Source organism: Chryseomicrobium excrementi, from assembly GCF_002798305.1.
In the GTDB taxonomy this organism is placed as follows: Bacteria; Bacillota; Bacilli; order Bacillales_A; family Planococcaceae; genus Chryseomicrobium; species Chryseomicrobium excrementi.
In genome coordinates this window covers 1-230,686 of sequence record NZ_PCGR01000003.1, presented here as the reverse complement: position 1 = coordinate 230,686, position 230,686 = coordinate 1, and the positions used below count along the sequence as shown (strand labels likewise).

Annotated in this window: 235 protein-coding genes, 4 pseudogenes, 2 riboswitches and 1 other annotated feature (1 of these 242 cut by a window edge); of the genes and pseudogenes, 69 read left to right on the top strand and 170 right to left on the bottom strand. The window is 43.8% G+C overall.

Going from position 1 to position 230,686, the window contains the following annotated elements; translation table 11 throughout:
* The 14 genes from xylF to CQS04_RS10125 all read right to left on the bottom strand — a co-directional run.
* Positions 1-309, bottom strand: the 5' end (the start) of a protein-coding gene (gene xylF / locus CQS04_RS10190; protein WP_100354044.1) for a D-xylose ABC transporter substrate-binding protein. 726 nt of this gene lie to the left of the window's left edge; the window shows 309 of its 1,035 coding nt (coding positions 1-309); it begins with the start codon at positions 307-309; the stop codon falls past the left edge of the window.
* 15 nt (positions 310-324) lie between these two features.
* On the bottom strand, positions 325-1,827 hold the full coding sequence (locus tag CQS04_RS10185; protein WP_100354043.1) for a response regulator: 1,503 nt from the start codon (positions 1,825-1,827) through the stop codon (positions 325-327).
* Positions 1,824-3,266 carry a sensor histidine kinase gene (locus tag CQS04_RS10180; RefSeq protein WP_100354042.1) on the bottom strand — a complete coding sequence of 481 codons (1,443 nt, stop codon included), beginning with the start codon at positions 3,264-3,266 and terminating at the stop codon, positions 1,824-1,826. Before CQS04_RS10180 ends, CQS04_RS10185 begins: the two co-directional genes overlap by 4 nt.
* On the bottom strand, positions 3,263-4,234 hold the full coding sequence (locus CQS04_RS10175) for a sugar ABC transporter substrate-binding protein (protein ID WP_100354041.1): 972 nt from the start codon (positions 4,232-4,234) through the stop codon (positions 3,263-3,265). The genes CQS04_RS10180 and CQS04_RS10175 overlap by 4 nt, the downstream gene beginning before the upstream one ends.
* A gap of 77 nt (positions 4,235-4,311) precedes the next feature.
* Positions 4,312-5,487, bottom strand: a complete 1,176-nt coding sequence (locus CQS04_RS10170) for a sugar ABC transporter permease (protein WP_100354040.1) — start codon at positions 5,485-5,487, stop codon at positions 4,312-4,314.
* A gap of 13 nt (positions 5,488-5,500) precedes the next feature.
* Positions 5,501-7,021 (bottom strand): sugar ABC transporter ATP-binding protein, encoded by a 1,521-nt coding sequence (locus CQS04_RS10165; protein ID WP_100354039.1) that lies wholly within the window; start codon positions 7,019-7,021, stop codon positions 5,501-5,503.
* 72 nt (positions 7,022-7,093) lie between these two features.
* On the bottom strand, positions 7,094-8,221 hold the full coding sequence (locus CQS04_RS10160; protein WP_100354038.1) for a sugar ABC transporter substrate-binding protein: 1,128 nt from the start codon (positions 8,219-8,221) through the stop codon (positions 7,094-7,096).
* Positions 8,222-8,393: 172 nt separating this feature from the next.
* Complete coding sequence (locus CQS04_RS10155; RefSeq protein WP_100354037.1) at positions 8,394-9,029, bottom strand: nitroreductase family protein; 636 nt, start codon at positions 9,027-9,029, stop codon at positions 8,394-8,396.
* 66 nt (positions 9,030-9,095) lie between these two features.
* Entirely contained in the window at positions 9,096-9,713 is a 618-nt protein-coding gene (locus CQS04_RS10150; protein WP_100354036.1) for an alpha/beta hydrolase, read from the bottom strand.
* Entirely contained in the window at positions 9,713-10,153 is a 441-nt protein-coding gene (locus CQS04_RS10145; RefSeq protein WP_100354035.1) for a MarR family winged helix-turn-helix transcriptional regulator, read from the bottom strand. The genes CQS04_RS10150 and CQS04_RS10145 overlap by 1 nt, the downstream gene beginning before the upstream one ends.
* A gap of 100 nt (positions 10,154-10,253) precedes the next feature.
* Complete coding sequence (locus CQS04_RS10140) at positions 10,254-11,438, bottom strand: thiolase family protein (RefSeq protein ID WP_100354034.1); 1,185 nt, start codon at positions 11,436-11,438, stop codon at positions 10,254-10,256.
* A gap of 23 nt (positions 11,439-11,461) precedes the next feature.
* Entirely contained in the window at positions 11,462-12,397 is a 936-nt protein-coding gene (gene mdh, locus CQS04_RS10135) for a malate dehydrogenase (protein ID WP_100354175.1), read from the bottom strand.
* 102 nt (positions 12,398-12,499) lie between these two features.
* Positions 12,500-13,585 carry a copper resistance D family protein gene (locus tag CQS04_RS10130; protein ID WP_100354033.1) on the bottom strand — a complete coding sequence of 362 codons (1,086 nt, stop codon included), beginning with the start codon at positions 13,583-13,585 and terminating at the stop codon, positions 12,500-12,502.
* The gene (locus CQS04_RS10125; protein ID WP_100354032.1) at positions 13,585-14,166 is read right to left on the bottom strand and encodes a copper resistance CopC family protein; all 582 of its coding nucleotides are present in this window, start codon (positions 14,164-14,166) and stop codon (positions 13,585-13,587) included. The genes CQS04_RS10130 and CQS04_RS10125 overlap by 1 nt, the downstream gene beginning before the upstream one ends.
* Before the next feature lie 338 nt (positions 14,167-14,504).
* On the opposite strand from CQS04_RS10125, the gene CQS04_RS10120 reads away from it, so the two are divergent.
* Positions 14,505-15,311, top strand: a complete 807-nt coding sequence (locus CQS04_RS10120; RefSeq protein ID WP_100354031.1) for an undecaprenyl-diphosphate phosphatase — start codon at positions 14,505-14,507, stop codon at positions 15,309-15,311.
* A 34-nt stretch (positions 15,312-15,345) separates the two neighbouring features.
* On the opposite strand, the gene rpmG is transcribed toward CQS04_RS10120, so the two are convergent.
* Positions 15,346-15,495 (bottom strand): 50S ribosomal protein L33, encoded by a 150-nt coding sequence (rpmG, locus tag CQS04_RS10115; RefSeq protein ID WP_066461706.1) that lies wholly within the window; start codon positions 15,493-15,495, stop codon positions 15,346-15,348.
* A gap of 125 nt (positions 15,496-15,620) precedes the next feature.
* Between rpmG and CQS04_RS10110 the strand changes: the two genes are divergently transcribed.
* On the top strand, positions 15,621-15,857 hold the full coding sequence (locus tag CQS04_RS10110; RefSeq protein ID WP_100354030.1) for a hypothetical protein: 237 nt from the start codon (positions 15,621-15,623) through the stop codon (positions 15,855-15,857).
* A gap of 47 nt (positions 15,858-15,904) precedes the next feature.
* Here the strand turns inward: CQS04_RS10110 and CQS04_RS10105 are convergent, their stop codons facing one another.
* Both CQS04_RS10105 and CQS04_RS10100 read right to left on the bottom strand, forming a co-directional pair.
* Positions 15,905-16,489 carry a hypothetical protein gene (locus CQS04_RS10105; protein ID WP_100354029.1) on the bottom strand — a complete coding sequence of 195 codons (585 nt, stop codon included), beginning with the start codon at positions 16,487-16,489 and terminating at the stop codon, positions 15,905-15,907.
* A 77-nt stretch (positions 16,490-16,566) separates the two neighbouring features.
* Positions 16,567-17,520 (bottom strand): phosphatidate cytidylyltransferase, encoded by a 954-nt coding sequence (locus tag CQS04_RS10100; protein WP_100354174.1) that lies wholly within the window; start codon positions 17,518-17,520, stop codon positions 16,567-16,569.
* A gap of 60 nt (positions 17,521-17,580) precedes the next feature.
* Between CQS04_RS10100 and CQS04_RS10095 the strand changes: the two genes are divergently transcribed.
* Both CQS04_RS10095 and CQS04_RS10085 read left to right on the top strand, forming a co-directional pair.
* Positions 17,581-18,126, top strand: coding sequence for a hypothetical protein (locus CQS04_RS10095; RefSeq protein WP_100354028.1), 546 nt, complete (start codon positions 17,581-17,583; stop codon positions 18,124-18,126).
* Positions 18,127-18,676: 550 nt separating this feature from the next.
* Positions 18,677-20,803: a sensor domain-containing diguanylate cyclase gene (locus tag CQS04_RS10085; protein ID WP_100354026.1), complete on the top strand. Its 2,127-nt coding sequence runs from the start codon at positions 18,677-18,679 to the stop codon at positions 20,801-20,803.
* A gap of 39 nt (positions 20,804-20,842) precedes the next feature.
* Here the strand turns inward: CQS04_RS10085 and CQS04_RS10080 are convergent, their stop codons facing one another.
* The 4 genes from CQS04_RS10080 to CQS04_RS10065 form a co-directional block, all read right to left on the bottom strand.
* Entirely contained in the window at positions 20,843-21,736 is an 894-nt protein-coding gene (locus CQS04_RS10080) for an aldo/keto reductase (RefSeq protein WP_100354025.1), read from the bottom strand.
* Positions 21,737-21,802: 66 nt separating this feature from the next.
* The gene (locus tag CQS04_RS10075; protein ID WP_100354024.1) at positions 21,803-22,579 is read right to left on the bottom strand and encodes a sulfite exporter TauE/SafE family protein; all 777 of its coding nucleotides are present in this window, start codon (positions 22,577-22,579) and stop codon (positions 21,803-21,805) included.
* A gap of 19 nt (positions 22,580-22,598) precedes the next feature.
* Complete coding sequence (locus CQS04_RS10070) at positions 22,599-22,826, bottom strand: sulfurtransferase TusA family protein (protein WP_100354173.1); 228 nt, start codon at positions 22,824-22,826, stop codon at positions 22,599-22,601.
* A gap of 191 nt (positions 22,827-23,017) precedes the next feature.
* Positions 23,018-23,401: an SET domain-containing protein gene (locus CQS04_RS10065; protein ID WP_100354023.1), complete on the bottom strand. Its 384-nt coding sequence runs from the start codon at positions 23,399-23,401 to the stop codon at positions 23,018-23,020.
* 115 nt (positions 23,402-23,516) lie between these two features.
* On the opposite strand from CQS04_RS10065, the gene CQS04_RS10060 reads away from it, so the two are divergent.
* From CQS04_RS10060 to cydC, 3 genes are all read left to right on the top strand, one after another.
* Positions 23,517-23,831 (top strand): nucleoside triphosphate pyrophosphohydrolase, encoded by a 315-nt coding sequence (locus CQS04_RS10060; protein WP_100354022.1) that lies wholly within the window; start codon positions 23,517-23,519, stop codon positions 23,829-23,831.
* Positions 23,832-23,977: 146 nt separating this feature from the next.
* Positions 23,978-25,696 carry a thiol reductant ABC exporter subunit CydD gene (gene cydD / locus CQS04_RS10055; RefSeq protein ID WP_100354021.1) on the top strand — a complete coding sequence of 573 codons (1,719 nt, stop codon included), beginning with the start codon at positions 23,978-23,980 and terminating at the stop codon, positions 25,694-25,696.
* Positions 25,680-27,368 (top strand): thiol reductant ABC exporter subunit CydC, encoded by a 1,689-nt coding sequence (gene cydC, locus CQS04_RS10050; protein ID WP_165775516.1) that lies wholly within the window; start codon positions 25,680-25,682, stop codon positions 27,366-27,368. Before cydD ends, cydC begins: the two co-directional genes overlap by 17 nt.
* A 38-nt stretch (positions 27,369-27,406) precedes the next feature.
* Here the strand turns inward: cydC and CQS04_RS10045 are convergent, their stop codons facing one another.
* The 5 genes from CQS04_RS10045 to CQS04_RS10025 form a co-directional block, all read right to left on the bottom strand.
* Positions 27,407-29,761: an EAL domain-containing protein gene (locus CQS04_RS10045; RefSeq protein WP_100354019.1), complete on the bottom strand. Its 2,355-nt coding sequence runs from the start codon at positions 29,759-29,761 to the stop codon at positions 27,407-27,409.
* Between the two features lie 117 nt (positions 29,762-29,878).
* Entirely contained in the window at positions 29,879-31,177 is a 1,299-nt protein-coding gene (locus tag CQS04_RS10040; protein WP_100354018.1) for a diguanylate cyclase domain-containing protein, read from the bottom strand.
* Positions 31,178-31,337: 160 nt separating this feature from the next.
* Positions 31,338-32,852, bottom strand: coding sequence for a hypothetical protein (locus tag CQS04_RS10035; RefSeq protein WP_100354017.1), 1,515 nt, complete (start codon positions 32,850-32,852; stop codon positions 31,338-31,340).
* 120 nt (positions 32,853-32,972) lie between these two features.
* Complete coding sequence (locus CQS04_RS10030) at positions 32,973-33,824, bottom strand: S1C family serine protease (protein ID WP_100354016.1); 852 nt, start codon at positions 33,822-33,824, stop codon at positions 32,973-32,975.
* A gap of 82 nt (positions 33,825-33,906) precedes the next feature.
* Positions 33,907-35,346 (bottom strand): hypothetical protein, encoded by a 1,440-nt coding sequence (locus CQS04_RS10025; protein WP_165775515.1) that lies wholly within the window; start codon positions 35,344-35,346, stop codon positions 33,907-33,909.
* A 186-nt stretch (positions 35,347-35,532) separates the two neighbouring features.
* Between CQS04_RS10025 and CQS04_RS10020 the strand changes: the two genes are divergently transcribed.
* Entirely contained in the window at positions 35,533-36,372 is an 840-nt protein-coding gene (locus tag CQS04_RS10020; RefSeq protein WP_245858800.1) for a GntP family permease, read from the top strand.
* 44 nt (positions 36,373-36,416) lie between these two features.
* Here the strand turns inward: CQS04_RS10020 and CQS04_RS10015 are convergent, their stop codons facing one another.
* The 7 genes from CQS04_RS10015 to CQS04_RS09985 all read right to left on the bottom strand — a co-directional run bounded on the left by CQS04_RS10015 (position 36,417) and on the right by CQS04_RS09985 (position 43,379).
* Positions 36,417-36,977: an MEDS domain-containing protein gene (locus CQS04_RS10015; RefSeq protein ID WP_100354014.1), complete on the bottom strand. Its 561-nt coding sequence runs from the start codon at positions 36,975-36,977 to the stop codon at positions 36,417-36,419.
* Between the two features lie 59 nt (positions 36,978-37,036).
* Positions 37,037-37,570: a chromate transporter gene (locus CQS04_RS10010; RefSeq protein WP_100354013.1), complete on the bottom strand. Its 534-nt coding sequence runs from the start codon at positions 37,568-37,570 to the stop codon at positions 37,037-37,039.
* Entirely contained in the window at positions 37,567-38,163 is a 597-nt protein-coding gene (locus CQS04_RS10005) for a chromate transporter (RefSeq protein ID WP_245858799.1), read from the bottom strand. Before CQS04_RS10005 ends, CQS04_RS10010 begins: the two co-directional genes overlap by 4 nt.
* Positions 38,157-39,761 carry a gamma-glutamyltransferase family protein gene (locus CQS04_RS10000; RefSeq protein ID WP_100354012.1) on the bottom strand — a complete coding sequence of 535 codons (1,605 nt, stop codon included), beginning with the start codon at positions 39,759-39,761 and terminating at the stop codon, positions 38,157-38,159. Before CQS04_RS10000 ends, CQS04_RS10005 begins: the two co-directional genes overlap by 7 nt.
* 154 nt (positions 39,762-39,915) lie before the next feature.
* Positions 39,916-40,359: an Lrp/AsnC family transcriptional regulator gene (locus CQS04_RS09995; RefSeq protein ID WP_094942735.1), complete on the bottom strand. Its 444-nt coding sequence runs from the start codon at positions 40,357-40,359 to the stop codon at positions 39,916-39,918.
* 106 nt (positions 40,360-40,465) lie between these two features.
* Positions 40,466-42,280 carry an adenylate/guanylate cyclase domain-containing protein gene (locus tag CQS04_RS09990; protein WP_100354011.1) on the bottom strand — a complete coding sequence of 605 codons (1,815 nt, stop codon included), beginning with the start codon at positions 42,278-42,280 and terminating at the stop codon, positions 40,466-40,468.
* Between the two features lie 10 nt (positions 42,281-42,290).
* Positions 42,291-43,379: an HD domain-containing phosphohydrolase gene (locus tag CQS04_RS09985; RefSeq protein ID WP_100354010.1), complete on the bottom strand. Its 1,089-nt coding sequence runs from the start codon at positions 43,377-43,379 to the stop codon at positions 42,291-42,293.
* 98 nt (positions 43,380-43,477) lie between these two features.
* Here CQS04_RS09985 and CQS04_RS09980 point away from each other — a divergent pair, with 98 nt between their 5' ends.
* The 3 genes from CQS04_RS09980 to CQS04_RS09970 are packed head-to-tail and all read left to right on the top strand — an operon-like array spanning position 43,478 to position 45,533.
* Positions 43,478-43,828 (top strand): DUF3307 domain-containing protein, encoded by a 351-nt coding sequence (locus tag CQS04_RS09980; RefSeq protein ID WP_100354009.1) that lies wholly within the window; start codon positions 43,478-43,480, stop codon positions 43,826-43,828.
* A gap of 50 nt (positions 43,829-43,878) precedes the next feature.
* The gene (locus tag CQS04_RS09975; RefSeq protein WP_165775514.1) at positions 43,879-44,397 is read left to right on the top strand and encodes a DUF1648 domain-containing protein; all 519 of its coding nucleotides are present in this window, start codon (positions 43,879-43,881) and stop codon (positions 44,395-44,397) included.
* Between the two features lie 14 nt (positions 44,398-44,411).
* A complete protein-coding gene (locus CQS04_RS09970) occupies positions 44,412-45,533 on the top strand; it encodes a M50 family metallopeptidase (protein ID WP_165775513.1) in 1,122 nt (373 codons plus the stop codon).
* A gap of 24 nt (positions 45,534-45,557) precedes the next feature.
* On the opposite strand, the gene CQS04_RS09965 is transcribed toward CQS04_RS09970, so the two are convergent.
* The 3 genes from CQS04_RS09965 to CQS04_RS09955 are packed head-to-tail and all read right to left on the bottom strand — an operon-like array spanning position 45,558 to position 47,424.
* On the bottom strand, positions 45,558-46,061 hold the full coding sequence (locus CQS04_RS09965) for an LURP-one-related/scramblase family protein (protein WP_094942728.1): 504 nt from the start codon (positions 46,059-46,061) through the stop codon (positions 45,558-45,560).
* Positions 46,062-46,120: 59 nt separating this feature from the next.
* Entirely contained in the window at positions 46,121-46,555 is a 435-nt protein-coding gene (locus CQS04_RS09960; RefSeq protein WP_100354006.1) for a MarR family winged helix-turn-helix transcriptional regulator, read from the bottom strand.
* A 2-nt stretch (positions 46,556-46,557) separates the two neighbouring features.
* Positions 46,558-47,424 carry an aminoglycoside phosphotransferase family protein gene (locus CQS04_RS09955; protein ID WP_100354005.1) on the bottom strand — a complete coding sequence of 289 codons (867 nt, stop codon included), beginning with the start codon at positions 47,422-47,424 and terminating at the stop codon, positions 46,558-46,560.
* 66 nt (positions 47,425-47,490) lie between these two features.
* Here CQS04_RS09955 and CQS04_RS09950 point away from each other — a divergent pair, with 66 nt between their 5' ends.
* A complete protein-coding gene (locus tag CQS04_RS09950) occupies positions 47,491-47,946 on the top strand; it encodes a hypothetical protein (protein WP_100354004.1) in 456 nt (151 codons plus the stop codon).
* Positions 47,947-47,998: 52 nt separating this feature from the next.
* Positions 47,999-49,552 (top strand): cryptochrome/photolyase family protein, encoded by a 1,554-nt coding sequence (locus CQS04_RS09945; RefSeq protein ID WP_100354003.1) that lies wholly within the window; start codon positions 47,999-48,001, stop codon positions 49,550-49,552.
* A 17-nt stretch (positions 49,553-49,569) separates the two neighbouring features.
* Here the strand turns inward: CQS04_RS09945 and csaA are convergent, their stop codons facing one another.
* Genes csaA through CQS04_RS09930 form a run of 3 tightly spaced genes read right to left on the bottom strand, consistent with a single transcriptional unit; the run spans position 49,570 to position 50,945 of the window.
* Positions 49,570-49,902: a chaperone CsaA gene (gene csaA, locus CQS04_RS09940; RefSeq protein ID WP_100354002.1), complete on the bottom strand. Its 333-nt coding sequence runs from the start codon at positions 49,900-49,902 to the stop codon at positions 49,570-49,572.
* 12 nt (positions 49,903-49,914) lie between these two features.
* Positions 49,915-50,241: a branched-chain amino acid transporter permease gene (locus CQS04_RS09935; RefSeq protein ID WP_100354001.1), complete on the bottom strand. Its 327-nt coding sequence runs from the start codon at positions 50,239-50,241 to the stop codon at positions 49,915-49,917.
* Positions 50,238-50,945: an AzlC family ABC transporter permease gene (locus tag CQS04_RS09930; RefSeq protein ID WP_100354000.1), complete on the bottom strand. Its 708-nt coding sequence runs from the start codon at positions 50,943-50,945 to the stop codon at positions 50,238-50,240. Before CQS04_RS09930 ends, CQS04_RS09935 begins: the two co-directional genes overlap by 4 nt.
* Positions 50,946-51,135: 190 nt before the next feature.
* On the opposite strand from CQS04_RS09930, the gene guaC reads away from it, so the two are divergent.
* Positions 51,136-52,119 (top strand): GMP reductase, encoded by a 984-nt coding sequence (guaC, locus tag CQS04_RS09925; RefSeq protein ID WP_100353999.1) that lies wholly within the window; start codon positions 51,136-51,138, stop codon positions 52,117-52,119.
* Positions 52,120-52,191: 72 nt separating this feature from the next.
* Entirely contained in the window at positions 52,192-52,644 is a 453-nt protein-coding gene (locus CQS04_RS09920) for a DUF305 domain-containing protein (RefSeq protein ID WP_100353998.1), read from the top strand.
* Between the two features lie 66 nt (positions 52,645-52,710).
* On the opposite strand, the gene CQS04_RS09915 is transcribed toward CQS04_RS09920, so the two are convergent.
* From CQS04_RS09915 to CQS04_RS09895, 5 genes are all read right to left on the bottom strand, one after another.
* Positions 52,711-53,382, bottom strand: coding sequence for a response regulator transcription factor (locus CQS04_RS09915; RefSeq protein ID WP_100353997.1), 672 nt, complete (start codon positions 53,380-53,382; stop codon positions 52,711-52,713).
* A gap of 10 nt (positions 53,383-53,392) precedes the next feature.
* Entirely contained in the window at positions 53,393-54,754 is a 1,362-nt protein-coding gene (locus CQS04_RS09910) for a sensor histidine kinase (RefSeq protein ID WP_100353996.1), read from the bottom strand.
* 53 nt (positions 54,755-54,807) lie between these two features.
* Positions 54,808-55,410, bottom strand: a complete 603-nt coding sequence (locus CQS04_RS09905) for a YdhK family protein (protein WP_100353995.1) — start codon at positions 55,408-55,410, stop codon at positions 54,808-54,810.
* Positions 55,411-55,483: 73 nt separating this feature from the next.
* On the bottom strand, positions 55,484-56,854 hold the full coding sequence (locus CQS04_RS09900; protein WP_165775512.1) for a UDP-N-acetylmuramoyl-L-alanyl-D-glutamate--2,6-diaminopimelate ligase: 1,371 nt from the start codon (positions 56,852-56,854) through the stop codon (positions 55,484-55,486).
* 16 nt (positions 56,855-56,870) lie between these two features.
* Complete coding sequence (locus CQS04_RS09895) at positions 56,871-57,440, bottom strand: TVP38/TMEM64 family protein (protein ID WP_165775511.1); 570 nt, start codon at positions 57,438-57,440, stop codon at positions 56,871-56,873.
* 185 nt (positions 57,441-57,625) lie between these two features.
* Here CQS04_RS09895 and CQS04_RS09890 point away from each other — a divergent pair, with 185 nt between their 5' ends.
* The 3 genes from CQS04_RS09890 (at position 57,626) to CQS04_RS09880 (ending at position 59,583) form a co-directional block, all read left to right on the top strand.
* The gene (locus CQS04_RS09890; RefSeq protein ID WP_100353992.1) at positions 57,626-58,249 is read left to right on the top strand and encodes an NAD(P)/FAD-dependent oxidoreductase; all 624 of its coding nucleotides are present in this window, start codon (positions 57,626-57,628) and stop codon (positions 58,247-58,249) included.
* Between the two features lie 108 nt (positions 58,250-58,357).
* Positions 58,358-58,756, top strand: a complete 399-nt coding sequence (locus tag CQS04_RS09885; protein WP_100353991.1) for a cytidine deaminase — start codon at positions 58,358-58,360, stop codon at positions 58,754-58,756.
* 65 nt (positions 58,757-58,821) lie between these two features.
* Entirely contained in the window at positions 58,822-59,583 is a 762-nt protein-coding gene (locus tag CQS04_RS09880; protein ID WP_100353990.1) for an AAA family ATPase, read from the top strand.
* Here the strand turns inward: CQS04_RS09880 and thiW are convergent.
* The 5 genes from thiW to tenA are packed head-to-tail and all read right to left on the bottom strand — an operon-like array spanning position 59,578 to position 62,946.
* On the bottom strand, positions 59,578-60,081 hold the full coding sequence (gene thiW / locus CQS04_RS09875; RefSeq protein ID WP_100353989.1) for an energy coupling factor transporter S component ThiW: 504 nt from the start codon (positions 60,079-60,081) through the stop codon (positions 59,578-59,580). The genes CQS04_RS09880 and thiW overlap by 6 nt on opposite strands.
* Positions 60,072-60,713 (bottom strand): thiamine phosphate synthase, encoded by a 642-nt coding sequence (thiE, locus tag CQS04_RS09870; RefSeq protein ID WP_100353988.1) that lies wholly within the window; start codon positions 60,711-60,713, stop codon positions 60,072-60,074. The genes thiW and thiE overlap by 10 nt, the downstream gene beginning before the upstream one ends.
* A complete protein-coding gene (gene thiD, locus CQS04_RS09865) occupies positions 60,670-61,533 on the bottom strand; it encodes a bifunctional hydroxymethylpyrimidine kinase/phosphomethylpyrimidine kinase (protein WP_100353987.1) in 864 nt (287 codons plus the stop codon). Before thiD ends, thiE begins: the two co-directional genes overlap by 44 nt.
* The gene (thiM, locus tag CQS04_RS09860; protein WP_245858798.1) at positions 61,530-62,270 is read right to left on the bottom strand and encodes a hydroxyethylthiazole kinase; all 741 of its coding nucleotides are present in this window, start codon (positions 62,268-62,270) and stop codon (positions 61,530-61,532) included. The genes thiD and thiM overlap by 4 nt, the downstream gene beginning before the upstream one ends.
* The gene (gene tenA, locus CQS04_RS09855; protein ID WP_100353986.1) at positions 62,260-62,946 is read right to left on the bottom strand and encodes a thiaminase II; all 687 of its coding nucleotides are present in this window, start codon (positions 62,944-62,946) and stop codon (positions 62,260-62,262) included. The genes thiM and tenA overlap by 11 nt, the downstream gene beginning before the upstream one ends.
* Positions 62,947-63,026: 80 nt before the next feature.
* A riboswitch (TPP riboswitch) is annotated at positions 63,027-63,128 on the bottom strand.
* Between the two features lie 251 nt (positions 63,129-63,379).
* On the opposite strand from tenA, the gene CQS04_RS09850 reads away from it, so the two are divergent.
* Positions 63,380-64,195 (top strand): SDR family NAD(P)-dependent oxidoreductase, encoded by an 816-nt coding sequence (locus CQS04_RS09850; protein WP_100353985.1) that lies wholly within the window; start codon positions 63,380-63,382, stop codon positions 64,193-64,195.
* A gap of 60 nt (positions 64,196-64,255) precedes the next feature.
* Positions 64,256-64,543: a putative quinol monooxygenase gene (locus tag CQS04_RS09845; protein WP_100353984.1), complete on the top strand. Its 288-nt coding sequence runs from the start codon at positions 64,256-64,258 to the stop codon at positions 64,541-64,543.
* 53 nt (positions 64,544-64,596) lie between these two features.
* Here CQS04_RS09845 and CQS04_RS09840 read toward each other — a convergent pair whose 3' ends face one another.
* Both CQS04_RS09840 and CQS04_RS09835 read right to left on the bottom strand, forming a co-directional pair.
* Complete coding sequence (locus tag CQS04_RS09840) at positions 64,597-65,520, bottom strand: ABC transporter ATP-binding protein (protein ID WP_100353983.1); 924 nt, start codon at positions 65,518-65,520, stop codon at positions 64,597-64,599.
* Positions 65,517-66,209 (bottom strand): ABC transporter permease, encoded by a 693-nt coding sequence (locus CQS04_RS09835; protein ID WP_100353982.1) that lies wholly within the window; start codon positions 66,207-66,209, stop codon positions 65,517-65,519. Before CQS04_RS09835 ends, CQS04_RS09840 begins: the two co-directional genes overlap by 4 nt.
* A gap of 140 nt (positions 66,210-66,349) precedes the next feature.
* Here CQS04_RS09835 and CQS04_RS09830 point away from each other — a divergent pair, with 140 nt between their 5' ends.
* The 3 genes from CQS04_RS09830 to CQS04_RS09820 are packed head-to-tail and all read left to right on the top strand — an operon-like array spanning position 66,350 to position 69,600.
* Positions 66,350-67,057, top strand: coding sequence for a response regulator transcription factor (locus CQS04_RS09830; protein WP_100353981.1), 708 nt, complete (start codon positions 66,350-66,352; stop codon positions 67,055-67,057).
* Positions 67,054-68,781: a sensor histidine kinase gene (locus CQS04_RS09825; RefSeq protein ID WP_100353980.1), complete on the top strand. Its 1,728-nt coding sequence runs from the start codon at positions 67,054-67,056 to the stop codon at positions 68,779-68,781. The genes CQS04_RS09830 and CQS04_RS09825 overlap by 4 nt, the downstream gene beginning before the upstream one ends.
* 48 nt (positions 68,782-68,829) lie before the next feature.
* Entirely contained in the window at positions 68,830-69,600 is a 771-nt protein-coding gene (locus CQS04_RS09820; protein WP_100353979.1) for a histidinol-phosphatase, read from the top strand.
* Between the two features lie 34 nt (positions 69,601-69,634).
* Here CQS04_RS09820 and CQS04_RS09815 read toward each other — a convergent pair whose 3' ends face one another.
* The 7 genes and pseudogenes from CQS04_RS09815 to CQS04_RS09785 all read right to left on the bottom strand — a co-directional run bounded on the left by CQS04_RS09815 (position 69,635) and on the right by CQS04_RS09785 (position 75,506).
* A complete protein-coding gene (locus CQS04_RS09815; protein WP_100353978.1) occupies positions 69,635-70,660 on the bottom strand; it encodes an anti-sigma factor in 1,026 nt (341 codons plus the stop codon).
* Positions 70,641-71,180 (bottom strand): sigma-70 family RNA polymerase sigma factor, encoded by a 540-nt coding sequence (locus tag CQS04_RS09810; RefSeq protein ID WP_100353977.1) that lies wholly within the window; start codon positions 71,178-71,180, stop codon positions 70,641-70,643. Before CQS04_RS09810 ends, CQS04_RS09815 begins: the two co-directional genes overlap by 20 nt.
* A gap of 202 nt (positions 71,181-71,382) precedes the next feature.
* Positions 71,383-71,802 (bottom strand): GNAT family N-acetyltransferase, encoded by a 420-nt coding sequence (locus CQS04_RS09805; protein WP_100353976.1) that lies wholly within the window; start codon positions 71,800-71,802, stop codon positions 71,383-71,385.
* Between the two features lie 89 nt (positions 71,803-71,891).
* A pseudogene (locus CQS04_RS09800) lies at positions 71,892-72,941 on the bottom strand (IS1595 family transposase).
* 126 nt (positions 72,942-73,067) lie between these two features.
* Complete coding sequence (locus tag CQS04_RS09795; protein ID WP_165775510.1) at positions 73,068-73,589, bottom strand: NUDIX hydrolase; 522 nt, start codon at positions 73,587-73,589, stop codon at positions 73,068-73,070.
* A 65-nt stretch (positions 73,590-73,654) separates the two neighbouring features.
* Positions 73,655-74,608: an ABC transporter permease subunit gene (locus CQS04_RS09790; protein ID WP_100353974.1), complete on the bottom strand. Its 954-nt coding sequence runs from the start codon at positions 74,606-74,608 to the stop codon at positions 73,655-73,657.
* Positions 74,601-75,506 carry an ABC transporter ATP-binding protein gene (locus tag CQS04_RS09785; RefSeq protein WP_100354169.1) on the bottom strand — a complete coding sequence of 302 codons (906 nt, stop codon included), beginning with the start codon at positions 75,504-75,506 and terminating at the stop codon, positions 74,601-74,603. The genes CQS04_RS09790 and CQS04_RS09785 overlap by 8 nt, the downstream gene beginning before the upstream one ends.
* Before the next feature lie 205 nt (positions 75,507-75,711).
* Here CQS04_RS09785 and CQS04_RS09780 point away from each other — a divergent pair, with 205 nt between their 5' ends.
* Positions 75,712-78,162, top strand: a complete 2,451-nt coding sequence (locus CQS04_RS09780) for a sensor domain-containing protein (RefSeq protein ID WP_100353973.1) — start codon at positions 75,712-75,714, stop codon at positions 78,160-78,162.
* Between the two features lie 22 nt (positions 78,163-78,184).
* Here the strand turns inward: CQS04_RS09780 and CQS04_RS09775 are convergent, their stop codons facing one another.
* Positions 78,185-79,132 (bottom strand): GGDEF domain-containing protein, encoded by a 948-nt coding sequence (locus tag CQS04_RS09775; protein WP_100353972.1) that lies wholly within the window; start codon positions 79,130-79,132, stop codon positions 78,185-78,187.
* Positions 79,133-79,473: 341 nt separating this feature from the next.
* Here CQS04_RS09775 and CQS04_RS09770 point away from each other — a divergent pair, with 341 nt between their 5' ends.
* Positions 79,474-80,256, top strand: a complete 783-nt coding sequence (locus tag CQS04_RS09770) for a DUF817 domain-containing protein (protein WP_100353971.1) — start codon at positions 79,474-79,476, stop codon at positions 80,254-80,256.
* A 260-nt stretch (positions 80,257-80,516) separates the two neighbouring features.
* Here CQS04_RS09770 and CQS04_RS09765 read toward each other — a convergent pair whose 3' ends face one another.
* Positions 80,517-80,885 carry a hypothetical protein gene (locus tag CQS04_RS09765; RefSeq protein ID WP_100353970.1) on the bottom strand — a complete coding sequence of 123 codons (369 nt, stop codon included), beginning with the start codon at positions 80,883-80,885 and terminating at the stop codon, positions 80,517-80,519.
* A 116-nt stretch (positions 80,886-81,001) separates the two neighbouring features.
* Here CQS04_RS09765 and CQS04_RS09760 point away from each other — a divergent pair, with 116 nt between their 5' ends.
* Positions 81,002-81,865 carry an SDR family oxidoreductase gene (locus CQS04_RS09760; RefSeq protein ID WP_100353969.1) on the top strand — a complete coding sequence of 288 codons (864 nt, stop codon included), beginning with the start codon at positions 81,002-81,004 and terminating at the stop codon, positions 81,863-81,865.
* A gap of 237 nt (positions 81,866-82,102) precedes the next feature.
* Here CQS04_RS09760 and CQS04_RS14000 read toward each other — a convergent pair whose 3' ends face one another.
* On the bottom strand, positions 82,103-82,225 hold the full coding sequence (locus tag CQS04_RS14000; protein WP_281257848.1) for a hypothetical protein: 123 nt from the start codon (positions 82,223-82,225) through the stop codon (positions 82,103-82,105).
* Between the two features lie 405 nt (positions 82,226-82,630).
* Between CQS04_RS14000 and cax the strand changes: the two genes are divergently transcribed.
* Positions 82,631-83,695, top strand: a complete 1,065-nt coding sequence (gene cax, locus CQS04_RS09755; protein WP_100353968.1) for a calcium/proton exchanger — start codon at positions 82,631-82,633, stop codon at positions 83,693-83,695.
* Between the two features lie 100 nt (positions 83,696-83,795).
* Here cax and CQS04_RS09750 read toward each other — a convergent pair whose 3' ends face one another.
* The 3 genes from CQS04_RS09750 to CQS04_RS09740 are packed head-to-tail and all read right to left on the bottom strand — an operon-like array spanning position 83,796 to position 85,072.
* A complete protein-coding gene (locus CQS04_RS09750) occupies positions 83,796-84,389 on the bottom strand; it encodes a hypothetical protein (RefSeq protein WP_100353967.1) in 594 nt (197 codons plus the stop codon).
* Between the two features lie 38 nt (positions 84,390-84,427).
* The gene (locus CQS04_RS09745) at positions 84,428-84,697 is read right to left on the bottom strand and encodes a hypothetical protein (RefSeq protein WP_100353966.1); all 270 of its coding nucleotides are present in this window, start codon (positions 84,695-84,697) and stop codon (positions 84,428-84,430) included.
* A 15-nt stretch (positions 84,698-84,712) separates the two neighbouring features.
* Positions 84,713-85,072: a hypothetical protein gene (locus CQS04_RS09740; protein WP_100353965.1), complete on the bottom strand. Its 360-nt coding sequence runs from the start codon at positions 85,070-85,072 to the stop codon at positions 84,713-84,715.
* Positions 85,073-85,493: 421 nt separating this feature from the next.
* On the opposite strand from CQS04_RS09740, the gene CQS04_RS09735 reads away from it, so the two are divergent.
* Complete coding sequence (locus tag CQS04_RS09735) at positions 85,494-86,474, top strand: HNH endonuclease domain-containing protein (RefSeq protein WP_100353964.1); 981 nt, start codon at positions 85,494-85,496, stop codon at positions 86,472-86,474.
* 191 nt (positions 86,475-86,665) lie between these two features.
* Here CQS04_RS09735 and CQS04_RS09730 read toward each other — a convergent pair whose 3' ends face one another.
* The 3 genes from CQS04_RS09730 to CQS04_RS09720 form a co-directional block, all read right to left on the bottom strand.
* On the bottom strand, positions 86,666-87,967 hold the full coding sequence (locus CQS04_RS09730; protein WP_100353963.1) for a DNA cytosine methyltransferase: 1,302 nt from the start codon (positions 87,965-87,967) through the stop codon (positions 86,666-86,668).
* Positions 87,968-88,050: 83 nt separating this feature from the next.
* Entirely contained in the window at positions 88,051-88,950 is a 900-nt protein-coding gene (locus CQS04_RS09725; protein WP_245858797.1) for a hypothetical protein, read from the bottom strand.
* 146 nt (positions 88,951-89,096) lie between these two features.
* Entirely contained in the window at positions 89,097-89,855 is a 759-nt protein-coding gene (locus CQS04_RS09720; protein WP_100353962.1) for an HNH endonuclease, read from the bottom strand.
* A 115-nt stretch (positions 89,856-89,970) separates the two neighbouring features.
* Here CQS04_RS09720 and CQS04_RS09715 point away from each other — a divergent pair, with 115 nt between their 5' ends.
* A complete protein-coding gene (locus CQS04_RS09715; RefSeq protein ID WP_100353961.1) occupies positions 89,971-91,197 on the top strand; it encodes a phospholipase D-like domain-containing protein in 1,227 nt (408 codons plus the stop codon).
* A gap of 97 nt (positions 91,198-91,294) precedes the next feature.
* Here the strand turns inward: CQS04_RS09715 and drmB are convergent, their stop codons facing one another.
* The 8 genes and pseudogenes from drmB to CQS04_RS09675 all read right to left on the bottom strand — a co-directional run bounded on the left by drmB (position 91,295) and on the right by CQS04_RS09675 (position 103,051).
* Positions 91,295-93,157 carry a DUF1998 domain-containing protein gene (gene drmB, locus CQS04_RS09710; protein ID WP_100353960.1) on the bottom strand — a complete coding sequence of 621 codons (1,863 nt, stop codon included), beginning with the start codon at positions 93,155-93,157 and terminating at the stop codon, positions 91,295-91,297.
* Positions 93,158-93,169: 12 nt separating this feature from the next.
* Entirely contained in the window at positions 93,170-96,712 is a 3,543-nt protein-coding gene (locus CQS04_RS09705; protein WP_100353959.1) for a helicase-related protein, read from the bottom strand.
* 11 nt (positions 96,713-96,723) lie between these two features.
* On the bottom strand, positions 96,724-98,229 hold the full coding sequence (locus tag CQS04_RS09700; protein WP_100353958.1) for a hypothetical protein: 1,506 nt from the start codon (positions 98,227-98,229) through the stop codon (positions 96,724-96,726).
* Positions 98,216-99,106, bottom strand: a complete 891-nt coding sequence (locus tag CQS04_RS09695) for a hypothetical protein (RefSeq protein ID WP_133118821.1) — start codon at positions 99,104-99,106, stop codon at positions 98,216-98,218. The genes CQS04_RS09700 and CQS04_RS09695 overlap by 14 nt, the downstream gene beginning before the upstream one ends.
* 113 nt (positions 99,107-99,219) lie before the next feature.
* A complete protein-coding gene (locus CQS04_RS09690; RefSeq protein WP_100353956.1) occupies positions 99,220-99,579 on the bottom strand; it encodes a ribbon-helix-helix domain-containing protein in 360 nt (119 codons plus the stop codon).
* Between the two features lie 44 nt (positions 99,580-99,623).
* Positions 99,624-100,568: pseudogene (locus tag CQS04_RS09685) on the bottom strand (DNA/RNA non-specific endonuclease).
* Positions 100,569-100,745: 177 nt separating this feature from the next.
* The gene (locus tag CQS04_RS09680; RefSeq protein WP_100353955.1) at positions 100,746-102,083 is read right to left on the bottom strand and encodes a M20/M25/M40 family metallo-hydrolase; all 1,338 of its coding nucleotides are present in this window, start codon (positions 102,081-102,083) and stop codon (positions 100,746-100,748) included.
* An 80-nt stretch (positions 102,084-102,163) separates the two neighbouring features.
* A complete protein-coding gene (locus CQS04_RS09675; protein WP_100353954.1) occupies positions 102,164-103,051 on the bottom strand; it encodes a tetratricopeptide repeat protein in 888 nt (295 codons plus the stop codon).
* A 215-nt stretch (positions 103,052-103,266) separates the two neighbouring features.
* Here CQS04_RS09675 and CQS04_RS09670 point away from each other — a divergent pair, with 215 nt between their 5' ends.
* On the top strand, positions 103,267-103,587 hold the full coding sequence (locus CQS04_RS09670) for a DUF3784 domain-containing protein (RefSeq protein WP_100353953.1): 321 nt from the start codon (positions 103,267-103,269) through the stop codon (positions 103,585-103,587).
* A gap of 36 nt (positions 103,588-103,623) precedes the next feature.
* On the opposite strand, the gene CQS04_RS09665 is transcribed toward CQS04_RS09670, so the two are convergent.
* The 3 genes from CQS04_RS09665 to CQS04_RS13810 all read right to left on the bottom strand — a co-directional run bounded on the left by CQS04_RS09665 (position 103,624) and on the right by CQS04_RS13810 (position 104,953).
* The gene (locus tag CQS04_RS09665; RefSeq protein WP_100353952.1) at positions 103,624-104,067 is read right to left on the bottom strand and encodes a YybH family protein; all 444 of its coding nucleotides are present in this window, start codon (positions 104,065-104,067) and stop codon (positions 103,624-103,626) included.
* A gap of 30 nt (positions 104,068-104,097) precedes the next feature.
* Positions 104,098-104,472, bottom strand: coding sequence for a YciI family protein (locus CQS04_RS09660; RefSeq protein ID WP_100353951.1), 375 nt, complete (start codon positions 104,470-104,472; stop codon positions 104,098-104,100).
* Between the two features lie 325 nt (positions 104,473-104,797).
* Positions 104,798-104,953 carry a hypothetical protein gene (locus CQS04_RS13810; RefSeq protein ID WP_165775509.1) on the bottom strand — a complete coding sequence of 52 codons (156 nt, stop codon included), beginning with the start codon at positions 104,951-104,953 and terminating at the stop codon, positions 104,798-104,800.
* A 168-nt stretch (positions 104,954-105,121) separates the two neighbouring features.
* On the opposite strand from CQS04_RS13810, the gene CQS04_RS09655 reads away from it, so the two are divergent.
* Positions 105,122-106,021, top strand: a complete 900-nt coding sequence (locus CQS04_RS09655) for a helix-turn-helix domain-containing protein (protein WP_100353950.1) — start codon at positions 105,122-105,124, stop codon at positions 106,019-106,021.
* A 68-nt stretch (positions 106,022-106,089) separates the two neighbouring features.
* Here the strand turns inward: CQS04_RS09655 and CQS04_RS09650 are convergent, their stop codons facing one another.
* The 7 genes from CQS04_RS09650 to CQS04_RS09620 are packed head-to-tail and all read right to left on the bottom strand — an operon-like array spanning position 106,090 to position 115,740.
* Positions 106,090-106,272: a hypothetical protein gene (locus CQS04_RS09650; protein ID WP_100353949.1), complete on the bottom strand. Its 183-nt coding sequence runs from the start codon at positions 106,270-106,272 to the stop codon at positions 106,090-106,092.
* Positions 106,273-106,293: 21 nt separating this feature from the next.
* Positions 106,294-107,403 (bottom strand): quinone oxidoreductase family protein, encoded by a 1,110-nt coding sequence (locus CQS04_RS09645; protein ID WP_100353948.1) that lies wholly within the window; start codon positions 107,401-107,403, stop codon positions 106,294-106,296.
* Positions 107,404-107,431: 28 nt separating this feature from the next.
* Positions 107,432-110,233: a type 2 lanthipeptide synthetase LanM gene (gene lanM / locus CQS04_RS09640; protein WP_100353947.1), complete on the bottom strand. Its 2,802-nt coding sequence runs from the start codon at positions 110,231-110,233 to the stop codon at positions 107,432-107,434.
* Entirely contained in the window at positions 110,224-112,374 is a 2,151-nt protein-coding gene (locus CQS04_RS09635) for a peptidase domain-containing ABC transporter (protein ID WP_100353946.1), read from the bottom strand. Before CQS04_RS09635 ends, lanM (CQS04_RS09640) begins: the two co-directional genes overlap by 10 nt.
* An 18-nt stretch (positions 112,375-112,392) precedes the next feature.
* Complete coding sequence (gene lanM / locus CQS04_RS09630) at positions 112,393-115,323, bottom strand: type 2 lanthipeptide synthetase LanM (RefSeq protein ID WP_100353945.1); 2,931 nt, start codon at positions 115,321-115,323, stop codon at positions 112,393-112,395.
* A gap of 14 nt (positions 115,324-115,337) precedes the next feature.
* Complete coding sequence (locus tag CQS04_RS09625) at positions 115,338-115,529, bottom strand: class II lanthipeptide, LchA2/BrtA2 family (protein ID WP_100353944.1); 192 nt, start codon at positions 115,527-115,529, stop codon at positions 115,338-115,340.
* Positions 115,530-115,560: 31 nt separating this feature from the next.
* A complete protein-coding gene (locus CQS04_RS09620) occupies positions 115,561-115,740 on the bottom strand; it encodes a plantaricin C family lantibiotic (RefSeq protein WP_100353943.1) in 180 nt (59 codons plus the stop codon).
* Between the two features lie 181 nt (positions 115,741-115,921).
* Here CQS04_RS09620 and CQS04_RS09615 point away from each other — a divergent pair, with 181 nt between their 5' ends.
* Genes CQS04_RS09615 through CQS04_RS09600 form a run of 4 tightly spaced genes read left to right on the top strand, consistent with a single transcriptional unit; the run spans position 115,922 to position 118,101 of the window.
* Positions 115,922-116,161, top strand: coding sequence for a helix-turn-helix transcriptional regulator (locus CQS04_RS09615; RefSeq protein WP_100353942.1), 240 nt, complete (start codon positions 115,922-115,924; stop codon positions 116,159-116,161).
* Positions 116,154-116,495: a DUF2178 domain-containing protein gene (locus tag CQS04_RS09610; protein ID WP_245858796.1), complete on the top strand. Its 342-nt coding sequence runs from the start codon at positions 116,154-116,156 to the stop codon at positions 116,493-116,495. Before CQS04_RS09615 ends, CQS04_RS09610 begins: the two co-directional genes overlap by 8 nt.
* A 27-nt stretch (positions 116,496-116,522) precedes the next feature.
* The gene (locus CQS04_RS09605; RefSeq protein WP_100353940.1) at positions 116,523-117,386 is read left to right on the top strand and encodes an ABC transporter ATP-binding protein; all 864 of its coding nucleotides are present in this window, start codon (positions 116,523-116,525) and stop codon (positions 117,384-117,386) included.
* A complete protein-coding gene (locus CQS04_RS09600) occupies positions 117,376-118,101 on the top strand; it encodes an ABC transporter permease (RefSeq protein ID WP_100353939.1) in 726 nt (241 codons plus the stop codon). The genes CQS04_RS09605 and CQS04_RS09600 overlap by 11 nt, the downstream gene beginning before the upstream one ends.
* A gap of 57 nt (positions 118,102-118,158) precedes the next feature.
* Here the strand turns inward: CQS04_RS09600 and CQS04_RS09595 are convergent, their stop codons facing one another.
* Together CQS04_RS09595 and CQS04_RS09590 are read right to left on the bottom strand one after the other, a co-directional pair.
* The gene (locus CQS04_RS09595) at positions 118,159-118,344 is read right to left on the bottom strand and encodes a hypothetical protein (RefSeq protein WP_100353938.1); all 186 of its coding nucleotides are present in this window, start codon (positions 118,342-118,344) and stop codon (positions 118,159-118,161) included.
* Between the two features lie 49 nt (positions 118,345-118,393).
* Entirely contained in the window at positions 118,394-118,873 is a 480-nt protein-coding gene (locus tag CQS04_RS09590) for a hypothetical protein (RefSeq protein ID WP_100353937.1), read from the bottom strand.
* A 155-nt stretch (positions 118,874-119,028) separates the two neighbouring features.
* Between CQS04_RS09590 and CQS04_RS09585 the strand changes: the two genes are divergently transcribed.
* On the top strand, positions 119,029-119,967 hold the full coding sequence (locus CQS04_RS09585; protein WP_165775508.1) for a GNAT family N-acetyltransferase: 939 nt from the start codon (positions 119,029-119,031) through the stop codon (positions 119,965-119,967).
* A gap of 25 nt (positions 119,968-119,992) precedes the next feature.
* Here the strand turns inward: CQS04_RS09585 and CQS04_RS09580 are convergent, their stop codons facing one another.
* From CQS04_RS09580 to CQS04_RS09570, 3 genes are all read right to left on the bottom strand, one after another.
* Positions 119,993-120,817: a GNAT family N-acetyltransferase gene (locus CQS04_RS09580; protein ID WP_100353935.1), complete on the bottom strand. Its 825-nt coding sequence runs from the start codon at positions 120,815-120,817 to the stop codon at positions 119,993-119,995.
* Positions 120,804-121,358, bottom strand: a complete 555-nt coding sequence (locus CQS04_RS09575; RefSeq protein ID WP_133118820.1) for an NUDIX domain-containing protein — start codon at positions 121,356-121,358, stop codon at positions 120,804-120,806. The genes CQS04_RS09580 and CQS04_RS09575 overlap by 14 nt, the downstream gene beginning before the upstream one ends.
* Before the next feature lie 64 nt (positions 121,359-121,422).
* Entirely contained in the window at positions 121,423-121,995 is a 573-nt protein-coding gene (locus CQS04_RS09570) for a TetR/AcrR family transcriptional regulator (RefSeq protein WP_100353934.1), read from the bottom strand.
* A gap of 156 nt (positions 121,996-122,151) precedes the next feature.
* On the opposite strand from CQS04_RS09570, the gene CQS04_RS09565 reads away from it, so the two are divergent.
* Positions 122,152-122,910: an SDR family oxidoreductase gene (locus CQS04_RS09565; RefSeq protein WP_100353933.1), complete on the top strand. Its 759-nt coding sequence runs from the start codon at positions 122,152-122,154 to the stop codon at positions 122,908-122,910.
* Between the two features lie 172 nt (positions 122,911-123,082).
* Here the strand turns inward: CQS04_RS09565 and CQS04_RS09560 are convergent, their stop codons facing one another.
* A complete protein-coding gene (locus tag CQS04_RS09560; protein ID WP_100353932.1) occupies positions 123,083-123,487 on the bottom strand; it encodes a GNAT family N-acetyltransferase in 405 nt (134 codons plus the stop codon).
* Positions 123,488-123,586: 99 nt separating this feature from the next.
* Positions 123,587-125,836 (bottom strand): RNA polymerase recycling motor HelD, encoded by a 2,250-nt coding sequence (helD, locus tag CQS04_RS09555; protein ID WP_100353931.1) that lies wholly within the window; start codon positions 125,834-125,836, stop codon positions 123,587-123,589.
* Between the two features lie 181 nt (positions 125,837-126,017).
* On the opposite strand from helD, the gene CQS04_RS09550 reads away from it, so the two are divergent.
* Positions 126,018-126,800 carry an SDR family NAD(P)-dependent oxidoreductase gene (locus tag CQS04_RS09550; protein WP_100353930.1) on the top strand — a complete coding sequence of 261 codons (783 nt, stop codon included), beginning with the start codon at positions 126,018-126,020 and terminating at the stop codon, positions 126,798-126,800.
* Between the two features lie 50 nt (positions 126,801-126,850).
* Here the strand turns inward: CQS04_RS09550 and CQS04_RS09545 are convergent, their stop codons facing one another.
* From CQS04_RS09545 to CQS04_RS09500, 10 genes and pseudogenes are all read right to left on the bottom strand, one after another.
* Positions 126,851-128,482: a glycerol-3-phosphate dehydrogenase/oxidase gene (locus CQS04_RS09545; RefSeq protein WP_100353929.1), complete on the bottom strand. Its 1,632-nt coding sequence runs from the start codon at positions 128,480-128,482 to the stop codon at positions 126,851-126,853.
* Positions 128,483-128,639: 157 nt separating this feature from the next.
* Positions 128,640-130,139, bottom strand: a complete 1,500-nt coding sequence (glpK, locus tag CQS04_RS09540; RefSeq protein ID WP_100353928.1) for a glycerol kinase GlpK — start codon at positions 130,137-130,139, stop codon at positions 128,640-128,642.
* Between the two features lie 68 nt (positions 130,140-130,207).
* On the bottom strand, positions 130,208-132,226 hold the full coding sequence (locus CQS04_RS09535) for an alpha/beta fold hydrolase (protein ID WP_100353927.1): 2,019 nt from the start codon (positions 132,224-132,226) through the stop codon (positions 130,208-130,210).
* Positions 132,227-132,435: 209 nt separating this feature from the next.
* Positions 132,436-132,969 (bottom strand): glycerol-3-phosphate responsive antiterminator, encoded by a 534-nt coding sequence (locus tag CQS04_RS09530; RefSeq protein ID WP_100353926.1) that lies wholly within the window; start codon positions 132,967-132,969, stop codon positions 132,436-132,438.
* A gap of 241 nt (positions 132,970-133,210) precedes the next feature.
* Positions 133,211-133,480: pseudogene (locus CQS04_RS09525) on the bottom strand (Ohr family peroxiredoxin); the annotation flags it as partial.
* Between the two features lie 202 nt (positions 133,481-133,682).
* On the bottom strand, positions 133,683-134,426 hold the full coding sequence (locus CQS04_RS09520) for an ABC transporter permease (RefSeq protein ID WP_100353924.1): 744 nt from the start codon (positions 134,424-134,426) through the stop codon (positions 133,683-133,685).
* Positions 134,423-135,352 (bottom strand): ABC transporter ATP-binding protein, encoded by a 930-nt coding sequence (locus CQS04_RS09515; protein WP_100353923.1) that lies wholly within the window; start codon positions 135,350-135,352, stop codon positions 134,423-134,425. The genes CQS04_RS09520 and CQS04_RS09515 overlap by 4 nt, the downstream gene beginning before the upstream one ends.
* Positions 135,353-135,364: 12 nt before the next feature.
* Entirely contained in the window at positions 135,365-135,778 is a 414-nt protein-coding gene (locus CQS04_RS09510) for a DUF3021 domain-containing protein (protein ID WP_165775507.1), read from the bottom strand.
* Positions 135,768-136,247, bottom strand: a complete 480-nt coding sequence (locus tag CQS04_RS09505) for a LytTR family DNA-binding domain-containing protein (protein ID WP_100353921.1) — start codon at positions 136,245-136,247, stop codon at positions 135,768-135,770. Before CQS04_RS09505 ends, CQS04_RS09510 begins: the two co-directional genes overlap by 11 nt.
* Before the next feature lie 227 nt (positions 136,248-136,474).
* Positions 136,475-136,891: an Ohr family peroxiredoxin gene (locus tag CQS04_RS09500; protein ID WP_094943824.1), complete on the bottom strand. Its 417-nt coding sequence runs from the start codon at positions 136,889-136,891 to the stop codon at positions 136,475-136,477.
* Positions 136,892-136,995: 104 nt separating this feature from the next.
* On the opposite strand from CQS04_RS09500, the gene CQS04_RS09495 reads away from it, so the two are divergent.
* From CQS04_RS09495 to CQS04_RS09485, 3 genes are all read left to right on the top strand, one after another.
* Positions 136,996-137,439, top strand: coding sequence for a MarR family winged helix-turn-helix transcriptional regulator (locus CQS04_RS09495; RefSeq protein ID WP_100353920.1), 444 nt, complete (start codon positions 136,996-136,998; stop codon positions 137,437-137,439).
* Between the two features lie 248 nt (positions 137,440-137,687).
* Positions 137,688-140,456 carry a sensor domain-containing phosphodiesterase gene (locus tag CQS04_RS09490; protein WP_100353919.1) on the top strand — a complete coding sequence of 923 codons (2,769 nt, stop codon included), beginning with the start codon at positions 137,688-137,690 and terminating at the stop codon, positions 140,454-140,456.
* A 17-nt stretch (positions 140,457-140,473) separates the two neighbouring features.
* On the top strand, positions 140,474-142,114 hold the full coding sequence (locus tag CQS04_RS09485; protein ID WP_100353918.1) for a thiamine pyrophosphate-binding protein: 1,641 nt from the start codon (positions 140,474-140,476) through the stop codon (positions 142,112-142,114).
* Between the two features lie 48 nt (positions 142,115-142,162).
* Here the strand turns inward: CQS04_RS09485 and CQS04_RS09480 are convergent, their stop codons facing one another.
* From CQS04_RS09480 to CQS04_RS09465, 4 genes are read right to left on the bottom strand one after another with little or no spacing between them, the layout of a single operon-like run.
* Positions 142,163-142,738: a hypothetical protein gene (locus tag CQS04_RS09480; protein WP_100353917.1), complete on the bottom strand. Its 576-nt coding sequence runs from the start codon at positions 142,736-142,738 to the stop codon at positions 142,163-142,165.
* A 2-nt stretch (positions 142,739-142,740) separates the two neighbouring features.
* On the bottom strand, positions 142,741-143,175 hold the full coding sequence (locus CQS04_RS09475) for a cytidine deaminase (protein WP_100353916.1): 435 nt from the start codon (positions 143,173-143,175) through the stop codon (positions 142,741-142,743).
* Positions 143,176-143,195: 20 nt separating this feature from the next.
* Positions 143,196-143,756 (bottom strand): DUF4256 domain-containing protein, encoded by a 561-nt coding sequence (locus tag CQS04_RS09470; protein ID WP_100353915.1) that lies wholly within the window; start codon positions 143,754-143,756, stop codon positions 143,196-143,198.
* Positions 143,757-143,769: 13 nt separating this feature from the next.
* Positions 143,770-144,243 carry an AAA family ATPase gene (locus CQS04_RS09465; protein ID WP_100353914.1) on the bottom strand — a complete coding sequence of 158 codons (474 nt, stop codon included), beginning with the start codon at positions 144,241-144,243 and terminating at the stop codon, positions 143,770-143,772.
* 177 nt (positions 144,244-144,420) lie between these two features.
* Here CQS04_RS09465 and CQS04_RS09460 point away from each other — a divergent pair, with 177 nt between their 5' ends.
* Genes CQS04_RS09460 through CQS04_RS09450 form a run of 3 tightly spaced genes read left to right on the top strand, consistent with a single transcriptional unit; the run spans position 144,421 to position 145,656 of the window.
* Positions 144,421-144,621, top strand: coding sequence for a helix-turn-helix transcriptional regulator (locus CQS04_RS09460; RefSeq protein WP_100353913.1), 201 nt, complete (start codon positions 144,421-144,423; stop codon positions 144,619-144,621).
* Entirely contained in the window at positions 144,618-145,076 is a 459-nt protein-coding gene (locus CQS04_RS09455) for a hypothetical protein (RefSeq protein WP_100353912.1), read from the top strand. The genes CQS04_RS09460 and CQS04_RS09455 overlap by 4 nt, the downstream gene beginning before the upstream one ends.
* A gap of 19 nt (positions 145,077-145,095) precedes the next feature.
* Positions 145,096-145,656, top strand: coding sequence for a GNAT family N-acetyltransferase (locus CQS04_RS09450; protein WP_100353911.1), 561 nt, complete (start codon positions 145,096-145,098; stop codon positions 145,654-145,656).
* Between the two features lie 77 nt (positions 145,657-145,733).
* On the opposite strand, the gene CQS04_RS09445 is transcribed toward CQS04_RS09450, so the two are convergent.
* The 3 genes and pseudogenes from CQS04_RS09445 to CQS04_RS13950 form a co-directional block, all read right to left on the bottom strand.
* Positions 145,734-146,714, bottom strand: coding sequence for a zinc-binding dehydrogenase (locus CQS04_RS09445; RefSeq protein WP_100353910.1), 981 nt, complete (start codon positions 146,712-146,714; stop codon positions 145,734-145,736).
* 56 nt (positions 146,715-146,770) lie between these two features.
* Positions 146,771-147,298: a GrpB family protein gene (locus CQS04_RS09440; RefSeq protein WP_100353909.1), complete on the bottom strand. Its 528-nt coding sequence runs from the start codon at positions 147,296-147,298 to the stop codon at positions 146,771-146,773.
* Positions 147,299-147,319: 21 nt separating this feature from the next.
* Positions 147,320-147,523, bottom strand: a pseudogene (locus CQS04_RS13950) (VOC family protein); the annotation flags it as partial.
* Between CQS04_RS13950 and CQS04_RS13945 the strand changes: the two are divergent.
* Positions 147,464-147,622 (top strand): winged helix-turn-helix transcriptional regulator, encoded by a 159-nt coding sequence (locus CQS04_RS13945; RefSeq protein WP_425430241.1) that lies wholly within the window; start codon positions 147,464-147,466, stop codon positions 147,620-147,622. The pseudogene CQS04_RS13950 and the gene CQS04_RS13945 sit on opposite strands and share 60 nt — an antisense overlap.
* Here CQS04_RS13945 and CQS04_RS09430 read toward each other — a convergent pair.
* From CQS04_RS09430 to CQS04_RS09415, 4 genes are all read right to left on the bottom strand, one after another.
* Positions 147,619-148,512: a DNA-3-methyladenine glycosylase family protein gene (locus CQS04_RS09430; protein ID WP_133118818.1), complete on the bottom strand. Its 894-nt coding sequence runs from the start codon at positions 148,510-148,512 to the stop codon at positions 147,619-147,621. The genes CQS04_RS13945 and CQS04_RS09430 overlap by 4 nt on opposite strands.
* Positions 148,513-148,596: 84 nt before the next feature.
* Positions 148,597-149,457, bottom strand: a complete 861-nt coding sequence (locus CQS04_RS09425; RefSeq protein WP_100353907.1) for a MetQ/NlpA family ABC transporter substrate-binding protein — start codon at positions 149,455-149,457, stop codon at positions 148,597-148,599.
* A gap of 12 nt (positions 149,458-149,469) precedes the next feature.
* Positions 149,470-150,132 (bottom strand): methionine ABC transporter permease, encoded by a 663-nt coding sequence (locus tag CQS04_RS09420; protein ID WP_100353906.1) that lies wholly within the window; start codon positions 150,130-150,132, stop codon positions 149,470-149,472.
* Positions 150,122-151,147 (bottom strand): methionine ABC transporter ATP-binding protein, encoded by a 1,026-nt coding sequence (locus CQS04_RS09415; RefSeq protein WP_094943841.1) that lies wholly within the window; start codon positions 151,145-151,147, stop codon positions 150,122-150,124. The genes CQS04_RS09420 and CQS04_RS09415 overlap by 11 nt, the downstream gene beginning before the upstream one ends.
* 95 nt (positions 151,148-151,242) lie before the next feature.
* Positions 151,243-151,345, bottom strand: a riboswitch (SAM riboswitch).
* 240 nt (positions 151,346-151,585) lie between these two features.
* Between CQS04_RS09415 and CQS04_RS09410 the strand changes: the two genes are divergently transcribed.
* Complete coding sequence (locus CQS04_RS09410) at positions 151,586-152,236, top strand: SDR family NAD(P)-dependent oxidoreductase (RefSeq protein WP_100353905.1); 651 nt, start codon at positions 151,586-151,588, stop codon at positions 152,234-152,236.
* Between the two features lie 34 nt (positions 152,237-152,270).
* Here the strand turns inward: CQS04_RS09410 and CQS04_RS09405 are convergent, their stop codons facing one another.
* On the bottom strand, positions 152,271-152,792 hold the full coding sequence (locus CQS04_RS09405; protein WP_100353904.1) for an AAA family ATPase: 522 nt from the start codon (positions 152,790-152,792) through the stop codon (positions 152,271-152,273).
* A gap of 100 nt (positions 152,793-152,892) precedes the next feature.
* Between CQS04_RS09405 and CQS04_RS09400 the strand changes: the two genes are divergently transcribed.
* On the top strand, positions 152,893-153,258 hold the full coding sequence (locus tag CQS04_RS09400; protein WP_100353903.1) for a VOC family protein: 366 nt from the start codon (positions 152,893-152,895) through the stop codon (positions 153,256-153,258).
* A 39-nt stretch (positions 153,259-153,297) separates the two neighbouring features.
* Here the strand turns inward: CQS04_RS09400 and CQS04_RS09395 are convergent, their stop codons facing one another.
* Positions 153,298-153,783, bottom strand: a complete 486-nt coding sequence (locus tag CQS04_RS09395; RefSeq protein WP_100353902.1) for a peptide-methionine (S)-S-oxide reductase — start codon at positions 153,781-153,783, stop codon at positions 153,298-153,300.
* Positions 153,784-153,914: 131 nt separating this feature from the next.
* On the opposite strand from CQS04_RS09395, the gene CQS04_RS09390 reads away from it, so the two are divergent.
* From CQS04_RS09390 to CQS04_RS09375, 4 genes are all read left to right on the top strand, one after another.
* On the top strand, positions 153,915-154,595 hold the full coding sequence (locus tag CQS04_RS09390) for a glyoxalase (protein ID WP_100353901.1): 681 nt from the start codon (positions 153,915-153,917) through the stop codon (positions 154,593-154,595).
* 130 nt (positions 154,596-154,725) lie between these two features.
* The gene (locus CQS04_RS09385; RefSeq protein ID WP_342745769.1) at positions 154,726-156,051 is read left to right on the top strand and encodes an alkaline phosphatase; all 1,326 of its coding nucleotides are present in this window, start codon (positions 154,726-154,728) and stop codon (positions 156,049-156,051) included.
* A gap of 225 nt (positions 156,052-156,276) precedes the next feature.
* Positions 156,277-156,477 carry a cold-shock protein gene (locus CQS04_RS09380; protein ID WP_094943850.1) on the top strand — a complete coding sequence of 67 codons (201 nt, stop codon included), beginning with the start codon at positions 156,277-156,279 and terminating at the stop codon, positions 156,475-156,477.
* A 423-nt stretch (positions 156,478-156,900) separates the two neighbouring features.
* The gene (locus tag CQS04_RS09375; RefSeq protein WP_100353899.1) at positions 156,901-157,413 is read left to right on the top strand and encodes a GNAT family N-acetyltransferase; all 513 of its coding nucleotides are present in this window, start codon (positions 156,901-156,903) and stop codon (positions 157,411-157,413) included.
* Between the two features lie 73 nt (positions 157,414-157,486).
* Here CQS04_RS09375 and argS read toward each other — a convergent pair whose 3' ends face one another.
* The gene (gene argS, locus CQS04_RS09370; protein ID WP_100353898.1) at positions 157,487-159,175 is read right to left on the bottom strand and encodes an arginine--tRNA ligase; all 1,689 of its coding nucleotides are present in this window, start codon (positions 159,173-159,175) and stop codon (positions 157,487-157,489) included.
* Between the two features lie 45 nt (positions 159,176-159,220).
* Positions 159,221-159,434, bottom strand: a binding site (T-box leader).
* 139 nt (positions 159,435-159,573) lie between these two features.
* On the opposite strand from argS, the gene CQS04_RS09365 reads away from it, so the two are divergent.
* The 5 genes from CQS04_RS09365 (at position 159,574) to CQS04_RS09345 (ending at position 163,045) form a co-directional block, all read left to right on the top strand.
* Entirely contained in the window at positions 159,574-160,026 is a 453-nt protein-coding gene (locus CQS04_RS09365; protein WP_100353897.1) for a DUF4275 family protein, read from the top strand.
* A 149-nt stretch (positions 160,027-160,175) separates the two neighbouring features.
* A complete protein-coding gene (locus CQS04_RS09360) occupies positions 160,176-161,621 on the top strand; it encodes a DEAD/DEAH box helicase (protein ID WP_100353896.1) in 1,446 nt (481 codons plus the stop codon).
* Between the two features lie 35 nt (positions 161,622-161,656).
* Entirely contained in the window at positions 161,657-162,124 is a 468-nt protein-coding gene (mntA, locus tag CQS04_RS09355) for a type VII toxin-antitoxin system MntA family adenylyltransferase antitoxin (RefSeq protein WP_245858794.1), read from the top strand.
* Positions 162,117-162,527 carry a type VII toxin-antitoxin system HepT family RNase toxin gene (gene hepT / locus CQS04_RS09350; protein ID WP_100353895.1) on the top strand — a complete coding sequence of 137 codons (411 nt, stop codon included), beginning with the start codon at positions 162,117-162,119 and terminating at the stop codon, positions 162,525-162,527. Before mntA ends, hepT begins: the two co-directional genes overlap by 8 nt.
* Positions 162,524-163,045, top strand: a complete 522-nt coding sequence (locus tag CQS04_RS09345) for a hypothetical protein (RefSeq protein WP_100353894.1) — start codon at positions 162,524-162,526, stop codon at positions 163,043-163,045. The genes hepT and CQS04_RS09345 overlap by 4 nt, the downstream gene beginning before the upstream one ends.
* 41 nt (positions 163,046-163,086) lie before the next feature.
* On the opposite strand, the gene CQS04_RS09340 is transcribed toward CQS04_RS09345, so the two are convergent.
* From CQS04_RS09340 to CQS04_RS09320, 6 genes are all read right to left on the bottom strand, one after another.
* Positions 163,087-163,821 (bottom strand): Fic family protein, encoded by a 735-nt coding sequence (locus CQS04_RS09340; RefSeq protein ID WP_100354164.1) that lies wholly within the window; start codon positions 163,819-163,821, stop codon positions 163,087-163,089.
* 191 nt (positions 163,822-164,012) lie between these two features.
* Positions 164,013-165,665 carry a b(o/a)3-type cytochrome-c oxidase subunit 1 gene (locus CQS04_RS09335; RefSeq protein WP_100353893.1) on the bottom strand — a complete coding sequence of 551 codons (1,653 nt, stop codon included), beginning with the start codon at positions 165,663-165,665 and terminating at the stop codon, positions 164,013-164,015.
* Positions 165,662-166,138 carry a cytochrome c oxidase subunit II gene (locus CQS04_RS09330; RefSeq protein ID WP_100353892.1) on the bottom strand — a complete coding sequence of 159 codons (477 nt, stop codon included), beginning with the start codon at positions 166,136-166,138 and terminating at the stop codon, positions 165,662-165,664. The genes CQS04_RS09335 and CQS04_RS09330 overlap by 4 nt, the downstream gene beginning before the upstream one ends.
* Before the next feature lie 18 nt (positions 166,139-166,156).
* The gene (locus CQS04_RS09325) at positions 166,157-166,279 is read right to left on the bottom strand and encodes a cytochrome C oxidase subunit II (RefSeq protein WP_100353891.1); all 123 of its coding nucleotides are present in this window, start codon (positions 166,277-166,279) and stop codon (positions 166,157-166,159) included.
* A gap of 215 nt (positions 166,280-166,494) precedes the next feature.
* Positions 166,495-166,638 carry a hypothetical protein gene (locus CQS04_RS13805; protein WP_165775506.1) on the bottom strand — a complete coding sequence of 48 codons (144 nt, stop codon included), beginning with the start codon at positions 166,636-166,638 and terminating at the stop codon, positions 166,495-166,497.
* Positions 166,639-166,732: 94 nt separating this feature from the next.
* A complete protein-coding gene (locus tag CQS04_RS09320) occupies positions 166,733-167,407 on the bottom strand; it encodes a Crp/Fnr family transcriptional regulator (RefSeq protein ID WP_100354163.1) in 675 nt (224 codons plus the stop codon).
* A 161-nt stretch (positions 167,408-167,568) separates the two neighbouring features.
* Here CQS04_RS09320 and CQS04_RS09315 point away from each other — a divergent pair, with 161 nt between their 5' ends.
* Positions 167,569-169,149, top strand: a complete 1,581-nt coding sequence (locus CQS04_RS09315; protein ID WP_100353890.1) for a M2 family metallopeptidase — start codon at positions 167,569-167,571, stop codon at positions 169,147-169,149.
* Between the two features lie 274 nt (positions 169,150-169,423).
* Here the strand turns inward: CQS04_RS09315 and CQS04_RS09310 are convergent, their stop codons facing one another.
* Positions 169,424-170,380: a hypothetical protein gene (locus CQS04_RS09310; RefSeq protein WP_100353889.1), complete on the bottom strand. Its 957-nt coding sequence runs from the start codon at positions 170,378-170,380 to the stop codon at positions 169,424-169,426.
* Positions 170,381-170,633: 253 nt separating this feature from the next.
* Here CQS04_RS09310 and CQS04_RS09305 point away from each other — a divergent pair, with 253 nt between their 5' ends.
* Together CQS04_RS09305 and CQS04_RS09300 are read left to right on the top strand one after the other, a co-directional pair.
* Positions 170,634-171,185, top strand: coding sequence for an RNA polymerase sigma factor (locus tag CQS04_RS09305; RefSeq protein ID WP_100353888.1), 552 nt, complete (start codon positions 170,634-170,636; stop codon positions 171,183-171,185).
* Positions 171,148-171,969: a hypothetical protein gene (locus CQS04_RS09300; protein WP_100353887.1), complete on the top strand. Its 822-nt coding sequence runs from the start codon at positions 171,148-171,150 to the stop codon at positions 171,967-171,969. Before CQS04_RS09305 ends, CQS04_RS09300 begins: the two co-directional genes overlap by 38 nt.
* A 48-nt stretch (positions 171,970-172,017) precedes the next feature.
* Here CQS04_RS09300 and CQS04_RS09295 read toward each other — a convergent pair whose 3' ends face one another.
* The 11 genes from CQS04_RS09295 to CQS04_RS09245 form a co-directional block, all read right to left on the bottom strand.
* Positions 172,018-172,980, bottom strand: coding sequence for an ABC transporter ATP-binding protein (locus CQS04_RS09295; RefSeq protein ID WP_100353886.1), 963 nt, complete (start codon positions 172,978-172,980; stop codon positions 172,018-172,020).
* A complete protein-coding gene (locus CQS04_RS09290; protein WP_342745768.1) occupies positions 172,977-173,912 on the bottom strand; it encodes a C40 family peptidase in 936 nt (311 codons plus the stop codon). The genes CQS04_RS09295 and CQS04_RS09290 overlap by 4 nt, the downstream gene beginning before the upstream one ends.
* Positions 173,857-175,011: a mandelate racemase/muconate lactonizing enzyme family protein gene (locus CQS04_RS09285; protein ID WP_100353884.1), complete on the bottom strand. Its 1,155-nt coding sequence runs from the start codon at positions 175,009-175,011 to the stop codon at positions 173,857-173,859. The genes CQS04_RS09290 and CQS04_RS09285 overlap by 56 nt, the downstream gene beginning before the upstream one ends.
* A gap of 16 nt (positions 175,012-175,027) precedes the next feature.
* Positions 175,028-175,951 carry a S66 peptidase family protein gene (locus tag CQS04_RS09280; protein WP_100353883.1) on the bottom strand — a complete coding sequence of 308 codons (924 nt, stop codon included), beginning with the start codon at positions 175,949-175,951 and terminating at the stop codon, positions 175,028-175,030.
* 95 nt (positions 175,952-176,046) lie between these two features.
* Complete coding sequence (locus CQS04_RS09275; protein ID WP_100353882.1) at positions 176,047-177,684, bottom strand: peptide ABC transporter substrate-binding protein; 1,638 nt, start codon at positions 177,682-177,684, stop codon at positions 176,047-176,049.
* Positions 177,685-177,752: 68 nt separating this feature from the next.
* Positions 177,753-178,874 (bottom strand): ABC transporter ATP-binding protein, encoded by a 1,122-nt coding sequence (locus CQS04_RS09270; protein WP_245858793.1) that lies wholly within the window; start codon positions 178,872-178,874, stop codon positions 177,753-177,755.
* 5 nt (positions 178,875-178,879) lie between these two features.
* Positions 178,880-179,830, bottom strand: a complete 951-nt coding sequence (locus CQS04_RS09265) for an ABC transporter permease (RefSeq protein WP_100353881.1) — start codon at positions 179,828-179,830, stop codon at positions 178,880-178,882.
* The gene (locus tag CQS04_RS09260; RefSeq protein ID WP_100353880.1) at positions 179,830-180,765 is read right to left on the bottom strand and encodes an ABC transporter permease; all 936 of its coding nucleotides are present in this window, start codon (positions 180,763-180,765) and stop codon (positions 179,830-179,832) included. The genes CQS04_RS09265 and CQS04_RS09260 overlap by 1 nt, the downstream gene beginning before the upstream one ends.
* 12 nt (positions 180,766-180,777) lie before the next feature.
* Complete coding sequence (locus CQS04_RS09255; RefSeq protein ID WP_100353879.1) at positions 180,778-181,602, bottom strand: M55 family metallopeptidase; 825 nt, start codon at positions 181,600-181,602, stop codon at positions 180,778-180,780.
* 218 nt (positions 181,603-181,820) lie between these two features.
* Positions 181,821-182,444: a VCBS repeat-containing protein gene (locus CQS04_RS09250; protein WP_217349715.1), complete on the bottom strand. Its 624-nt coding sequence runs from the start codon at positions 182,442-182,444 to the stop codon at positions 181,821-181,823.
* A 57-nt stretch (positions 182,445-182,501) separates the two neighbouring features.
* On the bottom strand, positions 182,502-183,632 hold the full coding sequence (locus CQS04_RS09245; RefSeq protein ID WP_100353878.1) for a M20 family metallopeptidase: 1,131 nt from the start codon (positions 183,630-183,632) through the stop codon (positions 182,502-182,504).
* 315 nt (positions 183,633-183,947) lie between these two features.
* Here CQS04_RS09245 and CQS04_RS09240 point away from each other — a divergent pair, with 315 nt between their 5' ends.
* Positions 183,948-184,223 carry a heme oxygenase gene (locus CQS04_RS09240; RefSeq protein WP_100353877.1) on the top strand — a complete coding sequence of 92 codons (276 nt, stop codon included), beginning with the start codon at positions 183,948-183,950 and terminating at the stop codon, positions 184,221-184,223.
* A gap of 1,156 nt (positions 184,224-185,379) precedes the next feature.
* On the opposite strand, the gene CQS04_RS09230 is transcribed toward CQS04_RS09240, so the two are convergent.
* Positions 185,380-185,928 carry a GNAT family N-acetyltransferase gene (locus tag CQS04_RS09230; RefSeq protein ID WP_100353875.1) on the bottom strand — a complete coding sequence of 183 codons (549 nt, stop codon included), beginning with the start codon at positions 185,926-185,928 and terminating at the stop codon, positions 185,380-185,382.
* Positions 185,929-186,080: 152 nt separating this feature from the next.
* Between CQS04_RS09230 and CQS04_RS09225 the strand changes: the two genes are divergently transcribed.
* Positions 186,081-186,740: a lysoplasmalogenase gene (locus CQS04_RS09225; protein WP_100353874.1), complete on the top strand. Its 660-nt coding sequence runs from the start codon at positions 186,081-186,083 to the stop codon at positions 186,738-186,740.
* Positions 186,741-186,781: 41 nt separating this feature from the next.
* Here the strand turns inward: CQS04_RS09225 and CQS04_RS09220 are convergent, their stop codons facing one another.
* Positions 186,782-187,630 (bottom strand): MBL fold metallo-hydrolase, encoded by an 849-nt coding sequence (locus CQS04_RS09220; RefSeq protein WP_100354161.1) that lies wholly within the window; start codon positions 187,628-187,630, stop codon positions 186,782-186,784.
* Positions 187,631-187,754: 124 nt separating this feature from the next.
* Between CQS04_RS09220 and CQS04_RS09215 the strand changes: the two genes are divergently transcribed.
* Positions 187,755-188,258: a metal-dependent hydrolase gene (locus CQS04_RS09215; RefSeq protein ID WP_100353873.1), complete on the top strand. Its 504-nt coding sequence runs from the start codon at positions 187,755-187,757 to the stop codon at positions 188,256-188,258.
* Positions 188,259-188,312: 54 nt separating this feature from the next.
* Here the strand turns inward: CQS04_RS09215 and CQS04_RS09210 are convergent, their stop codons facing one another.
* The 23 genes from CQS04_RS09210 to CQS04_RS09100 all read right to left on the bottom strand — a co-directional run bounded on the left by CQS04_RS09210 (position 188,313) and on the right by CQS04_RS09100 (position 210,301).
* Positions 188,313-188,792: a GNAT family N-acetyltransferase gene (locus tag CQS04_RS09210; protein WP_100353872.1), complete on the bottom strand. Its 480-nt coding sequence runs from the start codon at positions 188,790-188,792 to the stop codon at positions 188,313-188,315.
* A gap of 42 nt (positions 188,793-188,834) precedes the next feature.
* Positions 188,835-189,431 carry an ankyrin repeat domain-containing protein gene (locus tag CQS04_RS09205; RefSeq protein WP_245858792.1) on the bottom strand — a complete coding sequence of 199 codons (597 nt, stop codon included), beginning with the start codon at positions 189,429-189,431 and terminating at the stop codon, positions 188,835-188,837.
* Positions 189,432-189,578: 147 nt separating this feature from the next.
* Entirely contained in the window at positions 189,579-190,058 is a 480-nt protein-coding gene (gene rlmH, locus CQS04_RS09200) for a 23S rRNA (pseudouridine(1915)-N(3))-methyltransferase RlmH (protein ID WP_100353870.1), read from the bottom strand.
* A gap of 87 nt (positions 190,059-190,145) precedes the next feature.
* Positions 190,146-190,313, bottom strand: a complete 168-nt coding sequence (locus tag CQS04_RS09195; protein WP_100353869.1) for a CxxH/CxxC protein — start codon at positions 190,311-190,313, stop codon at positions 190,146-190,148.
* Positions 190,314-190,479: 166 nt separating this feature from the next.
* Complete coding sequence (locus tag CQS04_RS09190; protein WP_100353868.1) at positions 190,480-191,709, bottom strand: S1C family serine protease; 1,230 nt, start codon at positions 191,707-191,709, stop codon at positions 190,480-190,482.
* 296 nt (positions 191,710-192,005) lie between these two features.
* Positions 192,006-192,794, bottom strand: a complete 789-nt coding sequence (locus CQS04_RS09185) for an MBL fold metallo-hydrolase (RefSeq protein ID WP_100353867.1) — start codon at positions 192,792-192,794, stop codon at positions 192,006-192,008.
* Positions 192,795-192,800: 6 nt separating this feature from the next.
* Positions 192,801-193,616: a two-component system regulatory protein YycI gene (locus CQS04_RS09180; protein WP_100353866.1), complete on the bottom strand. Its 816-nt coding sequence runs from the start codon at positions 193,614-193,616 to the stop codon at positions 192,801-192,803.
* Positions 193,603-194,937 carry a YycH family regulatory protein gene (locus tag CQS04_RS09175; protein WP_100353865.1) on the bottom strand — a complete coding sequence of 445 codons (1,335 nt, stop codon included), beginning with the start codon at positions 194,935-194,937 and terminating at the stop codon, positions 193,603-193,605. The genes CQS04_RS09180 and CQS04_RS09175 overlap by 14 nt, the downstream gene beginning before the upstream one ends.
* The gene (walK, locus tag CQS04_RS09170) at positions 194,934-196,757 is read right to left on the bottom strand and encodes a cell wall metabolism sensor histidine kinase WalK (protein WP_100353864.1); all 1,824 of its coding nucleotides are present in this window, start codon (positions 196,755-196,757) and stop codon (positions 194,934-194,936) included. The genes CQS04_RS09175 and walK overlap by 4 nt, the downstream gene beginning before the upstream one ends.
* Before the next feature lie 5 nt (positions 196,758-196,762).
* Entirely contained in the window at positions 196,763-197,470 is a 708-nt protein-coding gene (gene yycF / locus CQS04_RS09165; protein ID WP_094941836.1) for a response regulator YycF, read from the bottom strand.
* Positions 197,471-198,035: 565 nt separating this feature from the next.
* Positions 198,036-199,511, bottom strand: coding sequence for a peptidoglycan DD-metalloendopeptidase family protein (locus CQS04_RS09160; protein WP_100353863.1), 1,476 nt, complete (start codon positions 199,509-199,511; stop codon positions 198,036-198,038).
* 291 nt (positions 199,512-199,802) lie between these two features.
* Positions 199,803-201,089 (bottom strand): adenylosuccinate synthase, encoded by a 1,287-nt coding sequence (locus CQS04_RS09155; RefSeq protein WP_100353862.1) that lies wholly within the window; start codon positions 201,087-201,089, stop codon positions 199,803-199,805.
* A 181-nt stretch (positions 201,090-201,270) separates the two neighbouring features.
* Positions 201,271-201,645, bottom strand: coding sequence for a hypothetical protein (locus tag CQS04_RS09150; RefSeq protein ID WP_100353861.1), 375 nt, complete (start codon positions 201,643-201,645; stop codon positions 201,271-201,273).
* Positions 201,646-201,713: 68 nt separating this feature from the next.
* Positions 201,714-203,072, bottom strand: coding sequence for a replicative DNA helicase (gene dnaB, locus CQS04_RS09145; protein WP_094941841.1), 1,359 nt, complete (start codon positions 203,070-203,072; stop codon positions 201,714-201,716).
* A gap of 12 nt (positions 203,073-203,084) precedes the next feature.
* Positions 203,085-203,531 carry a 50S ribosomal protein L9 gene (gene rplI / locus CQS04_RS09140; RefSeq protein WP_094941842.1) on the bottom strand — a complete coding sequence of 149 codons (447 nt, stop codon included), beginning with the start codon at positions 203,529-203,531 and terminating at the stop codon, positions 203,085-203,087.
* A complete protein-coding gene (locus CQS04_RS09135) occupies positions 203,528-205,504 on the bottom strand; it encodes a DHH family phosphoesterase (RefSeq protein ID WP_100353860.1) in 1,977 nt (658 codons plus the stop codon). Before CQS04_RS09135 ends, rplI begins: the two co-directional genes overlap by 4 nt.
* A 12-nt stretch (positions 205,505-205,516) precedes the next feature.
* Positions 205,517-206,455, bottom strand: coding sequence for a YybS family protein (locus CQS04_RS09130; RefSeq protein ID WP_100353859.1), 939 nt, complete (start codon positions 206,453-206,455; stop codon positions 205,517-205,519).
* A 149-nt stretch (positions 206,456-206,604) separates the two neighbouring features.
* Positions 206,605-206,841: a 30S ribosomal protein S18 gene (gene rpsR / locus CQS04_RS09125; RefSeq protein WP_094941845.1), complete on the bottom strand. Its 237-nt coding sequence runs from the start codon at positions 206,839-206,841 to the stop codon at positions 206,605-206,607.
* 50 nt (positions 206,842-206,891) lie between these two features.
* Positions 206,892-207,404, bottom strand: a complete 513-nt coding sequence (ssb, locus tag CQS04_RS09120) for a single-stranded DNA-binding protein (RefSeq protein WP_100353858.1) — start codon at positions 207,402-207,404, stop codon at positions 206,892-206,894.
* A 36-nt stretch (positions 207,405-207,440) separates the two neighbouring features.
* Positions 207,441-207,731 carry a 30S ribosomal protein S6 gene (rpsF, locus tag CQS04_RS09115; protein ID WP_094941847.1) on the bottom strand — a complete coding sequence of 97 codons (291 nt, stop codon included), beginning with the start codon at positions 207,729-207,731 and terminating at the stop codon, positions 207,441-207,443.
* Positions 207,732-208,066: 335 nt separating this feature from the next.
* The gene (ychF, locus tag CQS04_RS09110) at positions 208,067-209,167 is read right to left on the bottom strand and encodes a redox-regulated ATPase YchF (protein ID WP_100353857.1); all 1,101 of its coding nucleotides are present in this window, start codon (positions 209,165-209,167) and stop codon (positions 208,067-208,069) included.
* A gap of 59 nt (positions 209,168-209,226) precedes the next feature.
* A complete protein-coding gene (locus tag CQS04_RS13940) occupies positions 209,227-209,430 on the bottom strand; it encodes a DUF951 domain-containing protein (RefSeq protein WP_281257846.1) in 204 nt (67 codons plus the stop codon).
* Positions 209,417-210,301 carry a mechanosensitive ion channel family protein gene (locus CQS04_RS09100; RefSeq protein WP_100353855.1) on the bottom strand — a complete coding sequence of 295 codons (885 nt, stop codon included), beginning with the start codon at positions 210,299-210,301 and terminating at the stop codon, positions 209,417-209,419. Before CQS04_RS09100 ends, CQS04_RS13940 begins: the two co-directional genes overlap by 14 nt.
* 80 nt (positions 210,302-210,381) lie before the next feature.
* On the opposite strand from CQS04_RS09100, the gene yyaC reads away from it, so the two are divergent.
* Positions 210,382-210,981, top strand: coding sequence for a spore protease YyaC (yyaC, locus tag CQS04_RS09095; protein ID WP_100353854.1), 600 nt, complete (start codon positions 210,382-210,384; stop codon positions 210,979-210,981).
* Here yyaC and CQS04_RS09090 read toward each other — a convergent pair.
* The 11 genes from CQS04_RS09090 to rpmH form a co-directional block, all read right to left on the bottom strand.
* On the bottom strand, positions 210,920-211,624 hold the full coding sequence (locus CQS04_RS09090) for a DUF554 domain-containing protein (RefSeq protein WP_100353853.1): 705 nt from the start codon (positions 211,622-211,624) through the stop codon (positions 210,920-210,922). The two genes, yyaC and CQS04_RS09090, sit on opposite strands and share 62 nt — an antisense overlap.
* A gap of 84 nt (positions 211,625-211,708) precedes the next feature.
* Positions 211,709-212,554: a ParB/RepB/Spo0J family partition protein gene (locus CQS04_RS09085; protein WP_100353852.1), complete on the bottom strand. Its 846-nt coding sequence runs from the start codon at positions 212,552-212,554 to the stop codon at positions 211,709-211,711.
* On the bottom strand, positions 212,547-213,308 hold the full coding sequence (locus CQS04_RS09080; protein WP_094941853.1) for a ParA family protein: 762 nt from the start codon (positions 213,306-213,308) through the stop codon (positions 212,547-212,549). The genes CQS04_RS09085 and CQS04_RS09080 overlap by 8 nt, the downstream gene beginning before the upstream one ends.
* A 124-nt stretch (positions 213,309-213,432) precedes the next feature.
* Positions 213,433-214,317: a nucleoid occlusion protein gene (noc, locus tag CQS04_RS09075; protein WP_100353851.1), complete on the bottom strand. Its 885-nt coding sequence runs from the start codon at positions 214,315-214,317 to the stop codon at positions 213,433-213,435.
* A gap of 73 nt (positions 214,318-214,390) precedes the next feature.
* Positions 214,391-215,107 carry a 16S rRNA (guanine(527)-N(7))-methyltransferase RsmG gene (rsmG, locus tag CQS04_RS09070; protein WP_100353850.1) on the bottom strand — a complete coding sequence of 239 codons (717 nt, stop codon included), beginning with the start codon at positions 215,105-215,107 and terminating at the stop codon, positions 214,391-214,393.
* 10 nt (positions 215,108-215,117) lie between these two features.
* On the bottom strand, positions 215,118-217,007 hold the full coding sequence (gene mnmG, locus CQS04_RS09065; protein ID WP_100353849.1) for a tRNA uridine-5-carboxymethylaminomethyl(34) synthesis enzyme MnmG: 1,890 nt from the start codon (positions 217,005-217,007) through the stop codon (positions 215,118-215,120).
* Between the two features lie 19 nt (positions 217,008-217,026).
* Positions 217,027-218,412 (bottom strand): tRNA uridine-5-carboxymethylaminomethyl(34) synthesis GTPase MnmE, encoded by a 1,386-nt coding sequence (gene mnmE / locus CQS04_RS09060; protein WP_100353848.1) that lies wholly within the window; start codon positions 218,410-218,412, stop codon positions 217,027-217,029.
* A gap of 407 nt (positions 218,413-218,819) precedes the next feature.
* Positions 218,820-219,626, bottom strand: a complete 807-nt coding sequence (jag, locus tag CQS04_RS09055; RefSeq protein WP_100353847.1) for an RNA-binding cell elongation regulator Jag/EloR — start codon at positions 219,624-219,626, stop codon at positions 218,820-218,822.
* Entirely contained in the window at positions 219,623-220,390 is a 768-nt protein-coding gene (gene yidC, locus CQS04_RS09050; protein ID WP_100353846.1) for a membrane protein insertase YidC, read from the bottom strand. Before yidC ends, jag begins: the two co-directional genes overlap by 4 nt.
* 18 nt (positions 220,391-220,408) lie before the next feature.
* A complete protein-coding gene (gene rnpA, locus CQS04_RS09045; RefSeq protein ID WP_100353845.1) occupies positions 220,409-220,765 on the bottom strand; it encodes a ribonuclease P protein component in 357 nt (118 codons plus the stop codon).
* Between the two features lie 202 nt (positions 220,766-220,967).
* Entirely contained in the window at positions 220,968-221,102 is a 135-nt protein-coding gene (gene rpmH / locus CQS04_RS09040) for a 50S ribosomal protein L34 (protein ID WP_094941861.1), read from the bottom strand.
* 530 nt (positions 221,103-221,632) lie between these two features.
* On the opposite strand from rpmH, the gene dnaA reads away from it, so the two are divergent.
* The 6 genes from dnaA to gyrA all read left to right on the top strand — a co-directional run bounded on the left by dnaA (position 221,633) and on the right by gyrA (position 230,304).
* Complete coding sequence (gene dnaA, locus CQS04_RS09035; RefSeq protein WP_100353844.1) at positions 221,633-222,985, top strand: chromosomal replication initiator protein DnaA; 1,353 nt, start codon at positions 221,633-221,635, stop codon at positions 222,983-222,985.
* A gap of 168 nt (positions 222,986-223,153) precedes the next feature.
* Positions 223,154-224,290 (top strand): DNA polymerase III subunit beta, encoded by a 1,137-nt coding sequence (dnaN, locus tag CQS04_RS09030; protein WP_100353843.1) that lies wholly within the window; start codon positions 223,154-223,156, stop codon positions 224,288-224,290.
* A 101-nt stretch (positions 224,291-224,391) separates the two neighbouring features.
* Complete coding sequence (gene yaaA, locus CQS04_RS09025) at positions 224,392-224,613, top strand: S4 domain-containing protein YaaA (protein ID WP_094941864.1); 222 nt, start codon at positions 224,392-224,394, stop codon at positions 224,611-224,613.
* Position 224,614: 1 nt separating this feature from the next.
* Positions 224,615-225,742: a DNA replication/repair protein RecF gene (recF, locus tag CQS04_RS09020; protein ID WP_100353842.1), complete on the top strand. Its 1,128-nt coding sequence runs from the start codon at positions 224,615-224,617 to the stop codon at positions 225,740-225,742.
* Between the two features lie 37 nt (positions 225,743-225,779).
* The gene (gene gyrB, locus CQS04_RS09015) at positions 225,780-227,702 is read left to right on the top strand and encodes a DNA topoisomerase (ATP-hydrolyzing) subunit B (protein WP_174688396.1); all 1,923 of its coding nucleotides are present in this window, start codon (positions 225,780-225,782) and stop codon (positions 227,700-227,702) included.
* Between the two features lie 82 nt (positions 227,703-227,784).
* Positions 227,785-230,304, top strand: a complete 2,520-nt coding sequence (gene gyrA / locus CQS04_RS09010; protein ID WP_100353840.1) for a DNA gyrase subunit A — start codon at positions 227,785-227,787, stop codon at positions 230,302-230,304.
* Positions 230,305-230,686: the final 382 nt, after the last annotated feature.

Genomic DNA, 230,686 nt, shown 5'->3' with positions numbered 1-230,686 from the left:
TGCATTGTGAGGGACAATGACGAGCACATCGATTCCACTTTGAATCAAGGTCTCTGCCTGCGCCACTTGCAAGACATCATCTCCATTAGCAGCTGTGATTAAAACCTCTGCACCTAAAGATTCGACTGCCTCTTTGAACAAATCTCTATCTTTTTTCCAACGATCTTCTGCTAACGTATCCATTGAAAACCCAATTCGAATGTCTTCCACTTGCTTTGTTGGAGGATCAGGAGACGGTGGAGGAGCGGCTTCTTCTTGACAAGCACTAAGCAACACCACAACTACTAAAGACGCCAGCCATTTCCACATCAACCTCTCTCCCTTCTAGCGTGTAACACTTTGTTTTCGGTATTCGGAAGGCGTTACCCCACACATTTTTTTGAACACTTTACTAAAGTAGTTCGGCTCATGATACCCGACTTCATACGTGATTTCTTTTAAACTCTTTTCTGGATTTCGTAGCAACTGCTTTGCATGTTGGATTCGACATTCTGTTAAATAATCAATGTAGTTGACACCTAGTTTTTCTTTAAATAACTTACTTAAATACATTGGAGTGAATCCGACTAGCTCGGCTAGTCGGTCCAGGGAGAGCTCTTCGTGTGAATGCTCTTCAATATAGCGTTTGACGATTTGCACCTTGTTAAACTCAGCAGTTCCTAAGTGCGAATTGTAATGAACAGCAATTTTTGAAAGGATTCCTTGAACTTCTGCACGTAACTGCCGGTAAGTAGTGGACTGGAAAGACAGGTACGCCGTTTGACTGCTCATGCCCAAATTTTCTAATGCTCGCTGAATAATCCAAAACAGTTCCAATACTCGTTGTTGTGAATAGATGAGTGGCTGATTTTGATGTTCTTGTTCATCTATAAACTCATTGATCAGATACTCAATTTGAGTCCAGTCTCCTGAATCCAAGGATTCAAAAAACTGTTGTTCTTTCTCTCTTATATTCGTCGTCCCAGCTGCTTGCAGCTGCTGAATGTTCTCCTCATAAAAACGAAAACGGACAGACTGTGTATGAGATGCAAGTGCCACCACGGCTTGCTGATAGGATGAAGCCACTTCTGACAGCTCGGCTACCTCTTCTCCGACCCCAATAAAAATGCCTGGATATTCTCGAAGTGAACCAATAAGTTGCTGGGCAAACGGCATTGCTTGACCACGGTAAGAAAAGTCGGGGCTTCGGAACACGATAATCGGCAATTGTTTCCCATACAAAGCTCCCACTAAACAGTTGGCTGCCCTATGAACCCGTTCCTTAATCTGGCGGTACAAGTCCTCAGTTGGCTCAGGAAGATACAGAACAGCAACAAAAGCTGGTTGAGAGGTGACGTTCACAGTCTCCATTAGGGCATCCAGCTGCACGTCATTGACATGATGGAATAGAAGTTGCGTCACAAGCTCTGTCTCTAATAAGCGTTCTGCTTGTTGATCGGACTGTTGCTTCCTTGCTTCTTCCCTCACTTGTTCCATGACAGACTCTACAGTAGCAATGATTTCACTACGCTTACTTGGTTTTAGCAAGTAGTCTTTGACACCGAGACGTAGCGCTTGCCGCGCATAATCAAACGTATCAAATGCGGTCACCATGACTCCCCGAATGCCAGGATGAATCTGTTGAATCTGCTGAAGTGCTTCAATCCCATTGATTCCTGGCATCATAATATCCATCAACACAATATCTGGCTTTTCTGATTCTACGACTTCAATTGCTTGGTAGCCATTCTTAGCATCCAAAATCGTTACGTCTTCAAAAGCTACCGACAAGATGCGTCGCATCCCCTCACGTTCAATCGGTTCATCATCCACTATCAGTACTTTCATTCAACTGGCACCTCTTTCTGCAAAGGAATGTGTAGTGTCACGGTAGTTCCCACTCCAACAGCACTTGTCACTGTCAAAACATCGGCGCGATTAAAAAAGAGCTGCAGTCGTTTGACGACATTTTGAAAACCAATGCTTGTTGAGTGACCTGTCTCCGAACGCACTTCTTGATGAAGGAGACGGTGAAGTTCTTCTGGTTGCATTCCCGGTCCGTCATCTTCTACTTCTGCAAGGACGGATTCTTGCTCTCTATAAATTCGGAGCGTAATGGTGCCCCCGTCCACTAACTTTTCAATGCCATGAATCATCGCATTTTCAATGATTGGTTGCAGTGTCAGACTGGGAATATAAGTATCAAGCAGTCGCTCGTCTACTTCTAAATGAAACGTTAGCCGTTCTGCAAAGCGTGCCTTCTGAATGGCAATATATTGTTCAATAACATGCACCTCTTCTGCAAGAGTCACGGATTGATCGACCTTTTTCAAACTATAGCGTAGAAGTCCGGCTACACTTACTAAGAGATCGCTCGTCTCCTCAGCTCCGTCTAGATACGCTTTTTTTGAGAGGGTATTCAATGTGTTGAACAAGAAGTGCGGATTGATCTGACTTTGCAAGCTCTTCAACTGACTTTCTTTCAGCAGCAACTGGCTTTCTTGAAGCTCGTTTTCGAGTCTTGCCTTCTCCTGCGTCTCTTCAAACAAATCGTTTATGTTTTCGCGCATTGTATCGAATGTTCTTGCTAGAAAAGCGATTTCATCATTTGAACTGATATGGATTGGAGTTTGAAAGTTCCCTTGTGCTACTTCGTTCGCCGCCCGCGTCAATTCATGTACGGGACGCGTAATGGACAACGAGAATCGGTACGCAACAAGCAACACAATCGAAGAAATTAAACCCAGTAGCCATAGACCTAGAGTTTCGAGTTCATCCGACTGTTGAATCAATTCTTGATACAGCCCGTTATAGGTGCGTAGCTCCTGATCCAAAATATAGAGCGTGCGGTCCTCAAGCGAAGCGGCTATCCGGTTAGCCTCGTTAAATTCCTGCGTCACCGCATCTACTTCCGACTGCTTCACAAAACTTAGTGTTCGGTTCGATGCCTCTATCAGACTGTCCATCATCAACAGGTAATTCGTCATATCCAATTGATTCGTCTCTGTGCGAAGAGCTTCGACTCGCTGTTGAATACCACGAAGCTGTTGCTCTTCCTCTTGGAGACGCTGTTCTTGAGCAGGAACCGGTAAACGTATATACTCATTGAGTTCCGTCACTAAGGCTTGACTGGATGTTGTCACTTCATTCATCTGCAAATAGCGGCTAAGTATAGAACTATACTGTTCTTGCGCTTGTTGATTCGAGTAGGTCAGAGCGATCCAAATAGCACCCATCACTAGAACGGCAAGAGATACAAGACCCCAAATCTTGTTTTGAATCGTCATAATCCGGCCTCCTCTAAAACGAATGGTGTAGGATATCCATCCGAATTGAGTGGAACGGTCTCACCGCGAATCCATTGTACTAACAGGTTCAGACCTTGCTCTCCCATTTCCTGTGGTCGCTGCCGAATCATCCCGTCTATGACACCTGCTTGAAGCAAGCTTCGGACTTCAGGTGCTTCATCAAATGAGTAAATCAAATAAGGATCCACTTGTGTGCGCCTCTTGATTTCTTGTGTCACAAAATAGGCTACTTTTGAATCCAACACGAGCCAAGAAGTAGCGTCTGGTGATTGATTCAATCTTTCCATCGTGGCATTCATGATTTCTTCTTTCGTGTCTCCCATCCCTTGATAAGTGAATGTAATCTCAGGGTAAGCTTCAAGCGTTTGCTCTACACCTTGGAGACGTTGTTTTTGCATATATGTTGGTTGTTCATCTCCAACGACCACTATTTCGCCTTGGTAGTTCATCTTCTCAGCCATTGTCTCAGCTAACAGGGACGCAGCCTCGATCTGATTGGACCCCACATAGGTTTTACGTAAACTTTCTTCAGCCGGTACATCTTCCCCTACCGTAATGATGGGAACTCCGTAAAAAGCGGCTTTGATCTTGGTCAGCTCTTTAAAGGCTTCTGTGTCTTGACCTTGTACTAAGATGCCATCCACTTTTGAATAGATAGCGGTCTCTAGATTCCGGTTAAAGTCTTGGTCCTCTGTTCCAAAGCCTGCCCAGGCTTCTACGAGAACTCCTTGTTTCTCTCCAGCTTGGATGGCTCCTTCTTCTACTTGCTTCCAAAAGTCGGTGGATTGATTTTCAGTGATCAATACAATGCGTAATTGATCTACGGAATCTGCTACGGGTTCTGGAAAGTGAGGAGTTGCCTGTATGACGCGCCATACAGAGATGACGGTGAAAATAGCAAAAAACACAATACATACGCTTAACACACGTGTCACAGTCCTTTTCATACGTCATCTCCTTTTTCTTCCCATCTTACCATTCGTCCGGCCAATCAAAAAGCACCCGTTGTGAGCGGGTGCCTTTGTTATGCGCGTTGTCGGCGTGTCATGACGTCGAAAATAACGGCCGCCGCAAGTACTCCACCACGAATCATGTATTGATAAGAAGCACCGACTCCTAATAAGTTCATTCCATTAGAAAGTGCTGCCATTACTACAGCACCGACGATAGCCCCCGTCACTTTACCGACACCCCCTGCAGAAGAAACGCCTCCTACATAGGCAGCTGCGATAGCGTCTAACTCGAACAGCGTACCGGCTGTTGTTGTTGCCGATTGGAGTCTAGCAGTAAACAAGATACCGGATAAGGCTGCCAAGAACCCCATAGAACCGAATACGAACAATGTAATCTTTTGTACATTGATTCCACTCAAATGTGCTGCTTCTGGGTTACTTCCCACTGCATAAATATGTCTTCCTAAAACTGTCTTCGATGAAAGGAAGTGATACACAACAACCACTAATAGGACGATGACCACTGTCCAAGACAATCCGTTGTACCCTGCAAGAATCCATACTACATAGCCGATAATAGCGGAAACAAATAGAAGTTTGGCAACAAACATCGGGAACGACATGACATCAAAACCATATTTTTGCTTGTCTTTCCGATTCGTCAATTCGCTGTAAATGTAGAAGAGAATTCCTGCAAGACCTACAAGAAGTGTTAAGAGGTGAAGTCCCCCCACTTCCGCGATGGATGGAATAAAGCCTGTCCCAATTGCATTGAATGCATCATTGTTGATAACAATTGTTCCGGAAGCACCAGTTGCCTCTAAAAGAGCCCCCCGGAAAATCAACATAGCAGCCAGAGTGGCTACAAAGGACGGAATTCCAATTTTCGCAACTAAAAATCCGTTAAAAAGCCCAATCATAATACCAAAAATGAGAACGACCGGAATCGTGATCCACACGGAGACTCCCATATTAGTTAAGAACAATGCAGCGATTGCTCCTAAAAACCCTGCTGCAAATCCGACAGAGAGGTCAATGTGACGAATGACAATGACCAGCGTCATCCCTACTGCCAAGACCGCAATGTATCCCGCGGAATCTAACATGTTGCTGACGTTTCGCGAGGATAGGAATAGACCATCTGATAGAACAGCGAAGGTCAATAAGATGACGACGAGTGCAATATACATCCCGTAATCTCGAATATTTTGTTTTACAATGGTTCTTGCTTCTGTTAATAAGTTCATCTCTGAAGTCCTCCTATTGTGTCGCTAATTCCATGATAGCTTCTTGGGTGGCTTGCTCACTTGTGAGCTCTCCTTTAATTTCACCTTCCGCCATAACATAGACACGATCACTCATTCCTAATACTTCGCCAAGTTCTGACGAGATCATGATGATGCTCAGCCCTTCGCTGATGAGTTGATTCATAATCGTGTAAATCTCAAATTTAGCCCCGACGTCGATGCCTCGTGTCGGTTCATCCAAAATCAAAATCTTAGGTCCAGTAAACAACCATTTGCCGAGAGACACTTTTTGTTGATTCCCACCGCTAAGCTTGCCCACGACTTGCTCTAAAGAACTCGCCTTAATGTATAAAGAATCCTTATACCGCGCTCCGACCTTCACTTCTTCGTTGAGATTCAAGACACCCTTCGGGGCAATTCCTTTCAAGTGTGCAGCTGAAATATTGCTCTTGATGTCTTGCAACAAGAAAAGTCCATCGCCTTTGCGGTCTTCTGTCACGTAAGCGATTCGCTCTTTAATTGCCTCACTGGTGTGCTTGAGAGTTTTTGATTCACCGAAGAGCTTCATCTCTCCGCTCACCTTGTACTTTTTCGGATTCCCAAAAATACTGAGAGCTAGCTCTGTGCGCCCTGATCCCATCAGACCCGCAATCCCTATGATTTCTCCTTTTTTCAAGGAGATGTTGGCGTTCTTGACGACATTTCGACCGAGTTGGGCATCATAGGCAGTCCAGTTCTCAAGAGATAAGACAACTTCATCATTCTCTGGATGTGAACGTTTCGGATAAATATCTTCAATTTCACGTCCTACCATGTTTTTGATGATGCGAGTCTCTGTAATTTCCCCTTTTTTGGCATCCAGAGTACAGATTGTCTTCCCGTCTCGTAGCACTGTCGCTTTATCCGCAATTTCAATGACTTCCTTCAATTTGTGGGAAATCATGATGCACGAGATACCTTGTGCTTTCAATTCTTTCAAGAGGTTTAACAGATTCTCACTATCATCTTCGTTTAAAGCCGCTGTCGGTTCATCGAGGATCAATAATTGCACATCTTTACTGAGTGCTTTCGCGATTTCCACAAGCTGTTGTTTTCCTACACCTAAATCTTTGATTAACGTTTCTGGAGTTACGCGGAGCTTTACTTTTTGGAGCAGCTCAGACGACTGCCGAATCGTTTTGTTCCAATCAATAACGGGCCCTTTTCGGACTTCATTCCCTGCAAAAATATTTTCATAGACCGTTAAATCCGGGAATAATGCAAGTTCCTGATAGATGATTCCGATTCCAATAGCCACACTGTCATTGATTTCTTTAAACTGTTGCACATTCCCGTTATAGACAATGTCTCCAGTATAGGTCCCATACGGATATACACCGCTCAGAACCTTCATCAAGGTAGACTTTCCTGCTCCGTTTTCACCAACGAGACAGTGAATCTCCCCTTTTTCCACTTGAAAGTTCACGTCTGTCAGAGCTTTCACACCTGGAAACTCTTTTGAGATGTTCCGCATTTCTAAAATGTATTCCGTCATTCTGTGCGCCTCCCTGCGACTTGCTAAATAAGGAAATACGTCTCACGCCGAGGCATGAGACGCGTATTGGAATTACTCTAAACCTGTAAATTCACTTGCCTCATAATATCCAGAGTCCACTAACTCTGCTTTTACATTTTCTTGATCCACTACAATAACGTCTGTTTGTTTTGCCTTAACTTCTACAGCACCATTATCGTAAGAACCTGTTGTTTCCGGGTCATTGCCATCTAGGATGTCAATTGCCATTCCCATAGCATCTTGAACTAGAGTACGAACATCTTTAAATACAGTCATAGATTGTTTGCCGTCGATGATGTACTGAATAGATGCTTTCTCTGCATCTTGACCTGTTACTAAGAACGAAGTTACAGCACCGTCAGATCCAAATACATCGGCAATCGCACGAGCAGTTCCATCGTTTGGAGCTAAGATAGCCACATCGCCTTTTTGATCATCCGCTGCAGCTGTTAAGTGTGTCTGTGCTTTGTTTTTCGCTTCATTTGGATCCCAGTTTGTTGTTACCTGGCCAATGATTTTACTTAGTTCATCTCGAGAAAGCTCCGCTTTGTCGCTTAAAGCTTCTGCTTCAGAAGAGTTTGCGATGACAAATGTTCCGTCTGCAATTTTTGGTTGCAGGACTTCCCAAGCTCCTTGGAAGAACAAGAACGCATTGTTATCTGATGCAGCACCTGCGTATAGGTAAAGAGGAACGCCTGTACCCTCTGCATTGTCAATCAAGTACTGAGCTTGAGCAGCACCAACAGCCAAGCTATCAAATGTTACATAGTAATCTACTGCATCTGTATCGGTGATCAAACGGTCATATGAGATAACTGTTACGCCATCTGCTTTAGCCGCTTCTACAGCAGCACCTGCCGCAGCACCATCATGTGGTGTGATGATCAGAACATCGATTCCTTTATTTAATAACGCATCTACATTTTCTTTTTCTTTCGCTGAAGACCCTTGGCTGAATAAAATTTCAGTAGAGTAGTCCGAATCCTCTAATGCTTCTTTGAAACGTTGTTCATCTTGAACCCAGCGTGGCTCATCTTTAGTTGGTAAGACGATCCCCACGTCTACCCCACTACCTCCACCCGTGCTTCCAGAACCTTCTTCATCCGAATTACATGCTGCTAGAAGTACCACAGATGCCGCCATGACGCTTGCCCATTTCCAAAGTGATTTTTTCTTCATTTCCAATCCCTCTCCCTTTTGTACTGATTTCTTCTTCAGTATACGAAGAGAGGTTTTCCTATGTAAGCGCTATCACGGGTAATCTTTTATCTTTACTTATACTTTTTTAAGATGTTGTCCGAAAATTTAAAAAAGAGCCTGACAACTGCATGTCAGACTCTTTCAAATGAGATTAAACCCATTTTGCGATATTTTCAATTGGAAGTCGTACAGATTGATAGCCTTCTTCCGCTGCTTTTCCGATAGAAATCAGCATGACGGGCTCAAAACGGTCTTTCTCTAATCCGTATGCCTCTGCAATGCGCGCTTTTTCGAAACCTCCGATTGGGTTGGTAGCATAGCCACGCGCTTGAGCGGATAACATGATTTGCATCGAGACAAGACCCGCATCGATGAAGTTCATCGCACGCATTTCTGGTCGTGGGATGTCTTTTAACATATTTTGAATTGCCGGTACTTGACGGTCACGTACGTCCGCTGGCATAACACCCTTTTCAACTGCCAAATCGTAAATCTCCTGTGTTGTCTCTATGCTTTGCATATCTACAAAAACAGCAATGACTGCTGAAGACGTTTCTACTTGGCGCTGGTTGAACTTCGCCAAATCTTTCAACGTTTCTTTTCCTTCTTCACTGTCGATGACAAGAAAACGCCATGGTTGTAAGTTTAAAGACGATGGCGCTAGTGCCGCCTCATCTAAGATTTCCATCATTTCTTCTTTTGAAATTTTCACTTGTGGATCATAAACACGGATAGAACGACGCTCTTTTACAGTTTGTGCATACGTCGGTTGTGTCGTAGTTGTCATAGGGAACCCTCGCTTTATCAAATTTTCTTGAATGCAGATTAGTCTAACGCGTTTGCCCATTTAAGGTCAACTATGTTGCTTGAAGTGGCGAAGGTACCACGATTTTGATGCATCCACTTCACTTCCTGTTAGTTGGTGCCCATAAGGCTCCACGTGCATCTCTACTTCGGCTCCGTGCTCAGAGAGCATTGCCTTTAGCCCTTCAGACTCTGTATAAGGTACCATTTGATCGTTCACCCCTGCTCCTATAAATACCGGGAGTCCAGAAAGTTCCGGAATCGTAGCATCTGGGTTTGGAATCATCGGATGATATAAAATGGCTCCTGACAAGCTGTTTGCTTCAGTCATGACCAAGTTTGCAGCAATATTGGCTCCGTTTGAATAGCCAACTGCCACTACTTGATTGCGATCAAAACCGTAATCTGTTGCCGCTTGGTCTAGAAACTCATGTAACTCTTTTGTGCGAAAGGCTAAATCTTCTTGATCCAATACTCCCATAGCTAACCGCTTGAAAAAACGAGGCATCCCGTTTTCTAGTACATTTCCTCGTACACTTAAAACGGAGGCTTCTTCATCAATCATAGAAGCTATAGACAAGAGGTCATGCTCATTTCCACCCGTTCCGTGTAAAAGCAATAAGGTTGGAGCTTTTGGGTCTGTTCCTTTTTTAAATATATGTTTCATTATGAACGCTCTCCTTTGCGGGCCGCCTTGCCCAATTTTCGAGTAATTTCAAGCCATGTTTGAATCTCATCTTCTTCTATCCCATCAAAATACTGTTTCATTCGTTCTAAATGTTCAGGAAAGGCCTGCTGCATCAAATGTTGGCCTTGTTCGCTTAATTCAATATACGTAATACGACGGTCTTCGGAGCATACCGTTCGAGTGATGAGTTCTTTTTTCAGTAACTTATCGAGTACGTAAGTCGTACTTCCACTGGTGATCAACACGTGCTTGGCTACCTTTTGAACAGGCTGACGTCCTTGATGGTAAAGTAGCTCAAGAACAGAAAATTCCGTAACGTGAAGTCCGTTTCTAGTAGCATCTTCTTTGATTCGTTGGTGAAAGGCGCCTGACGTACGAACGAGCGCTTCAATTGCGAGGCCTACTTGTTTCGTTTCCATTGTGATCCACGCCTCCTTTATCTTGATTTCGAGATAATTGTATCATTTTGACCAGCTAGCGTCAAAAAAAGAGCCTGGACAGTTGTCCAAGCTCTTCAATCTATTCCATGCTCTCAATAATCATGGCAATGCCTTGGCCGCCACCGATGCAGAGACTGGCTACACCGTATTTCAATCCGCGTTCCTTCAGCTCATATGCAAGACTTAACACGATACGGGCTCCACTCGTTCCAACCGGATGGCCAAGTGCTAAGGCTCCTCCGTTGACGTTCGTCTTCGCTCGGTCAAGACCTAGCTCTTTTTCTACAGCTAAGTACTGAGCAGCAAAGGCTTCGTTCACTTCGACGAGGTCCATTTGATCAAGTGTTAGGTCAGCGCGTTCCAAGGCTTGTTTAATCGCAGGTACCGGTCCAATCCCCATAATCTCAGGATCTACTCCGGATACACCCCATGACAGGATGCGAGCCATTGGCTTCAAGCCGTGCTGTGAAACCGCCTCTTCTCCAGCGACGATTAAGCTAGCCGCTCCATCGTTGATTCCACTTGCATTCCCAGCTGTAACGGTTCCTTCTTTTTTGAAAGAAGGACGCAGCTTCCCAAGTGTGTCCACCGTTGTGTCTGGTTTGATGTGCTCGTCCACTTCTACCAGAACTGTACCTTTGCGATTCGTCACCGGAAACGGAACGATTTCCTTAGCAAAGCGACCTGATTCACGAGCTTGTGCTGCTCGCTGATGACTCTCTACAGCAAACGCATCTTGCTCTTCACGAGTGATAGAATACTGGTCCGACAAGTTTTCGGCCGTCATCCCCATGCCATTACCCGTATACTCGTCTGTCAGTGTTGCCATTACCATGTCGTCAAACTTCATAGCGCCAAGTTTATTTTGATGGAAGCGACTTGAGAAACTCGCGAATGGTGCCATCGACATGTTTTCAGCGCCACCTGCCAATACGATATCCGCTTCTCCGAGTTGGATGAGTTGTGCTGCAGAAACGAGTGCTTGTGTCCCAGATCCACATAACCGGTTGAGTGTCAGTGCAGGAACTTCTTTCGGTACTCCTGCTTTCAACCCAATATGACGTGCTAGATACGCCGCATTCGTATGTGAATGAATGACATTCCCGTAAATCACGTGATCGATTTGCTCTGGTGTGACTCCAGACCGCTTCATGGCTTCCTCTGCTGTCACTTTTCCTAATTCGTCTGCAGGCACTGCAGAAAACGAGCCTCCAAACGCTGTAAATGCTGTACGGGCACCTTCTACTAAATAGACTGGTTTCACTACTTATTCCCCCTTGTTCGCTTCTAAACGAGCTTCATAACTTGTTGTACAGACTCTACCGAACGGTCTAGTGCTGCTTTCTCTTCGTCAGTAAGTTCTAATTCAATGATCTTTTCGATGCCATCGCCACCTAGGATTGTAGGTACTCCGAGGTAAAGATCCTGATATCCATATTCCCCCTCTAAATAGGCAATGGCCGGAAGAATCCGCTTCTCATCTTTAATAATAGCCTCTGCCATTTCTACTAAGGATGCTGCAGGAGCATAATAAGCACTGCCATTTCCAAGTAAGGCTACGATTTCTCCCCCACCTTTTCGTGTACGTTCCACTATAGCGTCTAATTGCTCTTGAGGTAGTAACGCCGTCAATGGAACACCTCCTGCATTCGAATACCGTACCAAGGGAACCATATCATCCCCATGACCCCCTAAGACGAATCCCGTAACGTCCTTAGCAGAAACTTGAAGTTCTTCTGCTACGAATGTAGAAAAACGCGCTGTGTCTAAAACACCTGATTGACCGATGACACGATTTTTTGGGAATCCCGTCGTCTGATAGCAAACATACGTCATGGCATCTACCGGGTTGCTTAACACTAAGATGTAACTGTTAGGTGCAAACTGTTTGATGTTCTCAGAGACCGAGCGCATGATGTTTGCATTCGTAGCTACGAGGTCGTCTCGACTCATTCCAGGCTTTCTTGCAATTCCCGCTGTTATGATAACAAGATCCGCATCCCGTATCGCTTCATAATCGGAAGCTCCTGTGACATGCGTGCTAAACTTTTGAACAGGGCCGGTCTCTAACATATCAAGTGCTTTTCCTTTTGTCGGATTTTCTTGTTCTGGAATATCAACTAATACCACATCACCTAATTCTTTCTGAGCAAGCAGAAACGCTGTAGTTGCTCCCGTAAAACCTGCGCCAATTACGGCAATCTTTGTACGTCGAAAAGTCATGAGTAGTCCTCCTCCAGTGTGAATGAAAACGCCTTCTTTTCCATTGTAAGCCATTTATCTTCTTTTCGCGAACGCAAAAAAGACCCTTCCTCAGAAGAGTCCCTAAACGATATTGATTCCTGACATTAAGCCCATATAAGCACTGGCAACCGCGGCTATACTAAACAGCCCTCCTGCCAGTAACGGCGCTTTCTTAATAAATGCTGTGACAACAAGCCCTCCAAACAGCAACGCAAGTCCTGTGAAAAGGAACGTACCTACACCTAGTTGCAGACTTAGCTCCATCCCATTTTGAACAGGCGCTTGTAAGAAAAATGCTGACAGCTTAGATACATTAGCTTCCATCACCATTGAACTTGGGGGAGCTTGGTGACTAAAGAAGGCAGTCACTGCAAAGATGGCAATTAAAATAATCGATTCTGCTCGTACCCAAGGCACAGGATCAAGTTTTCTCGCATCCATCCAACGCTTCATAAAGAAACTATTGATGACGATGTACGCTATGAGAGGGATCATTAACAATTGCTTAATGAAGAGTCCTTGCCCATAAGAAGTGCTCAAACCTGTCACATAATTTGGTACGGTCAAATCCATTAACAAAAACCCACTGAGTCCCATCGTAACAAAACAAATAAAGGCGACAGGTGAGAACCAGCCTAACCACGGTTTCCAATTCGCCGTATTTGTAGAGAACCAAGCTATGACTACTACAACCCCTACCCAAATTGCAGCTGCTAAAAGATGTAGAAAGTCTCCTACAAACCCTTTAATAGGAGCTATAGAACTGGCATGACTCGCCCAAGCTATCGTACCAATCATAAACACGGTCAACGCGAGATAGGCTACTTGAAAAATACGTTCCGAGCGATGGTTGAATAATGCATAGATGACTACAAGAAGGACACCACCGAGTAACGTAAAGTCCCAGGCAAGGCCCGTTCGGTAAGTTAACAGAACCGTTTCAAGTGCAGTTGTAAACGATAGACGTGGTGTGAGTGCCTGAGCAATCTGAAAGATTGGTATAGCTGCTCCTGCTACTACAGCAAGAACGCTCCCTAAAATCACTAAAGGTGAAATACTCAGCGCAGGCCGTGCCGACACCGGAACAGCGAGCAGTAAAAAACTACCGACAAGAACAGCAAGTCCAAGCGACAGAACTAGCTGCCCTACCATTACGAAAAGTTCCATTAAGCTTTCTTTCTACGAGCAATAGCGAAGATACTGACTGCCACAAGAACAACAGCAAGAGCAGCAATCACCCAAATCAGTGGAGACGACTCTTGTTGATCCATTGTAATAGCTGAAGAAGCTACTTCTGTCGCTTGAGAAGTTTCATCCGCTTCTTCTGTCATAGTATTCGTAGTTTCTACTTCTTCTGTTGATTCGCTTTGTCCAGTGGTTATCACTTCCTCAACGGGTGCATTCACAGTAAAGCCAAATGTCCCTTCTAATGGGTGACCATCTTCACTGATGGAGTTCCAATTCACTGTGTACTCACCATTTTCTAGAGGATTCTCTAAGTTTCCGGTTAATACGCCGTCTGTGACAGTGAATTCATTAACGGAAACTTCAGTACCTTCTGCATCCAGGACTTCAAAAGAACTCCCCTCTTCAATTTGACCGGAATACGTTAAAGAAATAGAATCAATGGCTTCTGTAACCTCTGATCCATCTTCAGGATTCGTGGTGCTTAAACCTGTATGAGCAGAAGCGGTTCCTGCAAATGCTAAAATAAATAGAGTAGTAAAAAATGCTTTAATTAATTTCATTTGGTTTTCCTCCTTCGATAGATTCCGCTTCTAAGTATAAAAAGCGATTGTGAAATTTGAATGAACTTCATTTACATATCTAGAAAACGAAAGAAAAAGGGATTTGGATGATTCGATTTTGACACAATTTCTAATTGGTTTAGTGTCGAAAGTTGAAAAATCATCCGTCATTATGAACCCAATCCGACTCGCGTGACGTCTATATCTTTTGTGGGTGAAACGGACACGTTTACCATTCCTTAAGATGCGGAAGATGGGAAGACGATACGCGCCGTTCGCAAAGTGATTAATACATACCAATTTGAAGTTGTAGATAATTTTTAGAGAAGGAGTTTGATATGGAGGAACTACTTGTACTACTAAAATACATAGTTTTAGGGGCTCTTCAAGGATTTACAGAACCTATCCCCATTTCTTCAAGTGGGCATCTGGTCATTGCTCAAGAGTTATTTGGACTAGAGATGCGCACGGATGATTTTACATTTGAGATTTTAATGAACTTCGCGTCTCTACTGGCTGTATTACTTATTTATCGAAAAGATTTGATGCGATTGGCATCGAACTCGGTAGCGTACTTTAAAGGGAAGACAGATGAGACTAGACGCGATTTTCAGTTTGTGGTGTATTTGGTCATTGCCACTATTCCAGCTGGCATCATCGGCTTACTATTCGAAGATACAATCGCTTCTGTGTTTAAATCCTCTAAAACCGTGGCAGTAGCGTTGATTGTCACTGGTGTCGCCCTGTTCTTTATACGCAATTTGAAGGGAAGAAAACAAGATGGCGATCTTACGTGGAAAGATGCCTTGATTGTGGGACTTGCTCAGGCAGTAGCGCTGATACCTGGAGTCAGTCGCTCAGGAGCTACTATTGTAGCAGCTATGGGGTTAGGCATGAAACAAGAGACGGCTCTGCGATTTTCATTTCTCTTATTTATACCGATTAGTGTAGGTCTAATTCTAGTGAAACTGCCTGAATTAGCACTTGGGGATATGTGGTTCCCTTATTCTTTAGCCTTTTTATTCTCATTTGGTTTTTCTTATTTCGCATTAAAATGGTTTATGAACATTATGGCAAAAGGCAATCTGATCTACTTTACAATTTACTGTTTAGTAGTAGGTTTCGGGTTCTTACTTTTAGGATGAAAAAAGAGCTGGCAGCCCCAGCTCTTTTTGTTAGTTATTTTGTTTCTCTGTGTAAAGTAACACGCTTTAGACGTGGACAGTATTTTTTGAGTTCAATTCTTTCCGGGTTGTTGCGTTTGTTTTTTGTCGTGATGTAATTACGATCTCCTGTTTCTGTACAAGCAAGTGTGATATTTACGCGCATGTTGATCCTCCTAAAGATTCATCAAATCGTAATAGTTACGTTTTATAGAATTCTTCAATCTCCCATGGATTGCAACTGAAACTTTACTAGTTTTCTAACGTACACAAAGAAAAGGAGTGGTAAACATGAAGCATACAGGAATCTGCCCCAAATGTTCCGGCCAAGATATCCTCTATATCCACGGCATCCAAGAGGCTGGGGAAATCGGCAACAATATTTATACAGGGATCACGTCCCTCACGCAATCTCCTGTAGGCCGTTACCTATGCGAAAGTTGCGGATATATTGAAGAATGGTTAGACAATTTGCATGATGTTCCAAAAATTAAAAAGCGCTTCAAACCTTTCAAATGGGGCGAGTAAAGACTAAAAAATCCTCTCCTGTTAACTCAGAAGAGGATTTTGTTCGATTAATTTAAGTTTTCTTTACCTGGCAATTGATTGATCTGCAAAGAAGCATATGTATTGCAGAATTTGAACACGGTCTCGACGACCACTTTTGCACTGTATTCCATAAATGGCTGCATCGGTTCCCGGTTGTTCGGATGATAAAATGTCATCAAAAAGTCGAGCAGCAGATCATTTACAATTTTTGTTGTCATGTAGGCTAGCTCGGCATGACGTGCCTGATGTTCTATTGTTTCACCCTTCAATACGAAGTCACGCTGTTTGTCCATCATCTTTTGCAGCTCTTCTGGATCTTTGACCATCGTCCGTAGATTGCTTAAATAGACCTTAAAGCTTTCTGGCGTGTAAAACGTCTCTTTATCAATACTTTGGAAAAAGAAGTTGTTCATTCCGTTTGTATGATTGACGTAGAATGCCACATTTTGTAGTAAAGAATCTAAATACGCTTCATCAGAGTCTACTTTTCCCCGCTTTTCAACGAGTATCTTTTGAATTCCTTCAAGGAGTGCCTCTTTCTCCCATTTCGGCTGTTTCGTCACCGCATTGATCACGCCAGCTGTCTGCTTTGTAAGTAATTCCATTGACATGTGTCCTACACTCCTTATAGTTTCTGACAATTTCGATAAGTCCAGTTTAACATAATCCGGAAACTCCTGCAGTCGGTTTAAAAAATAGCCCAGTAGACTAGATGAAAGAAGACCGGCGCAGTATAAGTCAGGCTATCCACTTTGTTGATTGTCTTACTTTCAATGACTTGCCCATCTACCGTTTCTCGTAAGAAGAAGTTTCGTTTTAGTGCTGACATTACTGCCGTCCCAAAGAACCCGGTTGCTCCGATTAAAAATCCAGCAAAAATACTGAACTGCAAAGACATCGGTGTGATCCAAGGTGCAATCAACACTGCCAAGATAGTGGTTCCGATAATTCCTGCGAATACCCCTTCCCATGTTAGGTCCGGATTCGCAACAGGCAATACCTTATGCCTTCCAAAGTTCTTGGACACCACATATTGAATTACGTCATTCGCTTGCGTTAGTGGGATTAAAAACAATACCATCAAAGCACCGTATTCAGTAGCAATCCCCACATCATGCCTTGTAATCTCAGGCATTTTTGCAAATAGCGCCAAGTGGCTTAGACCGAAAACAAGTAGCATGAGCCCCCACTGCGTCATACTGACTGATTTTAAAAAACCAGCGCTGCTTTTTTGGAACAAACGGGCCAGTGGTAAAAACAAAAAAACATAAATCGGAATAAATACAATAAACATGCCGTACCAACCGACGTAGATCCAATAGAAATTAATAGGAATCGCTAGATAGGCCCAGATAAATAAACGACGGTCTTGCTTTCGGGTCTCTAACATAGAAAAATACTCTCGAAGAGCCAAAAAACACAGCACCATCAATGAGACCAATGAAACATTCGGATGCACTAAGAAGGACAGACCAAAGATGGTTGCCATCCCCCACCACAATCTTGTTCGAATCACTAATTCTTCATATTTGTTGCTGCCCTTATTTTTCCTCTTCTGAAAATATGTTATAACTGAAACAAGAAGACTGACGATAATCAAAACAATAAAGACGACGTACACAACATAAAAGGTCGAATTCATAAAATAGTCTACATTCACATTCCCACACCCCTGGACTCAAACGTAAGGAGAGGATCCCCTTTGAATGAACGATTTATCTATATTTTATTAACCGATACAGGCACGGTCTTCACGAAGACCATCAAAACCTATACAAAAGCCCCTTATAATCATTCGTCTCTCTCTTTAGACAAGGACTTGATTCAATTATATAGCTTTGGACGCAAAAAACCCAACAACCCTTTTAAAGCTGGATTCGTCCAAGAAGATGTTTTAAATGGTACATATAAAAAATATCCTAAGACGACGTGCGCCATTTACGAGATTCAAGTAAGCCCTCGCCAGTATGAAAAAATCGAGCGGATGATTGCTCTGTTTCAAAAGAACAATAAAAAAACCATCTACAATCTACTTGGTGTATTTGGAGTGGCGGTAAAAGCTCCTTTTGAACCACAAGGATCCTATTTTTGCTCGCAGTTCGTTGCTGAAATCTTACACCGAGCGGGTATTCGCTTTTGGCCCAAACTCCCATCCTTAGTAGAGCCTGATGATTTCCGACGTGTTTTAGAGTCTCACCTTATTTACGAAGGCGTACTTGCTGATTACGTTAAACTTCGTCGCACATAAAAAAAGAGCGATCATTGTTCATAGAACAAGATACGCTCTTTTAAAATACTTACTACCAGTAGTCCCGTGATTTTGATTCCTTTCGACTGAATCCATAATTGTTGAAACGTCTCTATCATAATTTTTTCTTTTAGCTCTTCTGAAAAAGCTCGCCTACACAAGATGTTCCAAATAGTCAGTGCATAACGGTCATAACACTCATATAGCTTACTATGACCCTTACACATATCTTGGATAATCGCTTCTCTGCTTATCTCCACTTATCTAACCACCGTTCTAAAGCCAAGTACTTACTACCTACCCTTAACAAGAAATCTTGAAACAGATTCATCCTATTTGAAAGAAATTTATTTTTCATTTCGAAATATTTTTCGAGAAAGGTGTAAAATGACATTAACTCTCCTAACAACTTATCCGATAAGTTCTATAACCAAAGTATTTTGTAGAACCTTTCCGTAGTAGCAGGAATTTATTTTCCAATCTATAGTTTTCAAATTACCGAAATGGTATACTATTCTAAATAGTTTAACTAATATGGATGTGAATACATATGTCACCTGTTCATTCACACGCACAGATTCAGGATGCGTGGTCCCTTGTCCACTCCGATACGAAAAAAGCCGCTCGGCTTGTTCATCAAATACTCGATACTTTTGATGAAGAGGTACCTGCCCTTTTACAAGCGCAAGCGGAAATCACGCTTGCCTATTGTTATGCCCATGAAGGCAAAAATGTAGAAGCACTTAATCTCGCAAAACAAGCTTTTGAAGTGGTCAAGCACTATGAGATGATCGAGTGGCATGTAAATGCGAATCGAGTAATTGGATACGTCTACTCGAGTTTGGGAGATTTAAAGAAATCCAGTGATGCCTTTGAAGAAGGTTTGGCTTTAATAAAGCAACATCATTTACCTATTGACCCTCATTATTTAAACAATTTGGGGTTTATTTATTATGAACTTGGTGAATATGAGCAAGCACATCAGCAGTTAAAGGAAGCACTCGTAGTTGCACGAGAGCAACACCATGATATTATTCCGCTTCTCCTCTCCAACATTGCGGACTTGTATTTGCTATTCGGAAATGTTGAAAAAGCAGAGTCCTACAATCAGCAAGCTTTTGAACTATTAAAAAACCAAAAAGACGATCGGAACTCACTTGCTCACTGCCATAGTATATTTGGTTTGATTTCTAAAGCTAAACAAGAGTACGATGAAGCATACGATTCATTTATAGTGGCTTTAGACATCTATAAACAGCAAGAAGCGCGTTATGCGGAATCCACTATTTTAATTGATTTAGGTGGTCTGTTTGCAGAGCAAAAGAAATTCTCCGTTGCTATAAGTTATTATCAAGATGCTCTGGATATTGCTGATGAGCTAGGAGCAACTCTCTTACAGCAGGAAATCTTAAAAAAGATCTCAGACGCTTATTCGGAAATCAGTTATTTCAAAGAGGCGTATAACTACTTGCTACGTTTTAACGACATTACTGAGCAAATCCGGACTAAAGAAGTTCAAGACCAAATCTCTCGGCACCTTACTCAAGCTCACGTAGAACAACTCCAAAAAGATGCCGAAATTGAACGGTTAAAACTGAAGAGGGAATCCGAGGAAGCTTCTATTCGGGCACAAGTGTTAGAAGATTCTTATCAAGATTTAAAAACAGTTAGTGAAATCGGTAGACGTATCATTGCTAATCAAGAAAATGCGGAAGTGATGTATTCGGTTTATTTAGATTTAAACCGCCTAATGGATGCTCATGTATTTGGTTTATGTCTATACAACAAAGAAGAAGAAGAAGTCGAGTATCGCGCTTTCGTAGAACAGGGAACACTACTCCAACTTGAAAATAAGAGTATACATGATCCTGCTAGTCTCTCAGTTCGCTGTATCCGAGACCATGAGGAAATTCATATTACGCAAGCCGTAGTGGACCAAGATTACACACCTCGCGATTCCGGGTATCCCGATGCTAATCCAAAATCGCTGCATTTCTTGCCACTTAGCATGAATGATGAAATTATTGGAGCAATGACGGTTCAAAGCTATGAAGCGCAGGCTTTTAGTGAGCGCCAACTGGAGATGCTCCGCCTGCTCGCACTATACATCTCTATCGCCATGAGTAATATTTTAAAATCGGAGCAACTCCAGCTTCAAACTCGGAAGCTCGAACAACTTGCTAAAACAGATCCGTTAACGGGTCTTTACAATATGCGTCATATGAAATTGTTGTTGTCTCAATCGATGGAATCGTATCACAAATCGAAGAAATCCTTCTCGATATTGGTGATTGACCTAGATCATTTCAAAGAAATCAACGATTCCTACGGGCACAGCTGTGGAGACCTTGTTCTTCAAGCACTCAGCGAACATTTTCAGCGGTTTGTCCGCTCGACGGATGCTATTGCTCGTTGGGGAGGAGAAGAATTCCTAATGCTTCTCAGCGATACGTCTTTAGAAGATGCCCGTCAAATAGGAGAGCGGCTTCGTGTCTCCATTGACGAGCTAGAAGTCTCCTACAATACAATTCCTGTTCATGTCACAGCGACGATTGGGGTCGCGACGTATTCTTCAAAAGACTGGCATGTAGATGAGTTGATTGAACGAGCGGATAAAGCACTATATATCGGAAAAGAAGCGGGACGAAACCAAGTCGTAACATTCGGAAGTGAATAACAGAAAGCGTTCCCCCATGAATTTGGAGGAACGCTATTTTTATGGCAGGCGATTGCCGGCTGCTTGATAGATGGCATACCAATCTTTACGGGAGAGGGTGATGTCCGCCCCTACGACAATATCCGCTACACGTTGCGACTTTGTGGAGCCCACTACTACTTCCATTTTCGATGGATGACGCAAAATCCAGGCGGCTACGATGGCCGCTTTGGTCACACCGTAATGATCGGCCAACTGTTGTAACACGGTGTTCAGTTCAGGGTATCGAGGGTGATCCAAATAGACACCTTCAAAAAATCCGAACTGGAATGGAGACCACGCTTGAATCGTAATGTCATGCCGTTGACAGTAGGTCAGTACTCCCCCATCTCGGTCAATGGACCCTGTGAACTCTGTGTTTGCTTGGATTCCAGTAGACAATAAAGAAGCATGAGCTGGACTGAACTGAAGCTGATTCAAGACGATCGGCTGATGGACGGCTTCTTGTAACCATTCCAGTTGATAGCGATTGAAATTGCTGACACCAAAGGATTTTACTTTTCCAGAACCCGCTAAATGATCGAATACTTCTGCCACTTCTTCTACTTCCATTAAAGCGTCCGGCCTGTGCAGCATGAAGACATCCACATAGTCGGTTTGGAGGCGATGCAAGCTTTCATCAACGGATTTTAGAAGATGCTCTTTTGAGCTGTCATAGAACCCATTTCGGATAGAAGCTTTAGTCTGCAGGACGATTTGCTCGCGTAAAGAGGGTGTTTCAGCTAACACTCGACCAAATTGAGCTTCGCATTCTCCCCTTGCATAAATATCCGCATGATCAAACGCATGAATTCCAAGTGATAACGCCTGGTCAATCCATTCTGCCACTGCTTTGTCGGAAAGTTCATTGATTCGCATACACCCCATCACAAATGGGGACTCGGTTGCTGCCATTCTGTTCCTCTCCTTCCCAAAATAAAAACGCTACTCTTTTCCACTTAGGAAAAGAATAGCGTATTGTCACAGAATATCCAACCAGATTTTGATAGCAGTGGCTAAAATTAATCCAGCTAAGATCCACTGGAGGTACTTCGTATTCATTTTTTGACCTACTTTTGCTCCGAGTGGTGCAGCTAAAATACTGGCCACGATCATGACTGCAGCCGGACCATACAGTATCTGATCCGTAGCAATCTTCCCAATCGTCGATCCGATTGAAGAAATAAATGTAATCGCCAGGGACGTAGCAATCGTCATTCGAGTCGGTATCTTAAGGACAACCAGCATGATCGGAACAAGGATGAAAGCTCCTGCTGCACCGACAATTCCCGCTGCAATCCCTACGACAAATGCAAGACCCGCTGCTAGCCATTTATTGAAGACCACTTCTTCAATTGGCCGGTCATCTAGATTCTTTTTCGGTAAAAACATCATAATGACGGCTAGAGTTGCCAAAACAGCATAAACGATATTGATCGCACTCTCTGAGATCATGGTAGATCCGTAACCGCCGATAAAGCTCCCAATTAAAATAGCTCCACCCATATAGGTAATTAAAGTTTTATTCAAATACCCGCTTTTCCGGTATGCCCACACTCCTGCTATCGTCGCAAAGAATACTTGAATCGCACTGATTCCCGATACTTCATGAGCAGAAAATGCCATATAGCCAAGCATTGGTGGAATATAGAGAAGCATCGGATACTTGATAATCGAGCCGCCAATACCTACCATTCCTGAAATAAACGATCCGACAAAGCCTATTAAAAAGATGACAACGATGAAATCAAAGCTCATCTTACTACCTTCTTTCTGATTATGCTTTTTTAATCAAGAACGTTAAAATTTCAGCGTCCTCTTGTACATCTAGTAATTCGTGACCTCCAGATTTTGACCAAGCAGCTAAATCTGCTTTGGCTCCTTTATCTGTAATCACAATTCCCAAAATTTCTCCAGATTCGATATCATTCATAGCTTTACGTGTTTTAACAATTGGCGTCGGGCAAGCGAGTCCTTTCGCGTCCACCACGTGTTCTGTATGAATCATGTTGCGTCCTCGTTTATACATTAATGGGTATAAAATTTTGAAATAAAAAAAGCAATAAATTTATACCCCACTAGGTATATTAAATTGTATGCAAAGAAAAGTCAACCTATGCAGATCGAAGCTAAAAAAAGCGTATTGAATTTATTAAAAGGACTGCTTGAACATCGAGCAGTCCCTAGTGATTTTTCCTATTCATCTTCTTTATTAAACCAAAGCTCTTCTTGGTCTTCGACATCTCCATTGTAGTTAATGAGGATTTCCTCACCTGCTGCAATATCTGTATACGCAAAGAAATCAAATGTCTGGTTATCAAAATTGATCTCATAGGTAGCATTGGGTGTATACGAATGGTTGAATAACATTCCGTATCCTAGCAAAATGGCAGATCGGCCAATCCCATACTCAAATGCGTAATCTGCAAGATGTGTCTTCTCAATGTACTGATGCTCTTCATTTGGGTAGGCAAGCACGGGTGCCTGGTGTAACAACGTGCCTTTTGGGATTGCCTCTTTGGCAAAAACCCCTCTATTGAATTCTCCCTCTCCGAGTGGAGACCATTTAATTTCAATCATGTGTGTACCTGCTTTTCCTAGATTTGTCTTCCCTACTGTAACACGTTCCGGAAAGAACGTCTAAATTCCATGCTAAGTGGGTAAAGATGTGTATATCTATAGAGGAGTGAATAGTATGGTTTCGACATTTAAGCTATTACGCGACCGCTCTAAGGATTTAGCAGCAGTCACCCCCACGGATCAAGTGAAAGGACGATTGTATCGAGAAGCTCTTCAACAACAGCTTGTTCAAGGGGCACAGAATTATTCTGTTGCTACCTCAGACCGTAAAGCAGTAGAAGAATTAGTCGATTTACTCGAGATTGTGCATGCACTCCTTCCCGCCCACAATATGACCTATGAAGAGCTAGAGATGGTGCGGCGCCGTAAAAAAGAAGAGCAAGGTGGCTATACAAATGGTACAGCTATAAACTTCACAAAAGATGTCTGATTTAAACACTTCATGACTAGTAGGCGTCATGAAGTGTTTTTTCGTTTTCAGTTGTCACAAATCGCTCATATCCCCATTCAAATCGAGGACCTCTCATGCGAAAGTCCTGTATAAAACCCGTATAATAAAAGCAAGAGGTGAAGCCAATGAAAACGCTACAGGCGTGGGCCTTACAATATCGAACGACCCTCGTTTTTCTAGTTCTCATCAACCTTAGTTTAGCTCTTGCAATGATCGGGCAAAGCTATGCTATCGTCCAAACGGTAGATGGGGCTTTCATTCAAAAAGAATCGTTTCGACAACTACTTCCTTACCTCGTGTTACTTGCTGGGTTTTTAGTAATTCGTTCACTCATGAACTACAGCAATGCACGTGTGGGTCTCTTGTTGTCTAAGCGTGTCCGTCAATCGATGCGTTCGCAGCTTCTCGAGAAATGGAGCAAGCAGCCTATCGAACAGTCAGGTAGTCGACAAACGGGAGAGCGTGTTACGACTCTGATTGATTGGGTGGACCAAGTCGACCCGTATTTTCGAGAATATGTTCCACAAGTTATTAAGACATTACTTGTTCCTTTTGCCATCTTGATAGCGGTATTCTTTGTGAATCCCGCCAGTGGATGGATCATGCTGATAACGGCACCTTTCATCCCTCTATCCTATATTCTGGTCGGCGTGAAGACGCAACAAAAATCAGAACGACAACTGGCTGAACTGTCTTTATTTTCCGGTAAATTCCTTGATATTTTACAGGGCTTACAGACACTGAAGCTGTTTGGAAGAGGCAAGGAACAGAGTACCGTATTAAAAGAAAGCAATGACGGCTTTCAACAGACGACGCTCTCTATCTTAAAGATCGCATTTGCTTCTTCTTTCTTTATTGAACTGATCATTACACTGGGCATCGGGTTACTCGCTCTTGAAATCGGCTTTAAGATGCTGGTGTTCGAGACGCTGACGTTCGCACCTGCATTCTTCGTGCTTGCCATGGCACCCGAGTACTACAATTCCTTAAAAGAATTAGGTGCAGCATTTCATACAGGAAGAGGCAGTTTGGCAGCAGCCGAGCAACTCGAACGCGAATTCACAAAACCGGAAAAACCGGTCAAATGGGGAACCACTCCAATTAACGGACCACTTCGTCTAGAGGTAAACAACCTAAAATTTTCGTATGATGATACATTTCAACTAGCGATTGATTCACTGACGGTGCACGCTAAAGAACATTTAGTGATCATCGGACCTTCAGGACAAGGAAAGACGACATTGCTAAACCTATTATCTGGTGCATTCGAGAAGAACAGTGGAGACATTCTAATTAATGGCCTTCCGAGAGAACAAGTCGATGCAGCGAGCTGGTGGTCCCAAACATCTTATATCTCGCAACACCCTTACCTGTTTGCAGGAACCATTCGCGAGAATATCCAGATGGGTCTTCCTGCTTCGGACGAAGCACTGTATCAAGCTCTAAAAGATGCCGGACTCGATCAGTTAGTTTCTTCTCTTCCTGATGGATTCGAAACTGTTATTGGAGAAGGTGGACGGGGATTGTCAGGTGGGGAAAAACAGCGGATTGCGCTAGCACGTTGTTTCGTCAAACAACCTACACTTGTTTTCTTTGATGAACCGACAGTAGGTTTAGATGTAAAGACGGAACGTATTTTGTCTGAAACGATTGACCGATTGGCTAAAGAAGCGACTGTCGTCACTATAGCCCATCGCTTACCGACTATCAAGAAGGCGGATCGACTGGTCGTGTTAGAACAAGGTCGTGTCTCGGCTTCTGGAACCCCGTCGATCGTTTCAGAAACTAGCCTGTACTATGCCGGACTCATGCAAGGAGGTACCGGAAATGAGAGTACTCGTTAATCTGATACTCGAAGAACGAAAAGAAGCGCTCCTAGCTGTAGGACTCGGAGCGGTCAGCGGACTGACAGCCGTCGCGCTGTTCGCACAAAGCGGTTACATGATTTCCAAAGCAGCACTTGCCCCACCGTTTTATACAATTTTGATTTTGACTGCGTTTTTGAAGTTGTTTGGAGCGGTCAAGTCGTCCAGTAAGTATTTTGAACGGCTGATTTCCCATAGGGTGACGTTCTCTGCTCTTAGCCGTATCCGGCAGTATTTTTTTGAACGGATCGACCCCATGGTGCCTCAAGTCTTCACCAAATATCGTAGTGGAGACTTGTTGACCCGATTTGTGGGTGACGTGGAAGTGTTGCAAAACTTCTTTTTGCGCGTACTCTACCCACCTCTCGTTACCGCTCTGGTGTTTATCGCCACGGTATTTTTTACGGTATTCTTTTCTGTTTGGCTTGCCCTTGCGCTCGTCATCGGGTTTCTACTCGTCGCCGTAGTAGTGCCGGCAGCGTCTGCTAAAAGTCTGCAGAAGCATCATGTTCTTTCAAAACGAGCTCATCTAGCTACAGAATCCGTTGAATACTTGAACGGCTACAGAGAGCTGCTTTTGCACAACCAATTAGAAGAACAACGAAAACGCTTGGAGAACGCACAGCAATCTTATATTCAGGAGCAAGTGGCCGTTGGGAAGACTCAGCTATGGAGTCAGACGTTAAATGCAACGGTTGCTTCTTTTACAGCGCTTGTTATGTTAGGTATCGGAGCGTATCTGGTTACTACAGATCAGTTAGATGGTCTGTTTCTTGCTATGCTTACACTTGTGGCATTGACATCTTTTGAAACCGCAGTGCCCTTGGCTGGCCTACCAGGTCATCTTCATGAAAGCCGTCAAGCCTTGGACCGTTTAACGACTCAGATGGAGCCACCACTTCCAATCTTGCAACAGGAGCTGGCCCCTGCAAGTGGCTACTCTATAGAACTTTCTGATGTATCTTATCAGTACCCTGAATCTATTCGTCCTACTCTTGACGCCATCAAGCTCCGTATTCCTGCTGGAGAAAAATGGGCAATCGTCGGTGCTAGCGGTTCAGGGAAATCAACACTTCTACAATTGCTGGCTGCTATGGCGTATCCAACTTCCGGAGAGGTCTCCTATAATGGTCAAGCAACGAGCCAGTTGATTCCAGAGACCTTGTGGAAACAGCTAGGCGTACAACTGCAAGCCAGCCATTTCTTTTATGGGACGATTCGAGACAATCTCGTGATTGCGAAGCCGGATGCATCTGATGAGGAATTACACAATGCTTTGGAACAAGCTCAGTTCACTAGTGAACTTGATGCAGTTGTGTTTGAAAGAGGCGATAACTTATCGGGTGGCGAGAAACAGCGGCTTGCTTTAGCTCGTCTGTTTTTATTGGATGTTCCCGTATGGCTACTCGACGAGCCATTCACAAGTCTAGATTATGTCACGGAACAACGACTGCTCCATGCATTACAGCAACATACAAAAGATGACACAGTCATCCTCGTTAGTCATAAGTTGAGTGGGCTCGAGAACATGGACGGCATCCTTGTCATGGATCACGGTAAACTAGTCGAATTCGGTTCCTTCACACAGCTTCTAGAGAAAAAAGCGACATTTTACGAAATGTATCAAATCGAAAAATCTCTCGTAGAATGAGAATAAGCTGCCCCTCGATTTTTGAGGAGCAGCTTTTTTCATCCAAATAATTGATCCACTAAATCAGCAGGTGCTAATGGGCGACTGAAATAATAGCCCTGGAACACATCACATCCAAGGTCTTTCAACTCTTGAACCTGTTTTGGAGTCTCAACCCCTTCTGCTATGACCGTCATATCTAAGTGATGACCTAGAGAGATGATCGTAGCAATGATGGCACGACCTTCTTTAGTGTGAAGTTTATCTGTAAACGCTTTGTCAATTTTTATATGATCAATAGAAAATGTTTGTAAATATTTGAGCGAACTGTAGCCCGTTCCAAAGTCGTCCATTGCAATCCGGACACCTAACTCTTTAATTTGCTGCAAGATGTCTGCTGCTATGTCCTCTTGCATAGCAATCGTTTCCGTGATTTCTAGCATGAGGCAGCGAGGTCCAAGTCCGGTCTTCTTTAGTATCCCTTTAATTGTCTCTAATAGATCCGCTTGATAGAACTGACGAAGAGACATGTTCACCGCTATAGGAGTAGCCGGGAACCCTTGGTCTTGCCACGCCTTATTTTGTCGACAGGCTTCTTCTATGACCCACTCACCAATAGCAACAATCAGACCCGTTTCCTCAGCAAGAGGGATAAATGCTGAAGGTGGGACCATGCCAAGCTCAGGACTGTTCCAGCGGATCAAGGCCTCAATTCCGTGAATCTTCCCGGACTCTGCATGGTACTGAGGTTGATAAAAGAGAACAAACTCATTGTTTTCTAGAGCTTTATGGAGCAACGCTTCCATTCTCAAGTCCGTTTTAGCAAGCCCTTCTGTATCCGTAGTATACAGTTGAAACATATTTCGTCCGTGTTTTTTCGCATGGTACATCGCGTGATCCGCTGCTCGAATAAGAGTCCTCTCCTCACGACCATGACGTGGATACAAACTAATTCCAACACTTGCCGTTAAAATGGTACTGAAGCCGTCAATGTCATAGGGCTTACTAAGGGCAGACGTAACTTCGACAGCTAATAGTTTTGTTGCTATCTCGGATAACCCCGGTGTCAATACAGCAAACTCATCTCCACCGTATCGGTAGACCGTCCCCTTTGAACCCACCGCAGACTGAAGTCGTTCACCAAATGAAGTAATTAAACGGTCCCCTGCCTCGTGTCCCAAGTTGTCGTTAATAAACTTAAAGCGGTCCAAATCCAAAATCCAAAGACCCAGTTCTTTTCCAGTCTCCTCTTTCAACCACTTCTTTAACTTTTCATTGAAGAGACGCTGATTACCGAGACCTGTTAAATTATCATGATAGGCCAAATAATGCATCATCTGATCATGATTCTTTCGGATGGTAATGTCTTTTCCTATGCAATGAATGGACGTAAGTTCCCCTTTCACGAATACGGGAATCAAAGTGATGTGTAAAGAAATTGTCTCTCCTTTAGCGTTCACGGCTCTAGTCTCGTATTGATAAGGCTTTCCTTTCAATACTTGTTGAAAATGGTGCCATGTAAGCTCCCGCAACTCTTCTTCAATGTAAGGAAGGAACGGCTGCCCAATCAACTGTTGTTGATCGGCACCTAATATTTCTTCAGTTGCTTTATTAAATGCTAAAAACCTGCCTTCTAAATCATATGTAATGACAGGATCTACATTGTATTCAAATAACGCACGGTAGCTTTCTTCGCTATCTTTTAGCTTCTCTTCCATTTCTAACCGAGCGGAGATGTCTTGGGCCGTACTAATGACTCCTGTGACGTGACCGTCTATTTTGATTGGAACAGCTGTCACTTCTATCGGAAAGAAAAATCCCGATTTGTCTTTGATCCGAATTTGAAAAGTCTGGACATTCCCTTTTAGCACTTCATCAAAATAGGTTTGAGTTCGAATACTATCTTCTTTTAAAATCACTTCTTGAAAATGCATACCGAGCATCTCTTCCTTGCTATAACCAAGACGTCGGAGTCCTGCATCATTAAAATTCGTTATCATCCCTTGTTGATTGATCGTATAGACAATATGAGAATTGTATTTGAAAAGTGACTCAAATTCCGAGGACATGATCCGTAACTTTTCTTTAGTCTCTACATAATCTGTAGCATCACTTAGGGTCACGATAAAATACAAATTTCCGTCTCCAGTTGTAAATTCTTGGAGACAAATACGTAAGGCTCGACCCGACAAATGCGTTATAAAAACCTGCTCCCAAGTGTATTCTTGCCATTCTTTTTCAGTGAGCTGTAACAGTTCCTGAGCTTTCGCATTTGCAAATAAAATGGAATCCGGTTGCCCTGTATGCGTACTTGACACCAAACAGAGCGGTTCTGGTAACTGGTGCAAGAGGAGCTGATAGTCTTCTAACAGCCACGACGCATTTTCTAATTTCCTAGAGTGTGATAGGTTCACGTAATACCCTCCCTTCTTCCAAGTAAGTAATACTGTCTATTTTCTTCATTCTATACCAGACCTGGGTAGTTGAATAGAAAAAAGAGGACCGTCCAGTTCGGCCCTCTTCATCGACTTTCATAAAATAATAGGAGCTTGATAAATACAATAGCTTGATTCATCATCTGCTTTAGTTGAATACATGGCTTCATCCGCAAATCGTATCAACTCTTTCTGGTCAAGCGTATGATCCGGGTAAACCGAAATTCCAATATCTACTTTAAAAGCAATCTCATGCGCACCAATCACACATGGTTCTTCAAAGATCTGTACAATGCGTTCTGCCACGCGAGTAGCGTCTTTCTCATCTTCTAATTCAGGAAGAACGATTGCAAACTCATCACCACCGAGACGAGCCACTGTATCTACAGAGCGCACGGATTGCTCCAGTCGACGTGCTAGACGAACGATGACCGCGTCCCCCACTTCATGTCCATATGTGTCATTGATTGCTTTGAAGTTGCGGCCATCAATAAGGATAAGCCCCACTCGTTCATTGTGACGAGAGGCATGTTTTAGGGCCATATCTAACCGGTCTTCAAACAATCGACGATTTGGCAGTCCAGACAAGTAATCGTGAAAAGCCATCTTAGCGAGTTTCTCTCGGTATTCAATTCGCTCTGAGATGTCTCGAGCAGACGTGACAACCTGAACAACTCGACCTTCTTTAAAGACAGGGGTTGCGATGATTTCCATCCAAATAAAGTGACCGTCTGCATGCAGGTGTTTCGTCTCCACAGTAAGTGATTTCCCATGTTGAACAATCTCCGCAAATTTTAGAACGACTTCATCGCGGTCTTCTTCACATAAAAAGTCGCTAAAGTGGTTTCCCAAATAATCTGATGGAGAGAGTCCTACAATGACTGCACTAGATGGTGACACATACTCAATGATTCCTTCTGGATTGATCAGTTTGATGACATCTAATGAATTCTCCGCAATCAGACGATACCGTTCTTCATTTTCTCGAAGCTTTTGCTCTAATTGATACTTTTCAGTAATATCCTTTACGATGGCTAGGATATAGGCACAGTCTCCTTCTTCGTTCGATACAGGATATAGAGTTGTATCTCCTATAAATTTCCGAGTCGGGTTCACAAGTTCATGGATAAACTTCACGGGTTCTTTTGAAGCGACTACTTGAAGGTACTGAGCAGACAAGAGGTCCGCTTCAGATTGATCCGCAATGACCTCATGCAATGTCCTGTTGATACTTGACTTATCAAACTGTAAGATTTCTTTGACAGCTTGATTAATATAATGATACGAAAGCCCCTTATCTTCCACTTTCATTAAAAAAACCAAGTCATCTACATAGTCAAATAAGCGGATCATTTTTAACCCTTCGGACAGATACGAATCGAAGAATGTTTGCATATCCTTTCCCCTTCTCCCAAAAAACACTAATTGGTTTGATTATATACTATTTACCCGTGAAATATCGAATTTTATCATGCAATATTGAGCACTTTGTGACATTTAGTATCACATATATGATATATATTCTATATTTATGTCGAATTCAAGTTTCAAGGGGTCATTTCAATCCACTATTTTTTTGCAATTGTTTTAACCAGTCTACAGTACCGTCTCCAAAGAACGGATGCTTATCTAAATATGCCTTAGCTTCTTGATCATTTGGGTTTTCATACAAACGTTTTAAAATACGAAGTTCTTCTTGTGCGATGAGAGCATGAATAGCATCCGCATTAGAACTGTCCAGATTCTCCAACATAGCAATGGCGTTCTCTAGATGTCCTCTACCAGCTTCTAGTAGGGCTCGCTCTTTAAGGAAATGGTTGGCAGGGCGTGTGATATCCAACGATTCGATTTCCGTTAGTAATAGCGCGGCATCCTCAAAAGCCAATTCTTCCTTTGAATGCTGGTAAAAGTGATCCAAAGCCTGAATATACATAGGTAGATAAAGTGTCTCTTCTAAGAGTTGTATGGATTCTTCCCAACCTGAGAAGTGATGGCTAGTAGCCTCTAGACGATGCTCTGCACTAATTGCGATTTGTTTTTGGTACTCTTCAATGATCACTGTCTGAATAGCGTCCTCTTTAGATACACCATAGAGCTTGCGAAGCTCAGCTTCTAAAACTTCCGTGTCTTCTTCAAGTAGCCAATCTTGAAGTTGGGAAACTCCTGCTTTTCGGGTCAACTCTGTCACAAGAAGCTGGCCATATGTATAGATGTTAACTCCGTCTACTTCTGTCGTTAGTCGGTTGCTGCTCCGATGGACTTCTTCTAGAGGAAGGTCACGGTAAGCCTCAAATGGACCTAGTGGCAGCGTTCCCGTCATCATCTCTGCAAATCCTTCTTCAAGCCAAAGTGGCAGTGTCAACCCTTTTCCTGTCTGCTGTATCTGAAACTGATGGACTCGGTAATGGGCATATTCGTGAATAAGTACCTCTTCCCAGTAGGTCTGATTGTCATGCACATGAATACGCTCAGTAATCGTAGTATAGAATCCACCAAGGGATGTATCTTTTCCAAGTAGCTGTAGTGTAGAGGCATCTCGGTGAAGTTCAATTTTTGGTTTTTTAGATTCAGGCAGTTCAGGTAAGTACCGATCCACTCGTTTTTCAATTAAAGGCAGAAGTCGTTCGATTTCAGCAACCTTGTCTCGGTTCTCTGGCGTTACAAAATAAGTCGCATACGTCCCTTCAACTTGTTCTACATTTTCCTGGAGTGCCGTGTGCCCTGTCCACTTCCCATACCAACCTATCTTGGCCAAGGCGTCTTGTTCAGGAACACCGACTTCTATAGCAAATGCATTGGCGAAAGCAATTCCCACAAGACTGGCGCCGACTAAAAAGGATAGAAGGAAGAAGCCCGCCGCAGATGTTCGAGACCTAATTTTAAATTTGGGCAACCCACGATTTACGAAAGCTACAATGGAGAATACTAGCAGAGCGAAAGGGACTGTCCACAAGCCGATTCCCCATAGCATGCCCGCTACTGCATCTTGTTGAAAGATGAGCCATCCACTTGCTAGCAAATACCCTATACTGATTACAAGAACTAGAGCAATACGTAGCAGTGATTTCATTCAATCATCCTTTCCTCTAAATATAGAGCCTGGATTTTCTTCTACTGATACTAACGGATAAAACTGGAAAAAGTTTCGATTGGATTAAAAAAATTCGCCTGGAGCAGACGAATTTTCAGGTTATTCCTCAGTATCTTCTTCCCATTCCTCTTCTTCCCACTCATACAATTCACGCAGTGTCTCTTGTATATCTAGAATAGTAGCTTCAGGTAAGGGCTTCTTAATCCAACGATCAATATAAACAAGAACGTCTTCAATAGGAAGAGCATACTTGATTTCTTCATAATAACCGCTACCCTGTGTAATCACTCCGATGACTTCGTTTGTTGACGCATCAAATAATGGACCTCCACTACTTCCGGAAGCGGTTTGAGCATCAAATTGAATGAACTGGTTGTAGGCAGAACTATCTTCCATTTCTAAATGGCGCTTTGGCCCGGTTATGTATCCAACTGACCCTGTGTTGGTCGTGTCATATGGCGAACTTACAGCAAGTACTGGCTTTCCTGCTTGAATAGGAGCTTCCAAGTTTACTTCTACACCTTCTTGCCCCTCATAATCAGGGACATGAATCAAGGCGATATCCATGAATTCCGAAATGCCGATGACGGTCCCTTCAGATGGGTGGAAGAACGAGTTCCAGACCGTAACATCCAAGCCATCTGTCACTACATGGGCACTGGTGATGATATAGCCACCATCTTGATACAAAAAGCCAGAACCGTAGCTTGTCTCTGTTTCCACGACTACAGCTAGAGGGTTCAATTCTTTGAAATTGCTAGAGTAGTCCGGCAAGCCTGCCATTTGTCCTTGTGCCACGATTGGTTGGGCTTCTACTTCCCCGTCTTGATCATTTAAATAAATGCCACCTAAATTCAATCCAAGTAGTGTACCGATGATGACGAGACCGGTAGATTTCATTCTTGATTTCCAAGGAGATGGTGATTTCTCAGTTGTTAGTTCGTTACCCATTTTCTTCCTCACATTCGTTTTCTCTCAATTATAAAGGCTACTTGGACTCTCGTATAGAGAGTTTAGCAGCCTTTTCTATCTTCTACTGAGAGGAGCTTTCATCTTGTATTTGTTGGAGCCACTTTTGTGTACCACTGGAGTAGATAGTTCTTTCTTCAAGTTTAGACAATGCTTCTGGATGGAACGGATCTTCTAAAAGCAATTTGTAGATGGATAAGTAATAGTTCATTTTTTCCGACCTCTCAAAATGCTCTTGTTTATTCAAAGCAACTTCCATTAGAGATATAGCTTCCTCTAGTTCTCCTCGCCCAGCAACAAGGTAGGCTTGTTCTTGTTGAATTTCCTCTTGAGATAATATCGGGTCGTATTGAATCCATTCGTTTAAAATTTGCTCTCCTTTATCCCATTCTAGTTCAACAATAACTACATTCTGTAAGATAGGTAAGTATTCCTTATACATAGGAAAATACATGTCTTTTTTATAAGAGTCCCATTCATCTTCCCACCCATCTGCGGTTACTTTCAACAGACGATCAAAGTATCCCGGATCTTTAGCAAGAGTTGCCTCGTATTTCTCAAATAGGAATTGATGAGTCAAAACAGTTTCAGGAATAGCATATAAATCCCGAATCTCTTGTTCAATCACTGCATTGTCTTCTGTCAAAAGCCACGCTTGAAACTGCTCTTTTGAAGCTTCTTTTGAAATTTCTAGCGATAGTACTTGACCATATGTATAGACGTCTTGCATCGGATTATTCATATTTGCAATTTTACTTGTAGCATCTTGTAAAGTGAATTCCTTATAGTGATCAAATGGCCCTAAGGGTAATGTTCCCATCATCATCTGAGCAAACCCTTCTTCTAGCCAATGTGGAATGGATCGGTGCTCCCCTACTTCTTGTAACTGGAATTGATGGACGCGGTAATGCGTATATTCATGAATCACAAGCTCTTCCCAACCCAATTGATTTGCATTGAGGTTTATCTTCCCAGTAAGAACATTATAGACTCCGGACATCTCTGGTTCCATCTGTAAAAGATTCAATGTAGATTCGCTCTGGTGGAGTTCAATCTCAGGTTTTTCTCCTGAAGTTACTGGTGGCAAAAACCGATCGAGTTGTGCTTCTACACGAGGGAACATCTCTTCCATCACGACTACCTTCTCTTCATTGTCTTTCGTCACATAATACGTTGCATACTTTCCTTCAACTTTGAAGGCATCCGATTGCATTGGCATCTGTCCCGTCAATTTACCATACCAAGCAATTTTCTCTAATGCCGTAGCCCCTGTGTTGCCAGCCTGTATCACAAATACATTGCTAATTACCAGAAGAATCAATGATGCTCCTGCTAGTATAGATGTCAACAAGACTACCGCTGCGCTTAACCGCGAACGAATTCCTAATTTCGGCAACTTCCCCATCGCAAGTGCGATTAACGAGATAACGAAGAGCCCAAATGGAATACACCAGAGTAAAACCCCAACCAACATGCCTCTCATTTCATCAAAAGAAAAAATCATCCAACTACTTCCGATAATAAAAAGAAGCAATACCCCCATGTACAACACAAACTTTAGAATCCCCTTCATCCAACCTTCCTTTCACTTCCTTCAATTTCTCTTTCTTACTCCATACTACTATAAATTACGTCCTATTATGGAAAATGTTTCAATTATAGGAACTAAAAAAACACCTTCGCAAGGAAGGTGTTTAGCCTAATCTCCGATCTTGGCCTGTTCATCTTATACGGATTGATCGTTGCCATCCCTGCTACACTTGTCGGGGGATATCTATATGGAATGTTCATTGGGAAACGCATCCAACATTCTGGCGATGTGGAAGAGCTAGAAATGGATCCTGCAGATGCTCCTAAAAAAGAAATCGGTACAGGTCTCAGCTTCTTCTTACTCGGCCTACCCATTCTATTGATCTTGTTCAATACGCTTTCTAATCTTTGGTTCCCTGGAACTACATTAGCTGCAGTTCTTGGATTTGTTGGGGAAAAGAACGTGGCACTCTTCATTTCTGTTATCGTGGCATTGATCGTCCTTCGCCCATACATTGCAGTGAAAAGTGAGCGCTTGTATACAGAAGCGATCAGTTCAGCAGGTGTCATCATTTTGATCACTGGTGCGGGTGGCGCTTTTGGAGCAGTCATCAACAAGAGTGGCATCGGTGACCACTTGATTGCTACGATGCAAGACTGGAGTATTCCGGTACTGTTACTTGCCTTCATCTTCTCTCAAATCTTACGTGCATCTCTGGGTTCTGCAACCGTAGCGCTTGTAACGACATCAAGTATCCTAGGACCAATGATTGGAGAGCTTGGCGTGTCCCCTGTTCTTTTAGGTCTTGCAATCTGTGCTGGTGGTATCGGCCTTTCTCTTCCAAACGATTCTGGCTTCTGGGTCGTATCCCGTTTTGGAAAGCTGACAGTACCGCAAACCCTTCAAGCATGGACGTTAGGTGGGTTTATCGCCGGACTGACGGCACTCGCCACTGTTTATCTACTAAGTCTATTTGCCGGGTTCCTACCTGGTTTATAAGCAAACAAAGAACCACGCACCAGAAAGAATCCGGAGCGTGGCTTTTATTGTGGTTCATAGGTTGTAGACGCTGCAATAGACGCATCTTCTAATACATAAGGATGGGTCTTCAAAAGCATGGTTTGGAGTCGTTCAGGCATCTGATCTAGGCCGTACGCACAAATTAGTGGAAAGTTCATTTCATTTACCGCTTGATCTACCATATACTCAAATTCTTCAATCAAATGCAACGGCTCTTTTACACTTTCCCATTCTACGTGGGCCCAAGACCTAAAGACGTGCCCCTTCTCAATAAATGGCGCAACGACTTCTGTGAAATAGGCTTGAATCGCTTGCGGGTTGTAACTTCCACTAGACCAATAGAAATGAAGGCTATTTACATAGTGGACCTGGTTCAACTGCTGAGATGAAAATCGCTTGGCAAGTTCTTTTTGTACTTGAGACGAAATACGCTCGTTCTCCACCAGTAACAAATGATCTCCTGCATGGATTCCATCGGAAATGTACTGATACAGCTCTCTAAAATAGGTTTCGTTACCGGTATACGCATAGAGAATATGCGCATTCCGCTTTTCATTAACAAGTTGCTGAATCGTAGATTTCATAACCGTTCCAACTTTCTATTGGGATTCCGAGACGGAGTAAAGTGGATATTAGTATACCACTAAATATAGGTTGTCACCGCACCGAAGCCAAGAGCGAGTAAAATCACTAGAGCTGGATGCAGTTTCACGCGTTCCAACAAGAAGTAGGAGCCAACAAGCAGAATCAATGTAACCCAGATGCCATTCATGTCGAAAGAATCGCCTAAAAAATCATACGTCATTACGACTAATAATACCGCAATGATAGGACGAATCCAACGTGTTAAACTTTTCACATATACGGATTCTTTATGTTTCCAAATCAAATTCAGCAATAAGATCATCATGAGAAGTGAAGGACCCACTGCTGCGAACAAAGCAATTAATGCGCCCAAAACTCCTGCTTGATCATATCCTACAAAACCAGCCATTTTAGTGGCAATCGGCCCAGGAAGTGCATTGGCTGCTGCTACCATCTCTGAAAACTCAGCATTGGTCATCCAGCCGTAGCGCTCTACCACTTCTACTTGAACAAGTGGAATCGCTGCCGGACCTCCTCCGTAACCTAAAATACCAGGAATCAGAAACGCAATAAACAGTTCCCAATAGATCATGTCCGGTTCCTCCCCTTCATCAGAAGTGGAGAAAAGATGAGCGCAAAGACTGCTAAAATCACAAACGCAGGATGAATGTTCAGTAGATACATCGCGATAAAAGCGACTGTTAACGTTCCAGCAGCTTTCATCCATCCAATCGTTTCACCCGATTTCTTCACGAAGTCCCATGCTAGAACGCCTAACATGACAGTTACTACAGGAATTACGGCATGCGCCATATTTTGAACGACCGGTAACTCTTTATAGGCTTCTAACACTTTTAATAAGACAATGACTGCAATAACTGTCGGAATCACATTGACTGCTAAGGCAATCAACATACCGATCCATCCGGCCACACGGTAGCCGATGTATCCGGCCATCTTCGTTGCAATAGGACCTGGCATCGTGTTCGCTAGTGCCAAGACATCCCCAAACTCATCGTCTGTCATCCATTCATACTTCTTCACTGCTTCTGCATGGACTAACGGAATCGAGGAAGGGCCTCCTCCAAATCCGAAGATTCCGACTCGGAAAAAGCCACTTGCCAACTCCTTGTAAAGTTGCCCCTTTGGACGCTCAAGAGGCACTTCTTTGTGCGGAGTTACCACGCCGCAACAGAGCCATCCGTACGAGATTCCGTCCCACCTTGAAGCACACCAGTTTCAGAGTCCCGCCAAATGATTTGGCCGCGTCCAAAGCTGCCTCCATCTGGTAGCACTTGAATCGTGTGTCCTTTGCGAATCAAAGCTTGCACCAAATAGTTCGGGAACTCTGGCTCCACGTGAACGGTCTTCCCTTCAATCCATTGCCATCTTGGCATGTCGAGTGTCGCTTGTGGATTGAGCAAGTGATCTACAGTACTTGAAACGACTTGGAAATGTCCTTGAGGTTGCATATAGCCACCCATAACACCGAATGGCCCGACCGCTTTCCCGTCTTTAGTCAAGAAGCCGGGAATAATCGTATGGTATGTGCGCTTTCCAGGTTTCAAATAGTTCGGATGGGTTTCATCTAAGGAGAAGTCATGCCCACGGTTCTGTAGCGCAATTCCCGTACCTGGAATGACGATTCCTGAACCGAATCCCATGTAGTTACTTTGAATGTATGAGATCATGTTGCCTTCTCCGTCCGCAGCTGCGAGATAGACCGTTCCTCCACGAGGTAATTCATACGGTTCTGGAAGCAATGCTTCATCTGTAATTTTTTCAGCGCGTGCTTTGGCGTATTCATCTGATAACAAGTGCTCTGGGTCTACTGGCATCTCTCCTTGTTCGGTGATGAAGGCTTTTCCATCTGTAAATGCGAGCTTCATGGATTCAATCTGACGGTGAAGTGTATCCGCATCTTGCCACTTGGCATCCCCTGTTTGTTCGAAGATTTTCAGTGCCATCTGAGCAATCATGCCTTGTCCGTTCGGTGGAATTTCCCAGACATCATAGCCTTTATAGTGCGCTCCTAAAGGCTCCACCCATTCCACTTCATAGCTCTCTAAATCTTCTTTCGACAGATAGCCACCATGTCGCTTCATGAACGCGTCCATCTTGTCTGCAAGCTCACCTTTATAGAATGCTTCTGCTTCTGTGTCTGCAATCGCACGAAGTGTAGAGGCGTGACCTGGAGATGACCACATCTCCCCAATTTTCGGGGCCTCGCCACCTGGGGCGAATGTTTCAAACCAGCCTGCAAACTCTTCTGATGTATACGTCTCTTTGAATTTTTTATGAGCCATCCCCCAGAACTTCCCGAGGATTGGAGAGACCGGATACCCTTCTTCTGCATAGCGAATGGCTGGTGCGAGCACCTCTTTCAATGGCAACTTCCCGAACTTACGAGAAAGGGCCACCCATCCTGCTGGAACTCCAGGTACGGTCACAGGTAACACGCCAAATACCGGCACTTGCTTATGTCCTGCTTCTTTTAACTTGTCTGCTGAGATGGACTTTGGAGCTGGACCGGATGCGTTCAGGCCATGCAGCTTGTCTTTTACCCACACTAAAGCGAAGGCATCGCCACCGATTCCATTAGATGTCGGTTCCACAACAGTAAGTGCTGCTGCTGTAGCGATTGCCGCATCGATTGCGTTTCCGCCTTGTTTTAAAACATCTAAACCTGCTTGAGCAGCTAGTGGCTGTGATGTAGCAACCATTCCATTTCTAGCAAATACAGTGTTGCGTTTCCCTGAGAAGGGGTGAAATAAGTGATCCATACTCTTTTATTCCTCCATTCAATTTCATTTGTTAATTATTTTTATACTTTTGATTAACAAATGTATTTCTTTCTTGCAGTATACAGAAAATTCCGTTCAAATGCCACTCAAAAAAGCCACATACCTGTTTAGGTCTGTGGCTCACTAGTACATTCTATAACTTCAATCCACTTCGACTCTTAAACCGGCGAAGCAGGATATGACTCTCAACACGCGTGATCCCTTCAAACGCATACAACTCTTCATTGATGAACTTCTCTAAACTTTGGAAGTCGTCCACAAGGACATGCATATGGAGTGTAGAAGGGCCTGTCATCTGATAACAGCTCGCTACATTGGCGTTCTCTGCAAGTTTCTCGGCTACCTCAACCAATGACTTAGGCTCGCAATCCACTTCAAAAAAGGCTGAGACACTCTTGCCGACTTTCTCGGAATTTACCACTACAGTAAAGCGTTCGATAATGCCTCGTTGTTGTAGATCGTGTACACGCTCTCGAACTGCCACACGAGACAATCCTAGTTCCTTGCCGATATCCACATAAGACATCCGACCATTGGCTGTTAAGAGTTCTAGTATCTTTTTATCTGTTGCATCCATTCGTTCCAATTCGACACACCCCTCTCTAACTCATTCCGTTGTGTTCCAAATATACCTTATTTCCGAACAAATTGAAAAGGAAGCGAGAGATTTTCTCGCTTCCTGATTACGCAGTGTCGGATGCTGTCACTATTTCCCGGGAAATAATGGGTACAGAAATCCGTACCAACTCAATGTCTTTTCCAATTCCTTTAAGTGGTGCATGGAATGTCTCGACAGCAAGCCCTTGTCTTTCATCAAGTTGCTGGTAAGTCGCTGCCGTCATCACAAGATCCTGTCCTAGACTCAACTGCTGCACACGAGCTGCCAGATTCACCGTGCGACCGAAATAGTCTAATAAATCATTGGCATTTACAGCAATCACAGTCCCTTGATGCATACCCATTTTGATGGTAAACTGCTGGCCTTCTGAACTCGTCAATGATCCAATGCCCTGTTGGATGGCGAGAGCCGCATCAAAAGCGTTTTGTTCATCTGTAAACACAGCCATCACCGCGTCACCAATCGTCTTTACAATCGTTCCGTCGTGCTTTCGAATCTGGTGTTTCAAATAGTCAAAATGTTGTCGGACGTCGGAATAAGCGAGTGCATCACCAATCCGCTCATACATCGCGGTAGATTCTTTTAAATCTGTAAAGAGAACGGTCAACTGTCCTACTTGGATTTCTTGATCTGGAGACAATACCTCAGTAGCAAACAAATCTCGGAACACCTGCAGACTGGTCAACTCCCGTGCAGTCAAAGCGTCTGCATTCCATTCGAGCTCTTCCACCATGAAGACAATCTCATGCTCACACTGATTTTGTATGGAAAGATGCTGCGTCGGTTGTATATGTGCTGAGTTAAACCCATGTGGTGTATATTCCAGAGCCTGATGCGCTTCTCCTTCGTCATCCACTTGGACCACATGATTCCATTGCAAGATTCGGTAGCGATGCGCTTTTTCCCACTTAGGTAATTGGAGATTTACCGTGGAGTTAGCAGGAATTCGAAACTGCGCTAAAATGTGAGTCGAATTCATCGGGCCATTTACACAATACAGCAATCCAGCAGATGTTCGAATCGCTGGGTCCACATCAAATTGCATTTCAATGGAACGATCAAAATCCATCGTATAATCGATTCCACATAAGTCACAGTGGACGGTGTCTTGAATGTCTCGAAGAGTAACACTTTGCTGTTTTGGAACTCGGCAGTTCGGACACAGCATACTCCAGCGTTGTTGAAGAAGTCCTGCCTTCGTAGCGAGTAAGAACAACTCTAGTGCTTCGCGACGCGCCATCCCCTGTTGACTAGCCCACTTATAGGGCTGCATCCCTGTGACATCTTCGTCATTGGCATTCTGGATAGCATTCAGTAATGGCTCTACGTGCTCAGAAGACGGATACAACTGATACAACGCCTTCGCTCGGCGATCTAAGACGTTCTGCTGCACAGTGACGCGTTGTTTTGCTTGAGGGCGTATCGCCTGCTTATCATAGGAAGCTGCATACTCTTCTGCGTAACGGAAAATGCCTCGTAACTGAGGGATGACGACTCGCTCAAGGGCTACTTTTCCGAGAAAGTTGGCATAGTTAAAATCCCCGTCAACTCGCATCCTAGTCTGTCTTTCATTTACTGCTTCTAATGAAATCTTCCAGAGCGCTCGCTTCATCGGACTTTTCAAATAGATTCGTTCAATCTCAAACCACTCATTCCGCACCCAGGAAAACGTGTACTCTCGCCACTTTGTAGGAATGATTCCAAAGACATTCGCCTTCGCTTCACGAATGACATCGCCTTGATTGATATGTAGAGGTGAAAACTGGACATGAAAAAGCTTGGCATAATGATTGAAGTGATTGGTGTCTGTAGCCATTTCCCAAGCAGCTTCTAGAGGCAGATCAATTACTTGCTGTTCTTCATAGATGATGGTTCCCATGTGGTTCCTCCTACAAGTCGGTATATGCTTCTCGTATAGCCGTAAACTTAGTAAAGTGCATCAAAAACAATTCTGTGAGATCTGGATCAAATTGAAAACCAGCCTGTTGCTGGAAATAGGCGATAATCTCTTCATCTTTCCACGCGGCTTTATAGACCCGAGAGCTTCCTAGAGCGTCAAATACATCGGCAATGGCTGTGATGCGACCGAAGATGTGTATGTCTTCTCCTTTAATCCGTTCAGGATACCCTTTACCGTCCCAACGCTCGTGGTGTTGGTGTGCGATCGTAGCTGCCGCCTGCAAAAGTTCGCGTTTAGAATGACGGAACACTTCATAGCCAATCGCGGCATGTTCTTTCATCGTCTGGTACTCTTCATCCGTCAACCTACCTGGCTTTAGTAATACGGAATCCGGAACAGCCACTTTTCCAATATCATGCATCGGTGACGCCATCCGGAGAAGATCCCGGTCTTTCTTGGGAAGCCCGGCAAGCTTAGCGAGTTCATAGGAGTAAAGCGCAACTCGCTTTACGTGGTTGCTCGTCTCTTTGGAACGGCTCTCCCCAATCTGTCCCATCACTTCAATCATTTCTTGCTGCGTCTTGATCAGTTCGGTATGTAAAAGGTTGTTTTCAATTGCTTTTCCTGCATAGGTCGCCGCTAATTGGATAAGCTGGACATCTTCTTCAGAAAATGTAGAACCAATCGGACGTTTGTTAATAGCCTGAAACGCACCAAAGTAAGTTCCTTGTGCATTTTGAAATGGAACTGTCAGAATGGAATACGTCCGGTATCCCGTCTCTTGATCGATCAACCGATTAAAGCGAGAGTCCTGATAGGCATCTTCGATAACCAACACTTGCCCTGTTTGAATCGACGTTCCTACAAAGCCACTTGAAGCCGGCATACGAAGCGGGTCTACTCCTTGTGCAACGAGCGTCCAGTTCTCAGCCGCTTCTTCGTCGTGCAGCCAAACAGTACAGCGATCTGCAGAAACGAGGTCTTTCCCAAGCTGTGCGAGCTCTATCAGTACTGCTTCAAGCTCCACTTCTCCTGAAATTAGGGCCATCGACTTAAAGATTTTCGTGAGCTTATCCATGGGCACCTCCCTTTCGTACCACGAAATTAGTACTGCTATTTTAACACGTGTATGCTACATTTAGATAGATAGCAAGACGAAATTAGGAGGATGGTCGCGTGACACCCTTTGTGTATCTTTTACTCGGCCATCTGGTCGGCGATTATTTGATTCAAACGAGTTGGATGGCCGAAAACAAAGCGCGCCATTGGGGAGCTCTTTTACTCCATTGCACACTGTATACACTGGCAGTCGCTGCAGCTGCTCTCTGGGGAGGCGTAACGCTGCCATTATGGAGCTTTGGTCTGTTGTTTTTAAGCCATGTCCTATTGGATAGACGAACATTCGTCGTCTGGTGGAACCGCGTCATTATGGGCAACACTACACAGAACTGGTTGTTTATCATGACAGATCAAATCTTTCACATTCTTGTACTGGCTTTGATACTCCACTACTTCGGGATCAATTAAATGAAACAATTGGTCACTTCTTTCGTATACAAATGAAAGGAGTGATTTTTATGTGGAAACAAAATCGACCTCATATCGAACTGGAAAGTACGCCAGTTGAGCGCCTTTTAATAACGCTAAGCATCAGCATCTATGTTCTTTGGATTGGTTGGCTTGTGTGGACGTGGCCGACGCTTCCTGCTGAACTGCCCGCTCACTTTGGTCTAGAAGGTGAAGTGAACCGCTGGGGTTCCAAATGGGAACTAGTGATGCTACCAGGAATCTCAGGCATTTTAGGAGCCTTCATGTTATGGCTTCGAAACAAACCTGAATGGCACAACTACCCTGTTAATATCACGGAAGAGAATGCCCCTTTTTACTACCGTCTCTCTCGAAACCTACTTGTCTGGATCACGTTTGTCATTGTCGCGGGTTTTGCATGGATCAGCTGGGATGTGGTCCAAATTGCGACAGGTAAAAGCACCTTATTAAGCGGTTGGTTCATGCCTTTATTTTTAACAGGGACATTTGCTCCAGTGGTCTATTTCTTTTATAAAATGTTTCGCTATCAATCCGCTACTAAATCGTGAAGGAGACCTCTACGTTGGAAACCACAGATTCATCAACTCAAAAGAACAAAACGAATTGGAAGAGCCAAGCGGGTCAATTGCTTAGTGGTGGACTGTTTGGCTTTCTATTAGTGAGTTATTACTTTCGCCATGACGTGACGTTTTCCGCAACAAGCGCCTTACTTATTTTAGTCATTGCCATCATCAGCTTTATTGCTGGCGTCATCATCCATGAACTGGGTCATGCCGTTGCCGGAAAACTAAGTGGGATGACGATTATGAACCTTTCCTTTGGACCTTTCATCTATGCAAAGACCGGTGGCCAGTCTCGCTTTTTCTTTAAACTACCTGCCATGGGCTATGTGGGACGTGCAATGCTGCGATTTGCACAACCAATTTCCGAAAGCCAGATGAGAAAAAGTATGATTCGCCTCTTTTATGGAGGCCCTCTCAGCAACCTGGTCATTGGCTTGCCTTTACTAGCAACTAGCTTTTACTACGGATGGAGTGGTTGGTTTGTATTTGCTCTCATCAACATCTTTTTTGGACTGACTAACCTCGCGAACATTGAAGGTGCAGGAGTGCAATCAGATGGTCGAGTCATTGCCATGTTGAACGGTAAGCTTCCCGGAGACGATTTGATTCTTGTCAGCTATCAGATTCTCCAGGAAGATCCGCAGGGTGAAGGCAATTGGTCCGAAGAGACTGCAGAGAAAGTAAAGAGCGTGATTGAACGATACCCAGGTTGGCCATTAGCTGCCACCCTCCTTTCTACAGTCGGACCTTATTACTATCACTCGAATCCACACGCGTATCTTGACCTGGCAGAAGGACGTTCCTTTCTTCCGCGCGACAAGCGAGCAGGTATCCTTCAAGATATTGCGGATATCTCGGTCGCTACCGGCTATTACTACGCCGACCGATTGAAGACTGAGCCCACGATGAAAGAGAAACTTCATCAAATCGGGACTCAAGAAACGGTTACTCGTCATATGCGAGATATGTATGTGGCCATAATTGAGGGCAATCGGAATCATGCTTTAACTTCAAATTATGCGGCGGAAGCGGCTCTTGGTGACTGGCATCCGCTCTACCTAGAAGGATCTTCGTTGAAACGAGTGCTACGAGAAATACGACAAGACGTGAAAAGCAGCTGACCAAAACGGTCAGCTGCTTCTTTGTTAGATACTTGCATTGATAGCGGATGATGAAGCTGCCTCGTCCGCTTTGACACAGTCAATGGCGACGACAAGCCCAATCATGATTTCCTCAAGGTTTTCTTGATACACCGTGATTTGGTAACTGTCTCCCCATGTGAACCATTCCTTTGAGACACTCCCGATTACTTCTCCATGTTGCAGAACATCAAAGTCCATATCCCACCAGTTCCCCTGCACTTCAATCCCTGCTGCGTCAATAGTGTACTTCGCCTTAAAGAAGGAAAACTCTTTTTTAATAGTCAGTACTTGCTTTCCATTGACATCTACGAAAAATTGCGGCAAGAAACTAAACGTCTTCTTTGTAATCAGTGCCACTTCGTTACGACGTGTGTCGTAGATACTGAACGTCTTTGGAATTTTCATAAAGCTGCCTTCTACATAATACGCATCTTGTTGCTGCTCGTCTTTCACTGTAAATTGCCCGTTTAAACTGAACACCTTTTGTTTCATATAGAGTTGTCTCATGTTTTACCCCTCCCGATTATTTTGCTACTACTTTTTACGGATGAGGTGGGTGAAAAGATTCAAGAGTTCCGAAGTATCCCAAGCAGTTTTTCGTTGATAGCTAAATACTGAGCAACCTCTTCGTCAGACAATGCATTGAACATCTCTAAATGTTGTTTTCGGCCAAGCTCTTTCGCTTCATGCAATACAGCCTTTCCTTTTTCAGTGATGGCAAGAAGCGTTTGGCGACGGTCTCCCTCTACAGATTGACGCACAGCTAGATCCAACTTCACCAGTTTGTTTCCGATATTAGTCATGGCACCACCTGTAAAATTCAGAGTCTGTGCAAGCTTCATTGAGTTTTGAGGCCCCTTTTTTTCAAGCTCACTCAACACAAGAATGGGCGAAATGCCTAATGGATGAGGGAATTCTTTATTCCAGCGCAAGATAGCCTCATTGGTAACGGCTTCTGCTGTATGAATCAATTCAAATAAATCGTTTGTTCGGCGAGTCATGTTCATCTCTCCTCTAATTGTAAAAAATCCTGCAATAATTGAAGGTTCTGATTTAGAAATGCTCTATTCTTTTCAATTCCTCGTCGCTCGCACCATCCGATACTATTAAATGCATCTGTAAATCTGTAAAACGGCAAAACGGCATCCAGTTCGATTAACGGACGCACGCTACGGTACCCATCTTGATAGGCTGCAAAGAGCGCAGGATCTTGCTGCAAATAGTCTCGGTAAAGCTTTGTGAAATCCATTTCTGTAGCGCCGAAGCGGACACTTTCAAAATCGATACTTCCAGATACGCTATCGCCGTCGACTATAATGTTAGCGGGTCGAAAATCCATATGGAGAAAACTAGGTCCATCTGCTTTAGGCAACTCTTGTTTCATACGCTCGTAAGTTTCGATGGACTGTTCGAGCTGCTGCTGACTGATCTGATTTTTCGTATCTTCTGCAAAGCTATAAAACATGCGGTCTACAAAAGCACGCCAGTCGGGATATTCATTATCAATTCCTTGTATTCCATTTGGGCGAATCGAATGTAACTCTGCATGATGTACACCTACATTATAAGCCAGTCGGGTCGAGTTTGAGCTGCTGAGAGGGCTGCCTTTCAAAGCTGAAAGTAGAAATGCTCCTGGCACCTCATCACCACCTTCCCACACGTCGAGTAATTTCGGGATGGCCACTTGCCCATCTAACAGCTGATACGCTGCTAGTTCACGTGTGAACTTCAATTTACTGTATGGAATTTTAATATAGGTCACTCGACCATCTTCTAACGTAGACTTGTAAACTGTCGAGCTGAAAGACTCTGGAACATCTTCTAGCTTCGATTTGTTCAAGTTGAACTGATTTTCAATCTGCTTAATCATAATTTACCCTCCTTTTAATGTAACTTTCTCCCAATACCTCCGTCTTCTCTTTAAGGGAGGATTTTTATGAAAAAACAACTTGTTATCTTTTTAAGCGTATTTCTACTATGTACTCTAATTTACATCAATCCGTTTCAACCGGCGCCGTTCGCTCCAGACATCGTGACAGCAAGTGGCCAGAAAGCGGAGGTCATTGAGGGCTCCTATTGTTGGAGTTCTTTCATCGGGATAAAGTGTGTTGATAAAGTGTACACGAGTGGTTACGATATGGCTAGTTCTGCCAAAGTCAAAAAAGTGGCTCCCGGAGAAGTCATTGAAATCTACTATCCGCGGCAGCCAGGCACAACTGTAGAACTGATTGAGTGGCAGAACGAAAACCAATCCACTGAAGCTCCGCTTACAAAAAATGAGTTTACTGCACCTAAAGATCCTGGCATTTATTATTATTCAGTACAGGCTGATTGGAGACGAGGTGATGGTGAACACGCATTTCGCATAGAGGTCGTTTCCGAATCAAAATAATACGCCCTTACCCCGGATGCAGGTATACTTTTAGCAAACGGGAGGGATTGCTATGGCCACACGCTGGATATTTGGTAGTCAATTAAACCACCAATTGCCCATCATAAAGGAAGCCGATAAAGAGCACGATGTTTTTCTGTTTGTCGAAGCACAGTCTCGCTCTACCTGGCAGAGCTATCACAAACAAAAGCTCGTGTTGATTTTTTCTGCCATGCGACACTTTGCACAAGAGTTGGAAGAGAAAGGCTATACAGTCGACTACAGGGAAGCTGAATCGTTTCAAGATGCCTGGACTGCCCACCACAAAACCTACAACTCAGATACCGTATACATAACGACTCAAACCGATTACCGGATGCGAGTGGCTCTCGAGAAATGGCAGTCGAGACTTGCGAAAGACATCACAGTAACGTATTTATCAGATATCCCTTTATTCATGCTCTCTTATGAGGAAGCATTGGATGCTTTAGATGGTGACGGCCCTTGGATGATGGATCCTTTTTACCGTATGATGCGCAAGCGATTTTCGATACTCGTTGAAGATACTAAACCTGTGGGAGGTAAATGGTCGTTCGATAGTGACAACCGCAAACCCGCTAAAAAAGGAACCACATTTTTAGAAGCGCGTAGCTTTCGACCGGACGAAGTGACTCAAGAAGTGATTCAAAAAGTGACATCCGAATTTAGTTCAAACCCTGGCTCTTTAGAGAATTTTCGTTGGCCGGTGAATCGAAAAGAGGCCCTTGCTGCTCTCAACCAATTTATCGAGGACCGCCTCCCTACGTTTGGCACCTATCAAGATGCGATGCTCATGGATGAGCCCTTCATGTCCCATGCCCTCTTATCGTCTTCCATCAACATCGGACTGCTATCTCCAAAGGAAGTCATTGAAAAAGCCGAGCAAGCGTATCTTGATGGTCATGTGCCTCTTCATGCTGCAGAAGGATTCATCCGGCAAATTCTAGGGTGGCGGGAATATATGCGAGCGGTTTACATCCGAACGATGCCAGATTACCGGTCTGTCAATACATTCGGTCATTCTGTAGATCTGCCTTCGTTCTTCTGGGATGCTAAGAGTAACATGAACTGTATCCATCATTCCATTCAACCTGTTGTTGATTACGGATACAACCATCACATTCAGCGACTGATGGTGCTTGGAAATTTTGCAAACTTGTTCGGAATTTCACCTCAACAGACGGCAGATTGGTTCAACGAACTCTACATTGATGCCTACGATTGGGTCGTACTGCCGAACGTACTAGGAATGGCGCTGTATGCAGATGGCGGTTTATTATCAACAAAGCCTTACATCGCTTCTGGTAACTATATAAACAAGATGAGTGACTACTGCAGCTCGTGTGTGTTTCATGTGAAACACCAACTCGAAGACGATGCCTGTCCTTTCAATGCTTTGTATTGGAACTTTGTGGATCGACACGAAGAAAGGTTGGCTTCGAACCACCGGATGGGGTTCATGGTGAAGCAGTGGCAAAAGCGTGAGGAAGAAGATAAGGAAGCCATTCGAAAAAAAGCCGCTTCATTGAAAGCACAATTAGCGTCTGGTGCATTTCATACCGATAAGAACACCTCCTACTTAGAGTGAGCAGGAGGTGTGTTAAGTCACATTATTTTCGTACCATTTGGAACTAACTGATCTGGTTGCAGCAAGACAACGTCGCCCTCCTCCGGAACTCCACCGAGTACCAGAACCTCCGATTTAAAACCTGCGATACGCCGTGTCGGGAAGTTCACAACAGCAGTAACCTGTCTGCCAATCAATCGCTCTGCAGTGTATCGTTTCGTAATTTGTGCAGAAGAGTGTTTAATACCAAGCTCTTCTCCGAAATCAATATGTAGTTTAATCGCTGGAATGTGCGCCTCCGGGAACTCTTCAGCAGCTACTACTGTCCCGATTCGAATATCGAGTGCTGTAAAATCTTCATATTCTGCCACTTGCTCCACTCCTTAAAAGACAAATTGGACGAGTACCATATAGAACAACGTTCCTCCGGCTATGGTAAGCAACATATTCCGCTTCCAGACATGTAGCGCAACGACGACTCCAATCCCAAGAAGTTCAGGGAGTCCATAAAGGCCACTTGTCCATTCCACATCCTTCACACTATAAATCACCAAAAGACCTAGAACAGCTGGTGGCAACAGTCTTCCTAAAAACAAGACATAGCCGGGTGTCGGCTTATGTGCCGGGAAAATCCAAAAAGCTAGAAATCGGGTAAGCATCGTCCCAAGTACTACGACGGCGATGGTGATAATTTGCTGTGTCAGTGTCATAACGGCTTCACTTCCCTTCGCTCAAGTGGCTTACGGAAGGCAATCAAAATCACTAAAATTCCAATCATGGTTGGAATGACAAATTGATTCGCTCCAAATACCATTAATGAGACAACGGATACGACTAAACCAATCAAAGCACTCGTATGACGTTTCTCTTGTAGCCAGTTTTCCAAGAAGATCACGACAAACAGTGCTGTCATCACAAATAGCAAGCCTTCTGTGTTGAATGTAATGTATTGTCCGAGTAACGCTCCTAGAGTAGATCCCCCCACCCAGTACATGTGATTGTAGAGGGTCACAAAGAACATGAACCATCCTTTATCAATCGAAGGGTCGGGCTTCGCCGTATAGTTGATAGAAAATGACTCATCACACATTCCAAAGATCAAATAGAACTTCTTCTTGCCCACAGAGTGATACTTGTCGAGCATCGAAAGTCCGTAGAACAGATGACGTGCATTCACCATAATCGCTAGTAAGAACGCCTGAAATGGAGCGAATGCCATAAGTAGCAGATTAGCCGTAATGAATTCGATGGACCCTGCAAAAATAAAAAAGCTCATCAAGATCGGAAAGATCGGATGAAAACCAAGTGAGGTCATATAAATCCCGTAAGCAGCTCCTAAAAACGTAAAGCCAGCTAGAATCGGGATGGTTGCTGGAAAGGCGGCTCGTGCTGCCAGTCTCACAGGTGTTGCCATATCACAACAGCCTCCTTCTCTATACCTCAGTTTTACCATACTTCCTTACTCAAAGTAACTTTATTTTCTGATTTTCACAGAAATGCTTCACTTCCGCTTTGACTTTCCATAAAAGTTCCTGTAAATTACTCTATGGACGAACATTAAATTAATTTTTTTATATAATATTCGCTTTTAGGGGATGAAACTAATGGAAAATGTATTCGATTATGAAGATATTCAGTTAATACCAAATAAATGTATCGTAGAAAGCCGCTCAGAATGTGACACATCCATCCAGTTTGGAAAACACACATTCCGCTTACCCGTCGTTCCAGCCAACATGCAGACCATCATCGATGAAAAGATTGCTGTATATTTAGCGGAGAATGGCTACTTCTATATCATGCACCGCTTCCAACCAGAGTCTCGCAAGAGTTTTATTGAAATGATGCAGCAAAAAGGGTTGATCACCTCTATCAGCGTCGGGGTGAAACCAGAAGAGTATTCGTTCATCGAAGAGTTAAAAGAGCAAAGTTTAGTTCCAGATTATATTACGATTGATATCGCACACGGACACTCGAATGCAGTTATACGCATGATTCAACATATCAAACAACATATTCCGGAAACCTTCGTTATTGCAGGGAATGTAGGTACTCCTGAAGCTGTTCGTGAACTTGAAAACGCAGGAGCAGACGCAACAAAAGTTGGTATCGGACCAGGGAAAGTATGTATCACAAAAATCAAGACTGGATTTGGAACAGGTGGCTGGCAACTGGCAGCTCTTCGCCTATGTGGGAAAGCAGCAACTAAGCCAATTATTGCAGACGGCGGCATCCGAACTCACGGAGACATTGCAAAATCCGTTCGTTTTGGCGCTTCAATGGTGATGATCGGCTCGTTGTTTGCAGGTCATGAAGAATCTCCAGGTGAAGTGAAAGAAGTCGATGGCAAAGTCGTGAAAGAATATTTTGGTTCTGCTTCCGAGTTCCAAAAAGGCGAACGCAAGAACGTTGAAGGCAAGAAGATGTTTGTAGAGCATAAAGGCAAGCTTCAAGACACGTTAACCGAAATGGAACAAGATCTACAGTCTTCCATCTCTTATGCAGGCGGCGACTCATTAGACGCCCTGCGTCATGTGGATTATGTAATCGTCAAAAATTCGATCTTTAATGGAGATAAAGTGTTTTAATTCGAGTTCTGCATACTTTTTGCACAGTTAGTGGGTAACCCCTTTGTATAACCTACAAGGAGGAGGATTCCCATGAACCCTTATATCAAATTCGGTTTGATGATTTTAACATCCACAATCGTGATGTATGGCTTGATGTATTTCAATACGTATGAGTTAGGACATGTGACATTCAGTGAGACCAGAGTCTACATGGCGATTATGATGGGCGGTTTCATGGCGCTGATCATGCTACTCTTCATGCTCAATATGTATAAAAAGAAAGCTATTAATCTTGCTATTATGGGTGGTAGCGTAGTTGTTATAGCGCTTACTCTTTTCTTAGTGCGCAGTCAAGTGACTGTAGATGATACGAGTTGGATGAAAGCGATGATTCCTCATCACTCCATCGCTATTTTAACGAGTGAACGTGCAAACATTGAAGATCCGCGAGTTAAAGAACTAGCCAATCAAATCATCAACGCACAGAAAAAAGAGATTGATGAGATGAAAGCACTTATCAAAGATTTAGAGGAAAACGAATAAAGAACCCCTGGGGTTGTAGCTGAATCAAGTAAACTTGGTTCATAGACAATCCTAAGGGTTCTTTAGTTACTTCCAGCGATAGCCGATCCCCCAGACTGTAACGAGGAACTGAGCGGTTGGAAAGTCTGCTTTTTTCAATTTCTCTCGGAGATTTCGAATATGGGAATCCACTGTCCGGGGATCTGTGTAAGAATCGTATCCCCACCCAATAGCAAGCAACTGTTCACGACTATACGTCCTCTTCGGATGTTTCATCATGGCTTCTAGGATCTGATATTCCTTCATCGTCAGTTGGACGCGACCTTCGTTCCACAGAAGCGCATATTCTTCTGGATCTAACCGGTACCCATCCGATGCCACGCCTGCTGGAGCCGGTTCTGGAACTCTACGCAGCAACGCCTGCACTCGAGCCACTAGCTCCTCTTCATCAAAAGGCTTGGTGACATAATCGTCTGCGCCAAGTGTTAGGCCTTTCACCACTTCCTCTTTCCCTTCTCGTGCTGTCAGCATCAACACCGGAACAGTAGACAGTTTTCGGATCTCTGTACATACTTCAAACCCGTCCATGCCTGGCATCATGACGTCTAAGATTACCAAATGAATCTCCTGTGTGCGAATGACATGGAGGGCTTCTTTCCCATCTAGGACCTTTACACACTTAAATCCTTGAGGTTTCAAGAACAATTCGACGAGGTCCACCATTCGCCGTTCGTCATCCAAAATTAGAATCTTCTTCATCTCGTCCCTCCTATAACCGGATGGTAAAGGTTGTCCCTTTACCCAGCTCACTCTTCACTTCAATGGTTCCATCATGGGCTTCGACTAATTCCTTCACGATAGCAAGCCCAAGACCTGAACCGCCATGTGACCGAGAACGCGACTTTTCAATACGATACAAACGGTCAAAGATGGCTTCAAGCTGCGAACTCTCCATGCCTGGACCGTGATCTTTTACCTCAATTCGTACTTTTGAGCCCTCTGTCCTTGCTGCAACATGGGTCTCTACCCCTTCCCCGGCATAGCGGCGTGCATTGTCCAATAGATTGACTAGTATTTGTTCCAGACGCAACGGGTCCGCTTGCACAACAAGCTTCGGTTCACAAGTAAACGTCAACTTGCTGCCTTGTTGTTCAAAGGATGGCGATAGGCGCTGCCACAATCCTTGGATGAATGGTTGTAGTTTAATAGTTTCTTTAGTCACTCGGAAACTAGGATCATCGAGCTTGGCAAGTGCAAACAAGTCTTCTACCAGTGTTGTCAATCGCTCCGTCTCTTCCTGAATGACCTGTAAGTAGTGCTGCTTTTCATCTAGCGTCAGATCTGGTCGCATGGCAACTTGCGAATACCCAGCCAAATAAGTCAAAGGTGTGCGCAGCTCGTGGGAGATGGACGACAAGAACTCGGTCCGGGTCTTTTGTAGATGTTCCAAGTCTCTAGCTAGTTTGTGAATGGAAGCCGCTAGTTCCCCAAGCTCGTCTTTGCCCTCTACCGGTAGCAACACATCAAAGTCACCTTTACTCAACTTCTCGGTTGCCACTTTCATTCGATTGAGAGGCTGGGTCAAAAAGCGCGTCATCAGTACATAGATCACAATAAGTACTAAGAAGCTACCCAAGCCAGCCAACAGAAAGTGAAAGTTCAGCGTATCCATAAGTGCTTGAATCGCTGTGGTGCTCTGCAACATAACCAAGGTGCCGGATTCGCCTTGTGCTGTCTCAAAAGGATGGGCACTTATCAGGAAAGGTTCCTCTTTCCAAGAACGTTGCACCATCGTATCTTCTGAATAACTCGATAGCTCCCACCTATCTCCGAACGTCTCCCAGTCAATTCCCGTCTGCTGTGAACCGTCGATGAGCTGGTTGTTTTCGTCAAACACAGCGACTCCACGATCTTCACGGGACTCCATTAACAAAATGTGATGGAGGGTCTGCACGGAGAAATTGTCTTCAAGCACTTCTCGGTGATTCGCACCTGTAGCCAATTGACGAGCATATTCTTCTTCTACCCGGACTTGACCGATACTCGGATGTAGATACATCATCAAGAGTCCTTCAAGTAGCAGTATCGTGACCAAGAATACAGCTGCTAGCTTCACAGACAACTTGTTCATCAGGTACCCCCCTTACAAAAAAGGCCTCCCACTACGGAGAGACCCTCAAGCTGTTAGTTCACAGGTGACAGTTCACTTTCTGTGACCCATTTGTGATTAGTCACGTCATCGCCTGTCTCTTTGTCAGTATAGTTTACCATATAGACCGTTGTTTCTTCAGCGGAATCGATAGTAGCAGTGGCCCCGTCCATGCCTTCCATGTGGTCTGCATCGAGCGTCACTTCAGTTCCCACTTCAAGAGGTGCTTCACCTGCGTCCTCTAGCTCTTCGTGGACGACCCATTTATGATCTTCTACAGGATCTCCACCGGTAGTTGGTGTATAGCTGACTGTATAAACTGTTGTATCAAAGGCTCCAACAATCTCTGCCTCTACACCTTCCATACCTTCCATATGCGCATTCGTAATCACTGCCATGTCACCAACAGCGTACGTAGGGTCGCTAGCTTCTTGAAGACCATCTGGAATAGATCCATCTGTTGAGTGGTTCATCGAGCCATGCCCCATGGCCCCATGGTCCATTTCTCCTTGATCCATGTTTTCATGCTCTTCCATTTGAGAATCGTCCATCATCATATCGTCGTTTGCATCTCCACAAGCCGCGAGCAACAAGGTTGCCGCCAATGTCAAAGTAGCAAATTTACTAGAGTTTTTCATAATGAGTTGCCTCCTTCATAGTTGTCTAGTTGTAGCATACCCAGTAAATATGAAAAATCTGTGCAGAAGCTTGTTATAGTTTTATTTTTTCTTGCTTCTGATACCACTCTACCGTTTTTCTATCTGATTGACAGGGAGCCTCATAGTCGTCTTTGTAAGGTTCATTTCCTTTTCCAGTAATTACGACCCAGTCACCAGATGACGCCTGTTCGAGAGCAAACCTTATTGCTTCCGTTCGATCTTGAATTCGTTTACCTGTAAACTCAAGAGCATCTAATTGGTTCTCCATCTCAAGTTGAGACACACCATTGCGATCATCCGACGTCAAGATTGACAAATCGCTGCCCTTTAGAGAAGCATCAATCATCGCTTGGCGCTTGCTAGCGTCTCGATTTCCTCTAAAGCCAAACACATGCAAAATCCGGCCCTCTGCTAAATTGCGTACACTAGACAAAACCTGATTAAAGGCGTCTGCAGTATGCGCATAATCAATGACCACATGAATATCATTTGATACTAAAATTACCTCGAAGCGACCAGGAACTCCTTGAAATGAATGAAGCGCTTGTTGAATCCCTTCTTTTGAACAACCCATCTGAATGGCAATCGTGGCTGCCAGCTCCGCATTGATTCGATTGTGAAACGGAAGATGGTGACTCTGCGAGCTATCTTCTAAGTTTCGCTTATCGACTTCCAGTACACGAACTCCCCGAGTTTTCAGTTGGTCCGAAAGACGACTTCCCCAAACATCTTCTTTCCAAATAACTGCTGTCCCTTCAGTTTTTAATTGATTGAAGAGACGGGATTTCACTTCAAAATAGGCTTCCATTGTACCGTGGTAGTCTAAATGGTCTTGATCTAGATTTGTGAAAACGGCAAAATCAAACTCGATACCTTCGATGCGAAGCTGATCGATCCCGTGTGAAGAGACTTCCATAATGACAACATCATCTTCGCTTTCATGCAACAGTCGCTGAAACTGTAAGCTATCCGGCGTGGTATTCGGCGAAGGCAATGTCTTCCCATTAATTACATAGTGGACCGTTCCAAAGAGAGCACAGCGTTTCCCAGCCTGTTCTAACATTTCTCGCAACAAGAAAGATGTAGTCGTCTTCCCATTCGTCCCAGTGATACCAATGACTACTTTTCGTGATGAAGGATTGTTGTAAAACCGTTTTGCTGCAAGTGCAACTGCTTTACGCGTATCGGCTACACGTATGTAAGGTACTTCCAAAAGGGCACGCTCCTGTGTCCCTACAACTGCTGCGGCTCCAGCGGCCACCGCTTGGTCGATATAATCATGTCCGTTTGATGTATGACCGGTCAAAGCAAAGAAGACGTCTCCTGGTTGGACTCGTCTAGAATCGGTCTCGACTCCTCGAATTTGGATAGAGGGATAGGAATTTTGTATAGAAAACGCGTCAAGCAATTCATGTAAATGCATCAATTCGACTCCTTCATTAGCAAGTGTGGCGCGACAATTCCCATTTTTTCTGAAGTACATGCGCCATCCATAAGAGCACGCACATATATATGATTAAGACGATGAGCGTCTCTCCGGTATACAGATTGATCTGATTTCCCGCCACCGTATAGATGACGATAAGCGGGAGTTTTCCAAGTGCTGTTGCTGTCAAAAAAACGAGTGAAGAGACGGGTGTGACGGCACTGACTAGATTGACAGCAATCGATGGGACGATTGGTAGTAGCCGAGCAATCAAGACTATCTGAAAACCATTGGTCTGCATACGTTCAAATAGACGCTTTGCAGCATGATGTTTTGTCATATACGTTGCCGCACGATCTGGAAACAAGTAGCGGATCAGCAAGAAAAATGTGAAGGTACCTAGTAGAGAACCGAATACCGTGAGCAGTAAAGCAGTAGCTACCGGCAAGTTGTACCCGATCACCCCGTAGAGAACAGGTAGTGGCATAAATGGAATCATCGATGCTACAAATACGGCAACAAATGCTACAAATCCAGATAGTTGGGTGGATTGTTCGATGAGTTCTTTTATGGTCTCTATCATAAATTTGTGATATCCCTCTCGTTCTATGTATACCATCAGTATAAAATATCAAAATACTATGCAAAAAGTGTGAAGTGTATCAATTCTTAAAAATGAATCGTATGTCTTAGACTTTACATACCCCCACCTCGTATCATATCATAACTAGTAGATAATTAGAGATTTGTATAGATAGGATGAGGCGAATGACTGAAGAAACCCAAAAGCTTGCTGTCAATGGAGGAATCGGATTTGGATCCAAATTGAACGCGCGTCAACTAGCCACTTTGGCTACTTACATGGCGGAAGACGATGAATTGGAACTGACCACGTTTCAACAGCTCTATGTAGATATTCCAAAAGATCAAGTATCTGAAGCTACTGAAGCCTTTAGGGCGGTAGGGTTATCTGTCTATCCGGTCGGAAATTTTGTGAAGAGCCTGCGGACCTGCAACTTCTGCAAAGGATCTGAGCAAGAGGGAATGCCTGTAGCGAAGGAAATCAATGAACGGATTGCAGGGCGTCCCGTCCCGTTCACTGTTAGAGCCGCATACACGGGATGCGCTGTCGGATGTGGCGAACCTCGCGCAAATGATATCGGTGTGATGAAGATGAAAGACACATATAATCTGTATGCTGGGGGAAAAGCGAAAGGCATCGATGCTCAGCTAGGAGAAATCGTTTTAGAAGATGCCACGCCAGAGGAGCTGTACCAAGCCATTGATCGCTTGATCGACTTATATGCAGCCGAAGGAAAAAAACGGGAGCCGTTGGCCAAGTTTGTATATCGCTATGGAATGGATCAAGTACGAGCTCTTGTCGCGCCATAACTTGGTTGCATCCGCTTCCAAAACGGTGTATGATAGTATTCCTGCCCATTTTCAGAAAAATCGACAGGGGACTTGAAAAAGTTCATTTTTCGTGAGAGGGATGATTGGATGGACAAAGAGCAACTCGTTAGCCAAGCACGCGAGATCAAACAACGCGCTTATGCACCGTATTCGAAGTTTCCTGTTGGCGCTGCGCTATTAATGAAAGATGGTCGTGTGTTCACAGGCGTGAACGTAGAGAACGTCTCTTTTGGAGCAACCAACTGTGCAGAGCGAACGGCTATCTTCACAGCCATCACTGAAGGCTACCACAAAGGAGATTTCGCTGAGATCGCTGTTAACGGAAACACGGAAGATTTCTTGCCGCCTTGCAGTATCTGCCGACAGGTAATGGCTGAGTTCTTCGAACCAGATATGCCAGTGCATTTAACTAACGATAAGAACGAGATTCGCACGTTGGCTCTTAAGGAACTATTGCCAATGGCGTTTACTGATTTAGATATGTAAGAACAGAAAAGACCGCTTTGCGATAATCGCGAAACGGTCTTTTTTCTTAAGAAAGGAGCTTTAGCATGATCCACTTGACCTCAGTTTCAAGACGTTCCGAAGTAAACAGTGAAGACTATGCCGCCCACACTCCTATCATTAGCAATTTAAAGACATGGAAATTCACCAAGCCTGTGACCCTTCTCGTGGGAGAAAACGGCAGTGGAAAGTCGACTCTTCTTGAACTGATTGCCAGCAGTGCCGGAAGTATCACTATTAGTGGAGAAGATACATATAGAGAAGAAACCGAATCGCTACTGAAGCTCGTCTGGTCCATTCGCACGAAAAAAGGATTTTATTTTAAAGCGCGAGACTATAGTGATTTCATCGAGCGCCTGCAAACCATCAAACGAGAGACCCGCGAGATTTTAGCGGAGATTGAAGCACGGGACCCCCACTCTTGGGAGGCTCTGCCGCATCGGAACACGCTTGCCGATTTGAAACGCCTTTACGGAGACGGCTTAGAATTCCGGTCACATGGAGAAAGCTTTTTAGATCTGTTTCAAGCGCGATTTCAGCCCGGTGGCTTGTATATTCTCGATGAGCCCGAGGCACCGCTCTCTCCAGCCAGACAACTGACACTCATCTCAATGATCAAAGAGATGATAGAGGAAGATGCGCAGTTCATCATTGCCACGCATTCTCCTATTCTAATGGCGTTCCCTGGTGCTGAAATCTTGGAACTTCGAGATGGTGTTCTTCATCAGACTCGTTTTGATGAACTGGAGCATGTCACATTGACAAGGGATTTTCTCCAAAATCCGGAGCGCTACTTACGGCATTTATGAGGTTCTACTCAGATTACTAGGTCCCTGCACTTTAGCTCGTTGCATAAAACGGACTAAAAGCATACCTAACAGAACGCCTGTGGCACTAGATACCATGAAGCCCGGCATAAAGAACAAACCACCGACTTTAGTTCCCATAAATAAGGCTGCGTACGGGACCGCCACTAAAGAAGCGATGACACCTGTACCGATAAATTCTCCTGTTGCGGCCATTCTCGTACGTTTGCTATAACGATAGAAAAGACCTGCTAATAAGGCTCCTATCACACTTCCTGGAATGGCCAATAAGGAGCCTGTACCTGTGAAAATTCGAATTGTTGCTGTAAATAGCGCTACAATCCCAGCGCCAAGGGGACCGAATAGAACAGCTGCCACTACATTAATAGCATGTTGAACAGGAAAGGCTTTAGCGACCCCTAAAGGAATCGAGACAACCAAAGAGCCTAGTACACCTATGGCACTCAACATGGCCATCTGAATCAATCTTCTCAGCTCCATCTGGACACTTCCTTCCGCACTAAGTGGCGAATGGTTTGCTGACGGTTCACAGAGCGGCTAATTGCCGAGACCACCGCTACACCTCGCGCTCCTGCTTCCCATACCACTTGCACGTTTTCTTCTGTAATGCCCCCGATACCTACAATAGGAATTTGCGGATACGCTTTAGAGACTTCACGAATGATACGGACTCCAGCTGGAGGCCGCGCATCTGCTTTAGATGACGTAGCAAATACGGGACCAATCCCCAGATAATCCGCACCTTCTTCAATAGCTAGCTTGGCTTGCTCGAGGGAATGTACAGAAACTCCTAATAAGCGATCAGGACCTATCTGCTCACGTGCGAGCCGCACCGATCCGTCTTCTTGTCCGATGTGCAACCCGTCTGCGTTCACTGCTAGGCAAAGTGCCACGTCTTCATTCACAATAAACGGAACACCGAAGCTAGAACATAGGGCTTTGCAGTTACTAGCCAGTTGCAATAAGTGAGTACCGGTTAAAGCGTTGGCTCCCTTCTCTCGTAACTGAAAGTGGGTAATTCCTGATGCTAGGGCTTCAGCAAGGACTCCTTCTACAGATTCGGTCTCGCTATCGGCTGTGCCCATAATGAAATACAGACTCTGTTCTTTCATTTACACCAGCCTCCTTTCCTTCTTCAAAGAGTCGGTAAGCAGCATGATGCGTTGGGCCATGGCCTGAACCGATATGGAGCGGGTAGTTGAGTGCTGCTTGAATGAACTGCTTTGCTGTGGCGCAGGCTTGTTCCATCGACATACCTTTGGCGAGTTCCGCTGCTATCGTTGCACTAAAAGTACAGCCCGTCCCATGTGTCTGAGTGGTATCGAGTCTCGGTGTGGACAACCTAAACTCTTTCCCCGTTTGATCTAGATAAAGGTCGGTTGCAGTCGGCCCTTTCCGGTGACCACCTTTTAAAAGGACCGCGTAAACTCCTGTCTCTAGCAAGTTTTCCATAGAGCGTCTGGCACTGTTATCATCCGTAATCGGGATACCCGTCAACAGTTCCATCTCAGGCGTATTGGGTGTAACAAGAATAGCGTGAGGAAGAAGGAGCTGTTTGAGCGTGTCAATCGCTTGTTGCTCTAATAACGAGTGACCTCCTTTTGCCACCATAACGGGATCTACGACAAGATTTAGCCAACTGTAAGTCACTACCGCTTCTACTACTCGTTCAATAGTAAACGGATCCGCAAGCATCCCTGTTTTCACTGCGGCCGGTTGAAAATCTGCACCGATAGAGTCGAGCTGAGCCGATAACAGTTCTGGTTCTACAACACCGACTCGCTGAACACCTAATGTATTCTGAGCCGTCACCGCAGTTAACACGGACAAACCGAAGACACCCCGTTCTTGAAACGTCTTCAGATCTGCCTGGATCCCAGCACCGCCCCCACTATCAGAACCTGCAATTGTTAGTACTTGTGGAACCGTCATAGTGTGTAGACCTCCTCATCTGTAAGGGCCTCTAATAGGGCATTCGAAAATCCACCTATTCCACTTTGCACAGCTCGTTCACCTGCTCGTCCATATCTAAACATCCCATCTTGGATTGTCTCGAGACTTGTGTCTTTTGTCAGCCATGCTGCAAGTAAGCTACTAAGGAGGCACCCTGTACCGACTACTCGTGTCATATCAGGGTGACCCGTAAGGTTGGTCAAGATCGTCTTGCCGTCTGAGATGTAATCGACCGCACCAGAGATGACTACTGTAGTCGCGTACTTAGAAGCAAGTGCTTTCGCTAAAGTGAAACCATCTGTTTCCCCTGTTCCCGCATCCACACCTCTTGCTTTCCACTCCACACCTAATAGAGCTGCTGCTTCACCTGCATTGCACCGAATGAGCGTAGGACGCGCACTAGCAATAACAGTATTCGCTGCCTCTAAACGATACGCAGACGCTCCAGCTCCCACTGGATCTAAGACCCGCGGAATTCCCTTTTTCACTGCCGCTTCTCCAGCAAGCTTCATACTTCGTACCGTCCGCTCGGACACTGTTCCTAGATTCAAACTGAGCGCATCTGCTAACTGAACCAAATCTTCGACCTCACGCTCTTCATCTCCCATAATGGGCGATGCTCCAATGGCCACTAATCCGTTAGCTACAAAGTTAGCCACGACATAATTGGTGATGCAGTGAACAATTGGTGTTGTGGGCTGTTTGTTATCGTTCAAAGCTCGGCACCTCATTTCGGACATTCCAAGTCTCCTGAGTCCACGCTTGTTGCCAGAAGTGCCACTCATAGTAGACACTGCGTTTGAAATGCTGTTTCAATTCTTCGAGTCGTTTTTCGGACACTCCCGATGCGAGCTCGTCCATCCGATTTTTCTGTTCTTCTACAAGTGTGGCAAACCATTCCGAACCGTAGGTTGCAATCCAGCGCTTGTAAATCGGATTGGCTGGAGTCGCATGCTGAAGCTGGACTCCGATTTCATAATAGAGCCAATAACACGGCAATAATGCCGCAAGAACATCTGCGACATCTCCCTGAGCCGCTCGGTACATATGGGACACGTAGGCATAGGCAGATGGTGACGGTTCAAAGGCTTCCCAATCTGAATCGGTCACTCCAAGTAGTTGCATAAACGATTCGTGTAGACTGAGTTCTGCTGCACAGGTCTGCTCCGCATGGTGGGCAAATGAGCGCGTCATGGCAAGGTCCGTCGCTTTCACAGCCCCCAGTGCCTGCACTTTGGCAAAATGCGTTAGATAATAGGCATCTTGCATGACATAAAAGCGAAATACGTCCTCCGGCAACGTCCCTTCAGCTAACCCCGTAACAAAGGGATGATCAAAACTACTCTCCCAGACATCTTTACATTCTTCTCGTACTTCTTTACAAAAACTCATCGTCTCCCCGTCCTTTCTGACAACAAAAAAACGCCACTCTCCCAAAGGAAAGCAGCGTGAAGCCGTCAAAATAAACTACCAGAACGGTCGCGCCACTTCCCTCCGCTGGTATGATCCAGATCAGGTTCAAAGGGTCCGGACTTCTGTCCGTCTCAGCCTCTTCGGCTCCCCTAGTGGATGTGCATGTAGTTGTCGCGATTACTATAGCACATTCTATTTTTGTATGCAAAGTATGTTTTTAAGAAAGGCGGTACACAGACTCCGGACGGAAGATGACATTGTCACCTAATGTCGGTCCCTTTCGAGTTGTTTGACCTGCCAAAAGTGACCACATATGCGATGATGAAACAACAAGACGCGCTGTCGGAAGCTTTTCTTAGTGTCATTCGGCGTAGTTATTTCGGGTAAGTATTTGATACGAGGGGGATTAGTGATGAAAAAAACGGTAGTGATTACGGGTGCAAGTGATGGGATAGGTGCTGCAGCTGCACGACAGTTAAAGAGAAACGGACATGAAGTGATCCTTGTCGGACGCTCTAAACAGAAGACGGAAGCTCTAAGTAAAGAACTAAACGCACCCTATCATTTAGCGGATTTCACGAAATTACGTGACGTAGAGCGCTTGGCTGAAGAATTGCAAACCTATCCAACCATCGATGTTCTTGCGAATAACGCAGGCGGCATCATGGGAAACCGCGAGCTGACAGAAGACGGCTTTGAGAAGACGTTTCAAGTGAACCACTTAGCCGGTTTTTTGCTGACTAAGCGCTTATTGTCAAAATTGATTGCTAGCAAAGCAAGTGTCATTCAGACCTCTAGTGAAGCAGCGAACTTGTTTGGGAAAGCATTTGATATCAATGACTTGAACAACGCATCGAACTATTCCCCAACGAATGCGTACGGCAACGGAAAGCTCGCGAACATTTATTTTACTTGGGAGCTACAAAAACGCTATGGCGATCAAGGCATTTCCGCCGTCGCCTTTCATCCAGGTGTTGTGCGGACGAGCTTTGCTTCAGAGACGAACCACTTCATGCGTTTCATGTACCATACACCACTCAAGTACTTGATCACCATTTCTCCTGAGAAGAGCGCTGAGTCACTGGTCGCTTTAATCGAGGGAACACCAGGTGTTGATTGGGAACCCGGCGGCGTGTACTACAAAGGGCGGCCGATGCGTGTCCAAGCAATTGATGACGGGACTCTACCTCGACTTCTTTGGGAGAAGAGTGACAAGATGCTGCAGTAAGACCGCTTAATAGTCACATCCTATGTGAATGAACTAGTTTACATCTAAGGAGGAAAAACGATGATCACTATTCTTGCAACACTCCAAGCAAAACCAGATATGGGAGAACAACTCGAGCATCATCTAAAAAAGGTGTTAGCTCCTTCACGCTCAGAAACAGGTTGTATCTCTTACACGCTACATCGTGTTAATGATCACCCTGACACCTTTGTGTTTTATGAAGTATGGGAAAGCCAGCAAGCACTCGAAGCGCACGTCGCCTCTCCTCACTATGAAGAGTACCGAAACAACACGGCTCCTTTAATTGCCAATCGAGACGTGAAGTTTTTAACTGTAGTTGAAGATTAACTAATCCATTCCACATAAAAGCCGATTTGCATCTTCTGCAAATCGGCTTTTATTCACTGGCTGCTCGCCACATCCAAAAATATCTCTTCAAGTGATGGTTCGTTCACTTCTATACGATACACATCTATCTTCATCTGTGCAAAAGCCCGTGTAATGACCGGAATCATCGTGTCATCTTGAAGTGTGAACGTAAAATGTTCAGGAGAGCTATCCAGGATTTCTCCGTGGTTCTCGATCAGTTTCGTTAGAATCGCTTTACTGTCTTTCGATGCTTGTGCATGTTTCATCGTTACTTCTAAAGTCGGTTGGAAGCGGGTGCGCAGCTCTTCAAGCGTCCCTTGCGAACGGACCACCCCGTTCTCCATAATTGCCACTTCATCACACAGTTTTTCGACTTCGTCTAAATTGTGCGAGGTCAAAAATACGGTCGTGCCTTTTTTGGCCAAGTTGCGGATGATCTCGTGGATTCCTAAAATCGAGTCTGCGTCTACCCCTGAAGTTGGCTCATCTAGAAAAATCAATTCAGGAGCGTTCACCAATGCTTGTGCAATCCCCAACTTTTTCTTCATTCCGAACGAAAACTTCTTCGTTTTCACATGCGCAGCATCCTCTAATCCTACTTGCTTCAACAAATTCATATAGTACGCATTTGGCTGCTCGAACTTTAGAAGCTTTGCGAAATAACGCAAGTGCTGCAATGCTGTCATGTCTTCATAAAACATGGAGTAGTCAGGCATCACGCCAATTTTTCTTTGAACAGCGGATGATAGCGGGAGTGGCTCACCTAACAGATGCACGCTCCCTTTCGTCACAAATGAGATTCCCGTCATGATATTGACAAGGGTTGACTTCCCTGCACCGTTTCTCCCTAGAAACCCAAAGATGCTTCCTTTCTTCACTTGCATAGACACTTGGTTCAACACGGTTTTTGCACCAAACTCTTTCGTTACATTCTTGACTTCAATTGCGTAACTCATAAATCTCTCCCCTTCACTAACCAGCAACTTGCCGCCACAAACAAAGCTGTCATGGCAGGTAAAACGAGGTATCCTAAGTATCCTGTTGTTTCATCAAAATAAAAATACGGCATCACATAATTTACAAAGCGGATCACCACGTTCGAATTGTCCACCAATCCCCAGAATCCGATGACAGGAAGACCGATAGCCAGCACGGTGCCGACGAATAGAGATAGACTAGGCTTTGTGATAACGGTCGATAAGAATAAGAACAAGCCGATAAAATACGCCATAAACAGTAAGATCACCAAGTATTCTCTCACATAAAACGTACCTGAAAACGGAATCAACGCGAGCGAGACAACTGCTAAGCATATCACCCAGAACGCAAACATGCCGATAAACTTTCCAATGACGATTTCTGTACGGGATACTTTAGTGACCAAGAACCGCATCGTTCGTGTGTGTGTTTCTCGGTTTATGCTGTCATGGGATAACGCACTCACAAACAATGGCCCTGCAATAGTGAGCAGTGCAACTAACCCCGCAATGTACATCCCTTCAAAGCCAAGTTCCGCGGTCTGGACTTGAAAATTTTGAAACAGCTTCGCACTCCCTAAAGTGACCACCAATAATAAAGCAATGATCAGAAATGCTTTGATACTTTTAAATTGACTCTTAAATTCATAAAAACTAATGGTTTTCATGTAACTTCCTCCCTCATACCCTTACTATAACGGGCCTATCTTTCCATCCTCTTAACTGAATCTTAACGCCAGATTAAATCTGCACAGAAATTATCAGTTTTTGGGAATCAGTATGCTATAGTGCTACATGAGGTGATTGTATGAAACACGCACGTCTACTGGTCGTCGATGACGAACCGGTACTATTAAAAATGGTAACTACGGTATTACATAAGGAAGGCTTTGTCAATCTGTCGACTGCCGCTTCTGGCCAAGAAGCACTCACACTCGTTCAGGCACAGCCATTTGATTTAATCTTACTTGATGTGCAGCTTCCGGATATGCAAGGCTATGAAGTATGTACTGAAATCCGAAGACTTTCTGATGTGCCCATCTTCTTTCTGACGGCGAGAAGCTCCGATTTAGACAAGATCTCTGGGTTTGCTTATGGCGCCGACGATTACATAACAAAACCATTCAATCCGCTGGAGCTGGTAGCACGCATAAAGGCACACCTAAAACGACAAGAGGCGCTACTGGGCTCTCGTCAAGAAACGAAAGTTCATTATATAGGCGATTTAGAAATCCGACTCGAAGAAGGAACAGCTTATAAAAACGGAGTGCCTCTCCAACTAACGGCTCAGCTTTTTCGCTTGTTGTGCTTCTTTGCCGCGTCACCTAATCGCATCTTCTCAAAAGAACAGATTTACGAGCAGGTCTGGGGAGAGATGTCTTTTGGGGACGATACAACGGTGACTGTCCATATACGCAAGCTCCGGGAAAAGATCGAAGACGTCCCTAGCAAGCCGCGTTATCTTCTCACGTTGCGAGGACTTGGTTACAAATTCGTTTCTGAGGTTGCACAATGACGGTGATTCAGCGCTTAGTTTTCCGGTATATCAGTCAGTTCATATTTGTCCTTTTTGTTATCATCGTCGCACTCATTACATCTACTCTGCTGATTGGCTTTACACTCCTTGAGCAGGAATCCGGTAACGACATCTCGACGTTGTCATCGGATTATCTAGAAGTGGCTATTTCTATTGAAGACGATGAAGTAGAAGTTCGAGACTCTCTCCTTGAGGGTTTAGACTCGCAAGATGCTTGGTTGCAAATCGTCTCAGAAGACGGAACCGTGTTGTTTAATCACGACGTTCCTGTAGAGGTGCCCACCAGCTATTCGACCCCTGATTTTGCGTCGCTTTATGATACTGCAGGTCCATCTACTAGGCTTTTGGCGTTAACGTTTGAAGATAAACCTTACATAGCCGTCTTAGGGAAAAGCGAAAAAATCCGTGACTTGCTCACTCGTATCGAAGATACTTCGTTTACTAATATGACCGAGGAAGACCAAAAGGTTGCCAAAGAACTACAAGCCAATCTCTATGTTTACAATGAAACGACTTTAGTAGACAGCTTTGAAACAACCCCAAAAGTGAACCAACCGACGCTCCACGAACTCGTCGACTTCCAAGCAACCAATGTGGACCGGACCGAAGTGATCGTGACTTATTATAATCCGGAAACTAGGCTCACTTATATCGGTGTAAGACCAAATGAAAAGATGACCGGTACGACTCAAGCTATGAATACGACGATCCTCTCCACTTTTTCTATGACTATGTTGGTCATTTTAGGTCTACTGCTCGCTCTAGCCATTTGGTATGCAATCCGCTTAGGGCGTCCTGTGATTCACATCATTCGCTGGTTGCAGCTTTTAGCAGAAGATGAGCTCCAAGAACCAATCGACAAAAAAGGAAAGCCTGTCAGTACGAAAAAGAACGGCAAGCTCCGAAAACCATTTAAGCCGTTCAAAGAAGTGTTGGAGTCCCTATCTAAACTCACACACACTCTACAACACAATAAACTACAACAACAAAAGACCGAAGAAACTCGTGAAGAATGGATCACGGGACTTTCCCATGACTTGAAGACACCACTCAGTGCTATCTATGGCTACTCCGTGATGATGAACAATCCAGAGTATGAGTGGTCGCGTCATGAAGTGAACGAGTTTACAGAGGTGATTGAGCGCAACTCTCTTTATATGTCCGGACTGATTGAAGATCTGACGCTGACTTACCGAATCAAGAATGATGGTCTACCTGTTTTCTTGGAAACGTTAGAAATGGTCTCGACCGTTCAGACGATTACGGAATCGTTTATGAGTACTCACTTGAAAGAAGAACAAACCTACTCAATGGAACTGCCAAAAGAACCTTTTGAGTATGATATGGACTTGAACCATTTCACCCGCATCCTTCAGAACCTTTTAGGAAACGCGATTAAATACAATCCAGAAGGCACCAAGATACAGATCCACTTAACGAAGAGAACGGATTCGTTTCAGCTAGTGATTCAGGACAACGGCGTGGGTATGACGGAAGAAACAAGACAGCGGCTGTTTGACCGCTACTACCGAGGAACAGGTGTATCCGACACAACTCTCGGAACAGGCCTTGGCCTCGCTATTACGAAACAGCTCATTGAGTTGCATAGTGGAACTATTGAAGTTCACTCGCAAGTTGATAAGGGAGCTACGATTGAAGTGATATTTCCGTGGAAGTCGTATATTTACAAAAAATTATCATAGCCTTCATTCTCTCGTAACAACAACTGCGTATACTACGAGGTAGAAAGGATGTGCATCGTGATGAACTTTGACTTCCATACGCACGGAAAACTAACCAAATATGATGAGTTTTCAATCCGCCACTTTCGATCGCTTGTAAAAGCCGCTAAAGAATCCGGTCTTGATGGATTCGCGCTCACGGAACATTTCAACACACGCCATTTCTTTGATGTATTTGGTACACTTGATGAATTTTACCCTTATGAGGACGGCTATTATCTAGTCGATGGACTTCGCGTCTTTCCCGGAATGGAAGTGCACACTCGGGAACTAGAACATATTCTATTGATCGGCAGTCGCATCAATATTCGCGCACTTCGTATGCAGCTACAACCCTATACACATAAATTAAATTACATTCCAATTGAGAAGTTACTGGAACTAACGGCATCGCAGGACGTTCTTTTGATTGCCGGTCATCCGGTCATTCAGCAACGCGACTTGTTTACTCTTGAACCACATGTTTTAGAGCGTTTAGATGCCATTGAAATGAATGGCCAAGATCTTCGCCTGCGCTCACTTGAAGTGAATGCGAGCGAAGTAGAACAGTTAGGTATAGAACTAAACAAATCAGTGCTAGGTGGCAGTGGTGCATTTCACCGTAACCATTTTGGAAAAGTCTACACGAAACTGGATACTTCATTTTCGACAGTTGGTGAACTACGAGCTTTACTTGAGCAAGGCGCTTACACAGTTAAAGTGATGGCCTCCTCCGAAAAGACTTTTTTGCAACAACAACTCACCGCTGAGCTAGGTGCTTGGAGTGAGCCTTACCTATAAAAAAACTCTGCCGCAATTCAATTGCGGCAGAGTTTTATTTGTTTTCCCACTTCCAGAGTTCCACTTCACCGAGCTGAGCACTTTCAATTCCTTCTTCATCCTGTAGCTTCAGAAGTTCTTTAGAAGGTCCTGTCACAACAGCTCCGTAGACGATGAAACCATTCTCTTTGATGTAGTTGTAGCGGTACTGAAGATCTTGAAGACCCAGGAAAGATTCTTGATAGTCTTTAGATTCTTTTAAAATCATCGACATATTGTCTAACATAGCTTTTTGGGAATCCTCTAAAGAGTTTTTTTCTAATGCATAAAATAGCGTACTTCCCATATAATCCTTTTCCATCGTGTAGGCAGGTACAAGGCCTATTGGCTCGCCTACCAATGTTTCTTCTTCGGCTGCAGTGAGACCATAGCTCGTTTGTTGAATGCCAGAACCCTTTTCATTTTCTCCTGCATGCAACGCCATCCAGGTAACATGCAAATCATAGTCTGCCAACTTATCGAGTAGCTCTTCAGCAGTCATAAAAGAATCCAAAGAAAATGCAAGTTCTGCAACCGTTCCTTCGGGCAATCGCTCAAGTGTCTCCCATGTTTCCGGAAACTCCTCATGTCCTAAAGGCTCTTGTGTCATCGGATGTTCCGGATAGTAAAATTGAAACTCAATTTCTGCATAATCCCGATTCCCTTCTAGCTCTACTGATTGAGATCCTAGCAGCGGCCATACCGGTTTCGTCACCTCAGCTTCTCCTACAGGAACTGTGTGCAACCCTACTTTTTTATATAGAGGAAAAGCGGCTTTCCCACTCCAAAGCAAATCAACTTGCCAGTCCGCTTGTGGCATATCCGATCTCACATTCGGGTGCATCCATTCAATAGCGAGCTCATTATAAAAATGAGCCTTCTTCAAGCTCTTTGATGTATTGGCATAGACATCTAGCGCGCTCACGTAAACTGCGTAAAGGAAGACTGCCACTATCAAAATCCGCACAATCCGAAACGTCAGCGTGAACCGCGACTTCCGGAGAATTCGTTTCTCTACATCTTTATTCCACTTCGTGTTCATAAGGGTTCCATCCTTTCCGTTCCGCTAGCTGCTGGTACCGTTTGCGAGCTCTGTACAAGGTGACTTTCACTTGATCAAGAGACACTTGCATGGCTTCGGCAATTTCTTCGTATGTAAACTGTTCGTATTCTCGTAAGTAGAGAATGGTCCGGTACTGCTCTGGTAGAAAGGCAAGAAGTGCTGAGACTTCTTCAGCGTGTTCTAACTGGAGCACCTGTTCTTCGGGTTGTCCCTCCGGACTCAGCATCTCCTGCTGACGCCAGACGGCTCCGAGCCAACTGTCTTGCCGCTTCTTGCGTTTCCGCCACTCGTCTAAGTAGACGTTCCTCGCCACTTTAAACAGCCATGCTCGTGCTTCTTCCCCTTCGTATGTATGAAGCGAAATGGTCGCGCGTACGAAGGTCTCCTGCGTCAGATCCTCAGCCAAAGGAGGAGAGCCGGACAGCTTGAGCAGATACAAATAGAGTGGTTTGGCATAGTGGCGGTAAAGCTCTTCTAAACTGCCCTGTGGTGAATTCATCTGCTCCTCCTTTGTTTCTCTACTTGTACTACGAATGGATGGAAAATGTGTTACACCTTATTTTCACAAAGGCTTTGTTAAAGTTTAATGTTGTTTTTTACTATGATAAAAGGACTTCCATATATTTGGAAGTCCTTTTCGTTGTTATTAGTGCCTTCTTAAACTAACGCTCACCAATAGTTGAATATGAAACGAGATATATTTATTTGAGATTTACTTTGAACATCCCTGTCATATTTGGTGAGTAATCTTTAAAATGATATTTTTCATAAAAGTCTACTTTCCCCTCTGAAGCGAATAGCCCGATAAATGCCTTATTAGGTGCATTATTTTCAATGTAACTCATTAATGTGTTCATAATTTCTTTTCCGATTCCATATCCTTGATATTTAGGATGTACAACTATATCTTGAATGTAGTAATAGATTGCACCATCCCCAACAATCCTTCCCATTCCTATAACTTTGTTGTTATCTTTAATAATCACTGAAAAGACTGAATTTCGTAGTGAGGCTTCTGCTACTTCAAAATTCATATGATCTTTCCAACCTACACTTGAACACAAATTAATGTATTCATCTAAAGTTGGAGTTGTATATAAAACTTCATAATCATTTACCATATTATCCCCCTAACAATTAAGTGTTTAAATAAAGTTCCACAAGATACTTCTTCAAGTAACCTGCCCCGTTAGTTGAATAAGAAATAAGATTATTTCGTGAACTTAGATGTCCTTAGTTTATCATATGTTTCAACGATTGGAATTAAATTCCCTTTAATTATCATATCATTGACTGTCACTTCGTTCAGTTGGTGCTGAATGCTTTCAAGTACCTGGAATCAAGCGAGGTAGTTATCAAGATATTTCGTTGCCACACCATTAAAACGCTGTATCCATCCTTTCAGTCTACTGTGGTAACTGTTGACGTTTTGGATATGATAAAGACCTTTTGTACGGACCTTCCCGTCTGATTTGAACTGATAAATGGGCATACCTTTGTCAGTAGCGTAGGTTCTGAACGTTCGCCAGGAGTCTGTACATAATACATTTTGAGATGACAGTTTTTGACCAATGGCTTTGTCTAACTGCTCTTTTTTTATTCTGCCTACACCAAGGGTTGTCGAAACTGTATTTTTGTCACGGTCTCTTGCTACTAAAACACAGACCTGCTCCTTGCTAATTCCACGTTTTTTGGCTTTTCCACCACGTTTACGAGGTTTTCTTCCTGTGATTTTCTTCTGTCCTTTTTCAGAGTACAAGAAATAGGTCTCGTCCATTTCAACGATACCTTGAAAGTTCGCTACTTCAATTTGTTTCAGTGCTGATAATAGTTTATGTCTCCAGTAAAACAGTGTGACGTGTGTTACCCCTTTGACCATTTCGGCTGACTTACGGAGGGAGTACCCATCAATCATACATTCAATGAATTTTATCCATTTATTCAGACGACGGGTTCTATAAAGTGCGGTGTTGGTTAAATCGGTGAAAGTGGCAGTACAGGATTTACAGTGATAACGTTGTTTCTTTACTTCATCACCATCTACAAGGGTAGTGTATTTGCCGAATCTGACAACGTGTTTGGATTGGCAGTGTTGGCAGGTATATCCCTGTTTATTTTTGCGTTCAGAAATCTCTTGTAAAGCGTTTCCTGTTGAAGATGAAGCAGTGAGAGCATCGATAAGAAATGCTCGTAGCCTTTGTTTCTCTGCTGGATTTAATTTTTGTATTTCTTTAAGAATATCAGTCGCTCTCACTGTCATCACCAGCATTCAATTGATACTTATATTATAGAACAAATGTTCGTTAAATTCAAATATCAACATTAACCTTTAACATAGCCTTCACAAAAGAAAAAAGATCCCCGAAGTTTCTCGAGGATCTGTAGGTCAGTTCTTTTCAAAGAATGTATCCAGAACATCTTTATAGAGCTCATAGCGAGGTAGCATGTTCTTCGTCAGAACGCCTTCCTCCGCCAGCTCAAAGAATTGTTCTTTTGTCACGAGTTGCGCATCAATGACTTCGCCGATCTGATAGGACAAGTTTTCCAAGCTGATCATTTGTGGCAACCGTGTAGCGTAGACGTCAATCAATGAGTCGTTACGAATGATTTCACCGAGTAAGATGAGCTCTTCCGGGTTTATAAATAAACCTAATTCCTCTTCCACTTCACGCACCGCACCGATCCGGCTGGATTCTCCCACCGTAATCGAACCACCCGTTGACTCCCAAAGCAACCCGCTCGGTTTTGCGGGATCTCGCTGTGACAACAATAGACGTCCATCTGGTAAGAACGTCCAGACGTCGATTACGATATGGTAGTCTCCCTCAGCAAGCGGGGGCACACTGCCTCGCACATGCGTCCGCCCGGTCTTCTCGCGCTTTTCATTATAAACATCCCATAGTTCCATCTGGTTGTCCTCCATCCGCTCTTTCATAGAAGTCTTACTATAGGCGAAAGAGGTTCAGATGTCTACTATGCGATATCCCGCTTTGTAAACGACCAGAATGCCGCAACGATAAAGACTACAAAATACGCTACAAGTACGGTAACAGAAAATGCGAGCGTCATCCCTTCGATGGTAGGCGTGCCTCCGTTAAAGTACTGGCCGAGGTTCAAGTTTGCAAACAAGATGAACTTCACCCAAGCATACTTCGATAAGAACAAGACAAGTCCGTTTCCAGCCATCAGCAAGAAGATGGAAAGGCCAATAGCCATGGCACTGCTTCGGAACAATACCGAAATCATGAATGCAAGAGTCGCCATGACAACGAGTGCTACCAAGTTCAATCCGTACTCCTTAAACGTCGCAGCCCATGCACTAGCAATCTCATAGCCACCCATCGGTTTCGTCAACAGGATGTCTCCAGACAAACCGTTCACACCAAAGAGTACCGCTCCCACTAGGAAAGAGAAAACAAGTAACACGACCATCAAAATTCCCGAAAATAAAAATACAGAAACATATTTCGCAAACAAGATCTTTGAGCGTTGAATCGGACGAATCAATAACAGCTTGATAGTCCCCCACTTGAACTCGTTCGCAACGATACTAGATGCTACGATGATCGTAAAAATGGTGATGAGCAGCAGCAGCATATAGCTCTCATAAGTAAACGTCAGTGCATCGTAGGGAATCGGCTTCTGGTCTTCTTCTAAATAGAACGTGTTCTTTGCCAGTTGCTCTTGATCGAGGTAATAGTTCATGTCCTCTTCATTGGTGTTAGCGAGAATCTTCTCGTTTTCTGCAACAAGCTCTTCTCGCCAGTTGTCGCTATAAACGGTCTCTTGCTCGTCACTTCCGAAGAACTGCGTCATGACGCCATTGACAATGACGAGTACCAAGATGAACCCGATCATCACCCAAGACGATTTGCGATTAAACAGTTTGACTTGCTCGTTCCAGACGAGCTTTAAAAAGTTAGCCAATGACATTCTCTCCAATCAGATCAAAGAATTTGTCTTCCAGAGTCGCGCGCTGATGATGCAGACCATATACAGCTACATCCTTCATGGCGAGTGCTTTGATAATAGCTGGCAGTGCATCCCGATTCGTTGAGAACGTCAACAGGTTGCCTTCTACTACAACGTCCCCTAGAATGTGACTCTTCACGATCTGCAACGCTCCGTTCACTGGCTCTGCTTCTAATTGGACAATGAGTGCCTCATCTTCTACAGTCGTTTTCTTCACTTGTTCAATAGCAATGAGCTTCCCGTTCTTGATGATTCCGATGCGGTCACACATCAACTCGATCTCGCTCAGCAAGTGGCTCGATACGATGACAGCCACATTCTCTTCTTCGGCAAGCTTCCGTAGATACAGACGGATTTCACGAATCCCTGAAGGGTCCAGTCCGTTCGTCGGCTCATCCAAGATCAAGATGGACGGGTTATGTAAAAGGGCTTGTGCAATACCTAGTCGCTGGCGCATTCCGAGTGAATAGCGACCGGCTTTCTCATGAATCGCTTTCTCTAAACCAACAAGCGCCACCACTTCACGAATGCGTTCTTCTGTAATGCCTTCCATCATTCTTGCATACTGCTGCAAGTTCTTCCAGCCGCTGAGGAACGGGTACATCTCCGGGTTCTCAACAATCGCACCCACGTGGCGCACCGCCTGTTTAAACTCGTTTCGGATACTCTTGCCTTCAATCAGAACATCTCCGTCCGTGATGCCCATCAGTCCCACCATCATCCGGATTGTCGTAGTCTTCCCGGCTCCATTAGGCCCTAGAAAACCAAAGACTTCCCCACGCTGAATCTGAAAGCTGATGCCTTTAATAATCTCTTTTTTGCGAATGGTCTTTTTCAAATTGACGAGTTCCATTACTGCCAGTTGTTCCTTCACATCCTCACTCCTTTTATACTGTCTCTAGTACGTACGAAAAAAATGGGAAAAAGTTTCATATTCTTCTCCTCTTTCACCTTCCTAAATTGTCAGAAAACACACTTTTTTCTCCCTATTCTACTGATTTTTACTAAATGTTCGAGTATACTCAAACTAGACAAACGCCATGACGAGAAGGTGAGCCATGAACATTCAGAACCAGTTTGACCCTCTACTTGCATCGCTGTATTCAGCAAATGACTTTTCACGAATCATTGAAAACTTTCCAGACCCCGTCTGTTTATTTACTACGCGTGATCAGAAGTACCCTGACCGCTTATTTTATGTGAACCAAAAAGCACTAGAACTGATCCAGCTCTCCAAAGAAGAACTTTATACCTACACTTGGGAAGAACTCTTTGAGATTCCTTCAGATGGGGACATTGAAGCACTCCGTGAACAGACACGGAACCAAGGAATTCCTATCAAAAGCAGCCCCCTCAAGAAGAATTTGACGGGCTATGCTTTAAAAATTGAGCCCCATACCGTTGCATTAGAATGTGGAGAAGTAATCTGTGTGGTGAGCATCATCAATATCACGGACCATCACAAGACACAGCAACAGCTCAAAAAATCCGAGCAACAATTTGGCTCGCTCTTCACTCACAACCCAGACATTGCATTTTCTTTACATGTAGATGGGCGCATCACATCTATCAATGCGACAGGTCTACAAGTGCTTCACTACAAAGAGGAAGAGATTGTTGAAAAAGATGTCAAAGAATTGATAGCCGTAGACAATCTAAACTTTCTGCGGAAACATTTCTATAAAGTACTGCAGGGCCAACCAGCACGCTTCACTACAAAGATTAAGACGGGGACTTCTACTGTTCTTGATGTAGATGTTACCGCCATCCCCGTATTGGTGAATGACAAAATCACGGGTTTAATCGGTATCGCACAAGACATCACCGACAAAGTGACGATGGAAAACCTGCTTAAAGAGAATGAACAGCGCTACAAAGCCTTGTTTGACTATAACATCAATCCCGTACTGACATTTGATTTACAGGGACGCTTCATCCGAATCAATGCAGCGGCTATGGAACTGATTGATTTCTCTTTAGATGAACTTCTCGGCGAGTCGTTCACAAAGCTCATTGATCCGACACGGCGGAAGGATTCCTATGAAAACTTCCAACTAGTATTGGATGGAAAGCCTCGTCAATACGAGATGACCGTCATCGCGAAAGATGGAACGGAGCGTTTATTGCACGTCATGTTAATTCCTGTTTGGATCGACGGAGAAATCTCAGCTATCCATTGTGTATGCAATGACATTACCGAAATTCGGCGTCATGAAAATTTGGCCAAATTCATGGCTTATCACGACCCGCTGACGTCACTTGGCAACCAACGACTGTTCCAGGACGATTTGACTGAACTGACCACGAAACCCCACCAAGATGGTGAAGTGTCTGCCGTGCTATTGATTGACCTTGACCGTTTCAAGTTCTTCAACGACTATTTGGGACATGAGGCAGGAGACCGGGTACTCTGTGAAGTGGCAGACCGCATAGTTGCATGTGTGGACGGTAACGGAGATGTGTACAGATATGCCGGGGATGAGTTCACCGTCATCTTAAAGAAGACGTGCGAAGCGACGGTTCATGCTGTTGCGGGACGCATCATCGATGAGATGCAACGACCGCTCATTTTAGATGGGTTCGAGGCCGTGCTAACAGCCAGTATCGGAGTGGCGCTGTATCCGAAAGACGCGCAAGACGTCAAAGGCATCTTGAAGTCTTCAGATCTCGCTATGTACCATGCAAAACGTATCGGTCGCAACAATTACCAGTTCTATAACCAGCATATCGGGGGTCTGACGAAGAATACGCTCGAGATGGCTTCACTTCTTCATAGAGCATTACAATATGAGGAGTTCTCGCTCCACTACCAGCCCCAGTACCGGGCGGATACTGAACAACTGGCGGGTTTTGAAGCCTTGTTACGCTGGCACAGTCCGCAGCTCGGGCAGGTGTCTCCTGCAGACTTCATCCCCCTTGCAGAAGAAAACGGTTTAATCGTACCTATCGGAGAATGGGTGCTTCGTAAGGCATGTGAGACGAATAAGAAGTGGCAGCTAGAACACGGGGTCTTCGTACCGGTATCCGTAAACCTCTCACTTCGCCAGTTCTACCAACAGGATTTGGTCCAGCGAGTGGCCGATATTTTGTTTGAGACCGATTTGGAACCGCAGTACTTGATTCTGGAGATCACGGAATCTATTGCGATGCAAGAAGATGCAGCTGCACGAATTTTGCATGATTTACGTAAACTCGGTGTCTGTATTGCAATGGATGACTTTGGGACGGGCTACAGCTCATTCAAACAGCTGCGCTATTTCCCAATCCATCAACTGAAGATTGACCAGGCCTTTATCCAAGATCTAGATTCTGATAATGGCGAAGCGATTGTCGGAGCCATCATCGCTCTCGGTCACAATCTCGGCACAGAAATCGTGGCAGAAGGTGTGGAGACAGAAGCGCAGGCTGTTGCTCTCAAACGTCTTGGCTGTGACCTGTTGCAAGGGTATTTCTATGCTCGCCCACAACCTGAAGAAGCCATTACGGACCTCTTAAAAATACGCACATAAAAAGCCGACTCAGCGTCGGCTTTTACTTTTTGGGAGAGACAAGGCTATTGCCGTCCATATCAAAGGTGTAGACGGAGAACCGGGTATCTGCACAGGACTTTGTGGCATAAAGCGCCTGGTCTGCGCAGTGAATGAGCGTCTTTTTGTCTTCCGCATGATCAGGATACACCGCAATCCCCATATCCACTTTGAAGTCGATGAGATGCCCTTCTATTTGATGCGGTTCTTTAAACTCCTGAACAATACGACGGGCTACAATCAGCGCATCTTCTGCTGTTTCGAGTCCTGGCAAGATCATAGCAAACTCATCCCCGCCAAGACGCCCTACCGTATCTACTTCCCGAACTGTCTTCTCGAGTTTCCGGGCAATCTGCACGATGACCGCGTCCCCTACGATATGTCCGTAAGTATCATTGATGCGCTTAAAGCGATGTCCATCCAAAAAGATGAGCCCCACTTTCGTGCCATTCCGTCGAGCCAGTTGAATAGCCATCGTCAATCGATCATCAAATAGTCTACGATTTGGTAGCTCAGACAAATAATCATAGAAAGCCATCTTGGCAAGCTTCTGCTCGATCTCCTGTTTCTCTGTGACGTCTTTCACGATAGCTAGCACGTATTTGCAGCACTTCTCTTTGTCCGACAAGGGGTACATCGTGGTCTCTCCTATGTACCGAACTCCCGGCGCTTTGATCGTATGAAGATACTTGATTCCCTCTTTTAATTGTGACACATGTTCATACTGCTTGTGCAGAAACTGGCCTTCTTCCTTGTCCTCGATTACCTCGAGCACCGTGCGCCCGATAATGAGGTCGTTTAGCCCAACGAGCTTCTTTACAGACTGATTGATATAGCGGTAGCGGAACTGGTCTTCATCGACTTCCACTAGAAACACCAGATCTTCTACATAATCAAACAGACGCATAAAGTTCAAATCACTTTCCAAGGCGTTTGAAATAAGTTCAGCCATGTCAATCTCCTCTCCGTCCAATATCCAATAATTTACTTCCTATATAGTTCATGTTATAGGTCTTGAACAAAAAAATATTGATTATTTTGACACTTTAATATTTTCCATCACAAGAAAATTGATTGAATATTTAGTCTTATTTTACTAAACTACTCTCTACTTGGTCAGGAACTTATGAAGTATTGATCCTTAAGTTTAAATATTTTCTAGCTTACAAATACGAACATATGACTAAATAAATCGAATAAAGGTACTAGTTTATTCTTTTTAAATACATATTTATTGTTATTCGATAAACATCATGCTATTATCTCCTTAATCTTAGTTAAGGAGGTATGAGCATGGAGCATTCTGTAGAACTTACTAGACCCTATTCTCTTATCCACTTTGTAACGTATCAGCTGCGAGCTGCTATTTTTCCTCTGTTCATCTTTGTGATTCTTGGCACAACGCTTGTTATCGATCTGCCCTTTCTCGCCAGATACGATTGGCTGCTGATCTTTTGTCTGCTCATGCAGTTCGTTATGGTCAAAACAGGCTTAGAGACCGTCGATGAACTCAAGGTCATCACCGTCTTTCACTTGATTGGCTTGTTGATGGAGATATTCAAGGTGAATATGGGGTCCTGGAGTTACCCGGAAGAAGGTCTGTTTAAAATTATGAACGTTCCGCTCTTCAGCGGCTTCATGTATGCAAGTGTCGCGAGCTATCTCTGTCAGTTTTGGCGTATCTTTGATGTGAAACTACTCAAATGGCCCTCTCTTTATTTAGCTGTTCCTCTTGCCACTGGTATCTATTTAAACTTCTTTACGCATCATTACATATGGGATTTCCGATGGGTGCTATTTGGACTTGTTGTCGTTGTGTTTTTCCGCACAAAACTCACGTTTTTTTACAACAGTTCTCGCGTCCACTTGCCTCTTATCGTCTACTTCTTCCTCATCGGCTTGCTGATCTGGGTTGGCGAAAATATTGCGACGCTTCTTGGTGCGTGGCATTACCCTGACCAGCAAGACGGCTGGCAGCTCGTTCATCTTGGCAAAATCAGCTCTTGGCTCCTTCTTGTCATCGTCAGCTTCTTGATCGTAGCAAACTTGAAAGTCGTGAAAGAAAAGATTACGTGAAAAAACCTTCCTCAACTTTCAGGAAGGTTTCGTTATCCACAGTTTATATAGAAACAACCGGCACTACTTATCCACATGTTAGCAAGTTTACTTTCAAACTTTATCCACATTACCCCTTGATAAGTAGTAGAGTTCTCCACAGGTGGATTGTTAAGAAGTTTGAATGGACTTTGTTACTTCTCAAGAAATTCAATAAGTTTCTCGGCAGCTAGTGTCGTATCTTCTTCTACTACGTATTCTTCAGCAGCTTTGTTTTCAGTTTACAGCAAAACATCTAGACGGTCGATGGCAAGCTTACAGGCATTGTTTGTGTGCGTTACATAATAGAAGTGGGGACGAGCCTCCAATTCTGCTGCCCTTTCAGTTCTCCATTGTTCTTCGAGCCCATTAGAAGGTAGGAACCCACAATCGAAACGGAAGAAGGTGTCGGACTTGAGACGTTTGACCAGATGCTTAATTATCGGGATTCGCTTCACCACACGAGCGATCAATGAATAGATCATTGCACCGTAGTTCCGTTCTTTTGGGGCCTCACGTATCGTCTTCTTATCAAATACACGAGGGATCGGCGAGATATCAATGGCAGCAAAGGTTGCATTTATCTGGGGAGCAGAATTGCTTGGAGGCATTCAAATTATTTGTGGTAACCTGGCGTTTGTAAGACGTAAATAACTGTGATACCATCATTATTTATAAAGCACGAGTCCCCCATTTTAGGGATACCAAACCACTGGAGGAAATACTAATGAAAATTTTAGTTACTGGAGCAACAGGGAAATTAGGGACAAAAGTTGTCGAAACACTATTGAAGACAGTACCTGCAAGTGATTTGGTAGTGAGTGTTCGAAATCCAGAGAAAGCAGAAGACCTTCGTACTCGTAAAGTGGAGGTCCGACAAGGAGATTTTGACCACCCAGAAACATTAGATACTGCTTTTAAAGGCATTGACCGATTATTGATTATTTCTGCAGATGGTGACAATGAAACAAGAATTCAACAACATACGAATGCTGTCAATGCAGCTGAGCGTGCAGGCGTAAAATTTATAGCTTATACAAGTTTGGCAAATGCAACAGAGAACAAGATTTTCTTGGCTCCACCTCATGTTGCAACAGAAGCCGCTATTCTTAAGACAGGTATTCCATATTCTTTCTTGCGTAACAACTGGTATTTGGAGAACGAAATTGGCAGTATTCAAGGTGCTATAGGGGGAGCTCCATGGGTAACTTCTGCTGGAGAAGGTAAAGTAGGCTGGGCACTGCAACAAGACTATGCAGAAGCAGCAGCCGCAGTGCTTGTTGGAGAAGGTCACGAAAATACGACCTATGAACTTTCTGGTCCTCTTTTAACTCAAGAAGAGTTGGCATCTGCTCTTGGAAATGTATTAGGTAAAGAAATACCTGTCCAACAAGTTGATGATGAAAAATATGCAGAGATCATGAAAGGCGTAGGTTTACCTGATTTTGTGATTCCAATTGTAGTAGGTATTCAAGAAAGCATTCGAAACGGGTCACTAGAAGTTAAAAGCAATGATTTTGAGAAAGTCCTTGGTCGTCCGGTAACTCCGATTCACGAAGCACTTAACCAACTTGTTAAAGAAATTTCATAAGCAAAATAAAAATGAGGTTAAAAAAACCTCCTCTACATGTGTAAATGAGAGCGTATCACAGTGAAAACTGCGATACGCTCTCATTTTTATAAAGACATGACCAAGTACCACTTCGGACATAAAATGATACCACCTCGGTACCCTGTCTGCCAACGCAGCACCATTCTATTCCTGACCAACCAGCTATGTCAAATTGAGAGCAGAAGATGGTTGAACTCGTCCTATGGCGACTTTTCTTCACGCCAATTCACCTTCGATCACCTTTTTGATCATACGGTCATCAATGATTCGTGCGCCGTTCCAAGCTGCGAACAGGAGGCAATGTGTAACCAACTTGTTGATCAGTCGCGATGGATCCAACTGGTCTGTGAATTGACGGATTGCCGTCGTCTTTCCGAGTTGTAGCCAGGTATCTCAAGATTCTCTGTCATGGATAGAAATAACTCGTTGTATTCTTCATAGCTTAAGATCTCTGCATTTTCCTCTGCGTGGGCAGCTGAAACCGATGGTCTCTCTATACATATTTCTGCGATTCTTCACACCTCGCTAGAACCATTGCTCCTGCTAATAAACACGTTCAAGATGGAAGGTCCTATCTCAGCTCAATGATAGGACTACTTCAAAAAGATATGAAAAGAGTTTAGCGCCATCCAGATTGTGCAATAAGAGACTAGAATAGTTGATGTGCTTTCCTGTAACACAACTATTCCCTATCTGCACTAGCGTTACCTCAATTCCTATTCTTTTAAAAAAGGAGGTCTTTCGATGAATAAAATTTTTACTATAGTGGCGTTCATTGGGGTACCGCTCACAGTAGTCGCTTCCCTCTTGCACTGGTCGAGCATTGCGATGTTTGCCATTTGTGCCATCACGGTGATTGCAATTTCGAGCATTATGGGTCGCGCAACAGAGAGTTTGGCGATTGTCAGTGGACCGCGAATCGGCGGCTTATTAAATGCGACGTTCGGAAACGCTGTAGAACTCATCATTTCTATTTTTGCCTTACAAGCCGGACTCGTAGGTGTTGTACTCGCGTCTCTGACCGGTTCCGTAATCGGGAACTTGTTACTCGTGACCGGACTGTCGTTCTTTGTAGGGGGACTGAAGTTCAAACGCCAAACATTTAGTATTTTTGATGCCCGACACAATTCAGGACTTCTTGTCTTTGCTGTGATTGTGGCATTTGTGATCCCGGAAATTTTTTCGATGGAGATGAATGAAACGGCTTCGATTCAATTGAGTGTCGGAATCTCTATCATTATGATTGTCCTTTACTTGGCGGGTCTCTTTTTCAAACTCGTCACACACCGCGGTGTCTACTCACGCGAAACTACTGCGGAAAGCGAAGCACATAGCGAAGAGGAACAGGCCGAGTGGGGCAAATGGAAAGCGCTGCTTATTTTATTACTAGCCACGCTTGCCGTCGCTTATGTCTCGGAGAATTTGGTTCATACGTTTGAAGATGTAGGAGAACGATTCGGTTGGAGCCAATTATTTATCGGGGTAATCATCGTTGCCATTGTCGGAAATGCAGCTGAACACTCATCCGCCATTTTGATGGCATTTAAAAACAAGATGGATATTGCGGTAGAGATCGCAATTGGTTCGACATTGCAAATCGCGATGTTCGTTGCACCGATCTTAGTCATCGTGTCGCTCTTTATGGACACCCAAATGTCCCTTGTCTTCACGGTTCCCGAGCTAGTCGCGATGGCGACTGCTGTCTTCTTAACCATTGCTGTCTCAAACGATGGCGAATCGAACTGGTTTGAAGGCCTGACGTTGCTCGCTGCCTATGTCATTATGGGTATTGGTTTTTATCTTCTGTAACCTAACTACAAGCCATCCTCACCCAACTTGCGAACCTACTTGTGTTGGACACAGGTAGGCGCATGGGGTGACAAATTCCGAGCTCTCGCACTCTGGATGTTCAGACATATTTCAGAAAATCTCGGTTCACTTTCTCTTCATCACGAGTCGTAAACTGCAACACAAAAGCTTTCCGGTCTTCTAAAGTCGGCAGCTCTCGGAAATGCTCTTGAATGTTCTTAGAAAGGAACGCACTCTCATAATCTGGATCCTCATTCAGGCGAACCAACTCTCCATAGAATCGCGTATCTTGAATCGCTTCTAACTGCCCCTTCACTTTTTGCCACTTCGCAATGCGAGGCGCTAGCTTTGGTCGCTTCCATGGTTTCATCTCTTCTTGGAGCTGCATCACAAAGCTCTCCACTTCCGAAATACACTCATCGAGCTTCGCATACGTATACGTTTCCGAATGCGGCAGAATCTGATCCTGGTAGCGCATATAGCGCACCTGCTCATACTCTAGTTTGCCAAGCTCCGTTTTCTTCACCAGCTTGTTCCGGTGCCACTCGTGCTTCTTGTCATTTAATTCTGCGAGCCCCTTCAAGACCGCTGGTGCCATCGCTAGAGCAGCTTTCACCATCTGCGGGTTCTTCTTGTAAGCCTCGACACCTTTGGTTCCTAGATCTCTTAGGACTTCTATTGGGATTTTGGGCATGGTGGGTGGCCTCCTCTCATTTAATCTATTTCGGACTATCATTTTGTTGTACGTATATATTCACGTAAATGATTCAAAGCAGCGCTATACATGTTATGACCTCTCTTGTTCTTTTCTTGAAACGAGGAGTTATCTAAAATCTCATCTATATAAGAATCATCTGTCATTGCGAATAAGTCTTTTGACTCCAATCCCCAGGATGGAAGCTCATTTCTCAAAGTTTCTATTGCTCCATAATAGTGCTTTACAGAACTTGGCGATAACATTCTAGAAGTCTCTAACCAGACTTTAAAATCTTCTCCATTCATCAGAAACACTCCTATTTAAGATTTTCTTAATTCATTTATGATGGTCTGATATCCCGTCAAATTTCCTTTTCCTAGACCTGAATAGTAATCGACATGCTGTTGAGCCGCATCTAGTGCTTTTTTAAATGCCCCATCGCCATAATCTTTACGGATATTGTTTAGAACATATAAATTAGACTCATTGTTGAATGCTCGTTTATACACTTTTCCTTCCATCATAGCTAAGAAAATCGTTATGAAGTCACTGGCTGATCCTGCATTCATCCCAGTCGTTTTATTTATTTGATCTTTCCCTTGTGTTCGACTCAAGCTCCCTGCATATACTTTCTTAGCAACCTCATAGGCCCCTTTTGTCATATCCATTGTAATCTTCATCAATCTCCACTCCCTTTGTGAATTTAAGTTAATCCTAACATATGGATATGCAGCCTGTACTTAGCAGATTTTAGTGTTGTACACCGTCATTGATCAGCAATGATTTAAGATGGCTTCTAACATACTCAATTATGGTAGGATGGATATAATAGTACTTACATATTTTTGAAAGGAAGTTTAATGATGAGTATATTCCGCAGATTCTCTGCCGTGTTTACACAATCAAACGCTTCGAATGGCACGTCTATGCCTAAAAGAGCTTGTTATTTTTGTAAATCTAAATCTTGAAATTTAAGAGTATATAGGAATGAAAACTATTAAAAGTTAAAAGTTTGTCCTCTTTGTGTAGAATACGCAGAGAGATGGGGATTTTTCAAATAGCTTGAAAAAAATGATGGATTTAAGAAAGCGAGGTGACGACATGGTAGCAGGTTGGCAGTTAAATGAGGGCGCAATACGCTATTCAAACGCATCTGACGACGAATATTTTGCAGCAATTATGAAGGCACTCTCAAATCAGTCTGCAAAAACTACAAGTTATAAATTCGGACTTCTACGCGCCATTTTAGAGAATCTGTATCAAACTGATGGTGAATTCAAAATTTCCTACCCACAACTTGCTCATTCATTAGCAAAGTTTTATTGGAATCTGGTTGTAGAATACGAGTACCAGCAAGGTCATCGTTCTCAAATTGTTACGCTGCTTTTAACTGTCAAAGAGGCATACAATATCCCGTCAAAAGTAAGTTATGAGTTTATTAACCCTGTAACGCAAACTTTGATCGAGAAAGAAATTACTTCTAAAATCCTAAAAAAATATGTTATTGGAGCATTGTTCGAAGATACTAATAGACTTCTTTACTCTTTTTCTAAGAAAGGTGAGTTATTGCAGTTTTCTGACACAAGTCTTCATTTTTTACGAAAATACCAAACCACCATCTTCAAACTGACTACATACGAATTAACAAAATACATACAAGTTCAAAATCCTTTAATTGAACAGCAAATCTTAATAGAGAATATCGAGAACATCACGAAAAGATCTTCTCTGCTGCAATTTCAGAAAGAACTTATTTCCCTTACAGGTGCTGAATGTTTCTATACAGAGACACCTCTACAACCCTTTAAACGGAACATCGCTGTTGATCACTTCATCCCTTGGTCGTTCATCCATTCTGATGATTTGTGGAATCTTGTATTAACATCTCAGACTCTTAACTCGAAGAAAGGTCGTAAGTTACCAAATGAAACATATCTAAATAAACTGCACAACAGAAATGAAGAATTTAAGAACTCTGAAGAAATACATGTGCGGTTGGCATTTGAAGACTATGAATTTCAAATTCTTAAGGATTTATATAGGTATGCTGATGTAAATGGATTTGAAGTGGGGTGGAAATAATCATAAGAATTGGGAATACGAGAATCTTACTAATAATTTTTATAAGACAAAGCCTAAATATCGTCCCTAATATTTTTAGGTACGAGATATTTAGGCTTAAAAAATTCTATTAGAAACGATTATTAAATTTATTCTTTTCAAAACAAATCATAATATTTCAAATAATTAACTTAATTCCAAAAAGTATTTCTTTAAAAAAGATTTAATTGTTGCACACTAATTGTATCTCTTGAATTAACTCTTTCTACTGCCCATTTAGCTATTGGATCCGCCACTGCTTTTGCTAAAAGCACGGGTACTGCATTTCCTATTTGCTTGTATTGCTTATCTAATCGATTATTATGAGATACCTTATCATTTTCACCATCATCAAAATAAAACCAGTCAGGAAATGTTTGGATTCGAGCTATTTCTCTAACTGATAAACGTCTGTGTTGGCTCTCTCCGTTCGGAAAAATCCATTTATTTGAATTCACTTTCTCCATCGACAAACCACCAGGATGTAATGGTGCTTGTCTACCAGATGCCTGTATAGTAAAACTTTGGTCATCCCACTTCTTTTTTCGATTTCTCGACATGTAGATACTTGAATAAGACCCAGTAAAATAAGGTCCTGGATTTTTTTCTAAATCTCCAATTGCATCACGTAAAGTTACATAGGGAAGAAGATGTTGTCCGTCACCGTGAGATGGTTCCGGAAAGTTATATTCGTAGTCTAGATCTTCTCTTACTCCAACTAGAAAAACTCTCTCTCTTAATTGGGGAACACCGTAATCTCTAGAGTTTAGTAACTTATACTGTACTCTATATCCAGCGGCCGAGAAATCTTCTGCGATTTGCTTTATAACTTCACCTTTTCCTAGGGTAAGCATGCCCTTTACATTTTCAGCAACAAAAACATCTGGTTTGGCCTGCGTCAGACATCTTATAAAATGAATGTAAAGAAAATTTCTTTCATCATCTATTAAACGAGGTCCCGCCTCACTAAATCCCGGACATGGAAAACCTCCAATCACTAAATCTGCTTTTGGAAAGTTTCTCACTCTTCTTATGTCTAATTCATGTTGGACAACGGTATTGGGAAAGTTTCGTTTATAAGATGCATTAGCTTCTTTAAACAAATCATTAGAGTAAATAGTATGAAATACGCTCTCTTCACGGATATTATTAAATTGATCTTTATCTTTAAAGGCTTGCATACATATTTGCTCATCTAAAACTGCTGATAATCCAGCAAGTTCAAAGCCGAGGTCCAATCCACCACACCCTGAAAATAGGCTGATTACATTTATTTTATCTTGTCTATATTGAACGTCATGTAAATAATCATTGTCTATCTTAGAATCTAAAATCTTGGCATTTTCTTCAATGATCTTTTGTTCCAAAATTCGCTTCACGTCTTCAATTTTATAATCGGGAGCTGGTTTAAATTTCCCACGCCCTTTTTCATTTAACTTAATGTCAAAACCTGTAGATGTTTCTGTCAATTCCATAAAAACCACCTCCTGATATGCTCCTTATTATATCAAATGGTTGCATAAAAGGCCAGTTTAGAAAATTGCTATACTTATATGTACTATTTTTTTACAATACTCCACTCATTTACATTGTTTGGAGTGATGTCATCTGTTGTATTTATGTTAAGTTCTTGCAATGTATCTTCTAATTTTTCTTTTACTTGTTTACCTTTTATGGATAAAGGATTATCAAACTCTAAATAAGGTTTCAATTGATTATTTTCTGCTTCCCACCTAATATATACCGACAATGCTCTATTACCTTCAATCTTTTTTTCAAAACTCCTATAATTTAGAGCTTTACAAACAAAATAAACATTTGGATTATAAGTTGCAAAATCATATAAATCCACTAATGCATCCACAGCATCTTGTATATTAGTAATTGAATCAATATCAGAATTAATTATGCAATTGGCTATTCCTGAATTTGTAATAGGAACGTCATTTACAAATGCGTGTCGTTTCGTCTTATCTAATTTTTCACCAGCATATACTTCATATACTTCGTTTTGTGTCAGATTTGCTATACCTGATAATCCTCCACCGATTTTATTTATCAACTCAAAGCGCCAGCCTAATGTGATTGAACCTTTGCTAGTTCTACCATGACCTACTTTATATATTAACGGCTTTTCATAAAACTTATCTTTAATACTCCTTGTGAAGTTGGTAATTACTTGTTGCCAGTTAGGACCAAAAATCTGTATAGCACGATCTGAAGTCATTTTATTCTCTAAAAAGTCTGCATTGCGTTGTTTAAAAGATATTTTAAAATCTATTAAACTGCTATCATTTAGATTTTCACTACGCACAAATATGTCTGTTTTTGGTTCCCCTTTTCGCGTTCTCGGTTTACCGGAAAGTACCACTTTATATACTTGATTATTATAAAAAAAATGCTCTCCTGTAGAAAATAAAGATAAAATGTATCGCTCTGAATTACCGAAATTAACCAAAAAAACACCTCCATAGTATATTGTAATTATATACTCAAGAGGTGTTTATTCCTATTTATAGTTAACTTATCAAGCTTATATTTACAGAAATATTTATTGTAGGATAAGTTAATTATGTTTCAAACCTTATTAACTATTACTATCTTTTATACTTTCTCTAGAAATTTCTTGATTTCATAAATAGAATAGGCTGGTTTTCTTTTATGTATCATTGCATGACAATTTGGACAAACTGGTTTTAAATCCATAATAGGATCTATTTGATATTCTTCACCTATAGTACTAATTTCAATTTCATGATGAACATGTATAAATTCTTTACCTACTTCACCATATTTATTTTCAAAATTAAAATTGCAACAAACACAGTTATAGCCGTAATAGGCTAAACAAGCATTCCTTGCTCCAGGATTACGTTCATATCTTGTTGCCAAACTATCTTTTTTAGCACCTTCTAAAAATAACTTTCGTTGATTAATTTGAAAGCCTTTAGGCACTATAGTTTCCTTTGAATTATGAAAGCCCCAAACAATATGCACTGGCTTATTGTCTTCGAAATCTTTTACATATCCTAATCCTCGAAAAACAAACTGTACATCTTTACTATCTTCTCTAGTAAATATATATATATCATAATTTCCACTCATCATATTTGTAATAGTCTTAGTATGAAGTGACTCAGTACCTTTACTGTACCAATATAATGAATTATAAGCTAATAAGTTGGGGTAATCATGTCCTGTTCGTCCCGCAGCTCCAACATTCGCAAATATAAAATAACAATTCTCGAAAGACGTGTATCCCGTACCCCAGATACCTCCTATTAGATCTGGCTCAGGATGACCAATAAGTTTTTTCACTTCCTTCCTGCTATACATTTCACCTATTTTAAAATCAAATTTCATTAATATTCACCTTCCAAATTAAGTAATAATGTTACAATAAATATAACCTTCTTATAATTCGAACATGAATTTTTTATTTCATCCATAACATAATAGGAGTTGAATATACTTAATTATGATTAACTGTTACTTTGATATTCCAACCAATATAGACAGAAAAAATGTAAGGGGAAGTTCTGTCCATTTATTAAATACTTTGCTTAATGAATTAATACATGCAAAAGAAATACATATCTCATTTTTCCTTTTTAATAATCCTTATTTACAAAAATTCCTTGAAGAATTAAGTAAAAAAGGATGCAAAATAAAAATTTATTCTATTCCTTTGAGCGGTTATGATCAAAAGAAAAGTACTCTTTATGTAAATAAAAAAAGCAGTGTATATGAGTCAAAATTAGATTATGGTCAAAAGATATATAAAAGAATTCTAAGATTCCCAGCTATAGAATTAAAAATCTTTCCTCATACATATGTATGGCATAAACAAAAAACATCAAGAGGTAGAAATTCCTACTCATTACACAATAAATCTATACTTGCTGTTTTTCCAGAAGAGACTAAATGCATTTCTACGTCTTGTAATTTTGCACTTGGGGATCCTGCACACAGTGAAAATATGCTTGTAATATCAAACGATAACTCAACAATACAAATGTTTAGAGACTACTTTTCATTATTAGATAGTTGGTCCATTAATTATAAAAATTACGTTGATGATAATAACCATACTTATGTAGTAACCCCAAGCATTTTAGATCCTGACAAGTATTCAAATTGTTATTTTACAGCGCCTTTTATTAAATACAAGGAAATAGGCAGTAATCATTATGTTCAAAACAAAATAATCGATTACATTTTAAATGCCAAAAAAAGAATCTATATTTGTGGGCAACACGTCAGTGACATTAACTCATTTGATAAAAATTCCAAAAGTATAGTAGATAGCATTATTAACAAAGCTTCAACGCCATCTATAGACATAAAAATCTTAAAACAAACATTATCCTCTCATCAAAAACAAGGAACAAGAAACGTTGAGGCTGAAAAAGCAATGAAAAAATTCTCAAGTATTTCCCAAAGATTCAATCATCCATTAATTCATGACAAATTTATAGTAGTTGACAATATATTAATCGTTACAACTGCAAATTTTACTTCTACTCAATTTGCCTGGGCAGAGAAATATTCTATGAAATATCTTTTAGATTCAGGTGAAGAAGAAGTTATTATAAACACTTTTTCTGAAATCAATAGTTTTCATTTTATTGAAGATCAAAATTCTGTAAACCTCTATTTGAATCATTTCAATAAATTATGGGATAAAGCTAATGCTATATTATAATTTTTAAAGTAATAATGGTATAAAGGTTGACTCATATTCAAATGTAATACTAGTTAACCTTTTTATTTTATTTGCTTCAGTAAAAAATCACTAATACTTATCTGAAATATCCAATTGTAGGATCTACTAAAAGACTTCTGTCCAAATACAAGTTCCAATATTCACAAGAAGTTTCTGGAATATGTGAGCAGTTATAACAAGCAGCCCCATTTATTCCGTTAATACCTTGCCCTTGTGTCGTTCCTATTTCTGTACATACTGGATCAGAGCTACACCATTCCGCATTATTTTTTGCTTTATCAATAATGTGGAAAATTTTATCTTTCAACCCTAATCGAACTAATCCACCTAGTGTTCCTTCAGCATCGCCAGCAGAAATATAAATTAAAACCCCACACTGATTCTCATCAAGATATAATCTTTCTCGAATAGATGCACGACTGTATCCACATATGTTTGCTAATTCATCGATTAAAAAATGAGAAAATGTGTGCATCATAATATTTCCGGGCGTTAATATCATTTCTTCACGATGATTTACATGTGATACGCGCGCAAGATAATTTTCAAAGTATGCTTTTACATTTGATGAACTTTCCCATTTTTTTATTTTTTTCACATTAAATTGCAGGAATATTCCTTCACCATAAACCTCATTTACAGGCAACCAAAGCTCTTTTGCATCTTCTATATTTTTATATAACAAATGATAGTAACTACTATAATCACTCATCGATTTATAATCTTTGCGATCAAATCCATAAAGAGCGGTTGTTTCTTTTAGTCGCAGTACTCTAGAGATTCTTTCAAAGTATTCACTGAAGTAATTTTCCTCTTTACCATTTTTTTCAAATGTCCATTCGGGGACTACTTTGAGTTCCCTAGTATTAACTTTACCAATAAGTTTTTCAAATTCTTTCTCCTTGATCAAACTCCCTGGTCTCTCTAATTCTTCTTCTGTGTATTGATATTGAGTTCCAGATTCAAGATATAGCAAAGCTTCATGAAAATCTTCATCAGATGTATTTTTATCAATATCAAACCTTAAACTGTTACGAAGAAACTGAACTCTGTTATCAACACCGGCAATAAGTTTTAGATTTTCCCGGACTGTCATCTTGGAAGGTGATTGTACAGCAGATACTATCGCATCTACGCTGTCAGTATAATCTCCAGGAATTGCTAAAGCACTGATTTTTCTAGCCATATAAACATTGATAGAGTTTCGTAGTATAGCTACAGGAGCAGCGCTGCAAATTTCTTTTTCAGTTCCACACCATGGTCTTTCACCAGGGCAGGTATAAGGAGCATTCTTATTCTTATTCAAGTTATCACCTAAATAACTTGTCCCCGATTCTTTCTTCTCAGATGTAATGCGATTCAAATCGCGAGAAGAGTTACAGGCTTTACAGCTAACACTCCAGGAATCAAGCGTTGTTCCCCCACTTGTTTTTATTATTAAATTTCCTTTGCAATTAGTTTCCTCAGATCCATGGACCCATTCTCGCCAAGGGAAATCAGATAAATGTCCATGCTCGCAAATAACTACAAATGGGACCTGTTTAAAAATACGTTTTTGTATACACTCCGGACAATCTGCGAACGAACTGCTCTCATCTAATTCAAATTCTTTCAGAGTTTTGCAATATCCACAATAATGCCATTTCGGAAAACGCATAAGGGGAATTATCAAATTAGTATTGGGTACAACGTCCATCTTATTAGTTGATCTTTTTCTAAATTCAGGAGGAGTATAGAATTTATCGACTTTTAAAACACTTTTAAGACGCGGTTCGTTTACTTCAAATTCTTTTAAATCACTCGATTCATTTCCATAAAAATCTCTGAACCATAAATCTAAGGCGCCAACAACTGCCGTTTCACCTTCAGGACTAATTACTAATGCACCAGGTCCTTCAGTTCCTACTAATTTTGAACGTCTCATAGGTAAATTTTTCATATTTATCCTCCTTTACCAAACAAACTCATCAAAGTCTTCGTCTAAAGGCGTAATAGTCGCAATACATTCAGTGTCAACACTTCTAAGCGAGTTTATAACAGGAATACTGCTTGGATATTTATCAGCATCAGCTAATTTGCCTGCTTCCCGCATTAAACCTCTTTGAGTGTCTGAGACTCTCCAAGACTCATATCTACCCGTGTATAGTAAGTGCATAAAGTTTGCAATCTGTCTTTCTACTAAATTTGATTGCTCTGGATCTATTAAATTTACACGATTTAATAATCTTGATTTAAAATTCAAATATCTTGAGTCTTGAGATACACTTTTCAATGAATCTCTAGTTGGAGCTTTAGCTAATTCACTATTTAGGCGTTGACGAAGAAATCCTATAAGTACTGCAGATAATCCTCGTTCAAGAGCTGCGGATGAAAATGGTGTAAGACTTGTCGTTTCTACTTGTGCATACAATCGTTGATGGTATCCAATAAAATGTTCGTAATGTGATTTGTCACGTGAATTTTGATTGGAATATATAGTCACAATTAATCCAGGTCTAGTGTCTGGTCGCCGCCCTACTCTACCACTTACTTGAATGTATTGTGCTGTCATTTTTGGTTGACCTACAATCCCCATAAGCGAGAGCCGATCTATATCAACACCCACTTCAATAATATTGGAAGCTAGACACGCATTTAATGCTCGACTATACCCTTTATTATTTTTTGATTGATATGTAACATTTAATTCATCAATTGTTTTTGTAATCTCGTTACTTTGCTTTCTAGAAGTAAGCTCTAAAGAAGAAAAAATTATCCGCTTGTCCTTTAAATTTATTCCCTCTCGTTTTACTAAAGCATCAATATATGTTGGAATATCGCTACTAAAAAGGTTTAACCCAGCACCAAGATCACGAAGGCTGTTATAAAATGATAACAGTGTCCAAAAAGGATCTTTTTGGTCTTCGGGGAAACCGTTTACCTTCTGCATGATTGCTGAATACGTCATTACTTGGGCCATTAAAATGCGTACTTTTGAAGGAAACACTCCAATGTATTTTCGCCCTGCCTTCGGGACACCTTCTTGATCCAATGCTACTTTGGAGAAAAAAGAATCATCAATATCTATTCCTGGATTTGGGAAGAGGCGTGCATGTTCTCGTCCAAATAAACTTTTCGCTTGTTCTTCAAATTCTTTAATCGTTGCAGTTGCTGAAATGATCTTTGGTTTAACTGGAATTTTGCCTCGATCGTCTATACATAGCTCCTCTATCAATATTTCATAAAGACCAGTTAAAGTACCCAAGGGACCAGAAATTAGATGAAGTTCGTCTTGGATAATAAGCTGAGGAGGCGAAACTTCTCTTACACCGTCTTCATTGATACCAAATAACTTTCTCGCTTCAAGACGCCAAGTTACTTGTACAAATTTATCAATTGTCCCAATTAAGAAAGTAGGTCTTTTCTTGTAAATTACCTCATCGACAAAGTATACCGGTATCTCATTATTGAAATGACAACTTTTATCTGGACAATGGACAATTAATTCCCCATCTCTCAATTTAAATCCCAAAGACTTTGATTCATTACGTTTGGATTTTTCACCTCTCACTTCTACCTTTCCTATCTGACAGCCACACCACGGGCATCTTGTAATACCTATGTGCTCAGCTCCTTGAGGTTTCTCCATCTTACGCACCTCGCGCAATGCATCTTCTATGCGATTGGGAGTTGTCTTTGCACCTACCCATATTCCAATTGAGTATGGAGTAACTCCAAGCTCACTAACATTTTCACGTCGAATAAACTCCATGGCGCAAATTAATCGAGAAGCTCTTTGGAATTGATCTGCAGTCAATAATCGTAGTGTATAACGCATGATTATATCTACACCATCATCTGTATTGTCCAATAAACGTCGATAGAACATCTGAAATGCTGCAACACTTAGATATGCTTCCGTTTTGCCTCCCCCTGTAGGAAACCATATTAAATCCACGACTTCTCTGTCTAAAGATTCTTTATCGACGAGAGATTGTATTGACATTAGAAGGAAAGCAATTTGAAATGCACGCCAGCTATTTTTCTGCTTTTCGATTTCAATCATATTTTCCATGACTTCTTCAAAAGGTCGATCTATTATCAGTTCTAACTTATTATTTGATTCAGGATATTCGTAATGAGCTTTTCTTGGGATTTTCCCATTAATTTGTTGTAACAGCATAGCTTTGTTCGCATATTTAAAAGCTTTCAATACTTTAGAATCTTTTAGTAATTCTAGACCCCTTTCCATTCTATAAAGGCTTTCCTTACATAGATTTATATTGGCTATAGCAACGTTTCGTAATTGCGGTCGTTTAATTTCACTTAAAGTCTCAAGCTCCTTTTGATAAATCCAATCTTTATATCCTTTAACAAGTGGGTATAGGATTTTCAGTAGCTCTTCATGATTTGAAATATTCATCAAATCTCGCATTTCTATTTTCAAAGATTGTTTTGTTCCATTTATTTCAATTTCTATATCTGGCGTCATACTTTCTGTTTCATATGTAGGAATAAATGTTGTGGATATTTCGCTTATTTTTTCTGACTTGTAATTCCAGTTAACAGAACAGTTATGACCAAATGCATAATTAAATTTATTTTTAAACAAAAGTTCATTATTCCACTCGCTATCAGACATTTCTAAATTTCGCTCAGAGGCACTAGGATAATTTAAAAAATCCCCTTCCTGTGCTTGCAAAATAATTTTTGATTGAAAGACACTATATTCATCCTTACTGAACTGTACCGGTGTAGGGGTTACGTTAATTACTGTAACCGTAAATAATGAATATTCTTCTTTTCTGCGACATTGAATATGAAATTTTAATTTTAATCGTGGCACTGGTGTATTTAGAGAATCAAGCAATTCTAATTCATATTCATTCAGACTTATTCTTTTTGTAAGATCAAAGTCTGATAACTTAACTTCTAATTGCGTGTAAACAGTTTTGCGCAACCACCAATCCTCTTTAAATTTGTAATTTTTATCTTTCGCTACAATATCTGCTTGAATACGATGCTTATCATAAGCCCCGCCTGTAAACCCAATTTTAAAACTCGTTGCATCATTGGAAAGACAAAATGTTACTCCCATACTAGCTATATTTTTGTCATTCTGTTGAACTTGTGGAGGAACCTCCTCGAGACCTTCCTGTTCTTCAAATCCTCCTGTTTCATCCTCATTTTTATTTTTATAAAACTCATTATCAGTCGATTCAGGTTCAAGTTGTTCATAAATTTCTTCTTCAACACTTGTTGCTTCAAATGGGTATAACATACCTGCAGCATAACGTCTTGAGGGTGCTTCTCCTTGTAAAACCTCTTCCTTTTCTGTTCCGTAAATATAATAGTAGTTAGAATTCAACTCTTCAAAACTAGTAAATTTTGTGCTACCATACGGATTAAATTGCTTATTAGTATTATTTATTTCACCTGGTCCAACGATTTCTTGCTCAATTGCTTTGATTATTGCTTCTCGATTTTCTAGCGAAGCTTCCAATTCTGAATTCATTTTAATTCACCTCAACTTTTAATTATTTTTAGTGTGTCTTTTTCTTGGACAAAGAAAGTTTCATTACTTAGTTTTCTAATTTCTTCAATATTAAAAGTGGTTCCATCAAAAACATTTGAAGTAAAAGCGAAGTAACCTCTCTCTTCGATTATATTTTCTAAATTCTGATCCAATTCTTCCATCAAACTATTTGATATTTTTCTTCCAGCTGAAATATGCGCACTAACAATGAGCTTTGTAGAGTTTTGAATTTCAAGCTGCTGTTCTTTATTAATATTTAATTCATTAAGTAGTGTCGATAAACATCTTGGCTGAATAGAGAAGTCACTTACCCAGTATTTGAGATTATGTATATAAGCTGCTTCTAAGCCTTCTTTTTTTCTATATACTCTGGAGACTTTCTCTATACCATTAATTCTAATTAATTTCCTAAGCTTCCGCTTCCAAATTTCCACATTTTCCCTGTGCATTTGTGCCTCTAAACCAAGTATTTCATCGGCAACATCACGTATAAGCTTATTAGCATTTTGAGTGCGGAATAATAATAAATCACCGACACCAATTTCTTTAATTGGACTTTGCAATATTTTCAATGTTTCTCTCTCAATAATATTAATCTTCTGTCTCAGAGGTAAGAAAATAAAGTTGTGATTAGAAATAATCGCCAATTTTGCTTCTACTATTGTAAGATCCTCTTTATCATGCTTTTCATATTGTGAAATTATTTTTATTTCATTCTCTTTTGTTGTAAGTTCATTTGAAAGCTCTTTTAATTTTACTCCATCAGTTCCTGGCTCAATACTTACGTTTCTATAGATTGTATTTAATTGATTTTCTGCAGCAATAATCTTCTGATATGAATCCTGTTTTATAAACTTATTCTCAAAACTTTCATAAGCAATAAAATAAAGATTATGAGAATAAAACACCTCACTAAAGCGTAAATCTATATAATTTGGACTCCCAATAAATATCAACACTTCAACAAAATTTCCTTGCTTTAAAAATTCTTTCTCATTCATCATTCGAATAGATATATTTCCCACTTGTAATTTATTTATTGGCAACTTCATTTTTGTAATGATAACTGTTTCTTCAGGCAAGAATTTCTTTGCACCTAACATTTTTTCAATAGAAGTTCTAAAGGCATTTTCTTCAAGTACACGTAGTGTCCGAATTGTCATAATTATCGAATCAATTTCATCTTCATAAAGTTGTTTATAGTGCCGTTTTATAAAATTAATAAAGTGTCGTATTTCATTATCATGATTTATAAAAAAATCACAGTAATTTTCTATTGTCCCAAGAATTCTCCGACATATATTTAGAAAATTCGTTGTCTCAAGTAACAGGATTTCATCATTTGAATAATAAGAATCAATATAATTTTTCATACTTATAAGCTTATATATTAATTCATCGACATTTTGATGCGAGGCTTTTTCAAATCCGATATGACAATTAGTTGTAAAAAGTTGATTTACCAGCGCTAGATTTGCTTTTCTATATCCATGCAATAACCTCAACCCCTTCTGGCAATACTACATTATGATCTTTCAAGTATTCTAAAAGAATCTCGTTAATATTTATGATATCTCCAGATGAGAAATCATTTTCAACTTTAAAATTAAAATCGTCTCTCTTTTCTTTTAATTCATGACGATCTATAATAAAAACACATTTTTGCCGTTTAAAATCATCCATTTTCGTTATTGCACGTGAACTTCCAGTAAAAACAACAGTAGCATTTTTAGATTCTAGATTTAAAGTTTTATTGTTTATAAATCCAAGATTTTTGAAACTAGTTGAGGAACCATCAAAAATGAAATCATTAAGTTGAAACGAAATATCTTGTACCCTGAATTGAAAAGTATCTATGTAAGTAGACCACTCAGATCTATTTGTGAGCATATATGTATTTGGTGTATTAAGCATCATATTTAAATGTAATTGTTTTTGCTCATATATGCTGCTTAGTAAAGGGTCTTCTAAAACATCAACTACGTTATTAACTCGACGAACATTTCTTACTTTAGAAATATCATCTTCGAAAATACGGACGTGAGTAAACCATCTTTCCTCTGGGACGTAATTTTTAGTTTTTTTTCTATCTTGAAGAATAAGTGCCCTATTCTTTGAAATCGGATGTTCCCCCATACCTTGAACTGAATGCGCGTACCATTGTTCACCAACTTTATACAATACACGCTGTCCTTTTTGTAAAGACAAGTACTTTGTAAGTAATGTATCTTTCTCAGTGTTATTAAAATCATAATCTAAACATCCTAATATAAAGATATAAGAAAAAAGTAAACTAGATGGAACTGATATATATATTTTAATAGATTCATTATGGCTTTTAATAAATTGAGACAATTTAATTGCAAACTTCATCCAAGGCTCCAATTCATTATAGTTTCTATTCGGATGCAAATATGTAATATTTCCCAACACCGATTCATCACCCCTATCTAATTGGAGAATTCAAGTTTCTTATAATTTTCCCACTATTTTTTCAAGTAAATTTGTGCGAATTTTTTTTCATCAAAGTACAAAGTTTCGTACATATCGTCTTGATTTGATTTCCCAAGATAATACTCGAAAAAAATTTCGAACTCCTGTATTAAATAAAATGAATTTCTCTCATTGAGATCTAAATTGATTAAATCTTTTATACTAAACAGCTGTCCTGATTTTAATGATTTAAAATTTAGTAATAGATTATTGAATTGAGCGTCGTGGTTTATCGTATTAACTTCTCTATTCAAGATATTAATTATAAATTCATTAATATCATTAAAACCTTTTTCAATAACTAGCTCATCAATCTTTTGTTTTAACTTATTATCAATATCTATATTAATCACAATTACATTCTCACCTTCTTATAAGTATTTGAGTTTCATATCAATTATTCTCCAACCATCCCGTCACCATCTCTATCGTCCATATACTGATAAAGCCAGTGGTCACTAAGAATTGGCATGCTGAAACCTGCAGCTTTCGCTTCCTTTATTGTCACTTGACCGTTTCCATTTGTATCTACACTTGAGATATCGTTTTCTTCGCTAGACGTATCTGTTGACTTATTGTCTGTGAGACCTTGGGAATTATTCACCTCGTCTGGATTCACATTTTCAAATACATCTACTATAACTTCACCCAAGAGTGTATATGTATATTGATAACTTGATGGTATTTGTGTTTGTGAATCTGGATATGTGATGATGGCTTCGAAATTATTTGCGCCACCAGCACTTCTAATCACACTTTACATATATGCTTGATCACCATGTCTATTTAGTATGCTGTCCTGCGGAGTAATATTGTATGCATTAGAAACACCTCCTAGAGAGTCTGCAATAACGTGACCCTCATCTAGATTTTCATCCTCCACTCCAGGCACCTTTGCTTCATCTGAATAATACCTTCCTGAATCTATCAAAGGTTCACCACTATCCTGAATAATGATTTCTGCAGCAATAACACGAACTAATTGACCATGCTCATTTGTAAATGCCCAATACTCACGATCAGCAAATCCAATATCTACAACCACATTTGGTTGTCGCATTCCTGAAATATCTCCACCATCTACCAAAAGCAGTTTATATCCATTAAATAAAGGATCCTCTTCTTCAATAACTTTCTCTTTCGATTCCTTTACTTCTTCTGTTGCTTCATTATCTTCAGTGTTCAATATAGAATTTCCCTTACTATCATTCTCTTTTTTGTTGTTTGTGACTTCCTGTGCAATGGCGTCATTTTTATTTGCAGAATCCTCATTAATAGTATTACATCCAGTTAAAGTGATATTAATTACAATCAAAAAATACAAATGTCTGAATTTAACCAAAAGCTCTCCTCCTATTCAGAGATTTTTATAAATATTAGTAACTCAGTCACCATTAATATAATTTTCTAACATTTTTATATTCTATTAATTCTACATTATACCAAATATTGTTTATTGCAAGGGCTTTAAAAAAACTGTGCAGAAAACTATCTGCACAGCCAAATCATTTTCTATTAATTACATCGCACTCTTACTTCTCAATGGTCTTTGAGTCTTCTTTTGTAGCAAATAAGTAGCATCTTCCACTAATTTATACACTACAGAAAGAGTATTTAGATTCGCTCGCACATCAAGAGTCTCATCTTCTGTATGCTCATTCATATACCCAGCAGAGAGGTTAACACTTTCAATACCATGAGAGACCCAGATTCTTGTATCACTGGATCCTCCTAGTGTGCAAGTCCAACGTCTACTTTGTGTACGTCTTGCAATACGCTCTACACGCTGACCAAACTCCTCCGAGCAGAAGAGGCCGCCCCACTGGCTACCGACCACGATGTCATGTTTTCCTCTTCTATCGATGACAAATGCCATTTTTGCTTCTTGAATCAGTTCTGGTGTCACTGCACGAGCTCCGCAGAGGCCAATTTCTTCTTCAACAGTAAAGATGTAGTGAATGGTTCCATCAAATGACGAGTTCGGAAGCAGATGTGCTAACCCTAATAATACGGCAACTCCTGCACGGTCGTCAGCACCTAAAATCCCTGTAGAAGAAGACCAAACATCCCATCCATGCTTTAAGATTTCTTTATCCTCATCCCAAGAGCTCACTGTGTCTAAATGAGCATTTAAGATAATTGTAGGTCCTTCACCAAAGACTTGTTTGGCATGTAGGTTACCTGCATCATCGACAAACATTTCATCGACAAGAGGGCTCATCTTTTGCGTCACATAGTTTCGGACAGTTGCTTCTTCTCCACTTTCTCCATTGATAAGAAGCAATTCTTCCAAAGTTTCTTCATACTTTTTTTGAGTGAGTTTGTTAGATGGCACTTCAGTCAAAGCAGCAAGTTGATTCGCTATACCAGGAAGTGATTCCCGCTTCTTTTTAAACCGCAAGCTAGCTCCACTTACATGGACCTTCACTCCCAATTCTCTAAAGAGAACCTCTGCTTGTAATGCATCAATATTGGATTGGAAGTGTATATAAGGTGATTTTGTTCCGTGACCATCACAACTCATGCAAGTCAGAAGCCCTAAACGGTTCAATTGTCTGACGATACCGGCAATGTAGACATCTAGTTTGTAGCTAGGCAAGGCTTCTGGGTAGTACATCATTTCTGTAATTGGATTCACTAATTTAGAGAGTGATTCAACAAACTTCTCTTCTGGTATTTTCCCTTCTAAATGCACTCTTTTCCCATCAATAAAATGCTGTACCCCTGATGTTTTTAAGACCTTCGAAAGAAATTCGACACTTTCCTCTGAAATTGTTTCATCAATAACAATCCAGCGACTTTCATTCACCGTACAAGCAAATCCATACCCATTTAAAATCGTTGACCAGTTTTCCATAATAAGATCACTCCTCTTGTTTGATGACCTTATTATTTCAAACAGCTGTGACAAGGCTGTCACAGAATTAAATCTTTACTTTAAGCATCCGCTCGAATGATCCCGTAGTACATTCTCATGAGTTTATAACTCTGCTCTCCCCGTACATTATCAATCGCTAAATCTACATCAGCATTCGCAAATTTTTCTTTTAGACGTCTAATTCTAGTTCTGTAAGTATCCCACGAGATCTCCTCATCTAAATCATGAAGACTTACCATTCTGCCCTCAGCCTTAATCAATTTTTCTAATAACTCCATTTGATCAACTGTCAAATCAACACGTGTTCCTCGACATTTTGCATATAGGCCTTCATCAGCATAATTTAAAAGCAATTCGTACTTAGTATCAAAAATACTATCTTCATAGACTTCCTCATCCAAGTACACAAACTCTTCTTGGTTTGTTTCTAGAGTGTACTTATGGCTCTTAATTTCGTTTCTAAACTGTTCAATTAAATCGCTTATTGAGATTCCTTCACCTTGAAGCTTTTTGTCTTCTTCATCTAGTAGTTCCATCTCTTCTTTAACCTCTTTTAAAACCTGTGCCGCACAATACCCTTTGAAGAATGGGGCTTTCATTGCTTGGCTCTCTGTTAATGGAAAGAGCGCTCGAGTTGTCCCATGTGTAAGGGCTTGATCAAAATAATAGAGTGCTTTCGCCCAATCCCTTTTCTGATAGAGAATGAAACCATAACGATAACAAGCCTCTGCATTCCCTTTAAATAATTTTAGGATTCTCTCAAACTCCTGCTCCGCCACTAAATAGTTTTTTTGATTACTCATTTTGAGATAATAGGCATATCTCATAAGTTTCTTCATATCCTGTATGCTTTTATCTGAGAATTTCTTCTCGACTTTGATTCTATGTAATAAAGTTTTAAACAGTTCATTTTGATCTTTTGAGTTCCAAGCTTCTTTATCAAACATGTCATGACTCCTGTCAGTTGAATTTATTAGGATAATTATAAACTTTTTAGATGCAGACTTAGCAGACTATTTCTAGCGTAAACTGACCCAAGAATACTGAACAAGAAAGGAGCTAAATCAAATCTATTCATTCCATCCCTTAATTACCCTAGCGAAACCTTTCATTACCAATTGCGTATAATAATTACTAGTTTATTTCGAAAGGAGCTACTTCTATGTCACCAGCCATCATAAACCTCCTACTCGTCATCCCATTCCTGATCATGGCTTACTTCCTCTCGCAGGGAAAAGGAGCCTTTTTGATTGCGGGGTATAACACTATGCCCAAGGAAGAGAAAGCGAAGTATGATGAACGGGCACTGTGCAAGTTCATGAGCAAGATCCTGTACGGCATCAGCTTTAGTTTGGTGTTGTTGTCACTGAGTGAGTGGCTGGAGATGCCTTTGCTGATGTGGATTGGAATCGCATTAATGATAGGACTCATTGTTTTTACGCTTGTGTATTCGAATACAGGAAACCGATTTAGAAACAGCTAAAGCCAGCTCGCAAAGGAGCTGGCTTTTTCTCTGTGTTCAGGCTTTCGAATCGTATAGGGCGTTACCGGTCTCAAGATCAATCGGGAGAGAGGAATGTTCATGAGCGATCTGCCAAGACTCTTCAGATTTCTTCAAGCCAAACGTGAAGCGGTTGGTCATCTGCCGGAGCGGTTCACTTCCGCCGGCTTCGTATCCTGTGAAGGTGACGGCACAGTGTATAAAGGCTGTATTCGCGTCTTCGGTGATTACGACATCATCAAAAGTTACGTTCACGACATTGTTGTCTTCTCGGATACCCGAAAACCATTCCGCTACGCTCTCTCTCCACGCAGGAAGCCCTTGGAGCTCCCACCTTCCCCAGCAATCATAGAGATGAATGTCCTCATGATAGGCAGCTAGAAACTTCTCGACATCGAGTTCATAGACAGCAGCTGCGTAGTTTTCAAGAACTTGTGAAACTTCGTAGAATGCATTGTTCATTCGGTCAGCTCCTTAGTTATAGTAGGATATTCATAGAGAAGAGGTAAATGTGTGGACCGGTCGAATGTCTGTCCGCCAGCCGAACTTCTCTGCCTCGTCTAGTTGGGTAGTCGGATGCAGAGCAGCCAGTTCAATGGCTTGCTGGAGGGTGTCCGCTTCAATTAGAAACACACTGCCGATCAACTCCGTAGATGTCGTTTCCAACCCGTCTGTTACGTACACCTTTCCCTCTCGCCGTTTGAGGGACGTGACTTCCGAATCCAAGCCTGCATCCACCAGTACTTTTCCCGTCTTTTTCAAGGCCCCCATATGCGGCTGACAGGCAGCCATTAGAGTCTCAAATTCTTCGCTTGGCAGTTGATGCATCTTGTCTTTATCGAAGTATCCCATACATACAAAAATCATAATTTTTGTCCTCCTTCACCACTTGTTGTATGAAAAGTGAATTTTTTCTTTTGTAGTAGTATACCCTATTAAATGAACGTTTAGATTCCTGCATTCATCTCATTAAATTAGTAACTGACTCTTTATAGGATAAGTGGGAGGATACATGCATATAGAATAATTAGTTCTATTGTCTTTCTATTTAACATCCCCATGAAACCTTAGACTCTCTTTTTCGTATACTAAATGTATGCATAAAAAAAGTACCCCTATTTAAGGAATACTTTTTATAACCTCTTTCTTACAACCCCTATAAAGAAAGAGTAATAATCTGTTTCAGTTTTAATTAGTGACGGAAAGGCAGCTCCTCGTCATCATCGCCATTTAAATCATAAAAACTTGTGATTGGCGAATCATGAGAAATTTTCACCATATCTCCATTTGCAAGATTTAACATCAACAAAGCCATAAAGACATTTAAAAGTACTGCTAACTTTTTCATAATCTCTCTCCCTTTTGTAAAGTGAACTTGCTTTCAAGGAGACTATATCACAATTATTTCAAGAATTTATCGAATATTAGAATATTAATACTCTTTTTTTAACACCTTCACTTTTTATTACAATTCACTGCCAACTATGAAAATCACTTATGATAAGAGGTGTTCCTGATGGATCCATACTTAGACTTGGCTATTGGAAAAACGATCAAAGAACTAAGAGGGAGTCTCGGTATTTCTCAAAAAGAACTTGCTAAAGATATTTGTACACAATCCTTGATCAGCCATATTGAAAGCGGTTCTAATATTCCAAACTCGGTATTATTGAAATTGATTGCAGAAAAGTTAGGTATTACCCTGGACGGACTTTTGTTAATGTCTGAAAACCCAACTTTCGACCAGTTTAAAAAAGTGGAGTCCAAAGTCATGAGATTTATTGAAGCGAATGATTATAAAAATGCTCTTCGGATTATTGAGTTTGAAAAAAGCACACCAACTTACGAGAATGGTGGGAAAGTAAAACAATTCTTTTTATGGGCAGAGGGAGTCTGCCATTACTATTTAACAAATGATTTCACACTAGCAATGCGTCTACTTGAACAAGCTCTTAACAGCACTAATAACCTTATTTTCTCTTATCAAGATGCGCAGATCTTAAATAGTCAAGGAATTCTGTACGCGGAAGAATCTATGTTAGAAGAATCCACAAAAACATTTAAATCAATTTTAGCTATCAAAGATAAGGTTCCCTCTCATATCTTATCTATTTCTCCACTGTTGCCAAAAGTCTATTACAACTTGGCGAAAGTGATCACGATGCAAGGAAAATACGAAGAGTCCATCAAGTATTGCCAAGAGGGAATTAGTTATAGTGAAAATATGGAGTCTATTTCTGTACTAGGAGAATTGTATTTCCAGATTGGTCTGAACTACGAGAAAATGCAAGACTATAAACAGGCATTACTATGGTTAAAGAAATCACAAGAAATTTACAAGGTAAAGGTACGGAACCCTAAATGGTTGACTATTATCACCGATAAAATCGATGAAGTTCAATTCCATCTGAAATAATTAAAGAGGCCGTTCATGTCAATTTGACAGAACGGCTTTTTCTTGAGACATCTGTTGGTTTTATTAGCTTATGATGCCCGAACTTTTCCCATGAAGTACTTATACATGAGGAGTGCTACAATTACAGCGACGATACACCCAATCCCTCTTGCTACCCATACATTGAGTTGGATGTTCTCTAGTATCTGATTACTGAAAATCCCTACACCTGCTGAAATGAAAATCACAAGTAGCCATTGAACTGTTGTCATTTTAGCCACCTCCTAACTTAATTATGCATAGACGAGTACACATTTTCCAAATCTTGTTGAATCGAAAAAGGATCTTTGCACAAAGTCTACACCGTCTTTTACCTCATACTCTTGATCTAAAATTATTTTTCTATCAGTTGCATCCTGTAATTGGATCGCTCCTTCTAAATCTTCTCTAGATCCAAGACAGTTCCCCATGATTGAAACGTTCTTAACAATGCTCATCTCTAAAGCACCTCGGACGGTGGCTTCCGCGTCTTTCGGTGTCTCTTGAGACAGTTTTGGATGTTGGTCTCGTATCCCGCACGTGATGTAAGTACCTCCGTGCTGTAAGAAATAAAGGCCGTACCCAATGTTCATATCATAAAAAGGATCAAAGACATGCGTGACCGCTTCTTTGCCAGTGTCATTCCTGAAATTCTCGAGAGCCGCTTTTACAGATTCTACACGGCTCGGCTGAATAGCTTGCTGTTCTTTCTCCGTCCACTCCGAAGTAGATAGGCAGACCGGTGTGATTCCACGCGCCAGCAACTGCTGAATGATGAACAGAGAAGTATTGGAGCGAGAGCTCAGCACAAGAGGCGTCCCGCCTTGTTCAAGAATTCCTGAGCGTCTGATCATACCCGATGCTGTTTGTGCTCCCAGTGAGAAGCAAGCCGCTTCACTGTCTGACAAGGTCCCCGGTTTCTTGATGAGCTTGTTTTTATGAAGACGTAGCCATCCCATAGAGGCAAAGTTTGTTGCCACCCCAGGCATCACACCTTCTCTTCCACTGTACGGATAAGCGCAGTCCGACATGACGATATCTCCTACTTGAAAATCGCTCACTGCGCTTCCAACCGCTACTATTTCCGCACTAAATTCAGAACCAAAAGGAACAAAAAGCCGATCTGTTCGCTGAATAGAGCTATAGTTTTCAACCAGTAACGCCTTATCTCGGTAATTACATGAGAAGGCCCGCACTTTCACCAAGACATGTTCTCTATTTTTCTCTTCCTCTGGGTCAAAATTTGGTTTTTCAAGATCAATCAGTCCAACAAGTACTTCTTCTTGACCAAATTGAACCGTTCCCAGCTCTGTATAGTCAAATGCATCTTTCTTATTTGGGTTAATCGCGACTAATGATTGCATGAAGATTCCTCCTTTCGTTTTAGTCGTCTCAAGCTTGCTGCATGTGTTCTTCATTAGTAAAGTTTGTCTTCAATAAATGGTTTTGATAATGGGCCGAGCTTAAGTTCAGAGGAATCCACGGGGTTTTCCCTTCATTGTACATTTTGAGGAGAAGTGCAGAATCCGCGACACCGCTCCAACCGAGGAAGTACCCCAATAAATAGTCCCTATTTTTTTCACCTGTATAAAAACCTTTGGTTTGTGCATGCTTCAATGCATCAGCCCAATAACCATTAGCCATTTCCAGCAGTCTGATGTCTCCAGTTGATTTGTAGGCGACTAATAGAGACTGGAGAATACCTGCAGCACCGTGACAGACGGAGAGATCTAGAGGTCTCTCGGGAGGGAGCAGAGTTGTTTTTTTAGCCAGATCATAGAAATCCAGCGGCAGCCTAAGGACTTTCGCCATTTCAGCTAGCACCATGAGCAACCCTGCATTCCCGTTGCACCAACCGGTACTGTTCGCTGTAGCCGGAAACTCAAATTGTTTTGTTTGTTCAAACAAAGTAAGGCATGTGTCTCGGTCATCCAGTGCAGCAGCCAGTCTAAATTGGGTCCACAATGTCCCTAAAACTCCATGCGCAATTCCTTGGCTAGGTAAAGGGTCCACCTCATGTTGAGCTTGAATACTCGCTCTCAGCTGAGACAGGACTTGCGGCGACGTTTCTGGAAATGTAGCCAGTACAGCTCCCATGCCTGTAGCTCCGATGAAAACATCTCCCACAGATGCAGGTTCAGCTGCTGCGTTTAGGGCTGCTTCTTCTACTTCTTTCATGCGCGGGGAGTGCGTATTCCGCACAAATTCTAATGAACTTAGTCCCGAAATGATGGACTTCGGACCCGTTGCCAGATGGCTAGAAAACGAGTTGCGCAAACGTTCGATTCCGCGAACAGATTGCTGATACAATTCCGAATAGCGACTGCCTTCATAACCTTCCAGATGATGCGTTAAAAATAAAATGCCCCCGGTATCGTGTAGAGAAATTAACGCGATGGAATCGTAGGAAATGGGAATATCTCCATATACGCCTCCAATCCACCCGGTTTCCGAAACAGTCCCGGGTCCTGGAGTCGTCACTGCAAGATCTGTGAGCAAATCAATAAGTGCACTAGGATCCTCTGGAGTCACTTGGTCCAGCACATCGGTAAACAAAGGCGACATATGCTGGATATCCTGCACTTTGGTATGCTTGGACGCGTGTAGTCTGATTTCAGAAAAACCTTCTGCTATCAGCCTCTGATCCTGAAGTAAATTTTCTTCCGTCAGGCCTTGAAGACGCTTGATAGCTTGTTGTGCAGGAGACAAATCAAAAATTTCTTCTGAAACATACCCTACTGAACGCAGTCTGGTATCATCCAAATGAATAGAAAAGTGGGGAATATCTCCCGCCTTAAGAGACTTTTTCTCTTCCTCAAACGTAGTCAGTGCCAGTTGTGGATCGCGAACAAATTTTGGAGGCTTGAGATAGCCAAGGACCCTATCAATCGCTTGCTCGTCCTTTAAATTTTCTGGGAACAGACAGGCATCTAATAAGAAGTAGTATTGTACGGTAGGCCGGATAACGACCCTTAGCGAACACTCTTTCTCTACGAGCTTTTCGCAGATGCTCTGCCGAACCTCCAGCACCTTTTTGTATCCTAGAGAGTAGCCTTCTAAGAAGTCTCTTTGATAGGGTAGCGGATCTGGTGCTTGGTTATCAGTCAGGGTAATCGGAACAGTAGTGCGGGTCACTGTTATTTTTTCTTTTGCGAGATCGATTGCATCGGTCCCTGGATGTTTCAAAGCAAAGACCATCTCATTGGTCTCTTGTGCATACGGCGTATTGATGGCCCCTATTAGCACTTCATGCGGAAGCGTTAATTGTTTTGCTGGAATAACGGATGTGTTGGCAATGGAACACGTAATCCTTTCTTCCATTAGATCGGGTAAGGTTTGCGTACGTTTATAGCTCGGTTGCAACGTGGTTTCCAAATCCACAAAATACGGAAATACACCTTGAAAAATTATGTTTTCATCATGAAGATCGGTAGCACCCAGACAGCTAAATACTGCTGCACAAAGCCCGAGATTGTAATACGCTTGGGCTATTTCCCTATCTGTTATGGAAGAGTGGTGAATAAACTCCTGCCATCCATATCCGCCTCGGTGAATCGTTTGAGGGATAGGTGCGTGATCGGTGAATTCTTCAAACTTCAAAATATCCGAAAAGACCTCAATCATCACTTCATCAATAGCTAACGAACGCGCCTTGTATAAAACTTTTGTAGTCGTACCAAATTCAAGGCTCAGATTCACTCGTGAGCCATTATGAGGATCTGAATCCAGAGGAATAATGGCTTTTAGTGTGTCGTGCGGCTTAATGAACCCACGTGAAACAAGTAGAGCAGCATCCTGTGAAAGGTGATGGCAAACCTCTTCAACAAAGTCACATGAGTTCCGTACCGCATTGGTCACCATCTGCTTCAAGCACTGGTATTTTTCAAACCAGTCACCCACTACAGTTTCATCTAACTTACTGACATACTCGTCAAATACTTTAGAAGAAGCAGGATCTACTGGATAGCCCTGCTCTTGTCTATAAACGTGAAACTCATAGACAAATGTCTTGTGGCACAGTCTCCATGTATGATAGTGAAGTAGAGAGCGTAAACATTCCGCCGCAGCGCCTTCTGCACTTTCTATTTGATTTTGGGAAGACAAGGTCTTTTTGATCTCAGAAGTCGTCTTTTTTAGTTCATCTGAAAAGTAATTTGCTACCGCATCCACTAGCTTCTCTGCTACTAACTGCATACTAAACTCTCCTTCTTGAGCTCTGTACTGAACAGTTGTGCGTACAAGCCCTTTTTATCAAGTAATTCTTCATGATTACCCACTTCAATAATGGCTCCTTTATCAAGGACTACAATACGGTCTGCATTTTGAATCGTAGCAAAGCGATGCGCTATAACTACTTTTGTACAAGGAATGGCAGATAGTGCTTCGTAGACAATAGATTGCGAAATATTATCCAAAGAGGACGTTGCCTCATCCATCACCAGAAGTTTTGGAGTCTGCAACAAGATTCGTGCTATGTGGATCCGTTGCCTCTGCCCTCCTGATAGATTGGCACCTGTCTCGGATATAACCGTATTGTAGCCCATCGGGAAACTCTTGATGAATTCTAGAAAACCTAGAGAGTCACAATAATCACGTATCTCTTCTTCGGAACGTTTGCACCCTAACATCAGATTTTCCATAATCGTCCGGTTGTGAAGATGGGCTTCTTGAGGAATATAACTAATAGACTCCCGCAGCGTATCAAGATTGTAATCGTGGTAATCTTTACCGCCGAACTCAATAGCTCCACTGGTTGGTTCAAACAAACTGCTGATGACTTTCCCTAACGTCGTCTTCCCAGAACCCGAGACACCCACAAGGGCAATCGTCTCACCATCTGCAATATCAAGTGAAATATCGTGAATAGCGGGAGCATCATCTGCTGTATAGCTAAAGCTCAAGTTTTTAATAGAGAGAGCTCCATTCTCCATACGTTCTGAATGAGGACGAGACTGTTCTTGAGGATATTCAAAAATATCTTCTGCTAAAACGATATAACGCATGGCCACCATCAGTTCAGAAGCGGTTGTGAAAATTGAATTCATATAAATAAACAGGAGTGAAACGATAGCTTGGACTGCTACGGCCTGTCCAAGGGTCAAGACCCCCATTTCAGCTAAATAGATACTGGTTACCAAGAGAATCAACGGAGCAAAGACTTGAATTCCTGACAACACTGCTCCGATAATGCCTTGCTGGATATGCATTCGTCTGCTCGTAGCATCCAGATAGCGTTTGAAGCGTTTTTTCCAGTCCGATATGTAGGATTGGACGTAGCCACCGAGCTTTACACTGTTAATGGACACGACAGCATCCAACTGGATACTTTGTGCATTGGTTCCTTCATGCAATTCTTTATCCGTCGCAGCATTGACATAGGACTGTCCGATGATCAAGAAACTAAACGTCGCTCCAATAAAGACGAGAACCATCGCTCCGAGTAAAGGAGAGATCCAAAAAATATAGCCAAGGATTGCCACACTGCTTATCAAATCCAAGAAGGCTTGAACCAGCGTAGTTCCCAGAACATGCTGAATACGAGTTAATGAATTGAGTCTATAAATAATTTCTCCTGGTGCCCTCACCGTGAAGTATTTAGCTGCAAGTGACAAGACCCTTGTAAATGCGCCTCCAATCAGGTGCCAGCTAAACCGGTAAGTAAGCTTGATAGAGAAAAACGTTCTGAGTGAGTTCAGCCCCATCATGAGAACCATCGCTAAAACAATGGCTCCTAATGTGCTAGCAAAAGACTTCACGTCTCCTAATCCGTTATCTATCAGATACTGAGTAAACAAAGGAATAGATAAGGTCATTCCAACCAAAAGAATACTCAGCAATGCAATCTTCACATAGAGTTGCATCATATCAGACGGCCAAATATAGGCTTTTTTCCATCTATCGAGTGGCTGTGTTTTCCGTTTTTTAAAGTCTGCACCTGGCTTTGCTAATAGCACGTAATCATCGAAGTTTTCAAGAAATTCTTCTTGAGGAATTTTCACCCTTCCAATGGAAGGATCCATGATGATTACTTCATTCTCGGTATAAGATTCTATACAAATGAAGTGGTAGCCTTTCCAAAAAGCAATTACGGGGAATTCAATCAAAGTAAATGCTCTTGCGTCCTTTATTCGATAGGTTTTTGCGTCCATACCAAAGTGACCAAGTAGTTCCTTTAATTTCTGCAAACCAAGTCCGTCTCGTCCCGGCTCTTTAATTTGTCTAAGTTCTGTTATGGAGATCTCATACTTATAAGCTTCTAGAATTGTACGCACACAACAAAGTCCGCACTCAGACTGCGCGAGCTGCAAAGTAGGTTTGAGCTTTATCGTTTTCATAAGTCTCACACTTTCCCTTTAGTTACGAAATGTTAAAGGGGAGGTTTGAATACTAGGCTCTAAGGATCTGCATAGATGCAATAACGCCCCTGCCTTCCCAGCCATCAAACCAGGGCTAAGCGGATAGCGCCCCTTCCCATTCTTATAGTAAGTAAAGATATATTCTGGAGAACAAAATGTGGACTTCATCCCTGCTAAAATATCTGCTGTCTCAATCGGGAAAAGTTCACTTACATACTCTAATGCCTCTACAATTCCTAGACTGCCATGACATAGGACAGGTACTCGGGAGACAGGAATTCGTTTTAACTGATCAAGTATGTTTACTACGGACTCTCTTGGTAGGATTGCAGCCTTATAAGCTTCATAATAAGCAATTAGAAGTCCCGACAACCCATTGCACCAGGAAGAGGAGATGTTTCTAGTACCGTCTTCTTTATAAATCTCAATAATGCCCTCTTTATTGGTATAGCTTGTCTGAATCATCCGGTCGATTGTCTGAACAAGTTCTATTCCGTCCTTATTTTCTTGTCGTTGATTGACTAAAGAGAAGAACCACACTAGCTGACCCAAACCATGCGTAAGACCTGAAGTAATCTCTGTCCCTGGATCATTTAGTTTTGCTTGTGCCATAGTAGTGGCTGTACGAAGGACATCTTCACTCAGCATAAAATCCGTTTGTGTTTGATAGCGCATGGCGATGGAACTGCTCTTTCCTGTAATCATGTCAAAGAACTGTGGATCTTCCATAGAAAGAGACTGATGAAGAAGCGGCCAAGCTTCAACTGCTGCAGTTTTCCATTCGTCGTTGTGAATGAAATTCCCGGCAGCGTAGAGTGTCCATAGAAGACCGGAGACTCCTGAAAATCCACCAATTCCTGATAACAGGACATTTCTGAGTTCAAAGCTCTTGTCACTCAAAATTTTTGCCGATTTATCAAAAATATCTGCAGAGACACTTTGAGCGTCTTTATCATTTAAGAGCTCCCCTGCAATTGTCAGGGCAAGTGCGGGGCCAACCCTTCCGTTATATAAGTCATATCCTAAAACTCCTGGTGTCCATCCTTGACCTCCGTGACGTGCAACGGGACCAACCCATGTTTTTGGTAAATGCGCATAACGATCGTCCAAACTCGTTCTTGTAATCGAGTTCGAGAACCACTGAATGATTTCTTTGTGCCTCTTATCGTTAAAATCTTTTACCGTATTCACCATGAATTTATTATTTTCAGGTTCAATAGATTCTGATTCTTCAAGTTGTAATTCCCCATCTGCGTGAGGATCCGCCAACTTTGCAACAAAAGCTAACCGAATCAGATTCGTTTGTGTTGTTAAATCTTCCATAGTCAGGTTTTGCATTTTGGATAGGAATTGAGCTTCTGGACTAGCTGGAACGTGAGAAATCTTTTTGTTACCAGCGTAAACATCGGTCCCTTTAAAGTGGATTGAGAAATAAGGAATATCCCCATTCCATAATTGTTCACATTCCGATACCACTAGGTTCGTATCACTCGAAACACTTAAAATTGCGGTCCGAGAAAGTAGAGTATGTGCTGTTTGTAAATTTCTTGAAGGTTCTGCATCTGATAGAATGCGTAAAATTTGCTCGTACCTGTAAGTCATATTATGTATGTAGCGGAATTTCACATCGGAAAACGATGAAGTCACTGCTTGAGTAAACTTTTCTTTATTAGGAAGAAGCTGCATAAACAGTTCGGTGAATCCGTTGATGATTGCGTCGCATCTCTCATGGATTTGGGCCTCAAACTCTGGATCGTTAGAAAGCGTATTGTCAATGATTTGAGGTTTCCAAACCACCCGAATTTCTGAGGTGAAACCATCTCGGATTTCAAAAGTTTTGAAAGGACTCACGCTTCTTTGATCTCGAATTCCTGTAAATCCAACATCTACCGAGCCTTTTCCACCTTTAGTAGTTAGAGAAATAGGAAGTACACCTGTCCCGTACACGGATTTTTCTAGCGCATGGTATGCACTTCTCTTTGATTCCGTCGTTCCAACTCGAATACGTGAAGGATGAAAGAGTGTTTCTAAATCAATAGGTAGAGGCCCTTTATTTGTCCATAGAATGTTGCTGTAGTGCATGTCTATCGCATTCAGTAAGTACATTAAACACGCCAGACGCCCCGCCTGAAACATATCCATGTTCTCTTCATTTGTCTCGACGAAGCTTGTGAACCCATAGTCTCCACAATCTACAACCTGTAAGCAAGGCATCTCTGGAGTAATGATTGTATTAATCTCTTGAATGAACTTTGTATAACCCAATTCACCTGAAACAGATCGCGGTTTGAATACCAGTTTTTCACCTAACTCGAAAGTGATGATTGCCACTGAAGTTCCATTGTTATGAGTGTCTCCCCCAGATTCAATGGAAAGAATGCGGCTCGTCTTTGGGATGCCCAATTCTATTTCTATTTCATCTCGATGCTTCTGGGTCAGGTTGATCATGTCAACTAGAGCAGTCGCTCGATTTGTTAATAGATTGTTGCAGCGTCCCCATCCGACGGCATATGTAGTTGAGAACTTAGCAAATTGTGTACTCATCATCTCCTCAATGTACTGTTGATAGGCCAGTTTCGGATCCATTGAGGTATCCGTCTCAGATTTGATGTCTTCAGCAAAAGAGCGAATTAAGTAGGAGAAAGCTATCTGCGAGAATAACTCACAGATAGCAGCTTTAAAAGGTTCAGGATTCACTAAATTGTCTTCTAGACTCGAGTCCCATGCATCTCCCAGTGCACGTTTTGCAATCATCCTACAAGGGTTGTGAAAGGGATACGATTCTTGGGCATCGAGGCTGTTCAAGTCATTGATTTTGTAATCATTAGGCACCTTCAATTCATCTATGTAAGTGAGAATCGGTGCGATATGCTTATCGAAATCTGACGGTTCAAGTTCGGGATAAAACTGCTTCTTGTAGGTAATCATTTAGTATCTCCTTCTTAGCAGGCGCGAGTACACGCAGTAGTAGGACATGAATTAGCTGAAATGTATCCAGTGATTGCTGTGATTACGATTGTAGGTGTAGCTCCACCCGCTACCTCATCGTCAGTTAATGCCAGCATATCGGATTCTAGGTAACGCCCTAGCTCCAATTCTTTTTCTGAGTTTTCATGAATGGACTTGTTATGCATCGTGATCTCTCCTCATCCCTAAAATGTGTGATTATTTACACCAAGACATACACTCGTGAGTTGCTGTGCACCAGTTACCGTTATTTCCCCAGTAATCGCTTAGAGAAAATGTATTTGTAGTACATGCACCAAATACATCATCATCAAACTGCTGATCTGCAACTTCTTCAAACCAAGTCACTTGCTCTTGCTTCAAAAGTTCGTTTTTCATGAAAGTCCCTCCTTCCCTAGAAAGTGGCAAATCTGCCTTGCCCAAGTAAAAATTAGCACGTCGAGAAATTAAGGGTCAACGTAAACTTCAGAATTATTAGAATTTTAATACGCTAAAAAATCAAAGTTTACTTTACTTTTGAATAAGTTTACTTTATGCTGACTTTAAAGAGGTGAGGGATATGAAGAGTGATTTTGGCGATTCGATTTCAAATAAAGTCTATGAACATCGAGTACTTGCCAAGTTGACGCAGGCAGAATTAGCCAAGGCAGTAGGGGTTTCCAAGCAAACGATTTTTGTAATGGAAAAAGGAAATTATGTCCCTTCTTTACTGCTCGCATTTCGCATAGCTGATTTCTTCAAAGTCAATATCAACGAGATCTTTACGTATGTGAAAGGAACTGATGGACATGATGGCTGAGAACACACAATTATTGATTTTTTCTTCTGTAACGACTTGGGCCGAGAGTTCAAACAGCAATTGGAACACTTTATTAATGGGAAGTTTGCTATTTTTACTGATTGGTGCCGCTCTTGTAACTGTGTATTACTACAAAATTGGAAAACCGGATGAACGAACGAATTCTATTTATTTGAAAAGCACGTTCATTATGTTGGGAGCCATTATACTGGGTGATTTCATCCTTCCAAAAGAGGAAACGTGGACGATTGTCTTTCTAGTGAAATACGGGATAGCTTTCTTTGCTTGTGGAATCTATTTAGCTCTGCAATACCACAAAGATTTTTCAAACTAATTCGTACAACTTAAGGGGGAAATGGGAATGATCATTGATTCAATTACTAAAAAGTACAAGCAGCAAGTAGTGTTGAATGGGTTATCGTTTGATTTTAAACAAGGGGAAATTATTGGATTGGTCGGAAAGAATGGGGCAGGTAAAAGTACGCTAATGAAGATTATCGCTCAAACGGTTCAGAACTTTGATGGTTCGATCAAAGAAACACAAAACGTGGGGTATTTGATCGAAGAACCAAAGCTTTTTGGAAAAAAAACAGGTCTTGCTCATTTGAATTACTTCTCAGCTATCTATGGAAACAAGTTTCACCGAAATGAATACGAGGAGTTATTAAAAGGTCTTCAGCTTTCAGGGGTTTTGAACAGAAAGGTTCGAGAGTATTCTTTAGGAATGAAACAGAAATTAGGAATTGTAATTAGTTTACTAAATAATCCTAGCTATGTGATTCTTGATGAACCGACTAACGGAATGGATATTGAAACATCTATTGAGGTCCTACAGCAGCTGAAGAAGATGGCGAAAGAAAGAAATATTGGGATACTCATTTCCAGCCATAAGCTAGAAGATATTGAAAGTGTGTGCAGTCGCGTGTTGTTCTTAGAAGATGGAGTGATTCAAGAGGAACAACAAGTCAGTGATCAAAACCACTACCTAGTAAAGCTTGTATTTGACACACCTACTGAATTGGCTACATTCCAAAAACATCAAGAATTTGGAACAATTCTGCGTTCTAGCGACACTTCTGTCGAACTTGAAACTACAACAAATACAGCGGATGTGTTTCAATTCGTAAATAAGTTAGGCATTCGTCTGAATGATTTTACGACGGAAAAGAAAACGCTTCGCAATGTCTACATGAACAAAATGGGAGGTGCCAAACATGGTGCTTAATATCAAAAGTTACGTCAATTATAACTTGAGTGAACTCTTTAAGAATGGCTTTCTGATTATCGGAATCTTATGTGCACTGGCACCGGCTGTCTTGGTCAGCTACTTGATTTTGTCGGATGCTGTTGCCTTCAACATTAAGCATGTCTCGAATTTCTTCTGTATGCTGGGGATGCTTGCAGCAGTCCTCCATCCCCTGTATCTGGTCAATCGAGATTATGCTTCTAAGACCATCACGCTGATCAACAACTCGCAAAAAAATCGGGTGAATTATGTTGTGGCGAACGTAGTGATCGCATTCTTTGTCAGTCTGTTTTATGCATCCATCGGCGCACTGTTACTGATTGTGGCTAAACAGTTGGGGGTTCCTGGAGAGCTCGAAGCTAGTTTCTTGTTTGGCTTTTTAGTCAACGTGTTTCTGCTAGTGATGACATTCTTCTTATTCGGCTACTTGCTGATTTTGTTTGGGATGAAGAGTGGCGCAATCTATACGATTTTGACAGCAATGCTACTGTTCTTCCATAACATTTTAGGCAATATTGTTTACAATTCTGAGAATACGATTCTGACGGGCATTATCGAAAACTTCCCAGGTTACTTTTATCCTGTGATGGTCGGCTCCAACCCATTATCGCCGCTTCAGTATTCGATTGGTGTTGTCACACTTCTTGTCCTCTTGTTCTTAGTTGTTCGTAAGAGTAAGAAGATTGAGTTTTGAGTTATTGCATACAAAAAGAGAAGGCCACTGGACCTTCTCTTTTTTATATTTCTCTTATTAACTCTCTTTCTGTCTTCCAAAGCGAGCGACTTTCTTTAAATAAAATGCGCCACCCACTACTATCGCAAAACCTAGCAGTTTGTAGCTAAAGTTTTTCAAGAAATCGCCTTCGACTGTGATGGAGAAAAAGAAGAAGCCTAGTGCAATGATTAATACGCCGATGATAAAATGGATAGCTTTCAAAGAACCACGCCTCCTGAGAATTTAAAAATTATTGAGGAAGTGCATCACATTATTCCCCTACCTGTATCGTGCTCCCACCCATCTCCTCGATAGTGATGGGCATCTCTACCTCTTGATCATGCACTAGGTAAATGATCTTACCGGTACTTTTAAATGTATAAAGCAGCGCTTCGAACCCACTGACAATTACCTTTTTCGTCTCTGGGTGCGCCGAGCCGACAGTTGTTCCGATAGTACTCGCCCAGTCCAGCATCTCTGGACCGAATGACAGCGAGTTGACCGCTTTCCAGCCATACTCGACCTTGTCCACCCGGGTTACCGACATCCACCCTTCCTCATGGTATGCGACTGGCTCATGAAATACATAGACCGAATCTTCTAATCCCATGATTTCAATAACGTAGACCGGATTTTCTCCCATATATTTTTGGAATGCCCTTTCTGGAGTCGACGACGCCTCTGCCATCCCCGACTGGTCGTACCACAAGAACGCTGCCAGTCCAATTACCACCACGATGATAAATAGCACGCTGCTTCTCTCCACTACGTCACCCCTTTTTTACAGAATACCAAATTCCTACCATCGCAGATAGTCTGTTTTGTTCCACGATTGGCTCAAGAAATTCTGTACTTCTTCCTATCAAGCGATATGATGAAATTAGTACCAACAAAGGGGGCATGACTATGACAACACCTATTTTTCATATCGATCATCCATCTACTGAAGAAGCACAAGACGTAATGGACTTGGTGGCGCTCTGCGATATCGAGGCAATCGGCGAACCGGACATCTCCCTGTCCGATGTTCTCGACCTATGGCAAGCCGTCGACATCGAGACGGACGTCTTTGTGGCACGTTCCGATGATACTAAACTAGTGGGCTATGCATTTGTTGAGCAAACGGGCGCGAACCGCTTGGATTCATGTGTATTTGTACACCCTGAGTTCAAAGGGCTAGGGATTGGGAGTTCCCTTCTTGCCCAAGTCGAACAACGTGCTTTGCAAATCACGAAGGATCTACCCGGTCCTCAGCGTCTGATGAACCAGCTGCCATTTACAAACCTGGCTGCTCGGGAGCTTGTGGAGTCTGCAGGGTACACGTTCAGCCGGCTCTATGAGCGTATGAAGATTGAACTCGATGCTCTACCTGAACTCTTTGAACTTCCGTCTCGCTTTACCATCCAACCGTTTCGTCCGGGTATGGATGCGCATACGTTGTTTGAGACGTACAATGAGACCTTTAAGGATTCTTGGGGGTATGCAGAGAAAGAGGAAGCTACGTGGCTGGCACAGAAGACAGGCGAGGGATTTGATCCAAGCCTGTGGTTTTTGGTGTGGGATGGCACCACAGCAGCTGGTTTTCTCATGGGACGTTTGGAAGAGGACGGGCTGTTCATTGACTTGCTGGGGGTGAAGCGGGAGTACCGCAAGCACGGAATCGGGAAAGCACTGCTGCTCCGTGCGTTCCATGAAGCGTATCAGCGTAACGAACGTACTGTCATTTTGTATGTGGACAGCGACAGCTTGACGAATGCTAACCGGTTGTACCGCTCCGTTGGTATGACACCTCATTCGCAGACCGCGGTTTACGAGAAGGTAGTAAAATACGCCAGTCCGAATTAGGGGCTGGCGTTTTCTAGTGGTCTAGTTACTTGAGGTGAAATGTATAGTAATCCTGAGCATGATGCACGCGGAACCCAACGGATTCATAGAGGCGCAAGGCGTTGGCGTTCGTCGCTTCGACTTCAAGATGCACGGTGTAACCTGCTTCTGACTGTTCTTTTACAATGCGGCGGAGCACCTGGCGTCCGGTTCCTTTCCCTTGGTGCTCTGGCAAGATGGCAAAGCCGTAGACCCACGCCTGGCCATACTCTCGCTTCACCCGCACTTTGCCGACCGGCTCCTCTTCTACTTCGATCATCCATAGGTCAGTGTCAGGCTCGTTCGTAATGCGACCTTCTGTTGCGAGCGAATCTTCTCGTGTCAGCCCAAAAACTTCGATATCCAGTCGTGTACGAAGCTCAAGATCCTTGTCTTCTGCTTTTCGTAAGGTAAAGCCTGTCCCGTCTTCGAGACATCCCGGATGCCACTGCATCTGATGCTCGGAAAACGCGTAGCTAGCACCTTGTTTATTAAGGAACTGCTTTGCTGCTTCGGAACTCGCTGGTGCGTTCAGTAATACTTTCGTGAAGCCGAGCTCTTTGACAGTTGCCATCGCTTCTGTAAACAGTTTGGTGAAATGCCCTTTTCGCCGTTCTGATGGTTTGACCATGCCGGTCACCTCGACCGTGGAGCCAAATCCATACAGACCGAGAAATGCGACGAGCTCTCCCTCTTCATAATGAAAGAAATCCATCCTGTCATGCTCTCGCGTCTCGAGCATCTCCCAATTCAGTTTCATCTCGAGCTTGTCGTGTGCTTCGACTTCCTTTTGCAAGGCTTTGATTGCTTCGAGTTCCTCAATCGTTCGCATGCAACGTCTCCTCCTTCGGCATCCAGCGGTCTTGCACTACCTGTAGCACCAGGTTCTCGCGTTCGATATAGAAGTTAAGGAACGGATTAATCGGTACTGCTTCATTAGCTTGAATGGCTTCTTTAGGTGTCGTCCATACGGCGTGGAAGCCGTGATCGATTTCATCTTCTGTCAGTGCGAGCGGTTGGGTAGCATCTGATTTAAGAATCACGAGATAATACGGGGACGTCTGGTAGTACCAAGCGTCCGTCAGATAAATATCAGGATGCGCCTGGATGACTGTTCCAGCGAGACCTGCTATCACAAAATCGGTATACCCGGTCTCTTCCCGAATTTCTCGCGCTAGAGCCGTGACCTCGTCTTCGCCTTCTTCCATCCCTCCTCCGGGAAACTTGTAGTCTCCTCGATTGGACTTCATCATTAAAAGTTTGTTGTCTTTTACTAAAATCGCTCGGACACCCGTGCATTTAATGGTTTTCATATCTTCAGGAACCTGGTCTCCAAGTCGTATAGAGAATGGTGCGTGTAAGTGTGAGTGCATTCAGATGCATCCTTTCGGGCTGTATGTTGTGACCTGGTCTCAAGTTCCACGGGGAACAACTGAATCAGTTTGGCTGGTGTGTCAGGTTCAAGATTTTAACGAGCTGTTCGTTCATATGTTGTGCCGATTCTTTGAAGTCGTGACGGTACCAGTGGAAGATCATGCCGATGATGGCGTTCGCTTGATAGGCACAGTACATCTCGCGGTCGACCTCCGGATGATCCCAAGACGTCGCATGGTCATTCAGGAACAGCTTCTGGATCTCCTCGAACAACAGGTAGTAATAGAGCAGCGGGACATTTTGTGAGAATACGATGGAATAGAAAGGCTGGTACTTCTCGATGTGATGGAAGATACGGATGGTTGATGGATCGAGTTCAGATGTCTTTAACACAGACACATGCCGATACGGTTCCTCGTAGGACTTTGCGAGGTCGGCCGTGATTTCCCGGAAGTACTCTTCGAATACGTCGCCGATTTGTTGGTAATGAAGATAAAACGTTCCCCTGTTGACGTTTGCCAACTGGCAGATTTCCGTAATTGTAATCTTCTCGAGCGACTTTTCTTTGAGTAAAGTGACGAGTGCTTTATGAAGAGCGTCTTTCGTCTTGATAACGCGAAGATCGGTCTTCCCCATAATTTTCTCTCCTTTCTATACAAAGAAGGATAAAAGTGTTCAGTAGTGAACACTTTCTTATTTTTTGATTATTGCGACACTTTATAGGACTTAGTATACTTTTTATTGAACAAGTGTTCAATAAGAAATGCCAATTCATTGAAGGAGGCCGCAATTATGCGACTACAAGACAAAGTAGCCATCGTAACAGGCGCCGCATCAGGTATGGGAAAGGCCATTGCAGAAGCGTATGCCAAGCAAGGTGCTAAAGTGGTAGTTTCAGATCTTAATGGAGAAGGAGCAGAAGCCGTAGCAGCTGGTATTAAAGAAGCCGGCGGTGACGCGTTCGCCATCCAGACGAACGTGGCGGAATCTGCAGATCTTGACAAGCTGTTCGAGGAAACTGTGAAGGTTTATGGCCATCTCGATATCCTCGTAAACAACGCGGGCATCATGGACGGCATGGAGCCTGTCGGTGAAATCGAAGATGCCCGCTGGGACCGTGTGTTTGCGGTCAATACAACAGCGGTCATGCGCGCCTCACGTCTAGCAGTGAATCATTTCTTAGAACGCGGACAAGGGGTCATTATCAATAATATTTCAGTCGGCGGTCTCTACGGTGCCCGTGCAGGTGCTGCCTACGTGGCATCGAAGCATGCCGTCGTCGGTCTGACAAAAAACACAGCTTTCATGTATGCGAACAAAAATATTCGCTGTAACGGAATTGCTCCTGGTGGCGTGGAGACGAATATCGGCTCCTCTATGACGAGTCTCAGTGAATACGGAATGGGCCGTCAGCAATTAGGGATGGCTATCAACCCGCGTATGGGACAGCCGGAAGAGATCGCGCAGCTTGCCGTGTTCCTCGGCTCCGATGAATCAAGCTTTGTGAACGGACAAGTCATTGCGGCAGACAGTGGCTGGACGGCATATTAATTAGTAGTGCGTGTAACCAAACTCCGATAGATCGGGGTTTGGTTTTTTTAGTAAGGGGTTGTGTATTTAGGGGTTGGGGGTGGTTTGTGCCCCTAGCATGCTGGTTTGTGCCCTAAGCAAAGTTCTCTCCATAAAAAGAGCATCGAACCGAAATCGGTCGATGCTCTCCCTGTTATTCCCCTGATTGCCGGTCGTAGTTCCGGAAAACCATACTGTTTCCACGAATCATCCCGAACTTTTCATAGTACGCGACCAAATCGTCGTCGCACGCCAGGTCAATCATATACAGATGGCGCAGTTCTGCAAACATTCGCTTTACAAGCTCCGTCCCGATTCCTTGTCCTTTATAGGAAGGAATCACCTCTAAGAATGGGATGTAGGCAGACAACACGCCGTCACTGACAGCTGTGATGAAACCTACCACCCTCCGCGTTTCCGGATCAGTCGCCACAACCACATGACTGCTACCTTGAATCAGTTTGATGTGCGTCTCCGCACTCGGCGGATTCGGCCAGCCGTCGAAAAAGTCCTGCAATTGATCGGCAGTGATATCGTTTATATGGGTTTGATAGTTCATAAAGAGTCTCTCCTTTTCAATTACTCTTGAAAACGAGAACTTCTCAATTATAGAGCAACATTATGAACATCCTTTCTGATCCTGAACTCTTGCTTCCCCTTATCGTACCATAGTTCCTAGCAACCTTGTCTGCTCCCCTACACTAAACAACTTGAGCTCATGCATCGCCCGTGTGCACACCGTATAGAACGTCCGGCGTAAAGCCTCATCTCCGTATACCGCATCACTCGCGTTGTAGACAATGACCGCTTCGTACTCCATGCCTTTTGCAAGGTACGACGGGATGATGACAACACCTTGTTCGGCAACAGTCGATGTGGTCGTGATCAACTTCGCTCCACAAGTTTGCCCCAACGCCGCATGCGCTTCTTCACTTTCCTTTGCAGATAGACAGATAATGGCGATGTGCTCGTGTCCTGCTTGTTGAAATTCGTGAACTTGCTTCTCAATCGCTTGGTGAAGCCCTCGTTGATCCGCCACTTGTGTCAGAGTCGGCTCGTTCCCATGACGTTCGAACGGAACAATCGCGTCTCCATTTGGAATCAATCGCTTCGTGAACTCGACGATTTCTTTTGTCGAGCGATAACTGCGTCCGAGATAATACGCGCGTGTCTCGTCATTCGGATAAAGACTTGCGATGTCTCCAAAGTCCGAACTGTGACGGGCGTGTGCAAAAATCGCCTGGTTAAAGTCGCCGAGGATGGTCAACTGGGCGTTCGGGTAGAGCTGACGGATGACGGCAAACTGGAACGGCGAATAGTCCTGCGCTTCATCGATCACGACATGACGAATCGAACGGTTCGCCTCCACTCCTAAGAGCTGTTGCTTCAAATAGACATAAGGCGTTGCATCTTCATACAGCAGGTGGTCTCCCTGCGACTGCTCCTCTTCTGCAAAAAGTTTTCGGTACGTGCTTGCCACATCCACAAACCCAAATTCTCGAATGCGTTTCAGGACCGGCTGGAGCTGTTGCTGGATGACAAATTTGGCGAGTCGCTGGGGGGTCATGTCATAGTCAGCAGATGCCGCACGCGAGAGTCCCGCTCGCTTGGCAAGAATCTGGTGCGCCTTGTGGTACTGCTCATTGGTCATCAAGTCCATCTTATGCTGCACCCAGTCTTCTTTCCATTCGCCTTTTAGACGTTGCTTCACCACGTTCACCAAGTCTTCTGCAAGAGCCTCTAATCGGTTCGGTATCGATTGAGACGAAGGTTCATTGTAAAACCTGTCGGCAATCTCATCCGCACTTAGGAAGACCTCCCCTCGAAAGCGAATCGGTCGGAACTGTAGTCCCGACTCTTTCAAATGGTCAATGTAGTCGGTCATGCGCTGCAAAAAGTCCGCAGACGCTTTCCATTCGATAGCTTCAAGACGAGACGTATAGTTCGGTGCAGCCTGTTGTGTATAAATAAACTCGAGTTGATCAAACGGTGTCTCTGCCGTAAATTCTGGCTGCAGATGTTCATTCAGATACTGCTGGAACGTCGTCTGGCGCATGTTCTCTTCCCCGAGTTCCGGCAACACGTTGGCCACGTAATGCGCAAAAAGCTGATTCGGTGAGAACAGCAGGATCTGATCGCTCGTCAGCGTGTTGCGGTAGTGATACAGAAGGTACGCAATACGTTGCATGGCCACAGACGTCTTGCCACTTCCTGCTGCCCCGTGCACGATCAGCACCCGACTGCCGTCATGGCGCACGACCTGATTCTGCTCCTGCTGGATGGTCGCTACTATAGACCCCATCTGATCGTTGGTGCCATGTGCGAGCACTTGCTGCAGGATTTCGTCACCAATCGTGAGTCCCGTATCGAACATCGCCACGAGCTGCCCGTTCTTAATCACATATTGCCATTTCTTTTCGAGTTTTCCGGTTACGGTGCCACTTGGCGTCTGGTACATGGCCGATCCCGGTTGGTAGTCATAGTAAACACTTGAGATCGGTGCCCGCCAGTCATATACGTAAAATCCATCACTTGCATCGTCTCGTAACGTCGAGATGCCGATATAGACAACTTCCGTCCCCTCTTCTCCGTCCTCTTTAAAATCAATTCGGCCAAAGTACGGTTTGTCTTGCATACGGTTCAACACTTCTAGGCGTTTGGAGGCCTGTCCGTGCAGTGTTTGGCGGACTGCCAACTCTTGCGCTTCTTGACGAAGCCCGATAATCGTCTCGAGGTAATCGTCAAAGGAATCTGTGTTGACTCGCACTTCATCCCAAAATTCACGGCGAATCCGAATCACTTCTTCTTTCAATCGAGACGCATCTCCGTCTAGCAGAAATCGCTCCTTCGCAATGGCCTCTTGCACCTGTTGTAACCACTTGGATTCTTGCTTCAGCTGCTGCTCCATCCAATCGCCCCTTTTCTCGAGTGAAAATGCTTGACACTTGCAAAATGTATATAGTATGATTAATGTAAGGAAATCTTTATACATTTATTATTCAAGCGCATCTCTCTAATTTTATCATAGAGGTGCGCTTTTGTCATGTATGATACTATCAGAGTAATCACACAATTTTAGGAGGATGATCATGGAACTTGGACTTTCTCAAAAAGTAGCGCTGATCACAGGTGGCAGTAAAGGAATCGGTTTCCAGACTGCCCTAGACCTATCTCACGAAGGTACTTCTGTAGCTATCGTCGCTCGCAATGAAGAAGCACTGCAACAAGCTAAGCAACAAATTCTTGAAGCAACTGGTAAAGAAGTACTCACTATCTCAGCAGACGTGTCGCAAGAAAGCGAATGCCAGCGTGCAGTCGAAGAAACTGTTGCTCATTTTGGCAGTCTACATATTCTCGTCAACAACGCCGGTACTGCAGCAGCCCGTTCGTTCGAAGATGTAGACGGCGAAGCATGGCAGAATGACCTCGATTTGAAGCTCGGAGGTACGATCCACTGTTCACGTTATGCGATTCCACATATGAAACAACAAGGCGGTGGTGCTATCGTCAACTTGACAGCGGTCGTGGCTAAGACGCCTCCTGCAAGCAGTTTACCTTCATCTGTCAGTCGTTCAGCAGGCCTTGCATTGACGCAAGCCATGAGCAAAGACCTCGGCAAGCACAACATTCGTGTCAACGCTGTCTGTATCGGACTGATTCGCAGTGACCAGATCGAAAAGATGTGGCAAAAACAGCGTCCAGACCTGACGTGGGATGAGTTCTCACATGAGACAGGTAAGACGATTCCACTCGGTCGTATAGGAGATACACACGAGGCTTCTAACGTCATCACATTCCTGGTATCTGACGCGGCATCTTACGTTACAGGTACGTCTGTCAACATTGATGGTGGTTCCGGAAACGCCTTGTAAACATGTAAACCTCGCTTCCCTTTTTTAACGGAAAGCGAGGTTTTTGCGTTCTATTCGATTGGTTCAACCGCATCTATCAGGAGCGTTTCTAACTCATGTTGATGCCGCTTAGACTCCTCTTCAGACCAGTTGAAACGGTCAGCTAAGTAGTTCTGCACAGCTAGTTTCTGCTCTCTTACCCAGTCGATATGGAAGAACAGAGCACCGGTTCTGCGCACAAAGAAGTCAGCAGGTGTGTAGACGAGTTCTTCCGTTATTCCGTACTCCAGCATGGCATACGTCAGTGGATCCAGCTCTGCTGCTGGTGCTTCCGTATATAAAGTAAACAATTTCTCTACATTCGAGCCGTAACGCTGGATCAAAAGTTCCGCTTCGTTTGGTGCGATGCGTAGTTCCGCTGCCCGTTTCAGCTGCTGTTGCTTGAAGGCCCGGAAGCCCGCTGAACCGCCGACGTCTCCTCCTGAAAGCGGCAAATGTTGCGTCTTGGTTTTCGTTGCAGGCCGCCCCTGCACTTGTAGGACTCGATCGACGATCTGCTCTGCCATCTTGCGGTATCCCGTCAGTTTTCCTCCTGCTATAGAAAGAAGCCCGCTCTCGGAGTCAAACACCTCGTCCTTACGCGAGATTTCAGATGGCGACTTGCCGTCTTCATGAATAAGCGGCCGTACCCCTGACCAGGTAGATTCCACCTCGTTCTCCGTCAATTTCAGATCGGGGAACTGATAACGGATGGCCGCGAGCACATAGTCGACATCCTCTTTTGTCAGTGTTGGGTGCGTCGGATCTTCTTTATAGACGGTATCCGTCGTTCCAACATACGTCTTCCCATCACGAGGAATAGCAAAAATCATACGGCCATCTTCCCCATCAAAATAGATGGCCTGGCGCAGTGGAAACTGTTGCTGATCAAACACTAGATGAATCCCTTTTGTCAGTAGGAGCGACTTCCCAGTCCGAGACCCGTCTGCTTCTCGAAGTGTATCAACCCATGGCCCTGCTGCATTGACGACTGTCGTAGCACGTGCCTCAAAAGCTGTCCGATTCAGTTGATCTTGTAGATGCACTCCCACAATCTTTCCTTGTTCATAAATAAACGAGTTCACTTTGACATAGTTAATCGCTAGTGCTCCTAGTTCTACAGCTTTTTTCATCACTTCCATCGTCAAGCGTGCATCGTCCGTCTTGTATTCTACGTAGTATCCTGCGCCCTTTAACCCTTCTTTTTTCAAAAGAGGCTCTCTCGTAAGGGCTTCTTCAACTGAGAGCATTTTACGGCGTTCTGCTTTTTTCACTCCTGCCAAGAAGTCATAAACGCGAAGCCCTACATTTGTGCTGAGAGGACCAAACGTACCGCCTTTATAGAATGGCAGCATCATCCACTCGGGAGTGGTCACATGTGGTCCGTTCTCATACACGATTTCACGTTCTTTCCCTACCTCCGCGACAATTTTGATTTCAAATTGTTTGAGATAGCGTAAGCCCCCGTGGACGAGCTTCGTCGATCGGCTTGACGTCCCTGCAGCAAAGTCTTGCATCTCGACTAAAGCCACACGCAACCCTCGACTCACCGCATCCAGTGCAATACCGGCACCTGTAATGCCACCTCCTATCACGAGTAGATCCCAAGTCTCCGACTCTAATCTTTGTTTGACCTCTTGTCGTTGTAGATTTGAAAATGTCATTATGTTCTCTCCCTTGTAGGGAACGAAAAAAAGAGACCACAAATCGCCTTTTATCCTGTAGATAAAAGGGATGCGGTCTCTCCGTTCTCGGTCCGATAGATTAACTTGTCTTTAGTATACCATGTTGAGCCTTGCGCTTCTATTGAGGCGACTTTCCTCAGTTTGGATTTTTATAGGATCGTGTCGCTGCCACAGCCTGCTTCCATCCAGAATATAACTGCTCTCTCTTTGCTTCCGGTAGTTGCTCCTCGAAGGTCCGGTCTATTTGACGACGCTCTGCGATTTCTTGCTTGTCTGTCCAGAATCCAATCGCAAGACCGGCTAAGAATGCTGCTCCAAGCGCAGTTGTCTCATTTCCTGACGGTCGCTCAACGGGAACTCCTAAAATGTCGCTTTGGAACTGAAGTAAGAAGTCATTTTTGACGGCTCCACCATCGACTCGCAAGGAGGAAATGGCAAGTGTCGAATCCGTCATCATCGCTTCTAGGACGTCTCTTGTCTGATAGGCCAGAGACTCTAGCGTCGCGCGTATAAAGTGTTCCTTTGTCGTGCCGCGTGTCAAACCAAAGATAGCACCACGGGCTTCACTGTCCCAATAGGGCGTACCAAGCCCAACAAACGCCGGCACCATGTACATACCCTCAGTCGAATCCACTCGCTTGGCATAGTTCTCGCTGTCCATCGCGTGATCGATCATGCGAAGACCGTCACGCAGCCACTGAATCGCAGAGCCAGCTACAAAAACGCTGCCTTCTAAGGCATAGTCGACCTTTCCGTCCATTCCCCAAGCAATCGTCGTCAGCAAGCCATGCGTAGAACGAACGCGGTCTTGTCCCGTGTTCATCAACATGAAGCTGCCTGTCCCGAACGTACTCTTCGCCATTCCTTCTTCAAAGCACGCTTGACCGAATAGGGCTGCCTGCTGATCTCCTGCCATCCCGGCAATCGGTACCTCTAGTCCAAAGAAGTGATAATCCTGTGTATAGGCGTAGATTTCAGAGGACGAACGAACCTCTGGCAGCATATTTTTGGGAATCGTAAATAGCTCAAGGAGCTCATCGTCCCATTCCAGGGTCGTGATATCAAACAGCAACGTCCGAGAGGCATTGGAATAATCGGTTACATGGACTTTTCCTCCGGATAGCTTGTAGACGAGCCATGTGTCCATCGTGCCGAATAGCAGATCTCCCTCATTTGCTAGCTCCCGAGCACCGGGTACTTCCTCTAAAATCCACTGAATCTTTGTAGCTGAGAAGTAAGGATCGATTAACAACCCGGTCTTCTCTCGAATCAGATCTTCATGACCCTGTTCCCGAAGCTTCCGACAGATGTCCTCCGATTGACGGGATTGCCAGACAATCGCTTTATAAATGGGCTGTCCTGTCTTCTTGTTCCAGACCACCGTCGTCTCGCGCTGATTGGTGATGCCAATTCCTTCGATTTGCCGAGGCTGGATGCCAGCTTTCCGAATCACTTCTGCAATACACGATTGCACCGAATTCCAAATCTCAACAGCATCATGTTCCACCCAGCCTGGTTTCGGAAAGTGTTGCTCAAATTCTTGTTGCGCCACTTCCACAATCTGTCCCTGTTTGTTAACTAGTACAGCACGAGAGCTCGTGGTCCCTTGGTCGAGTGCCAACATAAACCGTTCCATAGTAGTACCTCCAGTAAGTTGCAAATAAAAAGTGAGAAGGGATGGCCCCTCTCACTCTTTATCAGGTATTAAAATACAGTGTAAAGAGCCGTATTTGCTAGTGTAATCATAGTCAAAAGCAAGGTATTTAAGAATGTCCCGACATACACGTTTCCAGTTCTACGGTAGAAATAGCGATTAAAGATGGCCGCTACCGTCAGCATCGGCACTAGTCCGATGACGATGATAGAAGATAACGACTCCGCTGGATAGCCAGCCGTTCCTGTCGCAAATAATAAACCGTAATGGTAGGCCAAGTACAGTAAGAGGCCTCCGATAAAGTGGACGATCGAGACTGCATATCCCTTCCAACCGTTGAAGCGCTCAGAAGATGTATTGATGTTGATAGATAAACCTACGATGAAGTAGTAAATCAAGAATAGCGGCGCGTAACGGAACAATGCCCAAACGTGCTGGTCTTCGAATGTCTTCACCGCTACCGTCCACAGACGGAAATCGACTTTCCAAATCGCGTCTACTAGGTACAAGATTCCGTAACCGATCACGATAGCTACAACAGCTGAAGCTAGCGCTGCCAAGATCGTCTTGATACCCGCTTTAAAGCCGTAATCTGCTAGACGGGCACCGCGCTCTTGACGAGATACGAAATGATAGCCAATCAAGATAAGCAGAGTCACGATAGCTACATTGATAGCCCAGTAAGCAATCGGATTTACTGTTGGAGCACCAAAGAATTCTGTTGTTTCAAAGAAACGAGCCTGTTCACGCAAGTAGAAGTACTGCACGATACTTACTAGCAAGACAAGTCCCGCCCCAAGCTTCACGTTTTTCGCAGCACCTTTTACGAATCCTGCAATTAAGATGATGGCAGATAGTGCAATAGTAATTAAACTGATTTGTCGAAGTAAACGCATACCGGATTCATCTCCGCTGTAAAGAGCAGCGAAGAACAGTGCCGGATACAAGATACCGACAGCAAGTAATACAAGTCCTGTAAGCTTTTCGCCTGATGTCTGTGGAGCGGGTAATGTATTTGCCTTATCTGTAACAGCCCATTTGAAGAACGGCAACTGTGTAAGAAGGCGAATGACTGGAATGAACAGCAAGAAGAAGCCAATCAAAGCCACGAACGAGAACCATTCTTTCCACATCCAGCTCTGACCATCTTCGCCATTCGTCACAACGTCTCCATACTCTTCAAACGCCATGTCATAAAAATCGATGGCATACGCAGTAGAAGTTTGAGAGAAATGGTTCCAAGGGTGCGTCTCGTTCGGCTGGTAAATAACACGCATGCCGCCATTGACGTCATACACTTCATTCGCATTTGCCGTCTCAAGACCACCTAAGAACCCAAGCCCTTCCGGTGTGGATACGTAATCTTTCTTCACAACAGATTTCCCAGCTGCAGCCGCTTCTGCGTTGAAGAAGAACTCGTCATAGTTTCCTGCAATCTTCCCAGAAGGACGAGGACCGTATGAATCGTTGATTTGCTCATCTGTATATCCAAGCGCTTTGACCCATTGATAGTCCGAGCCCATCGTCAGGGAGCTGTGAATCTTACGAACACCTGAAGACTGGAAGTCCATTTCATCTAACATCACAGCATGTGTTGTCGAGAACCCACCCATCGAGTGACCCGAGACAGCGATGATTCCATTACCGTCTGCATCTTTCAATACATACTCTTGCTCATACATATACTGAACGGCATCATAAATGGCTTGTGGCCAGAAAGAGAAGAATGGAATCGGCTTCTCTTGTGTATTTGTTGAATGACCATGATCGTATTGGTCTAAGGCTAGTACGACATAGCCTCGTTTGGCCATCTCAATCACTTGAGCATCTTGCATTTCTCCAGAGTTTAAATATCCGTGTGTCGCAATAAGTGTCGGTCTTGCTTCTTCATCTGCGCCATCAGGCTTGTAGAGAAGACCGGACAGTTCGCCGCGCTCTGTTTCAAAATAAATTCGAGAGACATCGACGTCTCCCCCTGCGCTGTTAAAGGATGAAGCCACTAAACTTCCCACTAAAATAAGAACAAGTGCAACAGCTAGTAAAATGAATGATTTCTTGTTGTTCTTCATGTCCAATCCCCTTTGTAAGTAGTTTCAAGCAAAAAAAATGTGGTCACCCCTTTCTCTGTAAGACCATAAAAAAAGACACACGAAATCACTTTGGTTAGTTCCAAAGTACTTCATGTGTCTCGAGATCTCATCACATTTGATTAACTTACGACCAAGTATATAGCTCCATGAAAGCGGTGTCAATAATTGTTTGAAAATTTTTACGATACTTACCACAAATTTGTGTTAGAGGTAGTGACAATGGATGCACCGTGAGCCAGAGCACGGTCTACGTCATCTTGACTCTTAATAAGTCCACCTGCAATCACCTTGATCCCTGTCTTTTCTTTTACTTCTTGCAGAACTTCCGGAATGACTCCGGGCAGGACCTCAATATAATCCGGTTGAATCTTTTGGCAAGCACGCAAGTTGTGATCTAATGCTACACTATCAAGTGCAAACAATCGTTGAATTCCAATGATATTGCGCTTTTTTACAAAGCTGATCACACTGGAACGCGTAGAAATGATACCGTTGACTTTCACATTATTAATCAAGTATTCCAGTCCGTACTCATCCACCTTTAATCCTTGAATCAAATCCGCATGCATAAACACTTCCTTGCCGTGTTTTTTTGCATGTTTGACGACATTCTCTACTTGAGACAACCTCGATTCTAAAAGGATGATCTGCTGATGGTCTGATTTTAACGCTAACTCAAAATCTTTCATATTTCGAATGGCTGGTATGACTTTATTACACATAGTGTCCCCTCCGCTAAGCTCAACTTTTTCTCTATTTTGCGGAAGTCGAAATAAAATTACAAGTTTCTTTACTTTTTAATCTGGCATGTAGAAGAAATCATGCTCCCATGTAGAAGAAACCCCTTCGCATGGAGAACAACGAGTAGCCCTTTGCAGAACAAACACCTCCTCTTGCAGAAGAATGACCGCTCAACCCGCAAAAACCCCCAGAGAACGGATCTCCGGGGGCTCTTTGACCACATTATGCAGTTTTAACGGTAAAGTCTACATTCACATTATTGCGGATTGCATTCGAGAATGGGCAGATTTGGTGCGCTTCATGGACTAGCATCTCAGCAGTCTCTTGATCGACACATTGAATTGTCACGATCATTTCTACAGAAATCGCGTATCCTGCGTCACCTTTATTGAGTGACACGTGAGAAGTGAGCTCAGAGCCGGCGATTTGCGCTTTCTTCTGCATCGCTACAATGTTCAAAGCAGAATCAAAACAAGCCGAGTACGCACCGTAATATTGATCAGGTTAAATAACAGTTTGAATTTATTACCTCTGTCCTTTCTCCAAGGATCGAGGTTTTTCACTCCTAAATGCACAAATTGAATTTCCAAAAGAGAATTTTGAACCAAGAGACTTTGAGTTCTCTAAATAGAATTCCGAATTGGTTTAAAAAGATTCTTAATTTGTTTAACAAGGTGCACTGAGCCTAGCTTCGTCAACTTTTCGCAAGTCGTAAGTAACGTGGATAAGCTAGCAACGCCACCATACTACATGCTGCACCAAACCCTACTAGAATAACTAGAGAAAGCCAGATATCGCTAATAGTTCCTTTTTCGAGTAAAACGATTTTGAACCCTTCCAGCGCCCAGTAATGCGGCAAGAGTCTTGCAATAGACTGCAAAACGTCTGGCATAAACTCAACAGGTAACCAAAGGCCACCGAGCATGGCACCACCTAACGCAATGACTTGCGTGAGAGCAATCCCCATATTCTCCGTCTTGGCAAGGACCGCCATAGCCATCCCGCAGCCTGTTGCTACAAATGCCAGTCCGATGGAAAGCACAGTCAGAGCCAATGGATCACCGAGTGGCAGGTTATATGCTACAACGCCGAAGCCAAATAAAATAACAATTTGAAGCAACACCACTGCCACAAACGGGAGCCACTTTCCTAAAAAGTATTTAAGATGACTCAGGGGAGTACTTGCAAGTCGAGCCGCCATACCGCTGTCTCGGTCTTTGATGAAGGCAATGACAATTGAAATCATGATATAAAATGAAAACATGACGGTATAACCCGGAACAATTTGGACCACGAGTTGCTCCGAATCAGCCCCCATACTTTCTCCAAAGATGGTGATAAATCCTACAATAAAAATGATAGGGAGTAGGAATGTCCAAAACCATAATCCTTTGTCTTTTGTTTTCTTTTTCAGTTCCATCAAGGCGATTGCTGTCATTGTTGGGCCTCCCATCCGTTATCCCGAAGAGGGGTACCGGTCAATTTTATAAATATGTCTTCTAGTTTTGCCTGACTCAGCTCTAGCCGTGCTGGTAGGATAGCTTTTTTTGCTAAATGGCATGTCACTGCCTCTAAAGTCTGCAATGGCGTTTGGCTCTCGATTAAGTAGCCTTCTTCGTGTTCAGTCACGCCTTCAAACCCAGTTAACAGTTGTTTAGATATCCCCTTCCCTTCTACATAAATTGAAGACTGCCTATGTCGCGCTAAAACATCTCTTAATTTTCCTTGTTCGATCACTACACCGCGATCAATAAATCCTATATGGTCACAGAGCTGTTCCACTTCCTCCATATAATGACTTGAATAGATCACAGTCTTTCCGTTGTTCTTGAAAGAATGAATCATCTCAAATATCGCTCTGCGGGACTGAGGATCTACACCAACCGTTGGTTCATCTAAAATCATGATGTCTGGATCATGGAGAAGTGCACATCCAATGTTCAAGCGACGCTTCATTCCACCTGAGAAAGTAGAAACAAGGGACTTCTCACGGTCTTTCAAACCTATGAGCTCTAGCACTGCATTTATACGTTCTTGAAGTTTTTTTCCTTTGACTCCATATAAGCGTCCGAACAAGATTAGATTATCTCGGGCAGTCAATGTCTCTTCTAAACAGATATCTTGTGGGACGTATCCTATACGCTGCTTCATAGCTGTCTGGTTGCCTACATAAGGTGCGGAGTCGATCTTAATCTGTCCCTTGTAGTCTTCAATAACACCAACTAAAATCTTCATCAGCGTAGATTTGCCAGCACCGTTAGGACCCACCAAGCCAAAACTGCTAGCCTTGGGTATCGTCAAATCAATCTGTTGAAGGGCTGGCTGCTTCCCGTAGAGTTTTTCGATTGCATGTAGCTGAATCATTTCATTTCCTCCCTAATTTCGTTTTCGAAGGGACTGATTCATACGCTTCTCCAAATGTTTGAAGTAGCTATACCAACCAATCCAGTTGAGAAGATACGTTCCTGTGAAAAACAACCAGCCTATTAGAAGTGCTTGCGGTTGCAAAGGAATCCATCCTGTCAGCCAGGTGAAAACCGGAAAAAGTGCAACTAAAGATGCCATGTAATGCACCACCGTCTGCTTCAACATACTCCAGTCCTCGATTTCAAATAATAATGCCGATACACTGAAATAGGCACCAATCAGCATACTACCAAACAGATTGAGGGCAAGCATCCGCGCAGGAACCATTTCCATGCCGTCAAACATCAACCAGGTTACTATCAACGTGAGCAAACCTCCGACACCAAGGCCACCAAAAATTCGAACAATGATATTACTTATCACGGTTCCCACCCCCTTCAATCAATTGGTTGCGAAGATGATGTACATAACTTCGAGTCACATATTCTTTAGCGCCTGATTTGAAAAAAACACAAAGGTTTCCGTTGAAAGACAGTTCAAATCGTTTGATTTGATCCACATTCCCGATAACCGACTTCGAGAATCGAATGAACCCAAAGGTCCCTAAAAACTCTTCTAATTCATAGAGCTTCAATTTGAGTTCAAGAATTCCTTCAGCTGTCTGCGCATAAACTTTACGGTTGGTCGAATACACAAAATCGATATCTTGTGGCTGCAAAATGACCGACCGTTCCCCATCTGTTCCTACAAGTCGTTTGGGTGCAGTCTCTGCTGTCTCTAATTCTTTGAGATGGCGAATGATAGCTTCCACCTCGGTGGACCATTCTTGAGCTTGGATAGTAATCACAGGTGTGTCCTCATTCTGAGGATCAATGTCAATTTTGATTTTCATTGGGCCTCCCTTTCTTACTTCATAGTTTAAGTCTGAATAAATGCAGATAGTGTATGTAGTGTCTGAAATGCCATTGTACATGTCTAAGTTGCAGAATTCGATGTCTCAGGTGCAAAACACCTTTAGTAGCTTTCGCCATTTCTATGTAGTGTCCTTCCTAAAGCAAGTCTTCTTGGAATAAAAAAATCGAGTAAGGGATTTCCCTTACTCGACCATAGAGTATCTGATTATGCAGTTTTAACTGTAAAGTCCACATTCACATTATTGCGGATTGCATTCGAGAATGGACAGATTTGGTGCGCTTCATGGACTAGCATCTCAGCAGTCTCCTGATCGACACCTTGGATTGTCACAATCATCTCTACAGAAATCGCGTATCCTGCGTCACCTTTATTGAGTGACACGTGAGAAGTGATCTCAGAACCGGCGATTTGCGCTTTCTTCTGCATCGCTACAATGTTCAAAGCAGAATCAAAACAAGCCGAGTACGCACCAGCGAACAATTCTTCCGGTGTTGTCTTCCCTGTCATATCCACTCCTGGCATTGGCATGCCTAGGTTCAAGTCATAAGTTCCTGTTTCAGAAGTGACGCGTCCTTGACGGCCACCGACCGCTGTTGCAGTTGAAGTAAATAGTTTTTGCATGAGTAGTTCCTCCTCGAATTTTCTGATATAATTAAGTTGTACACAATTTAATTTTACACAATAAAAATAATCTTGCAATGAATATGCACAAGGAGGATTTGTTTATGGAAGCTTTACATCTATCCAACCAACTGTGCTTTCCGTTTTATGCTGTGTCAAAAGAGATCACAAAACGCTACCGTCCCTTATTAGAACCGCTGCATCTGACTTACCCGCAGTATTTGGTCATGCTCGTCCTTTGGGAGACAGATCAGGTGTCTTTGAAGACTATCGGCAAACGACTCCATCTTGATTCAGGTACCCTTACCCCACTCGTCAATAAACTTATTTCGCAAGGCTACCTTGAAAAAGCACGCAACCCTCAGGATGAACGGCAGCTTGTTGTCCAGCTAACAGGTGAAGGCCGAGCACTTCAAAAGCAAGCTGAGTCGATTCCTGAACAACTTGCTGAGGTCCTCGGTCTCAATGAAAATGAATATTTTGCTTATCAGCGCATGCTCACCGATTTGTCCATAAAACTTGGATTAACCGACGATGCAACATGCTGAAACATCCACCTACTTCGAATTCACTTTGGATTCGAAGTTTTTTTATTTACCTAGGACTAAAGATAGTTAATTAGACCCTGTTGCCCTAGTTTCGACAACTGTATCTAACAGACCATATTTTTTTCGAATATTATTGCAATAAAATGGCGTTTACCTGTTAATATGAATATATATGATTAGTTGTCAGTGACTAAAAAGCAGATTTTTGAAATCTTAGACCTATATCTAATTGTTAGGAGGTTTGTAACATGTCCCAAGATCACTCGAGGTATTCTCGCCTTGCCAACATCACGAAAATGATCAACATGAAGCTCGATTTACGCGAAGTCATGGAGCAAGTCACATTGGCCATTTCAGAAGAAATCATGCGCTGCGACTCTGTCGGCATCTATCTCCCTCAACCAGACGGCACGTTCCGAGGATATGTCGGGAAGCCTGAAATTATCAATGGGCGTACACTAGATATGCATGTCATTGATACCCATTATGATCGATTAGCAAAAGAAGTCATTGAAACTAAGAAAACGATTTATATCCCTGATACCTCGAAAGACAACCGTCCGGATCCTCGTGCAGTAGAAGCATTCAAAATCAAGTCTCTCTTAGCATTGCCGATTTCCTACGAAGGCGAGCTATTTGGTCTTGTCTTCTTGTTTGACTATGGCACCCCCATGAATTTAACAGAAGATGAGATTCAAGCAGTTGAAGCCTACGTCAATATGGCTGCAGTTGCGATTCAAAACGCCACCAATCTAACCAAAAAAGAAAAACTGCTAAACGAGAAGCAATTGCTTCTGGATGTATCCCGAGACCTGTCGATGTACACAACATTACAGGAATGCTTTGATAGCTGTTTCTTCTATATCCAGCGTGTCCTCGACAACCCAAATATCGGCGTGCACTTACTAGATCCCATTGCACAAAAACGAATCAGACCTGCCAGACTAAGCAAAGACAGCGACTGGACGGAAGAAAAATGGTTGGAAACACATAAAGAATTGGACTTCGATGAGAACACTGATGCTCTGGTACAAGAAGTGGTTCAGACAAAAACCTACATCTTTATTCCAGATGTCTTCAAAGACCCTCGTCCCGACCATAACTTGTGCCGCAACTTCGGGATCTACGGCCTGGTTATGTTCCCGATCATCACGATGGGAGAAGTCCTCGGTCAGATATCCATTGTCACTCTCGAAGAAAAGGCACCTCTTTACACCGAGAGCCAGCTGCAACTGACCCAGTCTATCATTGATACGATGGCTTCTGCCCTGTCGCATTTACTGTACATGGAAAAGCAAGACATCATTATTGAAGAACGGACTTCGGAAGTATTGGAGAAGAACAAAGAACTTCAACATGTCGTATCAGAACTTCAGCATTTGAGCCGCGAGAAAGAATTGATTTTGAATTCGGCAGGTGAAGGAATTTTCGGTTTAGACCTACACCGTAATATTACATTCTGTAATCCGGCAGGTGCACTGATGCTTGGGTACCAATCCGAAAGCGAACTGATCGGTAAGTCTGTGCATGTCATCATGAATGGACAAACGATAGAACGTGAAGCGACCACGGATACAAACGATTCGTATTTTGAAGAATATAAAGTGTTTTATCGTAAAGACTGCTCCACGTTCCCTGTGGAATATGTAACGGCGCATATCAAAGAGAATCAAGAGATTGTGGGCGAAGTAATCACGTTCAAAGATATTTCACAACGGAAGCAGCTGGAAGAGAAAATCAAATACTATGCGTATTTTGATAGCCTGACCGATTTGCCGAACCGCGTGCTGTTGATGGACCGCATCACTCAAGGACTCAAGTACGCGAAGAAGAATGAAGAAAAAGCCGCGATTCTGTTCTTAGACTTAGACCGCTTCAAAGTGGTCAATGATTCCCTCGGTCATAGTTACGGAGACCTTCTATTGAAAGAAGTTGCGACACGTCTGATGACCTGTGTGCCAGAAGGTGCGACGGTCTCCCGACAAGGTGGGGATGAATTTACCATCTTCCTCCCTCTCGTGAAAGATGAAGGTGCCATCTTAAAAGTCATCAAGTGTATCGATGCGGTCTTTGATGAGCCGTTCCAACTGCACCAACATGAAATGTACATCAAGACCAGTATTGGAATCAGTCTGTTCCCAGAAAACGGAGAAACGGCGGAAGTCCTTATTAAGAATGCCGACACCGCGATGTACAAATCTAAAGAGCGTCCGGGAACGAGCTTTCACTTCTTTAGTGAAGAGATGGACATTCGCTCGTACGAAACCATTCGGATTGAAAACGATCTGTACCGGGCTATCGAAAAAAATGAATTGTACCTGCATTACCAACCACAGATCAATTACAAGACCGATCAAATCGTTGGTGTAGAAGCACTCCTTCGCTGGAACCATCCAGAGCATGGATTCATTCCACCCGACCGCTTCATTCCACTAGCTGAAGAGACGGGACTCATTGTACCGATTGGAGAATGGGTGCTGCGCACAGCTTGTACGCAAATGAAGAAGTGGCACGATGATGGACTGAAACTCCCGAGTTTATCTGTAAACCTATCCGTCCATCAATTTGAACACCAGGAGTTGTTTAAGACGATTGAATGCATCTTAAGCGATACCGGACTCGCACCCGAGTATTTGGAGCTGGAACTGACAGAGAACTTGATTGTGAAGAACACGGTTCAAACGCTACAGACCATGGAAAAGCTGCAAAGTCTCGGTATCAAGATTGCCATCGATGATTTTGGTACGGGATATTCATCTCTAGGCTATCTGCGCAATCTGCCGATTTCCAAATTAAAAATCGATAAGTCTTTCGTTGACTTGATGGTAAAAGACGATGCCGCTATCACCAACACGATCATTACACTCGCACAAAACCTTAGCTTAGAAGTCATTGCAGAAGGGGTTGAAACGAAGGAACAAGCCGATTACTTACTGCAACAAGATTGCTTCTTGATGCAGGGCTATTACTTCAGTAGACCGATTCCACCCGAAGAGATTTACACCAAATACGCGTAAGTGAGGAGAATTCAGTAATGAAAGCAGCACGTATCGTATTAGATGTTTTAAAGCAGAACGGTATCCAGCATATGTTTGGAATTCCTGCAGGATCCGTCAATGCTTTTTTTGACGAGTTGACTCAGATGGATGACATTACTCCAGTCGTGACAAAGCATGAAGGAGCTGCCGGCTATATGGCCGCAGCCTATGCAAAATACACGAACCACCTAGCGGTCTGTATCGCATGTAGTGGACCAGGTGGTACAAACCTGGTTACGGGTGCAGCAAACGCGATGCGCGAGCACTTGCCAGTCGTATTCATAACAGGTGCTGTTCCTGTCAGCACGCTAGGTCTTAACGCCTCTCAAGAACTGGATGCCGAACCGATTTTTCGTCCGGTGACGAAGTACAGCACTACGGTGAACGATGTCGCGAATGTCGTTGAGGAAATCACGAAAGCTGTTGAAATTGCCCTTTCAGGTGTTCCGGGACCAGTTCACATCGCTCTACCAATCGACGTACAACACCAACAAGTACCTGATGCGACACTCCCTGCTGCTGCAGAGCGTAACTTGATTACTCCGGATGCGGACGTCCTTGACCGTGTAGCGGATGAACTGATTGCCCGTGAGAGCGGCTACATCTTAGCTGGACAAGGGATTCGCAATGCCGTCCCTGCTGTACTCGAACTGGCTGAGGCTTTAAATTGGCCAATCGTCACGACACCTCAAGCAAAAGGCTATTTACCAGCTAGTCACCCACTGGTGGTTGGTGTCTACGGATTTGCCGGTCATGAAGCTGCTTCAGAACTGGTTTCAGGAGACGCGCACAATGTAGCGCTGATCATAGGTTCTAGCTTAGGCGAAACGGCTACAAACAACTACAATGCAGCTATCACACAAGACCGGTTCACTGTACAGCTCGACTTCGATGCTTCGGTGTTCAATAGAAAATATACAGTCAACGAAGCTGTGCTTGGCGATATCACGTTGAGTGTTCCAGCACTTGTTGAAGCTGTTAAAGCGCGTAAAGGCTCAGCTTCACCTGCTCTAGTCGACGTGAAAAAGCAAGCCCCATCTGAAGGTGGCTCGGAGTACACGACGAAAAATGTATTACTCGCATTACAACAAGTGCTTCCTGCTTCGACTCGTTACACGATCGATATCGGAGAGTTCATGTCCTACATGATCAACCATTTAGAAGTCAAAGAATCTTATACGTATGAAATCAACGTCCACTTTGGTGCGATGGGTAGCGGAATCGGTTCAGCTATCGGCTCGAAGCTTGCAGAACCAGAACGTCCGGTCGTTTGTATCACGGGAGACGGCTGCTTCTTCATGCATGGTATGGAGCTATTGACGGCGAAGGAATACAACTTGCCGATCTTGTTCGTCGTTATGAATAACGCGCGTCTTGGCATGGTGTATCACGGTCACAACTTGCAGTTCAAGCGTACGCATACTTCGTTCGAACAACAGCCGGTGAACATCAGTGCCATGGCAGCTGCAATGGGCATTCCAAGCCACCGTGTGAGTGAGATGGAAGACCTAACAGAAGAACGCGTCCAAGAGCTACTGTCTCATAACGGGCCAGCTGTTCTCGAAGTCTTCTTAAAAGACAACAGCACTCCTCCAATGGGAGACCGTGTGAAGTTCTTATCTTCGTTCGGAAAATAATTAAAAAGCCTCTGTGAACTTATCAAGAGTCCGCAGAGGCTTATTTGTTTAGTTATGAACTTCACGTTGAGGCATGTGCTGTAAAAGCGTTCCGATTGTTTGTCCTTTAAACGCATCCGGTACAGGTGCATCTTCTGCACTTTCATAATAAAAGCTCGAGTGACTCGCGTTGGCGGTGTACCCCATTTTCAAGAAAGCCTCTACCATCGCCTTCGGTGCCGAGAGCCTACCTGTCCTCTCCTTGTAAACTGGTGTGATGAACACTCGAGTAATCCGGTCCCCGTCTCCCGAATACACCACAAAGCAGTCCGCCTGTTCTGCAATGACCCAGCGTCTTTTCGCGTATAAGGAAATTCCTGCTCCTTCTAACGCAGATAAGGCTTCCAGATTCACTCCAAACAGTTCATTTATGAACTGGCGAATCCCTTTTCCAGTAAGATTACCTTGTCTTTGTGTAAGTTCTTGGTCCACTACGTGGCGTGCCTTTTGAGAAGAAGCTTGTAGGAGAGGTACTTGGTCCAGATCCATCCCAAAAATCTCATGAATCAAAGGAAAAAGCTCGTTACTGGTAAGTTGTGTGCCGTACGTTTTTAGCGCTTCATCCATACGTTCTGCTTTCTTCATCTTTATTCCTCCAAGTCACTTGTGTACTTCTCAGGTAACAACTCCATCGCGCGGCATTTCACGAGCTCCCCTTGATACGAGAGGATGACGTCTGTATCCGGGCCATAATCCGTTATCAGTTCCCGGCACATGCCGCAAGGCGCGACCACCCAGCAGCTATCCATCGTTTCATGTGGATGTGGATGCGCGACGGCTACGATGGTTTTGAATTCATGATCGCCTTCAGAGATCGATTTCCCGATTGCCATGGCTTCCCCACAAACCGTAATCCTGCCTACATTTGCCTCCACATGAACGGCTGCATGAATCTTACCTGTAGTCGTCAACACAGCAGCTCCGATGTGATGGCGACCATAGCGGTAGTTCGTTTCAATGACACGTTCTGCTGCACGTATTAATTCATAATCTATTTCTTCTAATGGTCTAGTGTGTAACATCTCAATCCCCCTGTACATTTCTAAACTTTCAATATTCCACGCCAGCCACGTGCCGCGTAATAGGAATCGGCTCCGTTGTGGTATACAAAGACTGTGTTGTAACGACGATCCGCAAACAAAGCACCCCCAAGCGTTCGAATCGCTTCAGGTGTAGCAATCCAACTGGACGTCTTCAGGTCGAATTCGCCAAGAGTTTGTAGATAGCGATACTGCTCTTCGTCTAGTAGTTCTACACCCATCGCTTCTGCCATTTCAACAGCCGATTGCTCTGGCGGAAACTTCTTACGACCTTCCCGTGCGGCTTGATCGAAGCATGTGCTGCGACGTCCCTTTGGACTTTCTTTCGCGCAGTCATAGAAGTGAAACGCACCTGATGCTTCATCAAAATACACAACATCTGGTTCGCCACCGGATTGTTCCATTTCATAGAGGCTTACTAAAGCTTCTGCATTTTCTTCTAACTTGTCCGCAACTTGTTGCCAAGGAAGTGCGGGATGCCGGTCACTGTTCTTCTCAAAACGGGATTGAAGTGTTCCCAAAAGCTCCCGTCTCTCTTCATTAGATAGATTGTGATGTGCCATTCGACTTCCCCTCTCAGTTTTTTAATAAGCCTTCAAGAATCTTACAAACGTCATCAACACTTTGCGTTGTAGTATCAATAATGACATCTGAACTTTTTTCTAATAGTGGCAATACTGTTCTGTGATTTTCTAGAATCTCTGCACGCTGCTCGGGCGTTTTTCCATAATCGTTCGTGTCCCGTTTCTCAACTCTCTTTAGCATAGTTGTAAGATCTGCTTTCAACAACACGACCACATCAAAGTCTTTATAAAATGTTGATTGATTGTCGCAACACCCTGAAATAAAGAGATGAGATGAACCCGCAGATTCCAACAACTTAGCCATTTTATCTTCTTTTAATAATCTTGCCGTACCGGTCACTTGAGGTACTTCTGTTACATAGTCTCCATAATCTGTGTCTATCGTTTGGTAGCCCAGCCGTTTTAATCCTGTTAAAGCACTTGTTGTTCCAACTCCTGATAAACCTGTCAAATAAACTACTGTCATAAGAACCTCCCATCTGTTACTTTCTACTTTACCCTTGTTTTTTTAGGGGTTCAACTACCCACGGAAGCTAGGACTACATTTTAAAAGGTTCCGTTTGGTTGTTGACAGTATGTACCAGAGAATGTAATATATAAATTGCATACGCAACATATATATTACAAATGATAAGGGGATTTTATGAAAAATCATGTGAGATCAGCTCGCATTGCTGCCAACATCACGCAGACAGATCTTGCGAGGAAGACTGGAATCACTCGTCAAACAATAGGTTTGATCGAGAAAGGTACGTATAATCCAAGTCTTCAATTATGTATTGCTCTCGCTAAAGAGCTTGGAAAGACACTTGATGAATTATTTTGGGAGGTTGAGGAAAAGTGAATTCATGGTTAACTATTTTTTTACCGAATGATGAGTACAAGCAACAACGTTTACTTCAATTTTTTGCAGAGGCAACTGTTTTATCTATCGTCTATTCAATTGTTATGATCGTAGTGGCACAAATGGTGAGTTTAGATACTTCATTTACTCTATTGATAGGGCTTGGCATTGTGTTGCTTTATTTAATGGGGCGATATGTACTTTCAGGTATGGAGTATACAGAGGTATTCACAAGTAAAGCTTATAGCAAAGAGCTCAAGAAGATTATCGGGCAGACCCTTGGCTTTGTAGCGGTATATTGTATTGTTTACTTATTTATAATCAGCGTCCCTTCTACACCTGCGGAATGGTTGGAATTTGGAGGATTTTTGATTCTTCTTACGGCGCTCTATTCTGGAGTTCATGTTCTGTCTTTACACAGATCGTATACGAAAAACTTACAAGATCTAGATTGATTTTAAGGAGGGTGAACAAATGGGAAGCATTCAACCAGTTACACTTCTCTTACCATCGCAGCAGTCGGTCACGATTCGTACCGCAACACCAGATGATGCACAGGCCGTCCTTACATACACTCAAGACGTTATGGACGAAGCGCCTTATCTCCTGACAACGCGAGAAGAATTCACGAAAACGGTGGAGGATCAACACCAGTTCTTAGCCTCCTATATGGAGCATCCTCACCAACTAGCTCTCTTGGCAGAACTAGATGGGCATGTTGTCGGGTTTCTCAATTTTCAAAATGGGCACCGGAAACGTATCGCACATCAGGGAGAAATGAGTATGTCCTTACTCCATGAAGTGCGTGGACAAAGTTTAGGAAGAGCCATGGTAGAGCAACTCATCCAGTGGGCTCAAGGAAATCCTCTACTTGAGAAAGTAACTTTAGATGTGTTTTCAGACAACCAACCAGCCGTCGCTCTGTATGAACGCGTCGGGTTCATCAAAGAAGGTATTCAACGAAAAGCCATCAAAATGGAAGACGGCACTTACCATAGCCTGATCCGTATGGCCTTATTTTTGGATAAAGAATAAGCAGCCCTCTTAGGAGAGCTGCTTTTTTACTGTGTGTTGATTTTTGAAAATGAATCACTTAGGGATTGTAATCAATATTAGAACAGTTTTGCTACAATCTTGCCTTTCACATGACGCTCGGAAAGTTCTTCTAAGGCTTGTGGAACCTCTTCTAAAGTAATGGTGCACTCAAGAAGTGATTTGATTTTACCTTCTGCAAGCATATGCAGTACGTCGTCTCCGATTCGAGCAAGGTCACGCTCTGCGACTACATCGTTCTGTTGGTGGTTCGCAGCAAGTGCTACTTCATGATACGAGATCACGCGTGTGAACGGTGTGATGTGTGTGTAGTCCGGTGCTCCTGCGATATGCGCCAAGTGCCCGCCATACGCAATCAAGTCGAGGGAGTTTGTGGCACTCTCGCGGTTAACTGTATCTAAAACAGCGTCCACTCCACGTCCATCTGTCAGTTCCATTACACGTGCTTTTACATCTTCCTCGCGGTAATCGATTACTTCGTCCGCACCTAAAGATTTCACATACTCATGGTTGTGTTTAGAAGCTGTCGAGTACACGGTTTTGCCCGCTTGTTTGGCGAACTGAATCGCAAATCCACCGACGCCTCCCGCTCCTGCATGGATCAGCAAAGTATCCAGGACGTTCATCGGGAACTTCCGGAACAGCGCTTGATACGCTGTATAAGCGGCAGTTGGCAACGCAGCCGCGTCCTCGAATGATACTTCATCCGGAATTCGCGAGATCGTGTGCGCAGTGGTCACTGCAAACTCAGCAAACACACCTTGTTTGCGTAAGTCACCGTGGAATAACACGCGGTCCCCTTGATTCCATTCCGTCACGCCTTCTCCGACTGCTTCAATCGTACCGGCTGCATCAAGTCCTAGGATGTGAGGGTAGCTCCAGTTTGGGTTGCCGTTCGTTCCTGTCTTATAATCGACCGGGTTCAATCCCGCCGCATGGACTTTGACAAGGACTTCACCCGGTCCTGGTGTCGGTGTCTCGATGTCCTGCACTTTCATCTCTTTCCATAAACCTTTTTCTTCAAGCAACAGTGCTTTCATCTCCAACGCCTCCTTGAGTTTTCTACTACAGGAAGGATACGCCTGCCTGTTTTCATTTACAAGGATTCTGTCTTATGGGCTCTCCAAGCTGTGGCCAGATTTTCAAGTTGTTGCACCAAGTCATGTTTTCCTTCTATATAACTCGAGATGTCGGTGGAATACATTCGGGCAAGTTGAAGTTTCCATTCACCGTATCGCAAGGCTTCCTCAGGATGTGCACGGAGATAATCTCGAAAAACCAAATGACGCTCGATTTCCGGATTCCCCATTTCAAATACATGGACATGATGGGTACGATTGTCGCCACCTTTTTGAAAGTAACGCCGACCGGGAAGTCCGTTCTCTCCTCTTGGCTCATAGCCGAGTGCTTCCATCCGAGCATTGAAAGCATCGACTTGCTCAAGGTTTGTTACGACTGGTAACAAATCAATCACCGGTTTTGCTGCAAGACCTGGAACTGCCGTACTCCCGATATGATGAATGTCTACAACTAAACTTCCAAACAGGTCGTGAAGAGTCTGGGCTTCTTGTTGAAATTGCTGTTGCCATTCTTCTTGATAGGGTTTTACTACAACGTGCCTCACACTACCACCTCGTTAGTTGATTTAATACGCTCCTTGCGAGTAAGTCAGTTCATAGCTGTGTGTATAGATCTCAACAATGTTGCCAAATGGATCTTTAACGTACACCATTTTATATGGCTTTTCGTTCGGGTAGTATTCACGAATCGGCATACGTTGCTTACCGCCGTGCTTGACGACTTTCTCGACCATGCCTTCAATATCTGGATCTTGGATACAGAAAATGAAGTACCACCTCGAGTGGAATACTCGATTACAGATAAAGGATTGACGCTGCGTCCACTTTTAGAGGCGATGCACTCTTGGGGTAGCCTGATGATGGACTAGTTTGTACTTAAACTTCGCCATAAGTAATAGGTGGCGTATGACTGCCAGCCCTGCCAACGAGCACCAAGTGTCTCGAGTTCTTTTACGGTTGGTTTTCTATCGAGATTCAAGTGCTTCCGCACAGCCTGATGAAGACCTGCATCTCCTATCGGGAACGCGGAGGTGCGGCCAAAACAGCGCATGCTCACATAGTCTGCTGTCCAAGGACCGATTCCTCGGATGGCTAGTAACCTCTGGCGAAGGCCATCATCACTGAGTGACTCTAGCTGCGCTTTCTCAAGCTCGCCAGTGATCATTAGTTTCGCAACACCTAGAATATACTCCGCTTTTCGTCTCGTCAGCTGCAGTTCTTGCAATTCTTCAACTGAAACATTTACAACATCTTCCGGTTTCGGAAACTGCCAGTACATCTCTCCTTGATAAGCCATTCCTTCTCCGTACCGTTCCACAAAGCGTTTCTTTAGCGTATAAGCAAACGTCAGATTGATCTGCTGCCCCATAATGGCCCATGACAGTGCTTCAAAGAGCTCGGGTATCTGAACGATTCGCAAGCCTCTGTAGTCTTGCGCTAAAGGTCGTAACAAGTCATCCCCTTCAGTTAGTTGATAAAACCCTTCAATGTTTACTTGTAAACCAAGCCACATTTCAACATAACGAGCTGCTTCCTCTAAATGCTCGGCATTTCTTACATCACTTAAAGCCGTCAATTGAAGACCCGCCTCAACTGGATTTACTTGAACAAGTAGCGGTCGAGATAAAGGCAGCCACTTCCTAACACGTCCGTCCTTTACATGGTGGGTGACCTCTATAGGCGAGCGACCGAGCAGCTTCAGGCTTTCCTCGAATCGGTAATCATCTTGGCAGTTTAAAATCACTGACTGTCCCTTCACTGGAATCCCCACTTTCTTTTTTACAGTGTAATCGAAAAAACCCACCGCAGCAAAGGGGGTCAAAGCTGCAGTGGGTGGGTGCCTTTATTTAAAATAGCTGTTCATTTTTTCAAACATAGCAACAGTTTCTTCGGCTGTTTTGCGAATGATGAATTTGCTTCCTTTAAACTCTTCATTGATAGCAGCTTCAACTGCTGGATCTTGGTAATACTCGACAATTTGCTGATACTCTTCTTTATCTGCTTCGTCTGCACGTGCAGCAATGATGTTGATGTACGGTTCGATAGTATCGGAATCTGCATTCTCAAAGTACACGGCATCTTCTGCTGGAACAAAGCCAGCTTGCACAGCCACTCCGTTGTTGATGAGTGAAATCGCTACGTCTGGTAATACACGAGCTGTCTGTTGTGGCTCCATTGCGATGAATTCAAGTTCTAAAGGATTCGAAGTGATCTGATCCAGGTCACCCGTAATTCCAAAATCGTCTGCTAACTCAATCACTCCTGCTTCTTGCAACAAGTTCAATGCACGTGGCAGTGTCGATGCATCATTTGGAATGGCGACTTGATCACCCTTCTTCAGCTCATCTAACGATTCGATTTTGTCAGAGTAGACTCCCAGTGGTGCGAAGACAGTCGTTCCAACTGGCGCTAAGTCTTCTCCAGACTCAGCTACAAAGTTCGAGAAGAACGAGATTGTCTGGAATGCGTTCAAGTCGATGTCCCCTGCTGCTAAAGCCTTGTTTGGCATAATATAGTCTGTGAACTCCACGATTTCTACGTTCAAGCCATCTTCTTTTGCAAGTTCTACGATGACTGGCCATTGCGGTTCATCGGCACCGTTCACCCCGATTTTGATTGTTTCTTCTGCTCCATCTGCTGAGTTACAAGCAGCTAGTGTGAGCGCTGCTGTTGCGGCAAGAGCCGTGAGTTTTAGGTTTTTCATGTGTGTAGTCTCCTATCGTCTCATAATTTTTTTAGATAATGTATTTCCAAGCCACTGCGCAATCTGTACGAGCAGAATCAATACAATGACGGTGACGACCATGACGCTGGTATCAAAACGCTGGTAGCCGTAAGTAATGGCAATATGACCAAGACCCCCGCCGCCCACATAACCGGCTACTGCCGAGAAGTCGATCAGACTGACGGTAACAAATGTTAGTCCGAGAATCAGTGGGCCAAGTGCTTCAGGAATGAGCACGGTAAATACAATCTGGAACGGGCTAGCACCCATTGCTTTTGCGGCTTCGATGACACCCGGATCGATACTAAGTAGGTTCTGTTCAACAATTCGTGCCACGCTAAACGTCGCCATGATGGCCATCGGGAACACAGCTGCTCCCACGCCAATCGTCGTTCCCATAACGAGTCGCGTGACAGGCATCAAGAACACAAGGAACACGATGAACGGGATAGGACGTACGACGTTGATGATCAAGTTGAGCAATCCGTACAAGAAGCGATTTTCTAGTATATTGCCTTGTCTTGAAACGAACAAAGCGAGACCAACTAAGATGCCTAGAATGGAACCGAGGATTAGGGTCAAGATGACCATAGTGATGGTCTCACCGGTTGCTTCAATGATGCGCTGGTAGAATGTACTCCATTCAACTTTCATGGATACTGACCTCCTTGATGGCGACGACCTGATTCAGGTCTTGAATCGCTTTTTGAATATCTTCCGGTTTCCCCTTAAACGACACCACCAGGTTCCCTAGCAGTTGGTTTTGAATCTCACGGACAGCTCCGTACACGACGTTAAAGTGTACATCATGCTGCTGTGTAATCTTCGATAACAGTGGCTGACTCGTTGCAGCTCCTGTGAACGTCACTTGGTAGATATGCTGATCTCCTGCTGCATGCCATTCTTTCAAGAGTGCTTGAGATGGCAAGTCTTTGTTGACCGATTGGATAAAACGCTTCGTCGTCGGATGCGACGGATTCGTGAAGACTTCAAAAACGTCTCCATGCTCGATGACATGTCCGTTCTCCATGACTGCGACACGGTTGCAGATGGTCGAGATGACGTTCATCTCATGAGTAATTAGGAGGACGGTGATTCCGAACTCTTCGTTGACGCGCTTTAAAAGTTTCAAGATATCTTCTGTCGTTTCCGGGTCGAGTGCTGAAGTGGCCTCGTCACAGATCAGAATTTCTGGGTTCGTTGCGAGTGCTCGTGCAATTCCGACGCGCTGCTTCTGACCACCAGACAGTTGTTCTGGGTAGTTGTCTGCCTTGTCCGAAAGTCCAACGAACTCGAGCAGCTCTTTTGTGCGACGTGCGATTTCTGCTTTTGGTGTGCCTTCGAGTTTTAACGGGTAGCCGACGTTACCGGCAACCGTTCTAGACGTGAACAAGTTGAAGTTCTGAAAGATCATCCCGATTCGGCGTCGTTGCAGCCGAAGTTCTTTGGCACTCAAGGATGTGATGTCCGTATTGTTGATCGTGATAACGCCCGTCGTCGGCTTCTCAAGTAAATTCACGAGTCGAAGCAATGTACTTTTGCCGGCTCCACTGAATCCGATGATGCCGAAGATATCGCCTTTCTTCACATCGAGCGATACGTTCTGTACCGCATGGACATCTCGTTTGCCGACTTTAAATGTTTTGGATACATCTTGGAATGTAATCATGGTGGAAATCCCTACTTTCTAACGGGTTTTGAACATAAAAAAAGACCTTCATCTCTTAAGAACATAAGAAATGAAAGCCATAAAGAAGCCTCTCAGTCTTATCTCTCAAGTGATGGACACTTGCAGGATTTGGCACTGACGCTTGCGCGCTTTGCCGAGACTTCACAGGGCCTGTCCCTCCGTCTCTCGTGATAAGAATTGCTGGTATGTAGTTGTTGGTTTATTTCGACTTGCTAACTGTTTCACAGTCTAAAGCATCAAAGTTACCTCGTCAATAGTAATTTTACTAATTTTTTCAGTAGTCTTACTATGAAAGCGGTTCCTTTATTGTCCCGATAGGATTTTAAATTTACGAAAAAGTTTTAATAAATTGATAGTGACTGGTGAACATGATACTTTTTAAGCAGATTTACCGTTTGTCTTGAAAGGGTGGTTCACATGTCTCAAAAAGTTTTGATTGTTATTGGAGCGGGTCCAGGTATCAGCCTAGCAACAGCAAAAAAATTCGGGGAGAACGGCGCAACTATTGCATTTATCGCGCGACGTCCTTCTTCGCTTGAAGCATTTGGTGCAGAGTTGGATCACCACGGTATCGAAAACCAAGGATTTATTGGGGATGCGGCGTCAGTATCGAGTCTCCGAGAAGCACTACAGAAAATCCTTACTCATTATGATTCCATCGACTCCATCCTCTACAATGTGTCTGCTGCTACACCTGGAAAGCCGCTTGAATTAGATCCAGAAGATATCGCACGGGATTTTCAAGCGAATGTTTTAGGCGCACTGGTAGCTGTCCAAGAAGTCGTGCCTCGTATGACAAATGGCTCGTTACTGTTTACTGGTGGCGGTTTAGCATTAAACCCATATCCAGACTATGCGTCTCTTGCGATAGGAAAAGCAGGTCTTCGTAACTTGGTTCACAGCTTGTACCAACAATTGCAAGAGCATGGTCACTATGTAGGCATAGTGACTGTAAAGGGTTTTGTGAAACCAGGTACGTTCTATGATCCGAAAGATATTGCGGAGGCGTTCTACACCCTCTACACCAATCGAGATCAAGTAGAATTTATGTTTGAAGAACCAAAGTAACGACGAAACCCCTTCCGATTGGAGGGGGTTTTCATTAGATTCGAGAAAGAATAATCTCTATAACGTCATCAATACTTTTGTTCTCCGTGACGATCTTCTCACCAAAGTAGTCCTTTTCGTATGCTTCTAAACAACCATCTGTCTGTTGAAAGCACCAGTTCCCTGGTTCCTCTCCCCGGCCAAGTAACCGATTATGAATCGTCTCTTTAGAAGCTGTGAGGCAGAAGCTGTATGTGGCGGCATCAAGTGCTTGGAATCCTTGTGTGATATAGGTGAAATACGAATGGTTGCGAATGGTCATTGGAACAATCAGATGCTTGCCATACTGAGCTTTCAAATGTCTAGCGGTATCTACGACCATTGTTCTCCACAAATGGTAGTCCTGAAAATCTCCACCTGGGGATTCTTGTTTTTTGATATCTGATGGCAGCAGTTCGCGAAGCAAAAATCCCACCATCTCTGGATCATAGATCATACTGTTGTCGATTTCACTATGAAGTCGTTCGGCTGCCGTTGTCTTGCCAACACCGAATGCTCCGTTTACTAAAATGATCATGTATCTCCCTCCCAAAGTGTAGTACGTTCTGTTTTCTGAATAGTTGCATTACGTTATACTAAAACATAAGACAACTATACACAGAATAGGAGCTTTTCACATGATTCATGCTATTGGTCAAATCGGCATTCCCGTACAAGACATTACTCGCGCTACTGAATTCTATAAGAATCAACTTGGACTTCCGCTTTTGTTCACAGCAGGTAACTTATCCTTCTTCGACTGCGACGGAGTCCGTTTGATGCTGACGCTCCCAGAGTCAGAAATGTTTGATCATCCAAGCTCTGTCGTATATTTTAACGTCTCAGATATTCAGGAAACTTTTGAGAACTACAAGACGAAGGGTATCGAGTTTACAGATGAACCACACATTGTAGCAGAGATGAATGGCCTTGCCACATGGATGGTGTTCTTTAAAGACACAGAAGGCAATGCTCATGCGTTTATGAGTGAACAACCCGTATAAAGAAAGAGCCTCCTTACTTTCAGCGAAAGGGGGCCTGTTTTATGTAGGAACGTTTGTCTTGTACTTGGTCAGTAGGCTTTGCGGAATGTGGCAGTAGTCATCTGGACAACGTTCTAAGCGGTCTTGATGTTCCTCAGCACTTCTCACGTAATTTGTCAGAGGAAGCACTTCGACTACTACACGCTCAGCGTCTTCTCGTTTTGCAATAAAAGCTCGTGCCTGTTCTAGGTGATTAGCATCCGTGCTATAGATGCCTGTTCGGTATTTCTCGCCCACATCTTCCCCTTGTTTGTTCAGACTGTAAGGATCAATGATCTCGAAAAAGTAACTGAGTAGTTGGTCGAAAGAAACGACAGTTGGGTCAAATTCTGTCTTCACACACTCTGCATAGCCATCGTAAGGACCTTCCAAAGTATTTGTAGTCCCATTCGCTCGACCAGCTTCAGTTGTCATGACGCCTGGCAACGTTTTGACGAAGGCCTGCACACCCCACAGACACCCTCCAGCTAAATATACGGTTTCCATCCTCTTCACTCCTTTATTCTCTTTTTAGTATCGCATATCCATGGGAAATGTGGAATTTCAGTCTTTCGCAGGGTGTCTCTTTGCCAGAAAAACTTTAATCTAAAGGCAACTTAAAGAAGCAGGTGAACCCTTTGCATATTGAATTTATCACTATACATAGTGCTGCGTTAGAAGCCACTCGGAACTTCTATCGCGACACACTTGAACTTCCTATTCAACAGGAATCTGAAACATCTTTTTCCGTACAAATCGGCTCGACTACCTTTACCCTTCATCAAGCCCCGCCTGGAAACACTCCGTTCTACCATTTCGCTTTCGACGTCCCTTCGAATCAGTTCGAAGAGGCAAAGAGCTGGATACAGGAGCGAGTTTCCCTATCAAAAGAACATGACGATGACGAGGTGTACTTCCCTTCTATTGATGCGAAATCTCTGTACTTTGAAGATCCATCGGGAAACATCGTCGAATGGATCTGCCGGTTATCGGATGCAACCGCAAGTTCCGAGCCCTTCCACCCGACCCTTTTACAGAAAGCTTCTGAAATGAGTTTAGTAGTACACGATAAATTGAACGTAGCTCAACAGCTCGAATCCATCGGCGTGTACTCTCGAGACCATCAACCTGCCTCTGCTGAGGGACTGACTTTTCTGGGAGAACGTGAAGACGCTGTGTATCTCCTGCTGATGCCAGAAAATCGTGTATGGTACTTCTCAGATAAACTCTCAGTCGTCCATCCACTCTCCATTCGACTTCAAGGTGCTTCCATCGAAATAACTAGTTCGGGCAAGTTCATTTGTTCTAAAGACAATTAGATTTTGTTGCTTTTTCCTATGCCAGATTTCCGATTTTTTCGTATGACCGTGGCTTTTACATGCACTTTACATGTCCTTCACAAATGCCTGTTATCGTTGGGCTGTATCACATCATAAGGAGGACATGGACATGAAAAAACTCGTAGCAACTGCTTTAGTAGGAGGACTCATCGTATCCGGAGTCAATGTGAGTGTGGATTTCAGTGCGGCACAAGCGAAGAAACAAGAGAATTTCGATAATGGCAAGGTAAAGAATGTGATTTTTATGATTCCCGACGGTTATGGAGCTACCTACGCAACGAATTACCGCTGGTTTAAGGGAGAAGAATCCTCGTTTGATGCTCATGTAAAAGGATTGGTGAAGACCTACTCTGCTAACACGGAAGTTACCGATTCCGCAGCAGCTGGAACGGCCATGGCGACGGGAGTGAAGACAGACAACGGAATGGTTGGCGTAACACCAGATGGTGAAGAAGTCGATTCTATCCTAGACGCGGCGGAAGAAAATAAAAAAGCTACAGGTCTTGTGGCAACTTCTACTATTACACACGCAACACCAGCCGTGTTTGGTGCGAGTGTAGCATCTCGTGGTGAAGAAGCGGCCATCGCTCCTCAGTATTTTGATAACGATGTCGACGTCATCTTAGGCGGCGGTCGTCAGTACTTCTTGTCTTCTGAAGAAGGCGGCAAGCAACCTGAAGGCAATCTGATCGAAGGTGCGCAACAAGACGGCTACAACTACGTGACGGATCGCGATGCATTGCTTGCGAATAAAGACGGCAAGTTGTTAGGTCTCTTCGCTCAAGATGCGATGTCCCCAGAAATGCATCGCGGTGAGACGGAAGAGCCTAGTTTATCGGAGATGACGGAAGCTGCCATCGGTGCATTGAAGCAAGACAAAGACGGCTTCTTCTTGATGGTGGAAGGGTCTCAAATCGACTGGGCAGGACATGCACATGATGCTGCTTGGGCAATGAACGATTTAAAAGCATTCGACGAAGCGGTGGCTGCAGCAATTGAATTTGCGAAGAAAGATGGCAACACACTTGTCGTCGTAGCCGGTGATCATGAGACGGGCGGCATGTCTGTCGGTGCGAACGGTGTCTATGATGTGAAGACTGAAGTTCTTCATAACGTTACAGCTACAGGTGATGTGATGGCATCCGAATTATCAGAGTCTCGTGACAACGTCGAAGAAGTGGTGAAGGCTTATACAGGGCTGGAGCTATCTGAAGACGAAATCAAGCGTATTGTGGAAGCGAAAGAACCCGCAGTTGCGATTAATGAAGTGGTGAGCGACCGCGCATTGATTGGCTGGACAACGACAGCACACACAGGTACCGACGTGCCCCTCTATGCATATGGCCCACAAGCGGATACATTCTCTGGAGTGATTGAGAATACGGACATCCCGAAAAAGATGGCTAAAGCGATGAAGATTGACTTGAATAACTAAGACGAAGTGCCGGAACTGTTTCTCCCCAGGAGCAGTTTCGGCTTTTTACTGGACTTCTTTGGAAGCATGCGGTATACTTCATTTAATAAGTTCATGAAGTACAACACATCTAATTCACCTATTACAAAGAGTATCAGGGTTTTATTTCGGTACTTTTTGCAATATGTGAATTTTTTTATTGCAAAAAAAATGATCTTATTAATAACTTATATGGAGGTCATTTACATGACACAAGGTACAGTAAAATGGTTTAACGCAGAAAAAGGTTTCGGATTCATCGAAGTTGAAGGCGGAGCAGACGTATTCGCTCACTTCTCAGCAATCCAAGGCGAAGGCTTCAAGTCTTTAGAAGAAGGCCAAAAAGTTGAATTCAACATCGAAGAAGGCCAACGCGGACCTCAAGCTTCAAACATCGTAAAACTTTAATTTTCCGATCTGAAAAGCATCCCACTTGTGGGGTGCTTTTTTTGTGTTTCGAAGAGATTGCGGGATTCGGAGACGTCGGATTGGTTTCCATAATTTCAGGAATGTTAGAGTGGGCAGTCCTAATGTCAGAGTTGGCTTATTTAATGTCAGAGTGGATGCCGCTACTGTCATAGTGAGAGCACTTAATGTAATAATCACTCAACTAAAACATTTCTCTTCTGCGCTCTAACCCTATTTTCGCTCCGGTCAAAGTGAGTTTTTAGATGGTTAAAGACCTTTCTAGCAAGGGCTTGGGTAGCTGAGGTCGAGGAATTTCTCAATGAATTCTACTTCCCCTCAAAAATTTCTTCCCAATCAGTAGTTTTCTGCTAAACTAGGACTATTCAAATTGTGACTCCACCCCACCACGAAAGGAAGAACCCGATGATCCGTCCTGCTACTCTCAACGACCTTGAAGAAATTCTCGCTATCTACAATGATGCCATCGTCAATACTACTGCCGTCTACTCTTATCATGCGCAAACCCTTGAAGACCGCAAAGCTTGGTTCGAACAGAAACAAGCAGATGGGTACCCGGTCATCGTCTTTGAAATCGAAGGACACGTTGCCGGTTTCGCAACATTTGGTCCGTTCCGAGCTTGGCCTGCTTACAAATATTCAATCGAACACTCCGTCTATGTGAACACGGATTACCGCAAACAAGGGATTGGGCGCAAGCTACTTCAAGCCATCATCGACCTTGCGAAAGCTGGCGAATACAAGACGCTTGTTGCTGGAATCGATGCAGCGAATGACAAGAGCATCTGGCTCCACGAAAAGTTAGGCTTCACCCACTCCGGTACTGTACGCAATGCCGGCTATAAGTTTGAACGCTGGCTGGATCTTGCTTTCTATCAGCTGGATCTCGATGGACCAGAAATTCCACAAGAGGGTTGATTTCAATTTATACTTTTGAATTCACTAACTAGAAGCGACGAAGGCACAGTAGCTTGTGCTTTCATCGCTTCTTTTACATTTCCTTAGGTGCTGCAATTCCTAGTAGACGAAGTCCTTCACATAATACAAGTTGAACGGACTTCACAACATGTAACCTCGATTGTTTAGGATTTTCATCATCCAATATACGAACTGAGCCGTAGTATTTATTGAATGCCCGACACAATCCTAACAGATGTTTTGCAATTTGCGACGGGTCGTTCCCCTCGTATGCACGCTTGATTGCTTCTGGAAACTCTCCAACAAACTTAATCGTCGCCCATGCCTCTTCATCTACATGGATCCGATTCAACTGCTCTTCATTGTAGTTTCCTTTTTTCAATAAAGTAGAAGCACGTGCATGTGTATACTGCACATAAGGACCCGTTTCACCTTCCACTTTTAGCATATCTTCAAGAGAAAATTCGATATCGTTCATCCGGAAATTCTTCAAATCATGGAACAACACAGCCCCAACGCCTACTTGACGTGCAACAAGTTCTGGATGATGAAGAGTTGGGTTTTTCTCCGCAATGTTTTGCTCAGCCAGCGCGATAGCATCGTTCAACACATCTTCGAGCAGTACGACTTTTCCTTTTCTCGTCGACATTTTTTTGCCGTTTTGAAGCATCATGCCAAATGGTACATGGGTCATCCCCTCGTGCCACTCATAGCCCATTTTTTCAATGACGCGTATGACTTGCTTGAAGTGAAGCGTCTGCTCATTCCCTACTACATATAAGGACTTGGCAAAATGATAGGTCTCCTGACGGTAAAGAGCGGCGGCTAAATCCCTTGTCGCATAGAGAGTAGTCCCGTCCTTTTTCTTGATCAAACATGGTGGCACATCGTCCCCCACCTGTACGACTTGTGCTCCATCCGATGCTTCCAACAGATGTCTCTCTTCTAACAATTTCACAATTCGAGCCATCTTATCGTTATAGAACGCCTCTCCATTGGTAGAATCAAAGTGAATCGACATCAACTCATAGATCTTTGAAAACTCTTTTAGCGATTCTTCTCTGAACCACTTCCATAATTCGATTGCCTCTACATCCCCATCTTCAAGCTTTTTGAACCAAAGACGTGCTTCATCATTCAGACTTTCGTTTTTCTCTGCTTCTTCATGGAACCTCACATAAAGCTTTAGCAACTCTTGAATTGGATGTTCCTTCACCTTTTGCTCATCGCCCCATAATCGATAAGCAACCATAAGCTTTCCAAACTGCGTTCCCCAATCCCCTAAATGATTGATACGGACGACTTTAAATCCACACTTCTCCATGATGAAAGCGAGTGAATTTCCGATGACCGTCGAGCGCAGATGCCCCATGGAAAACGGTTTTGCGATATTCGGAGACGAGAAGTCGATTGTGACAACTTGTTTATGGCCCATCTCGAGATTTCCGTAGTCCTGTTGTTCAATTAGCACTTCTTTCAAAATCTGCTCAGCCACGAGTTTCTTGTTCAAGAATATATTTACATAACCACTCACAGCTTTCGAATGCTCAATCAAAGGTACACTTGCTAGCTTAGCAACTAAATTCTGAGCAATCGTCTGCGGTGACTGACGATATGTCTTCGCAAGTTCAAAGCAGGGCAATGCTAAGTCACCCAACTCTTCATGTTTTGGGGGCGTAATACGCGCCACTATCTCTTCTAAGTTCCATTGTTCGCTCAGATGCTCATACATAAGTGTTGCAATTGTCTGTTTCATGTCCATATACGTTTCCTCCCATATAAAAAACTCCCGCCCCTTTTCATAATGAAAAGAGACGGGAGTTTGAATTTGCCCGCGGTACCACTCTTGTTGTCTGATAGACCTCTCTTGTTGGTAACGAGGAACTTCCCCGGTACTCCCTACTCGTGTTCAGGAATACATCTCCAAAGTGCGCTTCATCATCTTGTGTTTGATCAGGCTCTCACCAGTCCCTGATTCGCTTGTCCTCACAAGAGACTACTCTCTTTGTCTGTGATGTTATCAAGTATTTCTGTTTAGTATAGCCAATTGACTGGAAAATACAAGTTGTTTTTTTAGCGATTATACACTACTCAACTAGGACTTGTTCTCTCTATCCCGTATACTAATCACAATCATTATAGTAAGTAAGGAGTTTTTCCATGGATTTATACAGCAGATTACACCAAAAGAATATTCGTGCACGATTGATAGCCGGCTGGAGCCAGTATCTTCATAGTCGATGGGAAGAAGCCTTCGCGGGGCATTTGACCTCTTCCGAAAAACAAGAGATTTATTTGAAAGATGATCGCTATTACTCAGGCTATTTATGGCATCTATTCAGCTATAAAAAAGTAGATCATCTTGCGAACAACCAAGCTATCCGAGCCTTTCATGGCCAAAGTAAGAAATCATGCTACTTGTTTTATCAACACTCGGATGACGTATACCTCATTGATCAAGGACACCTTTTAACGTATGAACTTCTAAGTAAAGAAGAAGACGTGTATGTGGTGGATTCAGATTTCACTTGGACGTTTGTTATCACTCATGAAACGGAGACATGCGGTCCGTATTTTGCAGTAAAAAGTTCGCAGAGTTTGGCTTCGCTTTAGTTTATATGTGTACTTAAATGTATCTTCTCTGTTACGTTTCGAAGAAAAGCCGATAAGTTCGGCTAATTTCCCGTATAATAAGACATATTGACATATGTACGGAACCGATTCGATGTATGACGAAAAAAACTAACAAACGAGGTAACTTAATGACAACAAACCATTTTAACGATTTCCCTATCAGCGAAGACATTCGCCGTGCCCTGAAGATTTTGAAGTACGATACGCCGACTGAAGTGCAGCAGAAGGTGCTTCCCCTTGCCTTTGAAAATCAAGACTTAGTCGTGAAATCTCAAACAGGTAGTGGAAAGACAGCAGCTTTTGGTATTCCTGTAGCAGATCAAATCGAATGGGAAGAAAAGAAACCACAAGCTTTGATTCTGACACCAACACGAGAACTGGCTGTACAGGTTCGTGAAGATATCACGAATATCGGCCGCTTCAAACGTGTGAAAGCAGTAGCTGTTTACGGAAAAGAACCGTTCTCGAAACAAAAAGAAGAATTGAAACAGAAGACGCATATCGTCGTGGGAACACCAGGCCGTGTGCTCGACCATATTGAACGTGGAACTTTGGATTTAGAGAAAGTGAAGTATTTGATCATCGATGAAGCGGATGAGATGTTAAACCGCGGTTTTATTGAGCAAGTCGAAGACATTATCCGACAAGTACCGGACAATCGCGTAACAATGGTGTTCTCAGCGACGCTTCCAAATGACATCGAGAGCTTGTGCCATGAGTATATGAACAACCCAACACACATTGAAATCGAATCAACAGGTGTGACGGCTTCAACGATCGAGCACTCGATGATTGAAGTAAAAGAAGAAGACAAGATTGCATTACTGAAAGACATCACAGTCGTTCACAATCCCAACAGCTGCCTGATTTTCTGCCGTACGAAAGAAAATGTAGATAGTGTTTACAGTGAACTTGAAGACGCTGGTTATCCGGTTGAGAAGTTACACGGTGGCATCGTGCAGGAAGACCGTTTCGCAGTAATGGAAGGCTTTAAACTTGGAAACTTCCGCTACTTAGTGGCAACAGATGTGGCAGCACGCGGAATCGATATCGACAACGTCAACCTTGTGATCAACTACGACGTACCGATGGAAAAAGAAGCGTATGTGCACCGTACAGGTCGTACTGGGCGTGCAGGCAATGAAGGAACAGCGATTTTGTTCGCAACACCTCATGAAGGCAAGTTCGTTCGTTCTATCGAGCGTTACATTGGTTTTGAGATTCCAAAAGCGGAAGCTCCTGAAGCAGGTGACGTTGCGAAAGCTCGTCGTGACTTCGATGAGAAGCTTGCAAGTCGCCGGGTCGTGCGCAACAACAAGACCGCTCGCATCAACCAAGACATCATGAAGCTCCACTTCAGCGGTGGGAAGAAGAAAAAGATCCGTGCCGTTGATTTGGTCGGTACAATCGCGAACATCCCGGGCGTATCCGCTGAAGATATCGGGATCATCACAGTTCAGGACCACATGTCTTATGTCGATATTTTAAACGGCAAAGGCTCTCTGGTGCTACAAGCGATGGAGTCTACTCCGGTCAAAGGTAAGAAACTAAAAGTCAGCAAAGCGTTGAAATAATCCAGGTCCCCTTCACTTTTGTGAGGGGGGTTTTTATGCGCTATCGTACTTTTCGAGCTATACTAATAATAAAGACAAAGGTGGTGATTCTTATGCTAGATCAAAATATGCAAAGTCGAATTGTTTCCATCATCAGATCAAAGTTGCCCGTATATTTCATTATTATTTTTGGCTCTTTTGCTAAAGGGAACGAGAGAGAAGATAGTGATTTGGATATTGCGCTATTTGGCGAGCATGAGATATCCGCTTATGAAAGATTTAAACTAGCTGGTAAAGTAGCATCATTAGTAGGTAGAGAAGTCGATCTTGTCGATATTAGACAGGTTGATACAGTCTTTACTATGCAAATTTTTTCTCAGGGAGTCCCTATTTATTTAGAAGATCCCAATCAATTCTATATTCAGCGCATGAGAGCGTATAGCATGTACTTGGCCTTTAATGAACAACGAGCTCCTGTCATTCAATCAATTAAAGAAAGAGGAAGTGTTTTTGGCTATGAATGATGTAATTCTAAATAAAACTGCTACTATCGAACGCTGCCTCAACAGGATTTACGAAGTTTATGATCAAAATCCTGAAAATCTAAAAAATTATACGAAGCAAGATAGTATTGTGTTGAATATTCAACGTGCTTGCGAAGCAAGTATAGACTTAGCAATGCACCTAATAAGTGAAAAAGGCCTTGGAGTGCCTAAGTCTAGTCGTGACGGCTTCAAATTGTTAGAAGAGGCAGGAGTTATAGAACATGATTTAGCTAAAACACTAATGAATATGGTCGGCTTCAGAAATATTGCTGTTCATGATTACCAAGCCTTAGAAATCGAGATTCTTGAATCTATCTTAAAAAAACACTTAGGTGACTTTAGGAAATTCACACAAATTGTTTTAAAGAGCGAAAATTCATGATTACAACTGCACAAATTACCTGCCAACCTCTAGCTGGTTCTTATAAAGAATTTGTATTCAACGGACCCTCTTCTGCAGAACAGTGGACGTGGGTAAAATTCGAAGATGAGATGTATAACGAAACTTTTGGCCAATTTCCTGGCGCTCCGGTAGTTGTGTCGCTCTCGGCACATAATGATATGTTCTATGTGCTCACGGATTCATTTCTTTTCGAAGTGAATCGTGATGATCTTGGCAAGTACACATGCTATGACTTCTGGGATATAGGTTCCACCTTAAAGAATGTGACCTTTACTCCCACTGGCATCGCTATCTTCTCAAATGATTATCATATCTTCACTACTAACGGTACGTTCGAATCTAAACAACAAATCCCAACACCATTGGAACTGGACATGATTCAGTTCCAAGGGTGGCAGGAGAACTCCTTACTCATCCATGCAGAGGTCTTTATTGAGGGGCGGCCTATGCTACTTTTGCTTGATGCAACTACCTTCACTATTTCAAAATACAACTAAAAGAGCCCGTCATCCCTATATAATCGGATGTCGGGCTTTTCTCATATCGTTTCCACCGTACTTAAATACAAATCCAGAGAAGCTTCCACTTCTTTAGCAACCAATTCAATAAAATCCTCATAATCTTTTGTTGTGTGAGCCTTATCAAGTGCACTGTAATATGCTAAACGATTCTCCACTCGAATAATGATAGGTGGATATCCTGATTTCATCAACTCTAAATTCAGTAACAATCGAGAGGTTCGCCCGTTTCCATCGATAAAGGGATGAATTCCCACAAAGAGCGCGTGTAACATGGCCCCTCTTTCTACCGGATGCAATCCCTGAGCCTCTTCCTTGTACCACTGAATCAGACGTTCCATCTGCTCTGGAATTTTCATAGGAGAGGGGGGCGTATGAATTGCCCCTGAAATAAATACTTGTTGATCTCTATATACTCCTGCATAGCTATCATCAATCCCCTTAAGTACGAGACGATGCAGATTTTTAATTTGCCACTCGGAGAGGGTTTCTCCTGTTTGGACAATCTCTTCCACATAGCGAATCGCTTCTTGGTGATTAATAACTTCTAAGTGCTCTCTAAGTGTCTTGCCACCTACAGTAATCCCTTCTAGGACTACTTTGGTCTCTTGAAGAGTCAGTGTATTTCCTTCAATCGCATTGGAATTATAAGTCCATTCTAAAAATAGTTTCTCGCGTAAACTTTGGATGGAGTATGTTGGAAGAGGGCGCTTACTATCAAGCCGTTCTTTCTTTGCATTAATGATTTCGAACATGATCCCCCATCCCTTTCCAATAGTAGTGTCTTTAGTATATCCTACTTTTCTCGAATTCAAAAACCCCACCACCTCTCTAGGCAGCGGAGCTCTCCTCACTCTTCTTCTGTAGTCAATTCAATAAAAATACCCGTGGTTAAGACGATGACAAGAAACATGGAAACCAGCATCAAGAACATTCTACTCAACTCCTACCATGTGATAAATCCTTTAGAACCAGGCGGTGCATCTTGAATCATTTGAATGATTGGGACAGCGTACGCCACAAGGATCAACGCAAAGGCGATTCCAATCCAGACTTTCCAATCTTCGAAGATCTTCGGTGTTGCTTGTTTGTCACTCTCTGCTAATGGGAACTCTACAAATTCATGAGCTTCCACCGCTTTTGGTGAAATGAAAGCACTCATAATGACGATGTACAGGAGTAACATAGCCGATAAGAACAAGATGCTGCCTCCGACTGCCATCGTCACGTGGTTCGTCAAGATTCCATCAAACCACTCAAGTGCAGAAGGATGGTTGTTGTAGTTCGAGAAAGCTGTACGGCGAGGCGCTCCTAGAAGTCCTAAGATGTGCTGCGCTGTACTCATCAAAATCATCCCCACTGTCCAAGTTCCAATCTGGATGAACGCGAGCTTTTGCATCGTTTTCGAGAACTTGCGACCTGTCAGATACGGGATGATCCAGAACGTCAGTCCCATAAACGTCATCGCAACCGGTGTTCCTACGGTGATGTGGAAGTGACCGACGATCCAAAGCGTGTTATGGACAATCTCGTTTAGTTGGAAACTAGCATTGATGATTCCGCCAGCTCCTCCAGGAATGAAGAATGCCATCGCAATAAATAGGGACGTGAAACGTACGTCTTTCCAAGGTAGTTTTGTGAACCAGCCGAACAAGCCTTTTCCGCCATTTTTACGACCTGCACGCTCGAAGTTTGCAAACATCGAGAACGCTGTCATTAGTGATGGAATGATAACCATGAATGTTAAGACGACTTGGAAGAACTTCCAGAAGTTCGAGATCCCCGGCTCCATCAACTGGTGGTGGAATCCAACCGGAATCGAGAACAAGATGAATAGGATGAACGCTAAGCGAGCAAGCGCATCACTGAATACTGGAACACCGATGATTTTCGGTACGACCACATACCAAGCCATATAGGCTGGCAGCAACCAGAAGTATACAAGCGGGTGCCCGAAATACCAGAACAGTGAACGGCTCAACTCGACGTTAATCGTATCGACCCAACCGAATGCCCATGGGATGTACTGAAACAATACCGTCGCTACAACTCCAAGACACGCGATGATCCATAAAATAATTGTGGAAACCGTCATGAAAGCAAACAATGGACTTAATTCACCTGGGTTTGCTTTACGCCATTTCATATAATGGCCAACAAGGGCAAAACTCATGATCCAACTACCGACCACAAATAACGCAAGACCTACATAGTACCAACCGCTTGCCATCAGCGGCGCATAGAACGTATAGAGTACGGACGCTTTCCCGCTGACAATCATGACTGTCGCTAGGACGGTACCGGCAAGCATCACAACAAAACCGATCCAGTTCCACAGCAACACTTTCGGTCCGAATGCGCCTAAGCTTTTACTCATACCCGTGATAAAGAATGCAAAAATGAAGAAGGTTGTAAAAATAAGTGCGAGAAGCACGCCATGTGCCGTTAAGATCTGATAGTAATCCAACCATGCTGGAAGAACCAATTTATCGTTACGAATGAAAACTTGAAGCAATCCAGCTAAGGTTCCGATCAAGAAGGCTACATAGGCGACACCGATGTTCCAAAGGGCTAATTTACGATCTGCTGCTGCTATCATTCTTCTGTCACCTCAATTTCCGCGAACATATAATGGTGACCGGTTCCGCAGTATTCATTACATAGAATCAGATATTTTCCAGGCTCTTTAAATGTGTACGACTTAGTCGTCACTTGCCCTGGAACCACCATCATATTGACGTTTGTATTATCGATTGTAAAACTGTGTACAACATCCGTACTTGTGAGTTTGAAAATCACTTCTTTGCCGACTGGCACTTTCAGCTCCGGCGCTTCGTATGCGAAAGCCATAGCTACGATTGTTGCTTGATACGTGTCTTCGTCGAGTTGTTTAACACCCGGCTCATTGAACGGAGCCGTCTCTTTTACTTTCTCTGGATCAATCGTCTCGATACCACCCGCTGGTGTGTGCTGTTCATGAGAGAAGGCACTCACGCCCACAATGCTCAAGAACACGACGAGGGCCGCGATGCCGAACGTCATCCAGATCTTTTCATATTTATGAAGATGCATAGGTATTCTCCTTTTCGCTTAGTTTGCTAGATACATTAGGTAAACCGCCACCCACATGGCCACAATGACAAATCCCACAAAAAAGACACTGATCAATGTCCCTTTTAGATTCTCTTCTTGTACTTGCTGCTTCTTAGCCAATCCGTTCACCTCACCTAAGTTCTTGTTGTGTTAAGCGTAAAGCAATCCTATGCGGGTAACTGTGATATAAATCACACCTGTGACAAAAATCTACGACAAATGTGAAATTATTTCATACTTTTGTCAAACTTTGTCTGGTGGGGGTTGGGTGAGCGAGCGTTCATCTGCTTTGAGGCTGGTTTCTTCCGCATGCTTTGAGGTTTGTTCTGCATGTCTTATGGTTTCTTCTGCATGCGCGGGGATTTCTTCTCCATGCTTTGAGGTTTCTTCTCCATGCGCGGGGATTTCTTCTGCATGCTTTGAGGTTTCTTCTGCATGCGCGGGGATTTCTTCAACATCGAGGCTGGTTTCTTCTGCATCAAAGCGGATTTCTTCTACCTAACTCTCTTTGAGCATCCTCGGACGCAAAAAAACCACTTCCGGCTCGGAAGTGGTTCAGTATCATGCATTTAGTTAATCAATCCGGCACAGCGTCAACGGGCAGTGCTCACATTGAATTTCATTTTTTAAATAGTTCACATTACGGATCAGCAGCTTCCCATCCATCGTAGACACCACTTGCTGCTTCTTCAGATCCGCTAGCATCCGGTTCGTCACTTCACGGGCCATGCCGCAAAAGTTCGCCAGGTCTTGGTTCGTCAAATGGACATCAATCAGGATGCCATCGGCTTTCTCGACGCCGTAGCTATTGGTTAGTCGGATCAAAGTCGAATAAAGTGCGCCCTTCTTGCCATTCAATAGCAGGTCCCGGAAGCGTGTCTGCGTCTTTTGCTGGTTCAGACACATCCATTTCATAAACGCTGCCGCAAGCTTTGAGTTGTGTTGCAGCTCGTTCTCCAGCTCTTTGATTGGGAACAAGTAGCACGTCGCGTCTTCTTTCACTTTCGCATCGAGCATGTAATGGGCATCAGGTGAATACAAGTACACTTCACCAAGCAGTTGGCCTTCTCCGCAGATCCGGAGCGTCAACTCTCGCCCATCCGAACTCACTTTGTTAAGCTGCACCTTCCCTTTCGTCAGAAAGAACAGATGCTGGATCTTATCGCCTTCTTGGAACAAGTAACTATCTTTCGCGAAACTCTTCACATGATGCGGAAGCGCAAGCAATTCCTTCAAGTCCTCTGAAATCGTACCTTTTTCTACATACACGTGGGTCCACCTCCGATAGTTGCATTTATAATACCACTTTATACCATCGCATTCCGATTTGCTAGAGAATGTTTTCCTATTTTAAAGGACTTTTCATTACGGGTGGCGAAATATAAGTATGGAGAAAGGATGGGATGTAATTGACTACCCTACAGACATTTTTAAATGACTTTAATAACGAAACAGAACGCCTCTATAAAGTGGGTTCAGAAGCTTCCTGGATGGCTCAAACGACAGGCGAGGCCGAGTGGGCAGAGAAAGCTGGAGACGCAGACACGCAGTACAACCTGCTGTTCTCTTCGAAAGAGAAATACGAGCAGGTCCAGGCCTTCCTTGCTTCTGGCGAAGGAACAGAAATCGAGAAGCGCCAACTCGAGATTTTGTTTAATGACATGAAGAGCAACCAACTTCCGGAATCGATCATCGAAGATCTCGCGAAACGAGACGCAGAGCTGAACTTAGTGTTCAACACGTACTCACCTAAAGTAGATGGCAAAGCCTATTCTGCGAATGACATTCGGGAAGTCTTGATGACAAGCGAAGACCAGAAACTCCGTAAGAAGGTCTGGTTCGCTAGTAAAGAAGTCGGGCAAGCTGTCGAGAAAGATTTACTCGAACTCGTGAAGAAGCGCAACGAAGCAGCGCGCCTTCTTGGCTACAACGACTATCATGAGATGAGCTTCGAGTTGCAGGAACTGGACCGTGACGAAGTGTTCCGCATCTTCAATGATCTGGTCGAACAGTCCGATGATGCATACCGCGCAATGAAAGAGAAACTGGACGCGCGCCTAGCTAAGAAATTTGGTATCGCACCAGAAGACATTCGCCCGTGGCATTACGTGGATCCGTTCTTCCAAGAAGCTCCACCTTCGGATGAAACGAACTTGGACACGTTCTATAAAGGAAAAGACATCTTGCAACTGACGACAGATACATTCGATGCGATGGGCATCAAAGTGGATGACCTCTATGCGAAGAGCGACCTTTTCCCGCGAGACAAGAAGAATCCGACGGCTTTCTGTATGGATATCGACCGCTCTGGTGACGTCCGGGTGCTTTGTAATTTGAAAGAAGATGCGTACTGGTCAGAGACAAACTTGCATGAATTTGGCCACGCAGCGTATTTCAAATACCTCGACATGGACTTGCCGTTCACGCTCCGTACAAACAGCCACACGCTGACAACAGAGGCGATTGCGATGATGTATGGCAAGATGGGCAAAGACCCTCGCTGGTTGAGCCACTTCTTAGGAATGGACGAAGCGACAGTAAATGAGCTGACACCGGAACTTGAAGAGTTCCAACAACTGCAGATGCTGATTTCCATGCGCTGGATCGTGACGTTCGTGTACTTCGAAAGAGAACTGTATGCAAACCCGGATCAAGACTTGAACGCCCTGTGGTGGAAGACAGTGAACGATATCCAGCTCGTCACGCCACCTGAGGAAACGAATAACCCGGACTGGGCAGCGAAAATCCACTTCACGCTAGCTCCTGTCTACTACCAGAACTACCTATTGGGTGAACTGATGGCTGCACAACTGCAGCGCCACATCGAGACGCAGATCTCTCCAGAGTTTTTCACGAAAGAAGCGGGTGAGATGCTTCTGAACGACTTCTTCAAACCAGCCGCTCTTTATGACTGGAACGAAAAGATTCGTCGTGTGACAGGTGAGACATTGAACCCATCTCATTTTGTCGAGTTGTACTGTAAGAACTAAACACAAACGGTTGGCTCCTGTTTAGGGAACCAACCGTTTTTAGTTTTATGACACAACAAAACCTCTTAACTTTTTGCCTTACTCTTACCTATTCTTGTTAGAGCTGCGATTACTAGTACCACTATCAGAACAACGACATTAAATATAGTAGTGAATTGTTCATTATCGACGAAAATGTTTACTACTGTCGCAGCGATTAACAGGATTATAAATAAATTGTTTTGATGAAAGTGACTAATCATATAATCCCCACTTTTCCTGTTAGGTTATGTAGTTATTCCCCTATTACCATTTCTGTGATTTTCACAGTTTGAAGCTCTTTTTGAATCGTATGTATGGATGTAATGGTATTTCTAGATTGTTCTTCTAATTTAGTCGGCAAGTCTTGAATTTTTTCTTTAGAAGTCTTAATATCTTCTTCAATCTCTTTATCTACTTCCTCAGCTTCCGCCTTTTCATTTTCATCTTTCCAAAATTGAACAGCTTCAAATAATTCCTTACTAGTTTCGGTAGGATTGTTTAAAAAGTCTGCCACGCTATTAGTTGTTTCAACGATATCAGAGGAAAATTCTAGCAGTTCATGAGCCTCGTTTGTGAGATTTTTTAGCTCTTCCATTCTATAAACTAAGTTGGAATTTAACTCTTTATCAATATCTAATAAATAATCGATATTCTTTTCTTTTTGATATTCCCCATATAAGTTTGAGATTTTCGCATGTGACTCTTGCATATCTTTTTGAATTACTGTTAGATTTTCCATATTGAGTAGAACTAAGTCTATCTCTGCTAACTTAACTTGAGCAACCTCTAATTTATTACTAAATCTATCAATATAACCTATTCTTGTAACTACATTCACATTTCTTGCAATCGATATAGCGGTATTAACTTTTTCTGATACATCTCTTATTGGTTGCAAGCTATTTTCAACTATTGTTATGTTTTCACTTACCAATTTTATATCTTCACTATATGTTTCCAAGTCACTAAGTATTTCTGGAATCTCCGCTTCAATAACTTCTAGTGATTGATTCCGAGCTTTTGTCATTTCTTCTTTCATTTCTTCTACTTCACCGGAATCTGACGCAAAGCTTCTTTCGCCCCACTGACTTGCTGAATATCCAACCACTCCTGAAACGACTATAGAGGAAACTATAGTGATGGGGAACAAATACTTCTCCCAAATGCTCTTTTTCGAACTCATTTCTAATCTTGTTTCTTCCGATTCCATTTTCCTTACCCCCTGTTCGGTAAACGTCCACTTCACAACTCTCTATTTATCTCCGAAATACTAGTTGTATGGAGAATTTTTCTATTCCCTATATACACCATATAAATTTTCAACCAAAATTGATATAGCAATGTCAATGAAATGAAAAATTTTCTCATGGATCGTTTTTTATCTAGAATTCAATCCCTTTTGACACACCACACAAAAACTTCCGTCTAATAAGCAAAGACCTTAAAAGGGGGATCAAAGACGAATGCAAAGCAATCAAGAAACGATATCCGATTGGTTCTATCTCTACAGCCAAGAGATTTACAACTTTTTAGTGTATTACACCGGAACTAGGGATGTGGAGGATTTGGTACAGGAAGTGTTTATTAAAGCGGGCAAAGGCCTCGGGAGCTACCGGAAAGAAGCCAGTCCGAAGACTTGGCTCATGCGTATTGCACGAAATGTTGCGATCGACAAAGCTCGAACAAAAGAGACGCGACTTAGTCGTCTCTCTCTTCCTTGGCAAGACAGCTCAAATCATCGGCAGACCAGCTCTTCTCCTGAACAGATTCTATTAGAGAATGAGGAAAAGTCTGAACTGTACCAGTTGATCAACCAGCAGAAAAAGAAGTTTCGAGACGTGTTGATTTTACGAGGCATCCAAGGCCTCTCGGTCAGCGAAACAGCCCTGATTTTAGACTGCAAGGAAACGGCTGTCAGGACCAACTACCACCGCGCAATTCAAGCACTGAAAAATGAACCGAATTGGAGGGACTTGTATGAACGATCAACACCACACAGCCGACACCAAACTTGATGCATTTCCAACGTACCGGATGAGTGAATCCGCACAGCACCGCATTCATCAAAATGTGATGAAGGCTCTCGAGCAACAAGCTCCTAAACAAAAGCTTACTCGAGGCATCTCGCCTCGCATAACTGCTGGTCTTATTGCTATTGCTGCACTTTTCATTCTAACGATTCTATCTCTTAACATGCTTCAGACATCACCAAATACAGCGATAGAAACGCCACCAGCTCCGACTGAACCAACTGTGCCTATTGTGAGTGGCGAAGACGAAGAAGAACCCGAACCGTTTGATCCTGCCGCACTCGAGCAACGGGCGAACGCCATCCTTCAAGCGCTGGACAGACGAGACATGGCTACACTTGCAGGCTACGTACATGAAGAGAAAGGACTCCTATTATCCCCTTACCTTTCGGTGTCCGATTCGACCGTCCGCTTCTCGCAACCAGAGATTGCGACTCTTCTTGATGACGAGGCAACGTATCTGTGGGGGTATGGAGAAGCCAATACGGATATCCGCACGACGCCTGCTGAGTACTTTGAACAGCATCTTCAAGTCGAGCGCTTCTTTGAAGCAGACGAGGTATTAGTCGACACTACAAGCCCAGAATCTGATCCGACGAACTACTTGAGTTCTGTATTTCCGGATGCAAAAGTCGTAGAGTTCTATACTGCGGGCACGGAGCAATATAGCGGGCTCGATTGGCGTAGTCTCCATATGGTATTTGAACAAGAAGAAGCGAGTGGCGAGTGGCGTCTTATCGCTCTCATCAACAACCTGTTTACACCTTAACTCCAAACAAAACCACCAAAACTTTAAAAGTCTGGTGGTTTCTTTTAGCTAGTTATACAAATGACAAGCCACAAAATGCCCTGGCTTCTGTTCTTTCCAAGCCGGCTTCTCTGCAGCACAGACATCCATTGCATACGGGCAGCGTGTTCGGAACACACACCCGGATGGGGGATTGATTGGGCTCGGTAGCTCGCCTTTTAACAAAATACGCTGGCGGGATTCTTCGACGTCCGGATCCGGAATCGGGATAGCTGATAACAATGCCTGCGTATACGGGTGCAGGGGTTCTTCGTAGAGTTGGTCGCTCGTGGTCAGTTCGACCATGTGACCGAGGTACATCACGCCGATACGGTCGGAGATGTACTTGACCATCGACAGGTCATGGGCGATGAACAGATACGTCAAACCCTTTTCTTTCTGCAGCTTTTGAAGCAGCTTGACGACTTGCGCCTGGACGGATACGTCGAGTGCCGAAATTGGTTCGTCCGCTATGATGAATTCTGGGTCAAGTGCTAAGGCACGGGCAATCCCGATTCGCTGACGCTGACCACCTGAGAATTCATGCGGATAGCGGTTGGCGTGGTCACGGTTCAAGCCGACGTCTTCGAGTAACGTGTAGACGCGTTCTTGGACTTCTTTTTTCGTCTTGTAGAGCCCGTGGATCTGCATCGGTTCTGCGATGATTTCAAAGACGGTGGAGCGTGGGTTCAACGATGCGTATGGATCTTGGAAGATCATCTGCATCTTTCTCAGGAACGCCTGACGCTCGTCACCTGTCATCTCATGGACCTGCTGACCTTCGTAGGCGACGGCGCCTTCTGTCTTGTTGTACAAGCCTAAAATCGTTCGGCCCGCTGTGGATTTCCCACAACCCGATTCTCCAACGAGGCCAAACGTTTCGCCTCGTTGGATCTCAAAGGAAATGCCGTCCACGGCTTTTAATGTCTGGTTGCTACCGACGTCGAAATGACGTTTCAAGTTGTCTACTGTCAATAATGCCTCTTTCGTCACAACGTCACCCCTTCTCTCACACGTGCAAAGCGTCTCACTGCGCACAGCTCTTTCACAAATTTCGTACCTTCTAATGTTCGGATTTCAATCGACTGCCCTGTTGACGGTGAATGGATCATTTGTCCGTTACCGGAATAGATGCCGACGTGGCGCACACTGCCTGTGCCTTCATCGTTCGCAAAGAACAACAGGTCTCCTAGTTGCCATTCGCTCTGATCCTCTTTGTTTACTTCTAATCCTGCTACTGCCTGGTCGCTCGCATCTCGCGGAATCAAATAGCCTGCCGCTTTTGTCATCTGGTAGCTGAAGCCTGAGCAGTCGTAGCCGTAGCTCGACATGCCTCCCCAGAAGTAGGGTAGGTCAAGGAACGGAAGTGCCAGCTTCACGATGGCTTCTCCGTCTAGTTTCGGGAATGCATCAAGAGCCGTTACAAGTTCGATATCGGATGTTGCTAGCAGCGCTTCTCCATGAGGAGTTTGCACCACCGTGAATTCTTCCGACACCCCACTCACGCGAAGTATAGTGTTAAACGATAGAACTAGGAGCGGCTGCTTCTGCGTTGTCCAGAGCTGAGCCCTACCCACTTTCACTCTCGCGAATTGTTGTGGAGTGCTTTGCTCGACTTCCGCAAGCTGTTTCACTGGAACCCATCCTGGATAGCCGCGTTCATCTTTTTTCGACGCCTGCCACGGACAGACGACTTTTGCCCAGTCCCCTTCAACCGAGTCGACGATAACTGGCTCCCCGTAAAGAAGTTGCGTCTGCACGCGGTTGCCATCGCACAGGTCGAGTAGTTCTTCGTAGCGCATCTTCTCTATCCATTTGTTCAACTGCACCGGATGCTCAAGCCCGAACTGGTCGATTTCTCGCGGTGCTTCAGGTGACGTCCACACGGTTGCTACGGAGACCGCGCATACCCAATTCGTTGTCATAGTCATTCCCCCGTTCTTCATTCGTTCGTACATCTGTCACACCAAGTCCTGACGCGTCGGAGAACCGAATCGTTCTTCCTTGGTATATGATGCCGCCCTTTACAATGTCCTCAGATAACATCAAAGACGCATCGAAATCGAATCGCGTGATGTTCGGCTGGCTCGCTGCAAAATGAGAAGCCGCGGTGATGCCAAGTTTGGTCTCAATCATGCTGCCGACCATGCAGGGTACGCCGAAGCTCTCTGCGAGTGTGTTGATTTTCTTCGCTTGATAGATGCCGCCTGCCTTCATCAGTTTTATGTTGATCAGGTCCGCTGCACGGAGCTGCAAGACGCGTAAGGCATCATGTGGTGAAAAGATACTTTCGTCCGCCATGATGGGTGTATCTACGTGATCCGTGACGTACTTCAAGCCGTCGATGTCGTGTGCTTTGACTGGTTGTTCAATTAGCTCGATATCGAGTCCTTTGTCTTCCATCGTGCGGATAGCGCGGACAGCTTCTCGCGGTGACCATCCCTGGTTTGCATCTAAACGAATCAAGACGGATGGATCTACGACCTGTCGAATCGCTCGGATGCGCTCGATGTCTTTTTGAATTTCGTCGATGCCAACTTTGACTTTCAGTACATTGAAGCCATTTTCGATATAGCGCTTCGCGTCTTCTGCCATCTCTTCCGGTCCGTTAACGCTGACCGTAAAGTCGGTCTCGATCTCACTCCGGTAGCCGCCGAGTAGTTCGACGAGGGGTTGATTAACGAGCTGACCAAGCAAGTCATGAAGAGCCATATCGACGGCTGCCTTCGCACTCGAATTGCCTACGAGTGACCGGTGCAGCTTACTAAAGATGCGTTCCGCATGCCGCAGGTCTTCTCCGATAAGTTGAGGTGTAAACACTGAGTTAATCGCAAACAGGATGCTCGCAAGCGAGTCACCTGTGATGACGTGTGTCGGAGGGGCTTCTCCCCAGCCGACTGCTCCGTCTCGAGTCGTGATTTTCACGATGACGGTTTCCGCTACTGTGACCGTGCGGAGGGCCGTTTTAAATGGTTTGATGAGCGGCACAGCGGCCACCTGCGTTTCAATCGAATGAATCAGCAACGGTCAAACTCCTTCCTTACTGGACTCCCGGTTGGAGTGTTAATGTTTTAGCATCTGCATCGAGCTTTGCTTCGACCCCTAACGGAATCGCAAAGTGCGGCTCACAGTGGCCAATCTTGAAGCCACTGACAACGGGCTTCTCTAAACGGCCAACATACTGTTCAAGGACTTGATCGAGCGTCAGAGACGTCTTGCGCTTCTTCGGTTCTGCTTTTGCGAAGTCTCCGACCACAATCCCTGCTGCGTCATCGAGTTTCCCTGCCTGGCGCAGTTGGTTCAGCAAGCCGTCCACTCGGTACGGTTCTTCATCGATGTCTTCAATGAACAACAGCTTTCCTTTTGTATCGATCTCGTACTCCGTCCCTAACGAGTTCACGAGGAGCGACAAATTGCCCCCGACGATCATCCCTTCAGCAACGCCACCGTGATAGACGTTCAGAGGAGCAATGTCTTCTGTATAGTGCAGCTCTTTTGGTTCGAACAACTGATAGAACTGGTTGCGCGACAGCTCTTGGAAGTTGTCGGTTCCTACGTCTGATGCAAGCATCGGTCCGTGGAATGTGACGACGTCCGCGAACTTGCCGAAGACGGTATGTAAAATCGTGATATCGCTGTAGCCCCAAAGGACTTTTGGATTGTCTTTCATCAATTCTGCATCGATTCGTTCAGCGTAACGCGCGGCTCCAAACCCGCCTCCCGCACAGATGATGCCTTTGACTTCTGGGTCACGCAAGGCGTCATGCAGATCTTCAAGGCGTTCGTCATCTGTTCCTGCGAGATAACCATAAACGTTCTCGACGTGTTTCCCCATCTTGACCTTCAGTCCGAGCTCATCAAGAAACGGGAGCGCTCGTTTAAGATTCTCTAAGTTCGGCGGACTTGACGGTGCGATGACCGCTACGGTATCTCCTTGTTGCAACCTGTTTGGACGCATTCTCATGTTGTCTTCCTCCTAGTTCTGGCCTTCTGACAGAAAAGGATACATCCTTTTCTCTAAGAAAAACAGAAGGGGCGCCACTCGTGTGGCGCACACCTCTATTCGTTTTTATCTGCCCATTTCAACTCGAGGTACCCAACCGGGTGACGCACGATTCCTGAAACAGATGGTTTTTCTAAGCTTACTTGGTTGTAGAAGTGAATCGGGAAGATCGGAGCTTCGTCAAACAAGATTTGTTCTGCTTGTTTCAGCATTTCCCAGCGCGCTTCTGCGTCTGTTTCTTGTTTCGCATCCGCAATCAGCTTATCGAATTCTTCGTTCGACCAGCCTGTACGGTTCATAGAGGAACCTGTGATAAAGCTCTCGATTGCATTCACTGGATCTGCGTAGTCATGCAAGAACGAAGAACGAGACAATTGGTACTTCAGTTCTTTCTGCTCTGATGCAAACACGCTTGCTTCTACGTTTTGAAGCTTCGTATCGACGCCTAGTGCATCTTTAAACTGTGCTTGTAGAGCTTCTGCAATCTTTTGGTGCGTATCAGAAGTTGAATACGTCAATGTCACTTCAGGAAGTGTTGACCAGCCTTCTTCTTTCATGCCTTCTTCTAACAATGTCTTCGCTTTTTCTGCGTTCGTCATGACGAGGTCGCCCACTTCTTCACGGAAGTCGCCACCACTTGGACCAGTAAATCCATAAGATACGAAACCGTGTGCTGGTTTTTCACCATTCTTCGTAACGAACTCCACGATTTCTTGTTGGTTTACAGCCATCGCAAAGGCTTTACGTACTTTCTCATTCGTGAACGGTTCCATAGTCGTGTTGAAACGGTAGAAGTACGTCCCTGCCTGATCTTCATTTGTTACTTCATCGCTTGTCATCAATTCTTCTGCAAGTTCAGCTGGTACAGCTGACACGTCTAGCTCATTTGATTCGTACATTTGGTACTCAGTGTTGGAGTCATTGACCATTGCCCACTCGACTTTATCGAGTTTTACAGTCTCTGCATCCCAGTAGTTTTCATTTTTCTCAAAGACCATTTTTGCATCATGTTCCCATGAAGCCAGCTTGAATGGTCCGTTCCCTACGAATGATTCCGCGTCTGCAAACCACTTGTCATTTTCCGTAGCCACTTTTTCATTGACTGGGAAGAAGCTTGGGTTCGTTATGATGTTCAAGAACGCATCTGTTGGAGCTGTTAATTTCACTTCGAATGTCTTTTCATCGACTGCTTTGATCGCTACGTCTTCTGCAGTCCCTTCGCCCGTATTGAATGCTTCTGCGCCTTCAATAAAGTAGCCAAGGAATGCTGCTGGTGATGCTGTGTTTGGATCTAACATACGAGTCCAGCCGTAAACGAAGTCACCTGCTGTGACAGGGTCACCGTTTGACCATTTCGCATCTTCACGGATAGTAAACGTATACGTTAAGCCGTCTTCAGAAACATCGATTGTCTCTGCTGTAGCTTCGTGAGGCAGGTCATCTTCACCTAAGCGCGTCAAACCTTCCATCAAATTGTTCAGTGCGTTCCAAGATACCGCGTCAAACCCAACAGATGGATCAAACGTCGTCGGCTCAGAACCGTTGTTCAAGTACAATACTTTTTCTGCTGCGGTCTCTTCTCCGCCAGCCGGGTCTTTTTCTGTTGTGTCTTTTCCTGCATCATCGTTCGCAGTACATGCAGCAAGCATTATAGCTACGAAAGCTGTGAACAGTAGTACTAACCATTTCTTCATCGTATAAAATCCCCCTTGTCCTCTTTTTTTATGTGAATGCACGGCTGTGCTTTCATCCCCTTAGTACGTTATGCTTCCCAAAGCTGTTTGGCTCGTTCGTCTTGCAGCCAGCAATCCACTGCGTGTGTCTTCGTCAAAGTCGTTGTGGCCGGATGGACATGCTCACATACTGTCATCGCAAACGGGCAGCGTGCCGTGAACGGACAGCCTTTTGGCGGTGCGAACAGGTCCGGCGGTGTGCCATCAATAGGTTGGAGCTCTTCTTCCAAAAGATCGAGACGCGGTACCGAGTTCAGTAACCCTTGTGTGTACGGGTGCTGCGGCGTGTAGAAGATTTCCCGCTTGTCCCCAATCTCAATGATCTTTCCTGCATACATGACGGCGATGCGGTCGGCAATCTTGGCGACGACACCGAGGTCATGTGTGATCAGCACAATCGAGACGCCCGTCTTCGCTTGAATCTCTTCAAACAGTTCCAAAATCTGTGCTTGGATGGTCACATCGAGTGCTGTCGTCGGCTCATCTGCAATCAGTAGTTCCGGTTCACAGATCAGCGCGATGGCAATGACGATACGCTGGCGCATCCCTCCAGAGAATTGGTGCGGATACTGCTTCAAGCGTTCCGCTGGATTTGGAATCCCGACCAAATTCAGCATCGCAAGTGCCTTTTCTTTCGCCTCAGACTTCGAGACCTTGAAGTGGGTGCGTACCCCTTCCATCAATTGCTCCCCGATAGTGAGCGTCGGGTTGAGAGCGGTCATCGGGTCCTGGAAAATCATCGAGATATCGACTCCCTGAATCTTACGCAGTTCTTTTTTCGTCAGCGTCGTCAGCTCGCGTCCTTTGAACTGGACTTTCCCGTCCGAGATACGCCCTGGTGGCTGCGGAATCAAACCCATAATGGCGTTTGACGTCACGGACTTGCCGCATCCTGACTCGCCAACGATGGCAAGTGTCTCGCCTTTATACAGGTCGAACGAGACTCCTCGCACCGCTTGTACGGTTCCTCCAAACGTCGTGAAGGACACGTGCAGGTTTTCTACTTCGAGGACTTTCTCAGTCGATACGACTTTTCGGTGTTTCTGTACCGTTTGCTTTACGTTTACTAATTCTTGCTCGGATCGCTCGGCATCTAGCTGCTTCTCGCGCTCCATTTCTTTTACTGCCGCAAGCTGTTGTTCATTGTTCATCGTTGTCACCCCCTCAGCTTCGGATCCAGTGCATCTTGCAGCCCGTCACCTAGTACATTAAATGCAAACATCGTCACGGAGATAAAGAACGCCGGGAAGAACAGGCGCCACCAGTCTCCGGACAAGATGACCGGCAACGCGTCACTTGCCATCACACCCCAGCTCGCATACGGTGCGGAAATCCCGAGTCCTAAGAAACTAAGGAACGCTTCTGCGAAGATGGCACTTGGTACTGTCAATGTCATCTGTACGATGATCGGTCCCATCGTATTCGGTAGTAAGTTCTTGCGAATGATTCGTGGCGTGCTCGCACCGAATGATTTCGATGCCGTCACGAATTCATAGTTTTTGATCTGCAGGACCTGCCCCCTAACAATTCGAGCCATCCCTACCCAACCGGTCACGGTCAAGGCGACAATGATGGTCGTCAAACTCGCTCCCATCACAACCATCAATAAGATAACGACTAGTAAGTGTGGCAGACCGTAAAGCACTTCGATGATGCGCATCATAAATGAATCCGTTCTACCACCTTTGTAACCACTAAAGCCTCCGTAGATGATTCCTATGAAGAAATCAATCAATGCGGCCATCAAACCAACAAAAAGAGAAATCCGGGCTCCGTACCAAGTTCGTGTAAACACGTCTCGTCCGGCGTCGTCCGTTCCAAACCAATGCGAAGCAGACGGCGGCTGGTTTTGATTCGGGTAATCTACTTGCGTCACCGAATAGGGCGACAAAATCGGTGCAAAAATTGCGAATAAGGCTAGTAAGGCTAAGAAAATCAAGCCCGTCATAGCGAGTTTGTTTTTCTGAAGGCGGCGCCACGCATCTTTCCAATACGAAAGGGACGGGCGGACGACTTCTTCCGCTTTCTCTAAATCTTTGTTCTTCTTTTGAAACCACTCATCTGGAATGGTCTGTTGCGGTAGTGCTGCTTCCCGAAGGTTCGTCATTACGCCTCACCTTCTTTCTTATGTAGTTTGATTCGTGGGTCCAGGAAGCCATAGACGATATCGACCAGGAACAACATAAATACTAAGAAGGAACTGTAAAATACCGTTGTTCCCATGATGACCGGGTAATCGCGGTTGTTGATGCTTTCCACGAAGTATTTTCCCATCCCCGGAATCGCAAAGATTTTCTCGATGACGAATGTCCCTGTTAAAATTCCTGCAAGCATCGTCCCCATAATGGTGACGACTGGCATCAACGCGTTACGCAGTGCATGCCTTGCAATGATGCGGAAAGGACTCAACCCTTTCGCCCGCGCCATCTTGATGTAATCCTGTGTCAATACTTCGAGCATCGAGGACCGTGTTAGACGTGCGATGATGGCCATCGGACCCGTGGCGAGTGCGGCGACGGGCAAAATCATATGGAGCGGACTCGACCAGGTAGCCGGCGGCAAGATGTTCCAGTCAACGGCAAGCTTCTGAATGAGTAGCGTAGCTAGCACGAAGTTTGGAATCGAGATGCCAAATACCGCAAACGTCATCGCCGCGTAATCAATCACGCCATTATGTCGTAGTGCTGCAAACGTGCCAAGTAAAATCCCTGAGATCACAGCGACCAAGATGGTCGTCATCCCCAGTTCGAAGGAGATCGGGAACCCCCTCGCGAGCAGTTCATTGACCGACTCGTTCGGCTTTTTGATGGACGGTCCAAAATCAAACGTCACAATCGATTTTAAATAATATGCGTACTGCACCGGCAGTGGTTGGTCGAGCTTGTAAAAGCGTTCCAAGTTCTCTTGGATGGCCTCATTTGTCGTCCGTTCTTCATTAAACGGAGAGCCCGGGATGGAGTGCATTAAAACAAACGTCAGCGTCGCAATGATCAAAATCGTGGCAATCATCATGACGAAGCGTTTCAATGTGTACTTGAGCATAAGCTTCCCCCTTTAACAAAATGTTGTCTGCATCGCCAGTTCCACCATCACGAGCATGGCACGATAGGCTTCTAATATATCTTTTGCTTCGAATTTCACAATGGTCGTTCCTTCAATGATTTCGCACCCTGGCATAAGTGCTGCCCATTCGGCTTGCCCGTAGTTAGCAAATTCTATGCGAAGCGTCGGATTTTTAGGCGGCACCAGTGGCTGCACCTTGTCTTTATTCGCAACCGCTTTTTGGACTTGTTCTCTGAGTAGCTCTTGTGCCATCGACGGCACCAAAGTTTGGACGGCTTGACGAGTAATCGATTTTTTCACGGCGACTGTCGTCACATTCGGAATCAGCGCTTCCGCTTCTCGACATGCTCCGTCGTCTCCAGCTACCATAATGACAGGAACGCCAAAGTGACCGGCGACATAGGCATTGAAACCGAGTTCCCCGATTTCCACGTCATCGATATACATCGTGCGCACACCAAAGATCATCGTATGGCTCATCACACCCGGCATTCCTGCACGCGCGTGATATCCGGCAAAGATGGCTCCGTCGTATGAGGCATCCAGAGACTGTACCATTGAATACGGTTTTACCGCACCCGTGATCAGCTCCGCTGCTGGGTTCAATTCTTCAACTAGGAGATTGTTCATTTTGGAATGGCTGTCGTTCACTAAAATCGAGGTGGCCTTCGCTTTGAGGAGACCTTCAATAATGGCGTTGGCTTCATCGGTCATGATGCGCCGTGCCCGTTCGTAGTTATGTTTGGAAGAATCGACAAATGTGTGATCCGGTAGTCCTGTGATGCCTTCCATGTCGACTGAAATGAAGTATTTCATTGGGTCCTCCTGGTAAATTTTCTAGTTGTATGTAGTATTTCTTCCTTCTGTCACCACTTTAGCAGAATATTTTGAATTTTACATCGGAATGTTGCCCTATATTTTCGTTTTCCGAAGGATTCAAGCAAACTCTTTTATCATTTGCAATCCAACTATTCTCTTATGTTCCTAGCCACAAAGTTCAAGAATAAAATAAAAAAAACACAAATCCTAAATGCTTAGGATTTGTGAAAATTCATGAAATCGCTGACTTTTCTTAAAATGTGCATCTCTTTAATTCGGATTCGAGCTCCCCTAAGTCGCGACAAACTGACTCTCAATACGAATCGATTTTCCCACCAAGCGAGTGTGTTCAATATATAGCCTAACGAATCCGCATTGTATTTCCCTGCAATCTTCTGATAAGCAAGCAGTTCAAACTGGTTATCGGAATCAAAATCGACTGGATAAAGGCCACTGAGTGGGTTAACAAATCCCGTGATCGGACTCTTCAGTTTGCCATTCTTATAGTAAATGTCATTTAAATACTCAGGATCTCTTGTAGAGATATCGATGATGATGTCATCGACGCCATCTCCTGTAAAATCCCCTAAGAAAATCGTAGGATTGTACCCTGCATTTTCCTGAAGCGGGATGCGCGTCACTCTGCCAGATCTCCCGTCCTGAATGTGCAGGGTGATGTGTTGAACAAAAGGACTTTTTGGTGTCGTGACGCCAGTTAAAGTAGACCGTGTCCGGAATCGTTCCCCGGTCACGTCTCCACATGCTAATACTACGACCCTGGAGGGATTCCAACCCCCTTGAGCAAACTCACTAATCATCTCGTACTCCTTTGCATACATTTATTAGCGTTCTCTAAATGTATGCATGGGCCTTCGAAATGGTTCTTTTACAAGGACTTAACTCGATAATTCCCGAATCGTCTCCGCCAGTAGCAGCGCGCGCTTTGGAATCGACTCAATCAAAATATTTTCGCCTTCGTTGTGCATCTTATCACCGATTGGCCCCATACCGTCTATCGTCGCCACGCCTAAATACGATGGGAACGAGGCGTCCGAACCGCCACCTGTATGAGTATCTTTGACTTTGATGCCGTGTCTTTCGCCCACAGTACGGATGATTCCAAGTAGTTTCTGATTCTTTTCATTAAATTCCATCGGCGGGCGATTGATGCCGCCTTCTAAATCAATGCTCGTACCTTCCACATCAGGTACCGAAGCAATCTTCTCGATCTGCTTTGTAAGCTCAAGTCCCTGCTGCTTGTTGCGGACACGAATATCGACATAGCCGACTGCGGAATCGGGGATGATATTGATCGACTTGCCGCCTTCAATTCTTCCCACGCTCACAGAAATGCCTTTGTCATGATCGGATAGTTTATGAAGCTTCGTAATCTTATGAGCCAGCTCTTCAATAGCGCTGATCCCTTCTTTAGGTGCGACTCCAGAGTGCGCTGACTTCCCTTTCACTTTAAAAATGTAGCGTCCTCCTCCGCGACGAGAAGAGACGATAGAACCGTCTTTCCTAGCAGGTTCCATCACAAGGGCATAATCTACGACCTTAGCCCATTTTTCTATCAACTTGCGAGACGTGCGAGACCCAATCTCTTCGTCTGCGTTTAGAATGATCACCACATTGTTGAGCGTTTCCGGTGTCACTTCTTTTAAGTACTTCATCGCATACACCAGATTAATCAAGCTGGCTTTCATGTCTGCAACTCCTGGGCCGTATGCGTGTTTCCCTTTTATTTTAAACGGACGCTCCTTTGCCGTTCCTTCTGGAAACACCGTATCCATGTGAGCAATCAGCAACACTTTCGGCTCGGTCGCTTCCGGATGTCGAATCACTAAGTTATTTCCAAGCTTTTTATTTTCATGGACGTCTACCTGAAAGCCCAATTCTCTATATTCTTTAGCAAGTCGCTTCCCTACTTCATCGACACCCGCCTTATATCGGGACCCGCTATCGATGTTTACAAGCTCGGCAAGCTTCTCCAACATTTCGGGTAAATGCGATTTAAAATAATCCATGGTCATTCTCCCCTTATTACTTATTTTATCTCTATAAACTAGCTACTACTATTTCCGATCATTGTGCCCTCTTAAAAATAGGCAGTCTCTTATGTTTATTTTCCCGGATTTTTATTTCATGAAACTATTTTCTCATATGGTCTCTCCAGTCAAAACCCATGCAGACAGACTTAATCCTGCAAAATGACTTTCCACATCGATTTGGAGTACCATTACATTATCCCATAAAGTAGTCATCTATGATTCGACAACAGGCTTCGAAAGGAATAAGGTGGAGTTGTTGGAACACATTAAATCAATGGGAGGAATCTAGAGATGATCATCGTAACAAATCGCATCAAGATGAAATCCGGTTTCGCTGAAAAGATGGCGCCGATGTTTACGAAACCAGGTGCCCTACAACAAATGGACGGCTTTGTAAAAGTCGAAGTGTGGATCACCCAAAACCTTACGGAGTACGATGAACTAAACGTCAATATGTACTGGAACATGATGGAGGACTTCACGCAGTGGAAAAACAGCGACGCATTCAAAGAATCTCATTCCCGTTCAGGAAATAGCGGCGAAGAGTCCCCAATGCTAGGAAGGTAGATCATCATTTCGGAAGTGGCTTCTACTTTGGAAGCGGCGAAGTAATAAGGGAAGGTGCCTACTTGTGTGGATGCCTTTTTTTGTTGGAGATTTTTATTTGGATTTGGAATTATCTTGCACATAACTGTGGTAGAATAAGGAAAATGTGATGGGAGGTAAATATGATACATTCTAACGCGAACTTGAAAGGCCTTTTTTGGTTTTCTGCAATCGGCTTAGTGATTTCGAGTGCTTTAAACTTTCCAACTGTATTTTTTGATTCGTATATTTCCAAATATATTTTCCTGATTTCGTTATTTGTATTAAATTTTTTCTTTGCGATGATCTTCACTCTTTATTTTAGAAAAAACGTACTCAAAGTCTTTTTCATTTCGCTGTTTCTTACTACGTTAGGAATTGTATTACATGCCTTTATAGAATGGGGAGAAACTAGCTTTATGAGGTTTTTCACTTTACCAGCCCTGGCTTTCTATATCCTCGCTAACTCTATTTACATCACGAGCATCTCTTTTATTTTCAAATCAAAAGTCACTTTCCGTGATGGTCGGATTCGTGTGCGTTCATAAAATAAATTTAAATTACTCCTACCTTAAGGAAACGAGTAATACATAAAAGTTTCTGCTTTCTTGTCACAACTTTCCGCTTGTCTCGTCTTGAGTAGTAAAAGGATGAAGAGAATCATAATAAATACACCGCCTAAATAAGTTCAATACATTCTAAATTACAGTGATTTCGCGTAGTCACTTCCCCTTGATATAACTTCTATAAATCAAATTCACGCAAATCGTTGTTAGTAAAAAATCTGTGACTGGCGTTTCGGTTTTTAATGTTATTGCCAGTACGTAAAAAATCACTATCGACAATAAGATAGTTACTCCTAAATGCACTAACCCTGAATTACTTTTATCCATGGCTATTAGACTCCTAACTCCGTAATTTAGAAGATTTCACTTCTGTTCTTCTTATTAATTCCGCGCATCAAGATACAATCGTCTTTTTTAGACTGTGTTTCCTTAGACTTATTGATTAATCTAAGTATATCATCCCACCGATAAGAAACAATCAGATAAAGGTATTAAGAGTAAAATATTCCAATTAACCAATAATAAAACACGAATCTCCTCTCGCAAAATTCGTGCTCAACGGTCATTCTAAATTATTTTAATTTCTTGTAGTCATTGCTCTGTATATGGTACAAAACATGCTTCAAAAGCGGACTGTCTTTATCAACTCTCGGATGATCAAACTCTTTCACAAACTGCAGCCCTATCTTTTTCATCACTTGTTTTGAAGGCTCATTGATAGCTGCAGTGAAACTGAAGATCTCGTCAAAGCCTAATTCCTCAAATCCATACTGCAGACAAGCTTTTGCTCCCTCAGTTGCGTAGCCTCTTCCCCACGCTTCTTTTTTCAGTCTCCAGCCGATTTCGATACACGGAGTAAAGTCAGATTCGAAAGTAGCTCTGTGAAATCCGATAAATCCAATGAACTCATTTGCTTCTTTTACTTCCACGGCATATAGACCAAATCCGAATTCTTTGATCTCTGCAATGATTGCCTGCGCAAAAGCATCAGATTCTTCTTTTGATAAAGTTTTAGGGAAATACCTCATTACTTCTTCATCTGCATTCATTCGGCTGAAAGGCTCAAAGTCAGCTTCTTTCCAATCATGCAATCGCAATCTTGGCGTCTCGATATAGATCATGTTACACCTCCGATTCGTTATTTGTAGATCCAATAAAAATATCCTGCTTACAATCTTTTATAAAATAAAGGATAACCAGTCTCTTCTGCAGAAGTCCTAGTCATCTACCACAAACCATAATCTTTAGTAAAAGCAGTAGGAGTGATGTGCTGATGAAAAAATTCGTTTTGCCTCTTCTTATCTTGTTCATGAGTTGCTTGTATATCTTTAGTATCCCAGAAGATCCTACCATTCTTAAAGTTATATTTAAGCTCATTCCTATGATTTTAATCCTTGTTTATGCATATCTACAGTGCCGGTCCAAACCTAATTCTACTCAGTGGATTTTGCTGAGCGGATTGTTTATTTGCATGCTGGCAGATGGCTTCATCGCTTATTCTTTTATCCTTGGACTAGCAACATTTTTAGTGGGACATCTCTTTTATGTAGTGGGATTCAGTAGAGCGTGGAAGTTTTCTAAAGTTCGTTTCACAGTGATTCTTTTGATACTCATATACTCTCTCTTTATGGGTAGAATCCTAATAACTGCTCTGATTGAAGACGGAAACAATGCTCTTGTCATCCCGGTCATTGCTTATGTGATTGTCATCTCACTTATGGCTTGGATGGCCATTATGACAGGAAACAAGTGGGCCATCACAGGTAGTTTGCTATTTGTACTATCTGATTCTATTTTGTCCTGGAATATGTTTGTATCGGATGTACCCCAATCGACTTACTTGATCATGTCGACCTATTACTCGGCCCAGTTTTTCATTGCGCATAGTCTTGGCAGCTTAGTAACCCGCGCAAGTATAGAAGAGGCTACTTAAAAACCGCACCTTCACCTGGTGCGGTTCTCCATAGAATACCCTCAATACCCATCTACGAAATTAGCGATTGTCTCGAATTCGTCCTCGGTCAGTTCTCTTTTTACATGGTTTTGATATTCTTTCGTTATTTTCAGCTTGTCTCCCTTGCAACGATTCGTATACTTCGCAATTGCTCGAAGCATCGCTACTTCTTTCTCGAATTCCTCTTTTGAAATAGGCTCTTGGTGCGAAGGGATATAGGTTTCTGCATCAAACGTTTCTAGTACATCTAACAAACGTAACGTTTCATCAACTGTATAGTGGACTTTTTCTGCGTACATTTTCGGATAAATGCAGTCGCCAAGGAAGAGAATCTTCTCCTCTTTGATATAGACGACAACGGAATCTGCAGCATGATCGCCTCCTACATGTTGGACGATACAAGTCACGCCACCGAGATGGATTTCTGCATTGCTTTCGATGGTAATGTCCGGCAGAGTGACCTTGATGTCTCGGTGAGTCTTGTATTCTTCCTTAATAGCTTTGGCGCAAAACTCAATCTCTATGCCCTCTCTCACTCGCTCATCGATGGCTTCATCGGACCAAGAATAAGGAAGCAACTTTTCCATTTCTGTCGCAGTCTGCTTCGAAGCCATAGAAACGGTATCTGATAAAGCAGAAAGGCCGAGTATATGATCCCAGTGCCAATGTGTTAGGACCACAATATCTGGATTCGGAACGCCCATCTTGTTGAGCTCCTCGATAAAATAAGTGACATGCTCTTCCGAGTTCCCTGCATCAATCAGCAATGTCTTCTTAGTCCCCGTCACCATTCCTAGAATCGGACGGTCGGTTAAAGAGACAGCCGTGCTGTACCAAAAGCGTTCGCCTAGTTTATGTATAGATTGAATAAGAATCGCCTCGTTTCTTTTGTAATTGAACTTACCAATCATGCATTAATGCTGCATTTGACATCTTGTATCGAACACATATACCCCTTATTATAGACTAGCACCATAAATAAGGAGGTTTCTCATGCAATACAAGACCCATTTCGCTGGTGGGGCGCTCATCACGCTCGCGGTTCTTCAACACACCGAGTATGTGTCGCCAGAGCAAGTGGTGCCATTCGCCGTCGCTACCCTGATCGGCTCGGTTGCGCCAGACATCGACCACAAGAACAGTTTCATCAGCAACCGTTTGAAACCTTTTGGCTTTTTAGTGAGACGTACGACCACGCACCGCGGAGCAACTCATTCCCCACTTATCGTTGGTTTGTTCAGCCTGCTTCTCTATTCCGGGCTGGAACTGACCGAATTCAGTTCTTACGCCTACCCGATAGCATTTGGCTTCTTCATAGGTGCAATCAGCCACGTGCTGCTCGACATGTTGAACCCTCAAGGCGTGCCGCTTCTATATCCGATTCCGAAGGCCAAGCGATTCCGCATCGCACATATTCGGACAGGCGGACTGATCGAGAAAGTAACCTTTGTAGTTCTTCTCCTTCTCACAGTCCAGCTTTTGCTGAAAACTGTATGACCTAGACATCCTCAGATATTTGAGGGTGTTTTTTTATATGGTTCACGATGAAGGCTATTGTAATAAAAAGATGGATTCCCCATCTTCCTCATCAGCCTTTATAAACCCCAGTTTCTCTAGCAACTGAACCGACGCATGATTTTCCGGCGTTACTCCGGCCATAATCTTATAGTCGCCTTGCTGCTGTATCCATGAAATCATTGCCTGGGTGATTTCATAAGCGTATCCTTGCCTTTTAAAAGATGGACTGATGGTATAGCCGATCCAGAAAATCGCATCTTCCTTTTTTATGAAGACGTCTCCAAGGAGAACTTGATCGGCTTTTCTGAGGACCGCAAATTGTACCCCTCTTTCCACAGTGGTTTCCTTCAATAGAATCTCTTTGTACTCTTCCAGCGATAATCCTTTAAACGATTGGTATTTCATCCATTCCGCATTGTTGCGATATTCGATGAACGCGTCCAAATCGCTTTCGGTAAAACGTCTTGTATAGCATCTTTCTGATTCAAAGATTGCGTTGATAGTAGAATCCATTTAGGTTACCTATATCCTTCTCTATTACTGATTGAATCCTTCTTAGTCTTCTAACAGTTTCACCATTTCTGTGTAGCCCATTTCTTTGGCATAATCCAGTGCGGTCTTCCCCCGGTTGTCGCGGAGCTCTTTATTCGCATTATAGTTTAGCAATTCTTGCACAATCTCCTGGTACAACTCTGAACCGTCTGTTAACGCGACGGCTTCAATCAATGCTGTATAGCCAAAGTTATTTTGGTGATCGATATCTGCTTTCCCATCTTCTAAAAGGATCTTCACATTCTCTAAATGGCCTTTTTCCGCTGCCGGAATCAAAGCATTGCCGCCATAGCGATTCACGACCGTATGATTTGGTTCAGCATTTTCAATCATATACTTCAAAATCTCTGTTTTACCTTGTGCTCCCGCATACAAATAAGGACTATCCTGAATAGAGTCTTGTTGATTGATATCAGCTCCGGCGTCAATTAAGAGTTTAGCCACCTCAACATAGTTTTTATGGGTCGCAATCAGTAAAGGAGTTTGTCCTTTGTCATTCGTTTCGTTCAATTGATAGGACGAATCTTGTAAGATGTCCTGCACTTTTTCTATATCATTACTTTCAACGGCTTGAATAAGAGATCTTTGTTGCGACTTCATATGCTCTTCCTCCCCCTGATTCATACATCCGGTAAGCATCAAAACCATACATGCCAGCATGCTCATAAAGTAGTTCATATAAAATCTTCCTTTCACTAGAAGACTTTTATTTAGAAAAGATGTAGAACTCTAAATCATTTAATACAACTATTTATGATAAGGCTCCCCCTTAATAATCCGGAAGCTCCGATACACCTGCTCCAATAATACAAGCTTCATCAACTGGTGAGGCAATGTCATCTTCCCAAACGAGAGTTGTTCGTTCGAACGCTTCAAGACGTCGTCGTGAAGACCAAGGGATCCGCCGATGACGAAAACGATTTTGCTCGTGCCGTAGGTCATTAAGGAATTGAGGTGCGCAGCCAGTTCTTCTGAGCTGCGCGTTTTGCCGTTAATGGCGAGGGCGATGACGTGTGCGTCTGGATGAATCTTGGCTAAGATGCGCTCGCCTTCTTTGCGTTTGACGATTTCCATGTCGGCGTCGCTCAAGTTTTCGGGTGCTTTTTCGTCTGGCACTTCAATCTGTTCGATTTTGGCGTAAGCGCCGAGTCGTTTGGCGTATTCTTCGATGCCCATTTTGAGGTATTTTTCTTTTAACTTTCCAACCGTCATGATTGTGATATTCACAGGTTATCCACCTTTACAGTTCATTTACAAACACGTTATTCACAGAGTTTATCCACATATCCACATGCATTATCTACATATTGTGTCTTAGTTTTTTTCACCTACGATATATATAGCTGGCTGTTCACAATGCTCACAGCGTGTGGATAAGTTTTCACCTGTTTCGATTTTTTCGAGGATCGGAAATTCTCCTGTCGACGCCGTCACCTCGTCAAGTACTTGATTTACATGGGTTTCGCATGCGTATTTCTCCATTATTCTTCCTCCTCTGACAATTTTGATTATGCACAAAGTTATTCACAATTCGCACTAGTTTATCCACACCCTATTGTAACAAATAAAAAAGAAGCAGGAAAGACGCCATTCCGTCTCCCTGCTACCTGTGTAAATCTTTTGTGAAGCGAATTTAGTTATCCACATCTTACAATGAGTTGTTGTCGGTTAATTCAAGTGTAAATTCTACGATTTCACCCTGACGGTAGACTTTCACGTTCATGGAGTCTCCCACTTCTTTTTCTGTGTAAAGATGCTGACGAAGCTCGAGCATGTTTTCAATCTTCTCGCCATCCAGCTCGACAATGACATCGTACTGTTGCATTCCTGCTGCTGCAGCTGGAGAATTGTCGATGACGTCATCTACTACAACACCTGTTGTGATATCTTCAGGCAGTTTCAATGTTTCTTGTTGGTGGAACGATGGCACTTGCTCGACATCGATCAGTGTCACACCCATTGAAGGGCGCTGTACTTCTCCATTTTGCTCCAAGTCTTCGATGATTGGAATCGCAGAGTTGATCGGGATCGCAAGACCGATTCCTTCGACTGTTGTTTGCGAAATTTTCATCGAGTTGATTCCGATCAGTTGGCCAGCGACGTTGATTAGTGCACCACCACTGTTCCCAGGGTTAATGGCTGCATCTGTCTGCAGCACTTCTGTCTGCCAGTCTTGCTGCCCGTCTTCGTTTAGGTCGACTGGAATGACACGTTCTTTACCAGATAGAATTCCAGTTGTTACGGAACCAAAGAAATCAAGACCAAGTGGATTCCCGATAGCAATAACCGGTTCCCCTTGTTTCAGGGCATCCGAGTCTCCGAATTCAATGACAGTCTCAACATCCGCAGAGTCCATTTCAAGTACGGCTAAGTCTGTCCACACGTCACTACCAACGAGTTCCGCGTTTACTTTTTTACCACCTTGCAGCGTTACTTCAATAGAAGTCGCTCCGTCCACAACGTGGTGGTTCGTCACGACAAATGCTCGGTCTCCATCGACTTTGTAGATGACACCAGATCCTGTTCCGGCTTCTTGTTCGCCTTGTTGGCTGCTCCAGAAGTCATTCACTTCTTGCAAGTTGGTGATCCCAACGACAGCGGCCGAGGTCTTTTCAACTGCGGCGGTCACATCTGAAGTGACATCTGTGCTGACTTGTTCGGTGGATGTGATGTTCCCAGAGCTGCTGCGGGTCCCGCTGTCAGGAAGAGCGCTTTGCAGGCTTGGCATCATGAACCAAAGTAGCAAGGCTCCGACTAGTACTCCCGAAAGTCCTGCTAAAAAGTAGCCGGCGATGCCTCGTTTTTTCTTCGGTTCTTCTGATCGTTTTGGTGGCTGTGGTTCTTCTGCATAGGGATTATATGGTTTGTAATCGTCCATGAATTTCCTCTCCTTTTTGTACTGTTATACGTATACTGTACCCAATGAAGATGAAAATTTGATGAAAATCGGATAAAAGTTTGCTAAAAGATGTATTTAGGAAGAATTGTGTAAAAAGGATTCAAGGTGATTTCGAGTCTAAAACTGGCTAAGGGCACAAACGAAGAACTTAGGGGCACAATAGAGCTTGCTCGAGGAACAAAGGGAGCAGCAGAGGGAACAAAGAACGTCTCCAAGGGCACAAACCCCAGAATCTCTCCAAAACAAAACCAGCCTCCCAAAAAGAGGCTGGCAAATTAGACTTCGACGAGTGGCGTCGGGATGTCCGCATCGGTCTCGTGCAAGTGCACGAATTCTCCGGTGATGATTCCGCACGAGCGGAGGGTCTGATCCACGCTCATATGCGCCAAGTCTTTCATATTGTTGTCTTTACTTAAATGCGACAGGTAGATCTGCGTCGGCTTGATGTCGACGACTTCGCTCATAGCGACGGCTGCATCTTCATTGGATACGTGCCCGACGTCTGAGAGAATGCGGCGTTTGACGGACCACGGATAGCGCCCCATCTGCAGCATGCCCACGTCATGGTTGCTTTCAAATACGAAGGCATCCGAACCGCGGATGTGACCTTTCATTCGGTCACTCACGTAGCCCGTGTCGGTGATCAGTGCAAGCTTTCTACCATTCTCATGAAAGACATAGAACATCGGCTCGGCTGCATCGTGAGACACTTGGAACGACTGGATATCGATTCCGCCAAATGACTTCACCGTCTCCATATCGAACTGGAAGCGCTGGTCGGTCGGGATGACTCCTAGATGATGATCCATTGCCTGCCACGTCTTAGCATTCGCATAAATCGGCACTTTGTATTTACGGGCCATAACTCCAAGCCCTTTTATATGATCGCTGTGTTCATGCGTCACGAGGATGCCGCTTAGCTTGCGTGCATCACGGTCGATCTGCTGAAACAGCTGCTCCATTTTTTTACCGCTTAACCCGGCATCGACTAAAAAGGAGTGCTCGTCGTTTTCAACGTAAATGGCATTGCCGCTACTGCCGCTCGCCAATACACTAAATCTCATGATGGTCTACTCCTCTGTTTCTTCTGACTCTACTGCGTCAATCGGGATGTCGAGGATTCGACTATCGATTGCGTTGACGAAGTACTCTTCCATTGTACCATCTGCGAGCTCAACCTTCACGGACCAGGTCGGTGAAAACACTTGGGTCTCACCCAGCTGTGCGAGTGTCGAGTAGCCGAGATTCACTTCGGTCACTGTTGACTGTGGCAGCAACAACGCTCGGTTGTAGAGCACTTCGATGGCACTCATGTAGCTTATTAAACTACGTTCTTCGTTGTAATCTTCGAGGTCATCGAGATATGTCTGCGTAAAACTTGTCACTTCATTGTTCTCGTTCCAGGTGACGACGATGTTGGCGCGAGAGTTGTGATACACACTGCGCTCGTTTACTTGTTGGAACAAAAGCGCTGTACGGTCTTCGGCATTCGTCGACCAGATTTTGTACTCATTGCCTCGGTAGGCGTGCTCTTGAATGATTTCTTCGAGTGACGTGTCTTCTGTGACAGAAACCGGTTCAAGTAGGACGGCTTCCAAAACACCTTCTGTCTCAGAACGTGCTGCTACATTTTCAAGCGATTCCAGTTCTTCATCTGTAAACATGTGAACGGTCCCAGAAACATAGGCGACCTCTTTCGGCATATTGGTCATGCGAGGGAATTCGATAGACTCTGTTCCCAAGCGGTCTTCAATGGTGGTTGAACCATTAAGCGTACTTTCCAGGCCAATCGACTCGTTGTAACGGTCCAAATAGAGCGACATCAAGAAGACATTCAGGATAGAGAACACAATGATGAAGATGGTCTTCGTCCTACTCCAATCCAATTGCGCCACCTCCTGTTGCTTCCGGTACGATTCGGATCCATGTCTCGCCTACTTGATAGAACCAATAAGGCTCTAGGATTAAGATGGGCTGCGCAGGATCTCGTTTCACATAGTAACCCGGCTTGATATCCGTCACAAGGTTCATATCGACCGTCTTTTGAGTTTCCAAGTAATCATAGATGAACTGTCCAGACGGAAGCTGTTTGCGCGTGGTCCGGAACGGTGATGATTGGTTCAGTGTGTAATACGGTCGGATGTAGCGGTAGACCTGATCGATTCCCCAGTACTGAGTCATATCCGTCGCCATCGTATCGCTGTAGACCGGTAACCCTTTTAAATGCATCTGGAAGGAGATCTGCTGACCGACTTCGTTGATACGAGTCAATCGGTAGTCATCCGTCCAGCCTTCATGCTCGTTGACGAACTCGATGCTGTTGGCAAGAAGCGTCGCGGAATCTCCAGGAAGCTCGGTCTCCGAAGCCGGATGTACATAGCTGATACGGCGAGGTCCATATTCGATATTCATTAGAGCACTGTCATCTGTATACTGCTGTGATGAAGTACCGACCGGATTGCTTCGAACAAGGTTCGGATTTGTGAACAGTGCATTTTTGAATTTCTCTGGTGACACTTCTTCCATTCCAAACGTGTACTCTTCAAGCGGCACTTGCACTGAAGAAACGTAGAGTGACTGAATGCCTTCTCGCTTGATCTCATTGAAGATCGGCAAGCGACGGTCCATGTCTTCGACGCGGCTCAAAAATTCCATAACATCGACTTCTAAGACATCTGAGCGGAAAATACGCTGCGAGACGGAGTTCAAGAAGTTAATATGCATATCGATGTCGCCCTCATCGTTCTCCCAGTGGACGATCATATGGTTAAACGAAAAGTCGGGCACTGCCTGGTCGTTGAACGACAGCACCTGACGGAAACTTTGAATCGGTATTTCTGTAGGGTAGTAAAACACCAACTGGTTCTCTTCACGAATGAGGCCGTTGACTTCTTCGATAGTCGGCTCATTGTCGACAAGACGTGGCATATCGAGAGTCCAAGTTCGCATAAGGCTTGTGAGATTCTCCATCTCTGTGGATTGCAAAGAACCTTTGATTCCAGCTGCGCCGCTGTTACTGACGAGCATGCGGTATGGCTTGATGATATCACTCGTGCGTTTCTTCTCGGCGATGGCGATATCGACGACCGGAGTATCTCCGACCGTCGCGTAAGGCGGTGTATAAGTCCAAATGGAGAACGTGAGCAAAACGCTGAGCGCAATCAGAATAACCAGAACGGCACTTTTCAAATGTTCAAGGTATCTCATTCCCACTCACTCTCCTCTTCTGGTTCGACATGAAGAGTGAAGAAAATGGTCGTTCCGTAGCCTTCTTCACTCTCCGCCCAAATTCTGCCGCCATGAGCTTCAATCATTTCCCGGGCAATAGCGAGACCAAGTCCGGTTCCTCCCATAGAGCGGGCACGCGCGCGGTCCACTCGGTAGAAACGTTCGAAAATCTTGTCGACGTTCTCTTTTGGAATCCCCATTCCGTCATCAGAGATCATGACTTGCATCATTTCATCTTTGACAGTAAATCCAAAACGCACGGTTCCTCCATCTGGCGAGTACTTCAGCGCATTCGAGATGATGTTATCGATAACTTGCGTCAGCTTGTCCGGGTCGATTGCCACAAAGTACTCTTTTTCAGGAAGCATCCGTGAAAACGACACGTTTTGAGACTTCGACATCTCGAAGCGGTCGATGATGCGGTGGAAGAACTGGTTAAAGTTCACCACTTCAATCGTCAAGTCGTAGTCGCGGCTGTCCATTTTCGAAAGCTGCAGCAGGTCATTGACGAGGCGAATCATACGAGCCGTCTCTGTCTGGGTGACTTGCAGGAAGTTTGGAGCAATCGTCTCGTCTTTCCAAGCGCCTTCTGCGAGAGCTTCTAGGTAGCTGCTCATCGTTGTTAACGGTGTACGAAGTTCATGCGACACGTTCGCTACGAATTCGCGACGTTCCATATCGATCTTTTCTTGTTCCGTGACATCGTGAAGGACGGCAATCAGTCCGTTGACGAAGCCCGTCTCTTTTTGAATTACGGAGAAGTTCGCGCGCAAGATGTATGGCATATCCTGAGTACTATAATCGAGCGACATCGGTTCTTGCTGGTGGATCAAATCTTCAAACGTAGCATCATCATCAATCGTCAACACCGAAGTAATCGGACGATTTAGGACACTATCTCGGTTAACGTTTAATAATTCAAGCGCCGGGTCATTGATCAAGATGACGCGGCCTTTGCGATCTGTTGCGATAACGCCGTCTGTCATATTGGCAAGAACGGAAGCAAGCTTTCGCCGTTCTGCATCTGTCGTCGACTGGGCTTCTTGCAAGCGATTCGTCAAATGGTTGAAGGCGATGGCGAGCTGACCGATTTCATCGTCTCCATATACTTTAACTTTCCGAGAGAAGTTTCCTCTCGCCATCGCTTGCGCCTGCTTACGCATGTCCGAAATCGGATGCGTGATCGTCTGGGCAATAAAAATCCCGAGGATGACAGTGATAGCTAGAGACACTGCAGTCCCTCCAGCCAAGATCTGATTGATTTCATCGACTTGGCTAAAGACGCGTTCAATATCGGACTCTACATACAACGCTCCGATGACATTCCCTTGGGAAGTGATCGGCGTTGCGAGGATCCAGATGCGTTCGCGAGTCTGTTCATCAAGAGAGATCATGCTCTCAGCGTTTTCCGAACTGATGGCACGACGCACCAAATCATCGACGGACCGCTGCCCAACGATTGCTTGGTTGTCAGAGTCCGAGGTTCCAAGAATCTGATAGCGGTCGTCGATGACGCGAATTTCATTAATATCCGTTGAATTTAAGCCAGCCAAAATAGAACGCAGACTTTGTTCCTTTGTCGCGTCCACTTCTGTCCGTTCGCGAATCAGTTCTTCCCGCACACTAAATTCCATGAGTCCGACACGCTCGGTGACGGACTCTTGAAAGTTGGTGCGAAACGACTCTTCGAGCTCTCTTACAAAGTACAGCCCAATGATCTGCATCGCGATCATGATTAATAGTATATAGATCAACACGATTTTGACGTGGATCGATTTGAAAAAGCCAACTCTTTGCATTGCTCCTACTCCTGTTCAGGACTGCGCAGGTAATACCCGACTCCACGGCGTGTGACGATCCAGTTTGGATGACTTGGATTGTCTTCAATCTTTTCACGTAGACGACGAATCGTAACGTCGACGGTACGCACATCCCCGAAGTAATCATAACCCCATACCGTTTGCAGCAAATGTTCCCGTGTCATTACTTGACCTGTATGTTTCGCCAAGTAGTGCAGCAATTCGAACTCACGATGTGTCAACTCGATCGCCTCATCGCGCTTCATCACCATATAAGCGTCTGGCTGAATCGTTAAAGGTCCGATGTTAATATCGTTTGAGCTCGGCTCGACGTCTTCTGCAGGAACGACTTGCGAGCGACGCATGTTGGCTTTAACACGCGCAATCAATTCACGTGTCGAGAATGGCTTCGTGACGTAATCGTCTGCTCCTAATTCAAGACCGAGTACTTTATCGATTTCAGAGTCTTTCGCTGTCAGCATGATGATCGGGAATTCGTATTTCTTCCGGACCTCACGGCAGACTTCCATTCCGTCACGCCCTGGAAGCATGATATCTAAAAGCATCAGATCTGGTTGGAACGCTTCGACTTTCTCAAGCGCCTCGTCCCCATCGTAGGCACACTCGACCTGGTAGCCTTCTTTTTTTAAGTTGAACTGCAGAATGTCTGCAATTGGTTTTTCGTCATCGACGACTAAGATTTTCTTACTCATAGGTTTCTCCTCCATGTTCCGTTCCGATTTCCCCTGCTTTTTCTAGTAATCTATTACCCTTAACAATACCATGACCGCGCTATTTTCGCATTTTATTTCCCATAGCTGTCGAAATGACGCGTGTTATTTCCCTCATTTCGTCGAAACTTATCGGATTATTTCCCGGGAAATACTTCTTAGATGTGGAGAACGCCGATCTAGAAATCTTGTAAAAATCAGGCGTAGCTATAGTGGCGCTTTTTGCCTCTATAGATGCGAATGATTTTTGCGGGGATTTCTGGCGTTCGCAACTCGATTCCATTTAGATGTGGAACAGGCTCGCCCAGAAGCTCCTCGGGACTGAGCGGTCGTTCTTCGACTGAAATGATGATTTATTCTACCGAAACGAAGATTTATTCTACTCAAAGCGAAAATTATTCTACAACGAACACAATTTATTCTTCAGAAGCGTTTATGGCAACCTTCTGCGACCCAAGCCCTTGCTAGAAAGCCCTTAGCCAATCTCTAAACACTCATTCTCCCCTACAACAAAAGCCGCCCATGTCGGGCGGCTTTCAACTACTAGTTAATCAAGTACAGACATTGGATTGATGTGTGCACCATTTTTAATTACTTCAAAGTGAAGGTGAACACCTGTCGAGTTTCCTGTGTTCCCCATGACACCGATTTGTGTGCCTTGTGGAACAGTTTGTCCGACAGCTACATTAATCGAAGAAAGGTGACCGTAAACTGTGCGGTAGCCATTGTTGTGATCGATGATGACACGTTGGCCGAGACCACCGTCCCAACCAGCTGCTACGACGACACCGTTATCCGATGCCAAGATGCCGAAACCGCTCGGACGGGCAATATCAATACCTTGGTGCATGCGTCCCCAGCGGTGACCCATGTGGCTCGAGATATAACCACCTTGAGCAGGCCATGCGAATGAGCCATTTCCACGAGAAGGCATTACCTTCGTTCCTTTTAATGTCACTTTGTGTTGCACTTGCTTCGTGATTTCTTCTTCCACTAATTCTTTAGACGTTAACACGCCGTTTTGTTTCGTAAGAGTATAAGTCGCTACACGTTCTCCGTTAGCGCCTTCTGTCTTCACTTTTGTGTCCCCTTTGTACATCGTGTCAGTTTCTTCGACGATTTTATCAAATGGGATTTCTTCTTTGGCTCTCTTTTCATACTGCGCTTCAAAGTTAAGGGCAGGTTTTAAAACCGTAACATTCAATTCTTGACCAATTTTAAGGGGGCTGTCTTCTTTCAACCCTTTATTTAAATCAAGCAATTGCTTGGTAGAAAGATCATGTGCACTTGCGATTTTAGAAATGACGTCGCCTTCTTTCACTGTGTAGGTCTCTTCTTTCTCCACACCTGTGAGTAAGCGTTTGACCGCTTGGTCGACTGTCACAACTTCTTCTGGTTTCACAGACATCGTTGTACCAGTTACGTCTTGTTTTACAGTTAAATCGACAATTCGGGTTTCACCCGGCTTTAATTCGGGTAGTTTATCTGTAGCACTCTTTCTAGCTTCCAAAAAGTTGAGCTCTTTTTCCGAAACGTAGTTCAACTTCACTTTTCGAAGCACTTCATTGTAAGCTTCTAGATCTTTAACGTAGGCTGCCACCTCGTTATCGATTGAAATAGCGAATGCGTTTGCGTTCACTTCAATGAGGTCCTCTACTTGTTTTAAAGTAGCGGCGTCATCTGTAGCAGGTGTGAACACTTTCTCTTCAACCACCGAGAAATTGTTACCAGCTGTTAAAGAGAGACCTTCGAACTGTGATTTGGAAGCTTCAACTTTGTCTTTCATAAGTTGATCGACTTCTTCTTTATTTGAGACGGCACCAATGTATTGATCGTCTGTATATATATGATAAATTGTTGCCAATTCACTATCCGCTGTTTCATCAGCGAAGGCAAAATTAAATGACAAGCCAGAAAGCAATACGACCGAGATGGCTGCTTTCTTTATCACATTGGTCTTCTTCTGCGAAAGCCCGTCTGTCGATGAAACAGCCGTTTCTTCCTTCGATTTATTCCAAAACATGATAAAGCTCCTTCCGTTTGTAAACACATTATGGCATTTTTCATGCCCTTCTAATTTACCATATTCATTTGTGTAAAGTGAACGAATAGACCTGTTTGTAATCAAAACGTGAAATTTATTCCAATTACTTCTATTAAATAGGATTATTTGGTTTCACACTATGAGTTTCAACCTATTTTATATTTCAATTGTTTCAGTAATTCTCTAAATTGCGCGAAATTATACATAATTCAACACAAAAAACACACCCTGTTCTACTTGAGAACAAGGTGTGTTTTCATTTCTTCCTATTTATCGCCATACACTAGATACGATATTCGTTTGCGTTCTGTCAGGACCTACAGAGAAGATCGAGATTTGAACACCCGTCAATTGTGCAATTCGCTCTAAATAGTGACGTGCATTGTCCGGTAATTCATCCAATGATTTACAGCCTGTAACGTCTTCTGACCAACCTGGCATTTCTTCATAGACTGGCTCACAATCTGCCAGCATACGAAGATTCGCTGGATATTCAGTGATCAGTTCCCCTTTGTAGCGGTACGCAGTACAGATTTTCACCGTCTCTAAACCAGTCAATACGTCAATGGAGTTCACAGTTAAATCCGTTAACCCGCTTACGCGACGTGCGTGACGAACTACGACCGAATCGAACCAACCGATACGACGTGGACGGCCTGTTGTTGTTCCGTACTCTTTTCCAACTTCGCGAATCTGATTGCCGACTTCATCAAACAGTTCTGTTGGGAATGGACCGTCTCCAACGCGAGACGTATAGGCTTTACATACACCTACTACGTGAGAGATCTTTGTTGGACCAACACCAGCTCCGATTGTTACGCCCCCAGCGACTGGGTTCGATGATGTAACGAATGGGTACGTTCCTTGGTCGATGTCGAGCATGACGCCTTGTGCTCCTTCGAACAATACGCGACGACCTTCATCAAGTGCATCATTCAACACTTTAGATGTATCCGTTACGTATTTCTCGATTTCTTGACCGTATGCGAAGTACTCTTCTAAGATCTCTTCTAGCTTGAAGCCTTCTGTCTCATAGAACTTTTCAAACATGCGGTTCTTCTCTTGCAAGTTGTGATCGAGCTTTTCTTTGAACGTCTCATAGTCCAATAAGTCCGCCATACGGATTCCGACACGTGCCGCTTTGTCCATGTAAGCCGGTCCGATGCCTTTTCCTGTTGTCCCGATCTTGTTGGCACCACGACGCGCCTCTTCCACTTCGTCTTGTTTCAAGTGGTACGGTAAAATGACGTGCGCACGGTTCGAGATACGCAAGTTGTCTGTGCTCACTCCGCGCTCGTGAAGACCTTTAAGTTCTTTGACTAGAGCTTTCGGGTCTACAACCATTCCATTCCCGATTACTGAAATTTTATCTTTATAGAAAATACCTGATGGAATCAAGTGCAGCTTGTATGTCTCACCACCAAAGATGATGGTATGGCCTGCATTGTTCCCTCCTTGGTAACGTGCAATAACTTCTGAATGCTCCGAAAGAAAGTCGGTGATCTTTCCTTTTCCTTCGTCTCCCCATTGGGTTCCTACAACTACGACTGATGGCATGATCAGCACCTCCGCTAGACACTGTGTGTCCTATTTCAAACAGTATTAGTGTATCAGCGTATGGCGTCCACGTCAACCGAAAATCAGATAAAAAACGAACATCTTAATATTTCGAATATCTAATGTTCGTGTTTAGACACTTATTCTTTATTGAATTCTCATATTTATGCAGGATTTGGTACTATTCTTCTCCCACTGTGAGTGTGACCCGTCTCGCTTCCTGGTCTTCATCTAACATAATAATATCTGCTACATTGTCTTCTTTCCATTCAATGTCTGCTGATGGAGTCTCATACTCTTCGACTGGAAGGTAGATCATGCTCATAGTCTCTACTTCCTCGTTAATCGTTCCGTAATACACCTTAAATGGCTCACCACCGCCAGGTTCCCTCACTTCAATTACCCATTTGCCATCTGGCGAGGTGCTAATGACGCTGGAGAGATAGCCTTCTTCGATGCCTTCCCGAGGTGAGATAGTAAAAAATGCAAAGATTCCAATGATACCTAAAATGATCACGACGACGACGGTAATAAGACAACCTGCCAACCCTTTCATTGCATTCACTCCTTCTTGTTTCTTGTTATACGGCTGATACGCATAAAAGTTACAAAAAAAGCCTCCGTCTAGGAGGCGGGCGGAGCCGAATGCTGGCTCCAGTCAATATTGACGAACTTGTTGAACTCTTTTACGAACGCGAGCGTCACCGTACCTGTTGGGCCATTCCGCTGCTTCGCAATGATGATCTCAATCATATTCTGATTCTCTGTCTCTTTGTCATAGTAGTCTTCCCGGTATAGGAACGACACAATATCGGCATCCTGCTCAATCGATCCCGATTCACGTAAATCGGACATCATCGGGCGCTTGTCTTGCCGTTGCTCTACTCCACGAGAGAGCTGAGACAAGGCAATGACCGGTACTTGCAGTTCACGAGCGAGGGCTTTCAAAGAACGGGAGATTTCCGATACTTCTTGCTGACGGTTCTCTCCTTTTCCTCCAGACCCCTGAATAAGCTGCAAGTAATCGATCAAGATCATTCCAAGACCGTATTCCTGCTTCAGACGACGACACTTCGCACGAATCTCGGTCACCCGAATACCCGGCGTATCATCAATGAAAATCCCTGCGTTTGACAGGCTTCCCATCGCCATCGTCAGCTTCTTCCAGTCCTCATTCGTTAAAGCACCGGTACGAAGCACTTGCGCGTCGATATTGCCTTCCGCACACAGCATACGCATTACCAGCTGCTCCGCACCCATCTCTAGACTGAAGATGGCCACGTTCTCGTCGGTCTTCGTGGCAACATTTTGTGCAACGTTCAGTGCGAAGGCGGTCTTACCTACAGAAGGTCGGGCAGCTACGATGATCAAATCATTGCGCTGGAAGCCAGCTGTGATACGGTCGAGGTCCCGGAACCCTGTTGGAACCCCAGTGATATCTCCTTTACGCGAGTGCAGCTGCTCGATATTGTCATACGTTTCGACTAAGACATCTTTAATATTTTTAAAGTCTCCCGCATTCTTTCGGCTGGAGACGTCCATCATTTTCTTCTCTGCTTCAGACAGCACGGCTGCTACTTCATCTTCACGTGTGAAGCCGTCTTCTACGATGCTCGTCGCTACACGAATCAAACGACGCAGGAGCGCCTTCTCTTCCACGATACGCGCATAGTAGACGATATTGGCTGCAGTTGGAACGGCGTTGGCAAGCTCACTTAAATACGCGATGCCTCCGACGTCTTCTAATTCCTTCTTCGCAGACAGCTCTTCCGTGACCGTGACGACGTCAATCGCCTTTCCTTGGTCACTGAGACGGATCATCGTGTGGAAGATCCGCTGATGGGCCGTACGGTAGAAATCCTCAGGAACGAGGACTTCGGCCGCTGTGATCAGCGCTTGGGGCTCTAAAAAGATGGCGCCGATCACCGATTGTTCAGCTTCGTGATTATGAGGGGGTACTCTGTCCATGAACGGCTCGCTCATCTTATTCGCTCCTTACTCTTCCGTTACGTGTACTTTAAGTGTTGCCGTCACGTCGTGGTGCAATTTCACGGGTACGTTTGTGTAGCCTAGTGTGCGGATAGCATCGTCAAGCTCCATCTTGCGTTTGTCGATTTTCATGCCGTGTACTTTTTCAAGTGCAGTCGCGACTTGTTTCGTTGTGACAGAACCGAATAGACGGCCGTCAGCTCCTGATTTTGCTTTCAACTCTACAGTCACAGCTTCTAATTTCTCTTTCAATGCTTTCGCATCTGCAAGCTCTTGAGCGGCTTGTTTTTCTGTCAGCTTTTTTTGACCTTCTACTGCAGAAAGCGCAGAAGCCGTTGCTTCTACAGCATACCCGTTCTTGATCAAGAAATTATGTGCATAGCCATCTGCTACGTTTTTGATTTCGCCTTTTTTTCCTTTACCTTTAACATCTTTTAAAAATACGACTTTCATTGGTCGGTTCCTCCTTGCGTTGCTTGGTCAATACTTTGTTTCACTTGCTCGATAGCATCCGCTACGGATACGTTCTCAAGCAGTGTGGCCGCGTTGGTCAAGTGACCGCCGCCTCCTAAGGCCTCCATCACCAGCTGGACGTTGACGTCTCCAAGAGAACGAGCACTGATGCCCACTTTGGATTCATCACGGCGTCCAATGACGAAGGAAGCGCGTACGTTGTTCATCGTGAGTAAAATATCGGCTGTCTGTGCCAGTAAGATCTGGTTGTAGACAGCGTCTTCAGGAGCATGCGCGATGGCAATGCCTTCTTGGTAGAACTCTACAGACTGGATGATTTTCGCGCGTTCTACGTACGTATCCAGGTCTTCTTTCAATAAGCTCTGAACGAGGACGGTATCAGCCCCGTTTGTACGAAGATACGAAGCCGCATCAAACGTCCGGGCTCCGGTGCGAAGAGTAAAGCTCTTCGTGTCTACTGTGATGCCGGCAAGCATCGACGTCGCTTCGAGCATCGTGAGCTTGTCGTGTTTCGGTTGGTATTCAATCAGTTCGGTCACGAGCTCCGCTGTAGACGATGCATACGGCTCGAGATAGACGAGTAATGTGTTATCAATAAACTCTTCTCCGCGGCGGTGATGGTCGATGACAACGACCTTCTCTGCACGCTGTAGCAGACGGTCATCAATCACAAGACTCGGCTTGTGGGTATCCACGACGACAAGTAACGTTTTGTCCGTCATACGGTTCAACGCTTCTTCCGGTGTGATGAAACGCGAGTACAACGACTCGTTCTGTTTGATTTCATGCATCAAACGCAACACGCTCTTATCGAGCTCTTGGAAGTCAACGACGACGAAGCCGTCCACTTTGTTCATCTCCGCCATCTTACGGACTCCGACTGCGGCACCTATGGAATCCATATCCGGTAAGCGGTGACCCATGACAAGCACTTGGTCGCTGTCTTGGATCAAGTCACGCAGTGCGTGCGAGATAACGCGAGCACGGACACGCGTCCGTTTCTCTACAGGATTGGTTTTCCCTCCGTAGAACTTCACTTTGCCATCAGCTTGCTTGATAGCGACCTGGTCCCCTCCTCGTCCTAAAACGAGGTCTAGACTGGACTGAGCTAATTCTCCAAGCTCCACAAGCGACGTAGACGACGTCCCGACTCCGGCACTGAGCGTAACGCCGTGACCGAATGTTGCCGTGACATCACGGATTTCATCCAAAATGCTGAACTTCGTCTTTTCAAGCGTCAGTAAGATGGATTCATTCAGTACCGCAATAAAACGGTCGGATGCCACACGTTTTACAAAGATTCCATACTCGGCACCCCAGTGGTTGACGGTTGAAGTGATCAAGCTGTTCAGCTGCCCACGCACCTGGTCGTCCATCCCTTGTGTGATTTCATCGTAGTTATCGATGAACAGAATTCCAATAACGGTACGATCTCCATAATAGAGCGTCTCGATTTCTACTTGTTCGGTAACATCGAAGAAGTACAACAGCTTCTCTTCCGGTTTGTAAAACACCTTGTAACTGCTGTCTCCCATCTCGATAGTCATGTCATTGATTTCATCTGAATTTAATACCTGTGGAATCTGGTCAGACAGTTCGTGAACGTCCATACCAATCAGACTTTCTTGTGGCATTTGTTTGGTCATGTACGGGTTGGCCCATTCAATGATCTGTTGGTCATTCAATAAGACAATCCCAATCGGCATCTCGAGGAGTGCTTCTTCCCCGACTTTCTTCAGCCGGTACGACATCGTTTCTATATGTTTTTCAGTCTCTTGATAGACGCGGTTTTCCGTAGCCCATGCATAGCCTGTGATGACAGCTACGAGGAGTCCGAAAAGCACGCCGATCCAAATCGATTGCGACACGAGAATAATCGTCGCGACAACGCCTAGGACCGCAAACAAAATGATACTATAGCGCATCGGTCGTTTTCGGAAAAAGGTGGCCATGCTATCAACTCCTTACTTTTTTGGACTGGCGGCTATAAATGCTCGCAAACGGAACCCTAGGTCAATAACACCGAGAATGACGACGAGTGAATAGAACGGCAGCGCCACGATCGTCGTAGCAATCGCTCCCCACTTTGGCCATCCTTGATGGTGAAAATAAAAGTGAATCAAGGAAATCCCTTGTAAAAACAGCATAGCGCGGAAGACAAATACAGCATTGATGACAATCATGTCTCCGAACGAACCTGCTTCAAATGTACCCAGTATAGATAGAAGCGATACGATTAAATAATACCATATCACTACTCGGGGCAACTGAAAATGACGGAATGCTGTAAAGCGTGGCACCGGTACTTTCAACTTGCGTACAAGTGGCAGCGCGACCGCTACATAAGCCCATGCCAAGAGAAACATCGCGACAATAAAATAGCCCGGCAAGGCGAGCGAAAAGGCTTCTAAGCTCGTGTTGACGATTTCGTTAAAATTGTTCGGCAGCTGGTCGACGCTTTCCATGACGTCTCCTACTCGTGCATAGCTTTGACGGATTTCTTCCATCATCTGCTCAATCAAGTTAATGCCGTATAACCATTTGGCAAGCAAGACCTGCAGCAGCGAGGTGATCATTAACGTAATGGCTGTAGAGATTAAAATATAGACTTTGGACTGACGACGAGACAAGCCGTCTCCAATCATGAAGCCCACGGGTAATGTAACGAGGGCTACCAGTAACCCTAAGTAGCCTCCTAATAAAATAGATGCAAGTAGCGCTAAAATGGCTACAAAAATAGCATTGCTTCGTGAATACTTGGCGCGGAACCAGGCGATCGGAACGACTGCCAGTAAGAGGCCCACTAGCGAAAGTATAGGCAGATACACGGCAATGAGGAGCAGCAAGCTAGTGATAGCGAATGTGCTCAAACCATGAAGCCATAGTGATTTTTCTTGTTGCATAGGAACCTTCCTTCTTTCAAGATATCCCTATTATTTTATCATACTGAAGCAGGAAACGCTTTGAACACTCTAGGAACAATCTATCTTGGCGGCTGGATGCAAAAAAGACACACAGAAGAAATCTTCTGTGTGTCCCTAAATGTTTGATCTTATCTCTCTTCAGCTGTGAATGGTAATAAAGCCATGATACGAGATACTTTGATCGCACGTGTAAGTTTGCGTTGGTACTTCGCACTAGTTCCTGTCACACGACGTGGAAGAATTTTTCCACGCTCAGACACGAATTTTTTCAACAAATCTACATCTTTGTAGTCGATGTGAGTGATGTTGTTGCTAGTGAAGTAACAAACTTTACGGCGTCGTTTGCCTCCGCGACGTGGTGCCATATTGGTTGCCTCCTTTTTCGTTATCAAGTAAACCGCACGAGATGCGCATTTTAGAACGGTAGATCGTCGTCAGAAACTTCAATCGGCCCGCTGCTTGCAAATGGGTCATCGTCCATACGGGTATAATTTTGCTGATTCGATGGTTGGTTTGAACCATACTGATTGGAATTGTTGTTGTAGTTATTGGATTGCGGTGCGTTTCCGTAAGGAGCCGCTTGGCCGCGATCGCCACCACCAGATGCATTGCGCGGTTCTAAGAACTGCACGCTATCTGCAACAACCTCTGTCGTATAGACGCGCTTGCCGTCTTGTCCTTCATAGCTTCCTGTTTGAATACGGCCTTCTACACCTGCAAGGCTTCCTTTTTTCAGGAAGTTTGCCGTGTTTTCAGCTTGTTTGCGCCAAACAACACAGTTAATGAAATCTGCTTCACGTTCTCCTGATTGGCTAGAGAAAGTACGGTTCACTGCAAGAGTAAATCGTGCCACTGCAATGCCATTCGGTGTGTAACGCAGCTCCGGATCTTTCGTCAGTCTGCCTACTAATACAACTCGGTTAATCATGCTTACAAACCTCCCTCGTCAGCGATCGTTGAATTCTTATTTCTCGTCAACGCGAACAGCAATGTGACGGATAATGTCTTCATTGATGTTAGCAAGACGTGTATACTCATCGATTGCTTTAGAATCTGCATTTACTTTAACGATTTGGTAGAAACCTTCACGCAAGTCGTTGATTTCATAAGCTAAGCGGCGTTTGCCCCACTCTTTTGATTCGATGATCTCAGCGCCGTTAGAAGTAAGGATTTCGTTGAAACGCTCAACTAGAGCTTTCTTCGCCTCATCTTCGATTGCTGGCTGGATAATGTACATTAATTCGTACTGTCTCATCTATTCTGCACCTCCCTATGGTCTTTGGCCGGTTTTAAGGCCGGCAAGGAGTAAGTAATTGTATTACTCACATCAATGAATTGTATCATATTGGCAAGTGGAATGCAATGGATAATTGAAGGTTGTGGCAGCAGGTAGGAAGCTATGGAACAGAAGTGCTTTTTCCTGAGGAATCAGAGTGATTCAGGAGACCCCGCAGGAGTAAAGCGCAGCTTTGGGTACGACGAGGAGGCTCCTGGACGCTCCCTAGGAAAAAGTGCTTCTGTGGAATAACTTCTACCCTTCATCAAAAAAAGAGCCTCCAAGACATGATGTCTCAGAAACTCTTTGTAGGATTATACGTTAAAACGGAACAACATAACGTCGCCGTCTTGCACGACATACTCTTTACCCTCAGAACGAACTTTCCCTGCTTCTTTCGCTGCAGGCATCGATCCTGCTTCTACTAGATCGTCATAAGCAACCGTCTCTGCGCGGATAAAGCCACGCTCGAAGTCTGAATGGATAACGCCAGCACACTGCGGAGCCTTCATCCCTTTACGGAATGTCCATGCACGAACTTCTTGAACACCTGCAGTGAAGTAAGTAGCTAGACCAAGTAAGCTATAAGAAGCTTTGATCATTTGGTCAAGACCGGACTCTTCAATGCCTAGTTCTTCTAAGAACATCGCTTTCTCGTCGTCTTCAAGAGCTGCCATCTCTTCTTCAATCTTCGCACAGATCACAATAACTTCTGCACCTTCAGCCGCTGCAAACTCACGAACTTTTTCTACGTACTCATTTGAGCCGCCGTCCATAATATCGTCTTCAGAAACGTTAGCTACATAAAGCATCGGTTTAATTGTCAATAAGTGAAGACCTTTGATGACCTTCTTCTCGTCGTCTGAAAGATCCACGGAACGAGCCGACTGACCTGCTTCAAATGCTTCTTTCAACTTTTCAAGAACTGGTTGTTCCACCATGGCTTCTTTGTCTTTTTGCTTCGCCATCTTTCCAACACGTTGCAAGCGCTTGTCGACGCTCTCTAAGTCTGCCAAGATCAGCTCTAAGTTGATGACTTCGATATCTGCAATCGGATCGACTTTCCCTGAAACGTGAGTGACATTCTCATCCACGAAACAACGAACAACCTGACAGATGGCATCTACTTCACGGATATGAGAAAGGAATTTATTTCCAAGTCCTTCTCCTTTAGAAGCGCCTTCTACGATACCTGCGATATCTGTAAACTCAAATGCAGTCGGAACTGTCTTTTTTGGTTCCACCATCTCTGTTAATTTATCTAAACGAGCATCAGGTACTTCAACAATTCCTACGTTCGGATCAATCGTTGCGAACGGATAGTTTGCTGCTAGTGCCCCTGCTTTTGTAATTGCATTGAATAACGTCGATTTTCCTACGTTCGGTAAACCAACAATACCAGCTGTTAAAGCCATGGGTTCTCCTACCTTTCTTGTTTCAACCTATTAATTATAAAGGGCATTGCGGCCCCTGTCTATTGTTCCTCGTGATGGACGAGGACCTTCTTCATCTTCTTTTCAAATTCACGGCGGGGAATCATGACGCTATGTCCACAACCTTCGCACTTAATTCGGATGTCGGCACCTACACGGATAACCTTCCACGCATTTGTTCCACACGGATGCTGTTTCTTCATTTCGACCACATCATGTAAATGAAATTCTTTATTGGCCTGCACTCGTTTTGCCTCCTCCTGCTTTCTGTTCGAACACCACCATCTTCTGATATGGGATCTCGATATCGTGCTCATCTAAGAACGTTTTGATATCTCGGCGTAAGAGACGTCCTACTTTGAAGTGGTTCATTGGAAGTGTCTCCGCAGCAATTCGCATCACCACTTCGGATGGTCCCAGGTTTTGTACGCCTAATAAATCTGGGCGTCTCACAAGCTCTGGGTATCTTTCTTCAGATGTATCTAGGAATTCATTGATCAAACGTTCCACTTCATCCACGTTCGATTCATACGCTACCGAAATATCGACCATAATCAACGAGTTGAAAATGGAATAGTTGATGACTTCTGAAATATTTCCGTTTGGAATGATATGAAGTTCTCCTGTATAGGTCTTGATTTTCGTCGTCCGTAACCCGATTTCTTGTACAGTTCCGTTCGATTGATTGATCATCACAGTATCTCCTACCGCAAACTGATCTTCAAAAATAATGAAGAAGCCAGTGATGATGTCTTTTACTAAACTCTGTGCTCCAAAACCAATAGCGAGACCGGCAATCCCTGCCCCTGCAAGAAGACCGGCTACATTGATGTTGACTGTAGACAAAATAGCAAGGATACCCGCGAAGTAGACGAGATACGTCAAACCGTTTTGCAACAGCTTGATCAGTGTATTTTGTCTGCGTTCCGTATAACCAATCGGCGTCTTCGACCGAAGGATCATCACGCGTTCAATTGCAGACTTTCCAATCTTCACTACAATCGCCATGAGCACTAAAATCAATAAGATCTTTAAAAGTGCTGTTCCGATGGAAATCCATAACGCTTCATTCATAATAAATTCTATTGTACGTTCCCAAATTCTCTCGACACTCATAGAGAACCTCCTTTTTTGTGAATAAAATTAGTGAGTTCTACATAAACTGATAGAACTACAGCTGGAAAGGCGGATATTCTATGAATCCTACTCCTTATTCAATCCATTTCGAACAATCCAATGGCATTCGGCAACTCAGTTCAGCATTTCTTGAAACCCTGCCCTTTGAAGACCCTAGACTTACATTCATCTGCATTGGTACCGATCGTTCTACAGAAGATGCGTTTGGGCCATTGACTGGATTGTTTCTATCCTTATATAAGAGCTTTCCACTTCGGATTTTGGGTTCATTAGATCACCCCGTCCATGCTCTTAATTTAGAGGATACGCTTGAAAATTTAAAGCAAGACGATGCCACCGAGCCAACTGTGGCAATTGATGCCTGCCTAGGTAACTTGCGAGCCATCGGGGATATTTTACTGGAAAATGGACCGCTTTGGCCAGGAAAAGCAGTACACAAGACGCTTCCTGCCGTAGGAACGTATTCCATTAAAGCCGTTGTCAATCATGGCCACGCTGAAGGCATCGAGACATTACAAACAACGCGACTTCATATTACTCATGGCCTTGCTCGAGTCATTTCTAATTCGTTATTTCTCGCTTGGCACCGCTACTTGGCTAAAAGCCAAATGTCACAGCCACATAGAGTGCCACGACCAACAGACTTGGCAGCAAATTAGCCACTCGCACTTTGGTGATGCCGATCAGGTTCAAACCGATAGCTAAAATCATAATACCTCCCGTAGCGGTCATTTCACTTAAGAACAGTGTCATGGCCTCATCGGGAACGAGACGAGTAATCTGTGTAGCAAAGAGAGCAATGCTCCCTTGGTATAAAGCGACCGGTATAGCGGACAACAGAACCCCAATACCTAATGTTGCAGATAACAAGATGGACGTAAAGCCATCAATAATCCCTTTACTGATGAGCAGTTCGTGATCATTACGAAGTCCACTGTTCAGTGCCCCGAGGACCCCCATCGCTCCAATGACAAAGATTAAGGTTGCGGTCACGAACCCTTGTGCAATAACTCCTTCATTCCCACCTTTACTCATGTTCTTCTCTAGCCAGTGTCCAAGGCGATTGAGTTGTTTGTCTAAGTCCCACCACTCACCGAGCACAGCACCGACTACTAAACTGATGATGACAATAATAAAGTTGGTGCTTTCAAAAGACATTTGAATTCCCATAACGGCTACAGCGAGCCCGATGGCATACATAACCGTCTCCTTCATTCGGTCGGGTATCCCTTTTAACAATCTACCGGCAATTGCACCGACTACAATGAGTAATGCATTGACCAGTGTTCCCCACAACACCATACTTCATCCCTACTTTTCTTATTCAGTTCGCTGCTTCTATATAAAAAGGAAACCTATTTCCATCGTGCGGAAATAGGTCCGTGCTTACTTCTCTAATAGTTCTAAAATTCGTTCTAAATCATCCTTAGAATAGAAGTCGATTTCAATCTTTCCTTTGTCTTGATCTTTAGAATGATTGATTTTAACACCTGTTCCGAAGCGTTCCCGCAATTCAGATTCCTTCTCGATAGTGAAAATATCTTTCTTATCTTTTTGAATTGTTTCACGTGGAACATTTTCATTTAGACGTTGTACGAGTGCTTCTAACTGGCGAACATTCAATTGTTCTTTTGTTGTTTTCTCTAGAATCAATGGGATGTTCTTCTTTTTCTTAAGTCCTAAAAGAGCTTTCCCATGCCCCATTGTAATGACTCCAGCTGAAATTGCTTTCTTCGCTTCTTCTGGTAAAACTAGAAGACGCAAATGGTTTGCGATGTGCGGACGACTCTTCCCTAAACGAAAAGCAAGTTGTTCTTGCGTAAGGTCGAGTGTATCCATCAGTTTCTGATAAGCTTCCGCTTCTTCAATAGCTGTTAGATCTTCACGCTGCAGGTTCTCTAGAATAGCCAGCTCCATCATTTCGCGGTCATCTAAATTACGGACGACTGCTGGAATCTCGTTGAGTCCTGCTAGCTGAGAAGCTCGGAAACGGCGTTCTCCCACGACGATTTCATACTTACTGCCTTTCTTACGAAGCATAATGGGTTGCAACACACCATGTTCTTTAATCGAAGCACTTAATTCTTCTAATGCCTGCTGATCAAAAATTTTACGTGGCTGATAAGGATTGGGTTTGATAAGCTTTAACTCAATCTGTTCGACACGTTCTTCTGTGTTGCGGTCTTCTCCCGGAAACAGAGCATTGATTCCTTTACCTAAACCTTTAGCCATGCTTAATCACTTCCTTCGCAAGTTCCAGGTACACTTCAGCACCCCGTGATTTTGGATCATAAATGATAATAGGTTCGCCATGACTTGGCGCCTCTGACAAGCGGACATTTCTTGGAATAATTGTTTTATAGACTTTGTCTTGGAAGTACTTCTTCACTTCTTCAATGACCTGAATTCCCAGATTAGTCCGAGCATCGAACATTGTCAACAAGACACCGTCAATCGTAAGGTTCTTATTTAAGTGTTTTTGTACAAGACGAATGGTACTGAGCAATTGACTCAGACCTTCTAATGCATAAAATTCACATTGTACCGGAATGATGATCGCATCCGAAGCTGTGAGAGAGTTGATCGTTAGGAGACCTAATGACGGTGGACAATCAATAATGACGTAGTCATAATACGGACTGACTTCCTCTAAAGAACGTTTCAACCGGACTTCCCGTGAAATGGTCGAGACAAGTTCAATTTCTGCCCCTGCCAATGAAATCGTTGCAGGTACTATATGTAGGTTCTCTACTTTGGTCTCTACAATAATGTCTTTCACAGGGACATCATCAATTAGCACATCATAGATGCACTGATCGATTTCCCCTTTGTTCACGCCTACCCCACTTGAGGCATTGCCCTGAGGGTCAATATCAACAAGTAATACCTTCTTGCCCAAATATGCAAGGCAGGCACTGAGGTTCACAGACGTGGTCGTTTTGCCCACTCCGCCTTTTTGGTTGGCGATGGCGATGATTCTTCCCACTCTTGCACCTTCTTTCTAAGCTCATATCTCTTATTCTATCAAATTTTTTCAATTTTAGTATTACATGTGCGTAACATTCACAAAAAAAGCACCTTTGCATTGACGGCAAAGATGCTGAAATGGATTATTTTCGTTTAGGGATTTTAATCACTACTTGGTAATAGTCATCTTGATCTTCTTCTTGTGTTTCAAAGTCAATTCCACTTTTTGAAATCATCGTCAGCGACTGCTTTAAGGTGTTGAGAGCGATTCGGACATCTTTATTAACCATCTTACGTCGTGGCTTGGGAGACGTCTTTTTATCTGTCTCTACTGTCTTTTTCTGCAGTGCTGCAATGCGTTCCTCGAGTTGTTTCACGCTCAATTGTTCACTGATAGCTTGAGACAAGAGCTCAAGTTGGAGCGGCTCATCCTTAACTTTCATCAATGCACGGGCATGTCGTTCAGATAGCTCTTTTGTCAAAATCGCATCCTGTACTTGCTGTGGCAACTTCAATAGTCTGATCTTATTGGCAACGGTAGATTGACCCTTCCCTAATCGTTGGGCCAGTGCTTCTTGCGTCAATTCATGTAATTCAATTAACTGCTGGTATGCGAGCGCTTCTTCAATAGCTGTCAATTCTTCACGTTGTAAGTTCTCAATAAGCGCAACAGAGGCAGTCTCTTTATCTGATAAATTTCGAACGATTGCAGGAACTTCTGTCCACTCTAGTTTGCTCATCGCACGGAAGCGACGTTCACCTGCAATGATCTCATAGTGACCGGATTCGATTTCCCTTAACACGATCGGCTGAATAATTCCATGTGTCCGAATCGTGCGGGCAAGCTCTTCGATTTTTGAATCATCAAAAACTGTTCGCGGCTGATACTTATTAGGTACGATGTTCCCAATTGGAATATGTACGACTTCTTCTACGGCTGTTGAAGTTGTCGCCGCCTCCTCAGGAAGCTGTTCTTTATCTTTCCCTTTATCTGTACCGCCAAAGAGCCTGGAAAAAGGACTTTTCATCTAAACGTGCACCACCTTCTATTACTAATCTATCACAAATCAAGAGAAGATTAAATGTTTCACGTGGAACATTTTACTGGATTGGAGTTTTATTGGGTGTCCCTGGTTTACGGGGATATTTTTTTGGTGTCGCTTTTTGTTTAGAGAATACATAAAGTTTTCGTTCACTGTTTTCTACAGGCAATTGAAACGCATGATCCTCTTCTAGTTGAGCTCCTAGAACCTGCAAGGCTTTCTTCGCATCCTTTAGTTCATCTTCTGCTGAAGCTGCTTTCATTGCGACGAAGCGGCCTCCTACCTTCACTAGTGGTACACACAGTTCAGATAGTACAGACAAGCGAGCTACAGCGCGTGCAGTAACCACATCAAAAGTTTCTCGATAGGTTGCATTTTGGCCGAATTCTTCAGCACGGGCATGGATGAATGTAACATTTTCAAGTCCTAGTTGATCGCTTAGATGATTCAAGAACTGAATACGTTTATTTAGAGAATCTACGATGGTGACGCGCATCTCAGGGAAACAGATTTTCATTGGCAGACTTGGAAACCCTGCTCCTGCTCCAACATCACAAACAGTTAATGGTTTCGAAAAGTCTACATAAAATGCAGCTGAAATCGAATCATAGAAGTGCTTAAGGTATACATCTTCTTGTTCCGTAATTGCTGTCAAATTCATCTTTTCGTTCCATTCTACAAGCAGTTCAAAATACTTCTTGAACTGCTTGATTTGATGGTCCGTTAACTCGATTCCCTTTTCTTTTAAAGCTTCTATAAATTGTTGTTCGTTCATGACGTTCTCCTTAACTTGAGACTTTGGCGATGCGTCCTTGTTCGATATATACCAGTAAGATCGAGATATCGGCTGGATTCACTCCGGAAATACGAGAAGCTTGAGCAATTGATAGCGGTAAGACTTCTTTCAATTTTTGGCGTGCTTCTGTTGCTAGACCTGAGATGGCATCGTAATCGATGTTTTCTGGAATCTTTTTGTCTTCCATCTTCTTCAGCTTGTCTACTTGTTGAAGTGACTTCTCAATATAGCCTTCGTATTTCACTTGGATTTCAATCTGCTCTTTTACATCTTCAGATAACTCATCTTCAGATGGAACCAGTTGTGCCACCAAGTCATAGTTCATTTCAGTACGTTTCAATAGGTCTGATGCACGAATCCCGTCTTTCAGCTCACTTCCTCCGATAGAACGGATCAAGCTTTGCGTCTCTTCGTTCGGCTTGATAATGATGCTACGAAGACGTGCGAGTTCTTTTTCAATCGCATCTTTTTTCGCAAGGAAACGGTCATGGCGCTCATCGCTGATTAAACCAATCTGGTATGCAAGTTCTGTAAGACGAAGATCTGCGTTATCGTGACGTAAGAGTAGACGGTACTCTGCACGAGATGTTAACAAGCGGTAAGGCTCGTTCGTGCCTTTTGTCACTAAGTCGTCAATCAACACACCGATATACGCGTCTGAACGGCTTAATACGACTTCTTCTTCGTCTTTAGCACGGCGAGCTGCATTAATTCCAGCCATGAGGCCTTGTCCTGCTGCTTCTTCGTATCCTGACGTTCCGTTAATCTGTCCCGCTGTATAAAGATTCTTGATTTTTTTCGTCTCAAGTGTCGGCCATAGTTGCGTCGGTACCATCGCATCATACTCAATCGCGTACCCTGCACGCATCATCTCGGCTTTTTCAAGTCCTGGGATGCTTTCTAACAGACGGCGCTGGACGTGCTCTGGAAGGCTTGTAGATAAGCCCTGTACGTATACTTCTTTAGTATTGCGGCCTTCTGGCTCTAAGAAGATCTGATGACGTGGCTTGTCATTGAAACGCACGATTTTGTCTTCAATAGAAGGGCAATAACGAGGACCTGTCCCTTTGATCATTCCTGAATACATTGGAGATAGATGCAAGTTTTCTTCAATGATCTGGTGGGTCTTCTCCCCTGTATACGTCAACCAGCATGGCAGTTGGTCCATGATGAATTCCGTTGTCTCAAAGCTGAACGCTCGTGGGACATCGTCTCCTGGCTGGATTTCTGTCTTTGAGTAGTCAATCGTGTTGGAATTGACGCGTGGCGGTGTTCCTGTTTTGAAACGCACCAAGTCAAAGCCAAGTTCACGCAAGTTGTCAGCTAGCTTGATAGATGGCTGCTGGTTGTTTGGGCCTGATGAGTACTTCAGGTCTCCAATAATGATTTCTCCGCGTAAGAACGTACCTGTTGTGACAACGACTGTCTTCGCGTGGTAGATAGCCCCTACTTGAGTGATAACCCCTTTGACTTCGTTCTCTTCTACAATCAGCTCTTCTACAACGGCCTGATGTACAGAAAGATTTGGCTGCTCTTCCATCAGACGCTTCATTTCTTGTTGGTATAAGACTTTATCTGCCTGTGCACGTAGTGCGCGGACAGCAGGGCCTTTCCCTGTATTCAACATACGCATTTGGATGTGGGTACGGTCAATTACTTTCCCCATAGCTCCTCCAAGTGCATCGATTTCACGGACAACGATTCCTTTTGCCGGCCCTCCTACAGATGGGTTACATGGCATGAAGGCTATCATATCTAAATTTATAGTTAATGCGAGTGTTTTGGCACCCATATTGGCTGCAGCAAGTGCTGCTTCTACACCAGCGTGCCCGGCACCAATGACGATGACATCGTATGTGCCTGCTTCAAATGTACGCATAGTCTCTTCCTCTCTTCCTTTATTTCCCGAGGCAGAACTGAGCAAAGAGCTGATCGATCAGACTTTCTTCTACGGTATCTCCGACGATTTCTCCTAGTATTTCCCAAGTTCGTGTTACATCTATTTGAATCATATCGACTGGAACGCCCTCTTCTGTGGCGTCCAATGCATCTTGAATGGTTTGTTTAGCTTGATGAAGAAGCGCAATATGACGGGCATTGGATACGTAAGTCATGTCCCCGCCCTGCATTCCGCCTTCAAAGAACAATTTCGCAATTTCTTGTTCGAGCTCATCGATTCCTTCGTCTTGAAGAATCGATGTTGTAACGATACGACGGTGCCCCGCAAGCCCTGCGAGCTGGTCATAATCGAGTGCCTGAGGCAGATCCGTCTTGTTGACGATGATAATGGTCTCCATCCCGTGTGTCGCCTCGATCAGGCGCATGTCTTCCTCGCTGAGAGCTTCTGAATGGTTCATTACGAGAAGGATGAGGTCCGCTTCTTTTAACACCTGACGAGAGCGCTCGACACCAATGCGTTCGACGATATCTTCCGTCTCTCGAATCCCTGCCGTATCCACAAGTTTTAGTGGCACGCCGCGCACATTGACGTATTCTTCAATGATATCACGGGTCGTTCCCGCAATATCTGTGACTATGGCTTTATTTTCTTGAATCAGACTGTTTAAGAGAGACGACTTCCCAACATTCGGACGCCCTACAATGACCGTAGAAAGGCCTTCTCGCAAGATTTTCCCTTGCATGCTAGTCTCTAGCAGCTTTTCAATCTCTTGCTTCACCCAGGTCCCTTTTTCGCGCATCAGAGGGATGGTCATCTCTTCTACATCGTCGTATTCCGGATAATCGATATTTACCTCAACTTGTGCGAGTGTTTCTAACAGTGCTTGACGCAATGTCTGAATCAAGCGAGACAAACGCCCGTCCATCTGACCGAGAGCCACGTGCATCGCTTTATCTGTCTTCGCACGAATTAGGTCCATAACCGCTTCTGCTTGTGATAAATCGATACGGCCATTCAGGAAAGCACGTTTTGTAAACTCTCCTGGCTCTGCCATACGTGCACCTGCACGCAGGACAAGCTGTAGTACCTGGTTCACGGTAACAAGTCCGCCATGACAGTTGATCTCCACGACGTCTTCTCGCGTGAACGTCTTTGGACCGCGCATCAAGGACACCATGACCTCTTCGACGACTTCTTCCGTGTCTGGTCGTACTAGATGGCCATAATGAATGGTGTGCGTCGCTTCTTGCTGAAGTTTTTTATGGGAGGGAGAACGGAATATCTGATCAGCAATTGAAACAGCCTCTGGACCACTCAGGCGAACAATTGCGATCGCCCCTTCTCCGAGTGGTGTGGAAATCGCTGCAATTGTATCAAATTCCATAGTTGGTTTCTCTCCTCTATCTGACACTTATCCACACGTGGATAAGTCGTTTTTAGTTGAATTCACTAACACCTTACAATAGCATATTTTTGTGGAAAACTCTAGTTGCGGAACTGTGACGATTCGTCTCCAGCTTACAAATATGAATCATAAAAACCGCCATCTGGCGGTTTTGGTTTCTATTATAAGATTACTTTTCACCTGAGATACCATTTCCAAGGGGAGAACCTGAAAGTCTCCTCGTCGCAAGCTGCTGCGGGGTCTCGCAGAACCTCTGATACCCTGGGAAATGGCATATCAGGCTCATAATTTCGAAAGTAGAGTTGGATTCAAAGACGCAGAATTCCCTCTTTAGAGTATCCATTCATATGCAAATCAAAAAGAAGCCCACTGAGGGGCTTCTCGTTTTATGCTTTGATCGGTTCAATGACCAAGTGACGGTGTGGATCGGTTCCGACTGAGTATGTGTCGATATCGACATGCGTCGAAAGCGCATTGTGTATGATCTTCCGTTCGTAAGCGTTCATCGGCTCGAACTCTACTTTCTCACCAGAACGGCGGGCTTTGTCAGCCATACGCTCTGCTAGCTGTTCAAGCGCGACTCGGCGCTTCTCGCGGTAGTTCTCCACGTCGATTTTGACGATCATGAAGTTTCCGGAATGTTTGTTGGCTACTAACTGAACGAGCTGTTCGAGCGCGTTCAGTGTCTGTCCACGCTTTCCAATGAGCTGAGCCGCTTTCGCACTGTTCAACTGGAAATGCACATACTTCCCTTCGATTTCATGTGTGACATCTAGGTCGTGGATTCCCATACCTCCTGCCACTTGCTTCATATAAAGAATCGATTCTTCGATGGCCTTGTCATTTGAAGCAGCTGATTTCTCAACAGGCTCCTTTAGAACAGGCTCTTCTATTTGTAGTTTCTGGTCAACCGGCTCTGTCTCTTCAACGACCGGCTCTTGTACCGGTGCTTCTTCGACTGGAACTGGCTCCGGGTCTGAAATCAGAGATGCCAGAGAAGAAGTCGATTTTACCTCTTCTTCTTCTTTTACGCTCACTATCACAACTGCAGGCTTCGCTCCTAGACCGAGAAAGCCTTTTTTACCTTCATCTAAAATCTTGATCGATGCTTGGTCACGACGAATTCCAAGCTCTTGTAATGCTTGTTGAATTGCCTGCTCACTGTTTGCTGCAGTTTGTGTAGTGGATCTCATCTCTTTTTCCCTCCCGTTTGAACTGGAACCGCCTTAGGTTTGTTCCAAGGCTTGTAAATCACTAAGTTTTGGATTAAAGAAATAATGTTTCCGATAACCCAGTACAGGGTCAATGCGGATGGTAACACCAGACCGAATCCGACGATCATGAACGGCATGATGTACATCATGATGCGCATTTGCGGATTGTCCATTGCAGGACCTGTCATCAAGGTAACGAGCTGGAACACCCCAGCCAAAATCGCTAGCGTGATACTTGGCTCTGCTAATGGGAAGATCAAGAAATCACCTAAGTTGATTTCTGGTGTAGCATTCATTCGGCTGATTGCGTGGTAGAAACCAATTAAGATTGGCATCTGCACGAGTACTGGTAAACAGCCGGCAGCTGGATTGACGCCGCGTTCTTTAAAGAGCGCCATCATCTCTGCTTGGTATTTTTGTTGTGTTTGTGCATCTTTCGAGCTGTACTTTTCACGAAGCTTTGCAAGCTCCGGTTGTACTTCTTGCATCTTTTTCGAGCTCTTCGTCTGTTTGATCATTAATGGTAGAATCGCCAAACGAATGAGGACTGTTACCGCAATGATTCCCAGTCCGTAGGTCCCTAAAAGATTTTTAAAATACGAGATTGTTGAAACGAGCGGCCATACGATGAATTCGTTCCAGAAACCAGATGATTCATCATAGATCGGTTCGTTAAATTCTGTACACCCTGCTAGAAATAGTGCTGTGAACACAAGCAGAGTGAGAAGTAACTTCTTTTTCACCTTGTACGTCCCCCTGCATTATCTTTTCTTCATCTTACCACTCGGTCGATAAACTTTCGCGATTTTCAAAACGTGTTCGAGACTTTTTTTGGTCTCATGAAAATCCAGTGTGGCCGCCGGTATCCTGGCGATAATAATATAATTGGCGGGTTGAACATCGTCTTTCAGCTCCAGGAAGGTTTGACGTATGTATCGTTTGACGCGATTGCGTGTGACCGCATTTCCAACTTTCTTGCTGACGGACAAGCCGACGCGGAAATGGGTTTCTTCACTTGGCAACACGTACACAACAAACTGTCTATTGGCATACGACGTTCCTTTTTTAAAGATATGCTGAAATTCTTTGTTGTCTTTGATCCGCTGGTGTTTCTTCATGGACCTCCGACCTTCCTATTTCATTCTGATTGAGCTGCTACTACTGTAATAAAGCTTCAGGCGTTAGAAATACATTCAAAAATCAGTCACACCCGTAGAGGCAAAGAGCGCCTCTACGGGCATGCCTAATTCCCGAAGCATTTCTGATCAAACGCCTTCCGCGTCTTTTAGTAAAAAAAAATCCACTGAGGGTTCAGTGGACTTATGCTGATAATACTTTTCTTCCTTTAGCACGGCGTGAAGCTAATACGCGGCGGCCATTCTTTGTGCTCATGCGTGCACGGAAACCGTGAACTTTGCTGCGTTTACGTTTATTTGGTTGGAATGTACGTTTCATTGTGTAAGACACCTCCTGCTTTGACTATTCTTAAATATCTCTAGACAGTCTTGACTATTATACTGAAATCTGTTCCCAACTGTCAATGCCGAAAATCAAATTTGTATTTGTGATTCCTCTGAAGTTATCCACATGTTCGACAGATACTTGCAAAATTCGATGTGAGTATGTAAAATCACCTTTCTAAGTTATCAACATCCCTTATGAACAGTTTTTGCACATATACCACCTTGTGGACAACTCGAATTGTAAAACTGCGGGGCTTTGTGGATAAGTTTAATCAACTCTTGTCAGTACTAGGTAAAAATGATATGCTAATTGTGTTTTACTCTGTACATAAAAAAATCCGTTATTTCAGTTATCCACATCTGTGAGTAAAGTGTGGATAATATTTTTCACAGTGTGTGTAAAGTTTTATCCACATGCTTTTTATAATGTGAATAACCGTTCTATATTTTTTACCATGTCGAACTTCGTCTGGTGTTTTTTTCTACCTCAAATGATGACAGAGAAGAAAGGAGTGTACTTCGTTGGACCAACTTGAAGAACTATGGGGCCGTGTGTTGGCTGAAATGGAAAAGCAAGTCTCAAAGCCAAGTTTTGAAACGTGGCTGAAATCTACCAAGCTACTTTCTTATAAGCAGGATACGCTGACCATTGCAGCACCCAACTCATTCGCTCGGGACTGGTTAGAAAACCACTATGTCCATCAGATTGCCGCTATTTTGCATGATCTTACAGGGAAAGAAGCTATGATTTCATTTATCGTCCCTAAAGATCAGAACCTGGAAGATTACGATATTCCCGCACCAAAACCAATGGTCCCGCAGGATGAGCAACCTGATTTTTCACCAGGTATGTTGAATTCTAAATATACCTTTGACACCTTCGTCATCGGCTCTGGAAACCGCTTTGCTCATGCCGCTTCACTAGCTGTAGCAGAAGCACCTGCAAAGGCTTATAACCCGCTCTTCATCTACGGAGGAGTCGGACTTGGAAAGACCCACTTGATGCATGCGATTGGTCATTATGTACAAGAACACAATCCGAACGCGAAAGTGGTGTATTTGTCGTCTGAAAAATTCACGAATGAGTTCATTAACTCGATCCGTGACAACAAGACGGTGCATTTCCGCAATAAATACCGCAACGTAGATGTGCTGCTAATAGATGATATTCAGTTCCTCGCTGGAAAAGAATCGACGCAAGAAGAATTCTTCCATACATTCAATGCGTTGCATGAAGAGTCTAAGCAGATCATCATCTCCAGTGACCGTCCGCCTAAAGAGATTCCAACGCTTGAGGACCGCTTGCGTTCTCGTTTTGAATGGGGCTTAATCACGGATATTTCACCACCAGACTTAGAGACACGGATTGCTATCTTGCGCAAGAAAGCCCGTGCAGACGGCCTGGATATCAGCAATGAAGTGATGGTCTACATCGCTAATCAGATTGATTCCAACATCCGTGAGTTAGAAGGCGCGTTGATTCGTGTCGTCGCGTATTCGTCTTTGATTAACCGCGATATCAATGTGGATTTGGCAGCTGAAGCGTTAAAAGATATCATGCCAAACAACCGCTCTCGCGCTATCACGATTTTAGATATTCAAAAAGTGGTCGGTGAGCATTATCATGTGCGACTTGAAGACTTTTCAGCTAAGAAACGTACGAAATCGATTGCCTACCCACGCCAGATTGCGATGTATCTGTCTCGCGAATTAACGGATTTCTCGTTGCCTAAAATTGGAGAAGAGTTTGGAGGTCGTGATCACACCACTGTGATTCATGCGACGGAAAAAATCTCGACGCTACTCAAAACAGATGAGACATTGAAAAATGAAATCAAACAGATTAAAAGTCTGCTAGGCCGCTCGTCTGGATAATGTGGATAACTCTAGTACTTTACCTGTAGTTTGTAAACACGTTGTGCACATGTGGATAACCTTTATTCTCTAAGGAAAAATGCACTTATACACATATTCACAGTGCCTATTACTATTGCTGTTATTCTTTAATAAAAATAAATATGTATATAAGGAGCTGATTTCAGCGTGAAATTTGAAGTAATGCGAGATCGCTTACTCGAGGCATTGAATGATGTCATGAAAGCAGTAAGTTCAAAAACCACTGTCGCTATTTTGACAGGGATTAAGATCGAAGCAAAAAAAGAGGGAATCTACTTAACAGGTAGTGACGCAGATATTACGATTCAAACATTCATTCCAGTAGAAGAGGACGGAGAACAAATCGTTCAGCTTACACAAACGGGTTCTATCGTGTTGCAAGCCCGCTTCTTTAACGAAATCGTCCGCAAGCTTCCAACAAACGATGTTCTGATCGAAGTAAAAAACGGCTATCAGACAGATGTGCGTTCTGGTAAATCAGAGTTCCACTTGATCGGCCAAGATGCAAATGACTATCCACTACTTCCTCAGATGGAAGAAGATCAATCGTTCACGATGCCAGCAGAACTTGTAAAATCAATCATTCGTGAAACGGTATTCGCTGTGTCGACTTCAGAAAGCCGTCCTGTATTAACAGGCGTCAACTGGCAGATCCGTGATGGTGAATTGATGTGTGTGGCTACAGACAGCCACCGTCTTGCTCGTCGTTCAACGAAGCTTGAGAACGCTCCAGCTGACGAATACAACGCTGTCATTCCAGGAAAGAGCTTAAACGAGCTCAACAAAATCCTTGAAGACAACTCAGAACCTGTTGAAATCGTCTTGACGTCTCAACAGATCCTGTTCAAAGCAGGGAACGTGTTGTTCTATTCTCGCTTACTTGAAGGGAATTATCCGGATACAAGCCGTCTGATTCCTTCTGAACATAAGACACTGGTTGTCGTAAATGGCCGTGCGCTTCACCAAGCCATCGACCGCGCATCTTTACTTGCACGCGAAGAACGCAACAATGTCGTTCGTTTTACAACACAAGGACAGAACGCTGTAGAGATCTCTTCAAACTCTCCTGAAATCGGAAAAGTAGAAGAGCAGGTACTAGCCGAGCAGATCGAAGGCGAAGAGTTGGTGATCTCGTTCAGTGCGAAATACATGATGGATGCTTTGAAAGCCATTGAAGGCCATGACGTCCAGATCCAGTTCACAGGCGTGATGCGCCCATTCATTTTGAAATCGGTTCATGATGACGCGATTCTTCAGCTGATTCTTCCGGTTCGTACGTATTAATCTAAAAGGAGTCGCTCAGTGTAGCGACTCCTTTTACTTATGTACAAATATAGGGTAAAATGGAGTGATAATGACTTTTAGAAAGAGTAGGTATTCAACCGATGAATGAAATACGATTTGATTCAGAATACATCACACTCGGCCAACTGCTGAAAATGGTTGGTGCGATAGACTCTGGCGGGATGGCAAGACCGTTTCTTCAGATGAACACGGTGTTTGTCAATGGAGAAGCAGAAGAGCGCAGAGGGAAGAAACTGCGTACAGGGGATGTCGTACTGATTCCGCAGCATGGAAAGTTTAAACTGATCGGACCTGAGGCGTAAGATGCATATAGAGACATTGAGGCTTAGCAATTATCGAAATTACGAAGCAGCATCTGCTGAATTTTCCAAGCATGTGAATGTTTTCCTTGGCGAAAATGCACAAGGCAAAACGAACATCATGGAAGCCATCTATGTACTCGCCATGGCAAAGTCCCACCGGACGTCCAATGATAAAGAATTGATACGTTGGGACGCGGAATATGGTAAAATAAAAGGTGATGTTCATAAAAAATATGGGACTGTCCCATTTGAATTGACCATCTCTCAAAAGGGCAAAAAAGCAAAGGTTAATCATCTCGAACAATCACGTCTCAGTGATTACATCGGCCAGATGAATGTGGTCATGTTTGCGCCCGAAGATCTGAATTTAGTAAAAGGCAGCCCGCAGGTGAGACGACGGTTTTTAGATATGGAAATCGGCCAGATATCACCTGTCTATTTGCATGACCTTTTGCAATTTCAGAAGATTTTAAAACAACGTAACCACATACTCAAACAGAACCAAGGGAAACCTTCGCTCGATGATGTGATGTTTGCGATTTATACAGAACAATATGTAGAGGCAGCTGTTAAAGTCATCGCCAAGCGCATACAATTCATTGAATTGCTGCAATCCTGGGCAGAGACCATTCATCATGGTATTTCCCGTGGACTTGAGAAGCTAAACATCCGTTACCACTGTACAGCTGGAATTGATTTCGAGACGACTGTAGACGAGTGGAAGCAGCAACTGACAGACAAGCTGGAGAAATCGCAGCGTACCGAATTGCAGCGCGGAACCACGTTATACGGACCGCACCGAGACGATCTGCAGTTCTTCGTTAATGATTATGATGTCCAGACATACGGCTCTCAAGGGCAGCAACGAACTACAGCGTTGTCACTAAAATTAGCAGAGATTGAACTGATCCATCAAGAAGTCGGCGAACCGCCCATCTTGCTTCTCGATGATGTGTTGTCTGAACTGGATGATTACCGTCAGACACATCTGCTGAATACGATACAAGATAAAGTGCAGACGTTCGTCACTACTACCACAGTGGATGGACTGACACACGACGTTGTTACACAAGCCAAATTGTTTCATGTGGAACATGGAACGATTCAAGAAAAATCCCATGTGGAATAGATGTGCCAAACAGAAAGAGTAGGTGAGTCACTTGGCAATGGAAGAAAAAGAATTACAAACTTCTTATGATGCGGATCAGATTCAGGTTTTAGAAGGTCTTGAAGCCGTACGCAAACGTCCAGGTATGTATATTGGTTCTACCAGTTCAAAAGGTCTTCACCATTTAGTATGGGAAATCGTTGATAACTCAATCGATGAAGCGTTAGCCGGTTATTGCGACCATATTACGGTCACGATTGAAAAAGATAACTGGATTCGCGTTGAAGATAACGGACGCGGGATTCCTGTAAGCAATCATGAAAAGATGGGGAAACCTGCTGTTGAAGTCATCATGACCGTGCTTCATGCCGGCGGAAAGTTCGGCGGTGGCGGTTACAAAGTATCTGGTGGACTTCACGGTGTAGGGGCTTCTGTAGTGAATGCGTTGTCAGAACACGCAGAAGTTATCGTACGACGTGACGGTAAAGTCCATGAAATCAAATTTGAGCGCGGTGCTGTGACACAACCACTGCAAGTGATTGGCGATGCAGACACGACGGGCTCTACAACTCGCTTCAAAGCAGACCCTGAGATTTTCACAGAGACGACGGTTTATGAATTTGATATCTTAGCGAACCGAATCCGTGAACTGGCTTACTTGAACCGTGGTCTTGCCATCACTATTCAAGATGAGCGTGAAGGGGAAGAACAAAAGAAGAAGTTCCACTACGAAGGTGGAATCAAATCTTACGTTGAGCACTTAAATGCCAAAAAAGAGCCACTTCATGAAGAACCAATCTTTGTGGAAGGCGAAAAAGAAGGCATCACAATAGAAATCGCCATGCAGTACAATGCAGGCTACAATGCGGCTATCTTCTCGTTTGCGAACAACATCAATACGTATGAAGGTGGTACGCACGAATCTGGATTCAAAACAGCTCTGACGCGCGTTATCAATGACTACGCTCGCAAAAATAACCTGTTGAAAGAATCGGAGACCAATCTAACAGGTGACGATGTACGTGAAGGTCTGACGGCTATCATCTCTATCAAACACCCAGATCCACAGTTTGAAGGTCAAACGAAGACGAAACTGGGGAACTCAGAAGTCAGCCAGATTACGAACAGCTTGTTCTCTGAAGGTTTTGAGCGTTTCTTATTAGAAAATCCTTCAGTAGCTCGTCAAGTCGTTGAAAAAGGCTTGATGGCAGCTCGTGCTCGTGTGGCTGCGAAGAAAGCTCGTGAGTTCACTCGTCGCAAGTCAGCACTTGAAGTTTCGAGTTTACCAGGGAAACTTGCAGATTGTTCGTCACGAAATCCGGAAGAGAGTGAACTGTACATCGTAGAGGGTGACTCTGCGGGTGGTTCAGCAAAATCCGGTCGTGATCGTCACTTCCAAGCCATCCTGCCACTTCGCGGGAAAATCTTGAACGTGGAGAAAGCACGTCTTGATCGTATTCTTGGAAACAATGAGATCCGTGCCATGATTACAGCTCTTGGTACAGGAATCGGTGGGGAATTCAATCTGGAGAAGGCGCGTTATCATAAAGTCGTCATCATGACAGATGCCGATGTCGACGGTGCTCACATCCGTACGCTCCTGTTGACGTTCTTCTTCCGCTTTATGCGTCCGTTGATTGAAGCAGGCTATGTCTATGTGGCACAGCCGCCGCTTTATCAAGTGAAGCAAGGGAAGCATATTGAGTATTGCTACAATGACGAGCAGTTACGTGCCATCCTCGAGAGCCTGCCGAAGCAGCCAAAACCAAACGTACAGCGATACAAAGGTCTTGGTGAGATGAACGCAAGCCAGCTTTGGGAGACGACGATGGATCCAGAATACCGTACGCTCCTACAAGTTAACTTAGAAGATGCTCTTGAAGCGGACGCGATCTTCGAACAACTGATGGGCGATGAAGTAGAACCACGCCGCCAGTTTATCGAAGACAACGCTGTTTATGTGAAAAATTTAGATATTTAATGACACGTTCCACATCTCGTCAGTCGTATTGGCGGGATGTGTGATTTCGTTTAGGTGAAGAAAGAATGGGAGGTCAACCAGCATGTCGGAAGTACCGAATAAAGGCGTAAAAGGAATTAATATCAGTAATGAGATGAAGACTTCATTCCTGGATTATGCCATGAGTGTTATTGTCTCGCGAGCGTTACCGGATGTACGAGACGGATTGAAACCGGTTCATCGCCGAATTTTATACGGAATGCAAGAACTCGGAAATACACCGGATAAATCGTATAAGAAGTCAGCGCGTATCGTCGGTGACGTAATGGGGAAATACCACCCACACGGCGACTCCTCTATTTACGATGCGATGGTACGTATGGCGCAAGACTTCAGCTACCGCTACATGTTAGTAGACGGTCACGGAAACTTTGGTTCCATTGACGGTGACGGAGCAGCGGCGATGCGTTACACGGAATCCCGTATGTCCAAAATCGCGATGGAAATGCTGCGCGACATCAATAAAGATACGATCGACTATAAAGACAACTACGATGGCCAAGAAAAAGAGCCAGCTGTCTTACCGAGCCGTTACCCGAACCTACTAGTAAACGGAGCTTCAGGTATCGCAGTAGGTATGGCAACGAATATTCCATCACACAACTTAGGCGAAGTCATTGACGGTGTTTTAGCTCTTGCTGAAAACCCAGCGATCACAATCGACGAGTTGATGGAATACATCCCAGGGCCAGACTTCCCGACAGGCGGTATCATTTTAGGACGAAGCGGCATTCGCCGCGCGTATGAGACGGGCCGCGGTTCTATCATCACACGTGCTAAAATCGAGTTCGAAGAAAAAGCGAGCGGCAAACAAGTCATCATCGTCAAAGAGATTCCTTATCAGGTAAACAAAGCGCGCTTGATTGAAAAGATTGCAGAGCTTGTGCGTGATAAAAAAATCGAAGGCATTACGCACTTAGCGGATGAATCAGACCGCGATGGTATGCGTATCGTCATCGAGTTACGTAAAGACGCCAACACACACGTCTTACTGAACAACCTATACAAACAGACGCAACTTCAGACAAGCTTTGGTGTGAACATGTTGGCACTTGTCGACAACCAACCAAAGGTCTTGAACTTGAAGGAAGCCCTGTATCACTATTTAGAACATCAAAAAGTCGTCATCCGTCGCCGTACTCAGTTCGATTTGAACAAGGCGAAGGATCGTGCTCACATTTTAGAAGGTCTTCGAATCGCTCTAGACCACATCGACGAAATCATTGCCCTTATTCGTGCTTCTCAAACAGGAGACGAAGCAAAGCGTGGCTTGATGGAGAAGTTCGAGCTGTCTGAGCGCCAAGCACAAGCAATCCTTGACATGCGTCTACAACGTCTGACAGGACTTGAGCGTGACAAGATTGAAGAAGAATACAATGCATTGCTCGAATTGATCAAAGAATTGACGTTTATTCTAGAAAACGAATACCGCGTCATCGAGATCATTCGTGAAGAGCTAACGGAAATTCGTGACAAGTTCTCCGATGCACGTCGCACAGAGATCATGGCAGGCGGGGCAGAAATCATGGAAGACGAAGACTTGATTCCAGAAGAAAATTCTGTATTGACACTTACAAACAAAGGCTACATCAAACGTTTGCCGGTCAATACGTACCGCAGCCAGCGTCGTGGTGGTCGAGGCGTCCAAGGAATGGGTACAAACGAAGATGACTTCGTAGAGCACCTACTTAATACATCGACACATGATACAATCCTGTTCTTTACGAACAAAGGAAAAGTGTACCGTGCTCGAGGATTTGAGATTCCAGAATACGGCCGTACCGCAAAAGGATTGCCACTAGTTAACTTATTGAACATTGAACGTGATGAGCAGGTCACTGCCATGATTCCGATGTCTTCATTCGAAGAAACGGAATACTTCATCTTCACAACACGCGATGGAGTGACAAAACGAACGCCAGTGACGGCATTTGCTAATATCCGTACAAACGGTTTGATTGCTGTATCTCTTCGTGAAGAAGATGAACTGATTGCTGTTCGTCGTACAAATGGCGAGAAAGACATTATCATCGGAACGCACCAAGGACGTTCTGTTCGTTTCAAAGAGACGGATATTCGTTCCATGGGACGAACTGCAGCAGGTGTTCGCGGAATCAAACTACGTGAAAATGACTTTGTTGTCGGCATGGAAATCCTTGAAGACGATCAAGAAGTATTGGTCGTTACAGAAAACGGATACGGAAAACGGACTCCAGCCTCTGAGTACCGCTTGCAGTCTCGTGGCGGTTACGGAATCAAGACGTGTCAGATTACGGAGAAGAACGGAAACTTGAGTGCTCTGAAAACTGTAGACGGTACAGAAGACTTGATGTTGATCACGCTTCAAGGGATGCTGATCCGTATGGCAGTCGAGGATATCTCCACTACTGGACGTTCTACACAAGGTGTCCGTTTAATGCGCCTGAGCGATGAAGAAAAGATCGCGACTGTTGCGAAAGTAGATAAAGGTGAAGAAGAAGAGCTGGAGTTAGAAGCAGAAGGTGTTCCAACACTGGATGAATCGACTAGTGTAGATCAAACACCTCCTATAGAAGAAGAGTAAGAAATAGCTTTTATAAAACGTACTTATGAATTCATAAGTGCGTTTTATTTTTTTAGTAAAATAATGTTGACTCTTTCATTTGTAGCTGTTATGATTAATAGGTCGCTAAGGCAGTACAGCAAAAATATAATAAAGTGTTGACAACGTTTTGATAAGTTGCTATACTTTAAAAGTTGTCTCAAGGCGACATATGAACATTGAAAACTGAACATGCAAGACGTCAAGATAGAGCGTCACCACCCCGACCCCCGTTGGGTGTGCGTGACGCAAACAGAACCAAGTCGCATCCTTTAACGGAATGTGACGGACGTTCAAAAATGGACATCATTATGATGCCAGCAACAAAATGAGCTTATTTTAAGCTCTCTTTTATGGAGAGTTT

Coding starts and splice junctions, on each gene's coding strand:
- CQS04_RS10185 (WP_100354043.1), bottom strand. CDS start 1,827: ATGAAAGTACTGATAGTGGATGATGAACCGATTGAACGTGAGGGGATG.
- CQS04_RS10180 (WP_100354042.1), bottom strand. CDS start 3,266: ATGACGATTCAAAACAAGATTTGGGGTCTTGTATCTCTTGCCGTTCTA.
- CQS04_RS10175 (WP_100354041.1), bottom strand. CDS start 4,234: ATGAAAAGGACTGTGACACGTGTGTTAAGCGTATGTATTGTGTTTTTT.
- CQS04_RS10170 (WP_100354040.1), bottom strand. CDS start 5,487: ATGAACTTATTAACAGAAGCAAGAACCATTGTAAAACAAAATATTCGA.
- CQS04_RS10165 (WP_100354039.1), bottom strand. CDS start 7,021: ATGACGGAATACATTTTAGAAATGCGGAACATCTCAAAAGAGTTTCCA.
- CQS04_RS10160 (WP_100354038.1), bottom strand. CDS start 8,221: ATGAAGAAAAAATCACTTTGGAAATGGGCAAGCGTCATGGCGGCATCT.
- CQS04_RS10155 (WP_100354037.1), bottom strand. CDS start 9,029: ATGACAACTACGACACAACCGACGTATGCACAAACTGTAAAAGAGCGT.
- CQS04_RS10150 (WP_100354036.1), bottom strand. CDS start 9,713: ATGAAACATATATTTAAAAAAGGAACAGACCCAAAAGCTCCAACCTTA.
- CQS04_RS10145 (WP_100354035.1), bottom strand. CDS start 10,153: ATGGAAACGAAACAAGTAGGCCTCGCAATTGAAGCGCTCGTTCGTACG.
- mdh (WP_100354175.1), bottom strand. CDS start 12,397: ATGACTTTTCGACGTACAAAGATTGCCGTAATTGGCGCAGGTTTTACG.
- CQS04_RS10130 (WP_100354033.1), bottom strand. CDS start 13,585: ATGGAACTTTTCGTAATGGTAGGGCAGCTAGTTCTGTCGCTTGGACTT.
- CQS04_RS10125 (WP_100354032.1), bottom strand. CDS start 14,166: ATGAAATTAATTAAAGCATTTTTTACTACTCTATTTATTTTAGCATTT.
- CQS04_RS10120 (WP_100354031.1), top strand. CDS start 14,505: ATGGAGGAACTACTTGTACTACTAAAATACATAGTTTTAGGGGCTCTT.
- rpmG (WP_066461706.1), bottom strand. CDS start 15,495: ATGCGCGTAAATATCACACTTGCTTGTACAGAAACAGGAGATCGTAAT.
- CQS04_RS10110 (WP_100354030.1), top strand. CDS start 15,621: ATGAAGCATACAGGAATCTGCCCCAAATGTTCCGGCCAAGATATCCTC.
- CQS04_RS10105 (WP_100354029.1), bottom strand. CDS start 16,489: ATGTCAATGGAATTACTTACAAAGCAGACAGCTGGCGTGATCAATGCG.
- CQS04_RS10100 (WP_100354174.1), bottom strand. CDS start 17,520: ATGAATTCGACCTTTTATGTTGTGTACGTCGTCTTTATTGTTTTGATT.
- CQS04_RS10085 (WP_100354026.1), top strand. CDS start 18,677: ATGTCACCTGTTCATTCACACGCACAGATTCAGGATGCGTGGTCCCTT.
- CQS04_RS10080 (WP_100354025.1), bottom strand. CDS start 21,736: ATGGCAGCAACCGAGTCCCCATTTGTGATGGGGTGTATGCGAATCAAT.
- CQS04_RS10075 (WP_100354024.1), bottom strand. CDS start 22,579: ATGAGCTTTGATTTCATCGTTGTCATCTTTTTAATAGGCTTTGTCGGA.
- CQS04_RS10065 (WP_100354023.1), bottom strand. CDS start 23,401: ATGATTGAAATTAAATGGTCTCCACTCGGAGAGGGAGAATTCAATAGA.
- CQS04_RS10060 (WP_100354022.1), top strand. CDS start 23,517: ATGGTTTCGACATTTAAGCTATTACGCGACCGCTCTAAGGATTTAGCA.
- cydD (WP_100354021.1), top strand. CDS start 23,978: ATGAAAACGCTACAGGCGTGGGCCTTACAATATCGAACGACCCTCGTT.
- cydC (WP_165775516.1), top strand. CDS start 25,680: ATGAGAGTACTCGTTAATCTGATACTCGAAGAACGAAAAGAAGCGCTC.
- CQS04_RS10040 (WP_100354018.1), bottom strand. CDS start 31,177: ATGCAAACATTCTTCGATTCGTATCTGTCCGAAGGGTTAAAAATGATC.
- CQS04_RS10035 (WP_100354017.1), bottom strand. CDS start 32,852: ATGAAATCACTGCTACGTATTGCTCTAGTTCTTGTAATCAGTATAGGG.
- CQS04_RS10030 (WP_100354016.1), bottom strand. CDS start 33,824: ATGGGTAACGAACTAACAACTGAGAAATCACCATCTCCTTGGAAATCA.
- CQS04_RS10025 (WP_165775515.1), bottom strand. CDS start 35,346: ATGATTTTTTCTTTTGATGAAATGAGAGGCATGTTGGTTGGGGTTTTA.
- CQS04_RS10015 (WP_100354014.1), bottom strand. CDS start 36,977: ATGAAATCTACGATTCAGCAACTTGTTAATGAAAAGCGGAATGCGCAT.
- CQS04_RS10010 (WP_100354013.1), bottom strand. CDS start 37,570: ATGATCTATTGGGAACTGTTTATTGCGTTTCTGATTCCTGGTATTTTA.
- CQS04_RS10000 (WP_100354012.1), bottom strand. CDS start 39,761: ATGGATCACTTATTTCACCCCTTCTCAGGGAAACGCAACACTGTATTT.
- CQS04_RS09995 (WP_094942735.1), bottom strand. CDS start 40,359: ATGGATGCAACAGATAAAAAGATACTAGAACTCTTAACAGCCAATGGT.
- CQS04_RS09990 (WP_100354011.1), bottom strand. CDS start 42,280: ATGGGAACCATCATCTATGAAGAACAGCAAGTAATTGATCTGCCTCTA.
- CQS04_RS09985 (WP_100354010.1), bottom strand. CDS start 43,379: ATGGATAAGCTCACGAAAATCTTTAAGTCGATGGCCCTAATTTCAGGA.
- CQS04_RS09975 (WP_165775514.1), top strand. CDS start 43,879: ATGTGGAAACAAAATCGACCTCATATCGAACTGGAAAGTACGCCAGTT.
- CQS04_RS09965 (WP_094942728.1), bottom strand. CDS start 46,061: ATGAGACAACTCTATATGAAACAAAAGGTGTTCAGTTTAAACGGGCAA.
- CQS04_RS09960 (WP_100354006.1), bottom strand. CDS start 46,555: ATGACTCGCCGAACAAACGATTTATTTGAATTGATTCATACAGCAGAA.
- CQS04_RS09955 (WP_100354005.1), bottom strand. CDS start 47,424: ATGATTAAGCAGATTGAAAATCAGTTCAACTTGAACAAATCGAAGCTA.
- CQS04_RS09950 (WP_100354004.1), top strand. CDS start 47,491: ATGAAAAAACAACTTGTTATCTTTTTAAGCGTATTTCTACTATGTACT.
- CQS04_RS09945 (WP_100354003.1), top strand. CDS start 47,999: ATGGCCACACGCTGGATATTTGGTAGTCAATTAAACCACCAATTGCCC.
- CQS04_RS09935 (WP_100354001.1), bottom strand. CDS start 50,241: ATGACACTGACACAGCAAATTATCACCATCGCCGTCGTAGTACTTGGG.
- CQS04_RS09930 (WP_100354000.1), bottom strand. CDS start 50,945: ATGGCAACACCTGTGAGACTGGCAGCACGAGCCGCCTTTCCAGCAACC.
- guaC (WP_100353999.1), top strand. CDS start 51,136: ATGGAAAATGTATTCGATTATGAAGATATTCAGTTAATACCAAATAAA.
- CQS04_RS09920 (WP_100353998.1), top strand. CDS start 52,192: ATGAACCCTTATATCAAATTCGGTTTGATGATTTTAACATCCACAATC.
- CQS04_RS09915 (WP_100353997.1), bottom strand. CDS start 53,382: ATGAAGAAGATTCTAATTTTGGATGACGAACGGCGAATGGTGGACCTC.
- CQS04_RS09910 (WP_100353996.1), bottom strand. CDS start 54,754: ATGAACAAGTTGTCTGTGAAGCTAGCAGCTGTATTCTTGGTCACGATA.
- CQS04_RS09905 (WP_100353995.1), bottom strand. CDS start 55,410: ATGAAAAACTCTAGTAAATTTGCTACTTTGACATTGGCGGCAACCTTG.
- CQS04_RS09900 (WP_165775512.1), bottom strand. CDS start 56,854: ATGCATTTACATGAATTGCTTGACGCGTTTTCTATACAAAATTCCTAT.
- CQS04_RS09895 (WP_165775511.1), bottom strand. CDS start 57,440: ATGATAGAGACCATAAAAGAACTCATCGAACAATCCACCCAACTATCT.
- CQS04_RS09890 (WP_100353992.1), top strand. CDS start 57,626: ATGACTGAAGAAACCCAAAAGCTTGCTGTCAATGGAGGAATCGGATTT.
- CQS04_RS09885 (WP_100353991.1), top strand. CDS start 58,358: ATGGACAAAGAGCAACTCGTTAGCCAAGCACGCGAGATCAAACAACGC.
- CQS04_RS09880 (WP_100353990.1), top strand. CDS start 58,822: ATGATCCACTTGACCTCAGTTTCAAGACGTTCCGAAGTAAACAGTGAA.
- thiW (WP_100353989.1), bottom strand. CDS start 60,081: ATGGAGCTGAGAAGATTGATTCAGATGGCCATGTTGAGTGCCATAGGT.
- thiE (WP_100353988.1), bottom strand. CDS start 60,713: ATGAAAGAACAGAGTCTGTATTTCATTATGGGCACAGCCGATAGCGAG.
- thiD (WP_100353987.1), bottom strand. CDS start 61,533: ATGACGGTTCCACAAGTACTAACAATTGCAGGTTCTGATAGTGGGGGC.
- tenA (WP_100353986.1), bottom strand. CDS start 62,946: ATGAGTTTTTGTAAAGAAGTACGAGAAGAATGTAAAGATGTCTGGGAG.
- CQS04_RS09850 (WP_100353985.1), top strand. CDS start 63,380: ATGAAAAAAACGGTAGTGATTACGGGTGCAAGTGATGGGATAGGTGCT.
- CQS04_RS09845 (WP_100353984.1), top strand. CDS start 64,256: ATGATCACTATTCTTGCAACACTCCAAGCAAAACCAGATATGGGAGAA.
- CQS04_RS09840 (WP_100353983.1), bottom strand. CDS start 65,520: ATGAGTTACGCAATTGAAGTCAAGAATGTAACGAAAGAGTTTGGTGCA.
- CQS04_RS09835 (WP_100353982.1), bottom strand. CDS start 66,209: ATGAAAACCATTAGTTTTTATGAATTTAAGAGTCAATTTAAAAGTATC.
- CQS04_RS09830 (WP_100353981.1), top strand. CDS start 66,350: ATGAAACACGCACGTCTACTGGTCGTCGATGACGAACCGGTACTATTA.
- CQS04_RS09825 (WP_100353980.1), top strand. CDS start 67,054: ATGACGGTGATTCAGCGCTTAGTTTTCCGGTATATCAGTCAGTTCATA.
- CQS04_RS09820 (WP_100353979.1), top strand. CDS start 68,830: ATGTGCATCGTGATGAACTTTGACTTCCATACGCACGGAAAACTAACC.
- CQS04_RS09815 (WP_100353978.1), bottom strand. CDS start 70,660: ATGAACACGAAGTGGAATAAAGATGTAGAGAAACGAATTCTCCGGAAG.
- CQS04_RS09810 (WP_100353977.1), bottom strand. CDS start 71,180: ATGAATTCACCACAGGGCAGTTTAGAAGAGCTTTACCGCCACTATGCC.
- CQS04_RS09805 (WP_100353976.1), bottom strand. CDS start 71,802: ATGGTAAATGATTATGAAGTTTTATATACAACTCCAACTTTAGATGAA.
- CQS04_RS09795 (WP_165775510.1), bottom strand. CDS start 73,589: ATGGAACTATGGGATGTTTATAATGAAAAGCGCGAGAAGACCGGGCGG.
- CQS04_RS09785 (WP_100354169.1), bottom strand. CDS start 75,506: ATGGAACTCGTCAATTTGAAAAAGACCATTCGCAAAAAAGAGATTATT.
- CQS04_RS09780 (WP_100353973.1), top strand. CDS start 75,712: ATGAACATTCAGAACCAGTTTGACCCTCTACTTGCATCGCTGTATTCA.
- CQS04_RS09775 (WP_100353972.1), bottom strand. CDS start 79,132: ATGGCTGAACTTATTTCAAACGCCTTGGAAAGTGATTTGAACTTTATG.
- CQS04_RS09770 (WP_100353971.1), top strand. CDS start 79,474: ATGGAGCATTCTGTAGAACTTACTAGACCCTATTCTCTTATCCACTTT.
- CQS04_RS09765 (WP_100353970.1), bottom strand. CDS start 80,885: ATGCCTCCAAGCAATTCTGCTCCCCAGATAAATGCAACCTTTGCTGCC.
- CQS04_RS09760 (WP_100353969.1), top strand. CDS start 81,002: ATGAAAATTTTAGTTACTGGAGCAACAGGGAAATTAGGGACAAAAGTT.
- cax (WP_100353968.1), top strand. CDS start 82,631: ATGAATAAAATTTTTACTATAGTGGCGTTCATTGGGGTACCGCTCACA.
- CQS04_RS09750 (WP_100353967.1), bottom strand. CDS start 84,389: ATGCCCAAAATCCCAATAGAAGTCCTAAGAGATCTAGGAACCAAAGGT.
- CQS04_RS09745 (WP_100353966.1), bottom strand. CDS start 84,697: ATGAATGGAGAAGATTTTAAAGTCTGGTTAGAGACTTCTAGAATGTTA.
- CQS04_RS09740 (WP_100353965.1), bottom strand. CDS start 85,072: ATGAAGATTACAATGGATATGACAAAAGGGGCCTATGAGGTTGCTAAG.
- CQS04_RS09735 (WP_100353964.1), top strand. CDS start 85,494: ATGGTAGCAGGTTGGCAGTTAAATGAGGGCGCAATACGCTATTCAAAC.
- CQS04_RS09730 (WP_100353963.1), bottom strand. CDS start 87,967: ATGGAATTGACAGAAACATCTACAGGTTTTGACATTAAGTTAAATGAA.
- CQS04_RS09720 (WP_100353962.1), bottom strand. CDS start 89,855: ATGAAATTTGATTTTAAAATAGGTGAAATGTATAGCAGGAAGGAAGTG.
- CQS04_RS09715 (WP_100353961.1), top strand. CDS start 89,971: ATGATTAACTGTTACTTTGATATTCCAACCAATATAGACAGAAAAAAT.
- drmB (WP_100353960.1), bottom strand. CDS start 93,157: ATGAAAAATTTACCTATGAGACGTTCAAAATTAGTAGGAACTGAAGGA.
- CQS04_RS09705 (WP_100353959.1), bottom strand. CDS start 96,712: ATGAATTCAGAATTGGAAGCTTCGCTAGAAAATCGAGAAGCAATAATC.
- CQS04_RS09695 (WP_133118821.1), bottom strand. CDS start 99,106: ATGAAGTTTGCAATTAAATTGTCTCAATTTATTAAAAGCCATAATGAA.
- CQS04_RS09680 (WP_100353955.1), bottom strand. CDS start 102,083: ATGGAAAACTGGTCAACGATTTTAAATGGGTATGGATTTGCTTGTACG.
- CQS04_RS09675 (WP_100353954.1), bottom strand. CDS start 103,051: ATGTTTGATAAAGAAGCTTGGAACTCAAAAGATCAAAATGAACTGTTT.
- CQS04_RS09670 (WP_100353953.1), top strand. CDS start 103,267: ATGTCACCAGCCATCATAAACCTCCTACTCGTCATCCCATTCCTGATC.
- CQS04_RS09665 (WP_100353952.1), bottom strand. CDS start 104,067: ATGAACAATGCATTCTACGAAGTTTCACAAGTTCTTGAAAACTACGCA.
- CQS04_RS09660 (WP_100353951.1), bottom strand. CDS start 104,472: ATGATTTTTGTATGTATGGGATACTTCGATAAAGACAAGATGCATCAA.
- CQS04_RS13810 (WP_165775509.1), bottom strand. CDS start 104,953: ATGAAAAAGTTAGCAGTACTTTTAAATGTCTTTATGGCTTTGTTGATG.
- CQS04_RS09655 (WP_100353950.1), top strand. CDS start 105,122: ATGGATCCATACTTAGACTTGGCTATTGGAAAAACGATCAAAGAACTA.
- CQS04_RS09650 (WP_100353949.1), bottom strand. CDS start 106,272: ATGACAACAGTTCAATGGCTACTTGTGATTTTCATTTCAGCAGGTGTA.
- CQS04_RS09645 (WP_100353948.1), bottom strand. CDS start 107,403: ATGCAATCATTAGTCGCGATTAACCCAAATAAGAAAGATGCATTTGAC.
- lanM (WP_100353947.1), bottom strand. CDS start 110,233: ATGCAGTTAGTAGCAGAGAAGCTAGTGGATGCGGTAGCAAATTACTTT.
- CQS04_RS09635 (WP_100353946.1), bottom strand. CDS start 112,374: ATGAAAACGATAAAGCTCAAACCTACTTTGCAGCTCGCGCAGTCTGAG.
- lanM (WP_100353945.1), bottom strand. CDS start 115,323: ATGATTACCTACAAGAAGCAGTTTTATCCCGAACTTGAACCGTCAGAT.
- CQS04_RS09625 (WP_100353944.1), bottom strand. CDS start 115,529: ATGCATAACAAGTCCATTCATGAAAACTCAGAAAAAGAATTGGAGCTA.
- CQS04_RS09620 (WP_100353943.1), bottom strand. CDS start 115,740: ATGAAAAACGAACTTTTGAAGCAAGAGCAAGTGACTTGGTTTGAAGAA.
- CQS04_RS09615 (WP_100353942.1), top strand. CDS start 115,922: ATGAAGAGTGATTTTGGCGATTCGATTTCAAATAAAGTCTATGAACAT.
- CQS04_RS09610 (WP_245858796.1), top strand. CDS start 116,154: ATGGCTGAGAACACACAATTATTGATTTTTTCTTCTGTAACGACTTGG.
- CQS04_RS09605 (WP_100353940.1), top strand. CDS start 116,523: ATGATCATTGATTCAATTACTAAAAAGTACAAGCAGCAAGTAGTGTTG.
- CQS04_RS09600 (WP_100353939.1), top strand. CDS start 117,376: ATGGTGCTTAATATCAAAAGTTACGTCAATTATAACTTGAGTGAACTC.
- CQS04_RS09585 (WP_165775508.1), top strand. CDS start 119,029: ATGACAACACCTATTTTTCATATCGATCATCCATCTACTGAAGAAGCA.
- CQS04_RS09580 (WP_100353935.1), bottom strand. CDS start 120,817: ATGCGAACGATTGAGGAACTCGAAGCAATCAAAGCCTTGCAAAAGGAA.
- CQS04_RS09575 (WP_133118820.1), bottom strand. CDS start 121,358: ATGCACTCACACTTACACGCACCATTCTCTATACGACTTGGAGACCAG.
- CQS04_RS09570 (WP_100353934.1), bottom strand. CDS start 121,995: ATGGGGAAGACCGATCTTCGCGTTATCAAGACGAAAGACGCTCTTCAT.
- CQS04_RS09565 (WP_100353933.1), top strand. CDS start 122,152: ATGCGACTACAAGACAAAGTAGCCATCGTAACAGGCGCCGCATCAGGT.
- CQS04_RS09560 (WP_100353932.1), bottom strand. CDS start 123,487: ATGAACTATCAAACCCATATAAACGATATCACTGCCGATCAATTGCAG.
- helD (WP_100353931.1), bottom strand. CDS start 125,836: ATGGAGCAGCAGCTGAAGCAAGAATCCAAGTGGTTACAACAGGTGCAA.
- CQS04_RS09550 (WP_100353930.1), top strand. CDS start 126,018: ATGGAACTTGGACTTTCTCAAAAAGTAGCGCTGATCACAGGTGGCAGT.
- CQS04_RS09545 (WP_100353929.1), bottom strand. CDS start 128,482: ATGACATTTTCAAATCTACAACGACAAGAGGTCAAACAAAGATTAGAG.
- glpK (WP_100353928.1), bottom strand. CDS start 130,139: ATGGAACGGTTTATGTTGGCACTCGACCAAGGGACCACGAGCTCTCGT.
- CQS04_RS09535 (WP_100353927.1), bottom strand. CDS start 132,226: ATGAAGAACAACAAGAAATCATTCATTTTACTAGCTGTTGCACTTGTT.
- CQS04_RS09530 (WP_100353926.1), bottom strand. CDS start 132,969: ATGTGTAATAAAGTCATACCAGCCATTCGAAATATGAAAGATTTTGAG.
- CQS04_RS09520 (WP_100353924.1), bottom strand. CDS start 134,426: ATGACAGCAATCGCCTTGATGGAACTGAAAAAGAAAACAAAAGACAAA.
- CQS04_RS09515 (WP_100353923.1), bottom strand. CDS start 135,352: ATGATTCAGCTACATGCAATCGAAAAACTCTACGGGAAGCAGCCAGCC.
- CQS04_RS09505 (WP_100353921.1), bottom strand. CDS start 136,247: ATGAAAATCAAAATTGACATTGATCCTCAGAATGAGGACACACCTGTG.
- CQS04_RS09500 (WP_094943824.1), bottom strand. CDS start 136,891: ATGCAAAAACTATTTACTTCAACTGCAACAGCGGTCGGTGGCCGTCAA.
- CQS04_RS09495 (WP_100353920.1), top strand. CDS start 136,996: ATGGAAGCTTTACATCTATCCAACCAACTGTGCTTTCCGTTTTATGCT.
- CQS04_RS09490 (WP_100353919.1), top strand. CDS start 137,688: ATGTCCCAAGATCACTCGAGGTATTCTCGCCTTGCCAACATCACGAAA.
- CQS04_RS09485 (WP_100353918.1), top strand. CDS start 140,474: ATGAAAGCAGCACGTATCGTATTAGATGTTTTAAAGCAGAACGGTATC.
- CQS04_RS09480 (WP_100353917.1), bottom strand. CDS start 142,738: ATGAAGAAAGCAGAACGTATGGATGAAGCGCTAAAAACGTACGGCACA.
- CQS04_RS09475 (WP_100353916.1), bottom strand. CDS start 143,175: ATGTTACACACTAGACCATTAGAAGAAATAGATTATGAATTAATACGT.
- CQS04_RS09470 (WP_100353915.1), bottom strand. CDS start 143,756: ATGGCACATCACAATCTATCTAATGAAGAGAGACGGGAGCTTTTGGGA.
- CQS04_RS09465 (WP_100353914.1), bottom strand. CDS start 144,243: ATGACAGTAGTTTATTTGACAGGTTTATCAGGAGTTGGAACAACAAGT.
- CQS04_RS09460 (WP_100353913.1), top strand. CDS start 144,421: ATGAAAAATCATGTGAGATCAGCTCGCATTGCTGCCAACATCACGCAG.
- CQS04_RS09450 (WP_100353911.1), top strand. CDS start 145,096: ATGGGAAGCATTCAACCAGTTACACTTCTCTTACCATCGCAGCAGTCG.
- CQS04_RS09445 (WP_100353910.1), bottom strand. CDS start 146,714: ATGAAAGCACTGTTGCTTGAAGAAAAAGGTTTATGGAAAGAGATGAAA.
- CQS04_RS09425 (WP_100353907.1), bottom strand. CDS start 149,457: ATGAAAAACCTAAAACTCACGGCTCTTGCCGCAACAGCAGCGCTCACA.
- CQS04_RS09420 (WP_100353906.1), bottom strand. CDS start 150,132: ATGAAAGTTGAATGGAGTACATTCTACCAGCGCATCATTGAAGCAACC.
- CQS04_RS09415 (WP_094943841.1), bottom strand. CDS start 151,147: ATGATTACATTCCAAGATGTATCCAAAACATTTAAAGTCGGCAAACGA.
- CQS04_RS09410 (WP_100353905.1), top strand. CDS start 151,586: ATGTCTCAAAAAGTTTTGATTGTTATTGGAGCGGGTCCAGGTATCAGC.
- CQS04_RS09405 (WP_100353904.1), bottom strand. CDS start 152,792: ATGATCATTTTAGTAAACGGAGCATTCGGTGTTGGCAAGACAACGGCA.
- CQS04_RS09400 (WP_100353903.1), top strand. CDS start 152,893: ATGATTCATGCTATTGGTCAAATCGGCATTCCCGTACAAGACATTACT.
- CQS04_RS09395 (WP_100353902.1), bottom strand. CDS start 153,783: ATGGAAACCGTATATTTAGCTGGAGGGTGTCTGTGGGGTGTGCAGGCC.
- CQS04_RS09385 (WP_342745769.1), top strand. CDS start 154,726: ATGAAAAAACTCGTAGCAACTGCTTTAGTAGGAGGACTCATCGTATCC.
- CQS04_RS09380 (WP_094943850.1), top strand. CDS start 156,277: ATGACACAAGGTACAGTAAAATGGTTTAACGCAGAAAAAGGTTTCGGA.
- CQS04_RS09375 (WP_100353899.1), top strand. CDS start 156,901: ATGATCCGTCCTGCTACTCTCAACGACCTTGAAGAAATTCTCGCTATC.
- argS (WP_100353898.1), bottom strand. CDS start 159,175: ATGGACATGAAACAGACAATTGCAACACTTATGTATGAGCATCTGAGC.
- CQS04_RS09365 (WP_100353897.1), top strand. CDS start 159,574: ATGGATTTATACAGCAGATTACACCAAAAGAATATTCGTGCACGATTG.
- CQS04_RS09360 (WP_100353896.1), top strand. CDS start 160,176: ATGACAACAAACCATTTTAACGATTTCCCTATCAGCGAAGACATTCGC.
- mntA (WP_245858794.1), top strand. CDS start 161,657: ATGCGCTATCGTACTTTTCGAGCTATACTAATAATAAAGACAAAGGTG.
- hepT (WP_100353895.1), top strand. CDS start 162,117: ATGAATGATGTAATTCTAAATAAAACTGCTACTATCGAACGCTGCCTC.
- CQS04_RS09345 (WP_100353894.1), top strand. CDS start 162,524: ATGATTACAACTGCACAAATTACCTGCCAACCTCTAGCTGGTTCTTAT.
- CQS04_RS09340 (WP_100354164.1), bottom strand. CDS start 163,821: ATGTTCGAAATCATTAATGCAAAGAAAGAACGGCTTGATAGTAAGCGC.
- CQS04_RS09335 (WP_100353893.1), bottom strand. CDS start 165,665: ATGATAGCAGCAGCAGATCGTAAATTAGCCCTTTGGAACATCGGTGTC.
- CQS04_RS09330 (WP_100353892.1), bottom strand. CDS start 166,138: ATGCATCTTCATAAATATGAAAAGATCTGGATGACGTTCGGCATCGCG.
- CQS04_RS13805 (WP_165775506.1), bottom strand. CDS start 166,638: ATGCAGAAGAAACCAGCCTCGATGTTGAAGAAATCCCCGCGCATGCAG.
- CQS04_RS09310 (WP_100353889.1), bottom strand. CDS start 170,380: ATGGAATCGGAAGAAACAAGATTAGAAATGAGTTCGAAAAAGAGCATT.
- CQS04_RS09305 (WP_100353888.1), top strand. CDS start 170,634: ATGCAAAGCAATCAAGAAACGATATCCGATTGGTTCTATCTCTACAGC.
- CQS04_RS09300 (WP_100353887.1), top strand. CDS start 171,148: ATGAACGATCAACACCACACAGCCGACACCAAACTTGATGCATTTCCA.
- CQS04_RS09290 (WP_342745768.1), bottom strand. CDS start 173,912: ATGACAACGAATTGGGTATGCGCGGTCTCCGTAGCAACCGTGTGGACG.
- CQS04_RS09280 (WP_100353883.1), bottom strand. CDS start 175,951: ATGAGAATGCGTCCAAACAGGTTGCAACAAGGAGATACCGTAGCGGTC.
- CQS04_RS09275 (WP_100353882.1), bottom strand. CDS start 177,684: ATGAAGAAATGGTTAGTACTACTGTTCACAGCTTTCGTAGCTATAATG.
- CQS04_RS09270 (WP_245858793.1), bottom strand. CDS start 178,874: ATGAACAATGAACAACAGCTTGCGGCAGTAAAAGAAATGGAGCGCGAG.
- CQS04_RS09265 (WP_100353881.1), bottom strand. CDS start 179,830: ATGACGAACCTTCGGGAAGCAGCACTACCGCAACAGACCATTCCAGAT.
- CQS04_RS09260 (WP_100353880.1), bottom strand. CDS start 180,765: ATGCTCAAGTACACATTGAAACGCTTCGTCATGATGATTGCCACGATT.
- CQS04_RS09255 (WP_100353879.1), bottom strand. CDS start 181,602: ATGAAATACTTCATTTCAGTCGACATGGAAGGCATCACAGGACTACCG.
- CQS04_RS09250 (WP_217349715.1), bottom strand. CDS start 182,444: ATGTATGCAAAGGAGTACGAGATGATTAGTGAGTTTGCTCAAGGGGGT.
- CQS04_RS09245 (WP_100353878.1), bottom strand. CDS start 183,632: ATGGATTATTTTAAATCGCATTTACCCGAAATGTTGGAGAAGCTTGCC.
- CQS04_RS09240 (WP_100353877.1), top strand. CDS start 183,948: ATGATCATCGTAACAAATCGCATCAAGATGAAATCCGGTTTCGCTGAA.
- CQS04_RS09230 (WP_100353875.1), bottom strand. CDS start 185,928: ATGATCTATATCGAGACGCCAAGATTGCGATTGCATGATTGGAAAGAA.
- CQS04_RS09225 (WP_100353874.1), top strand. CDS start 186,081: ATGAAAAAATTCGTTTTGCCTCTTCTTATCTTGTTCATGAGTTGCTTG.
- CQS04_RS09215 (WP_100353873.1), top strand. CDS start 187,755: ATGCAATACAAGACCCATTTCGCTGGTGGGGCGCTCATCACGCTCGCG.
- CQS04_RS09210 (WP_100353872.1), bottom strand. CDS start 188,792: ATGGATTCTACTATCAACGCAATCTTTGAATCAGAAAGATGCTATACA.
- CQS04_RS09205 (WP_245858792.1), bottom strand. CDS start 189,431: ATGAAGTCGCAACAAAGATCTCTTATTCAAGCCGTTGAAAGTAATGAT.
- CQS04_RS09195 (WP_100353869.1), bottom strand. CDS start 190,313: ATGGAGAAATACGCATGCGAAACCCATGTAAATCAAGTACTTGACGAG.
- CQS04_RS09190 (WP_100353868.1), bottom strand. CDS start 191,709: ATGGACGATTACAAACCATATAATCCCTATGCAGAAGAACCACAGCCA.
- CQS04_RS09185 (WP_100353867.1), bottom strand. CDS start 192,794: ATGAGATTTAGTGTATTGGCGAGCGGCAGTAGCGGCAATGCCATTTAC.
- CQS04_RS09175 (WP_100353865.1), bottom strand. CDS start 194,937: ATGAGATACCTTGAACATTTGAAAAGTGCCGTTCTGGTTATTCTGATT.
- walK (WP_100353864.1), bottom strand. CDS start 196,757: ATGCAAAGAGTTGGCTTTTTCAAATCGATCCACGTCAAAATCGTGTTG.
- yycF (WP_094941836.1), bottom strand. CDS start 197,470: ATGAGTAAGAAAATCTTAGTCGTCGATGACGAAAAACCAATTGCAGAC.
- CQS04_RS09160 (WP_100353863.1), bottom strand. CDS start 199,511: ATGTTTTGGAATAAATCGAAGGAAGAAACGGCTGTTTCATCGACAGAC.
- CQS04_RS09155 (WP_100353862.1), bottom strand. CDS start 201,089: ATGCCATCAGTCGTAGTTGTAGGAACCCAATGGGGAGACGAAGGAAAA.
- CQS04_RS09150 (WP_100353861.1), bottom strand. CDS start 201,645: ATGAAAGGGTTGGCAGGTTGTCTTATTACCGTCGTCGTCGTGATCATT.
- dnaB (WP_094941841.1), bottom strand. CDS start 203,072: ATGAGCGAGCCGTTCATGGACAGAGTACCCCCTCATAATCACGAAGCT.
- rplI (WP_094941842.1), bottom strand. CDS start 203,531: ATGAAAGTCGTATTTTTAAAAGATGTTAAAGGTAAAGGAAAAAAAGGC.
- CQS04_RS09135 (WP_100353860.1), bottom strand. CDS start 205,504: ATGGCCACCTTTTTCCGAAAACGACCGATGCGCTATAGTATCATTTTG.
- CQS04_RS09130 (WP_100353859.1), bottom strand. CDS start 206,455: ATGCAACAAGAAAAATCACTATGGCTTCATGGTTTGAGCACATTCGCT.
- rpsR (WP_094941845.1), bottom strand. CDS start 206,841: ATGGCACCACGTCGCGGAGGCAAACGACGCCGTAAAGTTTGTTACTTC.
- ssb (WP_100353858.1), bottom strand. CDS start 207,404: ATGATTAACCGAGTTGTATTAGTAGGCAGACTGACGAAAGATCCGGAG.
- rpsF (WP_094941847.1), bottom strand. CDS start 207,731: ATGAGACAGTACGAATTAATGTACATTATCCAGCCAGCAATCGAAGAT.
- ychF (WP_100353857.1), bottom strand. CDS start 209,167: ATGGCTTTAACAGCTGGTATTGTTGGTTTACCGAACGTAGGAAAATCG.
- CQS04_RS09100 (WP_100353855.1), bottom strand. CDS start 210,301: ATGAGTGTCGAGAGAATTTGGGAACGTACAATAGAATTTATTATGAAT.
- yyaC (WP_100353854.1), top strand. CDS start 210,382: ATGAATCCTACTCCTTATTCAATCCATTTCGAACAATCCAATGGCATT.
- CQS04_RS09090 (WP_100353853.1), bottom strand. CDS start 211,624: ATGGTGTTGTGGGGAACACTGGTCAATGCATTACTCATTGTAGTCGGT.
- CQS04_RS09085 (WP_100353852.1), bottom strand. CDS start 212,554: ATGGCTAAAGGTTTAGGTAAAGGAATCAATGCTCTGTTTCCGGGAGAA.
- noc (WP_100353851.1), bottom strand. CDS start 214,317: ATGAAAAGTCCTTTTTCCAGGCTCTTTGGCGGTACAGATAAAGGGAAA.
- rsmG (WP_100353850.1), bottom strand. CDS start 215,107: ATGAACGAACAACAATTTATAGAAGCTTTAAAAGAAAAGGGAATCGAG.
- mnmG (WP_100353849.1), bottom strand. CDS start 217,007: ATGCGTACATTTGAAGCAGGCACATACGATGTCATCGTCATTGGTGCC.
- mnmE (WP_100353848.1), bottom strand. CDS start 218,412: ATGGAATTTGATACAATTGCAGCGATTTCCACACCACTCGGAGAAGGG.
- jag (WP_100353847.1), bottom strand. CDS start 219,626: ATGAGATCCACTACACAAACTGCAGCAAACAGTGAGCAGGCAATTCAA.
- rnpA (WP_100353845.1), bottom strand. CDS start 220,765: ATGAAGAAACACCAGCGGATCAAAGACAACAAAGAATTTCAGCATATC.
- rpmH (WP_094941861.1), bottom strand. CDS start 221,102: ATGAAACGTACATTCCAACCAAATAAACGTAAACGCAGCAAAGTTCAC.
- yaaA (WP_094941864.1), top strand. CDS start 224,392: ATGAATGAAATACGATTTGATTCAGAATACATCACACTCGGCCAACTG.
- recF (WP_100353842.1), top strand. CDS start 224,615: ATGCATATAGAGACATTGAGGCTTAGCAATTATCGAAATTACGAAGCA.
- gyrB (WP_174688396.1), top strand. CDS start 225,780: ATGGAAGAAAAAGAATTACAAACTTCTTATGATGCGGATCAGATTCAG.
- gyrA (WP_100353840.1), top strand. CDS start 227,785: ATGTCGGAAGTACCGAATAAAGGCGTAAAAGGAATTAATATCAGTAAT.